General features: G+C 71.6%; 195 protein-coding genes, 1 tRNA gene and 3 pseudogenes (2 of these 199 cut by a window edge). 132 read left to right on the top strand and 67 right to left on the bottom strand.

Annotated features, from left to right (window positions below; all coding sequences use genetic code 11):
• Positions 1-254 carry the 5' portion of a RidA family protein gene (locus tag ACT1U9_RS03565; protein WP_444536895.1) on the bottom strand. Its footprint begins 148 nt before the window's first position, so 254 of the gene's 402 nt are visible here — the first part of the coding sequence; the start codon lies at positions 252-254; the stop codon falls past the left edge of the window.
• A 47-nt stretch (positions 255-301) separates the two neighbouring features.
• Complete coding sequence (locus ACT1U9_RS03560; protein WP_444536894.1) at positions 302-1342, bottom strand: Rv2578c family radical SAM protein; 1041 nt, start codon at positions 1340-1342, stop codon at positions 302-304.
• Positions 1343-1516: 174 nt separating this feature from the next.
• Here ACT1U9_RS03560 and ACT1U9_RS03555 point away from each other — a divergent pair, with 174 nt between their 5' ends.
• The 8 genes from ACT1U9_RS03555 to ACT1U9_RS03520 all read left to right on the top strand — a co-directional run bounded on the left by ACT1U9_RS03555 (position 1517) and on the right by ACT1U9_RS03520 (position 13204).
• Positions 1517-1960, top strand: a complete 444-nt coding sequence (locus ACT1U9_RS03555; protein WP_444536893.1) for an SRPBCC family protein — start codon at positions 1517-1519, stop codon at positions 1958-1960.
• Positions 1961-2291: 331 nt separating this feature from the next.
• The gene (locus tag ACT1U9_RS03550) at positions 2292-4640 is read left to right on the top strand and encodes an MFS transporter (protein WP_444538998.1); all 2349 of its coding nucleotides are present in this window, start codon (positions 2292-2294) and stop codon (positions 4638-4640) included.
• A 133-nt stretch (positions 4641-4773) separates the two neighbouring features.
• A complete protein-coding gene (locus tag ACT1U9_RS03545; protein WP_444536892.1) occupies positions 4774-7215 on the top strand; it encodes a SpoIIE family protein phosphatase in 2442 nt (813 codons plus the stop codon).
• 104 nt (positions 7216-7319) lie between these two features.
• Positions 7320-8045, top strand: a complete 726-nt coding sequence (locus ACT1U9_RS03540) for a class I SAM-dependent methyltransferase (RefSeq protein ID WP_444536891.1) — start codon at positions 7320-7322, stop codon at positions 8043-8045.
• A gap of 63 nt (positions 8046-8108) precedes the next feature.
• Positions 8109-8942, top strand: coding sequence for a M55 family metallopeptidase (locus tag ACT1U9_RS03535; RefSeq protein WP_444536890.1), 834 nt, complete (start codon positions 8109-8111; stop codon positions 8940-8942).
• A complete protein-coding gene (locus ACT1U9_RS03530; protein ID WP_444536889.1) occupies positions 8935-10260 on the top strand; it encodes a M20/M25/M40 family metallo-hydrolase in 1326 nt (441 codons plus the stop codon). The genes ACT1U9_RS03535 and ACT1U9_RS03530 overlap by 8 nt, the downstream gene beginning before the upstream one ends.
• 14 nt (positions 10261-10274) lie before the next feature.
• A complete protein-coding gene (locus tag ACT1U9_RS03525; protein WP_444536888.1) occupies positions 10275-12257 on the top strand; it encodes a prolyl oligopeptidase family serine peptidase in 1983 nt (660 codons plus the stop codon).
• A complete protein-coding gene (locus ACT1U9_RS03520; protein WP_444536887.1) occupies positions 12254-13204 on the top strand; it encodes a S66 peptidase family protein in 951 nt (316 codons plus the stop codon). Before ACT1U9_RS03525 ends, ACT1U9_RS03520 begins: the two co-directional genes overlap by 4 nt.
• 21 nt (positions 13205-13225) lie before the next feature.
• Here the strand turns inward: ACT1U9_RS03520 and ACT1U9_RS03515 are convergent, their stop codons facing one another.
• Both ACT1U9_RS03515 and ACT1U9_RS03510 read right to left on the bottom strand, forming a co-directional pair.
• Positions 13226-14317 (bottom strand): adenosine deaminase, encoded by a 1092-nt coding sequence (locus ACT1U9_RS03515; RefSeq protein WP_444536886.1) that lies wholly within the window; start codon positions 14315-14317, stop codon positions 13226-13228.
• Between the two features lie 138 nt (positions 14318-14455).
• Positions 14456-15196, bottom strand: coding sequence for a GntR family transcriptional regulator (locus ACT1U9_RS03510; protein ID WP_444536885.1), 741 nt, complete (start codon positions 15194-15196; stop codon positions 14456-14458).
• A 191-nt stretch (positions 15197-15387) separates the two neighbouring features.
• Between ACT1U9_RS03510 and ACT1U9_RS03505 the strand changes: the two genes are divergently transcribed.
• The 4 genes from ACT1U9_RS03505 (at position 15388) to ACT1U9_RS03490 (ending at position 18991) form a co-directional block, all read left to right on the top strand.
• Positions 15388-15636 carry a lipopolysaccharide assembly protein LapA domain-containing protein gene (locus tag ACT1U9_RS03505; RefSeq protein ID WP_444536884.1) on the top strand — a complete coding sequence of 83 codons (249 nt, stop codon included), beginning with the start codon at positions 15388-15390 and terminating at the stop codon, positions 15634-15636.
• Positions 15637-15714: 78 nt separating this feature from the next.
• On the top strand, positions 15715-16152 hold the full coding sequence (locus ACT1U9_RS03500) for a YdeI/OmpD-associated family protein (protein WP_444536883.1): 438 nt from the start codon (positions 15715-15717) through the stop codon (positions 16150-16152).
• 195 nt (positions 16153-16347) lie between these two features.
• A complete protein-coding gene (locus ACT1U9_RS03495) occupies positions 16348-16893 on the top strand; it encodes a GNAT family N-acetyltransferase (protein WP_444536882.1) in 546 nt (181 codons plus the stop codon).
• 130 nt (positions 16894-17023) lie between these two features.
• A complete protein-coding gene (locus tag ACT1U9_RS03490; RefSeq protein WP_444536881.1) occupies positions 17024-18991 on the top strand; it encodes a DUF5107 domain-containing protein in 1968 nt (655 codons plus the stop codon).
• A 24-nt stretch (positions 18992-19015) separates the two neighbouring features.
• Here ACT1U9_RS03490 and ACT1U9_RS03485 read toward each other — a convergent pair whose 3' ends face one another.
• Together ACT1U9_RS03485 and ACT1U9_RS03480 are read right to left on the bottom strand one after the other, a co-directional pair.
• Entirely contained in the window at positions 19016-19369 is a 354-nt protein-coding gene (locus ACT1U9_RS03485; protein WP_444536880.1) for a VOC family protein, read from the bottom strand.
• Positions 19370-19393: 24 nt separating this feature from the next.
• Positions 19394-20227 (bottom strand): methyltransferase domain-containing protein, encoded by an 834-nt coding sequence (locus ACT1U9_RS03480; RefSeq protein WP_444536879.1) that lies wholly within the window; start codon positions 20225-20227, stop codon positions 19394-19396.
• Between the two features lie 258 nt (positions 20228-20485).
• Here ACT1U9_RS03480 and ACT1U9_RS03475 point away from each other — a divergent pair, with 258 nt between their 5' ends.
• Positions 20486-21247: an MBL fold metallo-hydrolase gene (locus ACT1U9_RS03475; protein WP_444538997.1), complete on the top strand. Its 762-nt coding sequence runs from the start codon at positions 20486-20488 to the stop codon at positions 21245-21247.
• A 118-nt stretch (positions 21248-21365) separates the two neighbouring features.
• On the opposite strand, the gene ACT1U9_RS03470 is transcribed toward ACT1U9_RS03475, so the two are convergent.
• Positions 21366-22901, bottom strand: a complete 1536-nt coding sequence (locus ACT1U9_RS03470) for a bifunctional phosphatase PAP2/diacylglycerol kinase family protein (protein WP_444536878.1) — start codon at positions 22899-22901, stop codon at positions 21366-21368.
• A gap of 301 nt (positions 22902-23202) precedes the next feature.
• On the opposite strand from ACT1U9_RS03470, the gene ACT1U9_RS03465 reads away from it, so the two are divergent.
• Positions 23203-23790 carry a TIGR03086 family metal-binding protein gene (locus ACT1U9_RS03465; RefSeq protein WP_444536877.1) on the top strand — a complete coding sequence of 196 codons (588 nt, stop codon included), beginning with the start codon at positions 23203-23205 and terminating at the stop codon, positions 23788-23790.
• A gap of 17 nt (positions 23791-23807) precedes the next feature.
• Here ACT1U9_RS03465 and ACT1U9_RS03460 read toward each other — a convergent pair whose 3' ends face one another.
• Complete coding sequence (locus tag ACT1U9_RS03460) at positions 23808-24284, bottom strand: CBS domain-containing protein (RefSeq protein ID WP_444536876.1); 477 nt, start codon at positions 24282-24284, stop codon at positions 23808-23810.
• A 260-nt stretch (positions 24285-24544) separates the two neighbouring features.
• Here ACT1U9_RS03460 and ACT1U9_RS03455 point away from each other — a divergent pair, with 260 nt between their 5' ends.
• Complete coding sequence (locus ACT1U9_RS03455; protein ID WP_444536875.1) at positions 24545-25381, top strand: RNA polymerase sigma factor SigF; 837 nt, start codon at positions 24545-24547, stop codon at positions 25379-25381.
• Here ACT1U9_RS03455 and ACT1U9_RS03450 read toward each other — a convergent pair.
• A complete protein-coding gene (locus tag ACT1U9_RS03450) occupies positions 25290-26492 on the bottom strand; it encodes a PAS domain-containing protein (protein ID WP_444536874.1) in 1203 nt (400 codons plus the stop codon). The two genes, ACT1U9_RS03455 and ACT1U9_RS03450, sit on opposite strands and share 92 nt — an antisense overlap.
• Positions 26493-26563: 71 nt before the next feature.
• Here ACT1U9_RS03450 and ACT1U9_RS03445 point away from each other — a divergent pair, with 71 nt between their 5' ends.
• The 3 genes from ACT1U9_RS03445 (at position 26564) to ACT1U9_RS03435 (ending at position 29690) form a co-directional block, all read left to right on the top strand.
• Positions 26564-27277 (top strand): ANTAR domain-containing response regulator, encoded by a 714-nt coding sequence (locus ACT1U9_RS03445; protein ID WP_444536873.1) that lies wholly within the window; start codon positions 26564-26566, stop codon positions 27275-27277.
• 114 nt (positions 27278-27391) lie between these two features.
• Positions 27392-28606 (top strand): aminotransferase class I/II-fold pyridoxal phosphate-dependent enzyme, encoded by a 1215-nt coding sequence (locus ACT1U9_RS03440; RefSeq protein WP_444536872.1) that lies wholly within the window; start codon positions 27392-27394, stop codon positions 28604-28606.
• A gap of 43 nt (positions 28607-28649) precedes the next feature.
• Positions 28650-29690 carry an MBL fold metallo-hydrolase gene (locus ACT1U9_RS03435; RefSeq protein ID WP_444536871.1) on the top strand — a complete coding sequence of 347 codons (1041 nt, stop codon included), beginning with the start codon at positions 28650-28652 and terminating at the stop codon, positions 29688-29690.
• Positions 29691-29748: 58 nt separating this feature from the next.
• On the opposite strand, the gene ACT1U9_RS03430 is transcribed toward ACT1U9_RS03435, so the two are convergent.
• Positions 29749-30411, bottom strand: a complete 663-nt coding sequence (locus tag ACT1U9_RS03430) for a DedA family protein (RefSeq protein ID WP_444538996.1) — start codon at positions 30409-30411, stop codon at positions 29749-29751.
• On the bottom strand, positions 30411-31181 hold the full coding sequence (locus ACT1U9_RS03425; protein WP_444536870.1) for an MBL fold metallo-hydrolase: 771 nt from the start codon (positions 31179-31181) through the stop codon (positions 30411-30413). The genes ACT1U9_RS03430 and ACT1U9_RS03425 overlap by 1 nt, the downstream gene beginning before the upstream one ends.
• A gap of 269 nt (positions 31182-31450) precedes the next feature.
• On the opposite strand from ACT1U9_RS03425, the gene ACT1U9_RS03420 reads away from it, so the two are divergent.
• From ACT1U9_RS03420 to ACT1U9_RS03405, 4 genes are all read left to right on the top strand, one after another.
• Positions 31451-31855, top strand: a complete 405-nt coding sequence (locus ACT1U9_RS03420; RefSeq protein WP_361419494.1) for a hypothetical protein — start codon at positions 31451-31453, stop codon at positions 31853-31855.
• 174 nt (positions 31856-32029) lie between these two features.
• Positions 32030-34162 carry a phage holin family protein gene (locus ACT1U9_RS03415; protein WP_444538995.1) on the top strand — a complete coding sequence of 711 codons (2133 nt, stop codon included), beginning with the start codon at positions 32030-32032 and terminating at the stop codon, positions 34160-34162.
• A gap of 66 nt (positions 34163-34228) precedes the next feature.
• Positions 34229-35614: an amino acid permease gene (locus ACT1U9_RS03410; RefSeq protein WP_444536869.1), complete on the top strand. Its 1386-nt coding sequence runs from the start codon at positions 34229-34231 to the stop codon at positions 35612-35614.
• A 91-nt stretch (positions 35615-35705) separates the two neighbouring features.
• Positions 35706-37295 carry an alpha/beta hydrolase gene (locus ACT1U9_RS03405; protein WP_444536868.1) on the top strand — a complete coding sequence of 530 codons (1590 nt, stop codon included), beginning with the start codon at positions 35706-35708 and terminating at the stop codon, positions 37293-37295.
• Between the two features lie 15 nt (positions 37296-37310).
• Here ACT1U9_RS03405 and ACT1U9_RS03400 read toward each other — a convergent pair whose 3' ends face one another.
• Together ACT1U9_RS03400 and ACT1U9_RS03395 are read right to left on the bottom strand one after the other, a co-directional pair.
• Entirely contained in the window at positions 37311-38384 is a 1074-nt protein-coding gene (locus ACT1U9_RS03400; RefSeq protein ID WP_188272410.1) for a type III polyketide synthase, read from the bottom strand.
• A gap of 276 nt (positions 38385-38660) precedes the next feature.
• Positions 38661-41576, bottom strand: coding sequence for a glycoside hydrolase family 2 TIM barrel-domain containing protein (locus tag ACT1U9_RS03395; RefSeq protein ID WP_444536867.1), 2916 nt, complete (start codon positions 41574-41576; stop codon positions 38661-38663).
• A gap of 207 nt (positions 41577-41783) precedes the next feature.
• Between ACT1U9_RS03395 and ACT1U9_RS03390 the strand changes: the two genes are divergently transcribed.
• Complete coding sequence (locus tag ACT1U9_RS03390) at positions 41784-42164, top strand: nuclear transport factor 2 family protein (RefSeq protein WP_444536866.1); 381 nt, start codon at positions 41784-41786, stop codon at positions 42162-42164.
• A gap of 35 nt (positions 42165-42199) precedes the next feature.
• Here ACT1U9_RS03390 and ACT1U9_RS03385 read toward each other — a convergent pair whose 3' ends face one another.
• Both ACT1U9_RS03385 and ACT1U9_RS03380 read right to left on the bottom strand, forming a co-directional pair.
• Positions 42200-43003, bottom strand: coding sequence for a helix-turn-helix domain-containing protein (locus ACT1U9_RS03385; RefSeq protein ID WP_444536865.1), 804 nt, complete (start codon positions 43001-43003; stop codon positions 42200-42202).
• 3 nt (positions 43004-43006) lie between these two features.
• A complete protein-coding gene (locus tag ACT1U9_RS03380) occupies positions 43007-44464 on the bottom strand; it encodes a glycosyltransferase 87 family protein (protein ID WP_444536864.1) in 1458 nt (485 codons plus the stop codon).
• Positions 44465-44577: 113 nt separating this feature from the next.
• Here ACT1U9_RS03380 and ACT1U9_RS03375 point away from each other — a divergent pair, with 113 nt between their 5' ends.
• Both ACT1U9_RS03375 and ACT1U9_RS03370 read left to right on the top strand, forming a co-directional pair.
• Complete coding sequence (locus ACT1U9_RS03375; protein ID WP_444536863.1) at positions 44578-45738, top strand: molybdopterin-dependent oxidoreductase; 1161 nt, start codon at positions 44578-44580, stop codon at positions 45736-45738.
• Positions 45738-46256: a hypothetical protein gene (locus tag ACT1U9_RS03370; protein WP_444536862.1), complete on the top strand. Its 519-nt coding sequence runs from the start codon at positions 45738-45740 to the stop codon at positions 46254-46256. Before ACT1U9_RS03375 ends, ACT1U9_RS03370 begins: the two co-directional genes overlap by 1 nt.
• On the opposite strand, the gene ACT1U9_RS03365 is transcribed toward ACT1U9_RS03370, so the two are convergent.
• Complete coding sequence (locus tag ACT1U9_RS03365) at positions 46253-47086, bottom strand: TrmB family transcriptional regulator (RefSeq protein ID WP_444536861.1); 834 nt, start codon at positions 47084-47086, stop codon at positions 46253-46255. The genes ACT1U9_RS03370 and ACT1U9_RS03365 overlap by 4 nt on opposite strands.
• Before the next feature lie 248 nt (positions 47087-47334).
• On the opposite strand from ACT1U9_RS03365, the gene ACT1U9_RS03360 reads away from it, so the two are divergent.
• Positions 47335-49371, top strand: a complete 2037-nt coding sequence (locus ACT1U9_RS03360) for a putative Ig domain-containing protein (protein ID WP_444536860.1) — start codon at positions 47335-47337, stop codon at positions 49369-49371.
• Between the two features lie 72 nt (positions 49372-49443).
• Here the strand turns inward: ACT1U9_RS03360 and ACT1U9_RS03355 are convergent, their stop codons facing one another.
• From ACT1U9_RS03355 to ACT1U9_RS03345, 3 genes are read right to left on the bottom strand one after another with little or no spacing between them, the layout of a single operon-like run.
• Positions 49444-50121, bottom strand: coding sequence for a methyltransferase domain-containing protein (locus tag ACT1U9_RS03355; RefSeq protein WP_444536859.1), 678 nt, complete (start codon positions 50119-50121; stop codon positions 49444-49446).
• The gene (locus ACT1U9_RS03350; protein WP_444536858.1) at positions 50118-50765 is read right to left on the bottom strand and encodes a TIGR04282 family arsenosugar biosynthesis glycosyltransferase; all 648 of its coding nucleotides are present in this window, start codon (positions 50763-50765) and stop codon (positions 50118-50120) included. The genes ACT1U9_RS03355 and ACT1U9_RS03350 overlap by 4 nt, the downstream gene beginning before the upstream one ends.
• Positions 50762-51472: a glycosyltransferase family 2 protein gene (locus tag ACT1U9_RS03345; RefSeq protein ID WP_444536857.1), complete on the bottom strand. Its 711-nt coding sequence runs from the start codon at positions 51470-51472 to the stop codon at positions 50762-50764. The genes ACT1U9_RS03350 and ACT1U9_RS03345 overlap by 4 nt, the downstream gene beginning before the upstream one ends.
• Positions 51473-51597: 125 nt before the next feature.
• On the opposite strand from ACT1U9_RS03345, the gene ACT1U9_RS03340 reads away from it, so the two are divergent.
• Together ACT1U9_RS03340 and ACT1U9_RS03335 are read left to right on the top strand one after the other, a co-directional pair.
• Positions 51598-52353 (top strand): response regulator transcription factor, encoded by a 756-nt coding sequence (locus ACT1U9_RS03340; protein ID WP_444536856.1) that lies wholly within the window; start codon positions 51598-51600, stop codon positions 52351-52353.
• Position 52354: 1 nt separating this feature from the next.
• Positions 52355-53467, top strand: a complete 1113-nt coding sequence (locus ACT1U9_RS03335) for a sensor histidine kinase (RefSeq protein WP_444536855.1) — start codon at positions 52355-52357, stop codon at positions 53465-53467.
• A 7-nt stretch (positions 53468-53474) separates the two neighbouring features.
• Here ACT1U9_RS03335 and ACT1U9_RS03330 read toward each other — a convergent pair whose 3' ends face one another.
• Positions 53475-54494 carry an NAD-dependent epimerase/dehydratase family protein gene (locus ACT1U9_RS03330; protein WP_444536854.1) on the bottom strand — a complete coding sequence of 340 codons (1020 nt, stop codon included), beginning with the start codon at positions 54492-54494 and terminating at the stop codon, positions 53475-53477.
• Between the two features lie 78 nt (positions 54495-54572).
• Here ACT1U9_RS03330 and ACT1U9_RS03325 point away from each other — a divergent pair, with 78 nt between their 5' ends.
• Positions 54573-54884, top strand: coding sequence for a 4a-hydroxytetrahydrobiopterin dehydratase (locus ACT1U9_RS03325; RefSeq protein ID WP_444536853.1), 312 nt, complete (start codon positions 54573-54575; stop codon positions 54882-54884).
• Between the two features lie 22 nt (positions 54885-54906).
• On the opposite strand, the gene ACT1U9_RS03320 is transcribed toward ACT1U9_RS03325, so the two are convergent.
• The gene (locus tag ACT1U9_RS03320; protein WP_444536852.1) at positions 54907-55785 is read right to left on the bottom strand and encodes a sigma-70 family RNA polymerase sigma factor; all 879 of its coding nucleotides are present in this window, start codon (positions 55783-55785) and stop codon (positions 54907-54909) included.
• Positions 55786-55988: 203 nt separating this feature from the next.
• A complete protein-coding gene (locus ACT1U9_RS03315) occupies positions 55989-56864 on the bottom strand; it encodes an NmrA family transcriptional regulator (protein ID WP_444536851.1) in 876 nt (291 codons plus the stop codon).
• A 93-nt stretch (positions 56865-56957) separates the two neighbouring features.
• Between ACT1U9_RS03315 and ACT1U9_RS03310 the strand changes: the two genes are divergently transcribed.
• Both ACT1U9_RS03310 and ACT1U9_RS03305 read left to right on the top strand, forming a co-directional pair.
• On the top strand, positions 56958-57944 hold the full coding sequence (locus ACT1U9_RS03310) for a cupin domain-containing protein (protein ID WP_444536850.1): 987 nt from the start codon (positions 56958-56960) through the stop codon (positions 57942-57944).
• Positions 57941-58885, top strand: coding sequence for a class I SAM-dependent methyltransferase (locus ACT1U9_RS03305; protein WP_444536849.1), 945 nt, complete (start codon positions 57941-57943; stop codon positions 58883-58885). Before ACT1U9_RS03310 ends, ACT1U9_RS03305 begins: the two co-directional genes overlap by 4 nt.
• Positions 58886-58965: 80 nt before the next feature.
• Here ACT1U9_RS03305 and ACT1U9_RS03300 read toward each other — a convergent pair whose 3' ends face one another.
• Entirely contained in the window at positions 58966-59808 is an 843-nt protein-coding gene (locus ACT1U9_RS03300; RefSeq protein ID WP_444536848.1) for an aldo/keto reductase, read from the bottom strand.
• 277 nt (positions 59809-60085) lie between these two features.
• Between ACT1U9_RS03300 and ACT1U9_RS03295 the strand changes: the two genes are divergently transcribed.
• The 3 genes from ACT1U9_RS03295 (at position 60086) to ACT1U9_RS03285 (ending at position 63224) form a co-directional block, all read left to right on the top strand.
• Positions 60086-61327: a glycoside hydrolase family 88/105 protein gene (locus tag ACT1U9_RS03295; RefSeq protein WP_444536847.1), complete on the top strand. Its 1242-nt coding sequence runs from the start codon at positions 60086-60088 to the stop codon at positions 61325-61327.
• Positions 61324-62103, top strand: coding sequence for a Tat pathway signal sequence domain protein (locus tag ACT1U9_RS03290; protein WP_444536846.1), 780 nt, complete (start codon positions 61324-61326; stop codon positions 62101-62103). Before ACT1U9_RS03295 ends, ACT1U9_RS03290 begins: the two co-directional genes overlap by 4 nt.
• 122 nt (positions 62104-62225) lie before the next feature.
• The gene (locus ACT1U9_RS03285) at positions 62226-63224 is read left to right on the top strand and encodes a chitinase (RefSeq protein ID WP_444536845.1); all 999 of its coding nucleotides are present in this window, start codon (positions 62226-62228) and stop codon (positions 63222-63224) included.
• Positions 63225-63266: 42 nt separating this feature from the next.
• Here ACT1U9_RS03285 and ACT1U9_RS03280 read toward each other — a convergent pair whose 3' ends face one another.
• Both ACT1U9_RS03280 and ACT1U9_RS03275 read right to left on the bottom strand, forming a co-directional pair.
• Positions 63267-65066: an AMP-dependent synthetase/ligase gene (locus ACT1U9_RS03280; RefSeq protein ID WP_444536844.1), complete on the bottom strand. Its 1800-nt coding sequence runs from the start codon at positions 65064-65066 to the stop codon at positions 63267-63269.
• 242 nt (positions 65067-65308) lie between these two features.
• A complete protein-coding gene (locus ACT1U9_RS03275; protein ID WP_444536843.1) occupies positions 65309-66793 on the bottom strand; it encodes an MFS transporter in 1485 nt (494 codons plus the stop codon).
• A gap of 114 nt (positions 66794-66907) precedes the next feature.
• Here ACT1U9_RS03275 and ACT1U9_RS03270 point away from each other — a divergent pair, with 114 nt between their 5' ends.
• The gene (locus ACT1U9_RS03270) at positions 66908-67885 is read left to right on the top strand and encodes an Lrp/AsnC family transcriptional regulator (protein ID WP_444536842.1); all 978 of its coding nucleotides are present in this window, start codon (positions 66908-66910) and stop codon (positions 67883-67885) included.
• Here ACT1U9_RS03270 and ACT1U9_RS03265 read toward each other — a convergent pair.
• The gene (locus ACT1U9_RS03265) at positions 67860-68729 is read right to left on the bottom strand and encodes a LysR substrate-binding domain-containing protein (RefSeq protein WP_444536841.1); all 870 of its coding nucleotides are present in this window, start codon (positions 68727-68729) and stop codon (positions 67860-67862) included. The genes ACT1U9_RS03270 and ACT1U9_RS03265 overlap by 26 nt on opposite strands.
• Positions 68730-68883: 154 nt before the next feature.
• Between ACT1U9_RS03265 and ACT1U9_RS03260 the strand changes: the two genes are divergently transcribed.
• Positions 68884-69903, top strand: a complete 1020-nt coding sequence (locus ACT1U9_RS03260) for a bile acid:sodium symporter family protein (protein WP_444536840.1) — start codon at positions 68884-68886, stop codon at positions 69901-69903.
• A 6-nt stretch (positions 69904-69909) separates the two neighbouring features.
• On the opposite strand, the gene ACT1U9_RS03255 is transcribed toward ACT1U9_RS03260, so the two are convergent.
• Positions 69910-70842 (bottom strand): quinone oxidoreductase family protein, encoded by a 933-nt coding sequence (locus ACT1U9_RS03255; RefSeq protein WP_444536839.1) that lies wholly within the window; start codon positions 70840-70842, stop codon positions 69910-69912.
• Between the two features lie 96 nt (positions 70843-70938).
• Here ACT1U9_RS03255 and ACT1U9_RS03250 point away from each other — a divergent pair, with 96 nt between their 5' ends.
• Complete coding sequence (locus ACT1U9_RS03250; RefSeq protein ID WP_444536838.1) at positions 70939-71412, top strand: MarR family winged helix-turn-helix transcriptional regulator; 474 nt, start codon at positions 70939-70941, stop codon at positions 71410-71412.
• 117 nt (positions 71413-71529) lie between these two features.
• Here ACT1U9_RS03250 and fdhD read toward each other — a convergent pair whose 3' ends face one another.
• Both fdhD and ACT1U9_RS03240 read right to left on the bottom strand, forming a co-directional pair.
• Complete coding sequence (gene fdhD / locus ACT1U9_RS03245) at positions 71530-72378, bottom strand: formate dehydrogenase accessory sulfurtransferase FdhD (protein ID WP_444536837.1); 849 nt, start codon at positions 72376-72378, stop codon at positions 71530-71532.
• A 4-nt stretch (positions 72379-72382) separates the two neighbouring features.
• Positions 72383-72589 (bottom strand): annotated as a pseudogene (locus ACT1U9_RS03240) (2Fe-2S iron-sulfur cluster-binding protein); the annotation flags it as partial.
• A gap of 156 nt (positions 72590-72745) precedes the next feature.
• Between ACT1U9_RS03240 and ACT1U9_RS03235 the strand changes: the two are divergent.
• Together ACT1U9_RS03235 and ACT1U9_RS03230 are read left to right on the top strand one after the other, a co-directional pair.
• Complete coding sequence (locus tag ACT1U9_RS03235; RefSeq protein WP_444538994.1) at positions 72746-73684, top strand: beta-ketoacyl-ACP synthase III; 939 nt, start codon at positions 72746-72748, stop codon at positions 73682-73684.
• A 119-nt stretch (positions 73685-73803) separates the two neighbouring features.
• Positions 73804-74454: a GntR family transcriptional regulator gene (locus ACT1U9_RS03230; protein ID WP_444536836.1), complete on the top strand. Its 651-nt coding sequence runs from the start codon at positions 73804-73806 to the stop codon at positions 74452-74454.
• Positions 74455-74466: 12 nt separating this feature from the next.
• On the opposite strand, the gene ACT1U9_RS03225 is transcribed toward ACT1U9_RS03230, so the two are convergent.
• Positions 74467-75681: a low temperature requirement protein A gene (locus ACT1U9_RS03225; RefSeq protein ID WP_444536835.1), complete on the bottom strand. Its 1215-nt coding sequence runs from the start codon at positions 75679-75681 to the stop codon at positions 74467-74469.
• 69 nt (positions 75682-75750) lie between these two features.
• Here ACT1U9_RS03225 and ACT1U9_RS03220 point away from each other — a divergent pair, with 69 nt between their 5' ends.
• The gene (locus ACT1U9_RS03220) at positions 75751-76008 is read left to right on the top strand and encodes a hypothetical protein (protein WP_444536834.1); all 258 of its coding nucleotides are present in this window, start codon (positions 75751-75753) and stop codon (positions 76006-76008) included.
• Positions 76009-76141: 133 nt separating this feature from the next.
• Positions 76142-77677, top strand: coding sequence for an aldehyde dehydrogenase family protein (locus ACT1U9_RS03215; RefSeq protein WP_444536833.1), 1536 nt, complete (start codon positions 76142-76144; stop codon positions 77675-77677).
• Positions 77678-77688: 11 nt separating this feature from the next.
• Here the strand turns inward: ACT1U9_RS03215 and ACT1U9_RS03210 are convergent, their stop codons facing one another.
• Positions 77689-78144: a peroxiredoxin gene (locus ACT1U9_RS03210; protein WP_444536832.1), complete on the bottom strand. Its 456-nt coding sequence runs from the start codon at positions 78142-78144 to the stop codon at positions 77689-77691.
• Positions 78145-78190: 46 nt separating this feature from the next.
• Positions 78191-79462 (bottom strand): DUF2254 domain-containing protein, encoded by a 1272-nt coding sequence (locus tag ACT1U9_RS03205; protein ID WP_444538993.1) that lies wholly within the window; start codon positions 79460-79462, stop codon positions 78191-78193.
• Positions 79463-79679: 217 nt separating this feature from the next.
• Between ACT1U9_RS03205 and ACT1U9_RS03200 the strand changes: the two genes are divergently transcribed.
• From ACT1U9_RS03200 to ACT1U9_RS03175, 6 genes are all read left to right on the top strand, one after another.
• Positions 79680-79767, top strand: a tRNA-Leu gene (locus tag ACT1U9_RS03200).
• A gap of 219 nt (positions 79768-79986) precedes the next feature.
• Entirely contained in the window at positions 79987-81060 is a 1074-nt protein-coding gene (locus tag ACT1U9_RS03195) for an iron ABC transporter substrate-binding protein (protein WP_444536831.1), read from the top strand.
• The gene (locus ACT1U9_RS03190; protein ID WP_444536830.1) at positions 81057-82646 is read left to right on the top strand and encodes an ABC transporter permease; all 1590 of its coding nucleotides are present in this window, start codon (positions 81057-81059) and stop codon (positions 82644-82646) included. The genes ACT1U9_RS03195 and ACT1U9_RS03190 overlap by 4 nt, the downstream gene beginning before the upstream one ends.
• A complete protein-coding gene (locus ACT1U9_RS03185) occupies positions 82643-83692 on the top strand; it encodes an ABC transporter ATP-binding protein (RefSeq protein WP_444536829.1) in 1050 nt (349 codons plus the stop codon). The genes ACT1U9_RS03190 and ACT1U9_RS03185 overlap by 4 nt, the downstream gene beginning before the upstream one ends.
• A gap of 130 nt (positions 83693-83822) precedes the next feature.
• Positions 83823-85484, top strand: a complete 1662-nt coding sequence (gene qcrB / locus ACT1U9_RS03180; protein ID WP_444536828.1) for a cytochrome bc1 complex cytochrome b subunit — start codon at positions 83823-83825, stop codon at positions 85482-85484.
• A 186-nt stretch (positions 85485-85670) separates the two neighbouring features.
• Positions 85671-87728, top strand: a complete 2058-nt coding sequence (locus tag ACT1U9_RS03175; RefSeq protein ID WP_444536827.1) for a phosphocholine-specific phospholipase C — start codon at positions 85671-85673, stop codon at positions 87726-87728.
• 48 nt (positions 87729-87776) lie between these two features.
• Here the strand turns inward: ACT1U9_RS03175 and ACT1U9_RS03170 are convergent, their stop codons facing one another.
• Complete coding sequence (locus tag ACT1U9_RS03170) at positions 87777-88691, bottom strand: alpha/beta fold hydrolase (protein WP_444536826.1); 915 nt, start codon at positions 88689-88691, stop codon at positions 87777-87779.
• 123 nt (positions 88692-88814) lie between these two features.
• Here ACT1U9_RS03170 and ACT1U9_RS03165 point away from each other — a divergent pair, with 123 nt between their 5' ends.
• Positions 88815-90236 carry an FAD-dependent oxidoreductase gene (locus tag ACT1U9_RS03165; RefSeq protein WP_444536825.1) on the top strand — a complete coding sequence of 474 codons (1422 nt, stop codon included), beginning with the start codon at positions 88815-88817 and terminating at the stop codon, positions 90234-90236.
• Between the two features lie 12 nt (positions 90237-90248).
• Here ACT1U9_RS03165 and ACT1U9_RS03160 read toward each other — a convergent pair whose 3' ends face one another.
• Both ACT1U9_RS03160 and ACT1U9_RS03155 read right to left on the bottom strand, forming a co-directional pair.
• Complete coding sequence (locus ACT1U9_RS03160) at positions 90249-91178, bottom strand: NAD(P)-dependent oxidoreductase (RefSeq protein WP_444538992.1); 930 nt, start codon at positions 91176-91178, stop codon at positions 90249-90251.
• 46 nt (positions 91179-91224) lie between these two features.
• Positions 91225-91689, bottom strand: a complete 465-nt coding sequence (locus ACT1U9_RS03155) for a MarR family winged helix-turn-helix transcriptional regulator (RefSeq protein WP_444536824.1) — start codon at positions 91687-91689, stop codon at positions 91225-91227.
• 186 nt (positions 91690-91875) lie between these two features.
• Here ACT1U9_RS03155 and ACT1U9_RS03150 point away from each other — a divergent pair, with 186 nt between their 5' ends.
• From ACT1U9_RS03150 to pcaG, 4 genes are read left to right on the top strand one after another with little or no spacing between them, the layout of a single operon-like run.
• Positions 91876-92679, top strand: coding sequence for a CoA transferase subunit A (locus ACT1U9_RS03150; protein ID WP_444536823.1), 804 nt, complete (start codon positions 91876-91878; stop codon positions 92677-92679).
• On the top strand, positions 92676-93428 hold the full coding sequence (locus tag ACT1U9_RS03145; RefSeq protein ID WP_444536822.1) for a CoA-transferase subunit beta: 753 nt from the start codon (positions 92676-92678) through the stop codon (positions 93426-93428). The genes ACT1U9_RS03150 and ACT1U9_RS03145 overlap by 4 nt, the downstream gene beginning before the upstream one ends.
• 11 nt (positions 93429-93439) lie before the next feature.
• Positions 93440-94120: a protocatechuate 3,4-dioxygenase subunit beta gene (pcaH, locus tag ACT1U9_RS03140; protein ID WP_444536821.1), complete on the top strand. Its 681-nt coding sequence runs from the start codon at positions 93440-93442 to the stop codon at positions 94118-94120.
• Positions 94120-94638 (top strand): protocatechuate 3,4-dioxygenase subunit alpha, encoded by a 519-nt coding sequence (gene pcaG / locus ACT1U9_RS03135; RefSeq protein ID WP_444536820.1) that lies wholly within the window; start codon positions 94120-94122, stop codon positions 94636-94638. Before pcaH ends, pcaG begins: the two co-directional genes overlap by 1 nt.
• Before the next feature lie 52 nt (positions 94639-94690).
• Here the strand turns inward: pcaG and ACT1U9_RS03130 are convergent, their stop codons facing one another.
• The 3 genes from ACT1U9_RS03130 to ACT1U9_RS03120 form a co-directional block, all read right to left on the bottom strand.
• Positions 94691-95458 (bottom strand): hypothetical protein, encoded by a 768-nt coding sequence (locus ACT1U9_RS03130; RefSeq protein WP_444536819.1) that lies wholly within the window; start codon positions 95456-95458, stop codon positions 94691-94693.
• Entirely contained in the window at positions 95458-96723 is a 1266-nt protein-coding gene (locus ACT1U9_RS03125) for a VWA domain-containing protein (RefSeq protein WP_444536818.1), read from the bottom strand. Before ACT1U9_RS03125 ends, ACT1U9_RS03130 begins: the two co-directional genes overlap by 1 nt.
• A gap of 77 nt (positions 96724-96800) precedes the next feature.
• Positions 96801-97484: a helix-turn-helix domain-containing protein gene (locus ACT1U9_RS03120; RefSeq protein WP_444536817.1), complete on the bottom strand. Its 684-nt coding sequence runs from the start codon at positions 97482-97484 to the stop codon at positions 96801-96803.
• 270 nt (positions 97485-97754) lie between these two features.
• Between ACT1U9_RS03120 and ACT1U9_RS03115 the strand changes: the two genes are divergently transcribed.
• Both ACT1U9_RS03115 and ACT1U9_RS03110 read left to right on the top strand, forming a co-directional pair.
• Positions 97755-98465 carry an MmyB family transcriptional regulator gene (locus ACT1U9_RS03115; protein WP_444536816.1) on the top strand — a complete coding sequence of 237 codons (711 nt, stop codon included), beginning with the start codon at positions 97755-97757 and terminating at the stop codon, positions 98463-98465.
• A gap of 111 nt (positions 98466-98576) precedes the next feature.
• Positions 98577-100682 carry a tetratricopeptide repeat protein gene (locus tag ACT1U9_RS03110; protein WP_444536815.1) on the top strand — a complete coding sequence of 702 codons (2106 nt, stop codon included), beginning with the start codon at positions 98577-98579 and terminating at the stop codon, positions 100680-100682.
• Here the strand turns inward: ACT1U9_RS03110 and ACT1U9_RS03105 are convergent.
• Positions 100666-102429: a hypothetical protein gene (locus tag ACT1U9_RS03105; RefSeq protein ID WP_444536814.1), complete on the bottom strand. Its 1764-nt coding sequence runs from the start codon at positions 102427-102429 to the stop codon at positions 100666-100668. The two genes, ACT1U9_RS03110 and ACT1U9_RS03105, sit on opposite strands and share 17 nt — an antisense overlap.
• Before the next feature lie 208 nt (positions 102430-102637).
• On the opposite strand from ACT1U9_RS03105, the gene tdh reads away from it, so the two are divergent.
• From tdh to ACT1U9_RS03090, 3 genes are read left to right on the top strand one after another with little or no spacing between them, the layout of a single operon-like run.
• On the top strand, positions 102638-103666 hold the full coding sequence (gene tdh, locus ACT1U9_RS03100; RefSeq protein WP_444536813.1) for an L-threonine 3-dehydrogenase: 1029 nt from the start codon (positions 102638-102640) through the stop codon (positions 103664-103666).
• A gap of 52 nt (positions 103667-103718) precedes the next feature.
• Positions 103719-104900, top strand: coding sequence for a glycine C-acetyltransferase (locus ACT1U9_RS03095; RefSeq protein ID WP_444536812.1), 1182 nt, complete (start codon positions 103719-103721; stop codon positions 104898-104900).
• Positions 104897-105811, top strand: a complete 915-nt coding sequence (locus tag ACT1U9_RS03090) for a LysR family transcriptional regulator (RefSeq protein WP_444536811.1) — start codon at positions 104897-104899, stop codon at positions 105809-105811. Before ACT1U9_RS03095 ends, ACT1U9_RS03090 begins: the two co-directional genes overlap by 4 nt.
• Positions 105812-105880: 69 nt before the next feature.
• Here ACT1U9_RS03090 and ACT1U9_RS03085 read toward each other — a convergent pair whose 3' ends face one another.
• Together ACT1U9_RS03085 and ACT1U9_RS03080 are read right to left on the bottom strand one after the other, a co-directional pair.
• Positions 105881-106204 (bottom strand): hypothetical protein, encoded by a 324-nt coding sequence (locus ACT1U9_RS03085; protein ID WP_444536810.1) that lies wholly within the window; start codon positions 106202-106204, stop codon positions 105881-105883.
• A gap of 104 nt (positions 106205-106308) precedes the next feature.
• Positions 106309-106773, bottom strand: a complete 465-nt coding sequence (locus tag ACT1U9_RS03080) for an ATP-binding protein (protein ID WP_444536809.1) — start codon at positions 106771-106773, stop codon at positions 106309-106311.
• A gap of 183 nt (positions 106774-106956) precedes the next feature.
• Here ACT1U9_RS03080 and ACT1U9_RS03075 point away from each other — a divergent pair, with 183 nt between their 5' ends.
• A complete protein-coding gene (locus ACT1U9_RS03075) occupies positions 106957-107817 on the top strand; it encodes a helix-turn-helix domain-containing protein (protein ID WP_444536808.1) in 861 nt (286 codons plus the stop codon).
• The gene (locus ACT1U9_RS03070; protein ID WP_188278551.1) at positions 107818-108054 is read left to right on the top strand and encodes a DUF397 domain-containing protein; all 237 of its coding nucleotides are present in this window, start codon (positions 107818-107820) and stop codon (positions 108052-108054) included. It begins immediately after the preceding gene.
• 48 nt (positions 108055-108102) lie between these two features.
• Here ACT1U9_RS03070 and ACT1U9_RS03065 read toward each other — a convergent pair whose 3' ends face one another.
• On the bottom strand, positions 108103-109887 hold the full coding sequence (locus ACT1U9_RS03065) for a hydroxysqualene dehydroxylase (RefSeq protein WP_444536807.1): 1785 nt from the start codon (positions 109885-109887) through the stop codon (positions 108103-108105).
• Positions 109888-110029: 142 nt separating this feature from the next.
• On the opposite strand from ACT1U9_RS03065, the gene ACT1U9_RS03060 reads away from it, so the two are divergent.
• Together ACT1U9_RS03060 and phsA are read left to right on the top strand one after the other, a co-directional pair.
• Positions 110030-110449, top strand: coding sequence for a YchJ family protein (locus tag ACT1U9_RS03060; RefSeq protein WP_444536806.1), 420 nt, complete (start codon positions 110030-110032; stop codon positions 110447-110449).
• A gap of 109 nt (positions 110450-110558) precedes the next feature.
• Positions 110559-112418 carry an O-aminophenol oxidase PhsA gene (gene phsA / locus ACT1U9_RS03055; RefSeq protein ID WP_444536805.1) on the top strand — a complete coding sequence of 620 codons (1860 nt, stop codon included), beginning with the start codon at positions 110559-110561 and terminating at the stop codon, positions 112416-112418.
• A gap of 26 nt (positions 112419-112444) precedes the next feature.
• Here phsA and ACT1U9_RS03050 read toward each other — a convergent pair whose 3' ends face one another.
• The 3 genes from ACT1U9_RS03050 to ACT1U9_RS03040 all read right to left on the bottom strand — a co-directional run bounded on the left by ACT1U9_RS03050 (position 112445) and on the right by ACT1U9_RS03040 (position 117025).
• Positions 112445-114526 carry an MDR family MFS transporter gene (locus tag ACT1U9_RS03050; RefSeq protein ID WP_444536804.1) on the bottom strand — a complete coding sequence of 694 codons (2082 nt, stop codon included), beginning with the start codon at positions 114524-114526 and terminating at the stop codon, positions 112445-112447.
• Positions 114527-114609: 83 nt separating this feature from the next.
• Positions 114610-115593 (bottom strand): urea transporter, encoded by a 984-nt coding sequence (locus tag ACT1U9_RS03045; RefSeq protein ID WP_444536803.1) that lies wholly within the window; start codon positions 115591-115593, stop codon positions 114610-114612.
• 178 nt (positions 115594-115771) lie between these two features.
• Positions 115772-117025 (bottom strand): helix-turn-helix domain-containing protein, encoded by a 1254-nt coding sequence (locus ACT1U9_RS03040; RefSeq protein ID WP_444536802.1) that lies wholly within the window; start codon positions 117023-117025, stop codon positions 115772-115774.
• 704 nt (positions 117026-117729) lie between these two features.
• Here ACT1U9_RS03040 and ACT1U9_RS03035 point away from each other — a divergent pair.
• From ACT1U9_RS03035 to ACT1U9_RS02955, 17 genes are read left to right on the top strand one after another with little or no spacing between them, the layout of a single operon-like run.
• Complete coding sequence (locus ACT1U9_RS03035) at positions 117730-119178, top strand: DUF6801 domain-containing protein (protein WP_444536801.1); 1449 nt, start codon at positions 117730-117732, stop codon at positions 119176-119178.
• Positions 119179-119192: 14 nt separating this feature from the next.
• The gene (locus ACT1U9_RS03030) at positions 119193-120224 is read left to right on the top strand and encodes an ABC transporter ATP-binding protein (RefSeq protein WP_444536800.1); all 1032 of its coding nucleotides are present in this window, start codon (positions 119193-119195) and stop codon (positions 120222-120224) included.
• Positions 120221-121045: an MlaE family ABC transporter permease gene (locus ACT1U9_RS03025; protein WP_444536799.1), complete on the top strand. Its 825-nt coding sequence runs from the start codon at positions 120221-120223 to the stop codon at positions 121043-121045. Before ACT1U9_RS03030 ends, ACT1U9_RS03025 begins: the two co-directional genes overlap by 4 nt.
• A gap of 1 nt (position 121046) precedes the next feature.
• Positions 121047-121904: an MlaE family ABC transporter permease gene (locus tag ACT1U9_RS03020; RefSeq protein ID WP_444536798.1), complete on the top strand. Its 858-nt coding sequence runs from the start codon at positions 121047-121049 to the stop codon at positions 121902-121904.
• On the top strand, positions 121901-123217 hold the full coding sequence (locus ACT1U9_RS03015; protein WP_444536797.1) for an MCE family protein: 1317 nt from the start codon (positions 121901-121903) through the stop codon (positions 123215-123217). Before ACT1U9_RS03020 ends, ACT1U9_RS03015 begins: the two co-directional genes overlap by 4 nt.
• Positions 123214-124248 (top strand): MCE family protein, encoded by a 1035-nt coding sequence (locus ACT1U9_RS03010; RefSeq protein ID WP_444536796.1) that lies wholly within the window; start codon positions 123214-123216, stop codon positions 124246-124248. The genes ACT1U9_RS03015 and ACT1U9_RS03010 overlap by 4 nt, the downstream gene beginning before the upstream one ends.
• Positions 124245-125294: an MCE family protein gene (locus ACT1U9_RS03005; RefSeq protein ID WP_444536795.1), complete on the top strand. Its 1050-nt coding sequence runs from the start codon at positions 124245-124247 to the stop codon at positions 125292-125294. Before ACT1U9_RS03010 ends, ACT1U9_RS03005 begins: the two co-directional genes overlap by 4 nt.
• Positions 125294-126334 carry an MCE family protein gene (locus ACT1U9_RS03000; RefSeq protein WP_444536794.1) on the top strand — a complete coding sequence of 347 codons (1041 nt, stop codon included), beginning with the start codon at positions 125294-125296 and terminating at the stop codon, positions 126332-126334. Before ACT1U9_RS03005 ends, ACT1U9_RS03000 begins: the two co-directional genes overlap by 1 nt.
• Positions 126331-127404 (top strand): MCE family protein, encoded by a 1074-nt coding sequence (locus ACT1U9_RS02995; protein ID WP_444536793.1) that lies wholly within the window; start codon positions 126331-126333, stop codon positions 127402-127404. Before ACT1U9_RS03000 ends, ACT1U9_RS02995 begins: the two co-directional genes overlap by 4 nt.
• Entirely contained in the window at positions 127401-128633 is a 1233-nt protein-coding gene (locus ACT1U9_RS02990) for an MCE family protein (protein WP_444536792.1), read from the top strand. Before ACT1U9_RS02995 ends, ACT1U9_RS02990 begins: the two co-directional genes overlap by 4 nt.
• 4 nt (positions 128634-128637) lie before the next feature.
• Complete coding sequence (locus ACT1U9_RS02985) at positions 128638-129153, top strand: hypothetical protein (protein ID WP_444536791.1); 516 nt, start codon at positions 128638-128640, stop codon at positions 129151-129153.
• Between the two features lie 7 nt (positions 129154-129160).
• Positions 129161-129712 (top strand): hypothetical protein, encoded by a 552-nt coding sequence (locus tag ACT1U9_RS02980; protein WP_444536790.1) that lies wholly within the window; start codon positions 129161-129163, stop codon positions 129710-129712.
• Between the two features lie 19 nt (positions 129713-129731).
• A complete protein-coding gene (locus ACT1U9_RS02975; protein WP_444536789.1) occupies positions 129732-130292 on the top strand; it encodes a hypothetical protein in 561 nt (186 codons plus the stop codon).
• A 14-nt stretch (positions 130293-130306) separates the two neighbouring features.
• Positions 130307-130930: a nuclear transport factor 2 family protein gene (locus tag ACT1U9_RS02970; RefSeq protein WP_444536788.1), complete on the top strand. Its 624-nt coding sequence runs from the start codon at positions 130307-130309 to the stop codon at positions 130928-130930.
• 5 nt (positions 130931-130935) lie between these two features.
• Positions 130936-131493, top strand: a complete 558-nt coding sequence (locus ACT1U9_RS02965) for a hypothetical protein (RefSeq protein ID WP_444536787.1) — start codon at positions 130936-130938, stop codon at positions 131491-131493.
• Entirely contained in the window at positions 131483-132124 is a 642-nt protein-coding gene (locus ACT1U9_RS02960; protein ID WP_444536786.1) for a DUF5819 family protein, read from the top strand. The genes ACT1U9_RS02965 and ACT1U9_RS02960 overlap by 11 nt, the downstream gene beginning before the upstream one ends.
• Positions 132121-133329: an HTTM domain-containing protein gene (locus ACT1U9_RS02955; protein WP_444536785.1), complete on the top strand. Its 1209-nt coding sequence runs from the start codon at positions 132121-132123 to the stop codon at positions 133327-133329. Before ACT1U9_RS02960 ends, ACT1U9_RS02955 begins: the two co-directional genes overlap by 4 nt.
• Positions 133330-133343: 14 nt before the next feature.
• Here ACT1U9_RS02955 and ACT1U9_RS02950 read toward each other — a convergent pair whose 3' ends face one another.
• On the bottom strand, positions 133344-134684 hold the full coding sequence (locus ACT1U9_RS02950) for a DUF6801 domain-containing protein (RefSeq protein WP_444536784.1): 1341 nt from the start codon (positions 134682-134684) through the stop codon (positions 133344-133346).
• 317 nt (positions 134685-135001) lie between these two features.
• On the opposite strand from ACT1U9_RS02950, the gene ACT1U9_RS02945 reads away from it, so the two are divergent.
• Positions 135002-135994: a DUF6801 domain-containing protein gene (locus ACT1U9_RS02945; RefSeq protein WP_444536783.1), complete on the top strand. Its 993-nt coding sequence runs from the start codon at positions 135002-135004 to the stop codon at positions 135992-135994.
• Between the two features lie 116 nt (positions 135995-136110).
• On the opposite strand, the gene ACT1U9_RS02940 is transcribed toward ACT1U9_RS02945, so the two are convergent.
• The gene (locus ACT1U9_RS02940) at positions 136111-137073 is read right to left on the bottom strand and encodes a COG1470 family protein (protein ID WP_444536782.1); all 963 of its coding nucleotides are present in this window, start codon (positions 137071-137073) and stop codon (positions 136111-136113) included.
• A gap of 100 nt (positions 137074-137173) precedes the next feature.
• On the bottom strand, positions 137174-138397 hold the full coding sequence (locus ACT1U9_RS02935; protein WP_444536781.1) for a DUF6801 domain-containing protein: 1224 nt from the start codon (positions 138395-138397) through the stop codon (positions 137174-137176).
• Between the two features lie 548 nt (positions 138398-138945).
• On the opposite strand from ACT1U9_RS02935, the gene ACT1U9_RS02930 reads away from it, so the two are divergent.
• The 7 genes from ACT1U9_RS02930 to ACT1U9_RS02900 all read left to right on the top strand — a co-directional run bounded on the left by ACT1U9_RS02930 (position 138946) and on the right by ACT1U9_RS02900 (position 153897).
• Positions 138946-139236, top strand: a complete 291-nt coding sequence (locus ACT1U9_RS02930) for a hypothetical protein (RefSeq protein ID WP_444536780.1) — start codon at positions 138946-138948, stop codon at positions 139234-139236.
• Positions 139237-139248: 12 nt separating this feature from the next.
• Positions 139249-145926, top strand: a complete 6678-nt coding sequence (locus tag ACT1U9_RS02925) for an SDR family NAD(P)-dependent oxidoreductase (protein WP_444536779.1) — start codon at positions 139249-139251, stop codon at positions 145924-145926.
• 16 nt (positions 145927-145942) lie between these two features.
• Positions 145943-150355, top strand: a complete 4413-nt coding sequence (locus ACT1U9_RS02920; protein WP_444536778.1) for a type I polyketide synthase — start codon at positions 145943-145945, stop codon at positions 150353-150355.
• Positions 150352-150729: an acyl carrier protein gene (locus ACT1U9_RS02915; protein ID WP_444536777.1), complete on the top strand. Its 378-nt coding sequence runs from the start codon at positions 150352-150354 to the stop codon at positions 150727-150729. Before ACT1U9_RS02920 ends, ACT1U9_RS02915 begins: the two co-directional genes overlap by 4 nt.
• Positions 150720-151586 (top strand): alpha/beta fold hydrolase, encoded by an 867-nt coding sequence (locus tag ACT1U9_RS02910; RefSeq protein ID WP_444536776.1) that lies wholly within the window; start codon positions 150720-150722, stop codon positions 151584-151586. Before ACT1U9_RS02915 ends, ACT1U9_RS02910 begins: the two co-directional genes overlap by 10 nt.
• Positions 151583-152767, top strand: a complete 1185-nt coding sequence (locus ACT1U9_RS02905) for a glycosyltransferase (protein WP_444536775.1) — start codon at positions 151583-151585, stop codon at positions 152765-152767. Before ACT1U9_RS02910 ends, ACT1U9_RS02905 begins: the two co-directional genes overlap by 4 nt.
• A 74-nt stretch (positions 152768-152841) precedes the next feature.
• Positions 152842-153897 (top strand): class I SAM-dependent methyltransferase, encoded by a 1056-nt coding sequence (locus ACT1U9_RS02900; protein ID WP_444536774.1) that lies wholly within the window; start codon positions 152842-152844, stop codon positions 153895-153897.
• Between the two features lie 36 nt (positions 153898-153933).
• Here ACT1U9_RS02900 and ACT1U9_RS02895 read toward each other — a convergent pair whose 3' ends face one another.
• Positions 153934-155004: an ATP-dependent DNA ligase gene (locus tag ACT1U9_RS02895; RefSeq protein WP_444536773.1), complete on the bottom strand. Its 1071-nt coding sequence runs from the start codon at positions 155002-155004 to the stop codon at positions 153934-153936.
• 81 nt (positions 155005-155085) lie between these two features.
• Here ACT1U9_RS02895 and ligD point away from each other — a divergent pair, with 81 nt between their 5' ends.
• A complete protein-coding gene (gene ligD / locus ACT1U9_RS02890) occupies positions 155086-156123 on the top strand; it encodes a non-homologous end-joining DNA ligase (protein ID WP_444536772.1) in 1038 nt (345 codons plus the stop codon).
• Positions 156124-156151: 28 nt separating this feature from the next.
• Here the strand turns inward: ligD and ACT1U9_RS02885 are convergent, their stop codons facing one another.
• Entirely contained in the window at positions 156152-156868 is a 717-nt protein-coding gene (locus ACT1U9_RS02885) for a hypothetical protein (protein WP_444536771.1), read from the bottom strand.
• A 297-nt stretch (positions 156869-157165) separates the two neighbouring features.
• Here ACT1U9_RS02885 and ACT1U9_RS02880 point away from each other — a divergent pair, with 297 nt between their 5' ends.
• The 5 genes from ACT1U9_RS02880 (at position 157166) to ACT1U9_RS02860 (ending at position 163335) form a co-directional block, all read left to right on the top strand.
• Complete coding sequence (locus ACT1U9_RS02880; protein WP_444536770.1) at positions 157166-158383, top strand: helix-turn-helix domain-containing protein; 1218 nt, start codon at positions 157166-157168, stop codon at positions 158381-158383.
• Between the two features lie 140 nt (positions 158384-158523).
• Positions 158524-159321 (top strand): toll/interleukin-1 receptor domain-containing protein, encoded by a 798-nt coding sequence (locus ACT1U9_RS02875; protein ID WP_444536769.1) that lies wholly within the window; start codon positions 158524-158526, stop codon positions 159319-159321.
• A gap of 80 nt (positions 159322-159401) precedes the next feature.
• Positions 159402-161288 (top strand): hypothetical protein, encoded by a 1887-nt coding sequence (locus ACT1U9_RS02870; protein WP_444536768.1) that lies wholly within the window; start codon positions 159402-159404, stop codon positions 161286-161288.
• On the top strand, positions 161285-162571 hold the full coding sequence (locus tag ACT1U9_RS02865) for a hypothetical protein (protein WP_444536767.1): 1287 nt from the start codon (positions 161285-161287) through the stop codon (positions 162569-162571). The genes ACT1U9_RS02870 and ACT1U9_RS02865 overlap by 4 nt, the downstream gene beginning before the upstream one ends.
• Entirely contained in the window at positions 162571-163335 is a 765-nt protein-coding gene (locus ACT1U9_RS02860; RefSeq protein WP_444536766.1) for a hypothetical protein, read from the top strand. The genes ACT1U9_RS02865 and ACT1U9_RS02860 overlap by 1 nt, the downstream gene beginning before the upstream one ends.
• 348 nt (positions 163336-163683) lie before the next feature.
• On the opposite strand, the gene ACT1U9_RS02855 is transcribed toward ACT1U9_RS02860, so the two are convergent.
• Complete coding sequence (locus ACT1U9_RS02855; protein ID WP_444536765.1) at positions 163684-164400, bottom strand: IclR family transcriptional regulator; 717 nt, start codon at positions 164398-164400, stop codon at positions 163684-163686.
• A 363-nt stretch (positions 164401-164763) separates the two neighbouring features.
• On the opposite strand from ACT1U9_RS02855, the gene ACT1U9_RS02850 reads away from it, so the two are divergent.
• Positions 164764-165012 carry a WhiB family transcriptional regulator gene (locus ACT1U9_RS02850; protein ID WP_188278593.1) on the top strand — a complete coding sequence of 83 codons (249 nt, stop codon included), beginning with the start codon at positions 164764-164766 and terminating at the stop codon, positions 165010-165012.
• Positions 165013-165282: 270 nt separating this feature from the next.
• Positions 165283-166908, top strand: coding sequence for a GMC family oxidoreductase (locus tag ACT1U9_RS02845; RefSeq protein WP_444536764.1), 1626 nt, complete (start codon positions 165283-165285; stop codon positions 166906-166908).
• A 31-nt stretch (positions 166909-166939) separates the two neighbouring features.
• Here the strand turns inward: ACT1U9_RS02845 and ACT1U9_RS02840 are convergent, their stop codons facing one another.
• The 3 genes from ACT1U9_RS02840 to ACT1U9_RS02830 form a co-directional block, all read right to left on the bottom strand.
• The gene (locus ACT1U9_RS02840; protein WP_444536763.1) at positions 166940-167914 is read right to left on the bottom strand and encodes an acyl-ACP desaturase; all 975 of its coding nucleotides are present in this window, start codon (positions 167912-167914) and stop codon (positions 166940-166942) included.
• A gap of 232 nt (positions 167915-168146) precedes the next feature.
• A complete protein-coding gene (locus tag ACT1U9_RS02835) occupies positions 168147-169757 on the bottom strand; it encodes an ABC-F family ATP-binding cassette domain-containing protein (protein WP_444538991.1) in 1611 nt (536 codons plus the stop codon).
• A 310-nt stretch (positions 169758-170067) separates the two neighbouring features.
• A complete protein-coding gene (locus ACT1U9_RS02830; protein WP_444536762.1) occupies positions 170068-170484 on the bottom strand; it encodes an SsgA family sporulation/cell division regulator in 417 nt (138 codons plus the stop codon).
• Positions 170485-170730: 246 nt separating this feature from the next.
• Between ACT1U9_RS02830 and ACT1U9_RS02825 the strand changes: the two genes are divergently transcribed.
• Positions 170731-171828, top strand: a complete 1098-nt coding sequence (locus ACT1U9_RS02825) for a WD40/YVTN/BNR-like repeat-containing protein (RefSeq protein ID WP_444536761.1) — start codon at positions 170731-170733, stop codon at positions 171826-171828.
• Positions 171829-171835: 7 nt separating this feature from the next.
• On the opposite strand, the gene ACT1U9_RS02820 is transcribed toward ACT1U9_RS02825, so the two are convergent.
• Entirely contained in the window at positions 171836-172138 is a 303-nt protein-coding gene (locus ACT1U9_RS02820; RefSeq protein ID WP_444536760.1) for a YciI family protein, read from the bottom strand.
• 42 nt (positions 172139-172180) lie between these two features.
• On the opposite strand from ACT1U9_RS02820, the gene ACT1U9_RS02815 reads away from it, so the two are divergent.
• Positions 172181-172897 (top strand): endonuclease V, encoded by a 717-nt coding sequence (locus ACT1U9_RS02815; protein ID WP_444538990.1) that lies wholly within the window; start codon positions 172181-172183, stop codon positions 172895-172897.
• Between the two features lie 3 nt (positions 172898-172900).
• On the opposite strand, the gene ACT1U9_RS02810 is transcribed toward ACT1U9_RS02815, so the two are convergent.
• Positions 172901-174121 carry a saccharopine dehydrogenase family protein gene (locus ACT1U9_RS02810; protein ID WP_444536759.1) on the bottom strand — a complete coding sequence of 407 codons (1221 nt, stop codon included), beginning with the start codon at positions 174119-174121 and terminating at the stop codon, positions 172901-172903.
• A 209-nt stretch (positions 174122-174330) separates the two neighbouring features.
• On the opposite strand from ACT1U9_RS02810, the gene ACT1U9_RS02805 reads away from it, so the two are divergent.
• The 4 genes from ACT1U9_RS02805 to ACT1U9_RS02790 are packed head-to-tail and all read left to right on the top strand — an operon-like array spanning position 174331 to position 180099.
• Positions 174331-175509, top strand: a complete 1179-nt coding sequence (locus tag ACT1U9_RS02805) for a CaiB/BaiF CoA transferase family protein (RefSeq protein WP_444536758.1) — start codon at positions 174331-174333, stop codon at positions 175507-175509.
• Positions 175506-176648, top strand: a complete 1143-nt coding sequence (locus ACT1U9_RS02800) for an acyl-CoA dehydrogenase family protein (protein WP_444536757.1) — start codon at positions 175506-175508, stop codon at positions 176646-176648. Before ACT1U9_RS02805 ends, ACT1U9_RS02800 begins: the two co-directional genes overlap by 4 nt.
• Before the next feature lie 21 nt (positions 176649-176669).
• Positions 176670-177884, top strand: a complete 1215-nt coding sequence (locus tag ACT1U9_RS02795) for an acetyl-CoA C-acetyltransferase (RefSeq protein ID WP_444536756.1) — start codon at positions 176670-176672, stop codon at positions 177882-177884.
• 40 nt (positions 177885-177924) lie between these two features.
• Positions 177925-180099, top strand: a complete 2175-nt coding sequence (locus ACT1U9_RS02790) for a 3-hydroxyacyl-CoA dehydrogenase NAD-binding domain-containing protein (protein ID WP_444536755.1) — start codon at positions 177925-177927, stop codon at positions 180097-180099.
• Between the two features lie 42 nt (positions 180100-180141).
• On the opposite strand, the gene ACT1U9_RS02785 is transcribed toward ACT1U9_RS02790, so the two are convergent.
• The gene (locus ACT1U9_RS02785) at positions 180142-180879 is read right to left on the bottom strand and encodes a MerR family transcriptional regulator (protein ID WP_444536754.1); all 738 of its coding nucleotides are present in this window, start codon (positions 180877-180879) and stop codon (positions 180142-180144) included.
• 211 nt (positions 180880-181090) lie between these two features.
• On the opposite strand from ACT1U9_RS02785, the gene ACT1U9_RS02780 reads away from it, so the two are divergent.
• A complete protein-coding gene (locus ACT1U9_RS02780; protein ID WP_444536753.1) occupies positions 181091-181963 on the top strand; it encodes an oxygenase MpaB family protein in 873 nt (290 codons plus the stop codon).
• A 4-nt stretch (positions 181964-181967) separates the two neighbouring features.
• Here the strand turns inward: ACT1U9_RS02780 and ACT1U9_RS02775 are convergent, their stop codons facing one another.
• Positions 181968-183011 (bottom strand): LacI family DNA-binding transcriptional regulator, encoded by a 1044-nt coding sequence (locus tag ACT1U9_RS02775; protein WP_444536752.1) that lies wholly within the window; start codon positions 183009-183011, stop codon positions 181968-181970.
• Positions 183012-183166: 155 nt separating this feature from the next.
• A complete protein-coding gene (locus ACT1U9_RS02770; protein WP_444536751.1) occupies positions 183167-184666 on the bottom strand; it encodes a M1 family metallopeptidase in 1500 nt (499 codons plus the stop codon).
• Between the two features lie 202 nt (positions 184667-184868).
• Between ACT1U9_RS02770 and ACT1U9_RS02765 the strand changes: the two genes are divergently transcribed.
• A complete protein-coding gene (locus ACT1U9_RS02765; RefSeq protein ID WP_444538989.1) occupies positions 184869-186866 on the top strand; it encodes a Xaa-Pro dipeptidyl-peptidase in 1998 nt (665 codons plus the stop codon).
• 44 nt (positions 186867-186910) lie between these two features.
• On the opposite strand, the gene ACT1U9_RS02760 is transcribed toward ACT1U9_RS02765, so the two are convergent.
• Positions 186911-187840: an NAD(P)/FAD-dependent oxidoreductase gene (locus ACT1U9_RS02760; protein WP_444536750.1), complete on the bottom strand. Its 930-nt coding sequence runs from the start codon at positions 187838-187840 to the stop codon at positions 186911-186913.
• Between the two features lie 66 nt (positions 187841-187906).
• On the opposite strand from ACT1U9_RS02760, the gene ACT1U9_RS02755 reads away from it, so the two are divergent.
• The 6 genes from ACT1U9_RS02755 (at position 187907) to ACT1U9_RS02730 (ending at position 195485) form a co-directional block, all read left to right on the top strand.
• The gene (locus ACT1U9_RS02755; protein ID WP_444536749.1) at positions 187907-188923 is read left to right on the top strand and encodes an oxidoreductase; all 1017 of its coding nucleotides are present in this window, start codon (positions 187907-187909) and stop codon (positions 188921-188923) included.
• A gap of 161 nt (positions 188924-189084) precedes the next feature.
• Positions 189085-190722 carry an ABC-F family ATP-binding cassette domain-containing protein gene (locus ACT1U9_RS02750; RefSeq protein ID WP_444536748.1) on the top strand — a complete coding sequence of 546 codons (1638 nt, stop codon included), beginning with the start codon at positions 189085-189087 and terminating at the stop codon, positions 190720-190722.
• A 102-nt stretch (positions 190723-190824) separates the two neighbouring features.
• A complete protein-coding gene (locus tag ACT1U9_RS02745) occupies positions 190825-191958 on the top strand; it encodes an ATP-binding protein (protein WP_444536747.1) in 1134 nt (377 codons plus the stop codon).
• On the top strand, positions 191955-192644 hold the full coding sequence (locus ACT1U9_RS02740; protein WP_444536746.1) for a response regulator transcription factor: 690 nt from the start codon (positions 191955-191957) through the stop codon (positions 192642-192644). Before ACT1U9_RS02745 ends, ACT1U9_RS02740 begins: the two co-directional genes overlap by 4 nt.
• A 185-nt stretch (positions 192645-192829) precedes the next feature.
• On the top strand, positions 192830-193999 hold the full coding sequence (wecB, locus tag ACT1U9_RS02735) for a non-hydrolyzing UDP-N-acetylglucosamine 2-epimerase (RefSeq protein ID WP_444536745.1): 1170 nt from the start codon (positions 192830-192832) through the stop codon (positions 193997-193999).
• A 157-nt stretch (positions 194000-194156) separates the two neighbouring features.
• Positions 194157-195485 (top strand): glycosyltransferase family 2 protein, encoded by a 1329-nt coding sequence (locus ACT1U9_RS02730; protein WP_444536744.1) that lies wholly within the window; start codon positions 194157-194159, stop codon positions 195483-195485.
• Positions 195486-195781: 296 nt separating this feature from the next.
• Here ACT1U9_RS02730 and ACT1U9_RS02725 read toward each other — a convergent pair whose 3' ends face one another.
• Positions 195782-198145, bottom strand: a complete 2364-nt coding sequence (locus ACT1U9_RS02725) for a Tex family protein (RefSeq protein ID WP_444536743.1) — start codon at positions 198143-198145, stop codon at positions 195782-195784.
• Positions 198146-198243: 98 nt separating this feature from the next.
• Positions 198244-199107, bottom strand: a complete 864-nt coding sequence (locus ACT1U9_RS02720; RefSeq protein ID WP_444536742.1) for an SCO6745 family protein — start codon at positions 199105-199107, stop codon at positions 198244-198246.
• Positions 199108-199253: 146 nt separating this feature from the next.
• On the opposite strand from ACT1U9_RS02720, the gene ACT1U9_RS02715 reads away from it, so the two are divergent.
• Both ACT1U9_RS02715 and ACT1U9_RS02710 read left to right on the top strand, forming a co-directional pair.
• A complete protein-coding gene (locus ACT1U9_RS02715; RefSeq protein WP_444536741.1) occupies positions 199254-200219 on the top strand; it encodes a GlxA family transcriptional regulator in 966 nt (321 codons plus the stop codon).
• Positions 200220-200303: 84 nt separating this feature from the next.
• Positions 200304-200939, top strand: coding sequence for a DJ-1/PfpI family protein (locus tag ACT1U9_RS02710; protein ID WP_444536740.1), 636 nt, complete (start codon positions 200304-200306; stop codon positions 200937-200939).
• Between the two features lie 8 nt (positions 200940-200947).
• On the opposite strand, the gene ACT1U9_RS02705 is transcribed toward ACT1U9_RS02710, so the two are convergent.
• Positions 200948-201703: an enoyl-CoA hydratase/isomerase family protein gene (locus tag ACT1U9_RS02705; protein WP_444536739.1), complete on the bottom strand. Its 756-nt coding sequence runs from the start codon at positions 201701-201703 to the stop codon at positions 200948-200950.
• A 74-nt stretch (positions 201704-201777) separates the two neighbouring features.
• Between ACT1U9_RS02705 and ACT1U9_RS02700 the strand changes: the two genes are divergently transcribed.
• Complete coding sequence (locus ACT1U9_RS02700; RefSeq protein WP_444536738.1) at positions 201778-202440, top strand: HdeD family acid-resistance protein; 663 nt, start codon at positions 201778-201780, stop codon at positions 202438-202440.
• 132 nt (positions 202441-202572) lie between these two features.
• On the top strand, positions 202573-203073 hold the full coding sequence (locus ACT1U9_RS02695) for an ATP-binding protein (protein ID WP_361419139.1): 501 nt from the start codon (positions 202573-202575) through the stop codon (positions 203071-203073).
• On the opposite strand, the gene idi is transcribed toward ACT1U9_RS02695, so the two are convergent.
• The 3 genes and pseudogenes from idi to ACT1U9_RS02680 form a co-directional block, all read right to left on the bottom strand.
• On the bottom strand, positions 203048-203641 hold the full coding sequence (gene idi, locus ACT1U9_RS02690; protein WP_444536737.1) for an isopentenyl-diphosphate Delta-isomerase: 594 nt from the start codon (positions 203639-203641) through the stop codon (positions 203048-203050). The genes ACT1U9_RS02695 and idi overlap by 26 nt on opposite strands.
• Before the next feature lie 217 nt (positions 203642-203858).
• Positions 203859-203954: pseudogene (locus ACT1U9_RS02685) on the bottom strand (cation diffusion facilitator family transporter); the annotation flags it as partial.
• 2 nt (positions 203955-203956) lie between these two features.
• Positions 203957-204071: pseudogene (locus ACT1U9_RS02680) on the bottom strand (cation diffusion facilitator family transporter); the annotation flags it as partial.
• Between the two features lie 350 nt (positions 204072-204421).
• On the opposite strand from ACT1U9_RS02680, the gene ACT1U9_RS02675 reads away from it, so the two are divergent.
• The 19 genes from ACT1U9_RS02675 (at position 204422) to ACT1U9_RS02585 (ending at position 225546) form a co-directional block, all read left to right on the top strand.
• A complete protein-coding gene (locus ACT1U9_RS02675) occupies positions 204422-206248 on the top strand; it encodes a DUF5941 domain-containing protein (protein WP_444538988.1) in 1827 nt (608 codons plus the stop codon).
• Positions 206245-206982 (top strand): phosphocholine cytidylyltransferase family protein, encoded by a 738-nt coding sequence (locus ACT1U9_RS02670; RefSeq protein WP_444536736.1) that lies wholly within the window; start codon positions 206245-206247, stop codon positions 206980-206982. Before ACT1U9_RS02675 ends, ACT1U9_RS02670 begins: the two co-directional genes overlap by 4 nt.
• Positions 206970-208031 carry an iron-containing alcohol dehydrogenase family protein gene (locus ACT1U9_RS02665; protein WP_444536735.1) on the top strand — a complete coding sequence of 354 codons (1062 nt, stop codon included), beginning with the start codon at positions 206970-206972 and terminating at the stop codon, positions 208029-208031. The genes ACT1U9_RS02670 and ACT1U9_RS02665 overlap by 13 nt, the downstream gene beginning before the upstream one ends.
• The gene (locus tag ACT1U9_RS02660; RefSeq protein WP_188278629.1) at positions 208009-208788 is read left to right on the top strand and encodes a CDP-alcohol phosphatidyltransferase family protein; all 780 of its coding nucleotides are present in this window, start codon (positions 208009-208011) and stop codon (positions 208786-208788) included. The genes ACT1U9_RS02665 and ACT1U9_RS02660 overlap by 23 nt, the downstream gene beginning before the upstream one ends.
• Positions 208785-209669: a glycosyltransferase family 2 protein gene (locus tag ACT1U9_RS02655; RefSeq protein ID WP_444536734.1), complete on the top strand. Its 885-nt coding sequence runs from the start codon at positions 208785-208787 to the stop codon at positions 209667-209669. The genes ACT1U9_RS02660 and ACT1U9_RS02655 overlap by 4 nt, the downstream gene beginning before the upstream one ends.
• A gap of 98 nt (positions 209670-209767) precedes the next feature.
• The gene (locus tag ACT1U9_RS02650) at positions 209768-210649 is read left to right on the top strand and encodes an ABC transporter permease (protein ID WP_188278631.1); all 882 of its coding nucleotides are present in this window, start codon (positions 209768-209770) and stop codon (positions 210647-210649) included.
• Between the two features lie 13 nt (positions 210650-210662).
• Positions 210663-211445 (top strand): ABC transporter ATP-binding protein, encoded by a 783-nt coding sequence (locus ACT1U9_RS02645; protein WP_444538987.1) that lies wholly within the window; start codon positions 210663-210665, stop codon positions 211443-211445.
• Between the two features lie 509 nt (positions 211446-211954).
• Positions 211955-212848 carry a squalene synthase HpnC gene (gene hpnC, locus ACT1U9_RS02640; protein ID WP_444536733.1) on the top strand — a complete coding sequence of 298 codons (894 nt, stop codon included), beginning with the start codon at positions 211955-211957 and terminating at the stop codon, positions 212846-212848.
• A complete protein-coding gene (gene hpnD / locus ACT1U9_RS02635; RefSeq protein ID WP_444536732.1) occupies positions 212845-213795 on the top strand; it encodes a presqualene diphosphate synthase HpnD in 951 nt (316 codons plus the stop codon). Before hpnC ends, hpnD begins: the two co-directional genes overlap by 4 nt.
• Positions 213796-213931: 136 nt before the next feature.
• Entirely contained in the window at positions 213932-215314 is a 1383-nt protein-coding gene (hpnE, locus tag ACT1U9_RS02630) for a hydroxysqualene dehydroxylase HpnE (protein ID WP_444536731.1), read from the top strand.
• The gene (locus ACT1U9_RS02625; protein ID WP_444536730.1) at positions 215311-216414 is read left to right on the top strand and encodes a polyprenyl synthetase family protein; all 1104 of its coding nucleotides are present in this window, start codon (positions 215311-215313) and stop codon (positions 216412-216414) included. The genes hpnE and ACT1U9_RS02625 overlap by 4 nt, the downstream gene beginning before the upstream one ends.
• A 117-nt stretch (positions 216415-216531) precedes the next feature.
• Positions 216532-218526: a squalene--hopene cyclase gene (gene shc, locus ACT1U9_RS02620; RefSeq protein WP_444536729.1), complete on the top strand. Its 1995-nt coding sequence runs from the start codon at positions 216532-216534 to the stop codon at positions 218524-218526.
• Positions 218526-219179 (top strand): phosphorylase family protein, encoded by a 654-nt coding sequence (locus tag ACT1U9_RS02615; protein WP_444536728.1) that lies wholly within the window; start codon positions 218526-218528, stop codon positions 219177-219179. The genes shc and ACT1U9_RS02615 overlap by 1 nt, the downstream gene beginning before the upstream one ends.
• Before the next feature lie 5 nt (positions 219180-219184).
• Positions 219185-220207, top strand: coding sequence for an adenosyl-hopene transferase HpnH (gene hpnH, locus ACT1U9_RS02610; protein ID WP_188278638.1), 1023 nt, complete (start codon positions 219185-219187; stop codon positions 220205-220207).
• A gap of 4 nt (positions 220208-220211) precedes the next feature.
• On the top strand, positions 220212-221384 hold the full coding sequence (ispG, locus tag ACT1U9_RS02605; protein WP_444536727.1) for a flavodoxin-dependent (E)-4-hydroxy-3-methylbut-2-enyl-diphosphate synthase: 1173 nt from the start codon (positions 220212-220214) through the stop codon (positions 221382-221384).
• Between the two features lie 44 nt (positions 221385-221428).
• On the top strand, positions 221429-223333 hold the full coding sequence (gene dxs / locus ACT1U9_RS02600) for a 1-deoxy-D-xylulose-5-phosphate synthase (protein WP_444536726.1): 1905 nt from the start codon (positions 221429-221431) through the stop codon (positions 223331-223333).
• Entirely contained in the window at positions 223330-224721 is a 1392-nt protein-coding gene (locus tag ACT1U9_RS02595) for an aspartate aminotransferase family protein (RefSeq protein ID WP_444536725.1), read from the top strand. Before dxs ends, ACT1U9_RS02595 begins: the two co-directional genes overlap by 4 nt.
• Positions 224722-224786: 65 nt before the next feature.
• Positions 224787-225395 (top strand): helix-turn-helix domain-containing protein, encoded by a 609-nt coding sequence (locus tag ACT1U9_RS02590; RefSeq protein ID WP_444536724.1) that lies wholly within the window; start codon positions 224787-224789, stop codon positions 225393-225395.
• 10 nt (positions 225396-225405) lie between these two features.
• Positions 225406-225546 carry a DUF6126 family protein gene (locus ACT1U9_RS02585; RefSeq protein ID WP_444536723.1) on the top strand — a complete coding sequence of 47 codons (141 nt, stop codon included), beginning with the start codon at positions 225406-225408 and terminating at the stop codon, positions 225544-225546.
• Positions 225547-225601: 55 nt separating this feature from the next.
• Here the strand turns inward: ACT1U9_RS02585 and ACT1U9_RS02580 are convergent, their stop codons facing one another.
• Positions 225602-226417 carry a tyrosine-protein phosphatase gene (locus tag ACT1U9_RS02580; RefSeq protein ID WP_444536722.1) on the bottom strand — a complete coding sequence of 272 codons (816 nt, stop codon included), beginning with the start codon at positions 226415-226417 and terminating at the stop codon, positions 225602-225604.
• Between the two features lie 199 nt (positions 226418-226616).
• Here ACT1U9_RS02580 and ACT1U9_RS02575 point away from each other — a divergent pair, with 199 nt between their 5' ends.
• Positions 226617-228001, top strand: partial view of an alpha-galactosidase gene (locus ACT1U9_RS02575; protein WP_444536721.1) — the 5' portion only. Its footprint extends 757 nt past the window's final position; 1385 of the gene's 2142 nt are visible here — the first part of the coding sequence; its start codon is at positions 226617-226619; its stop codon lies beyond the right edge, outside the window.

Here is a 228001-nt window from a genome sequence, read left to right as displayed (position 1 = left end):
ACGTCGGTGACGAAGACGGTGAGCTTGACGACGTCGTCGAAGGTCGCGCCCGCGGACTCCAGGCAGCGGCGCAGATTCTCGAAGATCTGCCGCGCCTGAGCCGCCGGGTCGCCCTCGCCGACCACGTTCCCCTTCTCGTCGAACGCGCACTGGCCGGATATCGCGATGAACCGGCCGGTGCCCCACACCACATGGCTGTAGTTGACACCGGGCGCGACGCCGTCCGGGGTGGCGATGTGCGTAAGCGAAGTCATGCGCCCATCCTGACCCATGCCACTGACAATCGGGCACCGGGTTTCGGTCAGAGCAGGGTGAGCTGGGTCGGACCGACCGGCTCCGCCTCCACCCGCTGCGGAATACGCCGGGCCGCACCCCGGTGCGCCGGGCCTATACCGAACTCCGCCGCCAGATCGTGCACTTGGCGGGTGATCCGGCGCTGGTACCACTTCGGCGCGTACGCCCCCTCCGCGTACAGCCGCTCGTAGCGCCGCACCAGATGTGGATGGTGCTCGCCGAGCCACTGCATGAACCACTCCCGCGCCCCCGGCCGCAGATGCAGCACGAGCGGGGTCACCGAGGTGGCGCCGGAGGAGGCGATCGCGCGGACCGTGGCGCGCAGCTGGTCGGGGTGGTCGCCGAGGAACGGGATCACCGGCGCCATCAGCACCCCGCAGTCGATGCCGTGCCCGGAGAGCGTGCGGACGACGTCGAGGCGGCGCTCGGGCGCGGGGGTGCCCGGCTCGACCGTGCGCCACAGCTCGTGGTCCACGAAGCCCACCGAGACCGAGATGCCGACATGGGTGACCTCGGCCGCCTGCCGCAGCAGTTCGAGATCGCGCAGGATCAGCGTGCCCTTGGTGAGGATCGAGAACGGGTTGGCGTGGTCGCGCAGGGCCTCGATGATCCCCGGCATCAGACGGTAGCGGCCCTCGGCCCGCTGATAGCAGTCGACATTGGTGCCCATCGCGATGTGCGCGCCCTGCCAGCGCGCCGACGACAGATGGCGGCGCAGCAGCTCGGGCGCGTTGACCTTCACCACGATCTGGGAGTCGAAGCCGAGCCCGGTGTCGAGGTCGAGATAGCTGTGCGTCTTGCGGGCGAAGCAGTACACGCACGCGTGCGTGCAGCCCCGGTACGGGTTGACCGTCCACTCGAACGGCATCCGGGACGCCCCGGGCACCCGGTTGACGATCGAACGCGCGCGTACCTCGTGGAAGGTGACCCCGCGGAACTCGGGGGTGTCAAACGTACGGGTGACCACCGCGTCCGCGTCGAACAGCGCGGCCGCGCGGCCCGCTCCCGGTGGCACCGGATCATTCTCGGCCAGATTGTCCCAGCGCATGAACGCCTCCTCGGGCCTCTTCCGTAACACTTCGTAGCACTGAGCTCAGAATAGAACACCTGTTCCCATGATTGCAGCAACCCCGATTTTGGGGCCCGCGCCCGAGGTGATTGGCTTTGACCACCCCGAATCCGGGCGCACCCCCCGGATGTCACGAGTGCTGGAGGAAGAGCCATGGCGCAGGTCGAGGCCACCACGGAGCGGATCATCGCGGCGAGCCCGGAGACGGTGTTCGACACCGTGGCCGATTACAAGGACAGCCGCCCCAAGCTCCTGTCCGAGCACTTCAGCGAGTACCAGGTGCGCGAGGGCGGCGACGGCGAGGGCACCCTCGTCCACTGGAAGCTCCAGGCCACCAGCAAGCGCGTGCGCGACTGCCTCCTGGAGGTCGCCGAGCCGACCGAGGGCCAGCTCGTCGAGAAGGACCGCAACTCGTCCATGGTCACCACCTGGACCGTCACCCCGGCCGGCGAGAACCGGTCCAAGGTCGTCGTGACCACGGTCTGGAACGGCGCGGGCGGCATCGGCGGCTTCTTCGAGAGGACCTTCGCCCCCAAGGGCCTCGCCCGCATCTACGACGAGGTGCTCGCCAAGCTCGCGGCCGAAGTCGAGAAGTAGCCCTCCAGGTCGAGGAGTTGCTCCCGCTCGAATCCGGACGACGTCACCGGTTCGAGTGGTTTTCGCGGCGGCCCGGTGGTGCGCCCGCGCACTCCGGGCTGCGTGAAAGACCCTGATGAGACGGTCGACAGGCCCCTGTTCAGGGCGAGTTGTGCGCCCGCGCCCACTCCTTTCCGCGTTTGCTCCCCATTAGCGCCCAATGCGCAGTATGTACGCCGCGCACCGAACCGGCGGCGCGACGAGGGGAGCAGACGTGGGCGGGATCACTCTGGTCAAGGACCGGGCGCGGGGCGGGTCTTCGGGGGAGCGTCGGCGGGCCGGGGAGCCCGTTCTGGACCTCGCCGAGGCGGCAGCGCCACATGAGTACGTCACCGGGGCGCCGGTCGCGCTGAGCCCGCGCCGGGTGCGGCTGGTCTTCCTCGGGCTGATGCTCACCCTGCTGCTCGCGGCGCTCGACCAGATGATCGTGGCGACCGCGCTGCCGAAGATCGTGGGCGATCTGCACGGCCTGGACAAGGTCTCCTGGGCCGTTACCGCGTACCTGCTCGCCTCCACCATCGGGCTGCCCATCTACGGCAAGCTCGGCGACCTCTTCGGCCGCAAGCCCGTCTTCCAGTTCGCGATCGTCGTCTTCGTCATCGGCTCGGCGCTGGCCGGCTGGTCCCGGAACATGGACGAGCTGATCGCCTTCCGCGCGGTCCAGGGCGTCGGCGGCGGCGGGCTCATGATCGGCGTGCAGGCGATCATCGCGGACATCGTGCCGCCCCGCGAGCGCGGCCGCTTCATGGGGCTCATCGGCGCCGTCTTCGGCCTCGCCTCGGTGGCCGGACCCCTGCTCGGCGGCTTCTTCACCGACCACACCTCATGGCGCTGGTGCTTCTACATCAACGTCCCGTTCGGCCTGGTCACCCTCGCCGTCATCGCGGTCGTCCTGAAACTGCCCAGGCCCGCCGCCCGCCCGCGCCTCGACGTCCTCGGCGCACTGCTCCTGGTCGCCGCGTCGACGTGCGTGGTGCTGCTGACCAGTTGGGGCGGTACGGAGTACGCCTGGGGCTCGCGCACCATCCTGGGGCTCGCGGCAGGCGCCCTCGGCACGACCCTGCTGTTCGTCGTCGTCGAGAACTACGCGCGCGAACCGGTCATCCCGCTGCGGCTGTTCCGCGACTCGATCTTCACCATCTCGGGCCTGGTCGGCGCCGTCATCGGCGTCGCGCTCTTCGGCGCCGCCAGCTATCTGCCGACGTTCCTGCAGATGGTCGACGGGGCCAGCGCCACCGAGTCCGGGCTGCTGGTGCTGCCCATGATGGGCGGCATCGTCGGCGCCTCGATCGTCTCCGGGCAGCTCATCAGCCGCACCGGCCACTACAAGATCTACCCCGTGCTCGGCAGCGCGGTCTCGGCCGTCGGCATGTGGCTGCTGTCCCGGCTGAAGACCGACACCCCCCGGCTCGACTACAGCATCTGGATGGCCGTACTCGGCATCGGCATCGGCCTGGTGATGCCGGTCCTCATCCTCGCCGTGCAGAACGCCGTGGACCCCGCCGACCTCGGCACCGCCACCAGCGCCAACAACTACTTCCGGCAGATCGGCGGCAGCGTCGGCGCCGCGGTCTTCGGCACGCTGTTCACCAACCGCCTCGCCCACTCCCTCACCGAGCAGTTCCCCGCGGGTGCGCGTCTGCCCGACCCCGAGTCGATCACCCCGCAGCTGGTGCACGCCATGCCGCCCGCGCTGCGCGACGGCTATGTCCGGGCGTACGCGGAGGCGATGCCGCGGATCTTCCTGTATCTGGTGCCGGTGCTCGTGCTCGGCCTCCTGCTCGCCTTCTTCCTCAAGGAGAAACCGCTGGTGTCCCAGAACGCCCCCACCATCGAAACGCCACCCGTACCCCACGCGCGCGTCCCCAACTCCCCCTATTCGAGCGGAGTTCCGGTCTGCGGAACGGTTCAGCACCCCGACGGCTCCATCGTGCCGCGCGCCGCCCTCACCCTCCTCGACGTACGAGGGCAGCAGGTCGGGCGCGGGGCCAGCGGCGAGGACGGGCGGTACGCCCTGAGCGTGCCCGGCTCCGGCAGTTACGTCCTGATCGCGGCCGCCGGAGGGCATCAGCCGCAGGCCGTCTCGGTCACCGTCGGCGAGCGGCCGGTCGACCTCGACGTGGTGCTCGGCGGCGCGGGCCGCCTCGCGGGCTCCGTGGTCACCGCCGACGGCACCCCCGTCCGGGACGCCGCCGTCACCCTCACCGACGTACGCGGCGAGGTCGTCGCCACCACCCGCAGCGGACGCGAAGGCACCTATGTGATCAGCGAGTTGGTGGCGGGGGAGTACACCCTCGCCGCCAGCGCCCCCGCCTTCCGGCCCGCGGCCCTGCCGGTGAGCGTGCAGGCCGCGCGCGAGACCCGGCAGGACATCGAGCTCGCCGGGGGCGCGGTGCTGCGCGGCACCGTGCGGGCCAGCGGCGGGCGTCCCGTGGAGGACGCGCGCGTGACGCTGCTCGACGCCGCGGGCAACGTGGTGGACACGCTCACCACCGGACCCGACGGCACCTTCCGGTTCGTCGACCTGTCGTCCGGCGAGTACACGGTGATCGCGGCCGGGTATCCGCCGGTGGCCACGGTGCTGCAGGTCGCGGGCGGTGGCCGCACCGAGCGCGATCTCCAGCTGGGCCACGAGGACTGACTATTTTTCAGCAGCTCGCGCGGGGCGCGCGGGCGTGCACCCGATTCCGGCGTTGCCCCGCGCGCGGCCCGCGAATGGCCGTACGGTGGGGGCACAGCCGCAGATCCTTGCGGCGGGGAAGGAGCCTCCACCCATGGACAGTGGCACTCCGCCGACACCGCCACGGCAGTCAGCCGTGGCCGGCCGGATCCCGCTTGCCGTGATCGTCGTGGACGGCGACGGGCTGGTGTCGCACTGGTCGACCGGTGCGCGCCGGTTGTTCGGCCCCGCCCGGGAGGAGGCCGTAGGCCGCTCGGCGCTCGATCTGCTGCCGGTGTCCGGCGCCCTGGATCCGGACCGCCCCGTCGACATCCTCCAGGAGTTCGACGGGTACGGCGCGTTCGGCCCCGGACTCGAAGCCCCGCTGCACGGCCTCACCTCGTACCCGACGGCCGGACGCGCCACCCTCTCCGACCCGGGGCGGGACCGCGTCGACGTGCTGTGGTGGGCGTATCCCCTGGTCGGGCCCGGGCCCGAGCGGCTGCTCGTGCTGGCGGCGGACGCGGCGCAGCTGCACGCCGAGCACGAGGCCCCGGACCGGGGCAGCGTGGAGCGGATAGCACCCGGGTTCGCCCTGCACACCGAGTTCCAGGGCGCCGACGAGCTCGCCGGGCGGCTGCCCGAGATCCTGCCCAGCATGAGCGTGGGCGAGAGCTCCCGGATCGTCTCCCAGGTCCTTGAACTCGGCTATCCCATCCTGGAGTTCAGCCAGCACGACCGGGTGCCGGTGACGCCCGACTGGGGCGTGCCCCGCCGCGCCGAGCGCCGGGCCGCGCGGTACGACGATCACGCACGGGCCGTCGAACCACCGGTACCCGCCCCCGAGTTCGCCCAGGACCTCGAATACGCGGCGGTGCGCGAGCGGCTGGAATTCCTCAACGAAGGCAGTGGCCGAATCGGTTCGTCTCTCGACCTCGCCCGGACCATCCACGAAGTGAGCGCCGCCGTGGTGCCGCGCTTCACGGATGTCGCGGGCACCTATCTGCGGGAACAGGTCATCGCGGGCGAGGGGTTCCCCGACGGGCCGCCGGACGAGACCACGCTGTGGCACCGGGTCGCCGTCGAGCACGTCGACGAGCCGGGGCGCTGGGACGATGTCGTCCCCGTCGGCGAGTCCATGCCGTTCCCCGCGCACACCCCCTTCTTCCAGTGCATGACCTCCGGCGAGCCCGTGCTCGTCCCGCGCATCAGCGAGCAGATGGGCACCGCCATCGCCTCGCAGTTCGAAAAGCGCGACATCCGGCCTCTGATCAACGGCCGGTCGATGCTGGTGGTTCCCCTCAAGGCCCGCAATGTGGTGCTCGGCTTCATGATCCTGCTGCGCCACGCCGAGCGGGCGATGTTCAACGACATGGACCGCGTGACCGGCGCCGAACTGGCCGCCCGCGCGGGCCTCGTCCTCGACAACGCGCGGATGTACACCTACCAGGAGAGCGTCGCCGAGACCCTCCAGGACTCGATGCTCCCGCAGGTCACCCCGCAGATGACCGGCTGTGACACGGCGACCCGCTATCTGCCGGGCACCCTGCTCGGCCGGGTCGGCGGCGACTGGTTCGACTCGGTGAAGCTGCCCGGGTCGCGCATCGCGCTCGTCGTCGGCGACGTCATGGGGCACGGCCTCAACTCGGCAGCGATGATGGGCCAGTTGCGCACCGCCGTACAGACCATGGCGGCCCTCGACCTGCCGCCCGCACAACTGCTGCGCAACCTCGACGACCTGGCCCAGCGGCTCGGCGAGCACTACCTCGCGACCTGCCTCTACGTGGTGTACGACCCCATCAAGGGCGAGCTCCTGATGGCCAACGCGGGCCATGTGCCGCCGGTGCTTGTACGGGCCGCCGACGGGCGCAGCGAACTCATCGACCTGCCCACCGGGGCTCCCATCGGCGTCGGCGGCGTGCCGTTCGAGACCGCGCGCGTGCGCGTCGACCCCGGCGACCGGCTCGTCATGTGCACGGACGGGCTGGTGGAGGTGCGGGGCGAGGACATCGGTGTGGGGCTCGCGACGCTCTGCGAGTCCGCCGCGCACCCGGCCGCCTCCATGGACGACGCCTGCGACACCATCATCCGTGCCCTCAACACCCGGGGCGGCCGCAAGGACGACGTCGCCCTGCTGATGGCCCGGCTCAACGGCATCGCGCGCGAGGACGTCGCCGAATGGCGGCTCGCCATAGACGCGCGCGAGGTGGCCCGCGCCCGGCGCCTGGTGGCCGGGCAGCTGGGCGCCTGGAACCTCGAAGAGGTCGCCGAGACCGTCGAGTTGCTGGTCAGCGAGGTCGTCACCAACGCCGTACGGCATGCGCACAGCCACCAGGTGGAGCTGCGGCTGGTCCGGGCCGAGACACTGCGCTGCGAGGTCGTCGACGACGACCACACGCTTCCCATGCTGCTGCACGCGGGCCCGCTCGACGAGTCCGGGCGCGGTCTTCGGGTGGTGAGCCGGCTGGCCAGGGAATGGGGCACCAGCCGTACCGGCGAGGGCAAGACCGTGTGGTTCGAGGTGCCGCTGCCGCGCAGGGGGCGCACGCGGCGCTGAACCGGCTCGAACGCTGAGTGAAGGTACGCGCCGGGTGCTTGTCGGCGTGCTCCCGGCGCGATAGACCGATCTTGACACTGTGCGTGCTGCCTGGGGAGTCGGTCATGAGCGTGACGAGTCGGTACAGGGATGCCTGGGAAGGCTTCTGGCGCGAGGCCCCCGACGAGCCGGGCGCGGTCTTCTGGGACGCTGAACCGGCGCTGACGGCGGGCCCCCATCTCGCCCTGTTCGAGCCGCATCTGGCCCATCTCGCGCTGCCCGTGATCGACCTCGGCTGCGGCAACGGCACCCAGACCCGTTTCCTGGCCGACCGCTACGACAGCGTCACCGGAGTCGACCTCTCGCCCGCCGCCGTCGAGCACGCCAGAGCGCAGGACCCCGACGGGCGCGCCCAGTTCGCCCAGCTGGACGCGACCGACGAGAAGGCCGTCCAGGAGCTGCACGACCGTCTGGGCGACGCCAACGTGTATGTACGCGGTGTGCTCCACCAGTGCGAACCGGATGACCGTCGCCCGCTGGCCCAGGCCGTCGCGACCCTGGTCGGCGAGCGCGGCCGGGCGTTCCTGGTGGAACTGGCCGAGTCGGCCAAGCCCGTCATCATGGGCCTGGCGCAGAGCCCGGCCGGTCCGCCGGCCAAGCTCCGCCCGGTCTTCGAGCACGGCCTGACCCCGGGCGAGGTCACCGACGCGGCCCTGCCCGAACTCGTCGAGTCGGCGGGCCTCACGGTGCTCGCCCGGGGCGAACTGCCGCTGACCACAACCGAGTACCGGCCCGACGGCACCCGCATCGAGCTGCCCTCGACATGGCTGGTCGTGGGGCGGGCCGGGTGATACCGGCCGACGGTTGTCCACAGGGCTGGTGAGGGTGCGCGGCGGCGCGTACGGTTTCGAGGCATGAAGATCCTGATCAGCGCCGACATGGAGGGCGCCACTGGTGTGACCTGGCCTGCCGATGTGCTGCCGGGCACCCCGCAGTGGGAGCGCTGCCGCGCGATGTTCACCTCGGATGTGAACGCGGCGGCGCTGGGCTTCTTCGACGGCGGCGCCGACGAGATCCTCGTCAACGAGGCACACTGGTCTATGCGCAATCTGCTCCTGGAGCGGCTGGACGAGCGGGTGGAGATGCTCACCGGCCGGCACAAGTCGCTGTCGATGGTGGAGGGCGTCCAGCACGGCGACGTGGACGGCATCGCGTTCGTCGGGTACCACACAGGCGCGGGCACCGAAGGGGTGCTGGCCCACACCTATCTCGCCAATTCCATCACCGGCGTCTGGCTCAACGGGACGCGCGCGAGCGAGGGCCTGCTCAACGCCCATGTGGTCGCGGAGTACGGCGTGCCGGTGGTGCTGGTCACCGGCGACGACCTGACCTGCGCGGACGCCGAGGGGTACGCGCCAGGCGCGCACAAGGTCGCGGTGAAGGACCACGTCTCGCGGTACGCGGCGGTGTGCCGCACCCCGTCGCGTACGGCGGCCGAGATCAGGGCGGCGGCGCAGAAGGCCGCCGCGCTCGCGGTGCGCCACGAGCCGGTGCGCTGCGGACCGTTCACCGTGGAGCTCGAATTCGACGCGGAACACCTGGCGATGGCGGCGACGGTGGTGCCGGGCGCGGCGCGCACCGGCGAGCGCCGCGTCGCCTACACCAGCGACACCATGTACGACGGCATTCGCACCTTCAAGGCGGTCACCACGATCGTCTCGGCCGCGGTGGAGGAGCAGTATGGCTGAGCACATCGACGCCCGGGCACTGGACGAGGTGGTGACGTTCACCTCGGACCTCATCCGTATCGACACCACCAACCGGGGCGGCGGCGACTGCCGCGAGCGGCCCGCCGCCGAGTACGTGGCGGAGCGCCTGGCCGCCACCGGCCTGGAGCCCACGCTCCTGGAGCGGACCCGGGGGCGCACCAATGTGGTGGCGCGGATCGAGGGCACCGACCCCTCGGCCGACGCGCTGCTGGTCCACGGCCATCTCGACGTGGTGCCCGCCGAGCCCGCCGACTGGAGCGTGCACCCGTTCTCCGGCGAGGTCAGCGACGGTGTGGTGTGGGGGCGCGGCGCCGTCGACATGAAGAACATGGACGCGATGGTCCTCGCGGTCGTACGGGCCTGGGCGCGCGCGGGGATCCGCCCGCGCCGCGACATAGTCATCGCCTACACGGCCGATGAGGAGGCCAGCGCGATCGACGGCTCCGGCTTCCTCGCCGACCACCACCCGGGCCTGTTCCGGGGGTGCACCGAAGGCATCAGTGAAGCGGGCGCGTTCACCTTCCACGCGGCTCCCGGCCTGGAGATCTACCCGATCGCGGCGGGCGAGCGCGGCACCGGCTGGCTGAAGCTGACCGCGCACGGCCGGGCCGGGCACGGCTCCAAGGTGAACCGGGCCAACGCGGTCAGCCGCCTCGCCGCCGCGATCGCCCGGATCGGCGACCACGAGTGGCCGGTCCGGCTCACGACGACCGTGCGGGCGGCCCTGACCGAGCTCGCCGCCGTGTGCGGGGTGGAGGCCGACCCCGAGGCGCCGGACTTCGACGTGGACGAACTGCTGGCCAAGCTGGGACCTGCCGCCGCCCTGGTCGACGCGACTGTCCGCAACAGCGCCAACCCGACGATGCTGGAGGCCGGTTACAAGATCAATGTGATTCCGGGGCACGCCACCGCGTATGTGGACGGCCGGGTGCTGCCGGGCGGCGAGGAGGAGTTCCGCGCGACCCTCGACCGGCTCACCGGACCGGACGTCGACTGGGAGTTCCACCACCGCGAGGTGGCCCTCGAAGCGCCGGTCGACTCGCCGACGTACGCGAAGCTGCGCGCCTCCGTGGAGAAGTTCGCGCCCGAGGGCCGGGTCGTGCCGTACTGCATGTCGGGCGGCACCGACGCCAAGCAGTTCTCCCGCCTCGGCATCACGGGATACGGCTTCTCACCGCTGAAGCTGCCGCCCGGCTTCGACTACCAGGCCCTGTTCCACGGCGTCGACGAACGGGTGCCGGTGGACGCGCTGCACTTCGGGGTGCGCGTCCTGGACGACTATCTGCGCTCCGCATAGGGGGAGTTGACGACATGGTGCCCATGGGGGCCTACGGAACGTGGCCGTCGCCCATCGACGCCCGGCTCGCCGCCGCGCACGACGGCATGCCCGAGTGGGTCGGGGTGGTCGGCGACGAGGTGTGGTGGACCGAGCCGCGTCCTGTCGAGGGCGGTCGCCGCGCGCTGATGCGGCGCAGACCGGACGGCGAGGCGGAGTCGGTGCTGCCGGCGCCGTGGAACGTACGGTCGCGGGTGATCGAGTACGGCGGCCGGCCCTGGGCCGGGGCCGAGCGCGGCGCCGAGGGACCGCTGGTGGTCTTCGCCCACTTCGAGGACCAGCGCCTCTACGCGTACGAGCCGAACAGCACCGCGGCGCCCCGGCCGCTCACGCCGCTGTCGGCGGTCGGCGACGGGCTGCGCTGGGCCGACCCGGTCGTCCTGGTGGACCGGGGTGAAGTGTGGTGCGTCCTGGAGGAGTTCACGGGGGAGGCGCCGACGGATGTACGGCGGGTGATCGCGGCCGTGCCCCTGGACGGCTCGGCCGCCGAGGACCGGAGCCGGGTACGGGAACTGTCCGACGGACGGCACCGGTTCATCACCGGCCCCCGGCTCTCGCCGGACGGGCGGCAGGCGGCCTGGCTCGCCTGGGACCACCCGAGCATGCCGTGGGACGGCACCGAGGCCATCGTGGCCGACGTGGACGGCGACGGGGTGTTCCGGCGGCCGCGGCCGGTCGCGGGCGGGCCCGAGGAGTCGATCGCGCAGGTCGAGTGGACCGCCGACGGACGGCTGCTCTTCGCCTCCGACCGCTCCGGCTGGTGGAACCTCTACCAGGTCGGACCGGACGGGGACGATGTCGCGCTCTGCGCGCGCGAGGAGGAGTTCGCCGGGCCGCTCTGGCAGATCGGCCGCCACTGGTTCCACCCGCTGGAGAACGGACTGATCGCGGTCGTCCACGGCAAGGGCGCCACCGCGCTCGGCATCCTGGACCCGGAGACCGGTGAAGTGGTCGACGCGGCCGGGCCCTGGACGGCCTGGCACTGCACGCTGGCCGTGCACGGCAGCCGGGTCGTCGGCGTCGCCGCCAGCCCGCGCACCGCGCCCGAAGTGGTCGAGCTGGACACCCGCTCGGGCCGCACCCGGGTCATCGGCTGCGGCCACGACGACCCGGTGGACCCGGCGTACTACCCGGAACCCCAGATCCGCACCTTCGCCGGGCCCGGCGGCCGGGAGGTCCACGCGCTGCTCTACCCGCCGCACCACCCCGGCCGGGCGGCGCCCGCCGACGAGCTGCCGCCGTATGTGATCCGGGCCCACGGCGGCCCGACCGGCCAGGTCCAGCTCGTCCTCGACCTGGAGATCGCCTACTTCACCTCACGGGGCATCGGCGTCGCCGAGGTCAACTACGGCGGCTCCACCGGCTACGGGCGGGAGTACCGCGACCGGCTGCGCGAGCAGTGGGGCGTCGTCGACGTCGAGGACTGCGCGGCCGTCGCGAAGGCGCTCGCCGACGAGGGCACCGCCGACCCCCGGCGGCTCGCGATCCGCGGCGGCAGCGCGGGCGGCTGGACCTCCGCCGCCTCGCTCGCCACCACCGACGTCTACGCCTGCGCCACCGTGGTCTACCCGGTCCTCGACCTCACGGACTGGTCCTCGGACAGCGGCACGCACGACTTCGAGTCGCAGTACATGGAGTCGCTGATCGGGCCCGCCGCCGAGTACCCCGGTCGGCACGCCGACCGCTCGCCGATCACCCACGCCCATCGGATCAGCGCGCCGTTCCTGCTGCTCCAGGGGCTCGACGACGTGATCTGCCGACCCGCCCAGTGCGAGCGGTTCCTGGCCGCGATGGCGGGGCGCGGCATACCGCACGCGTATATCGCCTTCGAGGGCGAGGGCCATGGCTTCCGCCGGGCCGACACCATGATCCGCGCTCTGGAGGCCGAACTGTCCCTGTACGCCCAGACGTTCGGGATCGACCGACCCGACGTACCCCTTCTGGAGCTCAAGAAGTGACCCTGACGCACCACCACCCCCTGTCTCCACTCACGCGGCCCGCGCGGTTGCGCCCGGGCGCCCGGGTCGCCGTGGTCGCGCCCAGCGGACCGGTGGTGGACGAGCGCCTGGACGCCGGTCTCGACATCCTGCGCGGCTGGGACCTGGACCCGGTCGTGATGCCCCATGTGCGCGGCCGGCACCCGGAGTTCAGATATCTCGCGGCCGACGACGAGAGCCGGGCGCGGGACTTCCAGGAGGCGTGGTGCGACCCGGGCATCGACGCGGTGTTCTGCGCACGCGGCGGCTACGGTGCCCAGCGGATGGTGGATCTGCTCGACTGGACGGCGATACGCGCGGCCGGGCCCAAGGTGTTCGTCGGCTACAGCGACGCGACCGTACTGCACGAGGCGTTCGCCGTACGGATGGGGCTCTCCACGCTCTACGGTCCGCTGGTGTCGGCCGCCACGTTCCTCAAGGACGACGACACACAGCGCCATCTGCGCACCACCCTGTTCGAGCCCGAGGCGGCGATGGTGATCGGCGCGGGGACGGCCGGTCCGCTGATACCCGGCCGGGCGCGCGGGGTCACCCTCGGCGGCTGCCTCGCCCTGCTCGCCTCCGACCTCGCGACCCCGTTCGCCCGGGCGTCGGCGCGCGGCGGGCTGCTGCTGATCGAGGACGTCGGCGAGGACGACTACCGGATCGACCGGCTGCTCACCCAGCTGCTGCGCTCGGGGTGGCTGGACGGTGTCGCGGGGGTCGCGCTCGGCTCCTGGGAGGAGTGCGGACCGTACGAGCGGGTGCGGGCCGTGCTGTACGAGCGGCTGGCCGGGCTCGGCGTCCCGGTCGTCGAGCACCTCGGCTTCGGGCACTGTGCCACATCGCTCACCATGCCGCTCGGTGTGCCCGCGCTGCTGGACGCCGACGCGGGCACGCTCACTCTGGAGGTGCCCGCGCTGGCGTAGGTGTTACGGGGTTCTACCGGCTCAGAGAGCGGCGTACCCCGGGCGGATCAGCTCGTCGATGATGCGGCGGCGCTCCGGCAGCGGCAGGAACGCGGCCTCGACGGCGGCGACGGTGAACTGCTCGAACACCTCGGGGCCGTAGCCGAAGGCGTCCACCATGTGCTGGAACTCCTCGCTCATGGTGGTGCCGGAGACCAGGCGGTTGTCGGTGTTCAGGGTGACCCGGAAGCCGAGGCGGCGCAGCAGGTCGATGGGGTGCGAGGCGTAGTCCTTCGCGGCGCCCGTCTGGAGGTTGGAGGTCGGGCAGACCTCCAGGGCGATGGCGTTGTCGCGCAGGTACGAGGCGAGGTGGCCGAGGTCGGCCGTGCCGTCGTCGTGCACCGTGATGTCGTCGGTGATCCGCACACCGTGGCCGACGCGCTCGGCGCCGCAGATCTGCACGGCCTCGTGGATCGACTCGGCGCCGACGGCCTCGCCCGCGTGGATGGTGAAGTGGCAGTTCGACCGCTTCAGGTGCTGGAAGGCCGGGAGGTGGCGGGCCGGCGGGTTGCCGATCTCGCCGCCCGCGATGTCGAAGCCCGCGACGCCGCGGTCGCGGTGGGCGACGGTCAGCTCGGCGATCTCCAGGGACCGGTCGGTGTGGCGCATGCCGGTGAGCAGGGCGCGGACGGTGATCCGGCCGCCGGTGCGGCGCTCGCCCTCGCGGAATCCGGCGTTCACCGCGTCGACGACCTCGTCGAGGGTGAGCCCGCGCTCCAGGTGCTGCTCGGGGGCGTACCGCACCTCCGCGTAGACGACCCCGTCCGCCGCCAGGTCCTCGGCGCACTCCGCCGCGATCCGCTCCAGCGCCTCGCGGGTCTGCATGACCGCGCAGGTGTGGGCGAAGGTCTCCAGGTAGCGCTCCAGGGAGCCCGAGTCGGCGGCGTCGCGGAACCAGACGGCGAGGGCGGCCGGGTCCTCGGTCGGCAGACCCTCGTACCCGCACGCGCGGGCCAGTTCGACGATCGTCGCGGGCCGCAGCCCACCGTCGAGGTGGTCGTGGAGGACGGCCTTGGGCGCGCGGCGTATCCAGTCGGCGACGGGGGCGGCGGCGAGGTTGTCAGACAAGTGCATGACGGAGGAGTGTACAGCCCCTTTTGGCCGCGGCTGTGCGGCCTCCGCCTGTGAGGGGTGCGGTGCGTGGCGGCTGCGGATCGTGCTGGGTTGCTCGCGCAGTTCCCGCGCCCCTATGGGGTACGCCGTACCGCCGGACTAGTTGCTCTGCAGCACAGGCAGTGCCGGCGCGCCCGTAGGGAGCATGTGTTTGGCCGCCAGGATCGGGGTGCCGTCCAGGCGGACGACCTGGGTGATCAGGACCGCGGGGGTGTCCGCCGGGCGGGAGAGTTGGTCGCCGCGGCGACGGCCGAGCAGGGTGGCCGTGATCCCGCTGTGCGCGCTCAGCGGCACCCCTCGCGAGGCGCCCGCCAGCACCGCCAGCATCGACGAGGGCGCCCCGTCCCCGAGTGCGGTCAGGAACGGTGGATGCGTGCGTTCCAGTACGGACTCGGGAGCCGCCCACTCATGGCTGAGCGCGACCGGCGTACCGTCCGCCACCAGCACCGACTCCCAGAACCGGAGCTCGGCCCCGGCCGTCGGCAGCAGATGCTGGGTGCTGAAGTCGGTGGGTTCCTCGACACTGCGCAGCAGCGCCCGTACGTGCACGACGCCGCCCGCGCCGAGCAGCTCCTCCAGCGGCTGGAGCTGCTCGAAGCCGCGCCGGGGCGGCCGGTCGTTCACGGTCCGCCCCACACCCCGGCGCACCGTGAGCAGCCCGTCCTCCTGGAGCAGCAGCAGCGCCTCGCGCAGCGCGGGGCGGCTCACCCCCAGCTCGGCCGCGAGCCGGGGCTCCGAGGGGAGCGTGGAGCCGGGCGGGTACGTACCGTCGTGAATCGCGTCGGCGATCCGCTCGTACAGGACGACGACCGGCCTGCGCTGCTGTCCGCTGACTGCCATGGGGCAAGCATGGCGTGATCGCCACTTGTCTGACAAGGCGGGTCGAGTACGTCCTCCGACGCGGCCCGGCCTCATCCCCGGCCCCGCCCGATGCGACTCACCCGTCCGGCCCGCCCCGCCGGTCGTCCCGCCGCCATTGCGCTCATCCTGGCCGGAAGAGGGGTGAAGCCACCCCCGGAAAGGGCCGGGTCATGAGCCCCAAGGACGCGTCGGGCGGCACGAAGGCCGGTACACGGTTCGGCGGTGCCCTCACCCCGGCCCGGGTCACGGTCATCGTGATCGCGGTGCTCGCCCTGATCTTCATCTTCGAGAACACCCGCCAGGTCAAGATCCGCCTGCTGATCCCCGAAGTCTCCATGCCGCTCTATCTGGCCCTGCTCGCCGTCTTCGTGGTGGGGGTCATCTGCGGCGGCTACTTCATAAGGCGCCGGGCCAAGTGATGATCGTCAACCGCCGGTATATCGTGGCCCGTTGACACGGCACGGCCACCACGCGGCGCGGCGACGAGGAGAGCGAGCATGAAGTTCAAGGCCACGGTCATCCCGTCCGGGAACGCCCTGGGGGTCGAGGTGCCGCAGCAGGTCATCGACGACCTGGGACAGGGCAAGCGGCCGCCGGTCGTGGTCGCGATCAACGGCCACTCCTGGCGCACCCGGGTCGCCGCGATGCGCGGCCAGATCCTCATCGGCATCAGCGCGGCCAACCGAGAGGCCAGCGGCGTCGACCTCGGCGAGGAGATCGAGGTCGACCTCCGGCTCGACGACGAGCCGCGCGTCGTGGAGGCACCGGAGGACCTCGCCGCCGCGCTGGACGCCGAGCCCGGGCTGCGCGGGGCGTACGACCGTATGGCCTTCAGCCTCAAGCGCAAGCAGGTGGGCGAGATCGAGAGCGCCAAGAGCCCGGAGACGCGGCAGCGGCGCATCGACAAGATGATCGAATCGCTCAGGGGCAAGTGATCACCGGCAGTCGAGGAGCAGCGGGGGCGGCCCCGGTCACGAGGAGCAACGGGGCCCTGGTCACGCAGGAGCAGCGGGGGTGGTCCACGTCGCCCGGAGCGGTGCGGGCGGCCCCGGGCGCCAGGAGCAGGTGACGCCGGGGCGCCGCCCGAAATCCCGCCCCCGATCCCCTCGCCCGGGCAGTACCCTGACCCGATGCCTGACAAGATCACGTATCTCGCCGAAGGGCCCCGCGTCGCGATCCGGTACTTCGCGTACGACGACGCGGCGGAGTTCACCGCGCTCGCCCGGGAGAGCCGGAATCTGCACGCGCCCTGGCTCTTCCCGCCGGCCGACCCCGAGGCGTACGCCACGTATGCGGGGCGGTTGATAGAGGACCCGACGAAGCAGGGGTTCCTGGTCTGTTCGCGGGACGACGGCCGGATCGCCGGGTTCATCAACATCAACAACATCGTCCAAGGCGCCTTCCTGTGCGGGGCGTTGGGGTACGGCGCGTTCGCGCACGCCGCCGGGCGCGGGCTGATGAGCGAGGGGCTCGACCTGGTCACCCGGTACGCGTTCGGCACGCTGGGGCTGCACCGGCTCGAAGTGAACATCCAGCCCGCCAACGTGGCCTCGATCGGTCTCGTCCGCCGGGCTGGCTATCGCTTGGAAGGCTTCTCGCCGGACTTCCTCTTCATCGACGGTGCCTGGCGCGACCACGAACGCTGGGCGATCACGGCGGAGATGGTCCGCACATGACCCACAGTCGTGGCGCCTTTGCGCAATTCTGACCAGGGCGTCCTCTGGTCACCGCACCGACCGCCGTGTTCCATGGTCACGGGGGCGGCCCAGGACGGGTGGCCGTTCCGCGCGAGGGAATGAGGTTGCCTTGGCCACGACCGTGCGACGCGCCGTACTGACCCTGCCCGCCGCCCCGTTGGGGCAGCCCAACCCCCTGCCCCCGCTGCGGCCGCTGGACGAGGTCCACACGCTCGACGACAGAGCGCGCGCCGGTCTGCCGCGCGACATGGCGCGGCAGATCGGGTACGAGCCGCTGCGCACCGTCCTGCCGGTGCGCGTTCTCGACGGATACGGGCGCGAGCGCACCGACACCGCCCTCGACACCCTCGTCGTCGAGAACGAGCGGTTGCGCGTCACCGTGCTGCCCGGGTTCGGCGGGCGGATCCACTCCCTCTTCCGCAAACCGACCGGACGCGAACTCCTCTACCGCAACCCGGTGTTGCAGCCCGCTGACTTCGGCCTCAACGGCGCCTGGTTCTCCGGCGGCATCGAGTGGAACATCGGCGCCACCGGCCACACCACCCTCGCCTGCGCCCCCGTGCACGCGGCCGTCGTCACGGCCCCGGACGGTGGCGAGATGCTGCGCCTGTGGGAGTGGGAGCGGCTGCGCGACGTCCCGTTCCAGGTGGACCTCTGGCTCCCCGAGGACTCCGACTTCCTGTACGTGGGCGTACGGCTGCGCAATCCGCACGAGCGGACCGTGCCCGTCTACTGGTGGTCCAACATCGCCGTGCCGGAGGACGAGCGCGGCCGCGTCCTCGTCCCCGCCGACGAGGCCTGGCACTTCGGTTACGCGCGCACCCTGCGGCGGGTCCCGGTGCCGCACTGGGAGGGCGCCGACCGTACGTATCCGCTGCGCAGCGAGTACCCCGCCGACTACTTCTACGAAGTGCCGGGCAGCGCACGCCGCTGGATCGCCGCGCTCGACGGCGCCGGACGCGGCCTCGTCCAGACGTCGACCGATCTGCTGCGCGGCCGCAAGCTGTTCCTGTGGGGGTCGGGCCGGGGCGGTCGGCGCTGGCAGCAGTGGCTCACCGAGCCCGGCACGCCCGGTTACGCGGAGATCCAGGCGGGCCTGGCGCGCACCCAGCTGGAGCACGTTCCGCTGGACGCCGGCGGGGAGTTCGCCTGGCTGGAGGCGTACGGGCCGCTCGCCGCCGACCCCGCGCTCGTGCACGGCGACGACTGGACGGCGGCCCGTACCGAGGTCGCCGACCGGCTCGCGGCGGTGCTGCCGCGCGCGGCGGTCGAGGAGGCGTACGCGGCCTGGCGTCCGTACGCCGACACCGAGCCCGGCGAGTCGCTGGCGACCGGGTCGGGCTGGGGCGCGCTCGAAGTCGTACGGGGCGGTCTGAAGCTGCCGGGGACGCCGTTCGCCGAGTCGACACTCGGCGAGGAGCAGGCGCCCTGGCTGGAGTTGCTGCACGCGGGGGCGCTGCCCGAGCCGCGCCGGGTGACACCGCCCGGGCCGACCCTGGTGGCCCCGCACTGGCGGGACATGCTGGAGACGGCGCCCGCCTCGCCCCTCACCGAGTACCACCTCGGGGTCGCGCAGTGGCACGCGGGCGACCGCGCGCAGGCGGTGCGCAGCTGGGAGCGTGGTCTCCAACTCGCGCCGTCTCGCTGGCCGTTGCTGCGCTGCCTGGCTGTCGCCGACCAGCAGGCGGGCAACCCGGACCGGGCCGCCGACCAGTACGCAGAGGCGTTCGACGACCTCTGCGAGGAGCGGCGCGACGGCGAGCACTGGACCGCCGCCACGGCCGCGCTCGGCCGCGAGGCGATCACGGCGCTGCTCGCGACGGGCCGACCGGCCGACGCCCGTGCGATCTGGGCCCGGCTGCGCCCGCCCGTACAGGCGCGTGGCGCGTTCCGGCTCCTCGAAGCGCGCCTGCTGCTCGCGGAGGGCGACCCGGCGGCCGCCCGCGCGATCTTCGACGAGGGCTTCGAGGTGGCGGACCTGCGCGAGGGCGCCGAGATCCTGGACGAGGTGTGGTCCCGCCTCACGGACGAGCCGCTGCCGGACCGGTACGCGTACCGGATGCGACCGGAGGTTTGACCGCTCGTATGCCCAACGCGCCTTCTACTGTGCTGACTTGCGGTCCACGTACTCGAAGACCGAGCCGTCGGGATGCACGGCGATCAGGTTGCGGCCCACGGGGGTGGGCACCGGGCCCGCGATGACCCGGGCGCCCACCGACGTGAGCGTGCGGTGCGCGTCGTCCACGTCCAGAACGGCGATCGTCGCGGCCACCTTGCGCAGGATCTCCAGCTCCGACTCCGGACCGCTCATCAGCAGGAAGCAGCCGACCGCGGCGACCGAGACGCCGCCGCGCTCGAACCGGAGGGCTTTGCTCGCCGTGAGCCGTTCGTAGAAGACCACCGAGGTCTCCAGGTCGTCGACGCAGATGCGCAGGGTGGTTCCGAGGATCTCCATATGGACGAGCCTAGTTGGGGACGGTCACACGCGGCAGAGGATCTCGCCGTGCGGGACCATGAACCAGGCGTCGTCGGCGCGGGCCCACTCCCGCCACCCCCGCGCGATCGCGGCCAGCTCGGCCTCGGTGGCGTGGCCGCCCTCGACTGCCAGGCGCGCGTACGAGGAGGCCACCGTGCGCTCGGCCCACAGCTCGCTCCACCAGGTGCGTTCGTCGTCGGTGGCGTAGCACCAGGTGGCCGCCGTCGAGGTGATGTCGGTGAACCCGGCCTGCTTGGCCCAGGACCGCAGCCGGCGTCCGGCGTCCGGCTCGCCGCCACTCGTACGGGCGACCCGGTGGTACAGGTCCAGCCACTCGTCCAGGACCGGTACTTCGGGGAACCAGGTGAAGGCGCCGTAGTCGGCGTCGCGGGCCGCGACGATGCCGCCGGGCTTGGTGACGCGCCGCATCTCGCGCAGCGCCTGCACGGGGTCGCCCACGTGTTGCAGCACCTGGTGGGCGTGGACGACGCAGAACGTCTCGTCGGGGTAGTCCAGTGCGTGGACGTCGGCGACGCCGAACGACATGTTCGTACGCCCCGCTTCGGCGGCGTGCGCACGCGCCTGCTCGACGATGTCGGGCGCCGCGTCGACGGCGGTGACATGGCCGTCGGGGACCAGCGCGGCCAGGTCGGCGGAGATGGTGCCGGGGCCGCAGCCGATGTCCAGGACCTGCATGTGCGGCTTGAGTTCGCCGATCAGATACGCGGCGGAGTTGGCGGCGGTGCGCCAGCGGTGCGAGCGCAGCACGGACTCGTGATGGCCGTGGGTGTAGACGGCGGTCTCCTTTGACGACGTGGGCGACGTGGACGACGACATGACCGGCTCCCTCTCTCGACGTTCTCGCGGTCGGTGTGTGGTGACGTGAACGCTACGCGCTCGTGTCGGATTGTGAGACCTGTGTTTCGCCATATGGACAACGCTCGTTGAGTACGACGGATGGGCGCGGGTGTTCGAGCCCGGCGCGCTCCGGGGCGGCCGTGGGCGAACCAGTGGGCACTACCGCCGGTGCGGAACAACCCGTAGCGTCTGGGGCGTTACCCCTGCCGAGCCGGAATGATCACTTGGGAGGGCATGATGAGCGTCGTTTCGATCAGATACGTGGGCGGACCCACCGCCGTCGTGGACATCGACGGCATACGCCTGGTCACCGATCCGACCTTCGACACTCCGGGGGACTATCCGATCGGCCCCGACCGCAAGTTGGTCAAGACGGCCGGACCGGCGATCGAGGCGGACGAGACGGGGGCGGTGGACGCCGTTCTGCTCTCGCACGACCAGCACCCCGACAACCTGGACGAGTCCGGGCGCGCGTATCTGAGCCGGGTGCCGGTCGTCCTGTCGACGGCCGCCGCGCACTCGCGGCTCGGGGACGCGGTGACTGCGCTGGCCAATTGGGAGACGTACTCGCTCGGTGAGCGGCTGTTGGTCACCGGGGTGCCCGCGTTGCACGGGCCCGAGGGGGCGGAGGCGGTGGCGGGGGAGGTCACCGGGTTCGTGCTGCACGGCGATGCGCTGCCGACGGTGTATGTCAGCGGGGACAATGCCTCGCTCGATCATGTGCGGGCCGTTGCCGAGCGGTTCGGGCCGATTGATGTGGCCGTGCTTTTTGCTGGGGCGGCGCGTACTCCGCTCTTTGACGGGGCGCCTCTCACGCTGACCAGTGAGGGTGCTGCCGAGGCCGCGCAGATCCTTGGGGCTCGGCATGTGGTGCCGCTGCACTTTGAGCACTGGGGGCACTTCAGTGAGGGGGCGGATTCTTTGGTGCAAGCGTTTGCTGGCGCGGGGCTCGGGGATCGGTTGCGGCTGCTGAAGCCGGGTGAGGTGTTTACCGGGTAGCGGGTGCGTTCTCGACTGCGGGCCGTCGTGGGCTGGTCGCGCAGTTCCCCGCGCCCCTGTAGGTGCAGGGGGATCGCATTGGACTGCCACGATCCCGCTCGGCGGCGAAAAGGCACCGTCACGGACGTGCCAGCGGGAGGTACACCGTCAGTGCCTCCGAGAGTTTGTCCACCAGCAACTCGCCCTGTACGTGCGTCACTTCGCCGTCGTACGCCACCGGTGTGTCCGGGGACAGGCCCTCGATGTGCAGGCGGCGCAGGCGTTCGGCCGCGTGGGTGGGGGAGCGGCTGAGGGGGCCCGCGAGTGCGGCCGCCAGGAGGCGCAGGCCGGGGAGGCGGCCGCCGTGGACCACGCGGACATCCAGCAGCCCGTCCGCCAGGTCGAAGCGGCGGGCCGGGGCCGGGCCGAGGCGCTGGTAGAGGCAGTTGCCCGCGAACAGGAGCCACAACGCGCGCCTGCTGCCGTGCAGTTCGGCCTCCAGTGGGCGTTCGCCGCCGAGGACCCGGTACGCCGCGAGCACCCCGGCCGCCCAGCTGCCGATGCGGGGCGACCAGTGCTCGCGCAGCCGTACCAGCTCCGGGTACACGCCCAGGCTGAACGTGTTGACGAAGTATCCGGCGGCGGCGCCGTCCGGGCCGGGGGTGAACCGGCCGAGGTCCACCTTCACGGCGTCGCCCGAGGCCAGCGCCCGCGCGGTGTCCTGGACCTCGTCGATGCCCAGGTCCTTGGCGAAGTGGTTGAGGGTGCCGCCGGGGAAGACGGCGAGCGGCACGTCGTACTGGGCGGCGGCCGCCGCGGCCCGGTTCACCGTGCCGTCGCCGCCGCAGACGCCGAGCGCGCGGCCGCGTCGGGCCGCCTTCTCGAAGGCCGCCGTCAGGTCCTGCGGTGCGCATTCCATCACTTCGGCCAGCGGCAGTGCGTCGCGTACGGCCGCGGACTGGGCTGCGGCCGTGCCGGAGGCGGAGTTGACCACGACCACCAGGTGCTTGCCGCCGGGCAGTACGGGTGCGTTCGTGTGCGGGCGGCCGGGGGTGGGGAGTTGGCGCCGGGTGGGGACGAGGCCGCGTACCGCGAAGGCCGCGCCGACGCCGAGGGCCGCGCCCACCAGGACGTCACCCGGATAGTGCACCCCCGTGTACACCCGCGAGGCGGCCACCGAGAACGCGACCGGCGCCACCACCGCGCCCCAGCCCCGGGACTCCAGCGCGACGCCCGTCGCGAAGGCGGCCGCCGAGGCGGAGTGCCCGGACGGGAAGGACGTGGTGATCGGCTGCCGCTTCAACTGGCGTACCAGCGGCACAAGTTCGAGTATCGGCCGGGGTCGTCGTACCGACCGCTTGGCCACCATGTTGACGGTCGCCGAGGCGAGCGCGAGGGAGGCGACCCCGCGCAGCGCGGCCCGGCGCGCCCGGGGCGAACGGGTGGCCGCCATCGCGGCGGCGACGCCGAACCACAGCAGCCCGTGGTCGGCGGACCGGCTCAGCCTCGGCAGCACCGCCCGCGCCCCCGGCCAGCGCCGGTCCGCGGCCACCCGGAACAGCGCCAGGTCATGGGCGTCGAGACGGCGCGGAAGGCCGACGGGCCAGACGGCCGAGCGGGGCGGCACGCCGGGCCGGGCGGCCGGGCGTGGCGGCACGGAATCCGGAAACGACATGGCGCATGGGTACCCGTCCGCCGCCGACACAATCAGCGCGTCATCCGCGCGCCCGCGGCACAGCCGGCGCTTGAGCTGCACGCCTGCGACGTGGTCAGCGGTCGAGCCGTGCGCGCGGAGCGCAACGAGCCCCTGAGTCGCGCGCCCGCGACACGGTCAGCGGTCGAGCCGTGCGCGCGGGCGCGAGCAGCCCCTCAACCGCCAACCATGCGCCCCGCGATGCGACTGGCCCCTGAGTCGCGCCCCCCCCGCGTCGCAATCAGTGCTTGAGCCGCGCCCCCGTGTTCGCGAGAGTGGCCCCATGGATTCCCACGCAGCCGCGGACCGCGATCCGCTCCTCGACCGGCACCGCGAAGCCCTCGCCCTCTTCGGGGCCCGCGTCCACGCCGTCCGGCACGATCAGTGGGACCTGCCCACGCCGTGCACCGACTGGACCGTACGGGACCTCGTCAACCATCTGGCCGTCGAGCAGCTGTGGGTGGTGCCGATGGTCGACGGCCGCTCCATCGCGGACGTCGGCGACGCCTTCGACGGCGATGTGCTCGGCAGCGACCCGGTCGCCGCCTGGGACACGGCCAAGGACGCCGCCCTCGCCGCGTTCGCGGGGCCCGGCGCGCTCGACGGCACGGTCCACCTCTCGTACGGGAAGACGCCCGCCACCGCGTACTGCTCGCAGATGGTGGCGGACGCGGTGGTGCACACCTGGGACCTGTCCCGGGCGATCGGGGCCGAGGAGCGGCTGCCGGAGGCCCTGGTCGACGCGGCGGCGCGCGAGTTCGGCCAGTACGCCGACGAGCTGCCCAGGAGCCTGTTCCACGCGCCGCTGAAGGTGCCCACCGGGGCCGACGCGCAGACCCGGCTCCTTGCCATGCTGGGCCGCGAGGCCTGACGAGTCTTCAGATCACCTCAGCTGAGCGGGGGTTCCAGCCGCCGCGGCCGGAACCCCGGCGAGGGCCGCTCCGGCCAGGTCTGCGGAGCGGCCCGGCTGATCGCGGCGAGCGTGGAGCGCGGGGACTGTGCCTCGGCCACGTCGCCCAGGCTCACCATGCCCAGCGGGCACCCGTCGAGCACCACCGGCAGCCGGCGCACCGCGTGCCGCCGCATCAGCCGTACCGCCGTGTCCACGTCGTCGTCGGGCCCCACGCACACCGGTGAGGGCGTGCACACCGACTCGACGCTGACGGTCAGCGGGTCCACCCCGTCGGCCACCGCGCGCAGCGTGATGTCCCGGTCCGTGAGCACCCCGATCAGCTTGTCGCCCTTGGCGACGAGCACATCGCCGATGTCCTGGGCGCGCATCAGCTGGGCCGCCTCCACCAGCGAGGCGTCGGGCCGTACCGCCGCGACACCCGCCGTCATGACCTCCCGGACGTACTGTGCCATCGCTGTCCGCCTCGTCTCCGTCTCGCCCGCGTCCTTTTGGCGTATCGCGGCGCAGTACCCCTCCCACGGTGAACCATGCGCGTACACAAGGTTGTTTGGACCCTGCGACGCCGGGCATGCGCACTGTCGTGCTTCGGACCGGAGGCACGTCCGTGGGAGCGGCTGTCCGCTCCGGACGTGACCGAGCCCGGTCGCACACCCGGTTCAGGCCTCCCCACGGTGACAACCGTCCGATTCCACCGTTCGAGGGACTGTTCCGCATGCGTACTCACGCACATGCCACAGCGAAGCACCCGCACGACGACGCCCCCGACACCGCGGCCGCCTTCGCCCGGCTCATCGCGCTGCCCGACGGATCCGTGAAGCAGTCGCTGCGGCAGGAGCTGATCCGGGCCTGGCTGCCGATGGCCGAGCGGCTGGCCGGGCGGTTCCGCAACCGGGGCGAGTCCATCGAGGACCTGCGCCAGGTCGCGGCGCTCGGCCTGGTGAAAGCCGTCGACCGCTACGACCCGGAGCGCGGCGCCGCGTTCGAGAGCTTCGCCGTGCCGACCATCACCGGTGAGCTCAAACGGCACTTCCGCGACCACATGTGGACCCTGCACGTGCCGCGCCGGGTACAGGACCTGCGCGGCCGGGTCCGCGCCGCCCGCCAGGAGCTCGCCCAGACCGTCGGCGGCCGCAGCCCCTCGGTCGCCGAGCTCGCCGCGCACACCGGGATGACCGAGGACGAGGTCAAGGCCGGTCTCGAAGCCCTCGACAGCTACTCCGCGCTCTCCCTGGACGCCGAACTCCCGGGCGCCCAGGACGGGTTCAGCCTCGGCGACTCGCTGGGCGCGCCCGATCCGGCGCTCGACGTCGTCGTCGACCGCGAGGCCGTCAAACCGGGGTTGCGCCGACTGCCGCCCAGGGAGCAGCAGATCCTCTACATGCGGTTCTTCCGGGACATGACGCAGAGCCGGATCGCCGAGGACCTCGGCATCTCCCAGATGCACGTCTCCCGGCTGATCAGCCGCTGCTGCACCCGGCTGCGGGACCAGGCTCTTCGGGACCAGGCTCCGCGCGACCGTCGTCGCCCGCCCCGGCGGGACGCCGCATAGCGAGCGCGGTATGGCGGGACATCACGTCCATCGCCTGCCCCTCCGCCATCGAGAACGGCCGCGCCGCCCCCGTACGGAAGAGCGTCAGCACTCCTTGTACGGGGCCGGGCGCCCCCAGCGGTACGCACAGCAGTGACGTCACATCGGCGAGCGCGAGGACGGGCGCCCCGGCCGGGTCGTGGCCGAAGCCGTCCGTGTCCTCGGGCTGCACCTGGAGCGAGGTGGTCCCGGCCCGGGCCGCCTCCGCGACCAGCGGGCAGGAGGCCGGGTCCTGGGCCGCGACCATCTGCCGCAGGTCGGCGGACTCGCGGGCGGCCGGGCCGAGCACGCTCGTACGCCGCAGCCCGCCGTCCACCAGGTCGGCGACCACCCACTGGGCGAAGCGCCCGCACAGCACCCGGGCGGCCGTGTCCAGGATCTCGCCCCGCTCGCCGGGCGCAAGCCGCAGCAGTGCCCCCGCCATCGTGTCGATCAGGTCCATGAGTTCGGCGTGCCGGGTCGACTCGGCGAGATCGGGCAGCTCGGGCGGCGGCGCGGCGGCCGTTGCCCGGGATATCCCCGGCTGGAGGACGACGAGGACCGCGGGGTGCGGCTCGTCCGGCGGGCGCAGCGCGGTGAGCGTGGCCAACAACGGCTCTTCGGGCCGCTGTTGGAGCCGCACGGTCAGGCCGCGGTCGCCGTCGCCGCGCGCAACGGCCGCCGCCTGCGAGCGGAACGCGCCCCGGTCGCCCGGCATCAGCAGCGCGGCCAGCGGCCGCCCGGTCGCGTATCCGGCCCGGGTGCCGGTGAGGCCGGTCGCCGCGAAGTTCAGCCTGCGGACCACCGTCTCGCGGTCGACCAGGAAGACCGGCAGCGGCAGCCGCTGGAAGAGCGCCTTGAGGAGCAGCCGCTCCTGCCGGTCGCCGGGCGAGCCGGACGCGTTGCCCGCGTCGGTGACGAACCGCTCGTAGCGGGGCCACAACTGCTCGGCCACATGCTGGAGTTCGAACAGGGCCGCGTCCAGGACCGTCAGATGCTCCCCGGCCCCTTGCGAGCGCGCGGTGCGCAGCTCGCCGACCCGTCTGACGAAGTCCGCCAGTTCCTCGCCGAATTCGTCCGCCGTCTGCGTCATACCAGCAAGTTAGCCCGTCCCGCCGTTTCCCGGGACCGCCGGAGGGAAGGCGCCGTACAGGAGGTTCTTCCATGCTGTACGAGCCGGAACACCCACGACCGGAATCCGAATCCGCCACCCCCGTACGCATGTTGTCCCGGCTCGCCGAGCAGTCGGTGCGCTGCGCCCCCGCCGTGTGCGGGGCCGTCGCGACCATCGCCGACAGCGGACCCGACAGCCGGGTCACCGCGACCCACCCCGACCTCGCGCCGCTCGCCTCCGTCCAGCTCGCCTGCGGCGACGGGCCCATCCCGACCGCGCTGGACGTCGGCGCGCCGGTGGACAGCGAGGACCTGCTGACCGAGGACCGCTGGCCCGGCTATCGCGCGCTGGCCCTGGAATCGGGCGTACGGGCCTGTGTCACCCTCCCCTTCCGCCGCTCCGGCATCGAGGTCACCCTCAGCCTCTACAGTTTCCGCCCCGGCCCCCTCGACGAGGCCGCCCGCTCGGTCATCGGCATCCTCGGCGAGGAGATCACGGCCCGCCTGGCGCGCGACCGCCGCTATCACGCGGCGCTCGCCGAGGTCGAACAGCTGGAGACGGCGCTGCGCTCGCGCCCGGTCATCGACCAGGCCAGCGGCATCGTGATGCATGTCCTGGGCTGTGGCGCCGAGGACGCGTTCGGAGTGCTGCGCAGCCTGTCGCAGCGCGCCAACCGCAAGCTGTCCGAGGTCGCCGAGGGCGTCGTGCGCACCAAGGGCCGCGGCCTTGAGGACGAGCTGGCCGCCCTGCACCCGTCCGCCTGACCCCACGCACCCCGCCCGTCCCACTCCCGTACGCATGCGGAGCGGCGCCGCCGAGCAAACCTCCGTATAAAGGGCTCAGGGGCCCGAGACGGCGGGGCGCGAAGGAGGCGGCGCATGTACGGGACGGTGGCGGAAGGCCGTGGACCCGTCCGCTACGGGCCGCCCGCGCCGGGCCCCGGGCTGCCCGTGCTGCCCGAACTGGCCGAGGTCCTGGCAGGTGCCGTCGGCCGCACCGACCCCGAACCGCCCGGCGGCGGGGCCGAACTGCGCGTGGCCGCCTGCGGCTACTGGCTGCGGCGCGGGCTGCGCGCCGACCCGGACCTGGTGGCCGCCGCGCCCGGCGCCCAGCCGCTCCTGTTCGCGCTGCTCGCGGCGTACGGGGGCGACATCCTGCTGCCGCGCCCGTGCCCCGCGTGGTGGACACCGCAGGCCCGGCTGCTCGGCCGGCCCGCCTACCATGTGCCGACCCCCGCCGAATGCGGCGGCGTGCCCGATCCGTACGCGCTCCTGGAGACCGTGCGCCGGGTGCGCGCGGAGGGCGGACTGCCCAGGATTCTGGTGCTCTCGGTCGCCGACGACCCGACCGCGACGGTCGCGCCGCCCGAGACCATGCGGGAGGCGTGCGAGGCGGCCGTCGGCGAGGGGCTGCACATCATCAGCGACGAGACCTGGCGCGACACCCTGCACCGGCCGCACGACACGGTCCTGTTCAGCCCCGCCGAGATGTGCCCCGACGACGTCACCGTCCTCAGCGATCTGGCGGGCGCGCTCACCCCGTCCGGCTGGCCCGCCGCCGTCGCCCGCTTCCCGGCCACCGAACGCGGCGTCCAGCGCCGCGCCCGCGCCCTCGACGTCCTCACCGCCCTCGGCTCGGTCGTGGCGGGCCCGGTCGCCGAGGCCGCCGCGTACGCCCTGAACGAGCCGGACCCCGTCGCCGTACGCACCCGGCGGGCCGCCGCCGTGCACGGCTCGGTCGCGGCGGCCGCCCATCGCTCGGTCCTGGCGGCCGGGGCCTTCGCCCGGCCCCCGCAGGCGGGCCGCCACCTCTACGCCGACCTCGACCCGCTGCGGGCCAGGCTCGCCGCGCGTGGCGTCACCGACTCGATGGAGCTGGAGGAGTACCTGACCGCCCGGCTCGGCGCCCCCGCCCCCGGCGGCCATCGCTTCGGCGACGAACTGGGTGCGCTGCGCGTCCGGCTCGCCACGGGCCCCCTGCTCGGGGCGAGTCCGGAGCAGCGCGCCCAGGTGCTGGACGCGGCGGACCCGCTGGCCCTCGCGCACGTGGCCGAGGCACTGGCGGCGTTCGGCTCCGTGCTCGGAGCCCTGTGACGGCCCCCGTGACGACCCCGTCCCCTCGAATGGAGCCGCCCGGATGACGGAACAGACCGATCAGGCCGAGTTCACGGCACCGGCACCGGCACCGGCTCCACCGCTCACCGCCACGCGCCCCCTCGGCGAGCTCCGCCACTGGCCGAGGTCGTTCGCCGACCGGCTCGTCCACCCGCTGCCCGGGGTCCGCGCGCTGGCCCGACTCGCCCGGGAAGGTGCGCTGCGCCCGTCCCCGGCGGGGCTGCGGGGCATCGCCGAGCTGCCGTTCGCGCCCGGGCCGCTGCCCGCCGTGGACACCGGTACGGTCGCGGTCACCTGGGCCGGGCACGCGAGCTGGGTGGTGCGGATCGGCGGGCTCACGGTGCTGACCGACCCCGTCTGGTCCCGCCGCATCCTGGGTACCCCGCCCCGGCTCACCCCGGTAGGCGTCCGCTGGGAGGACCTGCCGCCCATCGACGCCGTCGTCATCAGCCACAACCACTACGACCATCTCGACGCGCCGACCCTGCGCCGACTCCCGCGCCACACCCCGCTGTTCGTCCCGGCGGGCCTGGCCCGCTGGTGCCGGAGACGGCGGTTCACCCGGGTCACCGAGCTCGACTGGTGGGAGGCGGCCGAACTCGACGTGCCGGGCCGCGAACCCGTCCGGTTCGAGTTCGTCCCCGCCCACCACTGGTCCAAGCGCTCGCTGACCGACACCTGCCGCTCACTGTGGGGCGGCTGGGTCCTGGGGGACCGCAGGGGCCGACGGGTGTACTTCGCGGGCGACACCGGATACGGCCACTGGTTCAAGGAGATCGGCCGCCGCCACCCCGCGCTCGACCTGGCGCTGCTGCCGATCGGGGCGTACGCGCCGCGCTGGTGGCTGCGGGATGTGCACGCGGACCCGGAGGAGGCGGTGCAGGCGTGCGAGGACCTGGGGGCTCGGCGGATGGCGCCGATGCACTGGGGCACCTTCGTCCTCTCCGCGGAGCCGGTCCTCGAACCGCTGGCCCGGGTGCGGGCGGCCTGGGCGCGCACGGGCAGACCGCGCGACGGTCTGTGGGACCTGCCGGTGGGCTCGTCCCGGGTCCTGGCCGCCTGAAGAGGTCGTACGAGGGCGCCTTGGCCGGGTGCTCAACTGCCCCTACTCACAGGGGTGTTCAGTGGGGCGCCTGCTCAGGAGCCTCGGCCGTGTCGTCACTCGCCCGCCCCCGCATCCGTCGCCACACCGCAGGCCCCCCACTGATCAGCAGCGTCAGGGCGACCGCAGCGACCACGCCCTGCCACGGCTCGGGGAAGAGCGAGCCGCCCAGGATGCCGATCAGGCCGTACGCACCCGCCCACGCCAGACACGCGGGCACATCGCCCCGTACGAACGTCCGCAGCGGCATCCCGCCGAGCAGGCACGCCAGCATCACCGGGATCCGGCCGGCGGGAATCAGCCGGGACAGGATCAGGACGGGCACCCCGTGTTCGTCGAGCTTGCGCTGGGCCTGCTCCAGGCGGTCCGGCGCCGCCCGGTCGCGCAGCGCGGCCAGCCACCGCGACCCGTTGCGCGAGCGCACCCCGCGCTGCCCCAGCCAGTACAGGCCGATGTCCCCGAGGAACGCGGCGAGCGCGCCCACCGCGAAGACGAGCAGCAGCGAGAACCAGGCCGTCTGATGGAAGGCCACCACCGCGGCCGTCGACACCAGCGCCCCCGTGGGCACCACGGGCACCAGTGAGCCGAGCACGACCAGGATGAACAGGGACGGATAGCCGAGCGCCTGCTGGGTCGACTCCGGCGGCACCTGGCCCGCCGCCCGGGCGACGAACGCGGCGATCACCGGGCGACCTCGGGCCGTACGCTCTCGCCGTGCAGCAGCCGGTGCACCGTCACGCCGGGCGCGAGCCGGGCCGCGTGGCGCACGAAGTCGTCGCCGGGCGCGTGGAATTCATGCGGGCGGACCCCGTCGAGCCCGATCGGCCAGTACGTGCCGTAGTGCACCGGCACCGCCGAGCGGGGCGCGAGCCGGGCGAGGGCCTGGGCGGCGCGGCCCGGGTCCAGATGGCCGGGGCCGAGGAAGGGCCCCCAGCCGCCGACCGGCAGCAGTGCCACGTCGACCGGGCCGACCTCGTCCGCCATCTCGTCGAACAGCCCGGTGTCCCCGGCGAAGTAGGTGCGGGCCCGGCCCTCGATGACATAGCCGAGCGCGGGCGAGCGGTGCGGCCCGAACGGGAGGCGCCGCCCGTCGTGGTGCGCGCTCACCACCCGTATCCGCAGGTCACCGGCCTCGACCAGATCGCCGGGCCGCACCTCGGTGAGCCGCAGGCCGAGCCTCGTCAGACCCGGCACGGCCCGGACCGCGCCGCGCGGCACGACCAGGCGGGTGCCGGGCGCCAGGCGCGTGAGCGACGGCAGATGCAGATGGTCGGAGTGCAGATGCGAGACCAGGACGATCTCGGCGGCGGCCGCCTCGGGCGGCGGCACCGCGCCCCGGCGGCGGCGCAGATGCGCGAGCCGACGTGCGAAGAGCGGATCGGTGAGCACCCGTACACCGGAGTCCTCGACCGTGCAGGTGGCATGACCCCACCAGGTGATCTCCACCGGCACCGGGAAAACTCCTCCGCTCGAAACCCACCACGCGCGCTGTTGGGTACGAGCCTAAGTGTCGTGGGGCGCAATGGAGGGGACCCGGGGTAGGCCTTGGGTCCACGAAGGGACGGCCCGGCATGATCATGCACTCCGAGCAGTGTCCGCGCTGCGGCGGGATCCTCGCGGTGACCCAGGACGGCTGGAAGATCTGCCACTCGTGCGGATACTCCTCGCCACCGTGATCCAGGAGTAGGGTCACCACCACGACCAAGCAGTGGGGGACGGGCATGAGTGACGTGCGAGTGGCGGCGATCGCCAGTCTGACCCCACTGGAGGAACTGGACCTGGACCCCTTCCTGGTGGACACCCGCAGCCAGCACGAGATGTGCGCGCGCTGGGCCGCCGACAAGGGGTACGTCGTCACCCGGCAGTTGCTCTTCTACGGTCTGCGGCCCGACCACGTGGGACTGTGGGCGGACGTGGACGCGGGCCAGGTGGACGTCTTCGTCGCGCCCAACGAGCGCGTCCTCGCCCGGGCGTTGACGTCGGTGCCGGAGTTCTCCGCCGAATGCGAGCGGCGGGGGGTCCGCCTGGAGACGGCCGGTCTTGACGAACCGTCCTACGACGCCGCCAAGAAGGCGCACATCCACCGCAGGCTCTCGATGCCGACCGCGGGGTACGACGGCTGCTGAGCCGCATCCCGCCGCCGGGGCCCGCCGCGTAACACCGCCGCCTACACCGTCGCGCCGAAACAATGCCGCTGGCCGGTTTCCGTCCCTGTGACAGGCTGGGAGGGAACGGCGAGGCGAGAGGCAGTGACGAGCGGCGTGAGCACAGGGCGATGGCGGACGGCGGGCAGCGCCCTGATGCGGGTGGTCGTGGTGTGGGCGGTCTCCACCCTCACCATGATGGCGCTGGCCGGGATCCTGCCCGACTTCCAGCTCAAGTCGGCCGGGGGTGACAGCGTCACCCGGGTCGCGCTCACCGCCGCCTGGGGCGCGGGTGCCTTCGGACTGCTGAGCGCGCTGGTGTGGCCGCTGGTCGTACGGGCGTTCCTGCTGGTCCCGGCGCTGGTGCTCGGCTTGTTGGTGTTCTTCCTCAACGGCTCGCTGCTGCTGATCGCGCTGAGCCTGATCCCCAGCGGACGCGGCGCGGCCAAGCCCGAGACCGCGGTGGTGGTGGCCGCAGTGATGTCGGCCGTCGCCTCCGCCACCTCGACCGCGCTCGCGGTACGGGACGACAACGCCTACCGGCGCAGGCTCTCGCGCCTCGCCGACCGACGCAGGCGCAGACGCGGCGACGACGACCGGGGCTCGGAGCCGCCCGGCACGGTCTTCCTCCAGCTCGACGGCGTCGGCCACGACGTGCTGTGCCACGCGGTCGGCGGCGCCGGTCTGATGCCGACCGTCGCGGGCTGGCTGAAGGAGACGCACCGGCTCACCCCCTGGCGTACCGACTGGTCCAGCCAGACCGGCGCCAGCCAGCTCGGCATCCTGCACGGCTGCACCTTCGACGTGCCCGCCTTCCGGTGGTACGAGAAGGACACCGGCGAGCTGATGGTCTCCAACCGGCCCGCCAGCGCCGTGGAACTCCAGCGCCGGGCGATCGAGCGCACCGGCGACGGCGGGCTGCTCACCCTCGACGGCGCCAGCCGGGGCAACCTGTTCTCGGGCGGCGCCGACCAGCTCGCCCTGGTCCTGTCGATGGCCGCCCGGCGCGGGCGCCGCAACCGCTCCCGGGCGGGCTACTTCGCGTACTTCTCCGACCCGGCCAACTCCGTGCGCACCGCGCTCTCCTTCGTCGCCGAGGTCGGCCGAGAGATCGGCCAGTCCACCCGCGCCCGGCTGCGCGGGGACGCACCGCGCGTGCGGCGCGGCGGGCTCTATCCGTTCATCCGCGCGTTCGCGACCGTCGTGGAGCGCGATGTGGTGGTCGCGGCGGTGATAGGGGACATGCTCGCCGGGCGCACCGCCGTCTACGCCGACCTCGTGGCGTACGACGAGGTGGCGCACCACTCCGGGCCGCGCAGCCGGGACGCCGACAAGGTCCTGGACCGCCTCGACCGGTCCCTGGCGCTGATCGCCAAGGTCGCCGAGCACGCGCCGCGCGCGTACCGGATCGTGCTGCTCTCCGACCACGGGCAGAGCCCGGGGGAGACCTTTGCGGGAGCGTACGGGCTGACCCTGAAGGACCTGGTGCGGGCCGGGTGCGGGCTGTCGGTGCCACGCGGTGCCGAGCGCACCAAGAGCGGCGCGGAGGCGCGCGACGCGGTCCGGGTCGCGCTGCACCGGCCGGTCCCGGGGAACGGGGAGCCGGGGCCCGCCTCCGACCCGATCGTGCTCGCCTCCGGCAACCTCGGTCTGGTCTCCTTCCCGGACACCGAGGGGCGGCTCGCCCGCGAGGAGATCGACCGCCGCCACCCCGCGCTGCTGCGCACCCTCGCCGGGCACCCCGGCATCGGCTTCCTGCTGGTGCGCAGCGAGGAGCACGGCGCGGTGGTCATCGGCGGCGCGGGCACCGACCGGATCCACGAGGTCCCGCTCGCCGAACTGGCCGACGGCAAGGGCCCGTTGACCGGTTTCACACCGGGCGCCGCCGACGCCGTACGGCGCACCGACACCTTTCCGCACACCGCCGACATCATGGTCAACTCGATGTACGACCCGGTGACCGGCGAGGTGCACGCCTTCGAGGAGCAGATCGGCTCGCACGGCGGCCTCGGCGGCGAGCAGGGCCATCCGTTCCTGCTGTGGCCGCGCGATCTGTCGGCGCCGGTGGCCGACGGGATGGAGCTGGTCGGCGCCGAGCAGGTGCACCGGGTGCTGCGGCGCTGGCTGCGCGAGTGCGCGGGGCCGCAGGTGCCGCTGGAGATCTCCCGGCGCCAGGCGGAATCGCGGCTTCAGGCGGAATCGCGCGGTCAGGAGGAATCCCGGCGCCGACAGGAAGCGGAAGGATCATTTCCGGTAGACGACCGGGCCGTGCAGGACAAATCCGCCTGATTTTGCGCCGCGTTCGCCGTACCCGACCATGGTCAGGTTTTGGCACGGAGAGAGGCGCACCACCCCATGACCACACAAGAATCCCAGAGCAAGCATGCCCGGCAATTCGGATTGCCGGTGGCGACCGCTCTGGTCATGGGCAACATCATCGGCGGTGGGATCTTCCTGCTGCCGGCGTCGGTCGCCCCCTTCGGCACCATCAGCCTGCTCGCGTTCGTCGTCCTGACGGTCGGCGCGATCGCGCTGGCGCTCGTCTTCGGCCGGCTCGCCGAGCGGTTGCCGCAGACCGGTGGCCCGTACGTCTACACCCGCGAGGCGTTCGGCGACTTCGCCGGCTTCCTCGCCGCCTGGTCGTACTGGATCACCACCTGGGTCTCCAACGCGGCGCTCGCCGTGGCGGCCGTGGGCTACCTCGACGTCCTCATACCGATCCACGAGTCCAAGGCGGCGACCATCGCCGCGGCCCTGGCGCTCCAGTGGCTCCCGGCGCTCGCCAACTTCGCGGGCACCCGCTATGTGGGCGCGGTCCAACTGGTCTCCACCGTCCTGAAGTTCGCGCCCCTGCTGCTCGTCGCGGTCGGCGGACTGTTCTTCTTCGACCCGGCCAACCTCGGCCCGTTCCAGGCCGACGACCACGGCCCGATGGGCGCGGTCTCCGCGTCGGCGGCGATCCTGCTCTTCAGCTACCTCGGCGTCGAGTCGGCCGCGGTCAGCGCGGGCGAGGTCCGCGACCCGCGCCGCAACGTCGGCCGCGCCACCATCCTCGGCACCATCGGCGCCGCCCTGATCTATCTCCTGGGCACCCTCTCGGTGTTCGGCACCGTCCCGCACAACAAGCTCGTGGACTCCACCGCGCCCTTCACCGACGCGGTGAACGCGATGTTCGGCGGCTCCTGGGGCGGCACCGCGGTGGCCCTCGCCGCACTCGTCTCGATGGTCGGCGCCCTCAACGGCTGGACCCTGCTCAGCGCCCAGACCCCGTACGCGGCGGCCAAGGACGGACTCTTCCCGCAGGTCTTCGCCCGGAAGAACCGGGGCGTGCCGACGGCGGGCGTCATCGTCACGGTCGTCCTCGCCTCGTCGCTGACCGTCTACAACTACACGGTCGGCTCGACGGGCGTCTTCGAGATGCTGGTCCTGGTCACCACCTTCACGGCCACCGTCCCCTACCTCCTGTCGACCGCCGCGCAGCTCTACTTCCTCGCGTCCGGCCAGTCCCACCGCGTCCACCGCGCCCGCCTGGTCCGCGACTTCGTCCTCGCCTCCCTGGCCGCCGGGTTCTCCCTGTGGCTGGTCGCGGGCTCCGGTTACGAGGCGGTCTACCAGGGCGTGCTGTTCCTCTTCGCGGGCGTCCTGGTGTACGCCCTCCTCGCGGCCCGCAAGCAGCGCCCGGAGGCGGCCGTGGAAGCCGAGCCGGTCGCCGCCAAGGAAGCTGCTGACCTGCGGGTCTAACAGTCGGTGACGGCAGCCTTCGATCTGTCGTGCGGTACTCCGTTCGGCGGCTTACGTTTGCTGCGGGGGCTCCCCGACCGAAAGGTCTGCCATGCGCGGACGTACGGCAGTGGGCGCCGCCGGTGCCGCGATGGCGCTGCTCGCCCTCGCGGTCCCGGCCCTGGCGGACGGCGCGAAGCCGGACCTGACCCGCTTCTACACCCAGCGACCGGTCTGGGGCGCCTGCACGGTCAAGGGCGCCCCCCAGGGCATGGAGTGCGCGAAGCTCACCGTGCCCATCGACTACGCCCACCCCGCCGACGGCACGATCGAGCTGGCGGTGGCCCGAATACGGGCGGGCGGTTCAGGTTCGGGCTCGGGCTCAGGTTCGGGCACTGATGTGGGCCCGAGCGGCGCCGCACCCGCCGCCCCCAAGGGCTCGCTCGTCTTCAACTTCGGCGGCCCCGGCGAGTCCGGCCTCAAGGACCTCGGCGGCTTCCTGACCGACACCGAGGGCCTCGCCGACCAGTACGACCTGGTGAGCTTCGACCCCCGGGGCGTCGGCCGCAGCGCCCCCGTACGGTGCGGGGCCGCGGCGGAGCAGGAGATCGAGAGCTCCGCCGACACCGCCCCGGCCAACGACGCCGAGGGCCGCAAACAGCTCGTCGCCGAGCTGCGGTCGATCGCCCAGGAGTGCCGCAGGACCACCGGCAAGCTGCTGCCGCACGTCGGCACCATCAACGCCTCACGCGACCTGGACGTCCTGCGCCAGGCACTCGGCGACAAGAAGCTCAATTACTTCGGCATCTCGTACGGCACCCGGCTCGGCGCGGTGTACGCGGCCCAGTTCCCGAAGCGGACCGGGCGGATGGTCCTGGACGCCGTGGACTCGCTCACGGCCGACGCCGAGCAGTCGGCGCTCGCCCAGGCCACGGCGTTCCAGCGTGGCCTGGACACCTTCCTGTCCGACTGCGCCCGCCAGGGCGCAGGCTGCCCGCTCGGCGCGACGACCGCGGTCGCGACCAGGACGCTGGACGCGACCGTCGCCCAGCTGGACAAGCAGCCCGCGAAGACCGCGTCCGGGGCCGATTTCACCTCGGCCGACCTGCGCACCGCGATCACCAACTCGCTCTACGCCGAGCAGCTCTGGCCGACCCTCGCGTACGGCATCTCGACCCTGCACGACAAGGGCGACCCGGCCGCCCTCGACCAGATCAACAAGTCCTTCGCGGGCGAGGACGCGCAGGGCAAGCGCGCGGCGGACGACAACAGCAAGGAGGCGCTGCTCGCGATCAACTGCGCCGACGAGCCCAAGCGCCCCAAGGACCCGGCCGCCGAACTCGCCTCGCTGGAGGACAAGTTCGCCAAGGCGTCCCCGATGTTCGGACCGGAGCAGGTGGGCGCGGCCGTCTCCTGCACCGGCTGGCCCGCCGGCACGGACTACATCCGCCGCATCGACCGCACCGGCGCGCCGTCCGTCCTGCTCATCGGCACCCGGGGCGACCCCGCCACGCCGTACCAGTGGGCGGCGGAGACCGCCCGCCGCCTCGGCAAGGGCGTGGTCCTCACATACGAGGGCGAGGGACACGGCGGCTACACGGCCTCCCGCTGCGTACGGGAGCACGCGGACGCGTTCCTGCTGGAGGGGACCCTGCCCGCCGAAGGGACGTCGTGCGCCCGGGAGACACCCCCGGCGCACTGAGCCGACTGCCGCGGATCAGTTGCTCATCGCCGCGACCGGGGCCGCGCAGGACCAGCGCCCGATCGCCGTCTCGGCCGTGATGCCCGGGCCGAACCCGGCGATCATCCCGCCCGCGCCGTCCGCCGCGCCGCCGTCCGCGAAGAGCCGGGCCAGCGCGTCGAAGACCACGGAGCTGGCGATGTTGCCGCGCTCGGTGAGCGTGGCCCGGCTGAACCGGAACATCTCCGGCGGCAGGTCCAGGAAGTGGCACAGGTCGTCCAGGATGCGTGGCCCGCCCGCGTGGATGATGAAGAAATCCATCTGCGGGATCTCCCAACTGTGCTGCGCCACCAGCGTCTTGAGCGCGGGCGCCAGCATCTCCATCGTGCCCGGGACGCGCTTGTCGAGCAGGAAGTGGAAGCCGGTGTCGCGGACGGCGTACGAGATCCAGTCCTCGGTGTGCGGGACCAGATGCGAGCCGTTGCGCTCGATCCGCATCCCGGTGCCGCCCTCGCCGCGTACCACCGCCGCCGAGATCGCGTCGCCGAACAGACCGTTGGAGAGCAGCGAGCCGACGCCGATGTCGGTCGGCTGGTAGCAGAGCGAGCAGAACTCGCACGACACGATCAGCACATTGGAACGCGGATACGCCGTGCAGAAGTCGTGCGCCCGGTTGATCGCCGCGCCCCCGGCCGCGCAGCCGAGCTGGGCGATGGGCAGCTGCCGGGTCTCGGTCCTGAACCCCATGGTGTTGATCAGCCAGGCGGTCAGCGACGGCATCATGAAGCCGGTGCACGAGACGTAGACGATCAGGTCGATGTCGGCGGGCTCCACCTCGGCATGGGCCAGAGCCTGCCGTACGACATCGGGCACCCGCGCCTTGGCCTCCGCCTCGTACAGCAGGTTCCGTTCCTCGAAGCCGGGATGGCGCAGGGTGGCCTCGATCGGCTGGACGATATGGCGGGTGCGGACCCCGGTGTTCTTGATGAGCCGCAGTACGAGGTCCCGCTGCGGATGGTCGGCATGCGTCTCGCGGGCCAGCGCGAGCGTCTCCTCCTGCGTGATCACATGGTCGGGTACGGCTACTGCGGGGCGGCACAGGGTGGCCATGGGACTTCCTTGTCTCCTGCCGGGCAGTCGCCCGCGGTTCCCACGCGGGTGCCCCAGGGTGTGCGGTCGTGTCCGTGTCAGGTATCCCCGGGCGTTCTCGGCGACATGTCCCCGAAAGAGGCATTTAACCGATTAGAGGGATATTTGATACGGGTAGCTCACCCGGGTGACGGGGACCCGGTGGTGACCGGCCTGAGGGCCCCGGAGGCGGGGCCCGCGCCCGGTTGCGGGATGCGGCCGAACGGGGTAGAGGCACGGACTTCCTGCGCACCCGCTTCAGTGTCGGCGTTGCGCAAAGGTCAAGGCGAACTCCACTGCTTCCGCGTGCAGTTGGTACTGCGGCAGTGCGCCTGGGCCGCAGGACTGCGATCCGATGCCCTGCTGGCCGTGGTCGAGGTTGAGCCAGACGGTGTCGCCGGGCACGAGGTCGGTCAAGTGCCGTGCGGCGTCGAGATGTTCGGTCGTCCAGCGCCGGGCCGTGAACCAGAACGGCGGCTCTCCCCCGACGCGCAGTCCGTTGATTTCCGCCCAGCGGACATCGGCGCGGGCACCGTTCTCCTGTGGCCGGACGTACGGAGTCTGGAGCGCGTCGACATCCGAGCGCCACAGCCCGATAGCCGAGGCGGTCGCGGTGTCGGGGTACGCCTCGCCCGGACCGCCGCCGAACCACCTCACCGGTACGGGTCCACGGTCGCCGGACGCGGCGCCCGGCAGGCCGAGCCGGATGCCGAGCCGGGGCAGCGGCACCTTCCAGTCGCCCTCCGGAACGACCGCGACCGTCAGCCGCAGCCGGGTTCCGTCCGACGTCCAGCGGTACGAGGTGGCGAGCCCCACTTCACGGGCGGCGGGCGCGACCCGGGTGCGTACGAGCAGGGCGTCGTCCGTCAACTCCACGGCGTCCAGCCGGTGTTGCATCCGATGCAGCCCCAGCTTGCGCCAGAGCAGCCCGTACCGTGCATCGGGCTGCCAGGCCGCGCCGTTGTCGTTGTCGGTGGGCGCGCGCCACACATCGAGGCGCAGCCCGGTGACCGCCACGTCGCCGATGGACTTGAGCGCACCGGTACGGGCGTCGAAGACCGCCGGGCCGAGTGTGATCAACCCGTTGGACCGCATGGGGTGGGCACCGTACGCCGGGGACGCCAACTCGGGCTCGGATACTGGTAGTTGGGCCCACGCCGCCACATGGTCCCGCGGGCCCCAGTCCGTTCCGTCCGCGAGGACCGCCCGAATCGTCCATCGGGTCTCGGCGGTCGGGTCCGCCCCGGCCGGTGGCTCGGGGAGTTTCACCTGGGTCCATTCGCCCGGGCCGAGCACGGGCACATCGAGGACGCCGGCGGCCAGGACCTCGCCGTCCGCCTGATACGACCAGGTGAAGGCGAGGCCGCGCAGGTCCGCGAAGTCGTACAGGTTGGTGATCCGGACCGTGCCTTCGCCGGCGTCGCCCTCGATGCGTACCGGCTCGATCACCTTCTTGTACTCGATCAGCCCGGGGGACGGTGTCCGGTCCGCGAACAGAAGCCCGTCGCAGACGAAGTTGCCGTCGTGCAGCTCCTCGCCGAAGTCGCCGCCGTAGGCGTAGCCGTACGTCGGGTGGGCGAGGGCGTGGTCGACCCACTCCCAGACGAAACCGCCCTGGCAGCGCTCGTACGTGTCGAAGAGCCGCTGGTAGTCGGCGAGGCCGCCGGGGCCGTTGCCCATGGCGTGGGCGTACTCGCAGAGGATGAAGGGGAGTTGACGGCATTTCAGGGTGCCGCCGTCCAGGTTGCGGCCGATCCGTTCGACCTCGGCGTGCGAGGCGTACATCCGGGAGTACAGGTCGGTGTCACGGCAGTCGGGGTCGCCCTCGTAGTGCAGCGGGCGGGAGGTGTCGCGGGCGCGGATCAGGGCGGCCATGGCGGTCAGACCGCGTCCGGTGCCGCACTCGTTGCCGAGGGACCAGACGACGACCGAGGGGTGGTTCTTGTCGCGCTCGACCATCCGGGCGGCGCGGTCGAGCAGCGCCGGGGTCCAGCGGTCGTCGTCGACCGGGTTGTCGCGCCACCCCTGCTCGACGAAGCCGTGCGTCTCCAGATCGCACTCGTCGATCACCCACAGCCCCAGCTCGTCGCAGAGGTCGAGGAAGGCGGGGTGCGGCGGGTAGTGGCTGGTGCGCACGGCGTTGATGTTGTGACGCTTCATCAGGACCACATCGCGGCGCATGGTCTCCAGGTCGAGCGCGCGGCCCGAAGCGGGGTGGAACTCATGCCGGTTGACGCCCCGGAACAGCAGCGGGCGCCCGTTGACCTTGAGCAGACCGTCCTCGACGGCGACCGTGCGGAAGCCGATCCGCAGCGGGACGCGCTCGCCCGCAGTGGCCAGCACCCCGTCGTACAGGCGCGGGATTTCGGCCGTCCATGGTTCCACCGGCAGGCTCACCGCGTCCCCGGTCGCGATGTCGATGCCGAGCTCCGTCACCGTGACGCGCCCGGGGACCTCGGAGTCGACCCGCAGGGTGCCCTCGCCGGTGCGGTGGTCGTAGGCGGCGTGCACGAAGAAGTCCGTGACGCAGCCCTCGGGCCGGTGCAGCAGGGTGACGTCACGGAAGATGCCCGGCAGCCACCACTGGTCCTGGTCCTCCAGATACGAGCCCGCCGACCACTGGTGCACCCGCACCGCCAGCACGTTCCCGCGCGCCCTGAGCAGCGGCCCGACCGCGAACTCGTGCGCGAGCCTGCTGCCCTTGAAGTGGCCCAGCTCCTCGCCGTTCAGCCACACCCGCGCGCACGACTCGACCCCGTCGAAGCGGAGCACGGCATCACCGTCACCAATGTGCGGCCAGTCGTCCGGCAGGTCGAAGACCCGCAGATGGTCACCGGTCGGGTTCTCGGTCGGTACGCGGGGTGGGTCGACCGGGAACGGATAGAGGTGGTTGGTGTAGATCGGCCCGCCGAACGCGCCGTCGCCCTGGAGCACCCAGTGCCCGGGCACCTGGACCTCGTCCCACTCCCCGGCGTCGTACCCGGGAGCGGCGAACGCGTCGTCATGCGCGTCGGCGGTCGCCCCGAGCCGGAAGCGCCACCGTCCGTTCAGCGAGAGCCGCGCGGCATCCGAGGCGGCGTACCAGGCGCGGGGCGGCAGCAGCGCGGTTCCGCCACCGGGGGAGAGGGACTCGACGTAGTGGACGTCCGTGACGTCAGAGGCGCGGAAGGACACGATCCGGAGGCTAGGGCGGTGGTCGCGCCCGCGACAAGGGGTGTGCGGGGCAGGGGATTTGGAGGCCGTACGGCATTACCTCCGTGGTAATCGACCCCGCCCGGGCCCCGAGGGCAAGGTTGAGCCATCGGGTCCCGGGCGGCGCACTCCGGCCGGGGCCCGGTCCGACCGACGTTGATTCCCGTCCTTGATGGAGGCTGATTCCCCATGTCCGAGAACCGTTACGAGACCGCTGTCGCCCGCTACTTCGAGGCGTGGAACGCCATCGGCTCCGCCGAGGAGCTGGCCAAGGCCGTCGGTGCCGCCTGGAGCGAGGACGGCGGCTACACCGACCCGCTCGCGGACGTCACCGGCCACGAGGGCATAGCGGCCCTCATCGCCGGGGCACACCAGCAGTTCCCCGGCTTCGAGTTCCGCCTCGACGGGCCGGTGGACGGGCACCACGACGTCGCCCGGTTCCGCTGGGAGCTGGTGGCGGTCGCGGACGGGTCGGCGCCCGTCGCCGGGTCCGATGTGATCACGCTCGCGGCGGACGGCCGCATCCGCACCGTGGTCGGCTTCCTGGACCGGGTGCCGCCCACGGCGTGAGCGGGGCGCGTACCGTCCACGCGCGACCGGGCGCGCTACGCCAGGGCCGACTGCAGATAGGCCGCCGTCTCCCTGTCGGCCGGCAGGAACGTCTCGATGGCCAGCTCCGACACGGTCACGTCCATCGGGGTGTTGAACGTGGCGATCGTCGAGATGAACGACAGCACCGTTCCCCGGTGTTCGATGCGCAGCGGCAGCGCGAAGGGAAACAGGGCGTGGTCCGGGGCGTCGTCGTCCGCCGTGTCCGGCACGGGGTGCGCGGCGACCTCCTCGTACAGCGAACGGAGCGCGTCCGAGCGCAGCAGGGCTATCTGGCGCTCCATCTGTTCCAGCAGATGTCCGCGCCACTGGCGGATGTTGCGGATGCGCGGCGCCAGGCCCTCCGGGTGGAGGGTCAGGCGCATCGCGTTCAGCGGGGGAGCGAGCAGCCGCTCCGGGACGCCTTCCAGGAGCATCGCGATGCCCCGGTTGGCGGCCAGGACGGTGTACGTCCCGTCGACTATCAGCGCGGGGAACGGCTCGTACCCCCGCAGCAGCCGCTCCATACCCTCGCGCAGGGCGTCCATCGACGGGTCGTCCAGCGGTGTCTCGGTGAACTGCGGGGCGTAACCGGCGGCCAGAAGCAGCGCGTTGCGTTCGCGTACCGGGACCTCCAGGTGTTCGGCGAGGCGCAGGATCATCTCCTGGCTCGGCCGTGACCTGCCGGTCTCTATGAAGCTGATGTGCCGTGCCGACGAGTCCGCGCGCAGGGCCAGCTCCAGCTGGCTGATCCTGCGCTGCTCGCGCCAGCCGCGCAGCATCGGGCCGACTCCGGTGTCGATCACGGCAGTTGTGGTCATACGTCAGACAGTAACCCGGGCCACTGACAACGCCCGGCGCCGGACCACCCACCCGGCCAGCGCGATCGCCCCCGCGACCGCGTAGGCCGAGGTGCGCACGAGGTCGAACGAATGCGGCATCGCCCACGCCGTGACATAGCAGACCGCACCCGCCGCCGCGACCGCCAGCCACTCCCACCGGCCGTCGAGCGCCACCAGTGCGACCAGCAGCAGCGCGTACCAGGAGTAGCCCGGCGTCATCATCAGGAAGGCCCAGCCGAGCACCAACAGGGCGCCGCTCCAAGGGCGTTGCGGGTCGCCCCGGCGCAGCACGTACAGCACGACCAGCGCCACCACGACGAGGGCGCCGGGCAGCGCCCAGTCGTCGGGCAGCACCAGGCGGACCAGCCCGTACCGGCTGCGGGCCGAGGCGTCGTCGTACCCCTCCTCCTCCGCGTAGCCGCCGAGATAGCCGAAGACGGAGGCGTGCGAGACGAGGACGTACGGGAGGTAGGAGAGCGCGACGAATCCGGCGGCCGGGACGAGGACGCTCGCGGCCCGCCGCCAGTCCCGACGCCGCCCCGCGAGCACCCCCGAGAGCGCGCCGGGCAGCACCACGGCGGGAAGCATCTTGGCGGCGACCCCGGCCCCGATGAGCACGCCCCCGACGGCGTTGCGCCGCACCGAACCGAGGCCCGCCACCACCCCCAGCCCCGCCACCGTGAACAGCACCGCAAGTCCGTCCACATGCGCGTTGTTCACCGCCTCGATGGGCACCGCCGGGCACCACGCCCAGTACGCCGCCCCGCGTACGTCCCCGCGTCGGCGCAGGATCAGCAGCAGGACGCCCGTGGTGGCCACGGCAAGCAGCGCGCCGCCCACCTGGAGCGGCTTGTGGCGGGCGCCTGAAGGCGAGAGTTCATGGACGCCGAGGAAGTACACCTCGGCCACCGGCGGGTAAATGGTGTGCACTTGGGGGCGGTTGAGGCGGGTGCAGAGGCCCGGCTCGCCGTCGATCTTGGCGCGATCCGGGCCCTTGCACGCCGCGCCCGACGGGAACAGCCAGGAGTCGCGCAGCCCCGCCAGCTCCCGGTCCGCCGGGACATGGTCGTACGGCGAGATCCCCGCGGCCTGCACCCGGCCGTCCCAGGCGTAACGGAACATGTCCGTGCTGGTGGTCGGCGGCGCGGCAAGGCCCGTCGCCGCGACCAGCGCACCGCCCGCCAGGATCAGGCCCGTACGGTGTCGGGCCGGGACCCGCCGCAGCGACCACGCGGCGGCCGCGAACAGCAGCCAGCAGGCCAGGTACCACCACGACAGCGCGCCGGGATGGCCGTAGTAGCCGTCCTCGACGAACGTGGTGGCGAGCACGGCGGCCAGCGCGATCAGCAGCACGGCGGTCAGCGCGGTGCGGCGGACGGCGGTCGGTGCGGCCGTCGGGGTGTCGGCGGCCGGGGCGGTGGCGGTACGCGGAGCGATCACCCGTCCACATTCGCAGCCCGGGGCGCGTCCGGACGGCCCAGCGCACCACGCGTCCGAGAACCGTAAGGTGTCGGGAGCGCTGTTCAGGGCCCTGTCGGGGATGTCATGGAGGCATGAAGTCACGACTCCCGCTTCCCCCGCCGCCGACGGCACTGCTGCCGGTCTTCCGCGGCAGGCTGCACGACAAGCGCACCGCGACGGCGATCGGCCGGCTGCTCGGCGTGGCCATGCTCGTCTGCATGGTCACCGGTGTGATCAGCCACTACCTCCAGCATCCGCCGAGCTGGCTGGCGGATGTGCTGCCCAGCGAGCCGAGCTGGGGGTACCGGCTCAACCAGGGGCTGCACGTCGGCGTGGGGATCGCGGCGATCCCGCTGCTCTTCGCCAAGTTGTGGACGGTCTACCCGAGGCTGTTCGTGTGGCCCGCGCTGCGGAACGTACGCCACGCCCTGGAGCGGCTGTCGGTGGCGGTGCTGGTGGCGGGCGCGATGTTCGAGCTGCTGACGGGGCTGCTGAACACCGTGCAGTGGTACCCCTGGCCGTTCAGCTTCGTGCCGGTGCACTTCGCGGTGTCGTGGGTGCTCACCGGGGCGCTGCTGTTGCATCTGGCCGTGAAATGGCCCGATATCAAGGCGTACTGGTGGCAGCGGTCGGCCGCCACGCGCGCGTTGCCGGCCGAGCCGGAGAACGCGCCCGACCGGCGCTCGCTACTGACCGGGCTCGCGGTGGCGGTCGGCGCGGTCACGGTGACGACGGTGGGCCAGAGCTTCACCCCGCTCAAGGACGTCGACCTGCTGGCGCCCCGCCACCCCGACCACGGCCCGCTGGGCGTGCCCGTCAACCGCACGGCGGCGCAGGCGGGCATGACGCATGTGGATGCGGTCGCCTGGCGCCTGACGGTGGTCGGGCCGCGCCCGTACGAGCTGACCCTCGACGAGCTGGCCGCGATGGAGCAGTCCGAGGTGGAGCTGCCGATCGCGTGCGTGGAGGGGTGGAGCAAGAACGCGCACTGGACCGGGGTGCGCATCAAGGACCTCACCGAGCGGGCCGGGGCGCCCGGGGCCGCGCTGCGGGTGATCTCGCTGGAGGAGCACGGGGCGTACCGCGTGATGGACATGGGCCGCACCTACGCGCGCGACCCGCGCACCCTGCTGGCGCTGCGGCTCAACGGCCACACCCTCACCGCCGACCACGGCTACCCCGCCCGCATCATCGCCCCGAACCGCCCCGGGGTGCTCCAGACCAAGTGGGTCACGCGACTGGAGGTGCGGTGATGGTGACGCGGTACGCGGTGGGCGCGGTCGGCGTCGGCCTGATGGGCCTCGGGGCGTTTCTCGCCTGGTCGCAGCGGCCGTGGGACGTGGTGGTGTGGCTGGTGGGGGCGGTGGTGCTGCACGACGGTCTGATCGCCCCGTTCGTGCTGCTCGTCGGCCTCGGGGTGGCGGCGGCGCGGCCCGGGGTGCGCGGCCCGCTGCGCGCGGGGCTGCTCACCGCGGGCTGCCTCACGGCGATCGCTCTGCCGGACATCCTGCGCCCGGGCCCGGTGGTCAATGTGACGGTGCTGCCGCTGGATTACGTACGGAACTGGCTGGTGCTGCTGGGAGTGGTGGTGCTTGCGACTGTGGTCGTGATGGTGGGGAAGCGGGGGCGGGGTGGACGCGGGGGGCACGTGCGGAAGCCCGAGCCCGGGCCGACGGCGCCGAAGCCCGGTCCCGCACCTCCGAAGCCGGGACCCGCGCCCGCACCTCCGAAGCCCGGCCCCGCCGCACCCCCCAAGACGCCGCCCTCCTAGGCCCGCCGCGCGCCCCCCTCCCGTACGCGCTGTATCGACTCCGCGTTCTCCCACAGGGTCTGGAACGCGAGGCGCAGGCAGGCCGCGAGGGCCGGGTGTTCGATGTAGAGCGCGGTCGTGGCGCCGGTGCCCGCGACCGGGTCCGGCATGTCGCACAGCACCAACGACGCGTCCGCTATGACCAGTTTGAGGGGAAGTTGCTCGGTGAAGCGGGCCTCCTCGCCCGCCTCGCCGAACCGGGCGACGTTCTGGAGGACCTCGTCGTCGCTCAGCGCGTCGTACGTGTACAGCGCGCGCACCGTGCCGCCGCCGCGCCGCAGCCGCCGGGCGGCCTTGAGGCCCGGGAGGTTGGCGGCGGGGGCCACGAACGGCGGGCGGCAGAACGTGAGGAGCTCGGTGTCGGCCTGGTCCTGGATGTCCGCGAAGCGTTCGGCGATGGTCTTGGGGTCGCGCAGCACCTCGATGTAGTCGAGCGGGTCGGTGTGCGAGCGCCCGGCCGACCAGAGCGGCAGCAGCGCCGCCGTGAGCCCGGTGGAGACGTGTTCCAGCCGTTCCAGGGTCTCCCGCTGCCGGGCCATCAGCCGGGCCAGGGCGAGCTCCGGGGCCACCGCCCCGAACGTGGCGACCTTCCCCCCGTGCGCGACGGCCAGCTGGGCGCGGACGAGCCCGTCCAGCACGTCGTAGACGCGCTGCCGCGGCACCTCCGCCTCCCTGGCGACCTGCGCCGCCGTGTACGAGTCGCGCCGCACCAGCGCGAGATAGACCCGCGCCTCGTAGCGCGACAGTCCGAGGGCGACGAGGTCGTTGACCGACTCCTGTTCCGGCTCCATGGTCAACCACGGTATAGCGCGATCAGTGAAGCGTGATCCAGCCGAATCCCACGAGAATCCTTGCCTTTTGCTTTGCCCGTCGGACAGTTGTCGGTGACGGGCGGGTGTCCTACCTTCAACGATGCCACCACTCAGCAGGGTGGCACTTTCTCAGAGGCGATCTTGTCATGCACGCGACATTGATCCCCGGGCAGTCGCCTCCGCTCGCCCTCATCCCGGCGAGCCAACCCCCCATGGAGGGCAGTTCCATGTACGCGAAGAGACCCTTCGGACTCAGAAGACCGACCGGCCGAGCCACCACCGCGCTGCTGTCCCTCGCCGCGTTCGCCACCGGTGGACTCATCGCCGCCGCCCCGTCCGTCTCCGCCGCCCCCTCGGCGCCCGCGCACAGTGCCGCCGCCACGACCGCCGCCACCTCGACCGCCACCCAGACCGGCGCCGCCCCCACCCAGCGGCTCTGCGCCCAGGCCACCAAGCCGGGCCGGATGTCCTGCCTGGCCCTGGCCCGTACCGATGTGAAGCAGCACCTCGGCATCACCCCGAACGCCGCGCCGTCCGGCTACGGCCCCTCCGACCTGCAGAGCGCCTACGCCCTGCCGTCGGGCGGCTCCGGTGCCACGGTAGCGATCGTCGACGCCTATGACGACCCCAACGCCGAGTCGGACCTGGCCACTTACCGTTCGCAGTACGGTCTGCCCGCCTGCACCACGGCCAACGGCTGCTTCAAGAAGGTGGACGAGAACGGCGGCACCAGTTACCCCACGGCCGACTCCGGCTGGGCCGGTGAGATCTCCCTCGACGTCGACATGGTCAGCGCCGTCTGCCCGTCCTGCCACATCCTGCTCGTCGAGGCCAGCCAGCCGTCGATGGCCGACCTGGGCACCGCGGTGAACCGCGCGGTCACCATGGGCGCCAAGTACGTCTCCAACAGCTACGGCGGCAGCGAGGACTCCACCGACCCGTCGTCGGACTCCTCGTACTTCAACCACCCCGGCGTCGCCATCACCGTCTCCTCCGGTGACAGCGGCTACGGCGTCGAGTACCCGGCCGCCTCCCAGTACGTGACCTCGGCCGGCGGCACCTCGCTGAGCCGCGCGAGCAACGCGCGCGGCTGGTCCGAGTCGGTCTGGGGCACCAGCGCAGGCGGCCAGGGCGCGGGCTCCGGCTGCTCCGCGTACGACCCCAAGCCGTCCTGGCAGAAGGACACCGGCTGCTCGATGCGGTCCGTCGCCGACGTCTCCGCGGTCGCCGACCCGGCCACCGGCCTCGCGGTGTACGACAGTTACCAGGCCAGCGGCTGGAACGTGTACGGCGGCACCAGCGCCTCCTCGCCGATCATCGCGGGCGTCTACGCGCTTGCGGGCACCCCGGCCGCGGGCACCTACCCGGCCTCCTACCCGTACGCCCACCCGTCCGCGCTCAACGACGTGACGTCCGGCGCCAACGGCTCCTGCGGTAACTACCTCTGCCAGGCGGGCCCCGGCTACGACGGCCCCACGGGCCTCGGCACCCCGAATGGCACCGCGGCGTTCACCGGCGGCACCAGCACCGGCAACACCATCACGGTGAGCAACCCGGGCAACCAGAGCACCCAGATCAACACGGCCGCCTCGCTCCAGATCAAGGCCACCGACTCGGACACCAGCCAGACCCTGACCTACAGCGCCTCGGGCCTGCCGGCCGGTCTGTCCATCAACTCCTCGACCGGTCTGATCTCCGGCACCCCGACGGCCGCCGGCACCTCCAGCGTGAGCGTCACCGTCAAGGACGCCACCCAGGCCTCCGGCAGCACCTCGTTCAGCTGGACCGTCACCCAGCCCGGCGGCGGCTGCCAGCCCGCCCAGCTGCTCGGCAACCCCGGCTTCGAGACCGGCTCCGCGGCCCCCTGGTCCGCGACGGCCGGTGTGATCGACAACAGCAGCAGCGAGCCCGCGCACTCCGGCTCGTGGAAGGCCTGGCTGGACGGCTACGGCACCACCCACACCGACTCGCTCTCGCAGACCGTGACCATCCCGGCCGGCTGCCACGCGAGCCTCAGCTTCTACCTGCACATCGACACCGACGAGACGACCGGCAACACCGCCTACGACAAGCTGACGGTGACGGCCGGCTCGACCACCCTGGCCACCTACTCCAACCTCAACAAGAACACCGGTTACGCGCTGAAGACGTTCGACCTGTCCTCGCTCGCGGGCTCCACGGTGACCATCAAGTTCAACGGCACCGAGGACGTCAGCCTGCAGACGTCGTTCGTCGTCGACGACACGGCGCTGAACATCAGTTGATGCCCCCCACTACGGGGTGACGGGGGCGGGCCCGGACCTGGCGGCGCCAAGTCCGGGCCCTTTCGCATGCGTTCACCGTCTGCGCAGCGCGACGAAGGGGCGCCCGGACGACGTCCAGCGCTGCGCCGCGTACCAGCCGGTGGTGTGCGCGTAGCGGAGCAGCGCGGCGGTGCCGAGCCGGGACCAGGGGAAGCCGGACCCGAAGGCGCCCCGGCCGTCGGCGACCCGCACCTCGACGCTCTCGTCCACGTCGAACGGCGCCGCCTCCACGATCAACTGCCCCTTGCCGTCCACCAGTTGGGCGGCTCGGGCGAGCAGCGCCGCCGGGTCGCCGCCGATGCCGACATTGCCGTCGACGAGCAGCGCGGTCTGCCAGCGGCCCTCGCCCGGCAGCGGGTCGAACACCGACCGGCACAGCGCGCTGCCGCCCGAGCGCTGGGTGCGCCGGACGGCCTCGGGGCTCACGTCGACGCCGAGCGCGGCCGTGCCGAGCGCCGCGAGCGCCACCACCAGGCGGCCAGGACCGCACCCGATGTCGAGCACCGCGCCGCGACATCGCCGCAGCACGGTCAGATCGGCCGCGTCCGGCGCGGCACACCACCGCTCCACCTCCAGCGGCAGCAGCCAGCCGTCGTGCCGGTGCAGGAACAGCGGCCCGCGCCCGCTGCGGATCGCGTCCGTGTACGGGTCGGCCCGCCAGGCGAGCGCGGAGGGCGTCGGGGTCGCGGTGGTCGCGGCGGTCGTGGTCATCGGACGAAGTCCCGCCGTCCGACCCGTGCCGCCATCCGCGCGAACCGTCCGTGCGGTGCCTGGGCCGTCACCTCCCGTACGTCGTCCGCCGTGTCCACATCGCGCAGCGGCGGGAGTTCACGGACCGTCAGACCCGCGTCGAGCAGCCGCCGCCGCTGGACGGCTCCCGTCTCCGGTACGGACATGGGCACCCCGCGCAGCAGCGCCGGGTCGGGGGCGGTCAGGCCAAGGGACCAGAAGCCGCCGTCGGCCGCCGGGCCGAACCACGCCTCGCCCGGCCCCCAGCCGCACAGCGCGGGGGCGAGCAGAGCCGGGGTCACCTGCGGGGTGTCCATCCCGATCAGCAGGGCCGGGCCCGCATCCAGGGCGAAGGCCGCCGCCAGCCGTTCGTCCAGGCCGCCCGCGCACTGCGGGACGACCTCGATGCCCGGCGGGAGCCAGGGCCCGGGGGCGCCGTCGAGGACCAGGATCCGGCGGCGCGCCGGAGCTGCGAGCACCGCGTCGAGCGTGTCGGCGAGCGCGGCCTCGGCGAGCCGGGCGGCCTCCTCGGGCGTGTACGGCGGGGTGAGCCGCGTCTTGACCCGGCCCGGCACCGGCGCCTTGGCGATCACCAGCAGGGCGACGGGCGCGCTGCGGGCCGTCACCGCGCGCTCGCCGCGGTGGCCGTGGGGCCGGGCGCGGGCGGCAGGGCGAGCACCGCCCGCATGTCCCGCACGGCGTGCCAGGTGCCCCGCCAGGTGCCGGTCACCTTCGACTTCCCCGTACGCGGCAGATACGGCACATCCCGCTCGCGCACCCGCCACCCGGCGTCCGACGCGCGCACCACCATCTCCAGCGGATAGCCGCTGCGCCGGTCGGCGATGCCCAGGTCGAGCAGGGGGGCGCGGCGGGCCGCCCGCAGCGGGCCGAGGTCGTGCAGACGCAGTCCGGTGCGGCGGCGCAGCATCCGGGACAGGGCCGCGTTCCCGGCCCGTGCGTGCGGCGGCCAGGCCCCGCGTGCGGTGGGCCTGCGCCGGCCGAGGACGAGGTCGGCGTCACCGCGGGCCACTTCCCGTACGAAGGAATCCAGGAGAGCGGGGTCGAGCGAGCCGTCGCAGTCGCAGAAGCACACGTACTCGGCCTCGGCCGCGAGCAGCCCCGCGTGGCAGGCCGCGCCGAAGCCGCGCCGGGCCTCGTGCACCACGGTTGCGCCGAGCGCGCGGGCGATGTCGGCCGAGCCGTCGGTCGAGCCGTTGTCGACGACGAGGGCCCGCCAGCCGTCGGGGATCCTGGCCAGCACCCAGGGCAGCGCCTCGGCTTCGTCGAGGCAGGGGAGTACGACGTCCACCGTCGTGGGGATCGAGTCGGTCACGCCCCTCACGGTACGAAGTCGAAGCGGACAAATCGGGACCTCGGCTTCTTACGAAACACGGACGTCCGTATCGGTCCGCCATCCGGGCACAGACACCGCCTCCCGGCGGGTGCGACGCTGGGGCCATGCAGAACGCTCAGCACCGCATCCTCGTCGTCGACGACGACCCGACCGTGGCCGAGGTCGTCACCGGCTATCTGGAACGTGCCGGGTACGTGGTCGACCATGCCGCCGACGGGCCCGCCGCCCTGCGCACGGCCGGTGCGCGCTGGCCCGACCTCGTCGTCCTCGACCTCATGCTGCCCGGCATGGACGGCCTGGAGGTCTGCCGTACGCTCCGGGGCACCGGGCCCGTACCGGTGATCATGCTCACCGCGCGCGGTGACGAGGACGACCGGGTGCTCGGCCTGGAGATAGGGGCGGACGACTACGTGACCAAGCCGTTCAGTCCGCGCGAGCTGGTGCTGCGCGTCGACTCCGTGCTGCGCCGCAGCCGCGCCGCCGCGATGCCGGGGCCGCGGATCAGCCGCGCGGGCATCGCCCTCGACCCGGCCGCCCGCCGCGCGTCCAAGCAGGGCCGTGAACTCGCCCTGACACTGCGGGAGTTCGACCTCCTGGCGTATCTGGTCGGCCACCCGGGCGAGGCCATCACCCGCGAACGCCTGATGCACGACGTGTGGGGCTGGGAGTTCGGCGACCTGTCGACCGTCACGGTCCACGTACGACGTCTGCGCGGCAAGATCGAGGACGACCCGGCCAAGCCGAGGCTGATCCAGACGGTGTGGGGGGTGGGGTACCGGTTCGACGAGGAGCCGGAGGTGCCGGAGCAAGGCCCGTCCGGAGTGCAGGCCCCCGACCCCGCCGCCGGGGCGGAGGGCTGACATGCGCGACATCCTCCTCATCGCCGTCTACGCCTTCCTCGGCGCCGGGGCCGCCGGGCTGCTCGGGGCGCTCGCGCTGCGGCTGCTGCGGCACCGTTCCGTCACCGCGTCGCTCGCCGTCGTGGCGGCGGTCGCCGTCACCGCGATGCTCGCCGGGACGCTCGCGGTGGCCTGGGAGATGTTCCTGTCCTCGCACGACCTCAAGGTCGTCACGCTCGTCATCGCCATGGCCGCGGCCGTCTCGCTCGCCACCGCGCTCATCCTGGGCCGCCGGGTCGTCGCCAGCAGCCGTCAACTCGCCCTGGCCGCCCGCTCGTTCGGCGAGGGCGGCAGCTTCGCCGCGCCCGAGGGGCCGGCCACCGCCGAACTCGCCGCGCTCAGCCGGGAGCTCGCCGCCACCAGCGCCAAACTGTCCGCCTCCCGCGAGCGCGAACGCGCCCTGGAGACCTCCCGCCGTGAGCTGGTCGCCTGGATCTCGCACGATCTGCGCACCCCGCTCGCGGGGCTCAGAGCCATGGCCGAGGCCCTGGAGGACGGCATGGCCAAGGACCCCGACCGCTATTTCCGCCAGATCCGCACCGAGGTGGAACGGCTCAACGGCATGGTCGGCGACCTCTTCGAGCTCTCCCGCATCCACGCCGGCGCCCTCGCCCTCAACCCGGCCCGGATGTCCGTGCACGACCTGGTCGGCGACGCGCTGGCGGGCGCCGACCCGCTCGCCCGCGAGCACGGCGTACGGCTGGTCGGCGAGTGCGTCGAGCCCGTGCCGGTCGAGGTCGACGGCAAGGAGATGACCCGGGTCCTCGCCAACCTGCTGGTCAACGCGATCCGGCACACCCCGGCCGACGGCACGGTCGCGGTCGCCGCCGAGGCGCGCGCGGAGTCGGTGGTGCTCTCGGTGACGGACGGCTGCGGCGGCATCCCGGACGACGATCTGACCCGCGTCTTCGACACCGGCTGGCGCGGCACCGAGGCCCGCACCCCACCGGGCGGCGCGGGCCTGGGCCTGGCGATCGTGCGCGGCATCGTCGAGGCCCACGCGGGCAGCGCCGCCGTCCACAACGTGCACGGCGGCTGCCGCTTCGAACTGATACTCCCGGCGGCGCGCTCCTGACGAACTGTCAGGCGAGAGGTGCGACCGGCCGCAGTTCCGCCCGGGCGAACTCCGTCATTCCCTCCGCGAACCCCACCGCCGGGCGCCAGCCCAGTTCCTCGCGCAGGCGGGCCGAGTCGGCCGTGATGTGGCGGACGTCGCCGAGCCGGTACTCGCCGGTCACCACCGGCGCCGGGCCGCCGTACGCGTCGGCCAGCGCCCGGGCCATCTCGCCGACCGTGTGCGGGGTCCCGCTGCCCGTGTTGTACGCGGTGAGCGCGCCCGGCGCCCGGTCGCGCACGGCCTCCAGGGCCACCGCGTTCGCCCCGGCCACATCCCGTACGTGCACGAAGTCCCGGCGCTGGCGGCCGTCCTCGAAGACCCGGGGCGCCTCCCCGCGCGCGAGCGCCGAGCGGAAGAAGGAGGCGACACCCGCGTACGGCGTGTCGCGCGGCATCCCCGGCCCGTACACGTTGTGGTAGCGCAGCGACACCGCCCGCCCCCCGGTCGCCCGCGCCCACGCGGCCGCCAGGTGCTCCTGCGCCAGCTTGGTCGTCGCGTACACATTGCGCGGGTCGACGGGCGCGTTCTCCGCGACCAGACCGGGTGTCAGCGGCGCGCCGCAGTGCGGGCACAGCGGCTCGAACCGGCCCGCCGCCAGCTCCTCGTACGGCCGGGGCCCGGGGCGTACGGGACCGTGGCGCACACAGTCGTAGCGCCCCTCCCCGTACACGACCATCGACCCGGCGAGGACCAGGTCCCGCACCTGCGCCTCGGCCATCGCGGCGAGCAGCACCGCCGTGCCGAGGTCGTTGTGGGACACGTAGTCGGGCGCGTCGGCGAAGTCGGCGCCGAGGCCGACCATCGCGGCCTGGTGGCAGACGGCGTCGACGCCGCGCAGCGCCCGGGCGACCGCCGACGGGTCGCGGACGTCGTCGGCGGGGTCGACCGCGCGGTCGAGGACGACCGGTTCATGGCCCCGGGAGGTCAGGGCCGAGACGATCTGCGAGCCGATGAAGCCCGCGCCTCCCGTGACAAGTACACGCATAGGGGCGACGCTACGGAGACGGAGTCGCGGATACCGCACTCCACACCGCACCGTCACCGCCTCGTAAGGAGTCCGGTCATGCCCGTTGAGCCGCTGTCGCAGAAGGACATCGAGGACCGCCTGCGCGAACTGCCGGGCTGGTCGCTCTCGGACGGCCAGGACCGCATCGGCCGCACCTACCGACTCGCCTCGCACTTCGCGGCCACCGCGATGGTGATCCACATCGCCCAGATCCAGGACGAGCTGAACCACCACTCGGATCTGACCCTCGGCTACAACACGGTGGCCCTCACGGTGAACTCGCACGACGCGGGCGGCGCGGTCACCGAGAAGGACTTCGAGCTGGCGCACCGCGTGGAGGCGATCGCCTCCGGCCACGGCGCCAGCTGACCCGTCGTGCGGCTGCGTCCCGTCAGGCGTCGAGCGCCGAGATGTCGACCTGACGCAGCCGCTCCAGGTCGGCGAGGATGTTGATCTCGACGATCCTGTCGTCCCGGACGGTGAAGCCGAGCACCGCCATGGCCGTGCCCTGCGGCGCGTTCACCACGCCCATCGCGCCGTTGACCAGGGCCAGCTGGGCGAACTGGGAGTACTGCTTGAAGGACAGCGCGTTCTGGACCACCGCGTGCGCGCCCAGCACCGTCTTGTTCGGGGTGAGCGAGCCGCGCCCGTAGTCGGCGCGCAGCACGATGTCCGGGTCGAGCGTGGCGAGCAGCGCGTCGAAGTCGCCGCCGCGCGCGGCCGTGAGGAACGCGTCGACCACCTTGCGCTGCCGGTTGAGGTCCGGGTCCGGCGCGGCCGTGCCCTGCACGCGGCGGCGCGCCCGGCTCGCCAGCTGCCGGGTCGCCGCCGGGGTGCGGTCGACGATCGTGGCGATCTCCTCGAAGGGGACGCCGAACATGTCGTGCAGCACGAACGCCAGCCGCTCGGCCGGGGCCAGCGTGTCCAGCACGACCAGCAGCGCGAGCCCGACCGAGTCGGCGAGCAGCGCCTCGTGCTCGGGGTCTATCCGGTCGGGCCGGCTGACGATCGGGTCGGGCACATGGATGTCCAGCGGGTCCTCGCGCCGGGCCTGGCGCGAGCGCAGCATGTCCAGGCAGACCCGCGAGACGACCGTCGTCAGCCAGCCGTTGAGGTTCTCCACGCCCGCGCTGGAACTGTCGGCCCGCAACCAGGCTTCCTGGACGGCGTCCTCGGCTTCGCTCAGTGAGCCGAGCATCCGGTAGGCGACCGCCCGCAGTCGCGGCCGGTTCTCCTCGAATCGCTCTGCCAGGGATTCGTTATCGTCCATCGGTCAGATCCTTTGTAGCGCGCGTCGTCAAATATGCAGTGACAGACAAGAACCTAGTCCGAAGGAATGACTTGGGGACCAACGACAGGCCCCTTATGCCGTAATCAGGTGCTCACTATGGGTGTGGTTTTGATCACGGCTGGTTTCGGTCATCTGGCCGGAGAGCTACTGTCCAGGGGGTTTTCCGCCAGTCTTTGTCCCCGTTAGAGATGCCAGTCGCCGGCCGCCGCCGCGTTCCGCGCGAACTCCGCGAACGCCTTGGGGTCCCGGCCGAGAACGCGTTTCACGCCGTCCGTGGTCGAGGAGTTGTGGCCGTCGAGCAGCGTGGTGAAAAGGCCCGCCAGCCACTCGGCCTCCGACTCGGCGAGCCCGTACGTCACGAGCAGGCGCGCGTACTCGGCGCCGGAGACCGGAACATAGCGCACCGCGCGGCCGGTCGCGGCCGAGATCTCCTGGGCCACTTCGGCGAACGTCAGCAGCTGAGGTCCCGTCAGCTCATGGACGGCGCCCGCGTGACCGTCCTCCGTCAGAGCCTTCACGACGACGTCGGCGATGTCGTCCGCGTCCACCCACGGCTCGGCCGTCCCGCCCGCCGGGAACGGGATCTCGCCGTACAGCACGCCCTCGGCCATCGCGCCCTCGCTGAAGTTCTGCGCGAAGAACGCGCCACGGACGACCGTGAGGTCCGTCGCCACCAGAGCCTCGCGCAGCGCGTCCTCCGCGCGCACCGCCTCCGGCTCACCGCGCCCGGAGAGCAGCACAAGGCGCCGTACGCCGTGCCGCGCGGCCAGGGTGCCGAAGGCACGCATCGCCTCGACGGCGCCGGGCGCGGCGAGATCCGGGTAGTACGCCACATACGCGGCGGCCGCGCCCGCGAGGGCCGGGCCCCACGTCGACTCGTCCGCCCAGTCGAAGCGCGTCTCGCCCCGCCGCGACCCGGACCTGACCCGCACGCCCAGCGCGGTCAGCCGCTCGACCACGCGGTGTCCGGTCTTGCCGGTGCCGCTGGTGACCAACACGGTCTGATCGAGGGCGACTTCGGCCGTGATTTCCTGAGTGTTCCGCTCGTTGTTCGTCATGTCTCCACCCTCGCGGGCGGCCGCCGCACTCTCCATGCGTCAGGAACTCACGCGCATACGCCTGCGTCCACATGTCCGTTTACGCTGGCCATCATGGACGCACTGGCCGGACTGCTCGACGGGCCGCGGGCCCGAGGGGCCTTTCTGCTGCGGATGGTGATGGAGCCGCCCTGGTCCGTACGGATCGAGGACCGGGCGCCGATCTGCCTGATGTCGATGACCCGGGGGGAGGCGTGGATCGTCCCGGACAGCGGCGAGCCGGTGCTCGCCCGGCCCGGCGAGATCGTCCTGGTGCGCGGCCCCGACCCGTACACCGTCTCGTACGCACCGGACGCCGAGCCGTTTGCCCGGATCGGGCCGGGCGAGGTCTGCACCACGCTGCGCGGCGAGCCGCTGGCGCAGTCGATGGAGCTGGGCGTACGCACCTGGGGCAACGCGCCGGACGGCTCGGCGACCATGCTCATCGGCACGTATCTGATGGAGGGTGAGATCAGCGGGCGGCTGCTCGGCGCGATGCCGCCGGTGCTCCGGCTAAGTGCCGAGGAGTGGAACTGCTCGCTGATGTCGCTGCTCGACGCGGAGATCTCCAAGGACGAGCCCGGCCAGAGCGTCGTCCTGGACCGGCTGCTCGACCTGCTGCTGATCGCGGTGCTGCGGGCCTGGTTCAACCGTCCGGGCGCCGGCGCGCCCGGCTGGTACCGGGCGCTCGGCGACCCGGTGGTCGGGCCCGCGCTGCGGCTGCTCCAGAACGAGCCCGCGCACCCATGGACGGTCGCGGCGCTGGCCGCGCGGTGCGGAGTCTCCCGGGCCGGGCTCGCGCGGCGGTTCGGGGAGCTGGTGGGGGAGCCGCCGATGGCGTACCTCACGGGGTGGCGCCTCGCGCTGGCGGCCGATCTGCTGCGCGAGACGGACGCCACCGTCGAGGCGATCGCCCGCCGCGTCGGCTACGGCGGCGCGTTCGCGCTGAGCGCCGCGTTCAAGCGGGTGCGGGGGATCAGCCCCCAGGACCACCGCGCGTTTTGCCGGAACGGCAAGGAATCTCCCGGAGCGGTGGCGTACGGGGGCAGGGTGGAGCCATGAGCGACATTCACGGCCACGACGGCCACGACAGCGATGCCAACGGCGGCCACGGTGCGAGGCGCCACGGCCATACGCATGGCCACCAGCACGGCACCGGCGACATCGACTGGGCCACCATGGCGGCGTTCCTGGTCCGCAGCGGCGAGCTGTACTCGCCGATCTATCGTCAGGCTGCGGCCTGGATCGGCGACCAGCGGCCACTGGGCGAGGTGCGCCGGATCCTCGACATCGGCAGCGGCCCCGGCGTGGTGACCTGTCTGCTCGCCGAGGTGTTCCCGGCCGCGGAGGTCGTGGCCGTCGACGCGAGCCGGGGGCTCCTGGACCATGCGCAGGCGCGCGCGGAACGCCTCGGCCTGGCGGACCGCTTCCATACGATCGAGGCCGAACTCCCGGACGACATCGGCACGTTGGGCGAGGCCGACCTCATCTGGGCGGGCAACTCGCTGCACCACATCGGCGACCAGCGCGCGGCGCTCGCGCGGTTCGCGGAGCTGCTGCGGCCGGGCGGCACGGTCGTGCTCGTCGAGGGCGGGCTGCCGAGCCGGCATCTGCCGCGCGACATCGGCATGGGGCGGCCCGGGCTCCAGGCGCGGTTCGACGTCGTGGTGGACGAGTGGTTCAACCGGATGCGGGCGGAGCTGCCCGGGGCCAAGGAGGAGACGGAGGACTGGTCGGCGCTGCTCGCGTCCGTCGGGCTCACGCCGACCGGTACCCGCAGCTTCCTGCTCGACTGCCCGGCGCCGCTGGATCCGGTGGTGCGGGAGCAGGTCGTGGCCGACTTCAGCTGGGCGTGGGAGGCGGTCGGGGAGGAGCTGTCGCAGGAGGACCAGGCGGTGGTGCGGCGGCTGCTCGACCCGGCGGACGAGGCGGGTCTGGCGCGGCGCGGGGATGTGTTCATGCTGGCCGCGCGCTCGATCCACACGGCGAGGCGGGATGGATAGCGTCACCCCTGACGCAGCGATGCCGCCGCCCGGGACATCCCGGGCGGCGGCATCGCGTACTGCTGTCCTTCTACCTGAACTCAGTTCCAGTCGAAGTCGTCCGGGTCCGGACCGAGCCGCTGGGACTCGTTGAGCGCGGCGATCGCCGTCATGTCCTCCGTGTCGAGCTCGAAGCCGAACACGTCGAAGTTCTCGGCGATGCGCGAGGGCGTCACCGACTTGGGGATGGCGATGGTGCCGAGCTGGAGGTGCCAGCGCAGCACGACCTGGGCCGGGGTCTTCGCGTACTTCTGTGCGATCGCAACGATCGTCGGGACCTCAAGGAGGCCCTTGCCCTGGCCCAGCGGCGACCAGGCCTCGGTCGCGATGCCGTGCTCGGCGTGGAAGGCGCGGAGCTCGTCCTGGGCGAGCTGCGGGTGCAGCTCGATCTGGTTGACGGCCGGGACGACGCCCGACTCGTCGATGACGCGGCGCAGCTGCGGCTCCTTGAAGTTGGAGACGCCGACCGCCTTGGCGCGGCCGCTCTTGGCGATCTCGCCGAACGCGTTCCAGATCGTCACGTAGTCCTCGCGCATCGCGCGCGGCCAGTGGATCAGATACAGGTCGACGTAGTCGAGGCCGAGCTTGGACAGGGAGGCGTCGAACTCGCGCAGCACGCTGTCGCGCGTCCACGTCTCGCGCGCGCTGTTCCACAGCTTCGTGGTGACGAACAGCTCCTCGCGGGCCACCCCGGCCGACGCGATCGCCTTGCCGGTGCCCACTTCGTTCTCGTAGATGGCGGCGGTGTCGATGGACCGGTATCCGGCCTCGATCGCGGTGGTGACCGCCTGCGCCGCCTCGTCGTCCGGCACCTGCCAGACGCCGAAACCGAGCTGCGGCATCTCGACGCCGTTGTTGAGGGTGATGGAGGGGACCTTGCTCACGAGCGGTCGATCCTTACGTCGTCGGTCTGGTACTCCCCCCGTCAACGATCACGACCACCAAACCATTCCCGATCGCGATGCCGCTCGGGCCGGCGCGTGATCCTGCCGCCGATTGGCGCAATATAGATCCGACCTTCTCGGTCCGGACCATTGACCGCGCTCCAACAAGCCGCAACTCTATGGCAGATAGCTGAACGCGGTACACCCTTGTGAACAGCGTGCCCAGTCCGGCGATGTGCATATGCCACATATGGGTCATAAGTCCTCGTGAGGTGACATGAAGAGAGCCCGCGCCCCCCGCGGCGCCCCCCACCGAACTCCCCACCGAACCTCCCGGCTGCTCACCGCCCTGGTCGCCGCCACGCTCACGGCGGGCGGCCTCAGCGCGGCCACCGGACCGGCTGCCGTCGCCCAACCCAGGGCGACCGGGAACCACGACTTACAAGCCGCCGACTGGTCCGCCGCCATGACCCGGTCCACCACGGCCCGCTACACCCCGTCGTCCATCGGCGGCTGGTCCTATCCCGTCGGCCTCTACCTCTTCGGGCAGTACCAGGTCTATCAGCGCACCCGCGACCCCAAGTTGCTCTCGTTCATCAAGAGTTACGTCGACCGGTTCGTCGACGCGTCCGGCGCGATCGGCCAGAGCTTCGACAGCCTCGACAGCATGCAGGCGGGCCGACTCCTGGTGATCCTCCACCACGAGACCGGCCAGGACCGCTACCGCGTCGCTGCCAAGAAGATCGTCGACCGCCTCACCACCTACCCCCGCACCGCCGACGGCGGCTTCTGGCACGCCGACAACAGCAGCCGCGCGCACCAGCTCTGGTCGGACGGGGTGTACATGGTGAACCCGTTCCTCGTCGAGTACGGCAAGGAGTTCGGCGACTCCGCGTACACCGACGACGAGGCGGCGAGGCAACTCGCCGTCTACGGCGGTCACTTGCAGGCCTCCAACGGCCTGCTGAGGCACGCGTACGACGAGTCGCGCATCGCGAGCTGGGCCGACAAGAGCACCGGGCTCGCGCCCGAGCACTGGTGCCGGGCCATCGGGTGGTACGCGATGGCGGTGGTCGAGGTGCTGGACGCGCTACCGGCCGACCATCCCCGGCGTGCCCAGCTGCTCATTTACCTTCGTAACCTCGCCGGTGGTCTGGAGCGCTTCCAGGACCCGAAGACCGGCCGCTGGTTCCAGGTGGTCGACAAGGGCGCCAGGCCGGACAACTGGACCGAGACGTCCTGCTCCAGCATGTTCACGTACGCCCTGGACCGTTCGGTGCGGCAGGGGTATATCGACCCGCGCTTCGAGGCGGTGGCCCGGCGCGGCTACCAGGGCGTTCTCGCCAAGGTCTCACTCGGCCAGGACGGACGCACCGACCTCACCGACATCTCCGTCGGGACCGGCGTGGGGGAGTACGCGTACTACGTCGGGCGCACCCGGGCGACCAACGACTTCCACGGTCTGGGCGCCTTCCTGATCATGAACGAACAGCTCGCATCGAGGGGGACAGGGCGATGACCGCGTCCAGAAGGGCCGTACTCGGCGCCGCGCTCGGCGGCGCGGCCGCCGTGACCACCGGACTCTCCCTGCCCGCCAGGGCTGCGTCCTGGCAGCAGAAGTGGGCGCCGTCCGCCGCCACCGACGGGCTCAGGGCGTTCGAGACCGTCGAGGACGACCGGGCGAACTCGCACCCGGCCGGGCATCCGCACATCGTCCCCGACGGCGACAACTTCCGCTTCACCATGCACACCGTCGACCGCGACACCATGACCGACCGGCAGCGCCAGGAGGTCACGGGGCTGCGGACCGGCGACTCGTATCTGAAGTGGCTGCCGGGACAGACGTGGCGGGTGACGTACTCGATGTACATCCCGAGCTCGCTCAAGGCGACCACCACCTTCACGCACATCATGCAGATGAAGCAGCCCGGCGACGGCAGTTCGCCGATCGTTGTGCAGTCGCTGCGGCGGGTGAACGGGGTGCAGACGATCGAGCTGAACCTGCCGATCTCCAACACGCTGATCGGGCGCACCGCCCTCGATCCGCTGCACGACACCTGGACCGATGTGGACTTCCAGATCAAGGTCGGTGACGGGACGGCGGGTTCGGTCCGCTGGATCCTCAGCCGGGGTGGCACCACCGTGATCGACAAGGCCAGGTCGGGCGTCGACACGTTCCTCGCCGACCGCGTCCGCCCCAAGTGGGGGATCTACCGCTCACTCGGCGACACCTCGGGCTCGCTCCAGAACACCTACCTCCTGCTCACGAACCTGCGCGGCTACCAACTCGTCTGACGCGCACGGCAGTTGAGCGACGCGAGGGATTGACATCGCGCGCTTGAGGCACTGCTATGCCCTGTGCTGGTTAGGAAGCTTTCCTAACCCACTCCTCTCGGCCCCCAACGAAAGGAACTCCCATGCACGTTGCCGTATCCCGACGCGGTGCCACGGCTGCCGTCACTGGACTCAGCTGCCTCCTGTTCCCGCTCATCGGCGCCCCGGGCAGCAGCGCCGCGCCCCGAAGCGGCGCCGCCGGGTCGATGGCCGTCGCCCCGTACGAGTACCTCGGCTGGGGCAGCCCGCAGAAGCCCACCGACGTCATGGCGGCGACCGGCGTCAAGTGGTTCACCCTCGCCTTCGTCCTCTCCGACGGCGGCTGCAACCCGAAGTGGGACGGGACGCGCGCGCTCACCGGTGGGTCGGACCAGGCGGCCGTCAACTCCATCCGGGGCGCGGGCGGCGATGTGGTCGTCTCGGTCGGCGGCTGGAGCGGCAACAAGCTCGGCGAGAAGTGTTCCAGCGCGTCCGCGCTGGCCGGCGCCTACCAGAAGGTGATCGGCGCCTACCACCTCAAGGCGCTCGACATCGACATCGAGAACACCGAGTTCTCCAACGCGACCGTGCGCAAGCGGGTCGTGGACGCGCTGAAGATCGTCAAGACGGACAACCCGGGGCTCGTCACCTACGTGACCATGGGCACCACGCCGAACGGGCCCGACGCCAATGGCAAGGACCTCATCAAGAAGGGCGCGGCGGCCGGGTTCGCCAACGACGGCTGGGTGATCATGCCGTTCGACTTCAACGGCCACAGCGGCTCGATGGGCTCGGCGACCGTCAGCGCCCTCGAAGGGCTCAAGGCCGCGGTGAAGGGCGCGTACGGCTACCCCGACGACACCGCGTACCGGCACATCGGGGTGTCGTCGATGAACGGAAAGACGGACGAGGCCGACGAGACCGTCACCACCGGGGACTTCCAGACCATCCTCAACTACGCGCGGCAGCACCACATGGCGCGGTACGCGTTCTGGGCCGTCAACCGGGACCGCCAGTGCGGCTCGGGCGGCTCCGGCGACTCGTGCAGCGGGGTCGCACAGGCGCCGTACGCCTTCACGAAGATCGTCGTCCAGTACATGTGACCGATCAGCAAGGGGGTATGGGACGCCCTGTACCGCGACGGCTCAGCGGTACAAGGCGTCCACCTCCACCGTGTAGGCCTCCTCGATCGCGCGCCGCTTGAGTTTCAGCGACGGGGTGAGCAGACCGTGCTCCTCGGTGAACTGATGGGCGAGGATCCGGAACGTACGGATCGACTCCGCTTGCGAGACCAGCGTGTTGGCGGCCACCACCGCGCGCCGCACCTCCATCTCCAGATCCGGGTCCCGGACCAGCTCGGAGGCGGTGAGCGAGGGTTTGCCGCGCAGCGAGAGCCAGTGGTCGACGCCCTCCTGGTCGAGGGTGACCAGGGCCGCGATGTACGGGCGGTCGTTGCCGACGACGATGCACTGGGCCACCAGCGGATGCGCCCGCACCCGCTCCTCCAGGGCGACGGGCGAGACGCTCTTGCCGCCGGAGGTCACCAGGATCTCCTTCTTGCGGCCGGTGATGGTGAGATAGCCGTCCTCGTCGAGCGCGCCGATGTCGCCGGTGGCCAGCCAGCCGTCCTTGAGCACGCTCTCGGTCGCCTTGGGCTCGTTGAGGTACCCGGAGAAGACCTGGCCGCCGTGCAGCCACACCTCTCCGTCCTCGGCGATGTGCACGGTGGTGCCCGGCACCGGCTGGCCCACCGTGCCGAACCGGGTGCGCTCGGGCGGGTTGGCGGTGGCGGCGGCCGTGGACTCGGTCAGCCCGTACCCCTCGTAGATCGTGACGCCCGCGCCGGCGAAGAACAGGCCGAGCCGGCGGCCCATGCTGGAGCCGCCGGACATCGCGTGGCGCACCCGCCCGCCCATCGCGTCGCGGACCCTGCCGTACACGAGCTTCTCGAAGAACTGGTGCTGCATCCGCAGCGCGGCCGACGGCCCGGGCCCCAGGCCGAACGCCTTCTGCTCCATCGCCTCCGCGTACTTCACGGCGATGTCGACGGCCTTGTCGAAGGGGCCGGTCCGCCCCTCGGCCTCGGCCTTCCTGCGGGCCGCGTTGAAGACCTTCTCGAAGATGTACGGGACCGCGAGGATGAAGGTGGGGCGCAGCGACTGGAGGTCGGGGATCAGCGCGGTCGCGGAGAGCGCGGGCTGGTGGCCGAGCTTGACCCGGCCGCGGATCGCCGCGATCTCCACCATCCGCCCGAAGACGTGCGCCAGCGGCAGGAACAGCAGGGTCGCGGCCTCGTCGCCGGGCCGGGAGTGGAAGACCGGCTCCCAGCGGGCGACCATCGTGTCCGCCTCGAACATGAAGTTGGCGTGGGTGATCACACAGCCCTTGGGGCGGCCGGTCGTGCCGGAGGTGTAGATGACGGTCGCGGTCGACTCGGGCGTCACCGCGCGCCGGTGGCGGTGGACCACGTCGTCCTCGATCTGCGCGCCCAGCGCGAGGAGTTCGGGCAGCGCGCCCGCGTCCAGCTGCCACAGCCGTTTGAGGTGGGGGAGCCGGTCGACCACCGAGCCGATCGTCATGGCGTGGTCCTCGTGCTCCACCACACACGCCGTGACCTCGGAGTCATGGAGCATCCAGAAGACCTGCTCGGCGGAGGAGGTCGGATAGATGGGCACCGGCTGGGCGCCGATGGACCACAGCGCGAAGTCGAACAGCGTCCACTCGTACCGCGTACGGGCCATGATCGCGACCCGGTCGGCGAACCGCACCCCGTCCGCGATCAGCCCTTTGGCGAGCGCGAACACCTCGTCGCGGAACTGTCCGGAGGTCACGTCCTGCCACTGGCCCGAGGCGTCCTTGCGCGCCAGCGCGACCCGGTGCGGGTCGTCCAGGGCATGGTCGTACACGACATCCGCCAGCCCGCCGACGTGAGGCGCCGTCGCCATGGGTGGGACAGTGAACTCGCGCAATACCTTGCTCCTTGTGGCGCTCCGCACAGCGCCGGTGACGGTACCCCACCCGGGGTGCAGACGGGAGGGGCGTCGAGGAATGCGCGCAAGTGCGAGTGTGTCCGGTATCACCACAGGTCAACACAGGGAGCGGGCCCGTGTCGGGCCCGCTCCGGCCCTTTTCTGACCCTGGGGTCAGGTTCGGGCGAGTTTTTCTCCACCGAATCTGTACGACCTGGTCACGCCCGCTCTACCGGGACCGGAGCATTGGTACGGACTTGCACGGGCGGCGCCGAGGGCGTGCGCACCAGGGCGAACACCGCCAGGGCGGCCACCACGGCGAGCGAGCCCGCCGCCACCGCGCCCCAGTTCAGACCGGTCGCGAACGCGGAGTGCAGCGCCTCGTCCGGGACCCTGCCGCGCAGCGCGCCCGCCGCGCCGCCCGCGAGCGCGCGGGCCTGCTCGTCGCTGTGCAGGGAGTCGGTCATCCGGCTGGTGACGAGGGTGCCGAACACGGCGATGCTCACCGCGTAGCCGAGCTGGCGCACCGAGTTCATCGCGCCGGTCGCCATCCCGCTGCTGCGCTGCGGCACCGAGGCGAGTGCGGCGGAGGCCAGCGCGGGGCTGACCAGGCCGACGCCGACACCGGTCACGATGAGACCGGCCACCAGGGACTTCCAGTCGGAGCCCGAGTCGAGCAGCGCCTGGCCGAACATGCCGAACCCGATGAGCAGCAGCCCGACGCAGAGGAGCAGCCGCTGCGAGACACCGTGCAGGAACCGCCCGCCGAGCGCCGAGGTCGCGAACGACGCGAGCGCCAGCGGCACCAGCGCGAGACCGCCGGTCACCGGGCTCATCCCGAGCAGCGTCTGGAGCCAGATCGAGGTGTACGGCAGCACACCGAACGCCGCCGCGTTCAGGGCGACGGCCGCCACAAGCACGCCCACGAACGCCGGGCGCCGCAGCAGCGACAGATCCATCAGCGGCCGGGCCACGCGGCGCTCGGCGATGACGAAGACGAGCAGGGCGAGCGCCGACACGGCGAAGGACACCAGGGTGCGACCGGCTCCCCAGCCGTCCGTTCCCGCGTTGACCGCCCCGTATGTGAGCGATCCGGCGAACAGCGCGAAGAGCACCGTGCCCGCCCAGTCGATGCGGCCGCCCGCAGGGTTCCTGGACTCCGGCACCACCCGGATCGTCAGCCACACCGCGGCCGCGCTCACCGGAAGGTTGACGAAGAATATCCAGCGCCAGCCGAACCCCTCGGTGAGCAAGCCGCCCAGGATCGGGCCGAGCGCCGCCGCCGCGCCGTTGACCGCGCCCCACACACCGAGCGCGATGGAGCGGTCGCGGCCCTGGTAGGCGGCGCCGAGCAGCGGCAGCGTGGTGGCGAACATCGCGGCGGCGCCCACGCCCTGGAGCGCCCGCATGGTGATCAGTACCCCGGAGCTGTCCGCGAGGCCGCAGGCGAGCGAGGACAGTGCGAACAGGACCGTGCCCGCCGCGTAGAACTTCCGCCGCCCGGCCAGATCGGCGCCCGCGCCCGCGCCGAGCAGCAGCGCGGCGAGCGCCAGCGCGTACACGTCGATCACCCACTGCAGGCTCGACAGCGAGGCGTCCAGCGAACTCGCCATGTCCGGCAGTGCCACCGTCACGATCGTGACGTCCAGGAGGAGCATGAACGTTCCCAGACAGACCGCGACCAGCGGCCCCCACTTGCGCATTTCCAGACCCTCCGACTCTTTCGTTGACGTCCCGTACGATCGGTTCCGTACGGAAGGAATTGCCACCCAATTCGTCCGTCGCGCAGGAATCCGACATCGGAAGGGGCAGGACCGGTGGATTCACCCGAGTTCGACGAGCTGGATCTACGGCTGCTCAACGCGCTGCAACTGGACGGCCGGGCCCCTTTCAGCCGGATCGCGGCCGTGCTCGGCGTCTCCGACCAGACCGTGGCCCGCCGCTACCGGCGGCTGTACGCGGAAGGTGAGCTGCGGGTCGTGGCGGTCCGCGACCACGAACGGTTCGGCCACGACCACTGGATGCTGCGGCTGCGCTGCACCCCGGACGCGTCCGTCTCCATCGCCACCGCACTGGCCCGGCGCCCCGACACCAAGTGGATCGGGCTCACCTCCGGCGGCACCGAAGTGGTCTGCACGACCGAGTCCCGCAGGCCCGAGGACCATGAGGCGCTGCTGCTCGGCAAGCTGCCGCGCACCCCGAGCATCGTCGAGATCGGCGCCCATCAGCTGCTCCACATCTTCTACGGCGGCCCGCTCGGCTGGTTCACCAAGGGCCCGGCGCTGACGGCCGAGGAGAGCGCGGCGCTGCGGCCCGCGCCCGTGGAACCGGCCGAGGGGCCGTCCGGCCCGCTGCGGCTCGACGCGGCGGACGAGGCGCTGATCGCGGCCCTGGAGCAGAACGGCCGCGCGGGCTACCCCGAACTCCAGAAGGCCACCGGCCGCTCCGAGTCGGCCGTCAAGCGCCGCCTGGACCAACTGCTGCGCTCCGGCGCCCTGTTCATCGACGTCGAGTTCGACTCGGTCCGGTTCGGCTACCGCAGCAAGGCGATGCTGTGGATCACGGTCGCGCCCTCGGCGCTCGCCTCGGTGGGCGCGGCCCTCGCCTCCCACTCCGAGATCCCCTTCGCCGCCGCGACCTCGGGGCCCTCCAACATCGTCGCGGTCGTCATCTGCCGCGACGCCGCCGAGCTCTACACGTATCTCAGCGAGAAGCTCGGCACCCTCGACGGAGTCCAGCACGTCGAGACATCGCCGCTGCTGCGCCAGGTCAAGCGGCTGACGTACGCGGGCTGACCCCGCCCGCCAGGATCGCCGCCGCCAGCGCGTCCGCCGCCTCCTGCGCCTGCGGGCGGCGTCGGCCGTGCAGCAGCACGAAGTCCACCCCGCCGAGCTCCGGCAGCCCCGACCTCGGCGGCAGCGGCGCCAGACCCGGCGGGACCAGGCCGCGCGTATGGGCCATCACACCGAGCCCCGCGCGCGCCGCCGCGACGAGTCCGCTGAGGCTGCCGCTCGTACAGGCGATGCGCCAGGCGCGGCCGTGCTCCTCCAGGACCTCAAGGGCGCGGGCCCGGGTGATGCCCGGCGGCGGGAAGAGGATCAGCGGCACCGGCCGGTCGGGGTCCGGGCGCAGCCCGGGCGCGCCGATCCAGCACAGGGTGTCCTGCCAGACCAGTTCGCCGTGGGTGTCGCCCGGGCGGCGCTTGGCCAGCACGAGGTCGAGGCGGCCCGCTTCCAGGCGGCGGTGCAGGGTGCCGGAGAGCTCGACCGTCAGCTCCAGGTCGACCTCCGGGTGCTCGCGGCGGAACGCCTCCAGGATCTCGGGGAGCCGGGTGAGCACGAAGTCCTCGGACGCGCCGAACCGCAGGCGGCCGCGCAGCCGGGTCCCGGTGAAGTAGGCGGCCGCCCGTTCGTTGGCGGCCAGGATCGTCCGGGCGAAGCCGAGCATCGCCTCGCCGTCCTCGGTCAGCCGCACGCTGTGGGTGTCCCGGCTGAACAGCGGCCGCCCGGTCGCGTCCTCCAGACGCCGTACGTGCTGGCTCACGGTGGACTGGCGCAGCCCGAGCCGCCGCGCGGCCTGCGTGAAGCTCAGGGTCTGCGCGACGGCCAGAAAGGTCCGCAACTGCTGGGGCTCGTACACATCAAGACGTTATCGCGGAACGTGATGACAGTCAGAGTGGTGTACGGGATTCCCGATCGCGCCGGGGAGGTGAATGATCGAGAAGGCACGATCCGAGCCCGCGCCGCACGCATCGCGACCTGAGCCGACCCGCAGCCCGACCCGAAGTGGAGCCATGAACCGCCGCACCCCGCAGTTGCCGTCCTGGCTGCCGATCGATCCGTTCATCCTGACGCTGATCGCCACCGTGGCCCTGGCGGCGCTGCTGCCCGTCTCCGGCGGGGCCGCGCATGTGGCGAGCGGCGCCTCGACCGGTGCGGTCTCGCTGCTCTTCTTCCTGTACGGGGCCCGGCTCTCCACCCGTGAGGCGATGGACGGCCTGCGCCACTGGCGGCTCCATGTGACCGTACTGGCCTGTACGTTCGTGCTCTTCCCGCTGCTCGGGCTCGCCGCGCGCGGGCTCGTGCCCGGGGTGCTGACCCCGGACCTCTACCACGGGTTCCTGTTCCTGTGCCTGGTCCCGTCGACGATCCAGTCGTCGATCGCCTTCACCTCGATCGCGGGCGGGAACGTGCCCGCGGCGATCTGCGCCGGCTCGTTCTCCAGCCTCGCCGGGATCTTCGTGACCCCGCTGCTCGCGGCGCTGCTGCTCGGCGGCAGCGGGGGCGGGGTCTCGGCCGACTCGATGGTGAAGATCGCGCTCCAACTGCTTGTGCCGTTCGTGGCGGGCCAGTTGCTGCGTCCGTGGGTGGGCGGCTTCCTCACCCGGCACAAGAAGGTCCTGGGGCTGGTGGACCGGGGCTCGATCCTGCTCGTCGTCTACACCGCGTTCAGCGAGGGCATGGTCCGGGGCATCTGGCACCAGGTGAGCCCGGCCCGCCTGGGCGCCCTGCTCCTCGCCGAGGCGGTGCTGCTCGCCGTGATGCTGGCGGTCAGCTGGTACGGGGCGAAGCGGCTCGGCTTCGACCGGGGCGACCGGATCGCGATCCAGTTCGCCGGTTCCAAGAAGAGCCTGGCGTCGGGGCTGCCGATGGCGAGCGCCCTGTTCGGCGCCCAGGCCTCGCTCGCGGTGCTGCCGCTGATGCTGTTCCACCAGATGCAGCTGATGGTGTGCGCGGTGCTCGCGAAGCGGCGCGCGGCCGAGCGGACCGCCCGGCCGGTGCGCCCCGCGCCGGTCCTCACGCCCCGCCGCTGACCGGCATCATGCCGTGCCCGTGACGAGCACCACCTTGCCCAAGTTCCGCCGGGAGTCGATGAGTTCATGCGCCCGGGCCGCCTCCTCCAGCGGCAGCTCGGCGTGGACGGCCGCGCGGATCGTGCCCGCGCGGTGCAGGTCCCACAGCTCGTCGCGCCACGCCGCGTACAGCTCGGGCTGGTTGCGGGCGATCAGCGCCATCTGGAACCCGATGACCGACTTGGCGCCGACCAGCAGGTCATAGGCCTGGACCGTGCCGCCGCCCGAGCTGAACGCGACCAGGCGGCCGCCGGGCGCGAGCGCTTTCACCGCCGGGGTGAGCAGGTCGCCGCCGACGCCGTCGAGGACGATGTCGACGGGCTCGCCCCAGGACTCGTCGCCGTACACCGCGACCTCGTCGGCGCCCATCTCCCGTACGAAGTCGGCCTTTTCGGGGGAGCTCACGGCGGCGACGACCCGGCTTGCGCCACCCGCCTTCGCCAGTTGGAGCGCGATCTGGCCGACCGCGCTCGCCGCCGCCGTCACCAGGACGGACTCGCCCGGCAGCGGCCGCGCCGCCTCGTACGCACCGCGTGCCACCAGCCCGCTGCGCACCAGCGCGACCGCTTCGACGGCGGACGCGTGGTCGGGGATGTGCGAGGCCATGGCCTCGTGGAGGACGGCGATGTCGGCGTATCCGTGCGAGAAGCAGAGGCCGGTCACGCGGTCGCCGGGGGCGAAGGCGGTGACGCCCTCGCCGATCTCGGTCACCGTCCCGGCGAGCTCACCGCCGAGCGGATAGGGCCCGCTGCCCTCGCGGACCTTGCGGACGACGGGCAGGGTGACGCCGACGGCGTCGACGCGGACGAGGAGTTCGCCGGGGCCGGGCGCGGGGGCCGCGACATCCTCGACGAACAGGACCTCGGGACCGCCGTTGACCTCGAAGCGAACACGACGCATGGACCCTCCCGGGGTAGATGGAGAACTCGTTGGGAGCCCCAACGGTATACTTGAAGTCGTTGGGAAGTCCAATGGTTTCTGGGTAGGGTCGACACCGTGACCCCACGTGCAGACTCCGCCGAAGACGCCGACTCGCTCCCCGCGCTCCAGCGCATCCAGACCCTGCCGAGCTGGCTGCTCGGCCGCGTCGCCACCCGCGGCCGCGCCCTGGTCGCCGACGCCATCGCCGACGAGGGCGCCAAGATGTGGCACCACGCGGTGCTCGCCGCCGTCTGTGAGTACGGGCCCATCGCGCAGGCCGAGCTCGGGCGGCGGATCTCGCTCGACCCCAAGGACCTGGTCGGCTTCCTCAACGACCTTCAGGCCGAGGGATATGTGGTGCGCCAGCCGGACCCCAATGACCGCCGCAAGAACGCGGTGTCGGTGACGAAGGCGGGGGAGCGGATGCTGGCGCGGTGCGCGGCGGCGGCGGACCGGGCCAACGAGGAACTGCTCGCGCCGCTCAGCGCGGCCGAGCGCAAGCAGCTGATGGAACTGCTGCGCAGGATCGGCGGTACGGAGGTCGGTTAGGGCCGTCCCAGGCAAGGTCCACCGGACAGGCCCTAGGGCTTCTGTCGGCGGAACCCGGCCGGCGCAGGGGGCGCTCCCCGCCGGCCGGGCCTGGTACCCGTGCCGCGCGCGGGCCCGTCAGCCCTGTGCGGCCGGAGCCGACAGGGCCACGCGGTGCTCGCCGGCGTACACGTTCATGGATGCGCCCCGGAGGAAGCCGACCAGTGTCAGACCGCTCTCGGCGGCCAGATCCACCGCGAGCGAGGAGGGCGCCGAGACCGCGGCGAGCACCGGGATCCCGGCCATGACCGCCTTCTGGGCCAGTTCGAACGAGGCCCGGCCGGAGACCAGCAGGATCGCCCGCGACAGCGGCAGCCCCCCGGCCTGCACGGCACGCCCCACCAGCTTGTCCACCGCGTTGTGGCGGCCGACGTCCTCGCGGATGTCGAGCAGTTCGCCCTCGTCCGAGAAGAGCGCGGCCGCGTGCAGCCCGCCGGTCCGCTCGAAGACCCGCTGCGAGGCCCGCAGCCGCTCCGGCAGGCTCGCCAGGAGCTCGGGCGTGACGCGGACCGGGGGAGTGTCCGCGATCGGGAAGCGCGCGTTGGTGCGAACCGCGTCGAGGCTCGCCTTGCCGCACAGCCCGCACGACGACGTCGTGTAGACGTTGCGCTCAAGCGTGATGTCGGGGACCTCGACGCCCGGCGCGAGCTGGACGTCCACCACGTTGTACGTGTTGACGCCCTCCGCCGTCGCCCCCGCGCAGTACACGATCGACCGTATGTCGTCGGCGGCCGCGACCACGCCCTCGCTGACCAGGAAACCGGCCGCGAGCGCGAAGTCGTCACCCGGGGTGCGCATGGTGATGGCGAGCGGCCTGCCGTTCAGCCGGATCTCCAGTGGCTCCTCGGCCACCAGCGTGTCCGGCCGGGCGGAGACCGCGCCGTCCCGGATGCGGATGACGCGGCGGCGCTCGGTGACCCGTCCCATGCGACTATTCCCGATTCTGTACGTGCTGGAAGCCGAAGCGGCCCTTGATGCAGAGGTTGCCGTGGGTCACCGGGTTGTCGTGCGGCGAGGTGACCTTGACGATCTCATTGTCCTGCACATGGGGCGTGAGGTTGCAGCCGACGCCGCAGTACGCGCACACCGTCGTCGTCCGAGTCTGCGCCGCCTCCTCCCAGGTGCCCGCCGCCCGCAGGTGGCCGCGAAGCACACGGCAGCCGCCCCGGAGCTGACACAAGGCTCCAAAGGCTCGGCGGGAAGCCTGTTGGATCTCTTGCCTCTGTACCGGTCGGTAGCCACGAAGACTGGATGGCTCCTGATGTCCTACGAGGGGAATCGAGGCATGACCGGCATGCGAGGCTCACGCGTCGTCGCGCTCGGGCACTACCAGCCCGCGAAGGTGCTCACCAACGACGACCTTGCCGCCATGGTCGAGACCAGCGACGAGTGGATCAGCAGCCGCGTCGGCATCCGCACCCGCCATGTGGCCGGGCCCGACGAGCCCGTCGACGAACTGGCCGCACACGCCGGCGCCAAGGCGCTGGCCGCCGCCGGGCTCAGCCCCGCCGACATCGACCTCGTCCTGGTCGCCACCTCCACCGCGGTCGACCGCTCCCCGAACACCGCGGCCCGGGTCGCCGCCCGCCTCGGCATGGGCGCGCCCGCCGTGCTGGACGTGAACGTCGTCTGCGCCGGGTTCACCCACGCCCTGGCCACCGCCGACCACGCGGTGCGGGCCGGATCCTCGCAGCGTGCCCTGGTCATCGGCGCGGACAAGATGACCGGCATCACCGACTGGACCGACCGCACCACCTGCGTCCTGGTCGGCGACGGCGCGGGCGCCGCCGTGGTCGAGGCGTCCGACGAGGAGCTGATCGGCCCGGTGCTGTGGGGCTCGGTCCCCGAGATGGGCCATGCCGTACGCATCGAGGGCACCCCGCCGGTCTTCGCGCAGGAGGGCCAGGCCGTCTACCGCTGGGCCACCACCCAACTCCCGCCGATCGCCCGCCAGGTGTGCGAGCGGGCCGGGCTCACCCCCGAGGACCTGGCCGCCGTCGTCCTGCACCAGGCCAACCTGCGCATCATCGAACCGGTCGCCCGCAAGATCGGCGCGGTCAACGCGGTCATCGCGCGCGATGTCGTCGACTCCGGCAACACCTCGGCCGCGAGCATCCCGATGGCCCTGTCCAAGCTGGTGGAGCGCGGCGAGATCGGCACCGGCGACCCGGTCCTGCTCTTCGGCTTCGGCGGCAACCTCTCGTACGCGGGCCAGGTCATCCGCTGCCCGTGACCGTACGGTTTTGTTGCCCCTGACCGGATGTCGTCCGCCATGGCGATCAGTAGTCTGTAGACGATAGCCAATCGCGCTTCAGGGGGCCCTAGTTGTCCGCGGGACTGCCGCAAGGAACCGTGCCCAGGCTGGAGCGCCCGGGACCGCTGCGCGAGCGGGTGTACGAGGCGCTGCTCGAACTCATCACCACGCGCGCGCTGCGCCCCGGCCAGCACCTGGTCGAGAGCGAACTGGCCAGACACCTCGGGGTGTCGCGGCAGCCGGTGCGCGAGGCGCTGCAGCGGCTGAACACCGAGGGCTGGGTCGATCTGCGCCCCGCGCAGGGCGCGTTCGTGCACGAGCCGACCGAGCAGGAAGCAGACCAGCTCCTCTCCGTACGTACGCTGCTTGAGGCCGAGGCCGCCCGTCTCGCCGCCGCCGACTCCGGATCCGCCGGGATCGCCGCCCTGGAGGCCCTGTGCGCCAAGGGCGAGCAGGCGGTCGCGGACGACGACGTGGATCTGGCGGTGTCGACCAACGCCGAGTTCCACGCCAAGGTGATGGAGCTCGGCGGCAACCTGGTCCTCGCCGAACTCGCCGCCCAGGTGGACCGGCGGGTGCGCTGGTACTACACCCCGGTCGCCCGCCGCCGCGGCACCCAGTCCTGGGTCGAGCACCGCGAGCTCATCGCGGCAATCTCCGCACGCGGCGAGGAGCGCGCGACGGCGGTGATGCGCGCCCATACGGAACATACTCGCGCCACGTACCACGAGCGCGCGAAGCGCGACTGAACTCCGTTGGACTCAGGCTGAGTTGACTTCCTCGGCTTCCGCGTACGTATCCGCGCACTCGCCCCACCGCGCCTCCGCGAGCAGCATCGCGACCAGGACGAGGACCAGCGCGAACAACTCGGCGAGCGCGTCCACATGGATGCCGAGCAGCGCCGTGGCGAGGGCTGCCACTGTGGCGGCCGCGCGGTAGCCCAGCGGCGCGATCCGCAGCGACGCGCGGAAGGCGACGTTGCCCGCGAGGAAGAGCGCCACACCGCCCGCGAGCGCCACGGCGGGCGCGGTCGGCAAGTGGTCCGGCAGATGCCCGATGGACTTCTTCACCCCGGCCGCGAGCACGGCGACCCCGAGCAGCATGGGCACGAAGCAGTAGAAGTACGCCCGCATGGTGGTCTGGAAGCGGGTGATCCCGGTGACCTTGCGCAGCGCCGCCTCGGCCGCCGCCTCGTCCCGGATGAAATACGTCCACCACAGCGCGGTCGCCAGCGCCAGGGCGAGTACCACCCCGCCGAACAGGCCCAGATTCAGGTGGAGATTGCCGGAGCCGACCCCGATCGCGATGACGGACTCGCCGAACGCGACGATCAGCAGCAGCCCGTGGCGCTCCACGAAGTGCGCCGGGTCCAGCGCCCCGACCCGGCTGGTCACCGGCTCGTTGATGTCGGTGTAACGGCCGGTGATCCGGCCCGAGATGACCGGGGTGGCCGTCTGGATCACGATCGCCGCCAGCCACCACGCCTCGGCGGCGCGCCCGTCGACGGTACCGGCGGCGGTGACACAGAGCGCGGCCGCCACATTGGGCAGCGCGAAACTGAGCACGTACCGGCCGTGGATCAGCGCGTACAACGCGCTGTGCACCACGGTGACCAGCAGAAGACCGAGGCCGAACGCCACACCGTCGTCCTTGAACACGCCCGGGATCGCCAGGGCGCAGGTCAGGAAACCGCTCATGCCGAGGACGAGCGGCAGCCGCCGGGCGTTGGTCTCGGGCGGCACCTGGTTGGTGAGGTACGCGTACGCCCCGTACATCCAGAACAGCACCACGAAGATCAGCAGTACGCGTCCGGCCTGGGCGAACGACAGGTCCTGGGTGAGCAGTACGGTCAGCTGGGTCAGGGTGAAGACGAAGACCAGATCGAAGAAGAGCTCCAGGGTGGAGACCCGCCGGTCCTCACCGCCGGACGCCTGTGCCTCCTGTGGCGCTCCGGTGGCGCCGTCCGCGTCCGCCATGTGGTCCCCCTGCCTCGTAGCCTGCGCCGATCGTGCGGCGCACACCATAACCGAGGCGGGGGAGGCCACTTGCCGGCGCAGCAGCAGTGCGACCGGCACGATCGGCCTGGCTCCCAGTCCGGCACCCTCACGCATCAACTCGTATACGAACTGCGGGAGACGGTCTTCTCCACGGCGGCCGGAACCGGCGGCGATCCCATCGCCGGAACCAGCCGCATCGACTGCCTCGCGGCCTTGGAAGCCGTGGGCGTACGGGTCGGCTCGACCCCGACCGGGACGGCCCGGCTGCTCCTCGACCGTCTCGACATGCGGACCGAACTCACGTGATGTCACTCATAGTTGGCCGTGGGTGCGTACCGTCGCCGGTCCCGTGTCACTACCTTCGCCGTACGGCCGCCCCGTGCGAAGGCGGCCCGTAGCGCCACCTCCTGCCCCGCCCGACCTGAGCGGAGACCCACAGATGGCACCCACCCTCACCCTCAAGCCCGGCACCTCCTGGACCGACGCCTGGCAGCGCTGCCGGGCGATCGTGCCCGAGGCGTTCCGGGACGACCGCGTCCTCAACCTCTGGGCCGCGCACTGGCAGTCCGACGGCCGCGCCCTGCCCGCCACCAGCCCCATCGACGGCACCCCCATCGCGGGCCCGCCACGTCTGGACGCGCCCACCGCCCAACAGGCGGTCCGCGCCTCGCTCGACCAGCACCGCGCCTGGCGGCACACCCCGCTCCCCGAGCGCCGGGCCCGTGTCGGCGCCACCCTCGACGCGCTCACCGAACACCGCGAACTGCTCGCCCTGCTCCTTGTGTGGGAGATCGGCAAGCCCTGGCGGCTGGCGCAGGCGGACGTCGACCGCGCGATCGACGGCGTGCGCTGGTACGTGGAGAACGTCGACGCGATGGTCGACGGCCGCACCCCGCTGGCCGGACCCGTCTCCAACATCGCGAGCTGGAACTATCCGATGAGCGTGCTCGTTCACGCAATGCTGGTACAGGCACTGGCCGGCAACGCCGTCATCGCCAAGACCCCGACGGACGGCGGCGTCGCCTGCCTCACCCTGGCCAGTGCGCTGGCCGCGCGCGAGGGCATCCCCGTCACCCTCGTCAGCGGCAGCGGCGGCGAGCTCTCCGAGGCCCTGGTGCGCTCGCCGGAGATCGGCTGTGTGTCGTTCGTCGGCGGCCGCGACACCGGCGCGCGCATCGCCACGGCCGTCACCGACATCGGCAAGCGGCACATCCTCGAACAGGAAGGACTCAACACCTGGGGAATCTGGAACTATTCGGACTGGGACGCCCTGTCCACCGTCATTCCCAAGTTGTACGACTACGGCAAGCAGCGATGCACCGCGTACCCGAGGTTCGTCGTCCAGCGTGCGCTCTTCGACCAGTTCCTCGCCGCGTACCTCCCGGCGGTCCGCAAGGTCCGCACGGGCCACCCCCTCGCGGTCGAGCACCCCGAAGACGCCCTGCCCGAGCTGGACTTCGGGCCGCTCATCAACGCGGCCAAGGCCAAGGAGCTCGGCGACCAGGTCGCCGAGGCGATCGACCGCGGCGCCGTCCCGCTGCACCGGGGCAGCCTCGCCGACGGCCGCTTCCTGGCGGGCCAGGACACCGGCGCGTATCTGCCGCCGGTGACGCTGCTCAACCCGCCGCCGTCGTCACCGCTGTTCCACGCGGAGCCGTTCGGCCCGGTCGACACCATCGTCCTGGTCGACACGGAGGCGGAGCTGTTGGCCGCCATGAACGCCTCGAACGGGGCGCTGGTCGCCAGCCTGTCGACCGACGACCCGGAGACCTACGCCCGCCTCGCCCCGCAGATACGAGCCTTCAAGGTCGGCCGCGGCAAGGCGCGTTCACGCGGCGACCGCGAGGAGCTGTTCGGCGGCTTCGGCGCGTCCTGGCGCGGCGCGTTCGTCGGCGGCGAGCTGCTGGTCCGGGCGGTCACGGAGGGACCGACGGGGGAGCGGCTGCCGGGCAACTTCCCGGAGTCGTACGCGTAGGGGCTTGCTTCTTACGTGGTGCGCTTGCGAAGGACGTCGAGGGCGCGGTCGGCATGCACGTTCATGCGGATCTCGCTCTTGACGATCTCCAGGACGCGGCGGTCGGTGTCTATGACGAACGTGACGCGCTTGGTCGGGGCCATGCTGAACCCCCGCTTGACGCCGAACCGTTCGCGTACGGCACCGTCCGGGTCCGAGAGCAGCGGATAGCCGAAGGAGTGCTTCTCGGTGAACTCGGCCTGCCGCTCGACGGAATCGGCGCTGATCCCGACCGGCTGCGCCCCGAGGGCCCGGAACTCCCCGGCGATGTCGCGGAAGTGGCACGCCTGCGCGGTGCAGCCGGGGGTGAAGGCCGCGGGGTAGAAGAACAGCACGGCAGGGCCCTGGGCCAGCAGCCCGGAGAGGCTGCGCGGGGTGCCGGTCTCGTCGGGGAGCTCGAAGTCGTCGACCGTGTCGCCAATTTTCATGGGGGCAGTCAACCACTCCCGGAAATCGGTCCCGCAGCCACTCCGCTCAGCCGATTCCCTGCCTGTCCCCCTCCAGCGCGAATGCCCGTTCCGCCGACTCCGGGACGGTTCGTTCCACCGCCTGTACGAGCAGGGCTCGGTGGCGTAGCAGGGGTTCGGCGCGTTCCGGGGGTGCCAGGCGGAGGAGCTCGTCCAGGGCGGACATCAGGCGGCGGGTGACCTGTGGGCTGCCGATCGAGAAGATACGGATCTCGGCGAAGCCGAGGTCCACGAAGTCGCCCCACGACGGCACGGGCTGGACGAGCCGCACGACGCCCTGCCGGTCCCGGTGGCCCACGCTGCCGAGCGGGCGGTGGGCGAGCGCGGCGAGCAGCTGCACGATCCGGTCCAGGCACTGCACCGCCGTCGTCGGGTCGTTCACGGCCGGGGAGAGTGCCCGCAGCGCGATGTCGCCGAGCTGGCGCAGCCCGAATCCGAGGTCCTGGTGGAACGTGCGCTCCACCCCCACCGACACCGTGTACCCGAGCGCCCCGCGCGACGGCGCCCGCCCGCCGTGCACCGCGAGCACCGGGGTCCCGGGCACCACGAAGTCCCCGATGCGGGGGATCAGCCGCAGCACCACGTCCTGGCGGCGGGCGGCCCGTACGAGCCGGGCGATGTTCACGTCCCGCAGCAGCCCGGCCCGACCACTGTGCCCGACCTGCCCGCTCTCCCCGGGCAGCTCGGCTTCGTCGATCGCGCCCCGGGGCATCTTGTGCAGCACCCGGAACGCCTCGGTGGTGATCCGGTCGACGACGTGCCCGACCCGCATCAGCCGCAGCGTCGCGTTCACGTACGCGATGAAGAGGAGCAGGCTCAGGGCGACCATCACGATGGTCAGCACGCTCTGGATGACCGGCACGCTGTCCACGCGCCGGGGATCGGTCTCGCCGCTGTAGGAGGTGAGGACGAGCAGCGAGAGCGCGAAGGTGGAGAGGAAGACGGCGAAGGTCAGCTTGGTGATCCGGGAGCGTACGAAGATCCGCACCACGCGCGGGGTGAGCCCGCTCGCCATCTGCACGGCGACCAGCGAGATGCTGAAGACCACACCGATGAAGGTCATCATCGCCGAGCTGACGGTGGTGACCACGGTCTTCAGGTCGTCGACGACCCCGATGAGATCACTGATCGCCTCGTACTCCTGCTGGCGGCGCAGCTCGTCGACGACCGCCGTGTCCAGCCAGTGCGCCAGCAGCCACAGCACGCAGACCAGCGCCAGCGCCGCGCTCGGCGCGAACCAGAAGGTGTCCCGCAGATGCTCCCGCAGCGGCGACAGCATCCGGGGCCGCCGATAACGCTCGCCGTCGTTGCCCACCCGCCGAGGCTAGGGCTTGGCCAGCGGATCTCGCCGGGGACGCGCGGGGCTGGCCCGCTCATCTGTGCCGCCGTCCGCCCGCGCTCGTCTGACCACGCGATATGTGGGTGAACGGCGCCTCAAACCCCTGGTAGAGTTATCTCTGTCGCCGCGGGGAACAAGCCCGCGAGACACACACCTAGTCCGGGTGGCGGAATGGCAGACGCGCTAGCTTGAGGTGCTAGTGCCCTTTATCGGGCGTGGGGGTTCAAGTCCCCCCTCGGACACCAGCAAGACCAGCAGTACCACTAAAAACCCCAGTTCATCTGGGGTTTTTTGCGTTTCCCGGGTCTGTTGTGACGCCCGCGCGCCCCCAGTCGATCATCTGTCTACAGGTATGTAGACGCCGCCGCCGTTTCTCCCTAAGGTATGCCTCAGCTAACCACGCCGGGCCGCATCCCGTCGGGGTGGGCTTCTGCTTCTGTGCCCTCACCCGTAAGGACTCCATCGTGCCCAAGACCGGATGGCCGCTCGCGGCCCTGTCGACCGTGGCCGCCGCCTCTCTGCTCCTCGTGACGGGGTGCTCCAGCTCCGACAGTGGTGGGAAGGGTGACGACGCAGCGGCGGCGGCGACCGGTGGATCGCTTCGCGGGCAGTCGATCACCGTCTACAGCGGGCAGCATGAGCAGACCGTCAAGGCGCTGACCGCCGACTTCGAGAAGCGCACGGGGATCAAGGTGAAGCTGCGCTCCGGTGACGAAGCCGAGCTCGCCAATCAGATCCTTCAGGAGGGGCCCGCCTCCCCGGCTGATGTCTTTTACGCCGAGAACCCGCCCGCGTTGACCGTTCTCGAAGAGAAGGGGCTGCTCGCGGACGTCGCGCCCGGAACTCTCAAGTCCGTTGCTGCCGCTGACAGTTCGCCCAAGGGTGGCTGGGTCGGCGTGTCCGCGCGTACCGCCGCGTTCGTCGCACGGACCGGCACCCCGGCCGACAGCGCGCCGCCCACTTCCGTACGCGACCTCGCCTCGCCCGCCTGGAAGGGGCGGCTCGGTATCGCGCCCGGCGAGACCGACTTCGCGCCGATCGTCACCCGCATGATCAAGACCGACGGGGCCGACGGCGCCAAGAAGTGGCTGGAGGGGCTGAAGGCGAACTCCAAGGTCTACAACAGCAACGAGGACCTGTCGGTCGCCGTCAACAGCGGCGAGGTGCAGGGCGGGGTCGTCGACCACTACTACTGGTACCGCCTGCGCGACGAGAAGAGCGCGGCCGGCACCCACAGCAAGCTGCACTACTTCGCCAAGGGCGACCCCGGCGCGCTCGTCGATGTCTCGGGTGCCGGGATCCTGAAGACCGGCAAGCACCAGGCCGCCGCCCAGGCCTTCCTCGCCTACCTCGACGGCAAGGACGCCCAGAAGCTGATCGCCGCCTCGCAGAGCTATGAGTACCCGCTGGTCGCGGGCGTGCCCGGCAAGCCCGAGCTCGCGCCGCTCGCCTCCGTCGGAACCGTCGCCTCCGTCGCCGAGCTCGGTGACGGCAAGGAAGCCCTGCAGCTCCTCCAGGACACCGGTCTCCTCCAGTGATCACCCCGTTCACGGGGGACGGTCCCGCCCCGCTGCGGCTGCGGCTGCTGCGGGGCGCCGGGCTGCTCTCGCCGCTGCCCCTGCTCGCCTTCGCCGTCGTCGCCGTGGTCGTCTCGCCGCTCGTCTTCGTGGGGATGCAGGCGAGCCAGGCCGGCTGGGACCAGGCGCACCGGCTGCTCGGGCGGCCGGTGATCGCCACGCTCGTCCAGCACACCCTCGCCCTCTCCGCCGCCGTGACCCTGGGCACCGCCGTCATCGGCTTCGGCGCCGCCTATCTGATCGAGCGTACGGATCTGCCCGGGCGGCGCTGGTGGACGGTGCTGCTCGCGCTGCCGCTCGCCGTCCCCGAGTTCGTGCGCGGCTACTCCTGGGTCTCCCTTTATCCGTCCGTACACGGCTATTGGGGCGCGGTCCTGGTGATGACCTGTTCGCTGTACCCGTTGGTGCTGCTGCCGGTCGCGGCCACCCTGCGGCGCACGGACGGGGCCGCCGAGGAGGTGTCGCGCAGCCTCGGGCGCGGGCCCTGGGCCACGCTGTGGCGGGTCACCGTGCCGTTGACCCGGCCCGCGCTCGCCGGTGGCGCGCTGCTCGTATCGCTCTATCTGCTCGGCGAGTACGGCGCGTTCGCGATGCTGCGCTACACGACCTTCGCCACCGCCATCTTCACCGAGTACAAGCTCGGCTTCGACGCCGCGTCGGCCTCGCTGCTCACGTTGGTGCTCGTGCTGCTCGCGCTGCTGCTCGTCGGGCTCGACGCCTGGGCGGGCCGCCGGGGCCGGGTCACCCGTCCCGGTGGCGGCGCGCGCCGGGCCGCGCCCGCCCGGCTCGGGCGCGGGAAGCTGCCCGCGTGCGGCGCGCTTGCCGCAGTTGTCGCCGTATCCCTCGGTGTGCCGGTCTACGCGCTCGCGTACTGGCTGGTGAAGGGCGACTCGACCACCCTGCCGTCGGCCTCCGTGTGGTCCTCGGCGCTCACCACCCTCGGCTACGCCTCGGCCGCGGCCGCCGTATCCACGGCCGCCGCCGTACCGGTGGCGCTCTACGGGTGGCGGCGCGGCACCCGGCTCGCCCGGACCGCCGAGCGCGCCGCGTATCTGACCCGCGCGCTGCCCGGCATCGCCGTCGCGCTCTCCGTGGTGTTCTTCGCCATCCGCTACGCCCAACCCCTCTACCAGCAGCCCCCGATGCTGGTCGCCGGCTATGTGATCCTCTTCTTCCCGCTCGCCCTCACCGCCGTGCGCGCGGCCCTGGCGCATGTACCGCCGGGCGTCGAGGAGGTCGCGCGCTCGCTCGGCACGCGCCCCCTCGCCGTCTTCGTACGGGTCACGCTCCCGCTGGTGCTGCCCGGGCTCGGTGCGGCCGCCGCGATGGTGCTGCTGACCGCGAGCACCGAACTCACCGCCACCCTGCTCCTCCGCCCCACCGGCACCCAGACCCTGGCCACCCAGTTCTGGATCTACACCAGCGGTCTGGCATACGGCGCCGCCGCCCCGTACGCGGCGCTGATGGTCCTCATGTCCGTGCCCCCGGTGCTCCTGCTGACCCGGCGCGCGCTCGCTTCCCACCCCACCACGGAGACCTCCCGATGAGCGGCCTCGCGATCCACGCCCTGCACGCGGCCCACGGCCGCACCCCGATCCTCGACGGCGTCGACCTCGCGGTACCGAACGGCGCCCTCGCCTGTGTGCTCGGTCCGTCGGGGTGCGGCAAGTCCACCCTGCTGCGGGTCGTCGCCGGGTTCCATCCCGCGCTGAGCGGCGAGGTCGCGCTCGGCGACACGCTGCTCGACGACGGACGGCGCAGGCTGCCCGCCGAGCGCCGCCGGATCGGTTACGTACCCCAGGACGGCGCCCTCTTCCCGCACTTGAGCGTCGCCGCGAACATAGGCTTCGGCCTGCCCCGCGCGCAGCGCCGCGAGCGGGTCGCCGAACTCCTGGACCTGATCGGGCTGCCCGGGCTCGGCGGCCGCCACCCCCATCAGCTCTCCGGCGGTCAGCAGCAGCGGGTCGCGCTGGCCCGGGCGCTCGCCCCCCGGCCCGAACTGCTGCTCCTGGACGAGCCGTTCGCCGCCCTCGACGCGGCCCTGCGCACCGATCTGCGCGCCGAGGTCGCGGCCACCCTGCGCGCGGCCGGAGCCACCGCCGTCCTGGTCACCCACGACCAGGACGAGGCGATCTCCTTCGCCGACACCATCGCGGTGATGCGGGCGGGCCGGATCGTCCAGCAGGCCACGCCCCAGGTGCTCTACCGCGAACCGGCCGACGCCTCGGTCGCCGGATTCCTCGGCGAGGCCAACATCGTCCCGGCCCAACTGGACGGTCTGCGGGCCGACACCGCGTTCGGCATCCTCAAGCTCACCGTCAACGCCGGTGCCGCGCGCCGGGGTCCGGTGCTCCTGCGCCCCCGCCAGTTGCGGCTCAGCGTGACGCCCGGACCCGGCAAGGTGCGCACCCGGATCCACCGCTGCCACTTCCGGGGCAGCGACCACCGCGTGGAACTCATGGCGCACGAGGACCAGGGGCTGCCCGAGGTCCTGGTCGCCTACACCGACGTTCCCTGGCCCGAGGGTGAGGCATACGTCGAGGTGGAAGGCCCGGCGCACCCCGTGGAGGAGCCCGTGGCGTCCGGTCGCTGAGCCCCGCCCGCCGCTCCGAGTGGGCTGCGTCACTCAACTCGCGTCCGGGTAGGGGCTGTTGGCCCACGCATGCCGGTGTCTACCCTGTTACAGGCCTCGAAGGGACAGCATTGCCTTTAGGGGGAGACGCATGAGCAGCAGTACTCAGAGCGGCACGGAGAACACTGCACGGCCGGCGGAGCCGGGCAAGGGCGAGAAGCTGGCCGACTGGGCGGACGGGCGCCTGGGCATCTACTCACTCGCCAAGAGCCAGATGCGCAAGATCTTCCCGGACCACTGGTCCTTCATGTTCGGCGAGATCTGCCTTTACAGCTTTATCGTCCTCATTCTCACCGGTATCTATCTGACGCTGTTCTTCGAGCCGAGCGGTGTGGAGGTCGTCTACCACGGCGCGTACACCCCGTTGAACGGTGTACGGATGACGCGGGCCTATGAGTCGACGCTCGACCTCAGCTTCGAGGTGCGCGGCGGGCTGCTCATCCGGCAGGTGCACCACTGGGCGGCGCTGGTCTTCTGCGCCGGTCTCCTGGTGCACATGATGCGGGTGTTCTTCACCGGTGCCTACCGCAAGCCGCGCGAGCTCAACTGGCTGTTCGGCTGGACGATCCTGTTCACCGCGCTGATCACCGGACTGACCGGCTACTCGCTCCCCGACGACCTGCTGTCCGGTACGGGCATCCGGTTCGCGGACGGCGCGATCCTGTCGATCCCGGTGATCGGCACGTATCTCTCGTTCTTCCTCTTCGGCGGGGAGTTCCCGGGCCACGACATCATTCCGCGGCTCTACTCGGTGCACATCCTGTTGCTGCCGGGGCTGATCCTGGGTCTGGTGGTGACCCATCTGATCCTGGTCTTCTACCACAAGCACACCCAGTTCGCCGGGGCCGGACGGTCCGAGAAGAACGTGGTGGGCGCGCCGCTGATGCCGGTCTACACGGCGAAGGCGGGCGGCTTCTTCTTCCTCGTCTTCGGGCTGCTGACGATCATGGGCGCGGTGGCGAGCATCAACCCGGTCTGGGCGATGGGTCCTTACCGTCCCGACATGGTCTCGACCGGCGCCCAACCCGACTGGTATCTGGGCTTCTCCGAGGGACTGATCCGGGTGATGCCGGGATGGGAGATCAACGCCTGGGGCCATACGCTCGCCCTCGGCGTCCTCATCCCGTTCACGCTCTTCCCGTTGCTGCTGGCCGCGATCGGCGCGTATCCATTCATCGAGGCATGGATCACCGGGGACAAACGCGAGCACCACATCGCGGACCGGCCGCGCAACCACCCGGTCCGCACGGGGCTCGGCACCGCCTGGCTCGCCATGTACTTCGTGTGTCTGGTCGGCGGCGGCAACGACCTGTGGGCCACCCACTTCCATCTCTCCATCAACTCGATCACCTGGTTCGTGCGGATCGGCTTCTTCCTGGTGCCGACGCTCACCTTCATCGTCACCAAACGGATCTGCCACGGCCTCCAGCTGCGCGACCGGGACAAGGCGCTGCACGGCCGCGAGAGCGGCATCATCAAGAAGCTGCCGCACGGTGAGTTCGTCGAGGTCCATGAACCGATGACTCCGGCGCAGCTCTACAAGCTCACCCAGCACGAGCAGCCCGAGCCCTTCGAGATCGGCCCGGAGGTCGACGAGAACGGCGTACGCCGCAAGGTCAAGCGCTCCGAGCGGCTGCGGGCCAAGCTCGCCAAGGCCCTGTACGGCAAGGGCGCGTACGTACCGAAGGCGACCGCCGAGGAGTACAAGCAGCTCCACAGCGCCGAGCACGAGCAGGAGCACCAACACCACTGAGACGCCGTCCCGGAACGGACAGTTCCGGACATGACCGACACAGGCCCCGCCGTTCGCGGCGGGGCCTGTTCGTCTTCCGTACCGCCGCGCGCCATCGATTCGCCACTGGCCCTTCCGTAACCCTCGCTGTTCTTGGAACACTCCAGTCGCTTCTGTCCCCACACGCTTGCAGAGGTCTCCTCACTCATGGCTGAACTCAATCGGCGCCGGTTCCTCCAGCTCGCCGGCGGTACCGCGGCCCTCACCATGCTGTCCGACAGCATCGCCCGCGCCGCCGCCATCCCGGCCCAGGGCACCACGGGCAGCATCCAGGACGTCGAGCACATCGTCGTCCTGATGCAGGAGAACCGTTCCTTCGACCACTACTTCGGCTCGCTGAAGGGCGTACGCGGCTTCGGCGACCCGCGTCCGGTCAACCTCCCGAGCGGCAAGTCGGTCTGGCACCAGCAGGGCAACGGCAAGGAGGTGCTGCCGTTCCGGCCCAAGGCCGACAACCTGGGCCTGCAGTTCATCCAGGACCTCAACCACGACTGGGCCGGCAGCCACCAGGCGTTCAACAACGGCAAGTACGACCAGTGGGTGCCCGCGAAGACGTCCACGACCATGGCGTATCTGACGCGCGAGGACATCCCCTTCCACTACGCGCTGGCCGACGCCTTCACCATCTGCGACGCCTACCACTGCTCGTTCATCGGCTCCACCGACCCGAACCGCTACTACATGTGGACCGGGTTCACCGGGAACGACGGCACCGGCGGCGGGCCCGTCCTCGGCAACGACGAGAAGGGGTACGGCTGGACGACCTACCCCGAGCGGCTGGAGAAGGCCGGGGTGTCCTGGAAGATCTACCAGGACGTCGGCGACGGCCTGGACGCGGCCGGCGGCTGGGGCTGGATCAACGACGCCTACCGCGGCAACTACGGCGACAACTCGCTGCTGTACTTCAACACCTACCGCAACGCCAAGCCCGGCGACCCGCTCTACGACAAAGCCCGCACCGGCACCAACGCCAAGGCGGGCGACGGGTTCTTCGACGTTCTGAAGGCCGACGTCAAGGCCGGTACGCTGCCGAAGATCTCCTGGGTCGTGGCGCCCGAGGCGTTCACCGAGCACCCCAACTGGCCCGCGAACTACGGCGCCTGGTACATCTCCCAGGTGCTCGACGCGCTCACCGCCAACCCCGATGTGTGGGCGAAGACCGCGCTGTTCATCACGTACGACGAGAACGACGGCTTCTTCGACCACGTCGTGCCGCCGTTCCCGCCGTCCTCGGCCAACCAGGGCCTGTCCACGGTCGCCACCTCGGCCGACTACTACGGCGGCGACCTCACCCACGCGGCCGGTCCCTACGGCCTCGGCCAGCGGGTGCCGATGCTCGTGGTCTCGCCCTGGTCGACCGGCGGTTACAGCTGCTCGGAGACCTTCGACCACACCTCGATCATCCGGTTCATGGAGCGCCGCTTCGGTGTCCAGGAGCCCAACATCTCGCCCTGGCGGCGGGCGGTCTGCGGTGACCTGACGTCCGCGTTCGACTTCACCCGCTCGACTACGGCCCCGGCCGGGCTGCCGTCGACGGACGCGTATGTGCCGCCGGACCACAACCGCCACCCCGACTTCGTGCCGGTCCCGCCCACCACCGGCACCATGCCCAAGCAGGAGCCGGGCTCGCGCCGGACCCGGCCGCTGCGGTACGCGCCGTGCGTGGACGGCTCGGCGAACGCGAGCACCGGCAAGTTCACGCTGAAGTTCAGCGGCGGCACCGCCTCGGGCGCGCAGTTCCTGGTCACCTCCGCCAACCGTACGGACGGGCCGTGGACGTACACGACCGAGGCGGGCAAGACGCTCTCGGACACGTGGAACACCGCGTACTCCAAGGGCACCACCGACCTCAGCGTGTTCGGCCCGAACGGCTTCCTGCGGACCTTCCGCAACGCGGGCAAGACCGCGGGCCCGGAGGTGACGGCACGTCACAACGCGGCCACCGGCAACCTCGATCTGACCTTCACCAACGCGGGCTCGTCGAGCGCCCGTCTGACGGTGACCAACGGATACGGTGGGGCGTCGCGCGCGCTCACCGTCCAGCCGGGCGCGACCGTCACGTACTGCGTCGACCTGTTGGCGAGCAAGCGCTGGTACGACGTGTCGGTGGTGTCCAGCACCGACAGCGCGTTCCTGCGGCGGTTCGCCGGGCATGTGGAGACGGGCGCGGAGGGCGTGAGCGACCCGGCGATCCTGACCGCCTGATCTTTGGTGTACGCGGCCGGGTCGTCCCCTTTGTAGGGGCGGCCCGGTTCAGCGTGTCAGGAGTTCGCGCAGGGCGCGGACGACCTCGGCGGGGGACTCCTCGGCCATGAAGTGGCCGCAGGAGACGGTCCGGTGGACCAGATCCGGGGCCCAGTCGCGCCAGAGCTCGGCCGCGTCCACGCCCGGCGCCGCACCCCAGTCCTGCTGGACGACCGTCACCGGCATGCGCAGCCGGTTGCCCGAGCGGCGGTCGGCGGCGTCGTGCTCCACGTCGATGTGCGCCGAGGCGCGGTAGTCGGCGACGATCGAGGGGACGGCGGCCCGGCAGGCCCGCAGATAGGCGGCGCGCACCTCGGCGGGGATCGCGTCCGGGTCGCGGGTCCACAGATCGAGGTAGTGGCCGAAAAAATCGTCGGCGGTGGCGGCGATCATCCGCTCCGGCAGACCCGGCGGCTGGGCCATCAGATAGAGCGGGAACCCGACCGCGCCGGACGTGCCGCGCAGCACCTCCCAGGTGTCTAGGGTCGGCACCACGTCGAGCGAGGCGAGATGGGTGACGGCGCCCGGATGGTCGAGCCCGGCGCGGATGGCGACGAGCGCGCCCCGGTCGTGCCCGGCGAGCGCGAACCGGTCATGGCCGAGCGCGCGGGCGAGGGCGACGATGTCGGCGGCCATCGTCCGCTTCGCGTACGCGAGACCGTCGGTGTCGAGCGGCTTGTCGCTGTCGCCGTAGCCGCGCAGATCGGGGCAGATCACCGTGTGGTCGGCCGCCAGCTCCGGGGCGACATGACGCCACATCAGATGTGTCTGCGGAAAGCCGTGAAGGAGGACCACGGGCGGTCCGGAGCCGCCGACGGCCACGTGGAGCGACACCGCCTCGGCGACCGGTACCCGGCGGTAGGTGAAGCCGCCGATCCTGGGATGCGGGGGTTGCGTGCGGTCCATGCGGCCGGTGCGTTCCATGGTTCCTGACCTTTGCCGAGCGAACGGTCGGATCGGGCCAAATCGTATGGCTCAGGCAGGTTCCGGGCCGTGCGGCGCGTCATACTGGTCGGCCGGAGATCGCGCCGAGCAAGGGGATTGACGTTGGTGGACACGGTGAACGGGAGGGGCGCGGGCCGGGCGGGGGCACGGCACGCGGTCGTCATCGGGGGAAGTCTGGCGGGGCTGCTCGCGGCCCATGTGCTCGCGGACCACGCGGAGCGGGTGACCATCGTCGAGCGCGACCGGCTGCCCGACGGTCCTGAGCCACGAGGCGGGGTGCCGCAGAGCCGCCACACCCATGTGCTGATCCCGGGCGGCCAAGGGGCGTACGACACCCTGTTGCCCGGTTTCACCGACGAGCTGATGGCGCACGGCGCGCCCCGCGTCGGCGCGCCCAACGACATAGTGCAGTGGCAGGGCGGGCGTTGGTTCCGCCGCACCGAGGAGACCGCGCACTTCATCACGCCCACGCGGCCCCTCCTTGAATGGCTGGTGCGCCGCCGGGTGCTGGCCAACCCCCGCATCGAGGTCGTCGAGGGCACCGAGACCGTCGGCCTGGTGGGCGACGCCGCACGCGTACGCGGCGTGCTGCTGCGCGAACGCGGCGCGGCGGCCGCCGCCGTGGGCCGGGAGCCGCAACGGCTCGCCGCCGACCTCGTGGTCGACGCCTCGGGCCGCGGTACCAAGGCCGCCGACTGGCTGACCGCCATCGGCGCCGAACCGGCCGTCGAGGAGACCCTGGAGACCGGCCTCGCGTACGCGACCCGCCTCTACCGCACGGGCGAGGAGGGAGACGGCGACAGCGATGTGCGTGGCCAGTTCATCGTCCCCAACCCGGCCCAGACGTTCGGCGCGGTCGTGCTGCCCATCGAGGACGACCGGTGGACGGTCACGCTCTCGGGTCTGCGCGGCGCCGAACCGCCGCTGGACGACCGGGGGTTCACCGAGTACGCCGACCGGCTGCCGCACCCGGTCGTCCGCAACTGGCTGGACGCGGCCAAGGGCGACTCGACCGCGATCGCCTACCGCACCACCGCCAACATCCGCCGCCGCTACGACCGTCCGGGCCGCCGCCCCGCCGGGTTCCTGGCCACCGGTGACGCGCAGTGCGTCTTCAACCCTATCTACGGCCAGGGCATGACGGTCGCCGCCTTCAGCGCCCTCGCGCTGCGCGACGTGCTCGGCGACAGCCGCCGTACACCGACGACCCGGCGCGTCCAGAAGGCGATGTTCGCGGCGTCGCGGCAGGCGTGGGACGTCTCGGCCGGATCGGACAAGAACATGCCGACCGCGACGGGCAGCGCGGCGCGCAGCACCGTGGCCGACCGGGTCTCCGGGTGGTACCTCGGGCGCGTGGAGGCCCGGGCCACCGGCGACCCGGTGATCAGCAAGGTCTTCCGCGATGTGGTGTATCTGAGCGCCCCGATCTCGGCGCTGTTCGCCCCGCGCATCGCGAAGGCGGTGCTGTTCGGCCCGGTCAAGCCGACCCCGCAGGAGCCGCCGATGCGGCGCGAGGCCGGCTGAACCTCCGGCCGGTCACGGCTGCTCGGGGCGGCCCGCGAAGAACGTCGCGATCATGTCCTCGTCGCCGTGACCGGCCGCCCGCGCCCGGGTGAACCGGGCCGCGGACGCCTCCACCAAGTCGAGCCGCACACCGGTCTGTTCGGCCGCCTCCAGGATCAGCCGGGCGTCCTTGAGCGCGGTGGAGAGCGCGAAGCTCGGGGCGAGGTCGCCGGAGAGCAGGGCCGCCGACTTGCTCTGGAGATACGGGCTGTCCAGCGGGCCGCCCGCCATCGCGTCCAGGAACACCTTCGGGTCGAGGTCCAGGCCCTCGGCCAGGTTCAGACACTCGGCGATGCCGTTCACCAGGTTGATCACCCAGGTGTTGACGACCAGCTTCAGCTGCGAGGCCGCGCCCGGCTCCTCGCCCGCCCACACCGTGCGCTGCCCGATGGCGTCGAGTACGGGCGCGACGGCCGCGCGGGCGCCGGACGGCCCGGCGACGAACACGGTGAGCTTGCCCTGCTCGGCCGGGAGCCGGGTTCCGGCCACCGGCGCGTCCAGATAGACGAGCCCCAACTCGGTCGCGCGCCCGGCCAGTTCGACGGTCGCCTCGGGGCCGACCGTGGCGGACTGGAGCCACAGGGCGCCGGGGGCGAGGCCGGGAGCCGCCGCGTCGATCGTCTCGGCGACCGAGGGGCCGTCGTGCAGCATCGTCAGCACCACGTCCGCCCCGCGCACCGCCTCCTCGGGGCTCGCGCACACGCTCGCCCCGTCGGCGGCGAGGGGCTGGGCCTTGGCCTGCGTACGGTTCCAGACGCGTACCGGCAGCCCGGCCCGCAGCAGACTGCGGGCCATGCCCGCGCCCATGATGCCGGTGCCGAGGACGGCGACGGTGGGGTGTTCCGAAGCGGTGGTGGACATGGCGTTCTCCTTCGGCGGCGCGGACTCCCGTACGTACGCGATCAGTTTGGCGCCCCGGGCGGTCCGCCGGGCGGACCGGCTCGCCCGATCAGCTCGCCTCGGCCTGTTCGTCGGCGTCCCGGAAGCCGTCGGCCGCCGCGTCGGCGACCCGGCGCAGCAGGTCGAGGAAGGCGGTCTGTTCGGCGGGGGCCAGCGGGGCGAGGAAGACCTGGTTCATGTGGGCCGTACGGGCGGTCAGTTCGCGGTGCAGGGCGCGGCCCTCCTCGGTCACCGCGAGCAGGGAGCGCCGGCCGTCGTGCGGGTCGCGCTTCTTGCGGAGCAGCCCGCGTCGGGTGAGACGGTTGACGACCTCGGCGATGGTCGAACGGTCGAGGCCCACCCGCTCGCCCACGGTCCGCTGATCGAGGCCCGGGTCGGCGACCAGCGTGTTGAGGACGGCGAACTGGGGCGAGGTGGTCTGCTCGGAGACCATCGTCGTCCAGAGCAGATGGTGGGCCTGCTGGAGCCGCCGGGCCAGATGTCCGGGGTGGCCGCTCAAGTCGACTGCGGACACGGCGTGTTCCTCTCGTCGGCCGCCGGGGCGAGCGCTTTCGGTCAACCGCGTACGGTCAAGTGTTCAGCGTACTGAGGGTGTTGACCCGTCGGACCCGCCCGGTTAGCTTCGGAAGCGGTAGGTGCTCAGTGCACTGACTAAACACTGAGCCTACCGCTACGGGGAGTTTCGGGGCAGGGGGAAGCAATGGCCGAGATCCGAGGGCTGCGGGACGCCGTGGCCGACCTGATCCACGACGGGGACACCGTCGCGATGGAGGGGTTCACCCATCTCATTCCGTTCGCCGCGGGGCACGAGGTCATCCGGCAGGGGATCACCGATCTCACGCTCGTACGGATGACTCCGGATGTGATCTACGACCAGCTGATCGGGGCCGGACTGGCACGGAAGCTGGTGTTCTCCTGGGGCGGCAACCCGGGCGTCGGCTCGCTGCACCGCTTCCGCGACGCCGTCGAGAACGGCTGGCCCAGACCGCTGGAGCTGGACGAGCACAGCCACGCCGGGATGGCCAACCGCTATACGGCGGGCGCCTCCCGGATGCCGTTCGCGCTGTTGCGCGGCTATCGCGGCACCGGCCACGACCGGCGTACGACAACGGTGTCAACCGTCAACTGCCCGTTCACCGGTGAGGAGCTGGCGGCGGTCGCGGCGGTCAACCCGGACGTCACGGTCATCCACGCCCAGCAGGCCGACCTGGAGGGCAACGTCCAGCTGTGGGGGCTCGCCGGGGTGCAGAAGGAGGCCGTGCTGGCGGCCGACCGGGTGCTGGTCACCGTCGAGGAGCTGGTCCGCGAACTGGAGCCGCACCCGGGCGGCGTGGTGCTGCCGGGCTGGGTCGTCGACGCGGTGGCGGTGGTGCCGGGCGGGGCCCATCCCTCGTACGCGGCCGGGTACTCCGAACGGGACAACGACTACTACCGGGAGTGGGACCGGGTCTCCCGCGACCGTGAGGTGTTCTGCCAATGGCTCAAGGAGTGTGTGACCGGATGAGCGAAGGGCCGGGCGGCGCCGTGCTGATGGAGATCAACGCGGCGCGGGCGCTGGCGGGGGCGAGAACCTGTTTCGTCGGGATCGGGCTGCCGTCCACGGCGGCCAACCTCGCCCGCCGCCTGCACAACCCCGGCCTGGTCCTCATCTACGAGTCCGGTGTCATCGGCGCCAAGCCGTCCCGGCTGCCGCTCTCCATCGGCGACGGCGAACTCGCCGAGACCGCCGACACACTTGTCTCCGTACCGGAGATGTTCTCCTACTGGCTCCAGGGCGGGCGCGTCGACGTCGGATTCCTGAGCGCCGCCCAGCTGGACCGGCACGCCAACATCAACACGACCGAGGTGGACCGGGGTCCAGGGCGTCCACCGGGGCGGCTGCCCGGCGCGGGCGGGGCGCCCGAGATCGCCGCGCACTGCGGCGAGGTGCTGATCGTGCTGCGGCACTCACCGCGCGCCCTCGTGGAGCACCTGGACTTCGTCACTACGCTCGGCCATGGCACCGGCCCGGGCGACCGCGCCCGGTACGGGATGCGCGGCCGGGGCCCGACCGCCGTCATCACCGACCTGGGCGTGCTGCGCCCGGACCCGGCGACCGCCGAACTGGTCCTGACGCAGGTGCACCCCGGGGTGAGCGTCGAGCAGGTCCGCGAGGCGACCGGGTGGCCGCTGCGGACGGCGGACCGGGTCGAGGTGACGGCGCCGCCCACGGAGACCGAGCTGGTGGAGCTGAACGCTCTCAAATCAGCGTGAAGGAGGCTTACATGACGCTGAATCACCGCGACATCCCTCCGTACCGGGGCGTTCCGCTGCGGTATCCGCACCGCAAGCCGCTGCCGGTGCGCGACCCCGAGGCCGTCGAGCTGTACGGGCCGGTCTTCGGCGGCACGGACGTGTCCGAGCGCGACCACGATCTGACGGTCCACCATCCGGGTGAGCCCATGGGTGAGCGCATCACCGTGAGCGGCCGGATCACCGACCGCCAAGGGCGGCCCGTGTTAGGGCAGTTGGTGGAGATCTGGCAGGCCAACGCCTCCGGGCGCTACGCCCATCGGCTCGACCAGAACCGCGCGCCGCTCGACCCCAACTTCACGGGTCACGGGCGCTGTCTGACCGACGCCGAGGGCCGCTACGCCTTCACCACGATCAAGCCGGGCGCCTACCCCTGGGAGCACTACGAGAACGCCTGGCGTCCCGCGCACATCCACTTCTCGCTGTTCGGGACCGCCTTCACCCAGCGGATGATCACCCAGATGTACTTCCCCGGCGACCCGCTGCTGGCCTTCGACCCGATCCTGCACTCGGCCGGTGACGAGGGGGCGCGGGAGCGTCTGGTGGCGGCGTACGACCCCGAACGGTCCGTCCCGCACAGCTCGTTGGGGTATCGCTGGGACATCGTGCTCGACGGCCCCTCGGCCACCCGGTTCGAGGACGGTGACCACTGATGGACGCGCGGCCCACGCCGTTCCAGACCATCGGGCCGTTCTACGGCGAGGTCCTGCCGTTCGAGGGCGGCGCCGCGATGGCCCCGCCGGACCACCCGGACGCGATCACTGTGCATGGCCATGTGTACGACGGGGCGGGCGATCCCGTACCGGACGCGTTCCTGGAGTTCTGGCAGCCCGCGCCCGACGGCTCCCGGACCGGCAGGGCGGGCTCCCTCGCCCGTAACGGGGCCGACTTCACCGGCTTCGGCCGGGTCCCGACGGACGCGGAGGGCCACTGGGCCGTACGCACGCTGGCGCCGGGATCGGTCCCGTATCTCTCGGTGGCCGTCTTCGCGCGCGGCTTGCCGCACCACCTGTTCACGCGGGTGTATCTGAGGGAGGCCTCCGACCCGCTGCTCGACGCGCTGGAGCCCGAGCGGCGGCGGACCCTGCTGGCGGAGGCGGACCTGCGGGGCTATCGCTTCGACGTCCGTCTTCAGGGCGAGCGGGAGACGGTCTTTCTCGCCTTCCACTGACCGGTGAACGCACTCCGCCCGCACCATGTGGCGCGGGCGGAGTGACGGTGTGTCAGCCTCGGGGTACGTACGACGGGCGGCCACGGCCGCGCGTCAGGGCGTAGCCCGCGACACCGGCGAGGGCGCCGAGCACGCCGCCGACGGCCGTCCAGATCCAGCGGTCGGTCCACCAGCCCGACGACCAGCCGTCATCCGGTTCGGCCTTCGGGCCGCCCGCTCCCAGCGGGGTGGAGAGGGTGCCGTCGACCGCGTGGGCGCCGCCCGCCTTCACCGTGGTCGGCGTCATCTCGGCCTTGACCGGCAGACCCCGGTCGGCGGCGGGCAGTCCGACGGCGGTGAGCCGTACGTAGTAGCTGCCCGGCAGCGGGTCGGTGGACCAGGTGTCCGCCCACGCCCGCACCGGGCGCAGGGTGCAGGAGAGTGCCACAGATGTGGCATCCGCCGCGGCCGAGCGCGACTGCATGCCGTACATGCACGGCTGGCGGCGGCGCAGCCCGTCGTACACGTCGATCCGCCACGTCGTGGTCTCATGGCGGCCCGTCGACGGCAGGGTCACCGTGGCGTCCACGGTGGGCCGCTGGCCGGCGTCGGCGGGGAAGACCCAGTACAGGTAGTCACCGCTGGAGGCGTCGGCCGTGGCCTTCTGGCCCTGCTTGACGGTCGTGGCGGTACGGAACGTGGTGCCCGCCACCGTCGGCGCGCCCTCGCTCCTGCTCTTGCTCGGGCTGGGGGAAGGCGAGTCGGCCAGGGCCGGGGGCGCCGTGCTCAGCAGGGCCGCGCCGGTGAGCAGCGCGGCCGCCACCGTCCTTGTCGTACGCATCAGTTGGTCCTCCAGACCGCCACACGCCAGCGCGAGATCCAGCCCCAGAGCAGACCGGCGACGAAGCCGGTGAGCACCAGGACGCCGAGCAGCCACCAGCCGCGGCCGAGGCCGAAGGCGGCGACGTCCGAGGCCTGGTCGGGGCCGTCCACCACGTCGACGGCCAGCTCGACCGGCATGCCCGGCGTGGTCTTCACGGACGCGGGCGCCGAGAAGGAGTTGCTGACCTGGAGGCAGACGGTCTCGGGGGTCTTGTCGTCCTTGGACTTCGCCTTGGGGTAGCGCAGTCCGGTCGAGACGAGGTCGGTGCGGCCGTCGCCCGCCTCGGAGCCCCGCACGATCTCGCGGCCGTGCTGGGTGACGGCTCTCATCAGGACGCCGTAGTCGTTGTTGACCGCGCGGTCGGCGCCGACGCTGACCGAAGCGCGCAGCTCCTGGCCGGGCTTGACGTCGACCTTGTACCAGCGGTGCTCGCCGAAGGTCTCACGGTCGGTGTACAGGCCGGACTTGAGCGCGGGCGCACTCTCGCAGCTCGCGGCGCCGTTGGTGGCGACCGGGACGACCACGGGGTCGGCGGCGCGGTCCACCGACTGTTTCACGCGGTCCTTGAGCTCGTCCTTGTGCTGCACCGAGGTGTACGTGCCGCCGGTCGCCTGGGCGATGCAGGTGAGCTGGTCGCGGGTCTTGGCGTCCGGGTTGAGGCCGAGCGTGTCGATGACCAGGTGGATGCCCTGCGCCGCGATGTCGCGGGCCACTTCGCACGGGTCGAGCGGGGCGCAGGTGTCCTCGCCGTCCGTGATGAGGACGATCCGGCGGGTCGAGTCGCCGCCCTTGAGGTCCTGCGCCGCGCCCTGGAGCGCCGGGCCGATCGGCGTCCAGCCGGTCGGGGCGAGGGTGGCGACGGCGGTCTTGGCCTCGGTGCGGTCGAGCGGGCCGACCGGGTACAGCTGGCGGGTGTCCTTGCAGCCGACCTGGCGGTCGTCGCCGGGGTAGTTGGCGCCGAGCGTGCGTATACCGAGCTCGACCTCGGGCGGGGTCGAGTCCAGTACGTCGTTGAACGCCTGCTTGGCGACGGAGATCCGGGACTGGCCGTCGATGTCACGGGCGCGCATGGACCCGCTGACGTCGAGCACCAGCTCGACCTTCGGGGCGGCCTTCTGCGCGGGCGGTCCGTCGTCCGCGACCGCGTCGGCCGGGAGGATACCGGTGGCGAGGGTGGCGAGCAGCGCGCACACCCCGGCCGCCAGCCGTTTTCTGGTGATCATCGCCGGATCCTATGGAAGATCGCATTCCCCGCCCAAATCCTGGGCGGGGCGCGATCGGGCACCGGGACGGCGCGCGCTCAGGTATCCGTGCGCTTCACGCTCTCCAGGAGCATGTCCAGCCACTCGGCGACCTTGTCCCGGTGCTTGTCCGTGGGCAGTTGGGCGGCCCGCCAGGCGATGCCGCGCACACCGTGGTCCTGGAGCAGCTTCTCCAGCGGGTCCTCGGCGGCCGGGGAAGGTGTGTCGCGCTCCCGTTCCTGCTCGCGTTCCTGCTCACGCGCGGCGAAGGTGTGCAGCAGCTCCTGTTCGGTACGCAGCAGCGCGTCGGCCAGTGCCTCGGCGTCGTCGGCGGTGAGATAGCCGGCGTGCACCTTGAAGAACCGCTGGATGGCGTCGCAGTGCTCCATGGTGGGGCGCCGGTCGCCGTTGATGAGCGCGCCCGCCTGCTGCCGTGACATACCGGCGCCGTCGGCGATCTCCTGCTGGGTGTACGGACGCCCGTTGGGTTTCAGCCGGGAGCGGCGCAGCAGTGAGAACCGCTGGAGGAACCGTGCCTGGAGGTCCGGCTCACCGGCCTCTTCGCCGTCGAGCAGGGCCTGGACGACATCGGCCGGAACCCCCGAGGCCTCGGAGAGTTGGTGGACGTCGAAGACCTCGGCCTGGCTCATTCCGAGCTTGCGGGCCAGTTCGTCGACGCGGGCGGCGATGGCCCCCAGGGGGCCCGTGGCCGCTGGTCCCGGATCCGAGAAGCCGTCCGTCACCAGTAATTCTCCTAGATCACACGAGTTGCTCCGTACCGCTCGAACATGCAGTGAAGCTGTCCGGAGGCTACTTGTTCCCGGTCTATACAACCAGAACTTGCCACAGCTGTGGCGTATTTGAGGCGTTCTCGGGCTTGAATGCCACGATGGTTGACATTGTCTTGCCGACGGGAGCAGGATCGCAACACGGTGCGAAGATCGACCTCTGTGGCACGAGGACGTGGAGGACGGCAGGCGCACCGCGTGCCTGCAAGAGGAGTCGCGTTCTCGATGGTGGAAGAACCGTTGGTGAACAGGTCGGTCGGCCCGGTACCGCAGAACGTACCGGGCGGCACCGCAGCCGAGGAGTGGGACGCCGATACGCGCGCGTATGTGGACGACCACATAGCGATGATGGACGCCACCGACTTACCGTCGTTCCTGGTCGACCGGGGCTGGAACGTGCTGCACGCCAACACCGCGTACCACACGCTGTTCCGCGCGGTCGGCCCGCACGCGAGCGCCATGCCGCGTGACAACTTCCTCCGGTTCGTGCTCTTCCACCCCAACGCGGGCTCCGTGCTCGCCCAGCACGAGACGGGTTGGTGTCTGCCGATGCTCGCGCAGCTCTCGTCGGCCCTGGAGCAGGATCCCGACCACCCGGAACTGAGCGCGGTCCGCAGCGAGATCGCCGACGACCCGCTGATGAGCGCTGCCTACCAGCAGGGCCTGCCGCACTGGATGCGCATGGTCGGCCCGGCCGCGGTGGACCACGACGGCTCCGTACGCGCGCTGCGCCACCCCGACCCGGGCTGGGACGTGGTGGAGTGCCGGATCGTCGACGAGTCGTCGGGGAAGCTGGGGAAGCTGGGGCTGCGCCGGGTGACGCTGGTGCTGCGCGGGACGAGCGGCCGCAAGCGCCGCGCCCGGCCGCTGGCCGCGTGGCGGGGCCGCGGCCACCTGAAGGTCGTGGCGGCGACCGGGCCGGGCACGGAAAGCTGACCCTGTCGGGGGACCGAAAGCTGACCGGGAGTCATCACTCGTGAACTCCGTCTGCTCCACCACCTGTTGCTAGCGTGAGCCCGACCGGGATCTGGAGCGGGGGAGTGCGGCATGCTGGAGACGCTGTCGGTGTCGGCGGTCACGGCGGTGCTCGGTGCCGTCGGATCCGGGATGGCGAACGAGGCGGGCAAGCGGGCCTGGGAGTCGGCGGGCGGCCTGGTCCGGCGCGTCGCGGGCCGCGAGGTACCCGCGCCCCGGGATCCCGCTGAACTGGAGGCGGTGGCACGGCTGGTGCGCGAGGGCGCCCGCCGCGACCCGGACCTCGCCCGCGCGTGGTCGGCCTTCGCGCTTACTGCACCGGCGCCCGGCCTCGCCCTCGGAGTCCCCCAACTCCCCGCCTCCACACGGTTCTTCACCGACCGCAAGGAAGCCCTGAAGGCCCTCGACAAGGAGGCCGACCGCAAGGCTGACGGCCGCCCCCGGCTCGTCCTGCTGTACGGGCCCGAGGGCATTGGGACCAGCGCGCTCGCCCTGCACTGGGGATGCCGCGAGGCCGCGCGCTTCCCCGACGGACAGCTCCACCTCGATCTGCGCGGCGGCTCTGTGGCGGGCGCCCTCGACGCCGCCACCGCCCTGCGGCAGCTCCTGGACCGGCTGGGTATGGCGCGCGAGGAGATCCCGCCGGGCGCGGACGAGCGGGCCGACGCGTTCCGGCGTGCGGTGGCCGGGCGGCGGCTGCTCATCGTGCTCGACCACGCCCATTCGGCCGCGCAGATCCGGCCGTTGCTCAGCTCCGCGCCCGGCGTGTTCACCGTCGTCGTCGCCCGGCGCCCGCTCGCGGGTCTTGACGCGGTACCGGTCGCCGTCGGCCCGCTCACCGACAAGGACGCGGTCCGGCTGCTGACGCAGGTGGCGGGCAAGCGGGCGGTCGCCGAGGCGAAGGCGGCGCTGCCGGGTGTGCTGCGGCGCTGCGCGGGCTCGCCGTACGCCCTGCGCGCGGCCGCGCCCCGGCTCCTCCACACCTCGGCGGCGCCGTCCCCGGACGACCCGGTGCGTACCGCGATCGAGGACACGTACCGCACCCTGACGCCCGCCACCGCCCGCGCCTACCGGCTGCTCGCGCTGCGCGCCTGGCCCGCGATCGGCCCGGAGGCGGCCGCCGCGACCCTCGACATCTCGCGTGACGAGGCCGCCGCTCACCTCGCCGAACTCGTGGAGCTGAGGCTCCTGGAGCAGGACGGCGAGCGCTGCGCCTACCGCCCCGGCGTCCGTGCGCACGCCGAGGCGGCCGCCGTCCGCGAGGACGGCATCGCGGCCTGCTCGGCCGCGCTGCGGCGGGCCGTGGCATGGCATACGGAGTTCGCGGTACGGGCGAGCCTCGCCGCACTGAGTCAGAGCTGGCGCATCGGCGCCCGGGCCGGCGCACTGCGCGCGGGCGACTACCAGGACGCGGGCGAGGCGCTGGACGCGCTCCGCGCCGAGCTCGGCAATCTGCTCGAAGCGGTGTACGCGGCCGAGGAGTTCGGCGACACGGACGCGGTGTGCGAGCTCAATGAGGCGCTGTGGCCGCTCCAGCTCAAGATGGGCTGCCACGACGAACTCCTGCCCGCGCTGCGGGCGGGCGTCCGCGCCGCCGACGCCCGCGACCCCGGCTCGCGCGCCGCCGGACGTATGCACACCCTCCTCGGCCTCGACCTGACCGAACTCGGGCGCTGGGACGAGGCGGAGGCGGAGTTCCTGGCCGCCGCCGAGGCGGAGCGGCGCGCCGGACACGTACGCGGGCGGGCCACCGCCGTGGAGTCGCTCGGCCTGCTGCGGCTGCGGCAGTGGCGCTTCGAGGAGGCGTACGAACGGTTCGAGGCGGCGGACGCGCTGCTCGCCGGGATCGGCCCCGACGACGAGGGCGCGGCCGATCTGCCGCGCGCCCGCGCCCTGTTGGAGCGCCACCGGGGCCGGGCGCTGCGCGGCCAGGGCAGGCGCGCCGAGGCGATCGCGCGCCTGGAGAGCGCGCTGCGCTTCTTCCGCGAGACGGCCGAGCCGTACAACACGGCCCGTACGCTCACGGACCTGGCCGAGACGCATCTGGACGGCGACGACGCGGCGGCCGCGCTGCCGCTGATCGACGAGGCGATCGCGGCCCTGGAGAAGGACCGCGCGGCCTACCATCTCGCCCGGCTGCGGGCCCTGCGCGAGCGCTGCGTCAGCCCCGCACCCTGACCTGGTGGACGACCGCTCCCGTCCGCACGGTCAGCCCCCGACCGGTGAGTTCATCGAGCGACTTGCCCGCCGCGAGCCAGGCGTGCAGCGCCGAGGCGTACGCGGCGGGGTCGGGCCCGCCCCGGTCACCCTCCAGCCGTACGAGCGCGCCCGTGCGGGTGCGTACGGTGCAGGAGGTGGCGTCGGTGACATACGCGGCGAGAGCGCAGCCGGGATGTCGGGCGAGGGCTTCGGCGGCCCGCTCGTCGGGCGTCCCCAGACGCGGGTCGTCGGGCGCTCCATGGCCCAACACCACATCGGCCAGGTCGAGTTGACCGGGATCGCGGGTCTCCTCGTGTACGGCGGTGTGCACTTCACCGTCTCCAGCGGGCTCGTACGCGGGATCGGCATAGCGGGTGACGGCGACCTCGCCGTCGCCCAGGAGACGGGTGAGGACACGCAGCGGCGCCGTGCGCAGCGGCGGTTCGTACGGCGGCAACGGAAGGCGTTCGAGCAGGGCGGGCTCGGTTGGCTCGGGGATGCCGATGAGCGAGTAGAAGAGCGTCCTCAGCCGGGCGGCGGACTCGCCGGGCACGGCGGTGGTCAGCGCGGCGGGTCCGGGCAGCGGCCGGTGCGCGGCGAGGAGGCGTTCGAGCCGGCCGAGCAGCGGCGCGTACGGGTCGAGGCGCGGGGCGTCGCGCACGAACGCGGCCACGGGGGAGTGCGGGTCGAGCCCGTCGAGCGGGGCGGCGCCGAGCAGGACCGGGGTGCCGAGCGCGGCCGCGTAGTAGCTGACGGATCCGTGGTCGCCGATGACGGCGTCGGCCGCGAGGAGCGCCTGGCGCCAGCCGTCGAGCGGGTCCACGAGCGCCAGTCCGCCACGCCGGGCGCGGTCGAGCCAGGACCGGATCTGGCCGGGGCCGTGGCCGTGCCAGATGTTGGGGTGCAGGACGGCGGCGAGGCGGTACTCGTCGGCGGGGAGTTCGGCGGTGAGCCGGGGAAGGAGCGCGGGCAGTACGTCGTCGCCCGCGTCACCGAACAGGGACTCGGGGTTCCAGGTCGAGTTCAGCAGGACGAGCCGCTGGCCCCGGTGCACGCCCAGCGCCCGGCGGAACGACTCGCGCCGGGGCCGGGCCGCGAGTATCCGGTCGAAGCAGGGGTCCCCGGCGAGCACGGCGGTCGGGGCGGCCTGCGGGCAGTGCGCGCGCAGCCGCTTCAGCTGTTCGGGGTGGGACAGCACCATGGCGTCGGCGACGGGCCGTCCGTGATGCAGCAGCCACGAGGGCGAAAGCCCGAACACAGGAGCGCCCTGCTTGCGCTGAGCGGCTCCCGGCTCCCGGCTCCCGGCTCCCGGCTCCCGGCTCCCGGCTCCCGGTGTGGCCAGCGTTTTATTGTAGCCAGCGCCGTGTGACAGCACCGCCAACTTCCCGGGAATACGGTGCAGTTGGCCGCCGAAGCTGGCCGTGACGGCGAGGTCGACCGGGGTCCGTACGGCCTGCTCCCACGGCACCACCGGCACCCCGGTCTCGGCCAGCAGCTCGGCCACCCCCGCCTCGAACGCGGACGACCCCGTACAGGTGGCGAGCAACTGCACGCGCAGGTCGTCGTGGAAGAGCGGCAGGACATCGAGCAGCCGGGTCGCGGAGGTCACGTTGTGGACCACGAACAGCACCCGTCGGCAGCGCCCGCGCGTCGCCCACCGGGCCGCGTCGTCACCGACCGGCACCCGTATCCGCGCCACCCGTACCCCCCTCTTCGCGCTGCGCACACCTTAGACAATGGGCGGGCGGCACTCCGCAAGCCGACGCGGCCGGTGACGCGAGTGAAGGGGGAGTGCGGAGGGGCGCGCGTGAAGCTCGGCTGTTGCCCCGTTTAAGAAATCCTCGATGGACGGGAACGCTCGCGCTCGGCAGATTAGTGATCAGCCATGGATCCATGGCCTTTCGCCCCCTTTGTACGCGCCGGGAGCCCCGCCCATGAAGGCCCTTGTCAAGCAGCACGCCGAACCCGGACTGTGGCTCATGGACGTCCCGGAGCCGGAGTACGGCGCCGGCGATGTGCTGATCAAGGTGCTGCGCACCGGCATCTGCGGCACCGACCTGCACATCCGCTCCTGGGACGGCTGGGCGCAGGGCGCGGTCAAGACCCCCCTCGTCCTCGGCCACGAGTTCGTCGGCGAGGTCGCGGCGGTCGGCACGGACGTGCGGGACATCGCGGTCGGCGACCTGGTCAGCGGCGAGGGCCACCTGGTCTGCGGCAAGTGCCGCAACTGTCTCGCGGGCCGGCGCCACCTGTGCCGCTCCACCATCGGCCTGGGCGTGGGCCGCAACGGCGCCTTCGCGGAGTATGTGGCGCTGCCCGCCACCAACGTGTGGGTGCACCGCACCCCGGTCGACCTCGACGTCGCCGCGATCTTCGACCCGTTCGGCAACGCCGTGCACACCGCGCTCTCCTTCCCGCTGGTCGGCGAGGACGTCCTGATCACCGGCGCGGGCCCGATCGGCATCATGGCCGCCGCCGTGGCCAAGCACGCGGGCGCCCGTAACGTCGTGATCACCGACGTCAGCCCCGAGCGCCTGGAGATCGCCCGCAAGGCCGGTGCCACGCTCGCGGTGAACGTGGCGCAGTCCTCGATCGCGGACGCGCAGCGCCAGCTGGGCCTGCGCGAGGGCTTCGACATCGGCCTGGAGATGTCCGGCCGCGCCGAGGCCATGCGCGACATGATCGACAACATGACGCACGGCGGCCGGATCGCGATGCTCGGCCTGCCCGCCCAGGAGTTCGCGGTCGACTGGTCGAAGATCGTCACCTCGATGATCACGGTCAAGGGCATCTACGGCCGTGAGATGTTCGAGACGTGGTACGCGATGACGGTGCTGCTCGAAGGCGGCCTCGACCTCAGTCCCGTGATCACCGGCAGCTACGGCTACCAGGACTTCGACGCGGCCTTCGACGAGGCCGCCACCGCCCGCAGTGGCAAGATCATCCTCGACTGGACCGTCTGAGTCCCCTTCTCGGCAGCTACTCGGCAGCTACTCGGCATCTAGGAGCCTGAGCATGTACGCGTCCGTCCGCGACGACCTCAAGAACACCCTCGACGAGATCCGCGAGGCCGGCCTCTTCAAGCCCGAGCGGGTGATCTCCTCCCCGCAGAACGCCTCGGTCGCCGTTCCCACCGGCGAGGTCCTGAACTTCTGCGCCAACAACTACCTGGGCCTCGCCGACCACCCCGAGGTGATCGCCGCCGCCAAGGAGGCGCTGGACCGCTGGGGCTACGGCATGGCCTCGGTCCGCTTCATCTGCGGCACCCAGGACGTCCACAAGGAGCTGGAGGCGCGTCTGTCGGCGTTCCTCGGCCAGGAGGACACGATCCTCTACTCGTCCTGCTTCGACGCCAACGGCGGTGTCTTCGAGACCCTGCTCGGCGCCGAGGACGCGGTGATCTCCGACGCCCTCAACCACGCCTCGATCATCGACGGCATCCGCCTGTCCAAGGCCGCCCGCTACCGCTACGCCAACCGCGACATGGCCGAGCTGGAGGCGAAGCTCAAGGAGGCGTCGGGCGCGCGCCGCCGCCTCATCGTCACCGACGGTGTCTTCTCGATGGACGGCTATGTCGCCCCGCTCCAGGAGATCTGCGACCTCGCCGACCGCTACGACGCGATGGTCATGGTCGACGACTCGCACGCGGTGGGCTTCGTCGGCCCCGGCGGGCGTGGCACGCCCGAGCTGCACGGCGTGATGGACCGCGTCGACATCATCACCGGCACCCTCGGCAAGGCGCTCGGCGGCGCCTCCGGCGGCTATGTCGCGGCCCGCGCCGAGATCGTCGCCCTGCTGCGCCAGCGCTCGCGCCCGTACCTGTTCTCGAACTCGCTGGCCCCGGTGATCGCGGCCGCCTCCCTCAAGGTCCTCGACCTCCTTGAGTCGGCGGGCGACCTGCGCGACAAGCTCGCGGCCAACACCTCGCTCTTCCGTACGAAGATGACCGAGGCGGGCTTCGAGATCCTGCCCGGCGACCACGCCATCGCGCCCGTCATGATCGGCGACGCGGCCGAAGCCGCCCGCATGGCCGAGCTGCTCCTTGAGCGCGGTGTCTACGTGATCGGCTTCTCCTACCCGGTCGTCCCGATGGGCCAGGCCCGTATCCGGGTCCAGCTCTCGGCCGCGCACTCCACGGCGGACGTGGAGCGGGCTGTTGCGGCGTTCGTCGACGCCCGGGCGACAATGGCCGGGTGATCGACCCGCGCCGGCTCCGTATCCTGCGCGCCGCGGCGGACCACCGTACGGTGACCGCCGCGGCCGCAGCGCTTTATCTGACCCCCTCGGCCGTCTCCCAGCAGCTCGCCGCCCTGGAGCAGGAGACCGGCCACACCCTGCTGATCCGCAGCGGCAAGGGCGTACGGCTCACCGCGGCCGGCGAGATCCTGCTGGAGCACGCCAACGCGGTCCTCGCGCAGCTGGAGCGGGCCGAGGCGGAGCTGGCCGCGTACGCGGGCGGCGAGGCCGGAGACGTGACCGTGACGGCCTTCGCGACCGGTATCGCCGAGGTCCTGGCCCCGGCCGTGGCCCGGCTGCGCGGGACGCACCCCGCGATCCGGGTGCGGGTGCGGGACGTGGAGGGGGACGAGTCGCTGCCGATGGTCCTGGACGGGGAGGCGGATCTCGCCCTCGCGGTCGAGTACCGGGGCGCGCCCCGCGAGGACGACCGGCGTCTGGTCCGGGTGCCGCTCTACGCGGAGCCCTTCGACGCGGTGCTCCCCGCCGACCATCCCCTGGCGCACGCGCCCGAGGTGCGGCTCTCGGCCCTGTCCGAGGACGACTGGATCGGCCCCTACCCCGGCAACCCGTGCCACGACGTGGTGCTCCTCGCCTGTGAACTCGCGGGATTCGAGCCGAAGTTGATCCACTCCTCGGACGACTTCCGCGCGGTCGCGGCGCTGGCCGGAGCGGGTGCGGGCGTGGCCCTGGTGCCCCGCTCGGCGTTGCGCGGCATGGAGCAGAAGAACACGGTGGTACGCCCGGTCGCGGGCCCGGCCGCCACCCGCCGCGTCTTCGCGGCGGTACGCAGCGGCGCCGAGCACCATCCGCTGCTCAGGCCGGTCCTGGAAGCGCTGGTCAGGGCGGCGCAGGGGTTGACGACGGGCTGAGCCCGCGCCGGGGAGAGCGGTCGATGGGGCGGGGGAGGACGTCCCAGCCCGGGTCGGCGAGTGCGCGCGTCAGTTCCATGCCGGTGCCGTTCCAGTCAGCTGGCAAACCACCAGGTACAGCGGGATCGGAGGGGTGTACGGGGTCGGGCCGTCCGGGGTGTGGATCAGCCGGCGGCCGACGGTCTCCGGGACGCGGGCGCCCGGGGCGTAATGGGCCGGATGCGGCCAGGTCAGCTCATGGTCGGAGCCCGAGGGGACCAGCCACCACCAGCAGTCCGGGTCCGCGAAGACGCAGCCCGAGCGCGGCAGCCGGGACAGCACCCGGAAGCCGTATGCGGCGGGCACGCCCACCGCGTCGATGCCCTGGAGCGCCGGGAGCGACGGCGGCGGCACCAGTACGCCGCCGCCGATCGCTCCGGCGCCCCCGTGCGAGCCAGGCCCCCAAGGCCCCCCAGCCTGTTCCTGGCCGCCTCTGGACAGAAGAGTCCGTGAACCTCTCAACACGCTCGGCCCGCCCCGAGCCGGGCCCAGACGATGCGTCCGGGGCCCTGCGGAACGTCGTGCGCGCCCCATGCCACGCTGAGCGCGTCGACCAGCAGCAAGCCGCGCCCGCGCTCCTCGCCGGCGGCCGCGTCGCACAGGGTGGGCCCGCAGGACCCGTACCCCTGGTCGCGGACCGCGACCGTCAACTGGCCGTCGGAGAAGCAGAGTTCGCAGGACACCTGGGTGCCCGCGGTGTGGACGACGGCGTTGGTGACGAGTTCCGAGATCACCAGCGCCGCCTCGTCGCCCAGCTCGTCGCCCAGGCCCCAGCGGGTCACGAGCTCGGCGGTATGGCGACGGGCGGCGCCGGCGGACTCGGGGCGAGCGGTCAGCTCGAACGAGTACCGGCGGACATCGGCGACGGAGACAGCGGGAGCCGCGGCTATGAGCTGCGGGACGAGCGCGTTACCAAGTGCCACGACCGGTTCCTCACAGTGGGGAAGCGGCGTCGCGCGCGACAGCCGCATGTGCTGGCGTTCACCGACCTACCTTCCACCCATCCGTGACACTTGGCAAGGGGCACTCTGAAAAATGCAGAGTGCTGTTCTCTGCGCTGAGGTGGCATGGCACACTGCTCGGCAACAGGGTTAGGGGAGGAAGACGTGAGTGAACCCCGGTCCGCCCCGACCGTGGGGCAGGTCGTGCTGGGCAGACGCCTGCAGGACCTGCGTGAGCGGGCCGGTCTCAAGCGCGAGGAGGCGGCGAGGATACTGCGCGTCGCCCCCGCCACGATCCGCCGGATGGAGACGGCCGAGGTCGCGCTGAAGATCCCGTACGTACAGATGCTGCTGAAGGCGTACGGCATCGGCGACCAGGAGACCGACGGGTTCATCGAGCTCACCGAGGAGGCCAACAAGCCGGGGTGGTGGCAGCGCTTCCACGACATCCTGCCCGACTGGTTCAGCATGTACGTGAGCCTGGAGGGAGCGGCGTCGCTCATCCGGACGTACGAGCCGCACTTCGTCCCGGGGCTGCTCCAGACCGAGGACTACGCGCGTTCCGTGATGATCAGCGGCGCGCTCGGGGCGACCAAACCCGCCGACATAGACCGGCATGTGGCGCTGCGCATGGAGCGCCAGTCGCTGCTCACCCGGCCGGACGCCCCGCGCTTCTGGGCGATCATGGACGAGACCGTGGTGCGCCGCCCGGTCGGCAGCCGCGCCGTGCGGCGCGGGCAGCTCGACCGGCTCCTCGAAGCCGCCGAACTGCCCCATGTGACGCTCCAGATGGCGGAGTTCGCGACGGGGCACCACCCGGGGACGTACGGCCCGTTCGTCCTGTTCAGATTCGCCGTGCCGGAGCTCCCGGACATGGTCTACAGCGAGTACCTGACGGGTGCCGTCTATCTCGACGCGCGCCCCGAGGTGGCGACCCACCTCGAAGTCATGGATCGCATGGCGGCCCAGGCCGCGACTGCACAACGCACGAAGGAGATCCTGGCGGATCTCCGCGAGGAGCTGTGAATGGATCACATCTACAACGGCATGCCGGCCCGCGATCTCGGGACCGAGGGCTGGCACAAGCCGTGGAGCGGCGGCAACGGCGGCAACTGCGTCGAGGCCATGAAGCTGGCCGACGGCCGGGTCGCGGTGCGCCAGTCGGCCGACCCGGAGGGCCCCGCTCTGATCTACACCAGCAACGAGATCGCCGCGTTCATCCTGGGCGCCAAGTCGGGCAAGGCCGACTTTCTGCTGACGTGATCCCTTCCCTGTCCCCTCTCTTAGGAGTAACGATTCTGCGTACGGCTGTCACCCCACGTCGAACACGTTGGGTAGGCCCAGGCGGTAGCGGAACCGGTCGTCGCGCTTGAGTAGATCCAGCTCCGGCGCGCTGTAGAGCGGGGTGACCGTGCAGCGCGGCGCGGTCGAACCCGTACGGTCCAGAAGGGCGTTGGCGGCCAGGCGGCCCGAGGTGTTGGCGCCCTCCATCGTCGCCAGGTCGATGGGGACGGCCACATAGTCGCCGGCCAGGAAGAAGTTGGGGATCTTCGTGGCCGCCGAGGGGCGGTTGTGGAAGGTGCCCACCGGGTGGATCAGGAGCTCGTCCTCGTTCTTCGGCTCCGGGGTGCCTATTCCGGAGACGCCGGGGTCCAGGAACCACGAGTGCAGCTTGCCGTCGCTGAGCACCTGCTTCCCGGTGTCGTTGACGGCCGCCTTCAGCTGCGCCCACACCTCGCGCGCGACCTCCTCGCGGGTGCACTGCTTGGCCGTCTTCCCGTACAGCATCCCGGGCTTGTCCCACTCGGAGATGTCCACCGAGAGGCAGTCGACCGCCGCCCCGTCGCCGTAGTCGGCCGGGAAGTCGTGGTGCGGCCAGTGCTCGGCCTGGGCGATCGCGGTCAGCGACCAGGGGGAGTCGATGCAGTCGAAGTGGCCGTGGACGACGTCCGGGCGTTCGGTGAGATAGAACTGGATGCCCGTCATCCAGTCCGTGCGCAGCTTGTCGCAGCGGGCCAGCTGCGGGTCGGCGGCGCGCAGGGCGGAGTTCCAGGTGAGCCGGGCGTGCTCGACGGGCAGCGCGCAGACGAAGTGGTCGGCCGCGACCGGGCGCCGCACACCGTCGGGGTCCTCGACCACCGCCGCCGTCACCTTGGAACCGTCGTACGCGAAGTCCCGCAGTGTCCAGCCCATCTTGAACTCGACGCCCAGCGAACGGAGTTGGGCCACCCACGGGTCGATCCACGCCTCGTTGGTGGGGGCGTTGAGGATCCGGTCGAGGGGGCCGTCGGCGCCCCGGCCGAGCGCGTTGAAGACGAACGCCTCAAGCAGCGAGCCCACCGTGCGGGTGCTCGCCTCCTCCGCCTTGGTCGCCACGATGTTGCGGGTGACGCCGACCGCGAGGATGCGCTGGTACTCGTAACTCATCTGCCCGGCCCGGGTGAACGTCCACCACGGCGTCGCCTCCCACTGGTCGTTGCGACGCTCGTCGCAGCTGGTGAGGAAGGTGACCAGGCGGTCGGCGAAGTACGCGACCTCGCGCGCGGGCAGCCGCTGGAAGGTGCCGAGCATTCCGGTGAGCGCGCGCCGCAGCGCGTCCAGGGTGAGCTGCTGCGGCGTGCCCGACCAGGGCAGCGGCAGGCGCAGGTCCTCGTAGCCGGTGCGCGCGAACATCATCTCCTTGGGCGCGACCAGGTTGTCCCAGACGCCGTTGGCGTTGCCCGGGAAGGGGATGCGCCGCAGGGTGTCCGGCAGGTTGTGGTAGATCCCGGGGATGAAGCGGAAGCCGTGCTCGGCGGGGAGCGGGGCGCGGCCGGCGCGGGCGCTGTCCGGCACGTCCATGCTGCGCGCCTTGCCGCCGAGCGCCCGCCGCTCGTAGAGCGTGACGCTGAAGCCGCGTTCGGCGAGCTCGTGGGCGGCGGTGAGCCCGGCCACCCCGCCGCCGAGCACAACGACCGACTGTCCGGCCTGTGGTGCCGCTGCCGAACGCCCGGCGGCCACGGCGGGCACCGCCGCCTCGATCCCCAGGGCGGTCGCCGCGCCCGCCACCGCCGTCCCCGCGACAAACGTGCGCCTCGTACTGCCCGTTCGCTCCATGGTGCCCCCTATTACCGGTGGTAACAGTGATGTCGGCGCAGGAGCATACGGTCGCGGCGGTCAAGCCGGAAGACGTATTCGGGCCCGGTGTTCGAGTGCGGTCGGCCGATTCACACGGTTTCCCATGTGGTCAGATAGGGGCATGGCTCGACGCACTTCCCGCCCCGCCCGTCCCACCGCTCCCAAGGACTGCCCCTGCGGGCTGCCCGCGCCCTACGCCGAGTGCTGCGGGCGCTACCACTCCGGGCAGGCCGCCGCGCCCACCGCCGAGGCACTGATGCGCTCCCGCTTCAGCGCGTTCGCGGTCGGCGACGAGCCGTATCTGCTGCGCACCTGGCACCCCGACAACCGCCCCGAGAGCCTCGACCTCGACCCGGCGATGCGCTGGACCCGCCTGGAGATCCTGGACACCACGGACGGCAGCGCCTTCCACACCACCGGCACGGTCACCTTCCGCGCCCACTACACCTACGACGGCGCCACGGACTCGCTCCATGAGCAGAGCCGCTTCGTACGGTACGAGGGTGCGTGGGTATATCTGGACGCGGTGTTCACGGACTGAGTCCTGCATCGCGCGTACTCGACCTCATATGTCACGGGCTGAACCCTGTAGGTCCAGATGGCGTCTTTTCCCGCGAGCGCGGCCGTGACGGCCGGGATCAGGGGGAAGTATGTCCGAGGTGAACGAGAACACCGCAGGGGACGAACTCGTCCCGTACATCGACCCGTTGCCGGTTCCCAAGGTGCTGCGGCCCGCGTCGGCCGACGTGCTGCGGGAGACCGAGATCGCCATCCGCCCCACCTGGGTGCGGCTGCACAGCCAACTGCCGCCCACCCTGATGTGGGGTTACGACGGCACCGTGCCCGGGCCCACCATCGAGGTGCGGCGCGGGCAGCGGATCCGGCTCGCCTGGACCAACCGTGTGCCGGAGGGCAGCGAGTATCCGGTCACCTCCGTCGAGGTGCCGGTCCGCCCGCCGGGCACACCGCCCGCCAGCACCGAGCCCGGCCGCGAGGGCACCGTGCCCAACCCGGACGTGGCCGCGCTGCCCGCCTGGGTGGTGACGCATCTGCACGGCGCCCGCACCGGCGGCGGCAACGACGGCTGGGCCGACAACGCCGTGGGCCACGGCGACGCGCAGCTGTCCGAGTACCCGAACGACCACCGGGCCGTGCAGTGGTGGTACCACGACCACGCCATGAACATCACCCGGTTCAATGTGTACTCCGGGCTCGTCGGCACGTATCTGCTGCGCGACGACGAGGAGGACGCGCTGCGACTGCCCGGCGGGGAGCGGGAGATGCCGCTGATCCTCGCCGACCGGAACATCGACACCGACGACGACGGGCAGCTCAACGGGCGGCTGCTGCACAAGACGGTCGTCCTCGACCCGAAGAACGCGGAGAGCGGCATGCCGGTGACGCTCCCGTTCACCGGCCCGTTCACCACGGTCAACGGAGTCATCTGGCCGTATCTCGACGCCGAGGCCGCCTGGTACCGCTTCCGGCTGGTCAACGCCTCCAACGCGCGCATCTACGACTTGGTCCTCCTCGACGAGGACGACACCCCGGTGCCGGGCGTGCTCCACCAGATCGGCAGCGACGGGGGTCTGCTGCCCGCCCCGGTGCCCCTCGACTTCGACGCGGCGCTGCCCACGCTCACCGTGGCGCCCGCCGAGCGCATGGACCTGCTGCTCGACCTGCGCGCGCTCGCGGGCCGCAGCCTGCGCCTGGTCAACAAGGGCGCGGGCCAGGCGGCCGGGGTGCCCGACCCGGTCAACAACGTCCGCTACCCGCAGGTGATGGAGTTCCGGGTGCGCGAGTGCGCCGAGCCCGACGACTTCGTCCTGCCCCGGGTGCTCTCCGGCTCCTTCCGGCCCTACGAGCACGGGCAGATCCAGCACGGGCACCGCCTCATCGTGCTGACCACGCCGGGCACGGTCGGGGGCGGCGGTCACCCGGAGATCTGGGAGATGGCCGAAGTCACCGACGGGCAGGTCGAGTTGCCCACCGACGGCGTCATCCAGCTGAAGGGCGCCGACGGCACGGTGAAGACGTACCGCCGGATCTCCCGCACCATGAACGACGCGCTCGGCTTCACCGTCGCCGAGGGCGCCTTCGAGCAGTGGAGCTTCCTCAACCTCGGCGGCCCCGTCCACCCGATGCACATCCACCTCGCCGACTTCCAGGTGATGGGCCGGGACGCGTACAACGTCGACGGCTTCGACCTGAAGCTCGGCGGCACGCGCACACCGGTGACGTTCGACCCGACCCGGGTCATCCCGCTCGCGCCCAACGAGCACGGTTTCAAGGACGTGTTCCGGATCTACCCCGGTCAACTGGTGCGCGTACTGGGCAGGTTCAACGGTGCGTACGGGCGGTTCATGTACCACTGCCATCTGCTGGAGCACGAGGACATGGGCATGATGCGGCCGTATGTGGTGGCCCCGGCGCAGGCGCTGAAGTTCGACCACATGGCCGGGCACGGCGGCCATGACGGGCACAACGGCCACGACGGGCACGGTAGTTGAGCGTGCTGTAAAGCCAGGGGACCTGGTCAGTGCACCGCCGCGCCGGCCTTCTCGCGGTCGGCCGGCGGCAGGCCGTTGGCCAGGTCCTCGGCGAGCAGCCGTTTGGCGATGGCGTCGGCGGCGGCCCGCAGCTCCGCGCTGCGCGGCCTCCCCCGGTCCTTCTCCAGCTGCTCGTTGAGCCAGTCCGACCAGGAGGTGGCGATCGCGCCCACCTCGCGCCGGCCGCCCTCGGTGAGCATGAAATAGGTGTCCTCGCGGGTCAGGAAGCCCTCGTCGACCATCCGCTGGAAGACCGGCACCAGGACCTCCGGCGGCACATGGCGGCGGGCCGCGATCAGCCCGAGGCTGGCGTGGCCGACCATCCTGGTGAACAGCTCCACCTGCATCACGGCCCAGGCGCCCGCCATGTCGAGCCGGGAGTCCGAGCGGGTCACGACATGGCGGGCCGTGTCGATGCCCGCACCGCGGACGATCTTTCCGACCGACAGTTCAAGGAGCTTCTGCGAGTCGCCGGTCGACGGCTGCGCGAAGCCCTCGCCCATGTCGGTGGAGGCGGACCGGGCGGTGTCGCGCAGCTCGACCTGTTTGAGGAAGAGCGCCACCACGAACCCGACGGCCGCCACCGGCACGGTCCACAGGAACACCGTGTGCAGCGAGTCGGCGTACGCGTCCACGATCGGCCCGGACGCGGCCGCGGGCAGCTTGTGCAGTCCGCCCGGCGACTGCGCGGCCTTCGCGAGCTCGGCGGGGGCGAGGCCGCTGGCCCGCGCGGCGGCGGTCACCCCGTCGGCGAGCTGCGGTTTGAGGGTGTTGGCGTAGATCGTGCCGAACACCGCGGTGCCGAAGGAGCTGCCGAGCGTACGGAAGAAGGTGACGCCGGAGGTGGCGGTGCCCAGGTCCGCGTAGTCGACGGTGTTCTGCACGGCGATCGTCAGGACCTGCATGCACAGCCCGATGCCGAGGCCGAGCACCAGCATGTACAGCGACTCCAGCCAGGCCCCGCTGCCCGGCCCCATCAGGGACAGCAGATACAGCCCGACGCCCATCACCAGGGCGCCGACGATCGGGAAGATCCGGTACTGGCCGGTCTTGCTGACCACGTTGCCGCTGAAGATCGAGGCGATGAGCAGACCGATGACCATGGGCAGGGTGCGTACGCCGGAGATGGTGGCCGAGTCGCCGTCCACGTACTGCAGATACGTCGGCAGGAAGGTCATCGCGCCCAGCATCGCGAAGCCGACGATGAAGCTGAGGACCGAGCAGACGGTGAAGACCGGGTTGCGGAACAGCCGCATCGGCAGCATCGGTTCGACGGCCCGGGTCTCGGCCCAGCAGAACAGGGCGAGCGCGAGCACACCGCACACGAAGAGCGCGAGGATGGTGGGCGAGGACCAGGCGTACTCGTTGCCGCCCCAGCTCGTGGCCAGGATCAGGGCGCTCGCACCGGCCGCGACCAGGCCGATGCCCAGGTAGTCGATCACCGGCTTGGCCACCGAGCGGACCGCCGGGATGTTGCGGGCGGCGGCGATCACCACGAGGACGGCGATGGGCACGTTGACGTAGAACGCCCAGCGCCAGCTCAGATGGTCCGTGAACAGCCCGCCGAGCAGCGGCCCGATGACCGTCGAGACCCCGAACACCGCGCCGATCGCACCCTGGTACTTGCCCCGGTCGCGCAGCGGGATCACATCGGCGATCAGCGCCATCGCGGTGACCATGAGCCCGCCCGCGCCGATGCCCTGGAGCGCCCGCCAGGCGATGAGCAGGGACATGTTGGTCGCGAGCCCGCACAGGAACGAGCCGGTGATGAAGATGACCGCCGAGACCTGGAAGACCACCTTGCGGCCGAAGAGGTCGCCGAACTTGCCGACGAGCGCGGTCGCGACCGTCTCCGCGAGCAGATACGAGGTGACCACCCAGGACATATGGGCCGCGCCGCCGAGGTCGGAGACGATGGTCGGCAGGGCGGTGCCGACGATGGTCTGGTCGAGCGCGGCGAGCAGCATCCCGAGCATGATCGTGCCGAAGACGATGTTCCGCTGGCGGACGTCCAGCACGGGCGGCGCGGCGGCGGGTGCCGGTGGTGCGGTGTCGCTGGCAGTGCTCACCCTTGCACCCTCACACCGCCGCAGGTGGGGCGCATGCCGTGTAGGCCGTGCGGATGAAGGGGTACGGGGGCGGTGATACGGGGTTACGCGGCGGTGCGCGCCGGCTCTTCCGAGGGCTGCGTACCCGTGCGCCGCAGCCTCGGCAGGGCCGGGACCGAGGCCAGGAAGACCAGCGTGGTCAGGACGAACGGCCAGGTGAACGCCTGGCCCCCGGCCGGGGCGAACAGCGCGCTCAGCGCCGGGCCGAGCACGGTCGCGGCCGCCGCCCCCACCACCGCGAAGCCCAGGCTCCACCGGTCGGCCGCGAGCAGCGCCCCGCACAGCGCGATGGCGACCAGTACGGCGTTGTAGCCCATCGTGCCGTCCGCGATCCGCTCGGCCGGGGCGCCGAGCACCCACGCGGTGAGGATCCCGACGGCGCTGCCCGCGCACGCCATCGCGCCCGCGAGCCGGTCGGCGGCGAAGATCCCGGCGAGGAAGATCAGCCCCACGTACCACTGGGGCATCAGGAAGATCTGGGCGACGTTCGCGAAGAAGCCGTGCACCACATCGCGCAGGCCCAGCTCGACCGGTCCCTCGGCGGCCCGGGCGAGCGCGGCCGGGCCGCCGCCGTGGTGCCACACCTTGCGAAAGCCGGGCGCCGCGATCGTCATGGCGCTGGCCGTCAGACAGAAGGGGAGGGTCAGCGTGGGCAGCCCCCAGGTGCGCAGCACCGTGGCGGTGCCCCCGGCGACCACCGTGACCACCGCGCAGCCGCCGGCCGCGAGCAGCGCGGTCGACAGATGCCCCGCGCCGAGGCTGACCGCGAAGCCGACCGCGACCAGGCAGGCGTTGAACCCTTCGAGCCCGGCGGCGACCCTGCCCCGCTCCACCCCGAGGAGCTGGGCGGTGGCGGTGCCGACGGCGGTGCCGAGCAGCCCGTACAGGCCGTACGGCCAGCCCGCGACGAACAGCCCGACCGAGAAGACGGCACCGGTCACGGCGCTCGGTATGAAGTCGACCTGCGCCTGGCCGCGCAGGACATGAACGGCGAACCGGCCCCAACGCCCGCCACGTGACTGGCCCATCCGACCCCTCCCGCCCCACCGATAACACCCGTTTGAGGGCCATTCGACGGGCCCAGGGCACTGTACGGGCGAGGGGTGTGGCGGCGGCAGATGTTCCGCCTGGTCGGAACCTCCCAGAATCGCCGGTCGGCAGTCACGCAACGCACGACGGGCGGCCGATGGTTCGGCTCGATGCTCCTCAGCGCGACCGGGCGGGGGAGCGGGTGGCCCGGGCAGCCGGGGCGGGCCGGGGCGTGGCGGACTCGCGCAGATGCATCGCGCGCAGCACGATCTCGGTGGCGAACCGGTGGTCGGGGTCGCTCAGACGGCGGCCGAACGCCGCGTCCAGGTTCCGCATGCGATAGCGGACGGTCTGCGGATGGATGTGCAGCGCCTCGCCGATCTGCGCGGCGGTGCCACGGGTGGCGAGCCAGGTCCGCAGCGTCTCGGTGAGCCGGGCGCGGCGGGTCGCCGTCTGGCCCTGGAGCGGCGCCAGTTCACGGACCGCGAGCTGTTCGACGAGCGCCGGGTCGGACATCAGGAGCAGCGTGACCAGGTGGTCCGCGCAGTGGATGACCGGCGCCTCCTTGATGATCCCCGCCTGCGCGAGCCCGAGCGTCTGGCGCGCCCAGCGCAGCGAGTCGCCCGCACCGGCGAGCGCCACCGTGGGACCGACCGCCGCCCGCGCCCCCGCGAGCGCCTGCGCCAGCGCCTGATGGCGGCCGGTGTCCATGGCACCCGGCACCAGCAGATACGGCTGGGGGTCGCCCAGATCCATCAGCATGTCGCCGTGCAGCGCGGTGCGAGCCGGGCGGGCGCCCGCACTCAGGGCGACCAGGCACAGCTCCTCGGGAAGCCGCCAGCCCGCCCGGCCGGCGAGCTCGACGAGGGTCGCCTGCGGCGTCGTGTTCCCGGACACGATCAGCCGCAGGATCTTTCTTCGTAACTCGTCGGGGCCCTCCCCGGCCGACGCCCTGGCCTCCAGATAGCCCTCGCTGGCCAGCGCCTCCAGCTGGTCCATGTACGCGAAGAGGGTGTCCGCGAACGACAGCATGAAGACGGGGGAGAGTTTGTAGCGCTTGCCCAGCTTCTTGGTGTGGCGCAGCGCGACGCGCGCGCCCACCCGGAAGGTGCCGCGCAGGGTGTCCAGGCTGCGTCCCTCGGCTGCGGCGTACCGGCCGAAGGTGCGGATCATCTCGTCCCGCAGCGGTGAAGGCGCCGACGGCCGTACCACCTGGTCGACGAAGATGGTCAGACTCTGCTCGATCGCCGAGTGGATGAACCGGCCGTGCGGTCCCGCGATGACGTCCGCGTACTCCGGGTACGCGCGCAGCACCTCCGCCTTGATCTCGTCGAGCAGCGACGGGAGTTCGGGCCGCATGATGGTGGCGAGCTCCCGGGGGATCGGTCCCAGCTGCTCGCCGGAGGCCGAGGTGTGGAGGGCGTTCGGCATGCGGGTCCCTTTCGCTGGCCGCGACGTTCGGCTCGACGGTCGGCGGTCGGCGCAAGTGGGTGACGCCCCGCAGGCCCCGGTCCCGGGCCGCCGTCAGCACACAGTCAACTCACAACATCTGCAACATAGACCAGCCCGGGCCCGAAGGCACCCGTGCGGACGGGGAAATGTGTGGAGGGCATCGGGTGTGTGTTCCGGCCGCCCACAAAGGCAAGGCCGTTGACTCGTGTACGAAATTCCGGCGGTGTTGTTCGTGCCTGCGGCATAACGCCCGTACGCATGGCACTACGGCCGGATTCGACCCTCGGCTATTGCACGGTCGCATTACCCGCGCATAGCGTCGGCGCTGCCACGGGCCGACGCCCTCGCCACCCCTCTCGGCGAGCGATCGACGTCCGTTCCGGGGGCCGCGGCCCCTGCCCCAGGAAGCGGCCCCAGGCGGGGCCCCGCGATCCGTCCCCCCGGATCGCGGGGCCCCGCCCATTTGCGTGCTCGGGATGTGTGCCGCGGTTGATAAAGCGAGCGCCCGGAATTGTGGCGCCGGTGACAAATACCGGGCGCGGGGCGAGGAGATCGAAGATTCGCGCGGAACCGGTATTGCGACCGAGGGTTACCCGTACGTAACGTCACGGCGACACGGCTCGTTCGAGGCGGCGTAACCGCTATTCCGGGGTGAACCAGGGGCGAATCAGGGGAGAAGTGCCATGAGTGGTGCATTCGACCGGCGCCGCGCGGCCATGTCCGCCGCGCTGGGCACGCTCGCGCTTCTCCTCGGCCTCGTTCCGGCATCCGGGACGATTGCGCGCGACCGGAAGGCGGACGTTCAGGCCATTTATGACTGTACGTCAGGGACCGCACGAAGTCGGGTTGTTATGGACTTCGACGCGGCGTATCCGCAGGGCGGTCGACCGGGGCAGCCGTTACGGGTCGAGGGGTTCGCCGTGCGTCCCGAGCTCACCCCTGACGTGGTCACGGCGTTGCTGCCCGCAGGCACCGCCGAGCTTTCCGGTACTGCCCGCCTCGCCGTCGAGGTCGCCCAGAACGGCCGCGCTGCTGAGGCCGACTGGTCGGGGCTCGTCGCACCCCGCGTTGTGCTGGACGCGGGCGGGATGCGGCCGGTTTTCGGGGGTGAGGTGCCGATGGTGACGGTTGCGGGGCCGGGTGAAGTAGCGCTTACAGCACGGGAGTTGGTGCTCACGCTGCTGCCTTCTGGGGGAGCGGGCGCGCCCGCGTCTGGTACTCCCACCCCGTCGGCCGACCCCTCCCCGGCACCCGGCCCGGTCGAGCTGCGCTGCTCGCCGGAGACCCCGCCCGGCCCGCGTCTCGCCGTCTGGCCCGTGGCCGAGCCCGCGACCGGCAGTTCCCCGGACGTACACACAGCCACCCCGACACCGAACACCAACGCACCCAAGGCGCCCCGACCCCCCATCCAAGTCGGCCCGGGCAAGCTGAGCCAGGCCCCCGTCTGCCCCGCAGACCTCCCGCCCGGTGAGCTCGACCGGACGCGGTTGCCGCAGCCCCCGCCCGGTGCGACCGAGAGCCGGCTCGACGCCTCGCTCTGTGTGGTGGCCGTCGGTTACGCCACCGTCGCCAAGCTCGGCAGCGCGATGGTCATCAACGATCCGCACGGCACCCCCGGGCTGCTCCACCTCGACCTCGGCAAGCGCACGGTGAGCGCCCCCGACTACGACGAGTCGGACTCGGTCGGCATCCTCGGCTTCCCCGACGCCGAGGCCACCTTCCTCGCCTTCGGCTTCCAACCCACCAGCGCGAAGGTCCACTTCGAGGCGGAGCCGGTCACCGTCGTCAACGTCCGGCGCGGCCAGACGTTCACCACCGCCATCGCCTACCGCCAGTACCTGCGCCTGTACGACCTGCGGGTCAACGGCGTCCCGATGGACGTCGGGCCGCGCTGCCGGACCTCGCAGCCGATCGACACGGTTCTCGCCGGTGCGTACGACTTCCTCACCGGCGGGGTCCTCGACGGGAAGATCGCCATCCCGCCCTTCGCCGGCTGCGGCAGCCGGGGCGAGGATCTGTCGCCGCTGTTCACCGCCACCCTGTCGGGCCCGGGCAACCCCGTCCGGATCCAGCAGGGGCGGCTCGCGGGGGCCGGGAGCGCCCCGCCCGTCCCCGAACTCCCCAAGCGCTGAGGAGCCGCCGAGCCATGGGAATCGACGTGGTCGTCGAGGGGCTGACCAAGACCTTCGGACGGCAGACCATCTGGCAGGACGTCACCCTCACCCTGCCCGCCGGGGAGATCAGCGTGATGCTCGGGCCTTCCGGCACCGGCAAGACGGTCTTCCTCAAGGCGATCGTGGGACTGCTGCGCCCGGATGCGGGCCGGGTGCTGGTCGACGGCGTCGACATGGCCAACAGCCGTGAACGCGACGTCTACGAGGCCCGCAAGCTCTTCGGGCTGCTCTTCCAGGACGGCGCCCTGTTCGGCTCGATGACGCTCTTCGACAACATCGCCTTCCCGCTGCGCGAGCACACCCGTAAGAAGGAGTCGGAGATCCGCCGGATCGTCATGGAGCGCATGGACACCGTCGGACTCGCGGGCGCGGAGCGGAAGTTGCCCGGCGAGATCTCCGGCGGGATGCGCAAGCGGGCCGGGCTCGCCCGGGCGCTGGTGCTCGACCCCCAGATCATCCTCTGCGACGAGCCGGACTCCGGCCTCGACCCGGTCCGCACCTCCTACCTCTCGCAGCTGCTCATCGACATCAACACCGAGCTCGACGCCACCATGCTGATCGTCACCCACAACCTCGACATCGCCACCACCGTCCCCGACAACATGGGGATGCTGTTCTGCCGCGACCTCGTCGCCTTCGGACCCCGTGAGGTGCTGCTGACCAGCGAGGAGCCGGTGGTCGAGCAGTTCCTGGGCGGACATCGGGCAGGTCCCATCGGGATGTCCGAGGAGAAGGACCGGGCGACCATCGCCCGCGAGGCCTCACACGGCCTGGTCGCGGGCCCGCCCACCCGGCGCACGGTCGCCCCCCAACTCCAGCCCACCCCCGGCCTCCCGGTCCGCCGCGCGGTCCAGCGCCGCCGCGACCGGGTGCGCGGGCTGCTCGACTCCCTGCCACCGGCGGCCCGCGCGGCGGTCGAGGCGGACCTGAGCGGAGTGCCCGACGGCGACACGCTCGTACGGACCCGGCCGCTGCCCACGTACGACGGCGGAGCACCCGCGTGAGCGCCCCGGCCGAGTCGGTCAGCGGGCCCGGCGCGCCCGCACCCCGACCCCCGCTGCGGATCCTCAACCCGCTGCGCGAGACGGGCAAGCTGTTCGCGCTCGGCTGGACCGTGGTGCGGCTGACATTCCGGCGGCCGTTCCAAGTGCGGGAGTTCATCGAGCAGTTCTGGTTCATCGCCAGTGTGACGATCCTGCCCGCGATGCTGGTCACGATCCCGTTCGGCGCGGTCATCGCGCTTCAAGTGGGCTCGCTCATCGAGCAGTTCGGTGCCCAGTCGTTCACCGGTGGCGCGAGCGTCCTTGTCCTGGTCCAGCAGGCCAGCCCGCTGATCGTGTCCCTGCTGATCTCGGGGGTCGCGGGCTCGGCGATCTGCGCGGACCTCGGCTCGCGGACGATCCGCGAGGAGCTGGACGCCATGGAGGTCATGGGCGTCTCACCGGTGCAGCGGCTCGTCGTGCCGAGGGTGCTGGCGGTGATGTCGGTCGGGCTGCTCCTGAACGGCCTGGTCTCGGTCGTCGGCACGCTCGGCGGCTACTTCTTCAACGTGATCATGCAGCACGGCACCCCCGGCGCGTATCTGGCCGGCTTCTCCTCGCTCGCCCAGCTCTCCGATCTGCTGATCGGCGAGTTCAAGGCGGTGGTCTTCGGGTTCATCGCCGGTGTCGTCGCCGCCTACCGGGGTCTGAACCCCAAGGGCGGCCCGAAGGGCGTCGGCGACGCGGTGAACCAGTCGGTGGTCTTCACCTTCCTGATCCTGTTCTTCGTCAACATGGTGCTGACGGCCTTCTACCTTCAGCTCGTCCCGGCGAAGGGGCTCTGACATGGCGCTCCTGGACCGAGGCGGCCGCGCCGGTGGCGCTGACAAACGCGAGCCGAGCCGCCTGTTCGCCTGGCTCGACCGCCCCGGCGACGAGCTCCTCTTCTATCTGCGCGCCCTCCTCTCGATCCCGCGCGCGGTCCGCCGCTACCCCAAGGAGATCCAGCGACTGCTCGCCGAAGTCTCCTTCGGCACCGGCGGGTTGAGCGTGATCGGCGGCACGGTCGGCGTGATGATCGGCATCACCGTCTTCACCGGTACGGTCGTCGGCCTCCAGGGGTACGCGGCGCTCAGCCAGATCGGCACCGACGCTTTCACCGGCTTCGTCTCCGCGTACTTCAACACCCGCGAGATCGCCCCGCTGGTCGCCGCCCTGTCGCTGTCCACCACGGTCGGCGCGGGCTTCACCGCGCAACTCGGCGCCATGCGCATCAACGAAGAGGTGGACGCCCTGGAGAGCATGGGCGTGCGCCCGATGCCGTACCTCGTCTCCACCCGGATCGTCGCCGGTGCCGTGGCGATCGTCCCGCTGTACGGGATCGGGCTGCTGGGGTCGTATCTGGCGTCCCGGATGGTGACGATCCTCTTCAACAACCAGTCCACCGGCACCTACGACCACTACTTCGCACTCTTCCTCTCCCCGACCGACGTACTGCTGTCCTTCCTCAAGGTGCTGGTCTTCAGCGTTCTGGTGATCATGGCGCACTGCTACTACGGCTTCCGCGCGAGCGGCGGCCCGGCGGGCGTCGGGGTGGCCGTGGGCCGGTCGGTGCGGACCGCGATCGTGCTGATCAGCGTCACCGACTTCTTCCTCAGCCTGGCGTTGTGGGGCGCCACGACCACGGTGAAGGTCGCGGGATGAGCGCGCCGGTGCGGGAGCGTACGGCCGAAGTCCGCAGTGTCCGGGCGCGCCCGGCGGACCGGGTGCTCGCCCGCCGCCGCAGACTGGCCGGGCTGCTCTATCTGCTGCTTCCGCTCGCCCTTGTGTGGGTCTCGCTCGCCGTCTACCGCCATGACTTCGAGGACACCGCCCGGGTGGTCGTGGAGACCGGCTCGGTCGGCAACGAGATGCACCCGGACGCCGAGGTGAAGCTGCGGGGCGTGGTCGTAGGGCGGGTCGCGAAGATCGACACGGACGGCGACACCGCCCGGCTCACCCTCGCCATCAAGCCCGACCGGTTGCGCCGGGTGCCCTCGGACGTAACGGCCCAACTGCTCCCCACCACCCTCTTCGGCCAGCGGTACGTGGCACTCGTCCCGCCCGCACAGCCCTCGGCGCACCCCCTCGCGGCGGGCAGTGTCATCCCGCGCGACCGCAGCCACAACGCCGTCGAGCTGGAGAACGCCCTCGACAACCTGCTGCCGCTGCTCACCGCCGTCCAGCCGCAGAAGCTGTCGGCGACCCTCACCGCCGTATCGGACGCGCTGCGCGGACGCGGCGACCGGATCGGCGCGTCGATGGGGCAACTGGACGCGTATTTACGGAAGTTCAACCCCGACCTGCCCGTCCTCAACCGGGACGTCGAGGCGTTCGTGAAGGTGAGCGGTGGGTACGCGGACGCGGCGCCGGACATCGTCGACGCGTTGTACGACGCGACCACCACCAGCGCCACGCTCGCCGCCGAGCAGCGCAAACTGTCGGCCGCGTACGCGTCGGTGACCACCTCGGCGCAGAATCTGACCCCCTGGATCCGGCAGAACCGGTCCAACCTCATCCGGGTCACCGCCGCGAGCCGCCCCCCGCTCCAGATCTTCGGCCGCTACGCCCCCGCCTTCCCCTGCACCCTGCAAACCCTCGCCGACTTCGTCCCCGCGATGGACCGCGCGCTCGGCAAGGGCACCGACGAGCCCGGGCTGCACGTGGATGTACAGGTGGTCCAGGACCGGGGCGCCTACCGGCCCGGCCGCGACACCCCGAGCTACACCGCCACCGGCGGCCCGGCCTGCTACCCGGTGCCGTACGGCGGCGCGCCCGCGTCCGGCCGGGCCCCGACGGCCGCCGCCCCGCTCACGACGGTCGGCGGCGGTCTTGGCGTCGCCAACTCGCCGCAGGAGAACGCCCTGGTGAACGAGGTGCTGGCGGCGGGGAGTAAGGCGGCGCCGGGCACCCTGCCGGACTGGTCGAGCGTGCTCGCCGGGCCGCTGCTGCGGGGCACGGAGGTGAGACTGCGATGAGCCGCGCCTCCCTGACCGGGCCAATCGTCAAGTCGGCGATCTTCGTCCTGGTCACCGTGGTCGCCACCACCGTGCTCGCGCTCAGTGTCAGCAATACGGGCCTGGGCGACAAGGACGCGTACGAGGCGTGGTTCACCGACGCCACCGGACTCGTCAAGGGCGACTCGGTACGGATCGCGGGTGTCCGGGTCGGTAAGGTCGAGTCGGTCGAGATCGTCCAACGGCGGTACGCACAGGTGAAGTTCTCCGTGAACAAAGGTCGAGCGCTGCCCGCCACCAGCATCGCGTCCGTCAAATACCTCAACATGGTCGGCCAGCGCTATCTCGCCCTTGAGCGCGGCACGGGCCCGGCCGGGCAGGCGCCGCTGCGGCCCGGCGCGACGATCCCGCTGCGCCGCACCTCGCCCGCCCTCGACCTCACCCAGCTGTTCAACGGCTTCCAACCGCTGTTCCAGGGACTCTCCCCGGCCGACACCAACAAACTGGCCGGCTCGGTCGTCCAGGTGCTCCAGGGCGAGGGCCCTACGGTGGAGAGCCTGGTCGCCACCATCGGCTCGGTCACCAGCACACTCGCGGCCAAGGACGCGGTGATTGGGTCGGTCGTCGACAACCTCAACACCGTGCTGCGTACGGTCAACACCCGTGAGGCACACGTCACTTCGCTCGTCGACACCCTCGACGACCTGGTGGCCGGGCTTTCGGCGGACCGCAAACCCATCGGGCAGGCGATCAGTGCCCTGTCGTCGCTGACCACCAGCACGGCCGGGCTGCTCGACGGCGGCCGGGCGCCGCTGAAGAGCGGCATCGACCAGCTGAGCCGCGTCTCCGCCAACCTCGCCGACAACGGCACGCTCCTCGAACAGTTCCTCCAGCGCACCCCGGCCAAGATGCGGGCCCTCACCCGCATCGCCTCGTACGGCTCCTGGCTGAACCTCTACCTCTGTGAGGCCAAGGTCACCGGGGTCACCACGGACGACGGCAGCCCGGCCCCCACGGGCCTCGCCCTCAAGGACCAGAGGTGCCGACGATGACCCTTCTATGGCGATCACGAAAGCCCCGCAGACCGCTGCACGAGCGGCACCCCGTCGCCATCGCCGTCGTCGGACTGCTCACCATGACCCTGCTCGGGCTGCTGGTCTACAACGTCAAGTCCCTGCCCCTGATCGGCGGCGGCACCCACTACACCGCCGACTTCAAGGAGTCCGCCGGACTCCACCCCGGCGACGACGTGCGCGTGGCGGGGGTGAAGGTCGGCGAGGTCGACAAGGTCCGGCTCGACGGGCCGAAGGTGGCGGTGAGGTTCACCGTGAAGGACGCCTGGATCGGCGACGCCAGTACGGTCGGCATCGCCATCAAGACCCTCCTCGGCTCGAAGTACCTCGCGGTCGACCCGCGCGGCACCGCCGCCCAGGACCCCGCCCGGCGCATCCCGATCACCCGCACGACCTCGCCGTACGACGTACTCGACGCGCTCAACGGACTCGGCGAGACCGTCGGCGAGCTCGACACCAAAGCCATCGCGAAGAGCTTCGAGACCATCTCGGCCACCTTCGGGGGCACCGGGCCGGGTGTGCACAAGGCCGTCACCGGGCTCGCCGATCTGTCGCTGGCCATCGCGAGCCGCGACGAGCAGATCACGCGGCTGCTCAAGGGAACCGACCAGGTCACAGGGACGCTGGACGCCAAGAAGGACCGGCTGCGCAGCCTCCTGGAGAACGGCGGTCTGCTGCTGACGGAGGTCGGCCACCGGCGCGACGCCATCCACGGCCTGCTCACCGGCGCCCGCGACCTGAGCACCCAGCTCAGCGGGGTCGTCGCCGACAACCGCGCCCGGATCGGTCCCGCGCTCACCGCCCTCGACCACGTCACCGAGATCCTGACCAAGAACAAGGCGGGCCTCGACCGGATCCTGGCGCAGGCGGGCCCGTACTACCGCTTGGTCGGCAACACCCTCGGCAACGGCCACTGGATGGACAGCTACCTCTGCGGCCTCGTCCCGAAGACGTATGTGCCCCCGGGAGGCACACCGCCGAACGGTTGCATGCCGCCGAAGTCCGGGAAGGGAGGCGGTAGTTGATGCGAACCCTGCTGGACAGGCTCCGGGCGCGGAAGTTCCTCGCCCTCGGTATCGCCTTCGCGCTGGTCGTCACGGCCGCCGCGTCGGTTGTCACCGTACGGGCGCTGGGCGACAGCGGCGCGATGCGTATCACCGCGTACTTCGACCGCACGGTGGGTGTGCACGAAGGGTCGGATCTACGGGTGTTGGGCGTACGGGTCGGCAGCGTTGCCCATATCCACCCGGAGGGGCGGCGGGTGCGGGTCGCGCTCAGTGTGCGCAAAAGTGTGCGGGTGCCGCAGCTCGTGCGGGCCGTCGTCATCGCGCCGAGCGTCGTCTCTGGCCGGTTCGTGCAGCTCAGCCCCGCCTACAGCGGCAGTGGTCCGACCCTGCGGGACGGCGATGTGATCCCCGAGGAGCGGACCGCGACGCCGATGGAGGTGGACGAGCTCGCCAAGAGCGTCGGCGACCTCGTCACCGCCCTCGGCCCCCAGGGCGCCAACAGGAAGGGCGCGCTCTCGGACCTCATCGACACCGGCGCGAAGAATCTGCGGGGCAACGGCGACGACATCGGCCGTACGATCCAGCAGCTCGGCGGGGCCTCGAAGGTCCTCGGCGGATCGAGCGCCGACCTCGTCCGTACGGTGCGTCAACTCCAGTCGTTCGTCACGGTGTTGAAGGACAGCGACGGGACCGTACGCGCCACCGAGCAGCAGCTCGCCGATGTGACCACCTTCCTCGCGGGGGAGAAGGACGATCTCGCCGCAGCACTGCGGCAGCTCGGAACAGCCCTGGGCCAGGTCAAGACGTTCATCCGGGACAACCGGGGAGCGCTGAAGAAGGACGTCGACCGGTTGGCCGTCCTCACCCAGTCGCTCGTCGACCAACGGGCCTCCCTGGGCGAGGCGTTGGACACCCTGCCGCTTGCCGCGGCCAACCTGGAGAACGCGTACAACCCGGCGACCCGCACCATCGACGGCCGCGCCGACCTCAACGAGATCGCGGTGCTGCCGCTGCCCGCCGCCGAGACGTTCCAGCGGCAGCCCGGAGGCGGGCGATGAGGCGCGGGGTCGCGCGGGGCGGGATGGCGCTGAGTGCCGCGCTGGTCGTCACCGGTCTGGCGCTGCTGCCCGGCGGCTGCGGGGTGCCGTCGTTCCACGGCATCGAGGACCTGCCGCTGCCCGGCGGCGCCGACCTCGGCAGCCATCCGTACCGGGTGACCGCCGTCTTCAAGGACGTCACGAGTCTGTTCCCGCAGTCGGCGGTCAAGGTCAACGATGTGCCCGTCGGCCGGGTCGAGAAGATCGAGGTGAGCAGGGACGACTGGCTGGCCCGGGTCACGATGAAGGTCAACGGCAAGGTACGGCTGCCGGCCGACGCCTACGCCAATGTGGAGCAGTCCAGTCTGCTCGGCGAGAAATACGTGCAGTTGGTGGCCTCGAGGGCGGGGCGTGCGGATCCGCTGCGGGACGGCGCGGTGATCCCCGTCAGCCGTACGAACCGCAACGCCGATGTCGAGGAGGTCTTCGGCGCCCTGTCGATGCTCCTCAACGGCGGTGGGGTCCAGCAGATCAACACGATCACGAAGGAGTTGAACCGAGCGCTGGGCGGCCGGGAGCCCGCGGCCCGGTCGGTGCTCAACCAGATCGGCACGTTCACCAAGAACCTCGACGCCCACAAGAGCGACATCACGGACGCGCTGGACGGGCTGAACAAGCTGTCATCCACCGTGGCCGCCCGGGACGCCCAGGTCGGCACGGTCCTGGACGGGCTCGGCCCGGGGCTCAAGGTGCTCCGGGAGCAGCGGGGTTCGCTTGTCACCATGCTGAAGTCCCTGGACGCGCTGTCGTCCGTGGCCGTCGACACGGTCGACCGCACCAAGGACGACATCGTCGCCGACCTGCGCGCACTCGCGCCCACCCTCAAGGGCCTGGCCGACGCGGGACGCAACCTGCCCGCCTCGCTCCAGGTGCTGATGACGTACCCGTTCACGGACGAGGTGCTGACGGGCGTCAAGGGGGACTACCTCAACGTTTATCTGAAGGTCGCGGCCGCGCCGGGAACCATGGTCCGGCCTGCGGGCGGCGCGCTGCCGCTGCCGTCCGTCCCGCAGGAAGGCGGCGCCCGGTGATCACCCTCGGCACCCACCTCAAGAACCTCGCCTTCCTGCTGCTAGGGGCGCTGGTGCTCGGCTATATCGGTGTGAAGTACGCGGACCTGGGACGGTTTGTCGGCGCGCCGGGCTCATACACCGTACGCGTCGAACTCGCCGAGACCGGCGGGCTGTTCACCGGCTCCGGGGTCACCTACCGGGGTGTGGACGTGGGCCGGGTGCGGAGCATCGGGCTCACCGAGGACGGGGTGGAGGCGCGGCTCGCCATCAAGAAGGGCACCGCGCCGATCCCCGCCGATCTGGAGGCGAAGGTGGCCGGGCTTTCCGCGGTCGGCGAGCAGTACATCGACCTGGCGCCGCGCACCGACAAGGGCCCGTTCCTCGGCGACGGCTCGATCGTGCCCCGCACGCGGACCAGCACACCCGCTCCGATCACCCGACTCCTCACCGGGATCAACGACTTGGCGGCCTCGGTGCCCACCGACGAGCTGCGCACGGCGGTCGACGAACTCGGCCGGGCCTTCGCCAACCAGGGCTCCAACCTCCAGGTGCTCCTCGACACGGGCAGCCAGTTCATCAACGCCGCCGACCAGGCGCTCCCCGCCACCACCCAGCTGCTCGTAGACGGCGAGACCGTGCTCCGGACGCAGGCCGACAGCACCAAGGCGCTCACGTCCTTCGCCACGGGGGCGCGGAAGATCGCCCGACAGCTCAAGGACTCCGACTCGGATCTACGCCGGGTCATCGAGCGAACCCCGGAGGCCGCTGATGAGTTCACTTCGCTGCTGCGGGACACCGACCCCGGTCTGAGCGTGCTCCTCGCCAATCTGACTACGACCTCGGAGCTCCTGGTCACCCGGCAGCACGGCTTGGAGGAGCTGATGGTGCGGCTGCCCCGGGTGGCGGCGGCGGGTTCCACGGCGGTCGGTCCGGGTGGTGCCGCCTTCGGCATGGTCACCACCTTCTTCAAACCATTGCCGTGTACGGCTGGATACGAAGGCACGGTATATCGCAACGGCCTTGATACGTCTGGGGGTTCGGCGCTGAACTCGGCGGCTCGGTGTGCGGCGCCGCCGGGCAGTGGCCAGAACGTGCGCGGGTCGGGCAATGCGCCCAGGGGGTCGATTCCGGTGCCCGCCGTGCCGGGCTCCTCGACGGGTGTCGGCGTGGCACCGGTGCTGGGCGCGCCCTCCATCCCGTCGCGGAGTCCGGTGGATCTCGCCGGGCTGCTCGGGCTCAGGGGGTGACCGAATGACACGAAGACGGACGATCGTGCTGGTCGGACTGGTGCTCGCCATCGCCCTGTGCGGTGTCTCCGCCTGGACGTACGTACGGGCGCGCGGTGATGACGACCTGGCGTACGCCAAGAGCCGGGACGCGGTGCTGGCCGTCGGGCGGACGTATGTCGCCAGGCTGAACTCGATCGACGACCGGGATGTCGACAAGGGTCTCGACGGCTGGCTCGACGCGACCACCGGCCCGCTCCGGGACGAGCTGCGGAGCACCCGGGCCAAGGGCGCCGACGTACTGAAGGAACAGGGCGCCACCACAAGCGCCGAGGTCACCGACGCCGCCGTCACTCAGCTCGACGACCGCGCGGGCACCGCCCGCCTGATCGCGACCGTACGCATCGAGGCCCGGCCGCGTACCGGCGCGCCGACCACCGACCGCAAGCGCTTCGAGGCGGGACTCGTCCGGACGGGCGGCGGCTGGAAGCTGACCTCGCTGACGGCGGTTGCGGTCACGGTTACACCGGGGGCGGGGTGAGGGGCGTATGACAGCGACTGAAGAGGCAGCTTCCGCCGTCGAGGAACCGGTCGCCCTCCGTAGGCGGCTGCGGCGCTTCCTGCTGCCGTCGCTGATCGCGGCTCTGGTGGCGGTGAGTGCCGTACTCCTCTTGCTGGACCGGGAGTTGAAGGATTCCCCGGCCGCCTCGAACCGCGCGCTTACCGACGGCGCCGCCACCAGCGAGGTCCTGGATGAGGTGAGCACCGCCGTGGGGCGGGTCTTCACGTATGACCCGGCGACGCTCGCCCGTACCCGTCAGGACGCGCGTTCGCTGCTGGCGGGGCAGGCGGCCAAGGAGTACGACGGGCTGTTCGCGCAGGTGCAACAGCGTGTCGGGGAACAGCGGTTGGCGCTCACCACGCGTGTCGCACGGGCCGGGGTGCGCGCGCTCACCGCGTCCCGCGCCGAGCTGCTGCTCTTCCTCGACCAGACCAGCGAGCGGCGCGGCCAGAAGGCCACCACGGTCGCCGCGCAGCTCTCGGTGACCGCCGAACTCGACGGCGGGCACTGGCGGATCACCGCGATCAAGGCCCGATAGGGCGGGTGGGGAGGTTCCCATGGCACGTATGGCGATGGCGGCGCGCGGACGGCCGTCGCTCACGGCGGTCGCGCTCCTGGCGGCCGCGTTGGCGATGGCGTGCGCCGTCTGGACGGGCGGCTCCTGGTACGCGTCGGCGCACGACGAGCAGGCCGCGTTCGCGCGTACCCGCGACGCGGCGCTCCAGGCGGGAGAGCAGGCCGTACAGAACATGAACACCCTCGATTACGGCGATCTGACGCGCGGCCTCGACGTATGGGAGCAGTCCGCCACCGGTGATCTGCTCAGTGAACTCAAGGGCAGCAGAACGCAGTTCGAGCAGCAGGTCCGGGATGCCAAGACGGCGACCACGGCCAAAGTGCTCTCCGGGGCGGTCACCGAGCTCGACGAACGGGCCGGGCGGGCTCGGGTGATGGTCGCGATCCGGATCACCGTCGTGACGGCGGACAAGAAGAGCAGCACCAAGGACAGCCGGATGCTGGGCGAGCTGACCCGTACCTCGGAGGGCTGGAAGCTCAGCCGGCTCGGCCAGGCGCCGGTCGGCGACGCCACGGCACCGTCCACCCCCAGCGGCAGCTGACCCCGGAGGCCCCGATGTCGACCACTCGCCATCTCGTCAACCGGCAGCGCCGCCTGGCGGCCGCACGTCTGCCGGTCGAGCGTCGGCCCCTGCCCGTCAAGCGTCGCCCCGCACCCGCCAGGCCGCTCCTGCGACCGCTGCTGCTCGCCGTACTGACCGTGGCGCTTGCCGCCTTCTCCCTCGTGGCGTACGTCCAGGGCGCGGACCGGCGGGCGGACTCCGCCGGGCACAACACGGCGCTGGCCGACACCGCCCGTACGAGCGAGGTCAAGGGTGTTGTCGACGAAGCCGTGCAGGGGATCTTCTCGTACGACCACACGAACCCGGCCAAAAGCGAGACCGCGGCGAAGACCGCACTCACCGGTGCGGCCGTCGAGCAGTACCGGGCGATGATCGCGCCCGTCCGGGAGCAGGGACCACGGCAGAAGCTCGTGCTCACCACGACGGTCACCGACAGCGGCGTGGAGGTCGTCGACGGAGACCGGGCGCGGGCCTTGGTCTTCGCCGACCAGAGCAGCACCCGGACCGGCAAGGGCGGCGGCACCACGGTCGCAGCCGCGATGTTCGCGGTCGATGCGGTGCGCCGGGACGGCACCTGGCGGATCGCGTCCATCGACACCTTCAGCCGGGAGCGGTGAGAGACGTGGCTCTGCGACGTACGGCACTGGGCTCGCTGGTGGTGGCCGTCGGCCTGATGGCCACCGGCTGCGGATCCTCGTCCCAGCCGCCGCCCGAGGTGGACTGGGCCGCCGGGGTCTGCCAACACCTCACGGACACCGGTGCCCGGCTCGCCGTACCCACGGTGGACCGGACGCAGCCGGTACGGACCCAGCGGCAGATGGTCACGTTCCTCACCGCGCTCTCCGACCGGCTCGGGGCGCTGCGGACGGCCATGGGCAAGGACGGGGCGCCGCCGGTGGACGGTGGAGCCGCCGCGTTGGGGAAGGCCCTAGCCCATCTCGACAAGGCCCGTGCGTCGGTCGGGGACGCGGCGGCCACGCTCTCCCGCGCGAAGGTCACGGACCAGGAGTCGCTGAACTCGGCCCTGGACGCGGCGGGCACGTCGCTGCGCGCGGTGGGCGCGTACAAGGGCCCGGCGGACGATCTGCGTGCGGATCCGAAGCTGAAGGCGGCGTTCGACGAGAGTCCGGGGTGTGCGGCGGCCGACAGCGTGGCACAGGGAGCGGGCGATGGTTCCTGACTCCGGCCCCCTGTCGAGGGGGCAGCGCGCGGCCGTCCTCGTCGCGGCGGCCGCCGTCGCCGTGGGCCTCCTCGTCCACACCGGCGCGACCTTCCTCTACCTCGCCCCGCACAACGCGGCCACCGACTCCCTCGGCACCGGGCTCAACAGCTACATGGCGCCGGAGTTCGTCCAGAGCTGGCAGCTCTTCGCGCCGGAGATCACCCGAACCACGACGGCCGTCGCCGCCCGTGTCGAGCTGCGGTTGGCGGACGGTACGACCCGTGTCGGCGGCTGGCAGGACCTGACCGCCCAGGATCTCGCGGAGCTGCACGGCAACCCGCTGCCGAGCCGCATCCGGCAGCAACTGGCCACTGCCTGGGCCGCATTGCTCGCCTCGCACGACGCCGAACAGCGGCCCATCGGCCTACGCGGCCTCGACAGCGAGCAGTACCTCAAGCGCCTCGCGCTGTCCCGGCTGCCCGCGACCCCGAAGGGTGCGCACGTCGTACGTATCCAGTTCCGCTCGACCGACACCACCGTCGCACCGCCACCGTGGAAGCGGAGCGGACCCGCCGCCGCTCCGGTCGTGCGGACGTATCCGTGGTGGTTGGTGGGTGCGGAGGACTTCGCGGAGGGGCGTACGTTGTGACAGAACAACATACGTATGTACGTGGGAAGTTGACGCTTGACGGGGTGCTGGCGCGGGCGTGTGACGCGCGGATGTGGGCGTATCAGAGCGCGGCCGTACGGATCGGGACGGGTGGGGTATGGCTGCTGCTCCTGGTCCATGAGTTCCCGCGTCGCGAGCGGATGTGGGGGCCGGACGCCCCCTGGAGTTGGCGGCTCGCCGAGCACTCGCTGGATCAGAGCCATGCCTTCAGTGTGCTGCGCTGGTCGGGCGGCCAGGTGTGGTTCGAGGTGTTCTATCTGCTCTCGGCGGCGGTCGCGGCGGCGCTGCTGGTCGGCTGGCGCACCCGTACGACGTCGCTGCTGTTCGTCATCAGCGTCCTGTCGCTCGACCACCGCAATGAGAACGTACTGAACGCGGGCGACACCATCTTCCGTATCACCGCGATCTACTTGGCCTTCACGCGATGCGGTGAGGTGTGGTCACTGGATGCGCGGCGGCGTGAGCGGCGGCAAGATCGTACGGGCGTGATCCTCTGGTCCCTCTGGGGCCTTGTCCTCGCGTGGGCCACGCTCGCCGCTCAGCTCACCGGTGGCTGGGCGTTGCTGCTGTGGGGGTGCTGGGTGGGCCAGGCGGTGTGGCGCGGGCTGCGGGCGCGCTCGGATGTGCGCCGCACGCTGGAGCTCGTCGGGCATCTGCTGCACAACGGCGCGGTGTTGATGCTGATGATCCAGGTCTGCCTGCTGTACGCGTCGGCCGGCTGGTACAAGATCCAGGGTGCGTCCTGGCAGGACGGCACGGCGGTGTACTGGTCGGCGGGGCTCGACTGGCTGGAACCGTATCCCGCGCTCTCCCATGCCCTCACCTCGCACCCCCTGATCGTTCTGGCGCTGACTTACGGGACGGTGCTGGTCCAAGTCGCCTTCCCGTTCAGCGTCCTGGACCGGCGGGCCAAGAACGTCCTGCTGGCGCTCCTGTTCGCCGAGCACATCGGCATCGGGCTGCTGCTCGGCCTGCCGTACTTCTCGCTCTCGATGATCGTGGCCGACCTGGTGTTCCTGCCGACGGGGTTCCTGCGCGGGGTGGGGGCGCGGGTGGTGGGGCTGCGGGTGCGGCTGATGGCGGCGCTTGCCGTGCGGAGGGCGACGAGCGGCCGGCTCCCGACGCCCGGGGCGCGGGAACCGGCCGATGAATCCGACGCGGCGGGTCAGGTCAGTCCGTCGTAGGCCTTGTGGTTGTGTCAGCCCTTCTTGGCCAGCGTCATGTCGATGGCGTTGCCGGGCCCGGCGGTGAACGCGCTCAGGATGTCGTTGAACGCGCCGCAGTTCTTGAGCGCGGGCAGGGTGTACACACCCTTGAGTTTGCCGCCGCCCAGCGGGTCGAACCTGCCGTCCGATGTCAGGTTGATGTTGGCAGGGGTCCCGGTCCCGCAGTTCGCGCCGCCGCCCAGCGGGATGCCGAAGATCGCGATCTCGGGGAGCTTCACGTTCATACGGGACTTGGCGGTGAGGTCACCTGCGGTGCTGAGCGTGCCGGTCGTCCGTTCCACCTGCTGGAACTCGATCTTCGCGGTCGCGGGGAGGAAGCCGAGGATCGAGAACTTGCCGGTGGTCGGGTCGAGCGTCAGGTCCGCCTTGTACGAGCCGGACGCGAGGTCGAAGTCGGCCTCGATGCCCCCGCCGAGCGCCGCGGTTCCGTTGGCGGCCTTGATGGAGGAGCTGCCGGTGAGGCCGTAGCTGAGGTGGATGGGTGGGTTGGGGTTGGTCGGGTTGGTTGGGTTGGTCGGGTTGGTGGGACTGGTTGGGTTCGTAGGGTTCGTAGGGTTTGTTGGACTGGTGGGGTTTGTGGGATTAGTGGGGTTGGTCGGGCTCGTTGGGTTCGTCGGGCTGGTGGGGTTGGTTGGATTCGTTGGGCTCGTCGGGTTGGTTGGATTCGTGGGGTTGTTGTCCACGACCTTAAAGCGGTGCAGGGTCTTGTCGGTCGACGTCAGGGTGCAGGCGGCGTCGAAGGTGTCCTTGCCCGTGACCAGCTGAACCGGCTTGCCGTTGGCGTCCCGCGCGATCATGTCGTGCAGGGAGATGTTGTTGACGTCGATGCTGCCGTCGCCAACCTGGTCGAAGGTGAGCGAGGGGGCGTGCCCCGTGGCGACGACGGTGAAGTCGGCCGGCGGGCTGGGGATGTTGCCCTTGGCCACGTCGTTCTCGACCTTGATGCCGGAAAGCGGTCCGGACGGGGTGTTCACCGTGACGTCGGCGGTCGCCTTGCCCTCCAGCGTCTTCGCGCCGACCAGTCCGAGGCCCTGTGCGGCGCGGGAGCTCACCAGGGTGTCGGAGGTGATCTCGAAGGCCGGGGTCGCCTGGCCCTTCTGGATCTCGGCCGGGATGTCCGCCGTGATGGTGATCTTTATCGGGTCGGCGTTGATCAGCGGGAAGACGCACGAGTAGTCCTGAACCAGCTTGGCCGGTACGGCCGTTGCGGTCCCGGTCGCGGTGACGGACACCACGGCGGCGACCACGCCGGTGGCGGTGACGACGGCCAGTGTGGGCAGGGCCCTCCTGGACCGCTTTCTCTGAATTCCCATGAGCTGCCTCTCGCGTTGCGTGGTACGGGCGCGAACGGATGCGGGGCCCCCGGGTGCAACGGGAGCGATACTCTCGTCTTTCGGCTGGGGAAACTACTGGGGAGTAAGGTGGGGGTCAAGGCCAAATTCTCCATCGAGCGGCAAGGAATGGGGAATTGGCATCGTGGGACGAATCAGTCGGTCTTTTTCCGTCGCCGCGTGCGTATTCCTTCCGGCCTGCCGACCCGATTCGGCCGTTACGCGCAACGACTGTTGACCGCCCTCCATCCCTTCAGTACGTTCCCGGGGATATGGGAGTTCCTGAATGCGGGACGAGGGTGAAACGCGTACGCGGCGGTTCCGCCGCGCTGGTGGTCGCGGGAGTCGCCGGTGTCACGGGTGCCGTGCTTCTGACCTGCGGAACGGGACGCGCGGTCGCCGTGGAGGCGAAGCTTTCGCAGACGTACGAGTGCAAGTTCCCGCTGATCGGGGCTGATTCGCTGAAGGTCGCGATCAGCGCCGATCTGCCCGCCTCGATTCCGGTCAACACACAGACGGGCGCGATAAAGATCGACGCATTGTCCACGGTGAGCGCGCGGGCGGCGCAGGGGCTGGGCCTGGTGGGCGCGAAGACCGTGGAGGGGGTCGCGTCCGCGAGCGCCACGGTGAATCTGCCGGGCGGGGAACAGCTCGACGTCGGCATCGACAACACCGTCGAAAAGGCCAATGTGCCTAGCCCGCCGAAGGATTTCGAGGTCAAGGCGTCGGGCTCGGCCCCTTCGCTCTCGTTCCGCCGGCCCGGGGCGGCCACCATCGACGTCAACAGCATCACGCTGAAACTCACGGCCCGGGACGCGGCGGGCAAGGTCGTTCAACTCCCGCCCTTCGGCGACGTGTTCGAGGCGCCGTGCACGCTCAAGCCGACCGACCAGAACAAGACACTGCACCGGTTCACCATCACCGGCGCCGACCCGACGGGCCCGACACCCTCCTCACCGACGCCCTCGGGACCCACATCGACCCCCACCACGACGGCCGGCCCCACCCCATCGGGCCCGACCCCGTCCGGCCCGGGCGGCACCCCGAGCTCCGGCACCACGGGTACGCCCACCGCGCCCGGCGCGGGCACGACGGGTGGTGGCAGCGGGGGCACTGACCTGACCACCCATGTCAACGGTCCCGGTGACACTCCGGGTGGTGGTCACGGCAGCCTCGCCGGTACCGGAGTCACCACCGTTGGCGCGCTGCTCACCGGCGCGGGGCTGCTCGGCGCGGCGGGAATCGCGGCCGCGCACTATCTGCCTCGCCGCATCCGGGGCGATGCCGACTGATCGCTCCGCTGGACGGGCGGACATTCGGCTGCGGACCGTCTGTGGCTGGTCGCGCAGTTCCCCGCGCCCCTAAAAAAAAGGGGGCGCGGAACCGCATCGGCATCCCACAACGCCGCTCAGCCCGCTCGACCAGCCCCCCGCCGCCGCAGCACCACCCACACCACGCCCCCCACCATCACAAGCCCGGCCAACGCCACAACCGTCCAGTTCACCGTCGCGTACTCGACCTCCGCGCTCTCCACCAGATTCCCGGCCGTGTCGCTGGCGGTGACCTCCACGTTGCCCCAGTCCAGCAACGGCGGGCTCACCCACTTCTGGGTGACCTCGACGCGCTGGCCCGGCAGCAGTTCGGCGGGCAGCCGTCGCCCCGGCGGCTCGAAGGACGTACGCCCGAACGCCCCCTTCGCCCGCAGGCTCACCTGCGGTGACAGCATCACGTTGCCGCTGTTGACCAGCGCGTACGAGATGGTCGCCGCGCGTTTCGCGCCGGGGACGAGCGGGGCGGTGTAGCGGAACCGTACGTTCTCGATGCGCAGCCGCTGCACGCGTGCGCCGTTGACGTTCAGATAGACGCGGGCCCCGACGGCCTGCTGGACCGCGACCCCGTTGCCGCCCGACGCGCCGAGGTGGGGGTCGAGGGCGACGATCGCGCCCGGGTGGTCGCCCGGTTCGGCGTCCTTGGGCACGGTGAGGGTGAAGGGGACGGTGACCTCGCCGCCCGCCGCGATGGTCACCTCGGAGCGGTCGAGCCGCGTCCACGCGCCGACGCCGCTCATCCGCTCGTTCCTGCCGCGCACCGCGAATCCGCCGTCGCGCGGGGTGTTGTAGCCGTCCGTCCCGTACAGCTGGAAGGTCGTCTCGCGGGCGCCGAGGTTCTTGACCGTCACCTGGTCGCGCACGGTCGCGCCCCGGTCGGCCGTCATACGGAAGTACGCCCGGGGCTGCGCGTTCTTCGCGCCCTGTGCGACCGGGAAGACGGACCAGCGCCCGTTGTCGGCGGCCCGCGCGGAGGCGCTGGGCAGCGCGGCGAACGCGCACACCGCGAGCAGACCGAGGACGACGAGGAAGGCGTGTCTCACGTGCGGTTGTCTCATACGTGTCTCACCGCCGGTGGAAGGGGAGTCGGGGACGGGAGAGGGGCCGGTCGCCGTGCGCGACCGGCCCAGGAGGGGGCGTGACTCACGTCAGGGTCAGCGTGAGCACGGCCTTGTAGTCGCCCGCCGCCGCGGTCGCGGGGATATTGAGGGAAAGACCGCTGTCCACGGCGAACTGGCCCCCGGTCGCCGCCGCGTCCGGAGCGCTGGCCAGCGTCGCGCCGACGGTCCCGACGGAGCCCTCGGAACCCGCCACGCAGTTGCTCTTGGAGCCGGGCGCCGACACACAGGCGGGCTTCCAGCTCAGCTTGTCCGCGCCGATCGAACCGGCCGTACCGGTGAAGTCGCTGACCTTGCCGGTGAGCGACCAGCCGGTGGCGCCGTTGCGGGCGTCCTTGACGGTGACCGTCTGCAGATTGCCGCTGGAGACGCCGCCCACACCCTGGTTCACCGAGGACAGGGCCACGCTGTCACCGGGCTGGCTCATGGAGAGCGTCCCGGCCACGGCCTTGACCTGCGTACTCAGGTTCTGCTGAGCGGTCGAACCGCCAGGCGAGGTCGGGTTGGTGGGGGTCGTGGGGTTTGTTGGGTTGGTCGGATTGGTGGGGTTGGTTGGGTTCGTAGGGTTGGTGGGATTCGTTGGGTTGGTCGGGTTGGTCGGGTTCGTGGGGTTCTTCGGTACGACCTTGAAGGCCGCCAGGATCTTGTTCGTCGACTTCAGCGTGCAGGGCGCGTCGAAGGTGTCCTTGCCCGTGACCAGTTGGATCGGCTTGCCGTTGGCGTCGCGCACGATCATGTCGTGCAGGTTGATGCCGTCCACCTCGATGCGCGCGTCGCCGGGTGTGTTGAAGGTGAGGGACGGGGCGTTGCCCGTGGCGTTGACGGTGAAGTCGGCCGGTGGGCTGGGGATGTTGGTCTTCGCGACCGTGTTCTCGACACCGATCCCGGAGAGCGGCCCGTCCGGTGTGTAGACGGTGACACTCGCCGTCGCCTTTCCTTCCAGCGTCTTGCCGCCGACGAGCCCGAGCCCCTGCGCCGCGCGCGAGCTGACCTTCGTGGCCGCGTTGACCGCGAACGCCGGCGACGGCGTTCCCGCCTCGATCTGGCTCGGAATGTCGGCCGTGATCGTCGCCTCGATCGGGTCATTGCTGATCAGCGGAAATACACAGTCGTACTGCTGAACAAGCTTTGCGGGGTCCGCCTGTGCGGTACCGGCGCCCGCGAAGCCGAGCAGCCCCGCGACGACGCCTCCGGCTGCGGCGGCGGCCAGCACGGATCGCGCCCCGGCCTTTCTCTCCAAAGCTCCCATGAGCCACCTCTCGTGTTGTACGGACAGTGCGGAACTGGCGCGAACACTTGGGCCTGAGGGTGTGTGAAGGGCGGAAAGTTCCGCGTTTCGGATGCGTAAACTACTTGCGAGTAGGTGGTCGGTCAAGGTGTGGATATGCAAGGCTGTCGAAGGGTTCGGGGAATCTCTTCTTCTTGTCACTGCGATGAGTGCTGCCACCGTATTTCTTGTCTCTGCCGTACAAATTTCGCGAGCGCGCGGCCCGCCAACCTCCTTGCCCGACCGTCGAATTCGAGAATTCACGCGCACGTAATTCGCCATTGTGTGGGAGTTTCGCGCTCGGCGGGATCGTCCCGGGCGGCACGGCCCGCGTCGGGCGCCGCCTCGCTGTCCGATACACCGAAATCGACCATCGACACCTCATTGCAACATGACGAAGTGTCAGATATGACGAGTCGTCAGGGAGGCGACGCACCCATGGGAGAGCGAGGCAGCGCGAAGGCCCGGCGGCGGCTCACTGATACCCACCCGCTCCCCGCCGCCAGGCGCCCTGGCAGCTGTCCCTCCCGATGGGTATGGTCGGCTCCGGCCATCCGGCGGATGGCCACGTCTACGCGCATGGCAGCACGCCCGCACCGGCCACCGGACCGACCGCCGGACCGGCCGCGGGCGACCCCTCCCCGTCCCGCACCGCCCAGCCCGAGCCCCAGACCCACAGCACTTCCAGGCAACGGTACGAGTACCGCCCCGGCGGCCAGTCGTCGTGGCAGCCAGGCCTCCGGCTGCCCGACGGGCACGCCGTCCCCCAGTACGCCCGGCTCGCCGTCGCCACCACCCCCCTCATCTCCCCACCGGTCTGATTCGGAGTCTCCATGACGCCCGTTGCGCCGAACCGTGAACTCGTCGTCGGATTAAGTCCGTTCGGCCTGCCCGACCCACGCCTGGTCGCCGCTGTCTGCCGGGCCGGCGGACTGGGCGTGCTCGACCTCGGCGCAGGCGACCGCAGTGCCCGCGACGCGCTCGCCCTGCTGCGGCGCTGGACGACCGACTTCGGCGTAAGGGTCGGGCCGACCTGCGCGCTCACCCCGGCGGAACTGGTCGAGGAGTGTGGGGGCGCGTTCCCATCCGTGGTGGTTCTCGCCGCCGATGCGTCATGGCGCTCAGATCAACTACCGGCAGATGTAAGGGTATTGGCGGAGGTCGGCAACCAGGCGCAAGCCCGCCTCGCCGCGACCCATGGCGCGTACGGGCTCGTGGCGCGCGGCAGTGAGTGCGGTGGCCGGACCGGCGAGCTGAGCACCTTCGTCCTGCTCCAGGCGCTGCTGTCCGACCCGGCTTACGACCTGCCCGTATGGGCGTGCGGGGGCATCGGTCCCCGTACAGCCGCGGCGGCCGTGGTCGGCGGGGCGGCCGGGGTCGTCCTAGACGTCCAGCTCGCGCTCCTCGCCGAGTCGGGGCTGCCGGACGAGTTCGCGGCGGCGCTGCGCACCACGGACGGGTCGGACACGACCGTGGTCGACGGCGTCCGGGCGCTGCGGCGCGAACGTGCGGGCGTCCAACTCCCCATCGGGCAGGACGGGTTCCTCGCGGCCCGGTTCGAGGAGCGGTATGGCACCGTGGCGGGTGCGGTGCGCGGAGTGCGCGATGCGATCGCGGCGGTTATGAGCGAGTCGGAAAGTGCGAACGTGCTGGCCCCCGGCTCGCCCATGGCGGCCGCCCTCGGCACCCGCCTCCCGCTCGTGCAGGGCCCCATGACCCGCGTCAGCGACCAGGCCGGTTTCGCGGCGGCCGTGGCCCGCGAGGGGGCGCTTCCGATGCTGGCGCTCGCCCTGTCGGACGGGGAGCAGAGTCGCGCCCTCCTGGAGCGCACCCGCGCCGAGCTGGGCGAACGCCCCTGGGGTGTGGGCATCCTCGGCTTCACGGACGGCCGGATCAGGGCGGAGCAGCTGGAGGCCGTGCGGGCCGTCCGCCCCACGCATGCGATCGTCGCGGGCGGCCGTCCCTCCCAGGCAGCCGAGTTGGAGGCGGCGGGCATCCGGACGTTTCTGCATGTGCCCTCGGCTACGCTTCTCGGCCAATTCATTGACATGGGCATGCGCAGGTTTGTCTTCGAAGGCGCCGAATGCGGCGGCCATGTGGGGCCCCGAAACAGCTTTCCGCTCTGGGAGGCGCAGCTCGCCGTCATCGAGGAGTACGTGGCCGGTTCGCCCGGTACCGCAGGCGACTTCGAAGTGCTGCTCGCGGGCGGGATCCACGACGAGCGCTCCGCCGCGATGGCCGCCGCGCTCGCCGCCCCGCTGGCCGCGCGCGGGGTCGCGGTCGGTGCCCTGATGGGCACGGCCTACCTCTTCACCGCCGAGGCGGTGGAGTGCGGGGCCATCCAGCCGCTGTTCCAGCGCCAGGTCATCGAGGCGGGCGCGACCGCCCTCCTGGAGAGCGCCCCGGGCCATGCCACGCGCTGCGTCACCAGCCCGTACACCGACGACTATGCGACCGTACGCGCGCGCCTGCGGGCGGACGGTGTGCCGGACCGCGAGGCGTGGGCCGAGCTGGAGCAGCTGAACATCGGGCGGCTGCGGATCGCGAGCAAGGGGGTGGAGCGCCGTGATGGCGAGTTACGGCCGGTCGTCGAGCAACGGCAGCTGGACGAGGGGATGTTCATGGCCGGGCAGGTCGCCGTGCTGCGCTCGGCGGCGACGACCGTCGGTGCGCTGCACGATGCCGTGACCCGGGGCGCCGCCGCGTTCGCACAGCGGCGCGCGCAGGAACTGTCCCCTTTGGGTGCGGCCGAGGAAGGCGTCCAGGCCCCGGCGCCGCTCGACATCGCTGTCGTGGGCATGGCCTGCATGTTTCCGCAGGCCCCCGATCTGGCGACGTACTGGGCGAACATCGTGGGCGCCGTCGACGCGGTGACCGAGGTGCCCGCCGAGCGCTGGGACCCGGCGGTCTACCACGACCCGACGGGCGAGCGCGCCGACACGACCCCGTCGCGGTGGGGCGGGTTCCTGCCGCAGATCCCCTTCGACCCGTTCGCGTACGGCATTCCGCCCGCCTCGCTCGGCAGCATCGAACCGGTGCAGCTGCTCGCCCTCGAAGCCGCCCGGCGCGCGCTCGACGACGCCGGGTACGGCGACCGGCCCTTCGACCGCTCCCGTACGTCGGTGGTCTTCGGCGCCGAGTCCGGCAGCGACCTGTCCGGCGCGACGACGCTGCGAACCGTCCTGCCCGCGTACGTGGGCGAGATCCCGGCGGCGATCGAGGAGCAGTTGCCGAAACTCACCGAGGACTCGTTCCCCGGGATGCTCGCCAATGTCATCGCGGGCCGGATCGCCAACCGCCTCGACCTCGGCGGCGCCAACTACACCGTCGACGCCGCCTGCGCCTCCTCGCTCGCCGCGCTCGACGTCGCCTGCAAGGAACTGGCCTCCGGAAACAGCGAGTTGGTGCTGTGCGGCGGCGCGGACCTCCACAACGGCGTGAACGACTTCCTGCTCTTCTCGTCCGTCCGCGCGCTCTCCCCGAGCGGCCGCTCCCGTACGTTCGACGCGTCCGCCGACGGCACGGTCCTCGGCGAGGGTGTGGCCTGTGTGGCGCTGAAGCGCCTGGCCGACGCGGAGCGGGACGGCGACCGGGTGTACGCCGTGATCAAGGGCATCGGCAGCGCCAGCGACGGCCGTTCGCTAGGGCTCACCGCGCCCCGGCCCGAGGGGCAGCGGGCCGCGATGGAGCGGGCGTACCGGATCGCGGGTCTCTCACCCGCCCAAGTGGGTCTGGTCGAGGCGCACGGCACGGGCACGGTGGTGGGTGACCGTACCGAACTGGCCACGCTGACAGCCGTGTTCAGCGAGTCCGGTGCGGGGCCGGGCAGCTGTGCGCTGGGGTCGGTCAAGTCCCAGATCGGCCATACGAAGTGCGCGGCGGGTCTGGCCGGTCTGATCAAGGCGTCGCTCGCCCTGCACACCGGTATCACCCCGCCCACGATCCACCTCCAGGAGCCGAACGCGGCCTGGGACGCGGACACCAGCCCCTTCGCCTTCCACACCGAGGCCCGGCCGTGGGTCACACCGGTGGCCGAACGCGTCGCCGGGGTGAGCGCGTTCGGCTTCGGCGGCACCAACTTCCACGCGGTGCTGACCGCCCACGAGGCGAGTGTGCCGCCGCTGCGCGGTTACGACGCCTGGCCCGCCGAGCTGTTCCTGTTCCGGGGCGCGGACGAGGCGGCGGCCGGGCGGGAGGCGGAGTGGCTGCTGGGCGAGCTCGGTTCCCCGGGTGTCCGGTTGCGGGATGCCGCGCTCAAGGCGGCCCGGCGTGCCGAGACGCGCAGCGCGCCGGTCCGGATCGCGGTCGTGGCGGATGGTGTCGACGAGCTGCGGGAGCTGCTGGGGAAGGTGTCGGCGGGGGAGTCGGCGAAGGGTGTCTTCCGGGCGGACGGGCCCTTGGGTGAAGAACGGATCGCCTTCCTGTTCCCCGGGCAGGGCAGTCAGCGGCCCGGCATGCTGGCCGATCTGCTGGCGGCGTTCCCGGAAGCGGCCCGGTATGCGGAGGAGGGGCGTACGTACGCCCCCGCCCTCTACCCGCCGAGGGCTTTCGATCAGGCGGCCAAGGATCGTCAACGGCAGACCCTCACGGATACGAGGTTGGCCCAACCAGCCTTGGGAATCGCGGGGTTGACGGCACATCGCATCCTCGCTGAGGCAGGCGTACGTCCCGACATGGCCGGCGGGCACTCGTACGGCGAACTGGTGGCGCTCGCCGCCGCCGGGGCCCTGTCGCCCGAGACGCTGCTCGACCTCAGCGCCCGCCGAGCCGAGGCGATCCTCGGCTCGCTCGGGGACGACCCGGGCGCGATGGCGGCGGTCACCGCGAGCCCCGCCGAGGTCGAGCAGGTCCTGGCCGACGCGGGGCTCGCGGACCGGGTCGTGGCCGCGAACCGCAACGCGCCGCGCCAGACCGTCGTCTCCGGCTCCACCGAAGCGGTGGACGAGGCGATCGGACGCTTGAAGGACGCCGGGTTCGGGGCACAGCGCATTCCGGTCGCCTGCGCGTTCCACAGCCCGCTGGTCGCGGGCGCGGGGGAGCGCTTCGCGTCGGATGTAGCCGAGCACGCCGTCCTAGCAGCGGAGTTCCCTGTCTGGTCCAACCGGACCGCCGGTGTCTACCCGGCTCGGCCCGACGCCGTACGCGCCGAGCTCGCCGCGCAGATCGAGTCCCCGGTGCGGTTCGCGGAGCAGATCGAGGCGATGTACGCGGCGGGGGCTCGGATCTTCGTGGAGGCGGGCCCGGGTGCGGTGCTCACCGGTCTGGTCGGCAAGATCCTCGGCGACCGCCCGCATCTGGCCGTCGCCTGCGAGCCGGGTCCCGGCGCCGGGCTGCGTGGCTTCCTGGAGTCCCTAGGCCGCCTCGCGGTCGCGGGTGTGCCGGTACGTACGGGACGGCTCCTCCAGGGCCGGGGCGCGGTGACGGCACCACCCGAGCCGCCCGGCTGGACGGTGGACGGCCACCTGGTCCGCACCCGGTCGGGCGCGCTGCTGCCGGGAGCTCTGCAACCGGCTCGGCGGGTCACTCTGGAAAGTGCGCCCGAGCGGCGCGCTGAGGAGGGCTCGTCGGAGCAGGGGCTGATCTCGGACTTCCTGCGGACGACGCGAGAACTGGTCGCGGCTCAACGGGACGTATTGCTGACGTACTTGGGAGCCAATGGCGGTGCGGCTCCGCTGCCCCCGGTGCCTGTGCCGACGACTCTCCCCGTGGAGCCCGCCGCCATTGCGGAAGCACCCCGCCCGCCCGTCGTCGACATCGAGCAGGCCGTGCTCACCGTCATCAGCGAGCGCACCGGGTACCCGGCCGACATGATCGAGCCCGATCTCGACCTCGAAGCCGATCTGAGCATCGACTCGATCAAACGCACCGAGATCGTCGGCGAACTGGCCCGCCACCTCGCGGGGACCCGTACGTTCGACGACACGGAGATGGAGGAGCTGTCCCGGGCGCGTACGGTCGCGGCGATCACGTCCTGGATCACCGCACACGACACCGGGACCGAAGCGGCGCCGTCCGTTGCCACGCCCCCCGCCGCCCCGGACGTCATCACGGGCATCGCCCCCCATCGCCTGACCCTCCGGCCAACCCCCCTCGACCTCCCCCCGGCCCCCTCCCTCCACGGCAAACGTTTCGCGCTGCTCGGCGGCGGCGAGGTCGCCGAGGAGTTGGCGGCCCGGTTGGTACGCGATGGCGCCGAGGCCGTCGCGTACGACATGGACCGACGGCTCGACGAGATCGACGGTCCGCTCGACGGGGTGTTCCACCTCGGGGCCCTCGTGGGCGACACACCGGTGCTGCTCCCCGGCGCCTTCGAGGTCTTCCGGGCCGCTCTGCGGCTCGCGCCCGGGTGGCTGATCTGCGCCAGGGCCGCATCCGGCGCCGGGGAGGAGGTGGGAGCGGGGTTGCACGGGCTGTTCCGGACCATCGGGCGGGAGTACGAGGACATCACGGTCCGGGTCGTCGATCTGGACCCGGACGAGTCCGTCGCGCAGTGGGCCGAGTGCCTGGTGGGGGAGTTGTCCGCGCCGGATCGTGCCCCTGTCGTACTGCGGACCGCCGAAGAGCGGTACGGGCTCGCGCTCGTCGAGGACCCGCTCACCGGGCTCGCGCGCACTGGTGCGGGACCGGCCGGGGACGGGGTGGCCGAGGTCGCGGCCCTCGGGCTCGACCGCGAGTCGGTGGTCGTGCTCGCCGGGGGCGCCCGGGGGATCACGGCCGACTTCGCCCTGGCCCTCGCGTCCGCCGCCCGCTGCCGGATCGAGCTCCTCGGCCGGACCCCGCTGCCCAGCGGTCCCGAGGACCCGGACATCGCGGCCGCCCGTGACGAGGCGGCACTGCGTGCGGTCCTGGTCGCCCGGGGCGAGCTCGCGCCCGCCGCGATCGAACGCGAGGTGAGGACGATCCTCGCCGGGCGCGAAGTCGCCGACACCTTGCACCGGTTGGACCGGGTCGGCGCTCGCGCCGCCTACCGCGTCGCCGACATGTGCGACACCGCCGCCGTGGCGCAGGCCGTCAAGGAGATCCAGGCGGAGCACGGACACATCGACGCGGTGGTGTACGCGGCGGGTGTGATCGAGGACCGTCTCATCGCCGAGAAGGACCCCGAGTCGTTCCGACGGGTGTACGGGACGAAGGTCGACGGTGCCCGCGCGCTGCTCGACGCCGTGGCCCAACTGCCCAGCGGGCCACGGCTCGCCGTACTGTTCGGCAGCGTCTCCGCCGTACTCGGCAACCGTGGCCAGAGCGATTACGCCGCCGCCAACGACGCCCTCGCGGGCCTCGGGGAGCGCTGGGCCCGGCGCACCGGACGCCGGGCGCTCACCGTGCACTGGGGGCCGTGGGCGCCGTCCGCCGAGCACGGCGGCATGGTCACCCCGCACCTCGCCCGCGAGTACACCCGGCGCGGGGTGTCCCTCATCGACCGCGAGGAGGGCACGCTCGCCCTGCTGCGGGAGCTGGCGTGGGGCGACGAGTCGACCAGGTCCGTCGTCTACACGGCATCGGCTCTGTGAGATGGCGGATGTGGAAATGACTGCGAGTCAAGTACCCGTCGCCATCGTCGGGATGTCTGTCCTGTTGCCCGGTGCCGCCGATCTGGACGCCTACTGGCGCAACCTCGTCGACGGCGTGGACGCCATCCGCGAGGTGCCCGACGGGCGCTGGGACCCGGTGTACTACCGGCCCGGCGAGGAGAAGACCGCCGCCGACCGCGTGTACTGCCGACGCGGCGGCTTCGTCGACGGGCTCGCCGAGATCGACGCCACCCGCTTCGGCATCATGCCCAATTCCATCGCGGGCACCGAGCCCGACCAGCTCATCGCGCTCTCCGTCGCCGACCGGGCGATTGCCGACGCGGGCGGCGCGGACCGGCTGCCCGCCCGGGACCGCATCGGCGTGATCCTCGGCCGGGGCGGCTATCTCACCCCCGGCCTGGTCCGCCTCGACCAACGGGTGCGTACAGCCCACCAGTTGACCCATACGTTGAGTGAACTGCTTCCACAGCTCGACCCCGGCCAACTCGACCGCGTACGGGCCGCGTTCACCGACAAGTTGGGGCCCGAGCACCCCGAGTCGGCGATCGGGTTGGTCCCCAACCTCGCGGCCTCCCGTATCGCCAACCGGATGGATCTGCGGGGCCCCGCGTACACCGTCGACGCGGCCTGTGCCTCCTCGCTCATCGCGGTCGACCGGGCGATCGATGAACTCGCCTCCGGGCGCTGCGACATGATGCTCGCGGGCGGGGTCCACCACTGCCACGACATCACGCTGTGGAGCGTCTTCGCCCAGTTACGTGCGTTGTCGCCGAGCCAGCGCAGCCGCCCCTTCCATGCGGCCGCCGACGGAATACTGATCGGCGAGGGCACCGGCGTGGTCGTCCTGAAGCGGCTCGCCGACGCGGAGCGTGACGGTGACCGGGTGTACGCGGTGATCCGCGGTACGGGTGTGACGAGCGACGGTCGCGGCACCGGTCTGATGAACCCCGACCCGGGTGGCCAGACCCGTGCGGTACGGCAGGCGTGGCGGGCGGCCGGGCTCGACCCCCGTACCCCGGACGCGATCGGGCTCCTGGAGGCCCACGGCACGGGCACTCCGGCGGGTGATGCGGCCGAACTGGCCACGTTGGCCGAGGTGTTCGGGCCCTCGGATGTCGCCGGGAACGCGATCATCGGCTCGGTGAAGTCGATGATCGGCCACTGTATGCCCGCCGCGGGCGTCGCCGGGCTGGTGAAGGCGGCCCTGGCCGTGCACCACGCGACCCTGCTGCCGACCCTGCACTGCGATGACCCGCACCCTGCGCTCGATCGCACCCGTTTCCGACCGATGGATGTTGCCCGTCCCTGGGACGCGCCCTTGCGTCGGGCCGCTGTCAACGCGTTCGGGTTCGGTGGGATCAATGCGCATGTGGTGCTGGAACAGGCGCCGGGTGTGAGGGAGTTGGCGTCGGTCGCACCCCTTCCGCGACCTCGTGCCGACGTGCGCGAGCCGGAACGGGTGCTGCGGCTGAGTGCGGACTCGGCGGACGGCCTCGCGCGGCTTCTGGACGCGGAGGACTCGACCGTACTGGAGGCGAGGGATACGCCGTACGCCGCTGCCGTCCGGCTCGGCATCGTCGATCCGACCGCCAAGCGGCTCGCGCTCGCCCGCAGGGCGGTGGCGGCGGGCCGCCCCTGGCGCGGCCGGGGTGATGTGTGGTTCGCCCCGAGCCCGCTCCTCGCGAGCAGGACCGGGACCGGCGGCAAGGTCGCCTTCGTCTTCCCCGGTCTTGAGGCCGAGTTCGCTCCCCGCGTGGACGAGGTGGTCGAGCACTACGGGCTGCGGCTGCCGGGCCGCGCGTACACCGAGGCGACGGACGTGGCCCGGCACGGGCTCGGGGTGCTGCGGGTCGGCCGGGTGCTGGACGCGGCCCTGCGCGCGATGGGCGTCGAGCCGGACGGCGTGGCCGGTCACAGCGTCGGCGAGTGGATGGCGATGATCGCGGGCGGACTGTTCCCCGCCGACAGCACCGACGACTTCTTCGCGGCCTTCGACCCCGACTCGCTGCGGGTGCCGGGCCTGACGTTCGCGGCGATCGGCGCGTCGGCGGCCCGGGTGACCGAAGCGCTCGCGGGCCGCGAGGACGTGGTGCTCTCGCACGACAACTCCCCGAGCCAGTCGATGATTTGCGGCCCCGAGCAGCCGGTCGCGGAGTTCGTGGCGAAACTGCGGGCCGAGCATGTGATGTGCCAGGTGCTCCCGTTCCGCTCCGGCTTCCACACTCCGATGCTGGCGCCGTATCTGGGCCCGCTGACGGGCGGCCTGAACGCGGCGGAGATCCTTCCGCCGCGCGTCCCGGTCTGGTCCGGCACCACGGCGGCCCCGTTCCCGGCAGCTCCCGACGAGGTCCGGGCCCTGTTCGTACGCCATCTCCTTGAGCCGGTGCGGTTCCGGCCGCTCATCGACGCGATGTACGCGGCCGGGTTCCGTGCGTTCATCCAGATGGGCACGGGCCGGCTCACCTCCCTGATCGACGACACCCTCAAGTCCCGCGACCACCTCACCCTCTCGGCCAACTCGCCCCAGCGCGGCGGACTCGCCCAACTTCGGCGGGTGGAGACGGGGTTGTGGGCGGAGGGGTACGCGCCGATGTCGCGGCGGTCTCGTGCGTCGGGGGTGCGTAGGCGTCCCGCCACCCCGCTCGATCTCGGCGCCGCCCTGGTGCCTCTCGATCCCGGTCGGCGGGACGCGCTTCGCGCCGAGCTCGTACCCCGTACGAATGGTGAACGAGCTTACGGGGCCAGCACGTTGGCATCTCAAATCACCACCCGCCACCCCGTCGCCGCCGAGCTCGACGCGTTGCTGCGGGAGACCGCTGAGAGCGTCACCGCCGTACTGGAGGCGGCGAGTGCGCCCGCCGAGCGGCAGGCCCGGCCGGAGTCCGTCGAGCGGCACACGCGGCTCCGGGTTTCCACGGACACCATGCCGTACCTCCTCGACCACTGCTTCTTCCCGCAGCGGCCCGGCTGGCCGGATGTGTCCGACCGGTATCCCGTGGTTCCGGCCACCACCGTCCTGCATCACCTGATGGCCGCGGCCGAGGAGGCCGCGCCGGGTCAGCGGGCCGTCGCCGTGCGGGATGTACGGCTGGAGAAGTGGGTCAGTGCGGTCCCGGCCGTGGACGTCACCGTCACCGCCCGCCCCCAGGGGCAAGGCCGGATGGCGGCCGCTTTCGGCCCGTACGCCCGCGCGACCGTACAGCTGGCCTCCGCATATCCGCCACCGCCGCCCGCACCACCCCTCGACGCCACCGGCGAGCGTCCGGCCGAGATCCGCGCGGCGCAGCTGTACGAGGACCGGTGGATGTTCCACGGGCCCGCGTTCCGGGGCGTGACCGCGCTCACCGGAATCGGCCCAGCACACGTCCGGGGCACGATCACCGCACCGCCCGCCCCGGGCGCGCTGCTCGACAATGTCGGCCAACTGCTCGGCTACTGGCTGATGTCGACCCATCCCGTACGCACGGTCATCTTCCCGGTGGCGATCGGCGAAGTACGTTTCCACGGGCCGCAGCCACCCACCGGCACCTCCGTCGACTGCCATGCCATCATCACCTCGCTCACCGAGGACACCCTCCTCGCCGACGTCCGGCTGACGCTTCCCGACGGCACGGTGTGGGCGGAGATCTCCGGCTGGCGCGACCGCCGCTTCTCGGGGCTCGACGCGCGCAAAACCGGGGGATACCCGGAACACCGCGCGCTCTCCGAGCCCCGCCCCGGCGGCTGGTACATGCTCCGGGACGTCTGGCCGGACCTGGCTTCCCGCGATCTGTTGATGCGTACGCAACTGGGCGCCAGAGAACGGGAGTTGTACGAAAGGCGGCCGCCGCGCGGGCGGCGGCAGTGGCTGCTCGGCCGGATCGCGGCCAAGGACGCGGTGCGGCGGTGGCTGTGGGAGCGCGGCGAGGGCGCGGTGTTCCCGGCCGAGATCGAGATCGTGAACGAGGAGTCGGGGCGGCCGCGTGCGGTCGGCATGCACGGTCGCGTATTGCCGCCGATTGAGCTGTCGCTGGCCCATCGGGGCGAGCTGGCGGTGGCGATCGTACGCCCCGGCTCACCTTCAGTTGGTATCGACATCGAGCACGTCACCGACCGCACCCCCGACACCCTCCGCGTTGCCCTCGGCCCCGCCGAGCTCGCGCTCCTCGCCCGGCTGACCGCGACCACGGACGACTCCGAGGCCCTGTGGTTCACCCGTTTCTGGGCCGCCAAGGAAGCGGCCGCCAAGGCGGAGGGCACCGGGTTCGGCGGTCGTCCACAGGCCTTCGCGGTGACGCATGCGACCCCCGAAGACCTGGTCGTATCGGTCAACGACCGCCACCACCAGGTCCATTGCACCTTGATCGACCCCACCCACGTCGTGGCCTGGACCACGTCCTCCGTGCCCCCCAAGGAGAGTGCTCAGTGACCACCAGCGAACTGCCGCCCGGCGCCGCCCCGCTCGCGCCGCCGGACCAGAATCCCGTTCCGGACGAGAAGATCGTGCTGGCCGAGATCGCCGGGCTGATCGTGACCGTCCTCGGGGAGTACGCGCCCGACCCTGCCGACATCCGCCCGGACACCCTCTTCGGCGACGATCTGGAGCTGGAGAGCATCGACCTCGTCATGCTCTCCGGGCAGCTCCAGGAGTGGTACGGCGACCGAGTGAACTTCGCCGAGTTCGTGGCCGGTCTGGAGATCGACGAGGTCATCGCGCTCTCCGTCGGACGCCTCGTCGACCATGTCGTGCAGTGCCTGAGCGCGGGACCGGTGTCCGACCCGGGAGCCGTCCGATGGTCATGATCCGGGCGAACGGGCTCGGGCTGCACGTACAGCGCCTGGCTCCCAGGCGCCACCACCCGTACGGCACCGTCGTGTTCATCCACGGCGCCTTCATCGACAGCCTCGCGAGCTTCTACTTCACCCTCGGCCCGGCGTTCGCCGCCGCCGGGTTCGACGCCGTCATGTACGACCTGCGCGGCCACGGCCGCAGCGAACGCCCTCCGACCGGCTATGCCCTTGAGCACTTCACCGCCGATCTCGACAGCCTGCTCGACGAGCTGGACGTCGACGGTCCCGTCCACCTCGTGGGCAACTCCTTCGGCGGCACGGTCGCCCTCGACTACGTGGTCCACCGGCCCGAACGCGTCGCCACCGTCACCGTGATCGAGTCGGGTCCGGCGAACGCGGCCTGGTCCGAGACGATGTCGGCGGCCCTGCGCCAGGCCGGGGACATGCCCGAGGACGACGCGCTGCTCTGGTTCACCGAGCAGTACGGAACGCTCTCCTCCACCCGGACCGGCGACGCCCGGCACGACGCGCACATCCGCCGACTCGGCCTGGCCGCCGGGCGCTTGGTGCGGTCCACCACGATCGCCCGCGACATCCCGGCCGGCCGGGTCCTCAGTGACGCGCAGCTGAGGCGGGTGCGCTGCCCGGTGCTGCTGATCAACGGGCAGGAGGGCCTGGTGGCCGCCGAGGCCGCCCGGCTGCGCTCGCTGCTCCCGCGCTGTCGGGTCGCCGTGGTACCGGGACAGAAACATTCGGTCCTCGTCGAGGCGGCCGACACCGTGGGCGAGCTCGCGCTGAGCTGGATCCATCAACATGCTGACCGTGTACGGGAGTTGTCCGAGCCGAGCGAAACGGGGTCGGCGCGGTGAGTCGGTTCCTCTTCGTCGTGCCGCCGCTGACCGGGCACATCAACCCGGCCGCCGCCGTCGGCGCCGAGCTGACCGCCCGGGGGCACGAGGTGGCGTGGGCGGGGCGGCCGATGGTTGTCGGTCGGCTGGTGGGCGGACGGCCGAAGGTGTACGAGTGCGCCGGGCCCGACCGGATCGACGGGCTGCGGCCGCCGCAGCTGCGCGGGATCGCGGCGCTGAAGTTCCTCTGGGACGGCTTCCTCGGCCCGCTCGCCGAGGGGATGGCGCCCGGGGTGGAGGCGGCGATCAGTGCGTTCGGGCCGGACGTCGTGGTCTGTGACCAGCAAACGGTGGCGGGCGCGCTGGTCGCGGAACGGCTCGGCGTCCCATACGCGACCTCGTCGACCACCTCCGCCGAGCTCGCCGGCAGCATGTCCGGACTGCCGGGCGTCGAGGGCTGGCTCACCGCGCTGATCGGGCAGTTGCGGCAGCGCATCGGAGATCCGGCGGCCACCCACGATCCGCGCTTCTCGCCGCTGCTGACGCTCGCCTTCACCACCCCCGAGCTGGTCGGCCCGTATCCCGTCCCCGCGACCGACCTGCGGTTCGTCGGCCCGGCGCTGGCCTCCCGGCGTTCGGACGCTGGGGACTTCCCGTGGCAGTGGCTCGATCTAGCGCCCGGTACGGCGCCGGTCCTGATCACGCTCGGCACGGCGAACCCGGACGCGGGCGGCCGGTTCCTCGCCGAGAGCGTGGCCGCCGTACGCGCCCGGACCGGACAGTTGCGCGCGGTGGTGTGCGACCCCGGCGGGCTGCTCGGGCCCGTCGCGGTCGGCCCCGATGTGCTCGTACGCGCGGCGCTGCCCCAAGTCGCCCTCCTGGAGCGGATGTCGGCGGTCGTCTGTCACGCGGGGCACAACACCGTCGCCGAGGCGCTGTGGCACGGCGTACCCCTGGTGGTGGCTCCGATCCGGGACGACCAGCCGGTGGTGGCGTCCCAAGTGGTGGGCGCCGGGGCCGGGTTGCGGATCAAGTTCGGCCGGGCGGGACGCGAACAGATCGGCGCGGCGCTGGACGCGGTGGTGACCGAGCCCCGGTACCGGGAGGCGGCCCACCGTATCCGGGACGCCTTTCGCAAGGCGGGCGGGGAGTCGGCGGCGGCCACGTACTTGGAAGAGCTCGCCGGTGCGGGCGGCCGCTAGGGCCTGCCCGGTGGATCTGGCCCTAGGACCGGCATCGCGCGAGAACCCGATGGATCGACAGAGAGGAACCGGACATGCCAAGCCGCGAAAAGATCGCCGAACTCCGCCCGGCGTACCGCGAGGAGCTGGCCCGGGGTACGGCCCGGTTCTTCCTGCCGGCGCGTACGAACTGCCCCTGGTGCCTGGGCCCCGACCTGCGGCGCAAGTTCCGCACCCGGGACCTGATCCAGGACAAGCCGGGGGAGTTCGTGCTCGACGAATGCCTCGGCTGCGGCCACATCTTCCAGAACCCGCGCCTGAGCCAGGAGGGCCTGGACTTCTACTACCGGGACTTCTACGACGGCCTCGGCGCCGAGACGACGGCCAAGATGTTCGAGGGCAACGGCAGCAGGAAACGCTTCCGCCGCAGCGCGCACGCATTGCGCCGCGTCGCCCTGCCCGCCCGCTGGCTGGACGTCGGCACCTCGCTCGGCCACTTCTGCGCGGCCGCAAAGGAGGTGCTGCCGGACACCGAGTTCGACGGCCTGGACATGGGCGAGGGCGTCGAGCACGCGGCCAAGGAGGGCCGCGTCGAGCAGGCGTACCGTGGGCTGTTCGTCGATCTGGCCGACTCGATGACGGGCCGCTACGGCGTGGTCAGTATGTTCCACTATCTGGAGCACACCCTCGACCCGCACCGCGAACTCACCGCCGCGCACACGGCGTTGGCGCCCGGCGGTCATCTGCTGATCGAGGTCCCCGACCCCCAGTCGCTCTGCGGGCGGCTGCTCGGCCGGCTCTGGCTGCCCTGGTTCCAGCCCCAGCACCTCAACCTCATCCCGATGCAGAACCTCTGCACCCGGCTGCGCAACCTCGGCTTCACCGTCGTGGTGGCCGAGCGGCGCGACGCCCACATCCCGGCGGACCTTGTCTGCGCCACGTGGTTCCTGTTCAGCCGCCTGCTGCCGCCGGACGACGTGCCCTGGCGTGCGAAGCGCCCCGGCCGGGTGAGCCGGGTGGTGCGGTCGGCGCTGGTGTACACCGCGCTGCCGTTCCTGCTCGCGGTGTACGGCATCGACCAGCTGCTGAACCCGCTGCTGAGGCGTACGCGGTTCTCCAACGCGTACCGGGTGATCGCGCGCCGCGACTGACGGGTGGGGGAGCCGGGGTGTTTGCCGGCGTTGGGGTTACGCGCCCGAGAGCACCTCGGCCAGGTCGTAGCGGACCGGCTCCTCCAGCTGGGCGTACGTACAGCTCGTGGGTTCTCGGTCCGGGCGCCAGCGGCGGAACTGGGCCGTGTGCCGGAAGCGGTCGCCCTCCATGTGGTCGTACGCCACCTCGCAGACCCGGGACGGCCGCACCGCCACCCATGACAGGTCCTTCTTGCCGGTCCAGCGGCTCTGCGCGCCCGGCAGCCGGGCGCTCGCGTGGGCGGCCTCGTCCAGCCAGGCCGCCCAGGGGTGGCCGTCGCCCACCGGGTCGTCCATCAGCAGCGGAGCCAGTTCCTCCACCAGCTCGGCCCGCCGCTTCATGGGGAAGGCCGCGCAGACGCCGAGGTGCTGGAGCGCGCCCGAGTCGTCGTACAGGCCGAGGAGCAGGGAACCGACGACCGGTCCGCTCTTGTGGAAGCGGTAGCCCGCGACCACCACGTCGGCCGTACGCTCATGCTTGATCTTGAACATCAGCCGGACGTCGGGGCGGTACAGCAGGTCGAGCGGCTTGGCCACGACCCCGTCGAGCCCGGCGCCCTCGTACCGCTCGAACCACTCCTGCGCCTGCGCGGCGTCCGTGGTGGCGGGCGCCAGGTGTACGGGGGCGGTGACGCCGCGCAGCGCCTCGACCAGCGCGGCCCGGCGTTCGGCGAGTGGTGTGTCGAGCAGCGACTCGTCACCCAGCGCGAGCAGGTCGAAGGCGACGAAACTGGCGGGGGTCTGCTCGGCGAGCAGCTTCACGCGGGACGCGGCCGGGTGGATGCGCTCGGTGAGCCGGTCGAAGTCGAGACGGCCGTCGTGGACGATGACGATCTCGCCGTCGACGACGCAGCGCTCGGGCAGCCGCGCGGTCAGTGCCTCGGCGAGTTCGGGAAAGTAGCGGGTCAGCGGCTTGCCGTTACGGCTGCCGATGACGATCTCGGCCCCGTCGCGGTGCACGATCGCCCGGAACCCGTCCCACTTCGCCTCGTACTGCATACCGGGCGGAATCTTCGCGACGGATTTGGCGAGCATGGGCTTCATGGGCGGCATGACGGGCAGATCCATGCACCGGATTGTCCCTGATTGAGATGGATATCCGCCATTTACGATATGCGAGCGATGTGAGGGCGGCCTACCGTGGCGTGCATGGGCACGAGCAAGGGTGAGGCGGTCGAGCTGGAGGTGGCCGGGCGGACGGTGAGGCTGTCGAACCCGAACAAGGTCTACTTTCCGGAGGGCGGCTACACGAAGCTGGACGTGGCCCAGTACTACGTGTCCGTCGCCGAGGGGATCACCCGCGCCCTGCGCGACCGCCCGACCACGCTTGAGCGGTACCCCGACGGGGTCGACGGCGAGTCCTTCTTCCAGAAGCGGGCGCCCAAGAACCTCCCCGAGTGGATCCCGACGGCTCGCATCTCCTTTCCCAGCGGCCGCCATGCCGACGAGATCTGCCCGACCGAGCCCGCCGCCGTCCTGTGGGCCGCGAATCTGGGCTGTCTGACCTTCCACCCCTGGCCGGTACGCCGCGAGGCCACCGACCACCCCGACGAACTCCGCATCGACCTGGACCCCCAGCCCGGCACGGACTTCGACGACGCGGTGCCGGTGGCTTTCGAACTCCGCGCACTGCTGGACGAGTTGGGGATGCGGGGCTGGCCCAAGACGTCCGGCGGCCGGGGCATCCACGTCTTCGTACCGATCGAAGCCCGCTGGACCTTCACCGAGGTACGCCGCTGCGCCATCGCGATCGGCCGCGAGCTGGAGCGACGGATGGAGGGCCGGGTGACGACGGCGTGGTGGAAGGAGGAGCGCGGCGAGCGGATCTTCGTCGACTACAACCAGACGGCCCGAGACCGCACGATCGCGTCGGCCTACTCGATCCGCCCCAAACCCCATGCCCCGGTGTCGGCCCCCCTGAGCTGGGACGAACTGCACGACGTCCACCCCAAGGACTTCGACCTCCGCACGATGCCGGCCCGCTACGCCGAACTCGGCGACATCCACGCGGACATGGACACCCACGCGTACAGCCTGGACCCCTTGCTGGAACTGGCCGCACGCGACGAACACGAACACGAACTGGGCGACATGCCGTACCCACCGGACTATCCGAAGATGCCGGGGGAGCCCAAGCGGGTGCAGCCCAGTCGGGCCAAGAAGGGGGTGGGGGAGGGCGGGGGCTGAGGGGTGGGCACAGCCGGTACCAAGAGCGCTATCGAGGGTCCACCCACAGCGCCGAGGCGACCGCGCGGAGGTCACCCTCGGCCGTGGCCAGGGCGACTCCCATCCGGTGCTTGCGGCCTTCTTCCGTGAGGACCCAGGCGTACGACACCAGCGGTGTGGAAACCGGCACCGGCTGGAGCAGGCGGGCTGTGAGCGAGGCCGTTACCGCGCCCGTACGCATCCCTCCCCGCAGCCGGCCCGCCGCGTTCCCGGGGCAGTCGAGTGCGCCCCACACGAGCTCCGGCCGCAGCATCCCCTCGGGGTCGGCGAGCGCGGGTCCGGGGGTCCACGCGGCGGCGACCAGATCGCGTCCCGGCACGGCCCCGCAGTGCTGGCGCAGCCCGGTGTCGGGGGTGCGGTCGAGTCCGCACCCGAAGCAGTCCACGGCACCCTCCGGCGGAGCCGCGCGGTACGCCTCGGCCGCCGCCAACGCCTCGCCCCAGGAGGGCGGTTCGGGGACTTCGAGGTCCAACTCGTCGGGCGTGGCCACCGCGAGCACCCCGTCCGCGCCGGTCAGCACGGCGCCACCGTCGGCGGTCTCCGCGAGCCCCACCGGCACCTCCACCGGGGTCGGCCGCCGGAAGTCCACCCGTACGGTCTTGGCCGCCGCCCGCCCGGCGAGCACCCCCGCTACGAATCCGCCGAACGCCACCCCGGGATACCCCCGCAGATGGCCGGGCACCGTGATCGTCTCGATGTCGGTCATGGCCCTCACTTCACCACATCCTCGCCTCCGTCGGCCGGACGGGTATGGGCGGCCGGCAGGAGGCAGAGCGTCTGTGTGGTGGCGCAGAGGAGGACCGGACCGCGAGCTCTGGCCGCCACCGAAGGTCGGCAGGACGTCACTTTGCTAAGTGAGTGTCCTGTGCTGGTGAAAAGAAGAGGAAACAGGAAACTTCTGATCAGCCCTACGTGGAGCCAGTATTGCGTGCCACACTTTCTCTCGGCTCCTGATTCGTCAGGGGATGCAACGGTCATGTGTGACTTGCTTAAGGAGGTGCCGATGAAGGTTCCTTTAGGCTTCGGCGCGGAGCTGCGTCGGCTGCGAGAAGCCGCGAACATGACGCTGGATGAAGTTTCCAAGGAGGTGAGCTATAGCAAAGGACACCTCTGCAAGGTGGAGCGAGGAAACAAGAGACCGACTCAGGTCCTGGCACGTCGTTGTGACGCCTTGTTCAAGACGGGTGGGCGTCTCGCGCACATGCTGGATACACCGAAGCCCACCGATGCCCGCCGAGCCCAGGGGCGCAGGGAAGTGCTCGCCACGGGCGCCGGTTCCCTGGTGGCCGCCGCCATGGGAGGCCGGGGCGGGGGACCTTGGACGGGCTACCCGGCACTGCCGACGGCCGCCCTGTTCCACGATCAGCTGCAGCAGATGCGGATGTTGGGCCAGGCCAGCGCACCCGCCGCGCTTCTGGCGCCGCTCGGTACACAGGTCTCCACCATCACCCGCATGGCCACCCAATCCTCGGGCAGCGCCCGGTCCGAATTGCTGGTCATCGCCGCTCGCTTCGCCGAGTACGCCGGGTGGATGGCTCAGGAGGCGGGGCGTGTCGCCGAGGCCCTGGACTGGACAGCACAGGCGGTGGAACTGGCCCGGGCCGGTGGCGACACGGATCTGGCGGACTACGCCCTGGTCCGTCGTGCCCTCATTGCCCTGTACAACAACGATGCCCAAGAGACGGTCGAGTTGGTCGAGCAGGCTCAGCGCGACGGTGTGCCGCCCCGGATCCGCGGGCTGGCGACCCAACGAGCCGCGCAGGGGCACGCGCTGGCCGGCGACGAGAGCGCCTGCCTGAACGAACTGGACCGTGCGCGCACCCTCCTGGCCAAGGACGACGCCAGGGACAACGGTCCTGTCCTGGGCCCCACCCAGGTCCCCGACCTCGTCTCGATGGTGACCGGCTGGTGCCTGCACGACCTGGGCCGGCACCGGGAGGCCGCCGAGATCCTGGACCGCGAGTGCCTGCGCATCTCCCCTCACGCGGTGCGCACCCGCGTCCGCTACGGCCTTCGCCGGGCCTTGGCGCACTCCGCCTCGGGCGAGATCGAGCACGCCTGCGAAGTGGCGCGGGAGCTGCTGATGTTCACCGACCTCGCGCCGTCGGCGACGATCCGGACAGACGTAGGCCAACTCGACCGCGAACTGCGGCGATTCCGCTCCCACCCCGCAGTTCGTGAGCTGCGCCCAGGCCTGGCGCACGCCATGGCCGACCACTGACCGAGCTATCCCCTTACGTGTCGCGTACGGCCGTCCGCTCCGCCGTGCCCGTTTACACGTGAACGGCGTGCTGCCTCGGGCTGCACACCCACGTCATCCTTCGGCGGCTCGTGCTGCCCATCTCCAGAGGAGACTGCACCATGCCTGTGATCTTCGTGAACTACCGCAGTGGAGACGAGGAGTTCACCGCCACTCTCGTGGAAAGAGAGCTGTCCCGGAGGTTCGGCGACGATAAGGTCTTCCGCGCCAGCAAGTCGATCAGTCCGGGAAGCAAGTTCCCGCAGGAGATCCTCACCGCCGTACGGCGGTGCAGCGTACTGCTCGCAGTCATAGGTCCCCGCTGGCTCGCGGCCCGCTCCGCTGACGGAGGCCCCGCTCTCGCGGATCCGGAGGACTGGATCCGCCGGGAGATCCTTGAGGCGTTCGACACCGGTGCTGTCGTCATCCCCGTACTCGTGGGCAAGGCCACGAGGCTCAAGCGCGAGGAACTGCCCGCAGAGCTGGGGGAGTTGGTCGACTGCCAGTACCGCAGGCTCAACCATCGAAACGCGGAGTCCGATCTGTCGCGCCTGGCCGAGGATCTCGGGCGCATCGTTCCCGAACTGGGTGGCGTGGCAGCGTCCGACGGGCACGAGCAGTCCTCCCGCGAGGGCAGGCAGACGGGGAAGGACGCATCCCGCAAGGTCGCGCCGCAGAAGGCGGTCAACCGCAGCCAGCGCGGTGGCATCGGAAACGTGAACGGCGACTTCACGGGCACGTTCGTGAGCGAACCGCAGGGCCCCGTCCACACGGGCAGCGGTCACCTCTACCAAGCAGGCGAGCAGCATCTCTCGCCGCGGATCTCCGGCGACGGAATGCAGATCGGGTACGTCGGGGACAACCACGGCACCGTGAACCAGGAGCGGGGAGGCCCGCGCCCCTCGGACGGTGAGCGGTGACAGGTCACCGTACGACAGTCTCCGCCCCACGGGCGGGCGTTCACACCGGCAGCGGCCACCAGTTCAACTTCGCCACCTGGATGGTGGGTGCCAACGAGCACCTCTTCAGAGCGGGCACCACCCGTCTGACGCTCGTCCGCGAGCAGCGCCGTCGGCTCATCGGCTGCTTCGTGCCGCCCCAGAACTACGGGCGGGCCGCCGAACGGCTCGAACCTCGTGGCTCGGTGGTTCTGCTCGACGGTCCTCCAGGCCTCGGCAGGCGAGCCGCCGCGACCATGCTGCTGGAGGATGCGCCCACCGCCGTCAGGCCCGTCGAGGAACTCCCACCGACCCGGGAGGAGGGCTCCTTCGAGGTCTCGGCCGACGACCGCTATCTGCTGGACCTGTCGAGCGTCACCGACGGCGACTATCCCTCGGCGGAGCGCGCCCTGATCCAGTACCGGTCCGTCGTCGAGCAGGGCGATGCCCGCATGGTGGTCGTCCTCCCGGCCGGTCTGGGCTGGATGCTCCACGAAGATCTGTCGTCGCTCGTCGTGACGTTGGGACGCCCTCGTGGTCGTGCTGTCTTCAGCCGGCACCTGCGCGCCCGTGAGGTGCCCTTCGGCGCCGACGACCTGGACACCGAGGAACTGCACCATTTGTTCGTCAGTGCCCCCATGCGGGAGCTTGCGCGGCTGGCCGAGCTGGTCGCCGAGGCGCGCGATACCAAGCGGTACGGCACAAGCTTTCGGACGTGGCGTGCCGAAGCCGTGGCTGCCGCAACCAACTGGTCGGAAGAGGTGGCGCGTCAACTTCGGGAACACCGCGGGGCGCACGAGCGTGCACTGCTGGTGGCAGCGGCGATGGTCAGCGACGCCCCGGCGGAGGCGGCCCTGAGAGGCGCGCAGCTGTTGCTCGACGTACTGGGGCACGAGAGCGACGACCCGGTCGGACTCGCTCGGGCCGACCTCGGTGAACAGCTCACGCGACTCGGCATCGAGCGTGGTGACGACGGACGGATCGTGTTTCGGCGGCTCGCTTACGACAGCGCCGTGAGAAGGCATTTCTGGACCAACTTTCCAGACCTGAGGCCTGCCTTCCGGGACTGGGTGGCCCGGTGCAACGAAATGCCCGAACTCAGGGCCAAGAGCCGTATGGACCTGATCGCGAGATTCGCGGAGCAGGCCATGGCGACTGGATGCCCGGACCATGTGTGCACCCTCGTCGAGGCCTGGACCCGGCAACAAGGCGGACGCTTCCGGGCCGAGGCGGCGGCGGCGCTCGAACTCGGCCTAAGCCATGAGCGGTTCGGCTCGTACTTCCGGTCACGTGTCTACGACTGGGCGACAGGCCGGATCTCTCCGGGCCTGGCGCCGGTTCTGACGGATGTGTGCCGGCAGGTGATCGCGGCGACTCACCCCGAGCAGGCCGCGGTCCGTCTCCGGCACCTCGTTCTCCGCCAGACGGGGGCGGAACGTGTGGCGGCCCGTACGGCGCTGCTGGACCTCGCGCACACCAACCGACGCGTGTTCCGGCGGCTGGCCGACCGGATCGCCGGCCTTCCTTTGGCGGAAGGCGCCGACGAGCTGCTACTCGGTCTGCTCGACCCGGCCTCTCTGCGCATCGTGCCTCCGTACAAGGAGTTCGCGCTGGGGTGGCGGGCGCTGCTGATGGCGAGACCGGCAATGGAGTGGACACCGGTGCTGCACCGCTGGTTGGACACCCTGGCGCGCGGGCCCCTCGACCGCCGCGTCGTCGGCTCGCTGATCGTCGCAGCCGCAGGGGACTACGGCGCACTGAACCGTCTCTACATAGCCGTCTGCGAATGGACCGTGCTCGCGCTGTCGGATGCCCCCGGCACGGTGCCCATACCGCCCGCAGCACGGCAGCGCGTCGGTGAACTGTTCTGCCGCGAGATCGACGTGCTGCTCGGGATGGGCTCCACTCACTCCGCGGCCGGTGCACAAGAGAGAGGAGAAGGGATATGACGTCCCGGCGCGTACCACGTCTGCTGCCCCTCGGCTTCATCGCCGGAATGCTCGCCGTCACGGCGCTGCTCGGCTGGCCCAACTGGATATGGTTCCCCCTCGTGGCGGTCGTGGCCGGCTCGCTGCTACTCGATATGTACGCCCGGAACGGCCGGGGGAGAGCCACCGCTGGTCGGGAAGAGGCCCCGGACACGCCGGAGTTCCCCATCGAGCCGCCGTACCTGGCGATACCGGTCATCGATGTGCCGGTCATCAGCGGCTTGGACGAGTATCCGTTCCTCTTCACCGCCACGGTCCGATGGCGGACCCGAACGGACCCGCTCACCACATCGCACGGCAACCCGGGGGCCCTGGCAGTGACTTCCGTCCTGCGGCGCGTCGAGCAGTACACCGCGGCCGAGCACCCCAGTCGAGCCGACTTCCTGCGCCACTGGCTGGAGGGACCGCTCGGACAGCCCGTTCAGGACGAGTCGGGCACCGTGACGGCCTACGCCACCGATGTACGCCTCCACTTGCGCCAGGGGGACCGGCGCCACCTGGAAGAGGTGGAGGAGCACAGGAGGAACGTCGGTTCCTGGGAGCAGCAGCGGGAGTACGAGCGCAGCCGCCGGGAGTACTTCGGTGAGGACGTGCTGCGGTCGCCGGGCAGCGCCGTCGTGTGGTGGCTGTCCCGCCACGAGGACGAGATCGATCGTGCGACGGATCTGATAGGTCCACTGTCCTGTCTGTCGGCTGCCGCGAACGACGAGAAGATCCCGGATTCCTACCGTCATCTCATCGGTGGTCAGGCCTCGCCGGCCGGCGCCGCATGGCCGAATGGCATCGACCACGCCCGGGACGCCGATGCGGCCGCAGCCCACCAGGACCAGAACGCCCCGCCGCCGGACAGCCGGCCGCAGGTTCGGTATGAGCCCGTCTCCGCCCTGTTGGAGACGATGGGCATCGCCCGCGGATCGGAGGAACGGGCCTCGTTCGTCCATCGGCTCGCCCGCATGATGGAGGCTTCCGGACGACCGCAGGCGGCCGAACACCTGCGAGGCACCCTCGTCGACGAGGATGACGATGCCCTCAAGGGCGACGCCGAGAGAGGGCCGACGGGGGACGGCCTTCGACCCGAACCCGAAGAGCCCCGCACGCCGCAGCCCTCGGAACTCTGGCCGAACGCCGACAGCCCGCAAGGGGCCTGGTGGTCGACACAGCCACCGTCTTCCAACGGATCCGCTCCCGCACCAGGGGACTCGCACGGTTCGGCGCCGGCCGACGCCGAGGAGAGGGAACCGTGATGCCCCTCCTGCCGTACACCAATGTCTTCGCGTGCCTGGCGCACTGGGTGGAGACGTGCGCTCCAGCCGAGCGTCTCTGCCTCCACACCGGGAGTTGTGCCGAGGCATCGGCCGAGTCCTGCCTACCGCTCAGCGCGTTGTGGGCCGCGATGAGGTACGAGGAACGGCGAAGTGCCAAGCGGGCTGAGCAGTGGCAGGCCATCGCCGAGCACCTGCACCACGAGGCGGAACAAGGCCTGGAAGGACCGTGGACCCTCATCGCCCTGTGGCTCCTCACCCCACGCTTGAAGGGAGTGGTGCGGACGGTCGTCGGCCGAACCGGCGCCGAGTCCGATGACGTCTGTTCGGAGGTGCTGGCCGGCGCGATCCAGGGTATGGCGACGGTGCGAGCGGCGAACCCCGACCAGATCGAGGCCCATCTGGTCGACGCGGCTTATGCGGCCGGCTGCGAAACAGGCCGTCGGGCGCCGAACGAAGTGCCGCAGGCGGAGATCGAGAACGGGATCTGTGTGCCAGTTCCCCACATGGCTGCCCCGCTCTTCATCGACGGCCAGGTGGTGCGAGTCGGGCCGATGTCGATGGCGCTCGCCCAACGGGCACACGGAGAGCGGATCGGAGCGTTGGCTCAGCGCCTCGGACTGCTGCAGCACGTCCGAGAGGTGCGTCGGCTGAGGAGGGCCGGCCTGACCCAGAAGCGGAGCGGGGACCGGTGCGGCACCGGACACGACCAGCGGAGCCTGTTCGAGATCGGAGAGGACGTATGAAACGGCATCGGGACGAGTCCGTACCCTTCTCCGCCGTCTTCGGTCTTCCTGCGGAAGTCGGGATGAGGGTCGCAGCAAAGGCGCTGAACGTGAGTCTGGGCACGGCGTACAAACAGGCAAGGCGCGGTGACTTCCCCTGCCGGCTGCGCAGGAGGGGACGGATTTACGTCGTGGCACTCCACGACTTGATGCGTGGCCTCGGCATCCAGGATGTCCGCGTGCGCTACGACGACATCGAAGAGGGAGCACGACTCGCCGTCGGCTACGGCGACTGTTGGAGGCAGTCGAGAAGTGGAGGATCCCCAGGTCGATGACCTGGGGATCTTCGGGAGCGTGGGACGGCGGGGGCTACGGCGTCGGCAGGCGGCGTTCCGTCGGTGGGAGCAGCAGGATTTCCAGGGCCTGGGCGCAGGCTCGGGTGTGGGTGAGGAACCAGGGGAGGCGTTCGTCGGTGAGGAGGGTGGGGGCGGCTCGTAGGGTGAGGGCGAAGCGGGCGTGGCCGGTTCGGTCCAGGATCGGGACGGCCAGTGCGCGGATGCCGGGGGGTGCGTCGCGTGCGTAGCCGTGGGTGTGTATGGACGTCAACTCCTCGTCGAGTGGCGCCTGTTCGTCTGGGCGTGGCCAGGCCAGGAGCACCTTGCCGGGGGCCGTCGTACGCAGAGGGTGGCGCAGGGCGGACATCGGCGTGACCGGGCCGCCCGCGACGATCACCGCGTACGGGCCGCTGCGCAGGGCGAGATCCGCGGCGGTGCCGGTTCGCGCGGCCAGGTCGGCCAGTTCCGGCGCGGCCAGATGCAGGCCGCGCTGGTGGTAGGCGAGGCGGCCGAGCTCCGTCATCGCGGGGCCGAGACGGTAGCGCGAGGTGCGTGCGTCCTGCTCCAGGAAACCCGCGCCCACGAGCGTACGGGCCAGTCGATGCGCGGTGGAGACGGGTAAGCCGAGCCGTCGGGAGAGATCGGACGCGCTCAGGTCCGGGCCGTTGTCGTGGAAGGCGTGCAGCACCTCCAGGGCGCGCTGCACCGCCTGCGCGCCGGTCGGTGTGCGCACCGTGGTGGCCTCGGTCATGTCCGCTCCCCTGCCCGGGTCGTGATCGACTAAGGGCTCCACACTACGGCCGCCCCATCTGGTCGCTCCGGGCAACGGCCAATGCGGCCGGAAGCGCCCCGGAACCCGGCTGGAAGCGGTGGGAGGGGGCAAGCCGTGACGGACCCGGTCGGTGCCGCGTTCTCGACCTGGCAGCCCGGGCGCGACAAGGGTCTGGGCGCCGCCAGCTCATCGAGAGCGAGGCGCCGAATGCGGCATGAGGCGGTTCGACCAGTAGTAATCGGCCAAACACAGGGCCGCGCCGAGTGATCGCTTGACGTCGACCGAATCCGACGTTCAACGATCATTGACCGGACGTTGATCCCGCCGCGCCAGGCTGTAGGTATGTCGATCAACACCATCAACGCCGGGCCGGAACTCGCCTGGCAGGAGACCGCATTGTGCGCCCAGGCGGGGCCCGAGTTCTTCTTCCCCGCCCCCGGCAGCTCGACGCGGGAGGCCAAGCTGCTCTGCGGGAGCTGCGAGGGCCGGCAGGCGTGCCTGGAGTACGCGCTGGCGAACGACGAGCGATTCGGCGTCTGGGGCGGCCTCTCCGAGCAGGAGAGACTGCAACTGCGGCGCAACCGGCGCTGAGAGTCCGAGCCACGAGCCCGGCCGTCTCAGGAGTTGGCCGGGTTCCGCCGGCGGACGCGCGCGCCCGTTTCGGGGGCGGGCCGCGCGTCCGCATTCGGCATGCCCGGCCACGGAACGACGCCCCGGGCACCCGACCATGCCGATCATCCCGGCCACCTCGACGCCCAGGCCCGGTCGGCGCTCTGGCACCCCGCACCACCCGCACGCCATGCTGGATCGCGATCGGAACGAGCTCGGACGAGCACTCAAGACCGAGGCCCGGAGGGCGTGTTGAGGACAGCGGACGGTACCGGCACCCACCGACGCGGCGAGCGACGGACCACGTACTACGACTACATCGTCGTAGGAGCCGGCTCGGCCGGATGCGTGCTCGCCGCGCGGCTCTCCGAGGACCCCTCGGTCCGGGTCGCGCTCATCGAGTCAGGGCCGCGCGACCGCAAGGCCGAGATCAGAATCCCCGCCGCGTTCCCGAAGCTCTTCAAGACGCCGTACGACTGGGACTTCAGCACGGCGAAGCAGGAGGCGCTGGGCGGGCGCGAGCTGTACTGGCCGCGCGGGCACACCCTCGGCGGCTCGTCGTCCATCAACGCGATGATGTGGATCCGCGGCCACCGCGACGACTACGACGCATGGGGCGCGGCGGCCGGGCCCGAGTGGACGCACGACCGGCTCGTCCCGTACTTCCGCCGCGCCGAGCGCTGGACGGGGCCCGCTCGCGCGGACTCGGTGTACGGCACGGACGGCCCGCTGTACATCGCGCCGCCCCGCGACCCCAACCCCGTCACCGCGGCCTTCCTCGCCGCCTGCCGGGACGCCGGCCTCACGGAGCTGCCCGAGCTGAACGCCCCCGACCACTCCGGCTACGCCCGTACACCCGTCAACCAGCGCAAGGGGCGCCGCTGGAGCGCCGCCGACGGATATCTGAAACCCGCATCCCGCCGCCCCAACCTCGACATATTCACCGAAGCACGTGTCCGCAGGCTGGAGTTCGACGGCAATCGGGTCACCGGAGTCGTGGCCGACCGGGTGCCGGACGTGCTCGCCGCCCGACGCGAGGTCATCCTCAGCGCGGGCGCCATCGGCTCGCCCCAGCTCCTGATGCTCTCCGGCATCGGCGATCCGGAGCGGCTGCGCGCGGCCGGTGTCGAGGTGCGCGTCGCGTCCCCGGACGTCGGCCGCCACCTCCAGGACCACCTCTCGTACGCGGTGACCATGCGCTGCCCCGAGCCCGTCACGCTCACCGGCGCCGACACGCTGCCCAACATCGGACGCTTCCTGCTGCGCGGCCGGGGACCGCTCACCTCGAATCTGGGGGAGGCGGTCGCGTTCGTGCGCACCCGGCCCGAACTGGCCGCGCCCGACATCGAGCTGGTCTTCGCCCCGGCGCCGTTCGTGGACCACGGACTCACCCCGCCGACCGAGCACGGCATCACCATCGGAGTGGTCCTGCTCCAGCCCGCGAGCGAGGGCAGCATCGAACTCGGCGGTACGGCCGTGACCACCCCGCCCCGGATCGACCCCGGATACCTCACGGCCGACGACGATCTGCGCCGGCTGATCGCGGGGGTGCGCAGGGCGGAGGAACTGCTCGGTGCCGCGGCCCTCGCCCCGTACACATCCGGACCGCTGGCGCCCTACCCGGGCCGGGTCGACGACGAACAGCTCGCGGCGGCGGTCCGCGGCTCGGCCGAGTCGCTGTACCACCCGGTGGGGACCTGCCGGATGGGCGCCGACGACGGCTCGGTCACCGATCCCCGGCTGAGGGTCCGGGGAGTCGAGGGCCTGCGCGTCGTCGACGCCTCCGTCATGCCGCGCATCACCCGCGGCCATACGCACGCGCCGACGGTGGCGCTGGCGGAGAAGGCGGCGGAACTGATCCGGGAGGACGCCCGCTAGGAGGCGCCCGCCGGCTGTCCCGCCTGCGGGGTTACGCGCGGCCGCGCGCCTCCATACGGGCCTTGCGCGCGGCCAGCTTCGCGTCGAACTTGCTCGCCTCGGAGTCCAGGCCGCCCATGTACATGCCGAGCTCTTCCTGCGCCTTCAGACCCTCGGGGCCGAGCCCGTCGATCTCCAGGACCTTCAGGAAGCGCAGGACGGGCTGGAGCACGTCGTCGTGGTGGATGCGCAGGTTGTAGATCTCGCCTATGGCCATCTGGGCGGCCGCGCGCTCGAAGCCGGGCATGCCGTGGCCGGGCATCCGGAAGCCGACGACGACATCGCGTACGGCCTGCATGGTCAGGTCCGGCGCGAGCTCGAACGCGGCGCCGAGCAGATTGCGGTAGAAGACCATGTGCAGGTTCTCGTCGGTCGCGATCCGCGCCAGCATGCGGTCGCAGACCGGATCGCCCGACTGGTGGCCGGTGTTGCGGTGCGAGATGCGGGTCGCGAGCTCCTGGAAGGCGACGTACGCGACCGAGTGCAGCATCGAGTGCCGGTTGTCGGACTCGAAGCCCTCCGACATGTGCGCCATCCGGAACTGCTCCAGCTTGTCCGGGTCGACGGCGCGCGAGGCCAGCAGGTAGTCGCGCATCACGATGCCGTGCCGGCCCTCCTCGGCGGTCCAGCGGTGCACCCAGGTGCCCCAGGCGCCGTCACGGCCGAAGAGGCTGGCGATCTCGTGGTGGTAGCTGGGGAGGTTGTCCTCGGTCAGCAGGTTCACCACGAGCGCGATCTTGCCTATGTCCGTGACCTTGGACTGCTGCGGCTCCCACGCCTCGCCGTCCTCGAAGAGCCCCGGGAAGTTCCGCGCGTCCGAGAACGGCACGTACTCGTGCGGCATCCAGTCCTTGGCGACCTTGAGATGCCGGTTGAGCTCCTTCTCGACGACCTCCTCCAGCGCGTACAGCAGTCGGGCATCGGTCCACGCTGCCGAACTGCCGAGGTGGGGAGAGGTGATCGTCACGAGGGAGCTCCAGGGGGACGGAAAAGGGGACGGGCGTTACCTACGCCTACGTAGGTTACGAGACCGTAGGTTAAGCGCGGGGTAAGCCCTAGCCAAGTCCCGCCCTATTTCCGGCTGGCTACTCTTCGTAGTGTTTGCAGGTCAGAAGAGTCTCGTGAGGTGGAATGTCACCTACCGCTTGACCTCCGCGCAGGCTTCGAATCGACCTGCGCGGAGGTCGAGCAGCACTGGATCAGCCCCGTTCGCGCACCTCCTCCGCCGTCGTGTCCGTGAGGTCGTCGTCCAGGTAGAGCCAGCGCGTGACGCCGATCGACTCCAGGAACGGGATGTCGTGGCTCGCCACGATCAACGCGCCCTCGAACGCGGACAGGGCGTCGGTGAGGCGGCGTACGCTCGCCATGTCCAGGTTGTTCGTCGGCTCGTCCAGCATCAGCAACTGCGGCGCGGGCTCCGCGAGGAGCAGCGCGGCGAGCGAGGCCCGGAAGCGTTCGCCGCCCGAGAGCGTTCCGGCCGGGCGGTCGGCCCGGGCTCCCTTGAACAGGAAGCGGGCAAGCCGCGCCCGGATCGCGTTCTCGGTGGCTCCGGGGGCGAACCGCGCCACGTTCTGCGCCACGCTCAACTCGTCGTCCAGGACGTCGAGCCGCTGCGGCAGGAACCGCAGGGGCACATGCGCCACCGCCTCGCCCGCCGCCGGTTCCAGCTGCCCGGCGAGCGCGCGCAGCAGCGTGGTCTTGCCCGCCCCGTTGCGGCCGACCAGCGCTATCCGCTCCGGACCGTGGATGTCCAGATCGCGCAGCACCCGCCCGGAGTAGGGGAGTTGGAGGTCCCTCAGAGTCAGGACGGTCCGGCCCGGGTGGACCTTCGTGTACGGGAGCTCCACGCGGATCTCCTCGTCGTCCCGCACCGCCTCCGCCGCCTCGTTCAGCCGGTCCCGGGCCTGGGCGAGGCGTTCGGTCTGCAGGATGCGGTGCTTGCCCGCCGACACCTGGGCGTCGCTCTTGCGGCCGTTGGCGACGATCTTCGGCACCCTCTTGTTCTCGTAGCTCTTCTGTCCGAAGCGCTTGCGCCGCGCCAACTTGACGTTCGCGTCGGCGAGTTCGCGCTTCTGGCGCTGTACGTCGGCCTCGGCGACCCGGACCGTACGCTCGGCCGCCTCCTGCTCGACGGCCAGCGCCTCCTCGTACGCCGAGAAGTTGCCGCCGTACCAGGCGACCTCGCCGTCGTGCAGATCGGCGATCTGGTCGACGCGTTCCAGCAGTTCACGGTCGTGGCTGACCACGACCATCACCTTGGGCCACGCCTCGACGGCGTCGTACAGCCGTCGGCGGGCGCTCAGGTCCAGGTTGTTGGTCGGCTCGTCGAGCAGCAGGACGTCCGGGCGGCGCAGCAGCAGCGCGGCCAGGCGCAGCAACACCGACTCACCGCCGGAGAGTTCACCGATCGTCCGGTCGAGCCCGACCCCGTCGAGGCCGAGCTGGCCGAGCGCGGCCCGGGCCCGCTCCTCGACGTCCCAGTCGTCGCCGACGACCGCGAAGTGCTCGTCGCGTACGTCGCCGGACTCGATGGCGTGCAGCGCGGCCCGGACCCGGTCGATGCCGAGCGCCTGGTCGACCCGCAGCCCGGTGGCCAGGGTCAGGTTCTGCGGCAGATAGCCGATCTCGCCCGCCGTGGAGATCCGGCCGTCGGTGGGCGTGAGCTCACCGGACAACAGGCGCAACAGCGTGGACTTTCCCGAGCCGTTGAGACCGATCAGGCCGGTGCGGCCCGGGCCGACCGCCAGGTGGAAGCCGTCGAACAGGGTGGTGCCGTCGGGCCAGGTGAAGGAGAGGTCGGCACAGCCGATGTGCGTCGAGGACGCGGAGTACGTAGACAAAATGTCTCCCGGTTGCGGGGAAGAGTGAATGAGGCAGTGCAACGGGGAACTGAGACACCGGTCAGGGCATGAAGAAGGCCCTGGTCGTGGCGGGACGGCTCGGAGGCATGGTCACACCGCGCGCGCTACACGGAAGGGTGCGCGAAACGGTGTCTCAGAAGCCTCAGACGAGCAACGTCCTACTCCGATCGACGACAACAGGGCCATGACGAACTTACGACAGGCTGGGGGCGGCCGCAAATCTTTTATCAGAGGGGCTGATGGGAGGCGCCGATACGCGTCAACAGGCGTCGCGCAGCAGCTCGGTGAGGTCTTCGTCCAGGTCCAGGTAATGGTGCTCCTGGCCCACCGGCACCAGCAGCTGGGTGCGCTTGAGGAAGCGGCGAATCTCGGACGTACGGATGTGCACCATCGCGGTGCCCTCCGCCGCGTGGAACTCCAGGACCGTACGGTCGAAGCCGTACGGCCGCACCCGCACGTCACCCATCCCGGCCGACGTCTCCAGGCCCGTTTCAAGGAGCTCGCGGGCGAAGGCCCAGGAGACCTCGACCCCTTCGAGGGTGGCGGGGGCGGGGAAGACCATCCGTACGGCGAACGGGTCCTCGCGGTCGTAGCCGAGCGTCGCGGGGACGATCTGCACCCGGGGGTCGGACGCGATGAGGCGGGCCTCGACGGCTTGCTCGATGACAGTGGACAACGCCCTGCTCCCCTAACCTCACGACCGGGTACTTCTCTTCCTGCTGTTCACGAAGACGGCAGAAAACACCGTTCCGTGCACACCGACGAAGGGTGACCTGTGTCACCTGATCGCTACGTACGCGTCACTTGCCGGTGCGTCACCGCCCGGCTTTACGGGGTGCTTAACGCGCTCCGGATTGATGGCGATACGGTCGAATTTCGCCCTCTGGACGCCGCCTCGCCGTCCGGGCTAGCTTCCAGCGCCATGAGGCCCATGGGGAAGACGAGACGATTGCTGTCGGTGGGGCTGGGCGGGGTGGCCCTGGTGGCCGCGCTGACCGCGCCCGCCCACGCGCACGGCCACGACGACGCCACTGGTGACGCCCGCTCCGCACCGAAGTGGCAGCTCACCGGGACCGGAACCGACGCCCGCTTCCGCGGGCTCTCGGCGGTCAGCCGCACCACCGCCTGGGTGGCGGGATCCAAGGGGACGGTGCTGCGGACCGTGGACGGCGGCCGCAGCTGGCGGAACGTCTCGCCGCCGGGCGCGGCGGCGCTGGAGTTCCGGGACGTACGGGCCTTCGACGCCCGGCGGGCCGTGGTGCTCGCCATCGGCGACGGCGAGGCGTCCCGTGTGTACCGGACCGAGGACGGCGGCGCCACCTGGACCGAGTCGTTCCGCAACACCGACCCCAAGGCGTTCTACGACTGCCTGACCTTCTTCGACCACCGCCACGGCCTGGCGGTCGGCGACCCGGTCGACGGCAAGTACCGCATCCTGTCCACCGCCGACGGCGGCCGCTCCTGGAAGGTGCTGCCGAGCGCCGGGATGCCGGCCGCGCAGCCCGGCGAGGCGGCCTTCGCGGCGAGCGGCCAGTGCCTGGTGAGCTCCGGGCCGCGCGACGCGTGGCTGGCGACCGGCGGCGGCGCCACCGCGCGCGTGCTGCACTCCGCCGACCGGGGCCTGACCTGGACGGCGGCCGAGTCGACGATCCCGGCGGGCGACCCGGCGCGCGGGGTCTTCGGGCTCGCCTTCCGCGACCGTACGCACGGGATCGCGGTCGGCGGCGACTACCGGGCCGGACAGCCCTCGCCCAGCGCGGCCGCCGTCACCGGCGACGGCGGACGGGACTGGCGCCAGGCGGCGGCCCCGGTCGCCGCCTACCGCTCGGGCGTCGCCTGGCTGCCGCACAGCCGCTCGGCCGCGCTCGCGGTCGGCCCCACCGGCACCGACCTGACCACGGACGGCGGCCGCACCTGGCGGACCGTCGACACCGGCTCGTACGACACCGTGGACTGCACCCCCGACGGCGGCTGCTGGGCAGCGGGCGAGAAGGGCCGGGTGGCGCGCCTCGCCCGCTGAGACCGGGCTACTTGGAGGGCAACTCCTGCTGGAACGCGGCGAGTTCCGGTGCGGTCTTGGTCGCGTAGAACTCGGTGATCCGGTACGCGCACACGCCGTTGACGCTGAAGGGGTCGGCCGCCGTGATCCGCTCGATCGCCGCGCGGTCGTCCCCGACGGCGAGGATGACCCCGCCCTCGCGGGGCTCCTTGCGGCCGGAGGCGATGAAGACACCGGCCGCGTACTGCTCGTTCAGCCAGGCGACGTGCTCGCCGAGGAGTTCGTCGACGCGGGTGAGGGGGGCGGTGTACGTCAGGTCGAGTATGAACATGATCGCCAGGCTACTCCGGGCCGCATTTAGGGTGAGGGCATGGTGACGCTCACAGAGATCCCCGAGGGCTGGCCCACGGACGAGTCGCAGGCCCTGGCCGTGCAGGACGAACTGCGCGGCCGTGTCGTGCTCGACGAGCCCGGGCCGCCGCCCGGCACCGGTCTGGTCACGGGCGTCGACGTGGCGTACGACGACGAGCGGGACGTCGTCGCGGCGGCCGCGGTGGTCCTGGACGCGGCCACCCTGGAGGTCGTCGAGGAGTCCACCGCCGTCGGCCGGGTGGCCTTCCCGTACGTGCCCGGGCTGCTCGCCTTCCGGGAGATCCCCACGGTCCTGGCGGCCCTGGAGGCGCTGAGTGCCGGTCCCGGTCTGGTGGTCTGCGACGGGTACGGGCTCGCCCACCCCCGCCGCTTCGGCCTCGCCGCCCACCTCGGCGTCCTCACCGGGCTCCCGGTGATCGGCGTCGCCAAGAACCCGTTCACCTTCACGTACGAGCAGCCGGGCGCCCGGCGCGGGGACAGTTCGCCGCTGGTGGCCGAGCGGGGCGAGGAGGTCGGGCGGGGCGAGGAGGTCGGGCGGGCGCTGCGCACCCGGGCCGACGTCAAGCCGGTGTTCGTCTCGGTCGGCCACCGGGTCGGCCTGGACAACGCCTGCGCCCACGTCCTGCGGCTCACCCCGCACTACCGGCTGCCCGAGTCGACCCGGCGCGCGGACTCCCTCTGCCGCGAGGCGCTGCGCACCGCGCTCACGGCGGGGTAGCCGTCAGCGCGTGTGGGCCACCCGGAAGCGGATGCCCGCCGCCTGGAGCCGTTCGAGGAGCGGGTCGCCCATCGCCGCGACCGTCGTCAACTGGCCGCCCTTCGAGGGCAGTTCGTCGAAGGCGAGGCACAGAGCGCCCTCGGCGAGGATCTTGGCCGTCTCGTCGTACCCCGGGTCGCCGCCCGCGACCTCGGTGAACACCCGGCGCCCGCCGCCCTCGCCCACGAACCGCAGCGAGAACCAGCTGCGGTCGCGCTTCTCCTTGTCGGGGCCGCTGCCCGCCTCGTAACGGTTCATCAGCCACCGCCGTACGGCGGGGAGTTGAGCCGCGCCGAACGCCGTGCCCGCGCCGACGACCGCGCCGAGCGCCAGCGGCAGACGGCGGACGGCCGCGAAGTGGCGGTAGCGGAAGTCGGGGCCGTACGCGGGGTTCGCGGCCGCCGAGCGGGCTACCACCGTCGGGTCGAGGACCGGCAGCGGCAGCGCCCAGGCGCCCGTCTCGCGGCTGAAGTGCGGGGCGCCGAGCGGGGCGCGGGCGCGGCGGCCGACCAGGCGCGGCTCGTGCAGCCGCCGCTCCCGGGCCGCCCGCAGCTGCTGCGCGCCGCGCCCCATCGCGTTGAGCGCCGACGCGAGCGTGCCGCCGGAGAAGGTCGCGGAGGTGCGCAGGAAGCCGTCGACGCGCAGCGGCACGTCCTTCGGCAGCTGCTGGACCGTGTAGTACACCCCGAGGTCGCACGGCACCGAGTCGAAGCCGCACGCGTGCACCAGGCGGGCGCCGGTCTCGCGGGCGCGCGCGTCATGGCGTACGTACATCGTGTCCACGAACTCCGGCTCGCCGGTCAGATCGAGGTAGTCGGTCCCGGCCTCGGCGCACGCGGCGACCAGGCCCTCGCCGTACCAGACGTAGGGGCCCACCGTCGTCGCCACCACGCGGGCGGACTCGGCGAGGTCGCGCAGCGAGTCCGGGTCGGCCGAGTCGGCGGTAAGCAGGGGGAGCGTGGCGCAGGCCGGGTCGATCGCGGCGAGCCGCTCGCGCAGCCGCTCCAGCTTGGGCAGCGAGCGCCCGGCCAGCGCCCAGCGGCAGCCGTGCGGCGCGTGCGCGGCCAGATACTCCGCGGTGAGGGTGCCGACGAACCCCGTCGCCCCGAACAGCACGACGTCGTACGGACGCGCTGTCCGCTCGGCCGCACGCTCCGCCGCCGTCCGCTCCTGCGACCGCTCCAAGGTGAACCCTCCACTCCGCGCCGTTGTCGGTGGCAGACCCTAGCGTGAGAAGGCGCGTCGCGGGTGATCAAGGAGGCAGGAGATGTGAGGCGGCGGCCCGCACGCGGCATGTGGCCTTGCGTGAGAACCCGCGTAAAGCCCCGCATAAAAACCAAGCGCTTGCTCGCGCAGGGGCTTGTGCGAACTGGAACGCGTTCTTAGCATCATTGATGTTACATCAGTTGTGTCACAGCGCTGGGGGCTTGATGGCGACGACAGGGAACGGGCCGCTCGCAGGTGTGCGGGTGGTCGAACTGGCCGGAATCGGGCCCGGCCCGTTCGCCGCGATGCTCCTGGCCGACCTCGGCGCCGACGTGGTCCGCGTCGACCGCCCCGGCGGCCCGGGGCTTGCCATCGACCCCGCGTACGACCTCACGAACCGCAACAAACGGTCCGTACTGATCGACCTCAAGGCCGAGGACGGCCCCCGCCGCGTCCTCGACCTGGTCGAGCGGGCCGACATCCTCGTCGAGGGCTACCGCCCCGGCGTCGCCGAGCGCCTGGGGGTCGGGCCCGAGGAGTGCCTGGCCAGGAACCCGAAGCTGGTGTACGGGCGGATGACCGGCTGGGGCCAGGACGGCCCGCTCGCCCCGCGCGCCGGGCACGACATCGGGTACATCGCTGTCACCGGCACCCTCGGCATGATCGGCAAGGCGGACGAGGGCCCGACCGTCCCCGCCAACCTGGTCGGCGACTACGCGGGCGGCTCGCTCTATCTCGTCGTCGGCGTCCTCGCCGCGCTCCAGCACGCGCGCGCCCATGGCGAGGGCCAGGTCGTGGACGCCGCGATCGTCGACGGCGCCGCCCATCTCGCCACCATGATCCACGGCATGCTGGCGGCCGGCGGCTGGCAGGACCGGCGCGCCGCCAACCTGCTCGACGGCGGCTGCCCCTTCTACGGCACCTACGAGACATCCGACGGCCAGTACATGGCGGTCGGCGCCCTTGAGCAGCAGTTCTACGACGAGTTCGTACGGCTTCTCGGTATCGAGGCCGTCGCACCGGCCCGTAAGGACTTCGCCCGCTGGGAGGAGCTGCGGACGGCTGTCGCCGAGCGGTTCCGGACCCGTACGCGCGCGGAGTGGACGGCCGTGTTCGAGGGCTCGGACGCGTGCGTGGCGCCCGTGCTCTCGATGCGGGAGGCGCCCGCACATCCGCATCTCGCCGCGCGCGGGACCTTCGCCGAGCACGGCGGCATCACCCAGCCCGCGCCCGCGCCCCGCTTCTCGCGCACCCCGGGCTCCCTGCGCCGCCCGCCCGCGCTGCCGGGCGCCGACACCGCCGAGGTCGCCCACGACTGGGACGTATCGGCCCTGTACCCCCACACCACAGAGGAGACCGACAGGTGAAGCGGCAGATCTTCACGGCCGAGCACGACGCCTTCCGCGAGACCGTACGTACCTTCCTGGCCAAGGAGGTGCTGCCGCACTACGAGCAGTGGGAGAAGGACGGCATCGTCTCGCGTGAGGCGTGGCTCGCGGCCGGTCGGCAGGGGCTGCTCGGGCTCGCGGTGGACGAGGAGTACGGAGGCGGCGGGAACGCGGACTTCCGCTACAGCGCCGTGCTGGCCGAGGAGTTCACCCGGGCCGGTGCCGCCGGGCTCGCGATCGGGCTGCACAACGACATCATCGGGCCGTATCTGACCTCTCTGGCCACCGAGGAGCAGAAGCGGCGCTGGCTGCCCGGGTTCTGCGACGGCTCGCTGATCACCGCGATCGCCATGACCGAGCCGGGCGCGGGCTCCGACCTCCAGGGCATCCGCACCGCCGCCGAGGACAAGGGCGACCACTGGCTGCTCAACGGCTCCAAGACGTTCATCTCCAACGGCATCCTCGCCGACCTGGTGATCGTCGTCGCCAAGACCACGCCCGAGGGCGGCGCCCACGGCCTGTCGCTGCTCGTCGTCGAGCGCGGCGCGGACGGCTTCGAGCGCGGCCGCAACCTCGACAAGATCGGCCAGAAGTCCCAGGACACGGCCGAGCTGTTCTTCACCGACGTACGCGTGCCGAAGGAGAACCTGCTCGGTGAGCTCGACGGCGCCTTCATCCATCTGATGACCAACCTCGCGCAGGAACGCCTCAGCATCGCGGTCGCCGCGATCGCCGCCGCCGAGCATCTGCTGGAGATCACCACGACGTACGTCAAGGAGCGCGAGGCGTTCGGGCGCCCGCTCGCCACCAAGCAGCACATCCGGTTCGAGATCGCCGAGATGGCCACCGAGTGCGCCGTCACCCGTACGTTCCTCGACCGCTGCATCGTCGATCACTCGAACGGGGAACTCGACGCCGTGCACGCCTCGATGGCCAAGTGGTGGGCCACCGAGCTGCAGAAGCGCGTCGCCGACCGCTGTCTCCAACTGCACGGCGGCTACGGCTATATGAGCGAGTACCGGGTCGCCAGGGCGTTCACCGACGGCCGCATCCAGACCATCTACGGCGGGACGACCGAGATCATGAAGGAGATCATCGGCCGTTCCCTGCTCGGCTAACCCTCTTTGAAAGGCTTATCAGTGAGCACCGAAGCGTTTGTGTACGACGCGATCCGCACCCCGCGCGGGCGCGGCAAGGCCAACGGCTCCCTGCACGGAACCAAGCCGATCGACCTGGTCGTCGGGCTGATCCGCGAGGTGCGGGAGCGCTTCCCGGACCTCGACCCGGCGGCGATCGACGACATCGTCCTCGGCGTGGTCGGCCCGGTCGGCGACCAGGGCTCCGACATCGCCCGGATCGCGGCGATCGCCGCCGGGCTGCCGGACACGGTCGCGGGCGTGCAGGAGAACCGCTTCTGTGCCTCGGGCCTCGAAGCCGTCAACCTGGCGGCGGCCAAGGTCCGTTCGGGCTGGGAGGACCTGGTGCTCGCGGGCGGCGTCGAGTCGATGTCGCGCGTCCCGATGGCCTCGGACGGCGGCGCCTGGTTCGCCGACCCGATGACCAACTTCGACACCAACTTCGCCCCGCAGGGCATCGGCGCCGACCTCATCGCCACCATCGAGGGCTTCTCGCGCCGCGACGTCGACGAGTACGCGGCGCTCTCGCAGGAGCGGGCCGCCGAAGCGTGGAAGGACGGCCGGTTCGGCCGGTCCGTCGTGCCGGTCAAGGACCGCAACGGCCTGGTCGTCCTCGACCACGACGAGCACATGCGCCCCGGCACCACCGCCGACTCGCTCGCGGGCCTCAAGCCGTCGTTCGCGGCCATCGGCGAGATGGGCGGCTTCGACGCGGTGGCGCTGCAGAAGTACCACTGGGTGGAGAAGATCGACCACGTCCACCACGCGGGCAACTCCTCCGGCATCGTGGACGGCGCCGCCCTGGTCGCCATCGGCTCGCGCGAGGTCGGCGAGCGCTACGGCATGACCCCGCGCGCCCGGATCGTCTCGGCCGCCGTCTCCGGCTCCGAGCCGACGATCATGCTCACCGGTCCCGCCCCCGCCACCCGCAAGGCGCTCGCCAAGGCCGGGCTGACCATCGACGACATCGACCTCGTCGAGATCAACGAGGCGTTCGCCGGTGTGGTGCTGCGGTTCGCCCGTGACATGGGCCTCTCGCTCGACAAGATCAACGTCAATGGCGGCGCCATCGCCATGGGCCACCCGCTGGGCGCCACCGGCGCGATGATCCTCGGCACGCTCGTCGACGAGCTGGAGCGCCGCGACCAGCGGTACGGCCTGGCCACGCTGTGCGTCGGCGGCGGCATGGGCATCGCCACCGTCGTCGAGCGTCTCTGACCGTCCTGTCCCGGCACCCCCTCATACGGAGATTTCAGCAATGACCGAGAGCACCACCATCCGCTGGGAACAGGACGAGACCGGCGTCGTCACCCTCGTCCTCGACGACCCCAACCAGTCCGCCAACACCATGAACCGGGCCTTCAAGGACTCCATCGCGGCGATCGCCGACCGCGCCGAGGCCGAGAAGGACTCCATCCGGGGCATCATCTACACCTCCGCCAAGAAGACGTTCTTCGCGGGCGGCGACCTCAAGGACATGATCCAGGTCGGCCCGGAGAACGCCCAGCAGGCGTTCGAGACCGGCACCGCCATCAAGAACTCGCTGCGCCGCATCGAGACCCTGGGCAAGCCGGTCGTCGCGGCCATCAACGGGGCTGCCCTCGGCGGCGGTTACGAGATCGCGCTCGCCAGCCACCACCGCGTCGCGCTCGACGCCCCCGGCTCCAAGATCGGCCTGCCCGAGGTCACCCTGGGCCTGCTTCCGGCGGGCGGCGGTGTGACCCGTACCGTACGGCTGATGGGCATCGCGGACGCGCTGCTGAAGGTGCTGCTCCAGGGTACCCAGTACTCCCCGCAGCGGGCGCTGGAGAACGGCCTCGTCCACGAAGTCGCCGCCACACCCGAGGAGATGATCGCCAAGGCGCGCGCCTTCATCGACGCCCACCCCGAGTCCCAGCAGCCGTGGGACGTCAAGGGCTACCGCATCCCGGGCGGCACGCCGTCGAACCCCAAGTTCGCCGCCAACCTGCCCGCGTTCCCGGCCAACTTGAAGAAGCAGTTGAACGGCGCCCCCTACCCGGCGCCGCGCAACATCCTCGCGGCCGCCGTCGAGGGCTCCCAGGTCGACTTCGAGACCGCGCTGACCATCGAGGCCCGGTACTTCACCGAGCTGGTCACCGGCCAGACCGCGAAGAACATGATCCAGGCGTTCTTCTTCGACCTCCAGGCCGTCAACTCCGGTGCCAGCCGCCCCAAGGGCATCGAGCCGCGCCCGGTCCGCAAGGTCGCCGTCCTCGGCGCGGGCATGATGGGCGCGGGCATCGCGTACTCCTGCGCCCGGGCCGGCATCGAGGTCGTCCTCAAGGACGTCTCGCAGGAGGCGGCGGACAAGGGCAAGGCGTACTCGGAGAAGCTGCTCGCCAAGGCGCTCTCGCGGGGCCGTACGACCGAGGCCAAGCGCGACGAACTGCTCGCCCGCATCACGGCGACCGCCGACCCGCGCGACCTCGCGGGCTGCGACGCGGTCATCGAGGCGGTCTTCGAGAACACCGAGCTCAAGCACAAGGTGTTCCAGGAGATCCAGGACATCGTCGAGCCGGACGCGCTGCTCTGCTCCAACACCTCGACCCTGCCGATCACCGGTCTCGCCGAAGGCGTCACCCGCCAGGCCGACTTCATCGGGCTGCACTTCTTCTCGCCGGTCGACAAGATGCCGCTCGTCGAGATCATCAAGGGCGAGCGCACCGGCGACGAGGCGCTGGCCCGCGCCTTCGACCTGGTCCGCCAGATCAAGAAGACCCCGATCGTCGTCAACGACTCGCGCGGCTTCTTCACCTCACGGGTCATCGGCCAGTTCATCAACGAGGGCGTCGCGATGGTCGGCGAGGGCATCGAGCCCGCCTCCATCGAGCAGGCGGCGGGCCAGGCGGGCTACCCGGCCAAGGTCCTCTCCCTGATGGACGAGCTGACCCTCACCCTGCCGCGCAAGATCCGCGACGAGTCGCGGCGGGCCGTCGAGGAGGCGGGCGGCGTCTGGCCCGGACACCCGGCGGACTCGGTCATCGACCGCATGGTCGACGAGTTCGGCCGCCCCGGCCGCAGCGGCGGCGCGGGCTTCTACGAGTACGGCGAGGACGGCAAGCGCGTACGGCTGTGGCCGGGCCTCCGCGAGCACTTCGGCAAGCCGGGCGTCGAGGTCCCCTTCGAGGACATGAAGGAGCGGATGCTCTTCGCCGAGTCGCTGGACACCGTCCGCCTCTTCGAGGAGGGCGTGCTCACCTCGGTCGCCGACGCCAACATCGGCTCCATCATGGGCATCGGCTTCCCGGCGTGGACGGGCGGCGTGATGCAGTACATGAACGGTTACGAGGGCGGTCTGCCGGGCTTCGTCGCCCGCGCCCGCGAACTGGCCGAGCGCTACGGCGACCGCTTCCTGCCGCCGGCGCTGCTGGTGGAGAAGGCGGAGCGGGGGGAGAAGTTCGCGGACGCGTAACGGGGGGAGGGGCCGGGGAGAAGATCCCCGGCCCCTCACTCGCTATTCGGCCTCGGCGCGGAAGGCGGCTCGCAGCTCCTCTTTGAGCGACCGCTGGAACGCCGTGACCAGCGCCTGCACCACCATCGGCTGCATGTGCGCCGACAGGGACTTCATCGCGGCCACATGGTCGGGGTCCGACTCCCGCTCGCGGTACGGGTTCCACACCTCGTCCCGGAACAGCCGCGTCAGCTCGTGCGCGGCCGAGCGGGTGTGGTCCACGAGGACGGTGCGCGCCGCCAGGATCGTCTCGTGCGCGATCGGTACGTCCAGGAGCTGCACCCCGAGCGCGAGCAGCCCGGGGTCGACCAGGAACGCGTCGCTGTCGCCGGGAGTGCGCTCCAGTACGTTCATCGCCGCCAGCCGGTCGATGTCCACGTCGGACAGGGACCGTCCGGCCCTCCGCTCCAGCTCCGCCCGGGTGGCCTCCTCGGCGGCGTCCGGCGCCCAGGAGGCGACCACGGCACGGTGGATCGCCAGATCGTGCGCGTTCAGATCGGGCGGCAGCTGCTGGAGGTAGCGCTCGATCGCGGCGAGCGTCATCCCGTGGTGCTGCAACTCCTCGATGAGGGCGAGCCGGGACAGATGCGCCGGGCCGTAGTGCCCGACCCGGCGCGGCCCGATCGAGGGCGGCGGGAGCAGGCCCCTGGTGCTGTAGAAACGGATGGTGCGCACGGTGACCCCGGCGCGCGCGGCCAGTTCGTCGACCGTGAGGGTCGGCTCCTCGGTCTCGGTCGCCATGGCTGTGCCTCTTTCCCGGTTCGCGGTCGATCCGGTTCAACAGTATTGCTGTCTCACCACTGTTGTGAAAGGGGCCCGGAGCCGGTCATCCACCGAGGCGGCGCAGACGCTGGACGCCGTGCGGTGGGCCCCGGGCCCCGGGCACGACTGGCTCCCCGACACCGGCCATCCGAAACTCGCGCCCCACCAGTCATCTGATATCCCTGGAGGTGTGATCGAGAACCGCACGTCCGCCGACCCCGCCCCGCCTCCACCGGGCGGAGTGCTGTGGAGCCTCGCCGGGGACGTGCGGGTCCTGCTCACGCTGCCCGCGGCCCTGGCGCTCCAGGTCGCCCACCCCGCCGTCGGCGCCGGGGTCGACGAGCACTCCGTGTTCCGGACCGACCCCTGGGGCCGCGGTGAGCGCTCGCTGCGCTCCCTCCAGCTGTGGGTGTACGGGGGCGAGGCCGCGGCCCAGGAGGGGCGTCGGCTGCGGGAGCTGCACCGGAGCATCCAGGGCACCGACGCGCGGGGCCGCCGCTACCACGCGCTGACCCCGGCCAACTACGCGTGGGTGCACGCCACCGGGTACCCGGTCTTCGCCTACAGCCGGCAGTACCTGCGCCGTCCCTGCACGGAGGCGCAGGAGCGGCAGATGTACGCGGAGTGGCTTCAGGTCGGGCGCGTCCTGGGCATCCACGACCGGGACATGCCGCAGAGCATCGAGGAGTTCTGGCCGTACTACCGCAAGGTGCTCGCCGACGAGATCGGGTCGAACGCGGTGGTCGAGGAGCTGGTCTCGCTCCACCCGGACGTTCCGGCCCCCGCCCTCGGGCCGCTCCCCGTCCGGTTGTTGCTGCGTCTGTGCTGGCCGCTGCTGCTGCCGCCGATCGCCCGCTTCAGACGGTTCCTGACCATCGGTTTTCTGCCGCCGGACGCGCGCGCGGCGATGGGGCTCGAATGGACCGACGCCCAGGAGCGCGCGCTGCGCCGGTTCGGCCGTGTGGTGCGGGCCGTCGTGCCCGTACTGCCGGAGCGGCTGCGCTATCTGCCGCTCGCCAGGCAGGCCAGGGCGCGAGCAAGGGCCGAGAAGCGCGCCGCGTGAGGCGCTACGCGGACGCCCGCCGCACCAGCACCGTCTCCGTGATCACCGGCTCCGGGCTCGTGCCGTCCCCGTTCAGACCGCTCAGCAGCAGTCGGGCCATGAGGCGGCCCATGCCCTCGATGTCCTGACGCACCGTCGTCAGCGGTGGATCCGTCGCCTCCGCGACACCCCGCATGTCGTCGAAGCCGACCAGGGCCACATCCTCGGGCACCCGGCGGCCGCGCTCGCGCAGCACCCGGAGCGCACCCGACGCCATCAGGTCGTTCGCGGCGAACACCGCGTCCAAGTCGGGCCGCCGGTCCAGGAGTTGGGCCATCGCGCGGGCTCCGCTCTCCACCGTGAACGCGCCCTCGGCGATCAGTTCCGGGTCGGTGTCCGGCAGCACGTCGTGGAAGCCGTCGAGCCGGTCCGTCGCCGATGTCTGGTCGGGCGGGCCCGCCAGGTGGGCTATGCGGGTGCGGCCGAGCGCGAGCAGATGGCGTACGGCCGCACGGGCCCCGCTGCGGTTGTCGGCGTCGATGTACGGCACGGGCCGCTCGCCCGGCGGGGTCGGCCAGCTCGGGCGGCCCCCGTACACCGTCGGTATCCCCGTCCTGCGGGCGATCGCGGGCAGTGGGTCGTCGGTGTGCAGCGAGAAGGCAAGCGCGCCGTCGACGTGGCCGCCCGCCAGATAGCGCGCGATCCGGTCGTAGTCGCCCGGTCCCTCCACCAGGAGCAGTACCAACTGGCTGTCGTGGGCGGTGAGTTCCTTGCTGATGCCCCGGATCTGCTGGGAGAAGAACGGGTCGGAGAAGATCCGGATCTCCGGCTCGGCGATGATCACGGCGACCGCGCCGGTGCGCCGGGTGACCAGGGTGCGGGCCGCGTGGTTGGGGACGTATCCCAGCTCCTCGACCGCCTGGCGCACCCTGTCCACCAGTGGCGGCCGCACGCCCGCGCCGCCGTTCATGACCCGGGACGCCGTGGCCCGGGAGACACCTGCGCGCGCGGCGACGGCTTCCAGCGTGGGCCGGGACCCGGGGTGCGGGTCGGTGTGCTGCTCGGTCAAGGCGGGTGCTCCTCGCGGGCGGCGTGGCGGCGCCGGGCGGGGCGCCGCGTACAGCGTAGTGGCGCGTCGCCACGCCCAGCAGGGCGCTAGCCGACCGAAAAGTGGTGGGCGGGCGCGGGCTTCCCGGCCGCGCCCGCCCACCGGATCAGGAGCCCTCAGTGGTGGTCGTGGATGTCGTTCGTCTCCGCGATCTTCTTCCAGGACTTCGGCTGGGCCACCGGCGTTCCGGCGGACCGGGCCACGAGGTTGGCCTTCTTCGCGGCCGCCGTAGCGGGCTTCGCCTGCTGGTACAGCCAGGTGTCGAAGAGCCCGGCGAGCGGCTTGCCGGAGATCTTCTCGGCGTACTGCACGAAGTCGCCCACGTTGGCGTTGCCGTACTGGTGGGCCGTCGGCCAGCCCTTGAGGATGGCGAAGAACGCCTTGTCGCCGACCGCGTTGCGCAGCGCCTGGATGGCGAGCGCGCCCCGGTCGTAGACGGCCAGGTCGAACTGGTTGTCCGGGCCCGGGTCACCCGGCTTGACCTGCCAGAACGGGTCGTCGGCCGGGTGCTGGGCGTATACGTAGTCGGCCAGTTCCTGCGTGGTGCCCTCGCCCTCCTTCTCCGACCAGAGCCACTGGGCGTAGCGGGCGAAGCCCTCGTTGTTCCAGATGTCCTTCCAGCCCTTCACCGACACGCTGTCGCCGTACCACTGGTGGGCCAGCTCGTGCACGATCACCGAGACGTTGGCGCCGTTCGCGAACTGCTTGGGGCTGTAGTACGGGCGCGTCTGCGTCTCCAGGGCGAAGCCGGAGGTCACGTTGGGGACGTAGCCGCCCACCGAGTTGAAGGGGTAGGGGCCGTAGAGGCTGCTCAGCCACTCGACGACGTCCTTGGTGCGCTCGACGCTGGCGCGCGCGGCGCCGTCGTTGTCGCCCAGGTCCTTGCTGTACGCGTTGATGACCGGCAGGCCGTTGGCGGTGGTGTCCGTCGTGATGTCGAACTTGCCGATCGCGAGCGTGGCGAGATAGCTGGCCTGCGGCTTGTTGGAGCGCCAGTTGTACCGTGTCCAGCCCCGTGCCGAACTCTGCGACTGGAGCGTGCCGTTGCTGATCACCTGGTTGCCGTCCGGCACGAGCACCGACACGTCGTACGTGGCCTTGTCCAGCGGGTGGTCGTTGGACGGGAACCACCACACGGCCGAGTCGGGCTCCTGGGCGGCCACACCGCCGTCCGGGGTGCGGTGCCACGCCGTGTAGCCGCCGATGCTCAGCTCGGACGGCTTGCCCGCGTACTTCACCACCACCGAGATCGACCTGCCCTTGACCAGCGGCGCGGCCGGGGTGATCTCCAGCTCCTGGGTGCCGGACTTGGCGTACTTCGCCTTCGTGCCGTTGACCAGCACCTCGCTCACCTGGAGCCCGAAGTCGAGGTTGAAGCGGGAGAGGTTCTGGGTGGTGGTGGCGAGGATCGTCGCCGTGCCCTCCAGCAGGTCCGTGGTGGGCTGGTACTTCAGTCTCAGGTCGTAGTGGGAAACGTCGTAACCGCCGTTGCCGCTGCTCGGGTAGTAGGGGTCGCCGATACCCGGGGCGCCCGGTGTGAAGTCGGTCGCGGATGCCGGGATCGCCAGCAGCAGGGACGCGGCGAGCACGCTCGGGGCGATGATTTTGCGGTGCACGAGTGCTCCAAGTCGTCGGTGTGAACGATCTCTTCGGACCCTATTCAGCGCCCGCCGTACCGGTCATGTCCATGGCCCCTGCTGTCACACGATCGCCATTGCGCCGACATGTTGACTTGCTCGACTCAAGTCTCAATCGGACCACGACTGCCCTCTTTTGCAAGGGAGTTGACGGGAGTACCGTCCGCCCATGCCGATAGCCATGCGGTTCACCCGCACGAGGTCCAGATCGCCTCGGAACAGCTCGCTCCGGTCGCCCCGCTGGGGCCGTCTGCTCGTGGTGGCGGTCGCGGCCGCCCTGACCGCCCTGTTCGTCTCGCCGGTGGGCGCCCAGGCCGCCCGCGCCAAGGAGAGCAGGCCCGTCTACTCGTACGAGAACGCCATCCGCGAGTCCGTCTGGGTCGATACCCGCCTCGACGCGGACGCCGACGGCAGGACCGACCGGGTCGCCGTCGACATCGTCCGCCCCCGCGAGCCCGCCCAGCAGGGCCGCAAGGTTCCGGTCATCCTGGAGGCCTCGCCCTACTACTCGTGCTGCGGGCGCGGCAACGAGAGCCAGCTCAAGACGTATGACGCACAAGGTCATGTCGTCCAGATGCCGTTGTTCTACGACAACTACTTCGTGCCGCGCGGCTACGCGTTCGTCGCCGTCGACCTGTCCGGAACCAATCGCTCGGACGGCTGTGTCGACGCCGGCGGATCCTCCGACATCCAGTCGGCCAAGGCGGTCGTCGACTGGCTCAACGGCCGCGCCCGCGCCTACACCACCCGTACGGGTACCCAGCGCGTCGGCGCCGACTGGACCAACGGCCGCACCGGCATGATCGGCAAGAGCTGGGACGGCACCATCGCCAACGGGGTCGCCGCCACCGGCGTCGACGGCCTGAAGACCATCGTGCCGATCAGCTCCATCTCCTCCTGGTACGACTACTACTTCGCCAAGGGCGCCCCGCTCTACGACTCCGGGCCCGACTGGCTCTCCAACTATGTCGAGAGCCCGGATGCGCGGGCCCACTGCGGCGCCGTACAGCGGAAACTCGTCGACGGGGCACCGCGCAACGGCGACTGGACGCCGCTGTGGAGCGGGCGCGACTACGTCGCCGACGCGTCCAAGGTCAAGGCCAGCGTCTTCGTGGTGCACGGCATGCAGGACCTGAACGTGCGCACCAAGAACTTCGGGCAGTGGTGGGACGCGCTCGCGGCGAACGGTGTCGAGCGCAAGATCTGGCTCTCCCAGACCGGGCACGTCGACCCGTTCGACTACCGGCGGGCCGACTGGGTCGACACCCTGCACCAGTGGTTCGACCACTACCTCCTCGGCTACGACAACGGCATCGAGCGCGCGCCGATGGCCGACATCGAGCGCCACGTCGACCAGTGGTCCACCGACGCCGTCTGGCCGCCGACGGGTACCCGGGACGCCGTGCTGCGCCCGGCCACCGGCTCCGCGCCCGGCGTCGGCACCCTCGGGCTGAGCCGCGCGCCCGCCGGTTCCAGCGAGACGTTCACCGACAACCCGGCGCTCGACGAGAGCAGTTGGTCCGCGACCGTGGACAAGTCGACCCCGGAGAAGGCCGGATTCGTCACCCCGCCGCTCACCAAGGACCTGCGCCTTTCCGGCTCCTCCAAGGTGACGGTCACCGCGACCCCGACCACCACCAGCGCCCACCTCTCGGCGGTCCTGGTCGACCTCGGCCCCGACACCATCCGCAATTACGGCGGCGCGGGCGAGGGCATCCTCACCGGCACCGACCGCACCTGCTGGGGCCCGAGCACGGCCGGCGACAGCTCCTGCTACAAGGTCACCTCGGCCGACAAGCAGGCCGTCGACTACACCGTGTTCAGCCGGGGCTGGGCCGACCTCGGCCACTACGCGGGCGACACCGGGCAGCCGCTGACCCCCGGCAAGCCGTACACGATCACGCTCGACCTGCACGCCACCGACCACGTCGTCCCGGCCGGACACCGGCTCGCGCTGATCGTCGCGGGCACCGACAAGGACCTCATCGACCCGCCCGCGAGCACCCCGACGCTTACCGTCGACCTCGCCCACACCTGGGCGAAGCTGCCGCTGGTCGGCGGTGCGGGAGCGTTCCGCCGGGCCACCACCGGCACTCCGCCGAGGATCGCGCCGCACCTCGCGCGTCCGACCGGCGTCACGGTCCCGCAGACCGGCAGCCGGGTCCCGGGGGACCGATGACGGTCCGCTCGGCCGAATCCGTCCAGCACCGCTGAGACGGGTTCTCACCGGAGGGGAGTGCGGGAGGCGGCCAGTGCGGCCGCCTCCCGCGCACACCCCCAGGCGACGGTGACACCGGCGCCGCCCTGGCCGTAGTTGTGCACCAGCACGCCACCGGACCTGGTCGCCTCGGCTTCGATCCGGACGCCACCGTCCCGCACCGGCCGAAGCCCCGCCCGGTGCGCGAGCACCCGTGCCCCGGCGATCTCGGGGCGCACCCGGGCGCACCGCGCCACGATCTCCTCGGCGGTGCGGGGGTCGGGGGTCAGGTCCCACGCATCGTCCTGCGCGGTGCCGCCGAGCAGCAGTCCGTACGGCTGAGGGAAGAAGTAGGTGCTGGCATCCGATTCGTCGACGGCCGTGTACCACTCGCTGATGCCGGGGTTCTCGACGATCACCAACTGGCCGCGCACCGGCCGCATCCGCGGATCGGGCACGAGTCGGCGGGCGCCGAGGCCGGTGCAGTTGATCACGAGCGGGGCGTCGGGCAGCCGGTCGAGCTCGCGGATCTCGATCTTCGTGCCGGTGGCCTCCAGGCGCCCGCGCAACCAGTCCAGGTGGGTGGGCATGTCGATCAGTGGAATCCGGGCGAGCACGCCGTGCGCGGACTGGCGCAGTCCGTCCACCTCGGCCGCCCACGGGCCGAGTTCGGAGAGCCGGATGCCCGCGTGCAGCCCCTCGACCAGCCGTACGCCGGTCGTCTCGGGCTCGGCGGCGAGCTGTTCGTACACCCGCAGGGAGGTGAGCGCCCACTCGCCGACGCGCGCGGCCGGTTCGATCCGGTACGGCCACCACAGCGCGCCCGCCACCGCCGATGTGGTCGCACCGACCGGATCCCGGCTCCATACGCGGACCTTGCGGCCCGACTCCGCCAGGACGACCGCCGTCGTCAGACCGATGACCCCGCCACCCACCACGATCGTCTCGTCGCTCATGACGGGACGGTAGCGGATCGGGTGATGCCGTGCTCGAAACAGCCGGAAGGTGGGAATACTGGGGATATGTCTGCCGCGTACGCGACCTTCGGACTGGCCCCCGCGATGCGGGCGGGCGACGTCTGTGGCAACGGATCACCGCAACTGCACCGCGACTTCATGGACTTCGTCGTCAACGGCCGCCCCCTGCTGCTCCAACTCGCCGACCTGGACGCCGTCTCGCCGCTCGCCTCCGACGTGCCGCCCGCGATCCTCGGCGCCCAGGTGCGCAGCCTGCTCCTGGAGACCGACCCACCGCTCGCCGACGGGCGTTACGTGGTGTACGCCTGCCCGGAGTGCGAGGACCTGGCGTGCGGCGCGGTCACCGCGGTCATCGAGCGGCTCGGCGACGACATCATCTGGCGCGACTTCGCCTGGCAGACCGCCCCCGTGCCCGACCTGGAGCGCAACGGCTACCACGGGATAGGGCCGTTCCGCTTCCGCGCCGAGGAGTACCGGGAGGCCCTGGAGCGGCTGCTCGACGACGAGCCGCCCCGGCGCCGGGTGCTCCTGATCGGGGCCCGCGCGGCCGTCCTCGGCAAGCTCGCGGCGGCGCTGCGCTCGATCGGCATCGGCGCGGACATCGCGCACGACGTGAGTGACGCGATGCCCGAGGAGCTCATGACGTACGGGGCGGTCGCGTTCGGGCGGGGGGTCCCGGAGGACGAACGCGCCGCCGTACGGGCCGCGTTCGCCCGGGCCCACGCGCACCCGGCGTATGTGATCGGCCTCGCCCCGGTCCCCCCGCTGCTGGTTGCCCAGCTGGAACAGGCCCTGGACCGCACCCCGCCCGCCCAGCGCCGGCTCACCCGGCTGCTCGCCACCCCCGACGAGGCCCGCCTCACGGTCGGCGCGACCTGCCGGGTGCGTCTGACCGCGTACCGTCTGGACCGGCTGCACCGCGTCCACACCGAGGAGGTCCTGGACGCGATCCTCGACCCCGGCACCCACCGCGTGCCCCTGGACCCGCACGTCCTGCGCGGGGAGTCCTTCCTGGTGGCGCGCACCACGGGCGGAGTGATCACGACGGCGGTCGTGCGCTGAAACGGTCCGCTGGAGCGGTGTGCGGAAACGGTCCGCCGGACAGGCGTGCCGAAACGGTCCCTCCGGCGGATGCGCCGAAACGGTCCGCCGCAGCGGCGGTGCGCGGGCCCGGCGAAATCCGGACCGTCGCAGTCCTGGCACGCAAGTAGGATCTAGACCTCATGACTGCCACCCTCGTCGCCAAGGACCTCGCCGCCGGACACGGCGACCGCACGCTCTTCGCCGGGCTCGACCTCGTCGTCGCCCCCGGCGACGTCATCGGCCTCGTCGGCGCCAACGGAGCGGGGAAGTCCTCCCTGCTCCGGCTGCTGGCCGGGCTCGACACTCCGGAGGAGGGCGAGCTGCGGCTCTCCCCGCCGGGCGCCAGCGTCGGGCACCTCCCGCAGGAGCCGGACCGCCGCCCCGGCGAGACCGTGCGCGCCTTCCTCGCCCGCCGCACCGGCGTCGCCGCCGCCCAGACGGCCATGGACGCGGCCACCGAGGCGCTGGTCGAGGGCGCGCCCGGCGCCGACGACGCGTACGCGGACAGCCTGGAGCGCTGGCTCGACCTCGGCGGCGCCGACCTCGACGAGCGCGCCGAGGAGGTGGCCGACTCCCTCGGCCTCACCGTCGGCCTCGACCAGCCGATGACCGCGCTCTCCGGCGGCCAGGCCGCCCGCGCGGGCCTCGCCTCGCTGCTGCTCTCGCGCTACGACGTGTTCCTGCTCGACGAGCCGACGAACGACCTCGACCTGGACGGCCTGGAGCGCCTGGAGTCCTTCGTCCGGGGGCTGCGGGCCGGCACCGTCGTCATCAGCCACGACCGCGAGTTCCTCACCCGCACCGTCACCAAGGTGCTCGAACTCGATCTCGCCCAGCAGCAGATCACCCTGTACGGCGGCGGCTACGAGGCGTACCTGGAAGAGCGCGACACCGCCCGCCGGCACGCACGCGAGGACTACGAGGAGTACGCCGACAAGAAGGCCGCCCTCGAAGGCCGCGCCCAGATGCAGCGCAGCTGGATGGACAAGGGCGTCAAGAACGCCCGCCGCAAGGCCGGGGACAACGACAAGCTCGGCCGCAAGTTCCGCAGCGAGTCCAGCGAGAAGCAGGCCGCCAAGGCCCGTCAGACCCAGCGCATGATCGAACGGCTCGACACCGTCGAGGAGCCCCGCAAGGAGTGGGAGCTGCGCATGGAGATCGCGACCGCGCCGCGCTCCGGCTCGGTCGTGGCGACCCTCAACAACGCCGAGGTCCGGCGCGGCGACTACACCTTCGGCCCGGTCTCGCTCCAGATCGACTGGGCCGACCGCGTCGCCATCACCGGCGCCAACGGCGCGGGCAAGTCCACGCTCCTCGCCGCCCTGCTGGGCCGCCTCCCGCTCGACGCCGGCCAGGCCGCGCTCGGCTCCGGCGTCGTCGTCGGCGAGGTGGACCAGGCCCGTGGTCTGTTCGTGGGCGAGGAATCGCTCCTTGAGGCGTTCTGCGCGGCCGTCCCGGACACCGAGCCCGGTGAAGTACGTACGCTGCTGGCCAAGTTCGGTCTGCGCGCCGACCATGTGCTGCGCCCGGCCACCTCGCTCTCGCCGGGCGAGCGCACCCGCGCGGCCCTCGCGCTGCTCCAGGGCCGGGGCGTCAACCTCCTCGTCCTCGACGAGCCGACCAACCACCTCGACCTGCCGGCGATCGAGCAGCTGGAATCCGCCCTCGACTCGTACACCGGCACGCTGCTCCTGGTCACCCACGACCGGCGGATGCTGGACGCGGTGCGCACCACCCGGCGCATCGAGGTCGCGGACGGCAAGGTGACCGAGCACTGACCTCTGTCGACGGCGGCGCGACCGGGCACTGACGCGGTCCCGGTCGGCCGACGGGAGGCGCGGCGCCGCCGACCAGCGGTGATCCGCGCGTACCGTGCTCGCGTGGACCGTGAGCGCGACCGGCTTCAGGCCGTCCTGGAGGCACTGCCCAGGGCGGCGATCGTGCAGGGCGGCGACGAGCACGTGGTCGCCGTCAACCGCCGCTTCGTCGAGATGTTCGCGCTGGCAGGACGCGTCGATTACACCGGCGGCGCCCCGCTGGAGCCCGTGGTGGAGGCGGTCCTCGACAACTTCGCCGAGCGCCCGGCCTGGATCGTGGAGGGCACCGCCGCCATCGCCGCGCGCCGCGTCCACCGCGCAGCGGAGATCGCGCTCACCGACGGCCGCGTCATCCGGCGCGACGTCGAGCCGCTGTACGACGCGGGCGGGGAGCCCTTCGGGTCGCTGTGGACCGCCGAGGACATCACCGAGGACAAACGCCGCGAGCACGCGCTGCACCGCGACAACGCGGCGCTCGCGGAGCTGGCCCGCCAGCGCAACGAGTTCCTGGCCTCCGCCTCGCACGAACTGCGCACCCCGCTGACCTCCATCATCAGCTTCTGCGATCTGCTCGCCGACCCCGCCTCCGGCTCGCTCGGCGCCGAACAGCTGAACTTCCTCGCCGCGATCCGCCGCAACGCCGCCCGCATGGCGGGAGTGATCACCACACTGATGGACACCACGGTGATGCGCCAGCCCCAACTGCGCCTGGAATTCCGCGAGGTGGACATCGCGCGGATGCTGGAGCACGCGGTGGCCGACCGGATGTCCACCCTGACCGGGGCCGGACTGTTCACCGTCCTCAGCTGTACGCCGGGACCGCCGCTGTACGGGGACGAGCACCGCCTGGAGCACGTGCTCGCCAACCTCCTGGAGAACGCCGCCAAGTTCACCCCGCCCGGCGGCAGCGTCGCCATCGACGCGGTGCCCGAGGGTGACACCTGGCGCATCACGGTCGCGGACACCGGGATCGGGGTGCCCGAGCAGTACCGCGAGGAGATCTTCTCCGGCTTCGTCCGGGCCCCCAACGCCGAGTCGGGCGGCTTCCCCGGCACCGGCCTCGGCCTCACCTTCAGCCGCGACATCGTGCGCCGCCACGGCGGCGAGCTCTCGGTCGCCGAGGCGCCGGGCGGGGGAGCGCAGTTCACGGTCCATCTGCCGATCGCGGGACCCGCGCGCGAAGAGGAGGCGCCATGACCCGGATCCTGATCGTCGAGGACGACCCCGATGTGGCCACCGCGCTACGGGTGCTGCTCACCCGGGCCGGATACGAGGTGGTGGCCGCCGCCGACGGCCGCGAGGGGCTGCGACGGCTCTTCGCGGACGCGCCCGACCTGATGCTGCTCGACATCGGGCTGCCCGGGCTGGACGGCTGGCAGGTCCTGGAGCGCACGCGGGACATGACCGACCTGCCCGTACTGCTGCTGACCGCACGCGGCGCCGAGAGCGACCGGGTGCGGGGGCTGCGGGCCGGGGCCGACGACTACCTCCCCAAACCGTTCGGCAACGACGAGCTGGTCGCCCGGGTCGAGGCACTGCTGCGGCGCGCCTCCACCTCGCGCTGGGCGGGCACGGCCCAGGACGAGTCACTGCGCCTGGTGCCCGAGCGGCGCTCGGCGGTCTGGCTGGGCGAGGAGGTGCGGCTCAGCGACATCGAGTACCGCCTGCTCCAGGTACTCGTCCGCAACCGCGGCCGCGTCGTCACCACCGACCAGCTCCTCGACCAGGTCTGGGACGACCCGCAGGGCGTCGGTCGCGACCGGGTGAAGTTCGCGGTGCTGCGGGTGCGCCGCAAACTCCAGCAGGCGGCGGGCAGCCTGGAGACGGACCCGATCGAGGCGGTGCGGGGGATGGGGTACCGGTATCGGGGGGAGGAGAGCTGACCTCATGAGGTCATGAGCTCGTACGAGTCGTACAGGCCTTACGGCAGGCCGGGTGCGGGCGAAGGGCCCGGGCGAAGGTCCCCCTTGGGCGGGGGCCGAAAGTCCCGAATGCGCCTCCCGACGGCAACCGCAACCGTTGGGCAACCGAGTGCCAGCCGGGCGGGCAACGGTCGGCGGCGAGCTTGGTGGACGTCCCCGCCGGTCCGTCCCTGGAGCTCTCCGTGTCCGCCCTGCCGCCCCGCAGCATCGCCGTCGTCCTCGGTACCCGCCCCGAGCTGGTCAAGCTGACCGAGCTGATCCGCCTCCTCGGGCCCGCCGCGCATGTCGTGCACACCGGGCAGCACTACGACGAGGAACTGTCCGGCCGCTTCCTGACCGACCTCGGCATCCCCGAGCCGACGTACCTCACCGGCATCGGCGGACAGCCCCGCGCGGTCCAGATCTCCGCGGGCCTCGCCCAGCTCGACGCGCTGTTCCTGGCCGAGCCTCCGCTCGCCGTGGTCGTCCAGGGCGACACCAACGCCGCCCTTGCCGGTGCGCTCGCCGCCAACGCGCGCTCGATCCCGCTCGTCCACGTCGAGGCCGGGCTGCGCAGCCACGACCGGAACATGCCCGAGGAGCACAACCGGGTCCTGATCGACCGTCTCGCCGACGTGCTCTGCGCGGCGACCCCGGAGAACCGGGAGAACCTGCTGGCCGAGGGCATCCGCGCCGACCTCGTCGACATCACCGGCAACACGGTGGTCGAGGCCGTCCACAGTCAACTCCCGTCCAGCGACGAGCGGTTCGCGCACCTGGAGCGTCTGGGGCTGACCCCCGACGGGTTCGTCCTGGCCACCGTCCACCGCCCCGAGAACACCGACGATGCGGCGGCCCTGCGCGCGATCCTCACCGAGCTGGCCGCGCTCGCCGCCGAGGTGCCGGTGGTGCTCCCGCTCCACCCGCGCACCCGGGCCCGCATCGAGGCGGCCGGCCTCGTCGACCTCCTCGCCCCGCTGCGGGTGACCCGGCCGCTCGGCTACCGCGACTTCCTGGCCCTCGCCCGGCACGCGGCCCTGCTCGTCTCCGACTCCGGCGGCGTCCAGGAGGAGGTCACCGTACTCGGCCGCCCGCTGGTGGTGGTCCGCAACTCCACCGAACGCCCGGAGGCGATGGCCGACTTCGCGACCCTGGTCGCGCCGGGTCCTGAGCTGGGCCGCGCGGCGCGTGCGGCGCTGGCCCTTGGCGCGGGTGGACGTGCCCGGCTCGCCGCGCTGCCGAGCCCGTTCGGGGACGGGCTCGCTTCGCGGCGGATCGTGGCGCTGCTGGTGCGTCTTGTGTCGTCGGGCGTGACGACGTACGCGGCGGTCGCCTGAGCGGCGCGCGGACCGGTCATTCGGCTGCGGGCCGTCTTGGGCTGGTCGCGCCCTGCGGCGGAGCCGCAAATGTCACAGCCCCGCGCCCCTTGAGGGGCGCAAGCGCGCCCCACTCGTACGGGCCCCCTGCCACCGCATCTCCACTGAAAGACTTCCCGTGCTCTCCAACCTGCTCATATTCCTCTTCCCCTTTGCCCTCCTCACCTGCTTCCTCCTCTACTGGGCCGGGGCCCGTCGCTCGTACGTGAACCGTTCGCGTACGGAAGCGGGTGACCCGGCGGCCCTGGACTGGCACTTCTTCGTGCCGTGTCGGGATGAGGAGGCTGTTGTCGGGACTACGGTCGCGCAGCTGCGGGGGGACTTTCCGGCCGCGCATGTCTGGGTGATCGACGACGACAGTGACGACCGGACCGGTGTGATCGTGGCCGCGCTCGCGGAGGACGACCGGAGGGTTCATCTCGTACGCCGGGTGCGCCCCGAGGCGCGTACGGGCAAGGGGGACGCGCTCAACGCGGCGTACGACCAGCTCGGTGAGTTCCTGCCCGAGGGGGTCGACCGGGGTCGGGTCGTCGTCTGTGTCGTGGACGCCGATGGGCGGCTCGACCCGCGTGCGCTCGAACTCGTCTCGGGGCCCAAGGCGTTCGGGGACCCGGAGATCGGCGGGGTGCAGGTCGGTGTGCGGATGCGGAACGTCGACGACCCGCGCCCGCTGCCGGAGCGCGGCCGCGTCCTGAACGCGTTCGCCCGGCTGCTCGTGCGCGTCCAGGACATGGAGTTCGCGGTCTCCAACGCGGGCATGCAGCTGCTGCGCCGGCGTACGGGTTCGGTGGGGCTCGGCGGGAACGGCCAGTTCACGCGGCTGTCCGCGCTCGACCGGATCGCGGACGCCGAGCGGCGCCCGTGGCAGCGCGGCGCGCTCCTGGAGGACTACGAACTCGGCCTGCACATGATCCTCGCTGGCTTCCGGATCACGCACATCGCGGACACCTGGGTCTCCCAGGAGGGCCTGCCGCACGCCCGCCGGCTGCTGACGCAGCGGACGCGCTGGGCGCAGGGGAACTTCCAGTGCGTGCGCTATGCCCCGCGCATCATCTCGTCGCGCCACTACAGCGGGCGCGGTGTGCTGGAGACGCTGTACACGTTCTGCCAGCCGGTCGCGCATCTGCTCACCCTCGCGCTGAGCGTGGCGATGCTGGTGCTGGGCGGTCTCGGTTCGCTGGTGCTGTGGCCGCTCACCCTGATCCTGGCGGCGCTGGCGATCGGCCCGTTCGTCCTGTGGGGCCCGGTCTACCGCCGCGACCACGCCCCGGACGCGTCGCGGTTGACCGCCGTGCTGTGGGGCCTGGCCCTGTGGCTGTACGCGTACCACCTGTTCATCGTCTCTGCCCGCGCCTTCGTCCGCATGGCCCGCGGCCGCAACGGCTGGGCGAAGACGCGCCGCAACGCGGAGCGGCCGACGTCGGGTCCGGTGGCACTGGAGGCGTAGCCGCCGGCGCCGCGCCGCCGCCCGCTGCGGCTGGTGCCGTCCCTGGGCTGCGGCCCGAAGGGGCGCAGTTTCAGGGGCGCGGGGAACTGCGCGACCAGCCACGCACGGTCCGCAGTCGACCGATTGCCCAGGAACGGGGCGCGGGCGGGGGAACGGTGGCCCGGGACGGGGTGCCGCTGTGCCCGCCCTCCCCCAAGCTCTTAAGGAGCAGGGGGAACCCCCATCGCCCCTAGCGGCACGCACGCCCACAGCGGCGGCGATAGAGGGCGGCGGCAGCCACAGCGGCGGCGTGCCGCTTAGCGGCGACCCTTCGGGTCCAGCAACCCCGCCTTGCGGAGGGCGTCCGCCATCGCGCCGTTCGCCGGTGGCGGGGCCTGGCGGCCGCCGCGGTCACGGTCGCCGCCACCCCGTCGCTGCTGGCGCTGCTGCGGGGGCCGCCCACCCCGCTTGGGCTCACCGCCCGAGGTGCCCGCGCTCGCGTCGTCATCCAGCCGCAGCGTCAGCGAAATCCGCTTGCGTGGGACGTCGACGTCCATGACCTTCACCTTGACGATGTCGCCCGGCTTCACGACCTCGCGGGGGTCCTTCACGAACTTGTTGGAGAGGGCCGAGACATGGGCGAGGCCGTCCTGGTGGACGCCGATGTCGATGAACGCGCCGAACGCCGCCACGTTCGTCACCACGCCCTCCAGGACCATCCCGGGTTCGAGGTCGCCGATCTTCTCGACGCCCTCCTTGAAGGAGGCCGTCTTGAAGGCGGGGCGGGGGTCGCGGCCCGGCTTCTCCAGCTCGCGCAGGATGTCGGTGACCGTCGGCAGACCGAAGGTCTCGTCGACGAACGAGTCCGGCCGCAGCGACCGCAGCACCGCCGTGTTGCCGATCAGCGACGCGACCTCGCTGCCCGAGGTCTTCACCATCCGCCGCACCACGGGGTACGCCTCGGGGTGCACGCTGGAGGCGTCCAGCGGGTCGTCGCCGCCCCGGATACGCAGGAAGCCCGCGCACTGCTCGTACGCCTTGGGGCCCAGGCGCGCCACGTCCTTGAGCGCCTTGCGGGAGCGGAAGGGGCCGTTGGCGTCGCGGTGCGCCACGATGTTCTCGGCGAGCCCGGCGCCGATGCCGGAGACCCGCGAGAGCAGCGGCGCGGACGCGGTGTTGACGTCTACCCCGACGCCGTTCACACAGTCCTCCACGACCGCGTCGAGCGAGCGCGAGAGCTTCACCTCGGACAGGTCGTGCTGGTACTGGCCGACGCCGATCGACTTGGGGTCGATCTTCACCAGCTCGGCGAGCGGGTCCTGGAGGCGGCGCGCGATGGAGACCGCGCCGCGCAGCGACACGTCCATGTCCGGCAGCTCCTGGGAGGCGAAGGCGGAGGCCGAGTACACCGAAGCGCCCGCCTCGGAGACCATGACCTTGGTGAGCTTCAACTCCGGGTGCTTGGTGATCAGTTCACCCGCGAGCTTGTCCGTCTCGCGGGACGCCGTGCCGTTGCCGATGGCGACCAGGTCGACCGCGTGCTCCTTGGCGAGCCGCGCCAGCTTGGCGATCGCCTCGTCCCACCGGTTCGCCGGGACGTGCGGGTGGATCACGTCCGTCGCCACGACCTTGCCGGTCGCGTCGACGACGGCCACCTTCACGCCCGTACGGAACCCGGGGTCCAGGCCCAGCGTCGCGCGCGTACCGGCCGGGGCCGCGAGCAGCAGGTCGCGCAGGTTGGAGGCGAAGACCCGTACCGCCTCGTCCTCGGCGGCCGTCCGCAGCCGCAGCCGCAGGTCGATGCCGAGGTGGACCAGGATCCGGGTGCGCCAGGCCCAACGGACCGTGTCCGCCAGCCACTTGTCGCCCGGGCGGCCCCGGTCGGCGATGCCGAAGCGGCGCGCCACCATGTTCTCGTACGCGGAGGGCCCGGGCGTGGCTGCGTCCTCCGGGGAACCTTCGGGTTCCAGGACGAGGTCCAGGACCTCCTCCTTCTCGCCGCGCAGCATGGCGAGGACGCGGTGCGAGGGCAGCGCGGTGAAGGGCTCGGCGAAGTCGAAGTAGTCGGCGAACTTGGCACCCGCCTCCTCCTTGCCGGCGCGCACCTTCGCCGCGAGGCGGCCCTTGGTCCACATCCGCTCGCGCACCTCGCCGATCAGGTCGGCGTCCTCGGAGAAGCGCTCGGTGAGGATGGCGCGGGCGCCTTCAAGGGCTGCCGCCGGGTCGGCGACGCCCTTGTCCGCGTCCACGAACGCGGCCGCCGCCGCGATCGGTTCGACCGACGGGTCGCCGAGCAGCCCCTCGGCCAGCGGCTCAAGGCCTGCCTCGCGCGCGATCTGCGCCTTGGTGCGCCGCTTGGGCTTGAAGGGCAGATAGATGTCCTCCAGGCGGGCCTTGGTGTCGGCGGCCAGGATCTGCCGCTCAAGCTCCTCGGTGAGCTTGCCCTGCTCCCGTACGGAATCGAGGACGGACGTGCGGCGCTCCTCCAGCTCGCGCAGATACCGCAGCCGCTCCTCCAGGGTGCGCAGCTGGGCGTCGTCGAGCATCTCGGTCGCTTCCTTGCGGTAGCGCGCGATGAACGGCACGGTCGACCCGCCGTCGAGCAGCTCGACGGCGGCCTTCACCTGCCGCTCCCGTACGCCGAGTTCCTCGGCGATCCTGCCTTCGATGGACGTCGTCACGATCCCGTACCGCCTTCTCGATGAGCTTGAGGCGCCATTGTGGCAGGCGGCACCGACAATCGCCGATCAGCCCTATCCGGTCAGTCCCCGGGACCGTGTCATTCCTTGCCGGTCAGATCGGCCGGGAACGCGCCCGCCGCCAGGGCCGTCATCAGGAAACCCCGGGCCAGTTCGGTCAGCCGGGCCACGCCCGCCTCGCCGAGCAGTTCGTACGGGGCCAGGTCGAGGCGGTCCGTGCGGTCCTCCACGTCCTCCCGCAGCGCGGTGCCCGCCTCGGTCAACTCGCCGTCGGCGTCCAGGAGTCCGCGCTCGCGCAGCCGGGCGGCCGCGGCCTCCCAGTCGGCGCGCCGCCAGCCGCGCGTGCCGATGATCCAGCGCGGTGCCATGCCCTTGCCGGTGGCGGTGTGGCTGACCAGCGCCTCCAGCGGGTCGAGCCCGGCGTCGAGCAGCGCCATGAGGTGGCCGTCGCCCCGGTGCTCGCGCAGGAGTGTCGCCGCGTGCCAGTACACCAGGTGCGGCTCCTCGGGCACCGGCAGATCGGCGTGCGCGGCGTACAGCGGCCGGGCGTGGCGCGTGCAGCCCTCGGCGGCCCGCAGCGCGAGCCGCGCCGCCTCGGCCATCTCGTCCGAGGCCACCATCTCCTCGCCGAGGAGACGCCGCAGCGTGCTGTCGGCGGCCCGCAGCCGGGCGGCGAGCACGTCCTCGGGCGACGCGATGTCCCACACCGCCGGCACGTGCCGGGCGACCAGCTCGTGGTTGAAGTTGTAGAAAGTGGCGGTGACGGTGCCGGGGCCGACCGCGCCGAACGCGGCGGCGCGGCCTGCGAAGTAGGCGGCGCGCGGGTCCTCGATGCCGATCCCCGCGAGCTCCTTGTCGTAGTCGGGGGAGAAGTAGACCGTCGAGTGCAGCGGGTTGATGGAGTGGTGGCAGCGGCGGCCGGCGCGCGGCGGGAGAGAGGTCATGCCCGCAGGTTACCGACTGGTCGGTACGTCGTGAACCCCCGGTCGGACCTCCAGTCCGTACGACATGAACCCCCACGCCCGCCATGGCAGGAAAGGTGGGTTGCTCGTCATTGCAGACATGGCGGGCACCCCGAAGAATCAGGGGCATGGCGCAGCGAACCGTGCTCGTCGTCCTCTTCGAGGACGTCCAGAGTCTCGATGTCTCCGGCCCGGTGGAGGTCTTCTCCGGGGCGGACCGATACGTCGCCGGGGAGCCCGGCGGCGTCTATCCGATCCGTACCGCCTCCCTGGACGGCGCCCCGGTCCGCGCCTCCAGCGGGCTCACGCTCGTCCCGGACGGCTCCCTGGCCGACGCGGCGGTGCCGCACACCCTGCTGGTGCCCGGCGGCCAGGGCACCCGCGCCCCGGACCCCCGTCTGATCGCCTGGCTGCGCGAGCACGGGCCCCGGGCCGAGCGGCTGGTCTCCGTGTGCACCGGCGCCGAACTGCTCGCGGAGGCGGGGCTGCTCGACGGGCGTCGGGCGACCACGCACTGGGCGTACTGCGACGACCTCGCGCGCCGGCACCCGAAGGTCACCGTCGAGCAGGACCCCATCTACGTACGCGACGGAAACGTCTCCACCTCGGCGGGTGTGACGGCGGGCATCGATCTCGCCCTCGCCCTGGTCGAGGAGGACCTGGGGCGCGAGGCCGCGCTCACCGTCGCGCGGCGCCTCGTGGTGTTCCTGCGACGCCCCGGAAACCAGGCCCAGTTCAGCGCCCAGCTCGCCGCCCAGACCGCACAGCGCGAGCCGTTGCGCGAGGTGCAGCAGTGGATCAGCGAGCACCCCGACGCCGACCTCACCGTCGACGCCCTGGCCGCCCGCGCCCGCCTCTCGCCCCGCCACTTCGCCCGCGCCTTCCAGGCCGAGACCGGCACGACGCCCGGCCGGTACGTGGAGCGCGTCCGCGTCGAACACGCCCGGCGCCTGTTGGAGGACACCGCCGACGGGGTACGGGAGATCTCCCGCGCCTCCGGCTACGGCACTCCGGAGGCGATGCGCCGCGCCTTCGTGAAGACCCTCGGAACCGCGCCCGCCGAGTACCGGCGCCGCTTCCATCCCGCCCTCTGACCCGACCCGTCGCCCGGCCGATCCCGGCCCTGCGACTCGATCCGCCGTCAGCTCCGACCCACCGTTCCGTCGAAAGGAACCCCCATGCAGATCGCCGTGCTGCTCTACGACCGCTTCACCTCCCTGGACGCCATCGGCCCGTACGAGACGCTCTGCCGTCTCCCCGACGCCGAGGTCGTCTTCGTCGCCGAGCAGGCGGGCCCGGTCGTCAATGACAAGGGCAGCCTCCACCTGGTCGCCGAGAAGACCCTGGCCGAGGTGGACCGGCCCGACATCGTCGTGGTCCCGGGCGGCCCGGGCACCCGGGAGCTGACCGGCAACGAGGCCCTGACCGGCTGGCTGCGCGCGGTCGACGCCACCACCACCTGGACGACGTCGGTGTGCACCGGTTCGCTGCTGCTCGCCGCGGCCGGGCTCCTGACCGGCCGCCGGGCCACCACCCACTGGCTCACCTACGACGACCTGGCCGCGCTCGGCGCCGAGCCGACCGGCGAGCGCGTGGTCTTCGACGGCAAGTACGTCACCGCGGCCGGGGTGTCCTCCGGCATCGACATGGGGCTCACCCTGGTCGGCCGTATCGCGGGCGACGAGTTCGCGCAGGCCGTGCAGCTGCTGACCGAGTACGACCCGCAGCCGCCCTACGACGCGGGCTCGCCGGATAAGGCCCCGGCCGAGCTGGTGGAGAAGCTGCGGGCCGGGAGCCACCTCATCCTGAAGTAACCACGGGCTCAGCCCGAAGCGGTCCACTCGAAGCGCGGTGCCCTGCGCTCCAGGAAGGCGGCGACACCCTCGGCGGTGTCGCCGCTGCCGCGCGCCTGCTCCGTCCAGTGCGCGTCCCGGTCGGTCCGGCCGTTCGCGAACTCCTTGGCCGCCGCCTGGGTGAGCTGGGAACGTGTGGTGAGGATCCGGGTGAACTCGGCGACGCGCTTGTCGAGTTCACCGGTCGGCAGCACCTCGTCGATCAGACCCGTCCGCAGCGCCCGCTCCGCGTCGATCAACTCGGCCGAGAACAGCAGGTACTTGGCGGTCGAAGGACCCACGAGCGCGGCCAGGCGCCGGGTCGACGACGACGCGTACACGATGCCGAGCTTCGCGGGCGTGATCCCGAACGAGGAACCCTCCTCCGCGAACCGCAGGTCGCAGGCGGCCGCCAGCTGGCAGCCGCCGCCCACGCAGTAGCCGCGCACGGCCGCCAGCGTCGGCTTGGGGAACGCCGCCAGCGCCTCCTCGGCCCGTACCGCGAGCGACTGGGGATCGTCGCCGGGCTCGGGCGCGCGCAGCGAGGAGATGTCGGCGCCCGCGCAGAACGTGGCACCGGCGCCGGTCAGCACCAGGGCCCGTACGGCCGGGTCGGCGGCCAGAGTGTCCAGCAGCGGCGGCAGCGCCCGCCACATCGCGGACGTCATCGCGTTGCGCTTGGCGGGGTTGCTGATGACGACGGTGGCCACGCCGCCCGCCACGGCGTGCTCCAGCTGCGGCTCCATGCGCCGGATGCTATCCGGCCGTACCGCTCCTATGATCAAGAGGGGGCTGCCCGTGAAGCCGTGAGGAGACGCTGATGGCCGTGCCCACGCGTGAGAGCAGAAAGCTCAGCCGCAGTTTCGGACGGCTGACCGTCCTCGGCGCGATCCTGGTCGTCGCGGGCCTGGTCGGCCTCGTCTACACCGGGGTCGCGACCCTCACCTCGATGCTGCTCTTCGGCTGGCTGCTGCTGGTCGGCGGGGTGGTCGGGCTGCTGCACGCGATCCAGTCGCGCGGCGCGAACTACTTCTGGCTCGGCGTGGTGGTCGCAGCCCTCAACATCGCGGCGGGCGTGGTGGTCATCCGCCGCCCCGAGGGCAGCGCCGAGGCGCTGACGATGTTCGCCGCGCTGCTCTTCTTGACCGGCGGCGTCTTCCGGCTCGCGGGCAGTGTGGTGGTGCGCGGGCCGCAGATGGGCTGGACGCTGGTGCAGGGCGCGTTCGGTGTGCTCCTGGGGATCCTGGTGCTCGGCAGCTGGCCGAGCAGCAGCCGCTATGTGATCGGCTGCTTCTTCTCGCTCGCCCTGTTCTTCGACGGTCTCGGTCTGATCGCGCTCGGTCTCACCGGCCGCCGGATCGTGGGCCTCGTGGCTCCGGCGCGCTCCGGCGCGGACGCGGACGCTCCGGATTCCGTGCCGCAAACACCCCCGCAAGCCATGGCAAAGCCGTCAGAGGGCGATCAGAGCAGCTTTGAGAAGTGACATCCGCGGTCGATGGCGATCAAATGACGTCGATAGACGCTGACTTCAGTTCAGTCGCCCGGTCCGGACCATCACACTCCCAACACTCGGTACCAAGAGCCTGACAGCCGAGTGCGAGGGTGGTGCCGGAACATGGAGATCCGCGGGAGCGTGCCACCCGACACCGTGCCGGCCAGGCCGCTCCCGTACGAGGGCGTCTGGCGCTTCACGGCACCCGCGGTCGACGCCTCGGTCCCGCAGGCCCGCCATGCCGTGCGCGATCTGCTCCATCGCCAGGGCGTCCCGGTCCACGACGATCTGGTGCAGGGGCTGCTCCTGATCGTCTCCGAGCTGGTCACCAACGCGGTGAAGCACGCGGCCCTGCTCTCCCCGCAGGTCGCCGTCGAGGTCGCGATCGGCGCGGAGTGGATCAGGGTCTCGGTGGAGGACAACCACCCGTACCGCCCCAAGGCGCTGGAGACCGACTACGCGCAGACCGGCGGGCGCGGGCTGCTCCTGGTGCGCGAGATCACCTACGAGGCGGGCGGGTCCTGCGACGTCGAGCAGACCGCGAACGGCGGAAAGATCATCTGGGTGGCGCTGCCGCTGGGCCCGGTGGCCGGCGGGGTCACCAGCCCGCGGCAGGCCCTGTGAGCTCGCGCACGGCCGGCCGGGCCGCGTCCAGGACCGTCATGAACCACGCGGAGAACGTCGCCCGCTCGTGCAGCGCGGTCAGCTCCTGCGGCGAGACGAAGGCGGTCTCGTAGACCTCCTCCGCGTCCGGGCGCACCGGCGACTGCACCAGGCCCACGAAGAGGTGGTTGTACTCCTGCTCCACCAGGCCCGAGTCCGGGTCGGGGTGGTTGTAGCGGACCGTGCCCGCCTCGGCGAGCAGCGAGGGCGAGACGCCCAGCTCCTCGTGGGTGCGCCGGGCGGCCGCGGCGAACGGGGACTCGCCGGGGTAGGGGTGCCCGCAGCAGGTGTTCGACCAGACGCCGGGGGAGTGGTACTTGCCGAGCGCGCGGCGCTGGAGCAGCAGCTTGCCGGACGGGTCGAAGAGGAAGACGGAGAACGCGCGGTGCAGCCGGCCGGGGGCCTGATGGGCGGAGAGCTTCTCCGCGGTGCCGATGGTATTGCCGCTCTCGTCGACCAGTTCGAGCATGATCTCTTCGGCGGTCCCGTTCGACGAGCTGTTCGCCGTAGTGGCTGGTGTGGTCGGCATAACCATCCTTCGCTTCGGTCCTCGGCTGCCAAGTCTGCCGTACAAAAGCGGCGTCTTCGCACTTCGACGGGCACCGCATGTCCGTAATGCGTCGTGCATAAGAACAACGCGCCATGCGTCACGAGCGCGCCACCGCGTCGAAGAATGAATCGTGCCCAGCAGGACCGAAGCGGAATCATCGAACACCCGCCCGGGGGGTACGGGCGTGCCGCACCGCTCAGTGGCAGAGCCCCACCTCGTGGGCCGCGTGGCCGTCCGGCTCCAGCTGGAACGTGCGGTGCCCCACATCGAAGTGATCACCCAGGCAGCCCTGGGGAGACCGATCAGGCCGAAAACGATGGTCGTGGGCCCCGAGGTGTCGGCCGGCTCGACGAACCGCTTCGTACAGGACGTATCCCCCCACGCCGAGCAGCAGCAGACAGTGTGCGATCTGCGTACGAGGGGTCGGTGAACTACGGGAGGGGGGTATGAGGCAACACGGCGGTGAACGCCGTTGTCATCTGCTGTCCGACCGGGCCTCCGGGCGTGTCGGATCGGCGGTCGTCACGACGAGGGGGGCGGTTTGTGGGCCGCGCTCTTGATCGACGATGATGATCCACGCGGCCGGACCCCGGCCGCAGGGCCCGTTCGGGGCGTAAACAGGCGATGAACTCCCGGTTCCCCGCATCCGATAGCCTCCCGATAGCCTCTGCCGACGTGCCGCCCGCCGCTTGTGCCGGGCCGGGCCGCCGGGCATCAGCCGTGCCAGCCAGCCATGCCAGTTCCAAGGAGTGAGTTCGTCTGTCGACCGCCATCCTGACCGGACTGCCGGTCCCCGGGTCGCAGCTCGGACCCGAGCTGCGCTCGCTGGGCTTCGACGTCCGGTCCGCCCAGCGGCCCGAGGATCTGCCCGGCCTGCTCGCCGAGGTCCCGTCCGGTGAGCGGGTCGCCCTGGTCGACCCGCACTTCGTGGGCCATACGCACGCCCTGCGCCTCGCACTGACCGACCCCCGGTTCCCGGCGGCCGCGGTCGACGGGGCCATGGCGGTCCAGGCCGAGGCCCGCCCCGCGCTCACGCGTGCGCTCGCGGACCTCGCCGGGTACCCGGAGCCCGCCGCCAACGGCTCGGTCGCCGTGAACGCCCCGGCCACCGGTGTCCTCACCGACCGGGTCGCCGCCGCCCTGGAGGACAAGGGCGTCGCCGTGCACCGCCCCGAGCTCGGCTCGCTGGTGGCGACCGTGCCGGCCGGGCCCGAGGCCGCCTTCGCCGCGCGCAAGGCCGTCGACGCGGTCGACGACGAGGCCGTGCGGCTGCGCAACGCCGTGAAGTCCCGCGACGGGTTCTTCACCACCTTCTGCATCAGCCCGTACTCGCGCTACATCGCCCGCTGGTGCGCCCGCCGGGGCCTCACCCCCAACCAGGTCACCACCGCCTCGCTGCTCACCGCGCTGATCGCGGCGGGCTGCGCGGCTACCGGTACCCGGGGCGGCTATGTGGCGGCCGGCCTGCTGCTGATCTTCTCCTTCGTCCTGGACTGCACCGACGGGCAGCTCGCCCGTTACTCGCTGCAGTACTCGACGCTCGGCGCCTGGCTGGACGCCACCTTCGACCGGGCCAAGGAGTACGCGTACTACGCGGGCCTGGCCCTGGGAGCTGCCCGGGGCGGCGACGACGTATGGGCGCTCGCGCTCGGCGCGATGGTCCTCCAGACCTGCCGCCATGTCGTGGACTTCTCCTTCAACGAGTCCAACCACGACGCCACCGCCAACACCAGCCCCACCGCCGCCCTCTCCGACAAGCTCGACTCGGTGGGCTGGACGGTCTGGGTGCGCCGGATGATCGTGCTGCCGATCGGCGAGCGCTGGGCGATGATCGCGGTCCTGACCGCCCTCACCACGCCCCGTACCGTCTTCTACGTGCTGCTCATCGGGTGCGCGTTCGCGGCCTGCTACACCACGGCCGGGCGCGTGCTGCGCTCGCTGACCCGTCGCGCGACCCGTACCGACCGGGCCGCGCAGGCGCTCGTGGAGCTCGCCGACAACGGGCCGCTCGCCGAGATCTTCGCCAAGGTGATCCGGGCCCGGGGCGCGTGGACCTCGCCGGTCCTGGCCCTGCTCGGCGCGGCCGCCGTGGTCGTCCCCGCGCTCACCGCGGACCTCGACGGCCCGTACGTGATCGTCGGCGCGGCCGTCTACGCGCTCCTCGCGGGCGCCGCCGTGAGCAGCCCCCTCAAGGGCGCCCTCGACTGGCTCGTCCCGCCGTTCTTCCGGGCCGCCGAATACGGCACGGTCCTGGCCCTCGCCGCCCGCTCCGAGGTGAACGGGGCCCTGCCCGCGGCCTTCGGACTGGTGGCGGCGGTCGCCTACCATCACTACGACACGGTCTACCGCATCAAGGGCGGATCCGGCGCGCCGCCGCGCTGGCTGGTGCGCCTGAGCGGCGGCCACGAGGGGCGGACGCTGCTGGTCGCGGTGCTCGCCGCGACGCTCGCCACCCGCGGCACGGACTTCACCCTGGCGCTCACCGCCCTCGCGGTAGGCATCGCGCTCCTGGTGGTCGTGGAGTCCATCCGCTTCTGGGTGTCCTCCGGAGCACCCGCAGTACATGACGAAGGAGAAACGGCATGATCGGCCTCGTACTCGCAGCCGGTGCAGGACGGCGTCTGCGCCCCTACACCGACACGCTCCCGAAGGCCCTCGTGCCCGTCGACGGCGACACCACCGTCCTCGACCTCACGCTCGGCAACTTCGCCGAGGTGGGCCTCACCGAGGTCGCGATCGTCGTCGGCTACCGCAAGGAAGCGGTGTACGCCCGTAAGGAAGCCCTTGAGGCCAAGTACGGCGTCACGCTCACGCTGATCGACAACGACAAGGCCGAGGAGTGGAACAACGCCTACTCCCTGTGGTGCGCCCGTGACGTCCTGAAGCAGGGCGTCATCCTCGCCAACGGCGACACCGTGCACCCGGTCTCCGTCGAGCAGACCCTGCTGGCCGCGCGCGGCCAGGGCCAGAAGATCATCCTCGCCCTCGACACGGTGAAGCACCTCGCCGACGAGGAGATGAAGGTGATCACCGCCGACGGCGAGGGCGTGCGCCGCATCACCAAGCTGATGGACCCGGCCACCGCGACCGGCGAGTACATCGGCGTCACGCTGATCGAGCCCGAGGCCGCCGAGGAACTGGCGGACGCGCTGAAGACCACCTTCGAGCGCGACCCCGACCTCTACTACGAGGACGGCTACCAGGAGCTCGTGAACCGCGGCTTCACCGTGGACGTGGCGCCCATCGGCGAGGTCTCGTGGGTCGAGATCGACAACCACGACGACCTCGCGAAGGGCCGTGAGATCGCATGCCGGTACTGACCCGGCTCATTCCCTCGCCCGTCGTCGTCGACATCAGCCGGGGCGCCCTGGACGACCTGGCCGGCCTCCTGGCCGACCAGCGGATCTCGGCGTCGGGCAAGCTGGCGATCGCGGTCAGCGGCGGCTCGGGCCAGGCGCTGAGCGAGAAGCTGGCGCCGGTGCTGCCGGGCGCCGACTGGTACCCGGTCGCGGACGGCACCATCGACTCGGCCGTGCAGCTCGGCGACGACATCAAGGGCAAGCACTACGACGCGGTCGTGGGCCTGGGCGGCGGCAAGATCATCGACGTGGCGAAGTACGCCGCGGCGCGGGTCGGGCTGCCCATGGTCGCGGTCGCGACCAACCTGTCGCACGACGGCATCTGCTCACCGGTCTCCATCCTCGACAACGACAACGGCCGCGGCTCCTACGGCGTGCCCACGCCGATCGCCATGGTCATCGACCTCGACGTCATCCGGGAGGCCCCGGACCGGTTCGTCCGCTCCGGCATCGGCGACGCGATCTCCAACATCTCGGCGATCGCCGACTGGGAGCTGTCGCACCAGGTCACCGGCGAGCCGGTGGACGGCCTCGCCGCCGCCATGGCGCGCACCGCCGGCGAGTCGGTGCTGCGCCACCCGGGCACCACCGGCGACGACGAGTTCCTCACCGTCCTGTCCGAGGCGCTGGTCCTGTCCGGCATCGCCATGTCGATCAGCGGGGACACCCGCCCCTCGTCCGGCGCCTGCCACGAGATCAGCCACGCCTTCGACCTGCTCTACCCCAAGCGCTCCGCGCTCCACGGCGAGCAGGTCGGCCTCGGCGCCGCCTTCGCGATGCACCTGCGCGGCGCCACCGAGCAGGCCGGTCTCTTCACCGAGGTGCTACGGCGGCACAACCTGCCCGTACGCCCCGAGGACATCGGCTTCTCCGCCCTGGAGTTCGTCCGCGCGGTCGAGTACGCCCCGCAGACCCGGCCCGGGCGCTTCACCATCCTGGAACACCTCAACCTGTCCGCAGACCAGATCAAGGACGCATACGCCGACTATGCAAAAGCCATCGGTAGCTGAACTCCGCCCGGTCGTGCACCCTCCGGGCGTCAAGGACCGGCGGAGCGGCGAGCACTGGGGAGGCCGGCTCTACATGCGCGAGGTCTCCCTGCGCGTCGACCGGCACCTGGTGAACACGCGGGTCACGCCCAACCAGCTGACCTACGTGATGACCGTCGCCGCGGCCTTCGCGGCCCCGGCCCTGCTGGTGCCCGGGATCTGGGGCGCCGTGCTCGGCGTGGTGATGGCCCAGGTCTATCTGCTCCTCGACTGCGTCGACGGCGAGGTCGCCCGCTGGAAGAAGCAGTACTCGATGGTCGGCGTCTACGTGGACCGGGTCGCGGCCTATGTGCTCGACGCCGCGGTCCTCGTCGGCTTCGGCCTGCGCGCCGCCGACATCTGGGGCACCGGCCGCATCGACTGGCTGTGGGCCTTCCTGGGCACCCTGGCCGCCCTCGGCGCGGTCCTGATCAAGTCGGAGACCGACCTGGTGGGCGTGGCCCGGCACCAGCAGGGCATGCCGCCGGTCAAGGAGACGGCGTCCGAGCCGCGCTCGTCCGGCATGGCGCTGGCCCGCCGGGCCGCCGGCGCGCTCAAGTTCCACCGGCTGGTCATGGGCATCGAGGCGACCCTGCTGATCCTGGTCCTCGCGATCGTGGACCACGTCCGCGGCGACCTGTACTTCTCCCGGCTCGGCGTCGCGGTGCTCGCGGGCATCGCGCTGCTGCAGAGCGTGCTGCACCTGGTGTCCATCCTCGCCTCCAGCAGGCTCAAGTGAGCGCCCCGCTGAAGGTCGGCGCGGTCGTCATCACCATGGGCAACCGCCCCGAGGAGCTGCGCGCCCTGCTCGACTCGGTCGCCAAGCAGGACGGTGACCACGTCGAGGTCGTCGTGGTCGGCAACGGCGCCCCGGTGCCGGACGTCCCGGCGGGTGTACGGACCGTGGAGCTGCCCGAGAACCTGGGCATCCCGGGCGGGCGCAACGTCGGCATCGAGGCGTTCGGCCCGTCCGGCTCCGAGGTCGACATCCTGCTCTTCCTCGACGACGACGGCCTGCTGCCGAACACCGACACCGCCGAGCTGTGCCGCCAGGCCTTCGCGGCGGACCCGGAGCTCGGCATCATCAGCTTCCGCATCGCCGACCCGGAGACCGGGGTCACCCAGCGCCGCCACGTGCCGAGGCTGCGCGCCTCCGACCCGCTGCGCTCCTCGCGCGTGACGACCTTCCTGGGCGGCGCCAACGCCGTACGGACGAAGGTCCTCGCCGAGGTCGGCGGGCTGCCCGACGAGTTCTTCTACGCCCACGAGGAGACCGATCTGGCCTGGCGGGCGCTCGACGCCGGCTGGATGATCGACTACCGCGCGGACATGGTGCTGCACCACCCGACGACGGCGCCGTCCCGGCACGCGGTCTACCACCGGATGGTGGCCCGCAACCGGGTCTGGCTGGCCCGACGCAATCTGCCGGCCCTCCTGGTGCCCGTCTACCTCGGCGTGTGGATGCTCCTCACGCTCGCCAGGAAGCCCTCCGGGCCCGCGCTCAAGGCGTGGTTCGGCGGCTTCAAGGAGGGCTGGACCACCCCGTGCGGACCGCGCCGCCCCATGCGGTGGCGCACGGTCTGGCGGCTGACCCGGCTGGGCCGTCCGCCGGTGATCTGACAGTCTCGAAGCCGAGAGCACAATCGGCCCGGGTCCCGCTGGGGCCCGGGCGCACCGGGTCGTCGCGCGTACTTCATTGAAAGCGAAAGTTTCCACTTGTGAGTGACACAACTCTGTCCCCGGCGGAACTCGCCGCCAAGCACGGGCTGTCGGTGAGCGGCGCCCGGCCGGGGCTGTTCGAGTACTGCAGCCAGCTCTGGGGCCGGCGCCACTTCATCCTGTCGTTCTCGCAGGCGAAGCTGACCGCCCAGTACAGCCAGGCCAAGCTCGGCCAGATCTGGCAGGTGGCCACCCCGCTGCTCAACGCGCTGGTCTACTACTTCATCTTCGGCATCCTGATGAACGCCAAGCGGGGCATCGCGTCCGACGTGTACATCCCGTTCCTGGTGACGGGCGTGTTCGTGTTCACCTTCACGCAGAACTCGGTGATGGCGGGCGTCCGGGCGATCTCGGGCAACCTGGGCCTGGTGAGGGCGCTGCACTTCCCGCGCGCCTCGCTGCCGGTCTCCTTCGCGCTCCAGCAGCTCCAGCAGCTGCTGTTCTCGATGATCGTCCTGGTGCTCGTGGTGGTCGCCTCCGGCACCAAGCCGATGGTGTCGTGGCTCCTGATGGTGCCGGTGCTCGGGCTGCAGTTCGTGTTCAACACGGGCCTCGCCCTGATCATGGCCCGGCTCGGCAGCAAGACCCCCGACCTCGCCCAGCTGATGCCGTTCATCCTGCGCACCTGGATGTACGCGTCCGGCGTCATGTTCAGCATCAAGGTGGTCCTCCAGGGCAAGCCGCACTGGCTCGCCCAGGTGCTCCAGGTGAACCCGGCCGCGGTCTACATGGACCTGGCCCGGTTCGCCATGATCGACGGATACGGCCGCCACAACCTGCCGCCGCACGTGTGGGTGGCGGCGGTCGGCTGGGCGCTGGCCGTCGGCGTCGTGGGCTTCGTGTACTTCTGGAAGGCAGAGGAGCAGTACGGCCGTGGCTGAGGACAACAACCGGATCGCCGACGACAGCGGCGCACGCATCCCCACCGTCATCGCCGACGACGTGCACATCGTGTACACGGTCAACGGCGCGGCCGGCGGCCGGGGCAGCGCCACCGCCGCGCTGAGCCGGATCGTCGGGCGCGACAAGGGCGAGTCCCGGGGCATGCGGAAGGTGCACGCCGTACGCGGTGTCTCCTTCACCGCGTACCGGGGCGAGGCGATCGGCCTGATCGGCACCAACGGCTCGGGCAAGTCGACCCTGCTGCGGGCCATCGCGGGGCTGCTGCCGCCCGCCAAGGGCAAGGTGTACACCAACGGCCAGCCCTCGCTGCTCGGCGTCAACGCGGCGCTGATGAACGAGCTGACCGGCGAGCGCAACGTGATCCTCGGCGGCCTGGCCATGGGCATGTCGCGCGAGGAGATCAAGGAGCGCTACGAGGAGATCGTCGACTTCTCCGGCATCAACGAGAAGGGCGACTTCATCACCCTGCCGATGCGGACGTACTCCTCGGGCATGGCGGCCCGCCTCCGGTTCTCCATCGCCGCCGCCAAGGACCACGACGTCCTGATGATCGACGAGGCGCTGGCCACCGGTGACCGCAAGTTCCAGATCCGCTCCGAGGAGCGCATCCGTGAGCTGCGCAAGCACGCGGGCACGGTCTTCCTGGTCAGCCACAGCATCGGCTCCATCCGCGACACCTGCGACCGGGTGCTGTGGCTGGAGCGCGGCGAGCTCCTGATGGACGGTCCTACGGACGAGGTCGTCAAGGCGTACCAGAAGGAAACGGGGCGCTAGGGCGCGCGGCTTACCGGTCACTTCGGCTGCGGGCCGTCCGTGGCTGGTCGCGCAGTTCCCCGCGCCCCTTGGTGGTGTCCGGTGCCGCCAGGTCCTGGCCACCCCTGAAAGCCCCCGTCGATCAACCCCGGCGGGGGTCTTCGCGTCCCTGGGGGTGGTCCGGAGCCGGGCCGTCCATGTCAAGGCTGCGTCAAGTCGCCTGCGTCGGGGGAAGGTTGGCGTGGATTGAAGTGTTCTTGTAATGCGCGCAACACCCCGACGTGTTGTCAGGCGTTGTACAACGTAAGCTGTACCGGTGTTGATCGTGACGGAAGGGCGGGACCGCCCCGGGCGCCCCTCGCGGGAGCCGTCCTCCACTCGGGAGGTTCGGCGGCGTGTCCGAAATGGGGTATTTTGGGTCGGCGGTGTAGAACGGGAGATGTGACGGCAATGGCTACGGGAAATCTCCAACGACGAGAGACCTCCGCCGTTCCCGTACCGGGCGGTCCCCGGTGACAGGTGTCCGGGACGTGCGCACCGACTCCCCCTCGCGCACCACGCTCGACAAGGCCACGGAGGAGAACTTCCCGGTGGCCCCCTTCTTTCTGCCCCGCGCCTGGCGCGACGACCTGATGGCCGTGTACGGCTTCGCCCGCCTGGTCGACGACATCGGCGACGGCGACCTCGCGCCCGGCGGCGCGGACGCCCGCGCGCTCGGCGTGTCCCCGTCCGACGCCGACGACCGGCTCGTCATGCTCGACGCCTTCGAGACCGACCTGCGCCGTGTTTTCGACGCCACCCCGCAGCACCCGCTGCTGCGCGCTCTCCAGCCGACGGTCCGCCGCCGCTCGCTGAGCCCCGAGCCGTTCCTCGGCCTGATCGCCGCGAACCGCCAGGACCAGCAGGTCAAGCGGTACGAGACGTACGAGGACCTGGTCGCGTACTGCGAACTCTCGGCCAATCCGGTGGGCCGCCTGGTCCTCGCGATCACCGGTACCGAGAGCCCCGAGCGGGTACGCCGCTCCGACGCCGTCTGCACCGCGCTGCAGATCGTCGAGCACCTCCAGGACGTCTCCGAGGACCTGGGCCGGGACCGTATCTATCTGCCCGCCGAGGACATGCGGCGCTTCCATGTCACCGAGGCCGATCTGGCCGCCGCACACGGGAGCGCGTCGGTGCGCGCCCTGGTCGCGTTCGAAGCGGAACGCGCCGGACAGTTGCTGAATGAAGGCACCTCCCTGGTGGGTAGCGTCCACGGCAGACTCAAGCTGCTGCTGGCCGGATTCGTGGCCGGGGGACGCGCCGCGCTCGACGCGGTCGCTGCCGCCGGCCACGACGTACTCCCTGGACCGCCCAAGCCCACCAAGTCCAGTCTGCTGCGCGAAGTGGGAGCCGTGTTGCGTAGAGCGCGTAGAGAGGGGTGAGCCGGACCGTGGAACCACACGCACACGTGTCCCCGCCGGTACAGGCCGCGTACAGCTACTGCGAGGCCGTGACCGGGCAGCAGGCGCGCAATTTCGCGTACGGCATCAGGCTGCTGCCGACCGACAAGCGGCAGGCGATGTCGGCCCTCTACGCGTTCTCGCGGCGGGTCGACGACATCGGCGACGGCACGTTGCCCGCCGACGCCAAGAACCAGCGCCTGGAGGAGACCCGGGCACTGCTCGGCAAGATCGCCGACGGCGCGGTCGAGGAGGACGACACCGACCCGGTGGCCGTCGCGCTCGCCGACGCGGCGCGCCGCTTCCCGATCCCGCTCGGCGGCCTCGACGAGCTCATCGACGGCGTCCTGATGGACGTGCGCGGCGAGACCTATGAGACCTGGGACGACCTGAAGGTCTACTGCCGGTGTGTCGCCGGTGCCATCGGCCGGCTCTCGCTGGGCGTGTTCGGTACACAACCGGGCGCACCGGGCGCCGAGCGCGCTGCCGAGTACGCCGACACGCTGGGGCTCGCGCTCCAACTCACCAATATCCTCAGAGACGTTCGCGAGGACGCGGGCAACGGGCGCACCTATCTGCCCGCCGACGACCTGGCCAAGTTCGGCTGTGCCGCGGGCTTCCACACCCCGGTGCCCCCGGCCGGCTCCGACTTCGCCGGGCTCGTCCACTTCGAAGTGCGGCGCGCCCGGGCCCTGTTCGCCGAGGGCTACCGGCTGCTGCCGATGCTCGACCGGCGCAGCGGTGCCTGTGTGGCCGCGATGGCGGGGATCTACCGGCGGCTGCTCGACCGCATCGAACGCGACCCCGAGGCCGTGCTGCGCGGACGGGTCTCGCTGCCGGGCCGCGAGAAGGCGTACGTCGCGGTACGCGGACTGTCCGGGCTCGACACCCGTACCGTCTCCCGGCAGACCGCCAGGAGGCGCGCCTGATGGCCCATCGGCACCTGGACGTGCGGCCGAGGAGCATTACGCGCAGAAGGTGCGGAACCCTCCGCTATCCCACCGCGTCCCTGATGGCAACGGTCGGCCGCGCGCACGACAGCAGCACGACCGGAGGGGAGGGCGTATGACAGCCCCGCAGCCCGACCGCGCGGTGGTCGTCGGCGGAGGACTCGCCGGCATCACCGCCGCGCTCGAACTGGCCGACGCCGGGCTCGGCGTGACCCTCATCGAGGGCCGCCCGCGCCTGGGCGGCCTCGCCTTCTCCTTCCGGCGCGGCGAACTCACCGTCGACAACGGGCAGCATGTGTATCTGCGCTGCTGCACGGCGTACGGCTGGTTCCTCGACCGGGTCGGCGGCGCCGGGCTCGCGCCCCTGCAGCGCCGCCTGGACGTGCCGGTCCTCGATGTGGCGCGCCCGGGCGGGCCACGCCTGGGACGGCTGCGCCGCACCGCGCTGCCCGTACCGCTGCACCTGGCGAGCAGCCTGGCCACCTATCCGCATCTCTCGCTCGCCGAGCGGGCCTCCGTCGGGCGCGCCGCACTCGCGCTCAAGGGACTTGACCCGGCCGACCCGGCGCTCGACGGCGTGGACTTCGCCACCTGGCTGGGCCGCCACGGCCAGTCGCCCCGCGCCATCGAGGCCCTGTGGGACCTGGTCGGGGTCGCGACCCTGAACGCGACGGCGCCGCACGCCTCCCTCGGGCTCGCCGCGATGGTCTTCAAGACCGGGCTGCTCTCCGAGCCGGGCGCCGCCGACATCGGCTGGGCCCACGTACCGCTCGGCGAGCTCCACGACACGCTGGCGCGCAAGGCGCTCGCGGCCGCCGGGGTCCGCGTCGAGACCCGCACCAAGGCCGACTCCGTCTCCCGTACGGAGAGCGGCGTCTGGCAGGTGCGCACCGGCGCCGAGACGCTGGACGCCGAGGTGGTCGTCCTCGCCGTACCGCAGCGCGAGGCCCATGACCTGCTGCCCTACGGCGCGCTCGACGACCCGGGCAAGCTCCTCGACATCGGCACCGCGCCGATCCTCAACCTGCACGTCGTCTACGACCGCAAGGTGCTGAGGCAGCCGTTCTTCGCCGCGCTCGGCAGCCCCGTGCAGTGGGTCTTCGACCGCACCGAGTCCTCGGGGCTCACCGGCGGCGGCCAGTACCTGGCGGTCTCCCAGTCGGCCGCCGGGGACGAGATCGACGAGCCGGTCGCCGCGCTGCGCGCCAAGTACCTCCCCGAGCTCGAACGACTGCTGCCCGCCGCGCGCGGCGCGGGCGTACGGGACTTCTTCGTGACCCGGGAGCGGACAGCGACGTTCGCCCCCACCCCCGGCGTCGGACGGCTGCGGCCGACGGCGCGTACCAACGCCCCCGGTCTCTACCTGGCCGGCGCGTGGACCGCCACCGGCTGGCCCGCGACGATGGAGGGCGCCGTACGCAGCGGATTCAGCGCCGCCGGCGCGGCTCTCGCCGTGCTCGGGCGCTCCCACGCCCATCCGCTTCAGGAGGCGGCATGACCGTTAGCAGCACTGGAACAAGAGGAGAGACCGTGCCGACTGTGCCTTCGGCGAAATCGGCTGTCGACACCGTGGACGTCGCCGCGCTTCTGGAGCGCGGCAGGGCGCTGTCCACCCCGGTGCTGCGCACGGCCGTGGACCGGCTCGCGGCTCCCATGGACACCGTCGCCGCCTACCACTTCGGGTGGATCGACGCCCAGGGCAACCCGGCGGACGGCGACGGCGGCAAGGCGGTGCGGCCCGCGCTCGCGCTCCTGTCCGCCGAGGCGGCCGGGGCCAGGCCCGAGGTGGGCATCCCGGGCGCGGTCGCGGTCGAGCTCGTCCACAACTTCTCGCTGCTCCACGACGACCTGATGGACGGCGACGAGCAGCGCCGCCACCGCGACACGGTGTGGAAGGTGCACGGCCCGGCGCAGGCGATCCTCGTCGGCGACGCGCTGTTCGCGCTGGCCAACGAGGTGCTGCTGGAACTCGGCACGGTCGAGGCCGGGCGGGCGACACGCCGGCTGACCACCGCGAGCCGCAAGCTCATCGACGGCCAGGCCCAGGACATCTCCTACGAGCACCGCGAGCGGGTCACCGTCGAGGAGTGCCTGGAGATGGAGGGCAACAAGACGGGCGCGCTGCTCGCCTGCGCCTGCTCCATCGGCGCGGTGCTCGGCGGCGCCGACGACGAGACGGCCGACACCCTGGAGGCGTACGGCTACCACCTCGGCCTGGCCTTCCAGGCCGTCGACGACCTGCTCGGCATCTGGGGCGACCCGGACGCGACCGGCAAGCAGACCTGGAGCGATCTGCGCCAGCGCAAGAAGTCCCTGCCGGTGGTGGCCGCGCTCGCCGCCGGCGGCCCGGCCTCCGAGCGGCTCGGCGAACTGCTCGCCGCCGACGCCAAGAGCAACGACTTCGACACGTTCTCCGAGGAGGAGTTCGCCACCCGGGCCGCCCTCATCGAGGAGGCGGGCGGCCGTGAGTGGACCTCGCAGGAGGCCCGCCGCCAGCACACCGTGGCGATCGAGGCGCTGAGCCGGGTGGACATGCCGGAGCAGGTACGGGCCCAGCTCACCGCGCTGGCCGACTTCGTCGTCGTACGAAAGAGATGATCACCATTCCCATATGACGCGACGTCGCCGGATCGGGCCCGCCAGAACGGGCCGCGCATCCGACGGAGACCCCAGCACAGCAGAAGTCAGCACCTGCACTTGCATTAAGGGGAAGCCATGACAGCGACGACCGACGGAAGCACCGGGGCCCCGTGGCCCCGGGCCGCCGCGGCCAGCGAACCGACCGAACCACCCCCCGGCGCGGACGAGGTACGGGACGCCGCCCGGCGGGCGACGGAACGCGGGGCCGAGCATCTGCTCGGCCGGCAGGACGCCCTGGGCTGGTGGAAGGGCGACCTGGAGACCAACGTCACCATGGACGCCGAGGATCTGCTGCTCCGTCAGTTCCTCGGCATCCAGGACGAGAAGACCGTGCGGGCGGCCGCGCTCTTCATCCGCGGTGAGCAGCGCGACGACGGGACCTGGGCCACCTTCCACGGCGGCCCGCCCGAGCTCTCCGCCACCGTCGAGGCGTATGTGGCGCTGCGGCTCGCCGGGGACCGGCCGGACGACCCGCACATGGCGCGGGCCTCGGCGTTCGTCCGCGAGCAGGGCGGGATCGCCGCCTGCCGGGTCTTCACCCGGATCTGGCTCGCGCTGTTCGGCTGGTGGAAGTGGGACGACCTGCCGGAGCTGCCGCCCGAGCTCCTGTTCCTGCCCAAGTGGTTCCCGCTGAACATCTATGACTTCGGCTGCTGGGCCCGGCAGACGATCGTGCCGCTCACGGTCGTCTCCGCCAAGCGGCCGGTACGGCCCGCGCCCTTCGCGCTCGACGAGCTGCACACCGACGCGCGCGACCCCAACCCGGCCAAGGCCCTTGCTCCCATGGCGAGTTGGGACGGCGCCTTCCAGCGGCTCGACAAGGCTCTGCACGTCTACCACCGCCTCGCCCCGCGCGCCCTGCGCCGTACCGCGATGAACATGGCCGCCCGCTGGATCGTCGAGCGTCAGGAGAACGACGGCTGCTGGGGCGGGATCCAGCCGCCCGCCGTGTACTCGGTGATCGCCCTGCATCTGCTCGGCTACGACCTCCAGCACCCGGTGATGCGGGCGGGTCTGGAATCCCTCGACCGGTTCACCGTGTGGCGCGAGGACGGCGCCCGGATGATCGAGGCGTGCCAGTCGCCGGTCTGGGACACCTGCCTCGCCACCATCGCGCTCGCCGACGCGGGGCTCCCCGCCGACCACCCGGCCCTGGTGAAGGCCGTCGACTGGATGCTCGGCGAGGAGATCGTCCGGCCAGGCGACTGGGCCGTGCGCAAGCCCCAACTGCCGCCCGGCGGCTGGGCGTTCGAGTTCCACAACGACAACTACCCGGACATCGACGACACCGCCGAGGTGATCCTCGCGCTGCGCCGGGTGCGCCACCCCGACCCCGAGCGGGTCGAGGGCGCGATCCGCCGCGCCGCGCGCTGGACGCTCGGCATGCAGTCGAAGAACGGGGCGTGGGCCGCCTTCGACGCCGACAACACCAGCCCGTTCCCCAACCGGCTGCCGTTCTGCGACTTCGGCGAGGTCATCGACCCGCCGTCGGCCGACGTCACCGCGCATGTGGTGGAGATGCTGGCCGTCGAGGGCAAGGCGCACGAGCCGCGCACGCGGCGGGGCATCGAGTGGCTGCTCGCCGAACAGGAGGCGAGCGGCGCCTGGTTCGGCCGCTGGGGCGTCAACTACGTCTACGGAACGGGCTCGGTGGTACCGGCCCTGACGGCGGCGGGACTTCCCGGCTCGCACCCCGCGATCCGCCGGGCCGTCGCCTGGCTGGAGTCGGTGCAGAACGACGACGGCGGCTGGGGCGAGGACCTGCGCTCCTACCGCGACGAGAAGTGGATCGGGCACGGCGCCTCGACCGCCTCCCAGACCGCCTGGGCGCTGCTCGCGCTGCTCGCGGCGGGGGAGCGGGAGAGCGCGGCGGTCGAGCGGGGCATCGCGTACCTCGCCGCCACCCAACGCGAGGACGGCTCCTGGGACGAGCCGTACTTCACCGGGACCGGCTTCCCCTGGGACTTCTCGATCAACTACCACCTCTACCGCCAGGTGTTCCCGCTGACCGCGCTCGGCCGTTACGTCCATGGAGAACCGTTCTCCCCCAGCGGCCCCAAGGGGAAGTGATGGACGTACGCCCCGCCGTCCCGGAACCCGTACCGCTGCTGGTCGCGTGTGCGCTCACCATCGAGGAACTGGCGCTGCGCAGCGGCGGCCGGGGCCGCACCCCCGGCCAGGTGGTGACCGTGCTGCGCAGCGGCATGGGGCCGAAGGCCGCCGAGCGGGCCGTGCTGCGTGGCCTGGGCACGGCGGCGAACCGGGAGGCGGCCGTGATCGCCTCCGGGTTCTGCGCGGGCCTTGCCCCCGGGATGCACCCCGGGGACCTGGTCGTCGCCGAAGAGACCCGCGACCCGCGCGGCACCACCGCCTGCGTGGGTACGGAAGTGCTGGCCAAGGCGCTGAGCGCGGCGCTGCCCGGCCGCACCGTGCACACCGGTCCGCTGATCGGCTCCGACCATGTGGTGCGAGGCCACGAACGGGCCGAGCTGCGCGCGACCGGGGCGATCGCCGTGGACATGGAGTCCGCGGCGACGCTGTGGAGCGCCGTCGGGGCCGGAGAGCGTCCGGTTGCGGCCGTACGAGTGGTCGTGGACGCTCCGGAACATGAACTCGTCCGGATCGGCACGGTACGCGGGGGAATATCAGCCTTCCGCGTTCTTCGTGCCGTCCTTCCCGCTTTCTTTGAATGGCACCGTTCTTTGCCGCTCCCCAGGAGGTGAGCCAGATGGCCATGCCGCTTCGTCAGTCCATCAGGGTCGGGACCTATCTTTTCGAACAGAAGCTCCGCAAGCGTGAGAAGTTCCCGCTCATCGTCGAGCTGGAGCCGCTCTTCGCCTGCAATCTGAAGTGCGAGGGCTGCGGGAAGATCCAGCATCCGGCCGGGATCCTGAAGCAGCGCATGCCGGTCGCGCAGGCGGTGGGAGCGGTCCTGGAGTCGGGCGCCCCCATGGTGTCCATCGCGGGCGGCGAGCCCCTGATGCACCCTCAGATCGACGAGATCGTGCGGCAGTTGGTGGCGAAGCGGAAGTACGTCTTCCTGTGCACCAACGCGCTGCTGCTGCGCAAGAAGCTGGAGAAGTTCACCCCGTCCCCGTACTTCGCGTTCGCCGTGCACATCGACGGACTGCGCGAGCGGCACGACGAGTCGGTGGCCAAGGAAGGCGTCTTCGACGAGGCGGTCGAGGCGATCAAGGCGGCCAAGAAGGCGGGCTTCCGGGTCACCACCAACTCCACCTTCTTCAACACCGACACCCCGCAGACCATCATCGAGGTGCTCAACTTCCTCAACGACGACCTCCAGGTCGACGAGATGATGATCTCGCCCGCGTACGCCTACGAGAAGGCGCCCGACCAGGAGCACTTCCTGGGCGTCGAGCAGACCCGCGAGCTCTTCAAGAAGGCGTTCTCCGGGGGCAACCGGCGCCGCTGGCGGCTCAACCACTCCCCGCTCTTCCTGGACTTCCTGGAGGGCAAGGCGGACTTCCCGTGCACGGCGTGGGCGATCCCCAACTACTCGCTCTTCGGCTGGCAGCGGCCCTGCTACCTGATGAGCGACGGGTACGTGCCGACGTACCGGCAGCTGGTCGAGGAGACCGACTGGAGCAAGTACGGCCGCGGCAAGGACGAGCGGTGCGCCAACTGCATGGCGCACTGCGGCTACGAGCCCACCGCCGTCCTGGCGACCATGGGCTCGCTCAAGGAGTCGCTGCGCGCGGTCCGCGAGACCGTGCAGGGAAACCGCGGGTGACGTGATGAGCAGGCACGGAGAACCAGTCTCACTGGGGCTCCCCACGCCGCCGGCCCGGCCGCTGGCGATGCGTCGCGTCTCGCGGCGCATCCAGGTCGGGTCGGTGGCGGTCGGCGGGGATGCCCCTGTCTCGGTGCAGTCGATGACGACGACGCGTACGTCGGACATCGGCGCGACTTTGCAGCAGATCGCGGAGCTGACGGCGTCGGGCTGCCAGATCGTGCGGGTGGCGTGTCCGACGCAGGATGATGCGGATGCGTTGGCGACGATCGCGCGGAAGTCGCAGATTCCGGTGATCGCGGATATTCATTTCCAGCCGAAGTACGTGTTCGCGGCGATCGACGCGGGGTGTGCGGCGGTGCGGGTGAATCCGGGCAACATCAAGCAGTTCGACGACAAGGTGAAGGAGATCGCCCGGGCCGCGAAGGACGCGGGCACTCCGATCCGTATCGGGGTGAACGCGGGTTCCCTCGATGCCCGTCTGCTGAAGAAGTACGGCAAGGCGACCCCCGAAGCACTGGTCGAGTCCGCTCTCTGGGAGGCCTCCCTCTTCGAGGAGCATGATTTCCGGGACATCAAGATCTCGGTGAAGCACAACGACCCGGTCGTGATGGTGAACGCCTACCGTCAGCTGGCCGCGCAGTGCGATTACCCGCTGCACCTGGGTGTGACGGAGGCGGGTCCGGCGTTCCAGGGCACGATCAAGTCGGCCGTCGCGTTCGGTGCGCTGCTGTCCGAGGGCATCGGCGACACCATCCGCGTCTCGCTGTCGGCGCCGCCGGCGGAGGAGATCAAGGTCGGGATCCAGATCCTGGAGTCGCTGAACCTGCGCCAGCGCCGTCTGGAGATCGTCTCCTGCCCGTCGTGTGGTCGTGCGCAGGTGGATGTGTACAAGCTGGCGGAGGAGGTCACGGCGGGCCTGGAGGGCATGGAGGTCCCGCTGCGGGTCGCGGTGATGGGCTGTGTCGTGAACGGTCCGGGTGAGGCCCGCGAGGCCGACCTCGGTGTCGCCTCCGGTAATGGCAAGGGGCAGATCTTCGTGAAGGGCGAGGTCATCAAGACCGTCCCGGAGTCGAAGATCGTCGAGACGCTGATCGAAGAGGCGATGAAGATCGCGGACGAGCTGGGGAAGGAGGGCACCGCCTCCGGTGCCCCGCGGGTCACCGCGCTGGGCTGACCGACACCACCGTGAGCTGAAGAGGATCCGAAGGGGGCTCCAGCGTGACGATCTTGGAGAATATTCGGGGGCCGCACGACCTACAGGCGCTGGACGGCGCCGAACTCGCCGATCTGTCCCAGGAGATCAGGGAGTTCCTGATCCACGCGGTGGCGCGGACCGGGGGCCATCTCGGGCCCAATCTCGGGGTGGTGGAGCTCTCCATCGCCCTGCACCGGGCCTTCGACTCGCCGGTCGACCGCATCCTGTGGGACACCGGCCACCAGAGCTACGTACACAAACTGCTCACCGGGCGGCAGGACTTCTCGAAGCTGCGCTCCAAGGGCGGTCTCTCCGGCTATCCCTCGCGGGCCGAGTCCGAGCACGACGTCATCGAGAATTCGCACGCCTCCACCGTGCTCGGCTGGGCCGACGGCCTCGCCAAGGCCAACCAGGTACGCGGCCGCTCCGGCCATGTCGTCGCCGTCATCGGTGACGGCGCGCTCACCGGCGGCATGGCCTGGGAGGCGCTGAACAACATCGCCGCCGCCCGGGACCGCCCGCTGATCATCGTCGTCAACGACAACGAGCGTTCGTACGGCCCCACCATCGGCGGCCTCGCCAACCACCTCGCCACACTGCGCACCACCGACGGCTACGAGCGCTTCCTCGCCTGGGGCAAACAGGTGCTCCAGCACACGCCCGTGATCGGGCAGCCGCTGTACGAGTCGCTGCACGGCGCCAAGAAGGGGTTCAAGGACGCCTTCGCGCCCCAGGGCATGTTCGAGGACCTGGGCCTGAAATACGTCGGGCCGATCGACGGGCACGACATCGCGGCCGTCGAGTCGGCGCTGCGCCGCGCCAAGCGCTTCCACGGCCCGGTGCTCGTGCACTGCCTCACCGAGAAGGGGCGCGGCTATCAGCCGGCCCTGGACGACGAGGCCGACCGCTTCCACGCCGTCAACGCGATGGACCCGCTCACCTGCGAACCGCTCGCCCCCTCCAACGGCCCTTCCTGGACCTCGGTGTTCGGCAAGGAGCTGGCCCGGCTCGGCGGGGAGCGGCGGGACATCGTGGCGATCACCGCGGCGATGCTGCACCCGACGGGCCTCACCGAGTTCGCCGAGCGCTTCCCGGACCGGGTGTGGGACGTGGGGATCGCCGAGCAGCACGCGGCGGTCTCGGCGGCCGGGCTCGCCACCGGCGGACTGCACCCGGTGGTCGCCGTCTACGCCACCTTCCTCAACCGGGCCTTCGACCAGGTCCTGATGGACGTGGCCCTGCACCGGTGCGGGGTGACGTTCGTCCTGGACCGGGCCGGGGTCACGGGAGTTGACGGGGCCTCACACAACGGCATGTGGGACATGTCGGTCCTCCAGGTGGTGCCCGGGCTGCGGATCGCCGCACCGCGCGACGCCGCACGGCTGCGGGCCGAGCTGCGCGAGGCGGTGGAGGTCGACGACGCGCCGACCGTGCTGCGCTTCCCCAAGGAGTCGGTGGGCCCCGACATCCCCGCCATCGAGAGGATCGGCGGCATGGACGTGCTGCGCCGCGACGAGGACGCCGATGTGCTGCTCGTGGCCGTCGGTGTGCTCGCCCCCGTCTGCCTCCAGGCGGCCGACCTGCTCGCCGGGCGCGGCATCCGGTGCACGGTGGTGGACCCTCGCTGGGTCAAGCCCGTCGACGACCAGCTCGCGCCACTGGCCGAGCGGCACCGGCTGGTCGCCGTCGCTGAGGACAACAGTCGTACGGGAGGCGTCGGTTGGGCGGTCGGGCAGGCGCTGCGGGACGCCGGGGTCGACACACCGCTGCGCACCTTCGGCATCCCCGAGCAGTTCCTCGCCCACGCCAAGCGCGGCGAGGTCCTGGCCGACATCGGGCTCACCCCCGTGGAGATCGCGGGACGGATCAGCGCCGCGCTCGCGGCGAGGGACGAGGCTGTGGTGCGGGAGAAGGAGAACGACGGATGACCGAGCCCAAAGGCTTCGACCTGGGCAGACTCCTCGCCGAGCGCGGCGGCGAGCGCTATGAGCTGCACACGAGGTATCTGAACCACCAGCTGCCGCGCATGCTGCACACCATCGGCTTCGACAAGGTCTACGAGCGGGCCGAGGGCGCGTACTTCTGGGACGCCGAGGGCCAGGACTACCTCGACATGCTCGCCGGGTTCGGCGTGATGGGCCTGGGCCGCCACCACCCCGTCGTCCGCAAGGCGCTGCACGACGTGCTCGACGCCTCGCTCGCGGACCTCACCCGCTTCGACTGCCAGCCGCTGCCCGGCCTGCTCGCCGAGAAGCTGCTGGCCCACAGCCCGCATCTGGACCGGGTGTTCTTCGGCAACAGTGGTACGGAGGCGGTGGAGACTGCGCTGAAGTTCGCCCGGTACGCCACCGGGAAGCCCAGGGTCCTGTACTGCTCGCATGCCTTCCACGGGCTGACCACCGGCTCGCTCTCGGTCAACGGCGAGTCGGGCTTCCGCGACGGCTTCGCCCCGCTGCTGCCGGACACGGCGGTTCCGCTCGGTGATCTCGCCGTACTGGAGCGGGAGTTGAAGCGCGGGGACGTGGCCGCGCTGATCGTCGAGCCGATCCAGGGCAAGGGCGTCCTCGAAGCGCCGCCCGGGTATCTGCTCGCCGCGCAGGAGCTGCTGCACCGGCACAAGGCGCTCCTGATCGCCGACGAGGTGCAGACCGGCCTCGGCCGGACCGGCGACTTCTACGCGTACCAGCACGAGAAGGGCGTCGAGCCGGACCTGGTGTGTGTGGCCAAGGCGCTCTCCGGCGGCTATGTGCCGGTGGGGGCGACCCTGGGCAAGGAGTGGATCTTCAAGAAGGTGTACTCGTCGATGGACCGGGTCCTGGTCCACTCGGCGAGCTTCGGCTCCAACGCCCAGGCGATGGCGGCCGGGCTCGCCGTCCTTTCGGTCATGGAGGACGAGGACGTCGTCGCCAACGCGCGCGTGACCGGCGAACTGCTCAGGTCCCGCCTCGCGGCGCTGGTCGACCGGTACGAGCTGCTGCACGACGTGCGCGGGCGCGGGCTGATGATTGGCATCGAGTTCGGCAAGCCGTCCTCGATGCGGCTGCGCGGCCGCTGGACGATGCTCCAGGCGGCCCGCAAGGGGCTCTTCGCGCAGATGGTCGTGGTGCCGCTGCTCCAGAAGCACCGCATCCTCACCCAGGTCTCCGGCGACCATCTGGAGGTCATCAAGCTGATCCCGCCGCTGACGATCGGCGAACGCGAGGTGGACCGCTTCGTCGACGCGTTCACCGCCGTGATGGACGACGCGCACGGCGGGGGCGGGCTGATGTGGGACTTCGGGCGGACGCTGGTGAAGCAGGCGGTGGCGAACCGGTAGGTGCTGTTTTTGCCTCCGAGGCAAAAAATTTGCCTCGGAGGCAATGCCTTGCGTGAATGGGGTGCATGAGCACTCCCGCCGAAGGCGCCGGGGAGCCGTCCGGTCCGGCGCTCCCCGATGTCGCCCCGCGCCTGCGCGATCTGCGGCGCCGCCGCGGTCTCACCCTGGAGGCCGCCGCCCCGCGCGCCGGTCTCTCGCCCGCTCATCTCTCGCGTCTTGAGACGGGCGCCCGCCAGCCCTCGCTGCCGATGCTGCTCGCGCTCGCCCGTACCTACGGTACGACGGTCTCCGAACTGCTCGGCGAGATGCCGCCCGAGCGCGAGCCCGTCATCCGGGCCGGCCGCGCCGGGCCCGCCGAGGCCGACGGGTGGACGTACCACCGGGCCGGCCACTCCGGCCGCGCCATGCAGGCCCTGCGCGTCGAGATCCCGTACGGCACCCAGCGCGAGCTGGTGCGGGTCCACCCCGGCGAGGAGTGGCTGTACGTCCTGGCCGGGCGGCTGCGGCTGAGCCTCGGCGACGCCGTGCACGAACTCGACCCCGGCGACAGCGCGCACTTCGACTCGCTCACCCCGCACCGGATCTCGGCCGTGTCGCACGGCGGGGCCGAGTTCCTGTTCGTCCACACCCTGCTGCAGAGCCCCGATCCGCATCCGCACCATCCGCACGGCTGAGAGGTACGACATGTCGCAGAACCAGGGAACCGGCGCCGACACCCACGAGACCAAGTTCCCCCGTGGCCTGGTGATCCGGCTCTTCGCCTATCTGATCGCGGGCCACATCTTCGCGGCCTTCCTGTACCTGCTGTTCACCGTCGGCAAGTGAGCGGTCGGCAAATCGGCGCCGTGCCCGCGCCTCTCAAGTGGCGCGGGCCCATGGCCTACGCCGCGTCCCCGACCAGCCGGTCGCGCAGCCGCTCCCGGGTCTCGGGCGTGAGTTTGAGGCCTTCCGACAGATAGCGCTCGGTGGTGCCCCAGGTCTCCTCGATGGTGTCGAAGGCCGCGCGCAGATAGCCGGCGCGGGCGTCGAAGAGGGGGGTGAGGAGTTCGACGACCTCGGCGTTCAGGCCGTTCGGCGAGTTGTCGCTGCGGTGCATCTTGTAGCGGCGGTGCGGGTCGTTGGACTTCAGGTAGTCCGCCTCGATCGCGTCGCGCTCGACGCCCACCGCGAGCAGCGACACCGCGATCGACAGGCCCGCGCGGTCCTTGCCGGCCGCGCAGTGCATCAGCGCCGGGACGCTGTCCTCGGCCAGCGCGTGCAGCACCCGGCTGTGCTCGGCGGTGCGCTGGCGGATGATCGTCCGGTACGAGGCGGCCATCCGGTCCGCCCCCTTGCCGTCGGCCAGGACCGAGCGCAGCTGGTTGATGTCGCCGTCGCGCACCATCTTCCAGAACTCGGCCCCGTCGGCCGGGTCGGTCAGCGGGATGTTGACATTGCGCACGCCCGGCAGAGCGACGTCGGGGCCTTCGAGCCGCTGGTCGGCCGCGTTGCGGAAGTCGAAGATCGTGTGCAGCCCGAGGGCGGAGAGGAAGGCCGCGTCCTCCTCCGTCGCATGGGCGAGATGGCCACTGCGGAAGAGCCGCCCGTGCCGCAGTACGCGGCCGTCCACGGTCGGCAGTCCGCCCACATCACGGAAGTTGCGCACCCCGGAGAGCTCGGGTTCGGTCGAGGGGGCCTGCGGAGTCTGCTGGGTCACGTTGGCTCCTGATGTGGGTGTCGGAAAACGCTCAGGGTGGCGCAATCCGACGATACGACATGGATTCCTTGGGCAATCATCTCGTTCGACCACGGCCGAAGGCGAGCCCCGCGCGACCGTTGCCCTGGCGGGCCCCGCGCCCCGATCCTGTCCCTGGTGTTCGTGCCTGTGCGTACCTGTGCGGAACTGAGGGGTCGACATGATCGAGACCGGTGACAACGGACGGCTGTGGCTGCTCTCAGGCCGCACCAGTGGCTATGCGCTGCACCTCACGGACCACGCGGAACTGCTGCATCTGCACTGGGGACCGCGGCTGACCCTCGCCGACGCGGAAGCCCTGTCCGCCGAGCCCCTGCCGTCCCCCTGGCCCTTCGAGTCACCACTGGATGGCCGGGAGGAGTACACCGTGGAGGGCGGGCCCCGATTCGTGCGCCCCGCGCTCTCCATACGTACGAGGGAAGTGCGCGGCACCGAGTGGACTTTTGCGAGGTCCACGGTTGACGGGGACGAGCTGCGGCTGCGCTTCACCGACGCCGTGCACCGGCTCGGGCTGACTTTGTCGTACCGGATGCGCGACGACTCGGACGTGATCGAGCGCTGGGCCACGGTCGCCCACGAAGGTGCGGCCGGGGACCCGGACCTCGAACTGCTGCGCGCGGACGCCGCCGTGTGGACGCTGCCGCCGCGCGACGGCCGGCGTGTGAGCCAACTGCACGGCCGCTGGGCCGCCGAGTCCCGGCTCGTACGCTCCGAGCTCACACCGGGCGAGCGCGTCCTCGGCAGCCGCCGGGGCCACACCGGCCACCAGCACCTGCCCTGGGTGGCCCTGGACGAGGGCGCTGCCACCGAGGAGAGCGGCGAGGTGTACACGTGCGCGCTCGGCTGGTCCGGGTCCTGGCGCATCGCCGTCCAGCACCTCCCGGACGGCCGGGTGCAGATCAACGGCGGCGCCGGGTACGACGACTCGGGACTGCTGCTGCTCGCCCCCGGTGACAGCTACACCACCCCGGTCTTCGCCGGGCTGTGGAGCGCGGGCGGCTTCGGCGGGGCCAGCCGGGAGTGGCACGCCTGGCAGCTCGCCCGGGTGATCCCGGACGCAGAGCGCGTGCGGCCGGTGCTCTTCAACTCCTGGGAGGCCACCGGCTTCGCCATCTCCGAACCCCAGCAGCGCGCCCTCGCCCAACGGGCGGCCGCGATGGGTGTGGAGCTGTTCGTCGTCGACGACGGCTGGTTCGGCGCGCGCACCGGCGAGGCGGCGGGCCTCGGGGACTGGACGCCCAACCCCGACCGGTTCCCCGGCGGACTGAAGCCGCTGGCCGACGAGGTGCACGCGCTCGGGATGCGGTTCGGGATCTGGGTCGAGCCGGAAATGGTCAACCCGGACAGCGACCTCTACCGGGCGCATCCGGAGTGGGTACAGCACCAAGTGGGGCGCCGCCGCACCGAGTTCCGCAACCAGCTCGTCCTCAACCTCGCGCGCCCGGACGTCCGCGAACACCTCTGGGAGCAGCTGGACGCCCTCCTGTCGAGCGCGCCGATCGACTATGTGAAGTGGGACTTCAACCGCTGCTTCACCGACGCGGG

This window comes from Streptomyces sp. BR1 (genome assembly GCF_052373795.1).
Lineage (GTDB): Bacteria > Actinomycetota > Actinomycetes > Streptomycetales > Streptomycetaceae > Streptomyces.
Note: the sequence above shows the minus strand (reverse complement) of the source record. Positions and strands in the feature narration are given on the sequence as shown.

Excerpts from the sequence above, each read along its gene's own strand:
- ACT1U9_RS03560 (WP_444536894.1), bottom strand. The coding sequence starts at position 1,342 with ATGCGCTGGGACAATCTGGCCGAGAATGATCCGGTGCCACCGGGAGCG.
- ACT1U9_RS03555 (WP_444536893.1), top strand. The coding sequence starts at position 1,517 with ATGGCGCAGGTCGAGGCCACCACGGAGCGGATCATCGCGGCGAGCCCG.
- ACT1U9_RS03545 (WP_444536892.1), top strand. The coding sequence starts at position 4,774 with ATGGACAGTGGCACTCCGCCGACACCGCCACGGCAGTCAGCCGTGGCC.
- ACT1U9_RS03540 (WP_444536891.1), top strand. The coding sequence starts at position 7,320 with ATGAGCGTGACGAGTCGGTACAGGGATGCCTGGGAAGGCTTCTGGCGC.
- ACT1U9_RS03535 (WP_444536890.1), top strand. The coding sequence starts at position 8,109 with ATGAAGATCCTGATCAGCGCCGACATGGAGGGCGCCACTGGTGTGACC.
- ACT1U9_RS03530 (WP_444536889.1), top strand. The coding sequence starts at position 8,935 with ATGGCTGAGCACATCGACGCCCGGGCACTGGACGAGGTGGTGACGTTC.
- ACT1U9_RS03525 (WP_444536888.1), top strand. The coding sequence starts at position 10,275 with ATGGTGCCCATGGGGGCCTACGGAACGTGGCCGTCGCCCATCGACGCC.
- ACT1U9_RS03515 (WP_444536886.1), bottom strand. The coding sequence starts at position 14,317 with ATGCACTTGTCTGACAACCTCGCCGCCGCCCCCGTCGCCGACTGGATA.
- ACT1U9_RS03510 (WP_444536885.1), bottom strand. The coding sequence starts at position 15,196 with ATGGCAGTCAGCGGACAGCAGCGCAGGCCGGTCGTCGTCCTGTACGAG.
- ACT1U9_RS03505 (WP_444536884.1), top strand. The coding sequence starts at position 15,388 with ATGAGCCCCAAGGACGCGTCGGGCGGCACGAAGGCCGGTACACGGTTC.
- ACT1U9_RS03500 (WP_444536883.1), top strand. The coding sequence starts at position 15,715 with ATGAAGTTCAAGGCCACGGTCATCCCGTCCGGGAACGCCCTGGGGGTC.
- ACT1U9_RS03495 (WP_444536882.1), top strand. The coding sequence starts at position 16,348 with ATGCCTGACAAGATCACGTATCTCGCCGAAGGGCCCCGCGTCGCGATC.
- ACT1U9_RS03485 (WP_444536880.1), bottom strand. The coding sequence starts at position 19,369 with ATGGAGATCCTCGGAACCACCCTGCGCATCTGCGTCGACGACCTGGAG.
- ACT1U9_RS03480 (WP_444536879.1), bottom strand. The coding sequence starts at position 20,227 with ATGTCGTCGTCCACGTCGCCCACGTCGTCAAAGGAGACCGCCGTCTAC.
- ACT1U9_RS03475 (WP_444538997.1), top strand. The coding sequence starts at position 20,486 with ATGAGCGTCGTTTCGATCAGATACGTGGGCGGACCCACCGCCGTCGTG.
- ACT1U9_RS03470 (WP_444536878.1), bottom strand. The coding sequence starts at position 22,901 with ATGTCGTTTCCGGATTCCGTGCCGCCACGCCCGGCCGCCCGGCCCGGC.
- ACT1U9_RS03465 (WP_444536877.1), top strand. The coding sequence starts at position 23,203 with ATGGATTCCCACGCAGCCGCGGACCGCGATCCGCTCCTCGACCGGCAC.
- ACT1U9_RS03460 (WP_444536876.1), bottom strand. The coding sequence starts at position 24,284 with ATGGCACAGTACGTCCGGGAGGTCATGACGGCGGGTGTCGCGGCGGTA.
- ACT1U9_RS03455 (WP_444536875.1), top strand. The coding sequence starts at position 24,545 with ATGCGTACTCACGCACATGCCACAGCGAAGCACCCGCACGACGACGCC.
- ACT1U9_RS03450 (WP_444536874.1), bottom strand. The coding sequence starts at position 26,492 with ATGACGCAGACGGCGGACGAATTCGGCGAGGAACTGGCGGACTTCGTC.
- ACT1U9_RS03445 (WP_444536873.1), top strand. The coding sequence starts at position 26,564 with ATGCTGTACGAGCCGGAACACCCACGACCGGAATCCGAATCCGCCACC.
- ACT1U9_RS03440 (WP_444536872.1), top strand. The coding sequence starts at position 27,392 with ATGTACGGGACGGTGGCGGAAGGCCGTGGACCCGTCCGCTACGGGCCG.
- ACT1U9_RS03435 (WP_444536871.1), top strand. The coding sequence starts at position 28,650 with ATGACGGAACAGACCGATCAGGCCGAGTTCACGGCACCGGCACCGGCA.
- ACT1U9_RS03420 (WP_361419494.1), top strand. The coding sequence starts at position 31,451 with ATGAGTGACGTGCGAGTGGCGGCGATCGCCAGTCTGACCCCACTGGAG.
- ACT1U9_RS03415 (WP_444538995.1), top strand. The coding sequence starts at position 32,030 with ATGCGGGTGGTCGTGGTGTGGGCGGTCTCCACCCTCACCATGATGGCG.
- ACT1U9_RS03410 (WP_444536869.1), top strand. The coding sequence starts at position 34,229 with ATGACCACACAAGAATCCCAGAGCAAGCATGCCCGGCAATTCGGATTG.
- ACT1U9_RS03405 (WP_444536868.1), top strand. The coding sequence starts at position 35,706 with ATGCGCGGACGTACGGCAGTGGGCGCCGCCGGTGCCGCGATGGCGCTG.
- ACT1U9_RS03400 (WP_188272410.1), bottom strand. The coding sequence starts at position 38,384 with ATGGCCACCCTGTGCCGCCCCGCAGTAGCCGTACCCGACCATGTGATC.
- ACT1U9_RS03390 (WP_444536866.1), top strand. The coding sequence starts at position 41,784 with ATGTCCGAGAACCGTTACGAGACCGCTGTCGCCCGCTACTTCGAGGCG.
- ACT1U9_RS03385 (WP_444536865.1), bottom strand. The coding sequence starts at position 43,003 with ATGACCACAACTGCCGTGATCGACACCGGAGTCGGCCCGATGCTGCGC.
- ACT1U9_RS03375 (WP_444536863.1), top strand. The coding sequence starts at position 44,578 with ATGAAGTCACGACTCCCGCTTCCCCCGCCGCCGACGGCACTGCTGCCG.
- ACT1U9_RS03370 (WP_444536862.1), top strand. The coding sequence starts at position 45,738 with ATGGTGACGCGGTACGCGGTGGGCGCGGTCGGCGTCGGCCTGATGGGC.
- ACT1U9_RS03365 (WP_444536861.1), bottom strand. The coding sequence starts at position 47,086 with ATGGAGCCGGAACAGGAGTCGGTCAACGACCTCGTCGCCCTCGGACTG.
- ACT1U9_RS03360 (WP_444536860.1), top strand. The coding sequence starts at position 47,335 with ATGTACGCGAAGAGACCCTTCGGACTCAGAAGACCGACCGGCCGAGCC.
- ACT1U9_RS03355 (WP_444536859.1), bottom strand. The coding sequence starts at position 50,121 with ATGACCACGACCGCCGCGACCACCGCGACCCCGACGCCCTCCGCGCTC.
- ACT1U9_RS03340 (WP_444536856.1), top strand. The coding sequence starts at position 51,598 with ATGCAGAACGCTCAGCACCGCATCCTCGTCGTCGACGACGACCCGACC.
- ACT1U9_RS03335 (WP_444536855.1), top strand. The coding sequence starts at position 52,355 with ATGCGCGACATCCTCCTCATCGCCGTCTACGCCTTCCTCGGCGCCGGG.
- ACT1U9_RS03330 (WP_444536854.1), bottom strand. The coding sequence starts at position 54,494 with ATGCGTGTACTTGTCACGGGAGGCGCGGGCTTCATCGGCTCGCAGATC.
- ACT1U9_RS03325 (WP_444536853.1), top strand. The coding sequence starts at position 54,573 with ATGCCCGTTGAGCCGCTGTCGCAGAAGGACATCGAGGACCGCCTGCGC.
- ACT1U9_RS03320 (WP_444536852.1), bottom strand. The coding sequence starts at position 55,785 with ATGGACGATAACGAATCCCTGGCAGAGCGATTCGAGGAGAACCGGCCG.
- ACT1U9_RS03315 (WP_444536851.1), bottom strand. The coding sequence starts at position 56,864 with ATGACGAACAACGAGCGGAACACTCAGGAAATCACGGCCGAAGTCGCC.
- ACT1U9_RS03310 (WP_444536850.1), top strand. The coding sequence starts at position 56,958 with ATGGACGCACTGGCCGGACTGCTCGACGGGCCGCGGGCCCGAGGGGCC.
- ACT1U9_RS03305 (WP_444536849.1), top strand. The coding sequence starts at position 57,941 with ATGAGCGACATTCACGGCCACGACGGCCACGACAGCGATGCCAACGGC.
- ACT1U9_RS03295 (WP_444536847.1), top strand. The coding sequence starts at position 60,086 with ATGAAGAGAGCCCGCGCCCCCCGCGGCGCCCCCCACCGAACTCCCCAC.
- ACT1U9_RS03290 (WP_444536846.1), top strand. The coding sequence starts at position 61,324 with ATGACCGCGTCCAGAAGGGCCGTACTCGGCGCCGCGCTCGGCGGCGCG.
- ACT1U9_RS03285 (WP_444536845.1), top strand. The coding sequence starts at position 62,226 with ATGCACGTTGCCGTATCCCGACGCGGTGCCACGGCTGCCGTCACTGGA.
- ACT1U9_RS03280 (WP_444536844.1), bottom strand. The coding sequence starts at position 65,066 with ATGGCGACGGCGCCTCACGTCGGCGGGCTGGCGGATGTCGTGTACGAC.
- ACT1U9_RS03275 (WP_444536843.1), bottom strand. The coding sequence starts at position 66,793 with ATGCGCAAGTGGGGGCCGCTGGTCGCGGTCTGTCTGGGAACGTTCATG.
- ACT1U9_RS03260 (WP_444536840.1), top strand. The coding sequence starts at position 68,884 with ATGAACCGCCGCACCCCGCAGTTGCCGTCCTGGCTGCCGATCGATCCG.
- ACT1U9_RS03255 (WP_444536839.1), bottom strand. The coding sequence starts at position 70,842 with ATGCGTCGTGTTCGCTTCGAGGTCAACGGCGGTCCCGAGGTCCTGTTC.
- fdhD (WP_444536837.1), bottom strand. The coding sequence starts at position 72,378 with ATGGGACGGGTCACCGAGCGCCGCCGCGTCATCCGCATCCGGGACGGC.
- ACT1U9_RS03235 (WP_444538994.1), top strand. The coding sequence starts at position 72,746 with ATGCGAGGCTCACGCGTCGTCGCGCTCGGGCACTACCAGCCCGCGAAG.
- ACT1U9_RS03225 (WP_444536835.1), bottom strand. The coding sequence starts at position 75,681 with ATGGCGGACGCGGACGGCGCCACCGGAGCGCCACAGGAGGCACAGGCG.
- ACT1U9_RS03215 (WP_444536833.1), top strand. The coding sequence starts at position 76,142 with ATGGCACCCACCCTCACCCTCAAGCCCGGCACCTCCTGGACCGACGCC.
- ACT1U9_RS03210 (WP_444536832.1), bottom strand. The coding sequence starts at position 78,144 with ATGAAAATTGGCGACACGGTCGACGACTTCGAGCTCCCCGACGAGACC.
- ACT1U9_RS03205 (WP_444538993.1), bottom strand. The coding sequence starts at position 79,462 with ATGCTGTCGCCGCTGCGGGAGCATCTGCGGGACACCTTCTGGTTCGCG.
- ACT1U9_RS03185 (WP_444536829.1), top strand. The coding sequence starts at position 82,643 with ATGAGCGGCCTCGCGATCCACGCCCTGCACGCGGCCCACGGCCGCACC.
- qcrB (WP_444536828.1), top strand. The coding sequence starts at position 83,823 with ATGAGCAGCAGTACTCAGAGCGGCACGGAGAACACTGCACGGCCGGCG.
- ACT1U9_RS03175 (WP_444536827.1), top strand. The coding sequence starts at position 85,671 with ATGGCTGAACTCAATCGGCGCCGGTTCCTCCAGCTCGCCGGCGGTACC.
- ACT1U9_RS03170 (WP_444536826.1), bottom strand. The coding sequence starts at position 88,691 with ATGGAACGCACCGGCCGCATGGACCGCACGCAACCCCCGCATCCCAGG.
- ACT1U9_RS03150 (WP_444536823.1), top strand. The coding sequence starts at position 91,876 with ATGGCCGAGATCCGAGGGCTGCGGGACGCCGTGGCCGACCTGATCCAC.
- ACT1U9_RS03145 (WP_444536822.1), top strand. The coding sequence starts at position 92,676 with ATGAGCGAAGGGCCGGGCGGCGCCGTGCTGATGGAGATCAACGCGGCG.
- pcaH (WP_444536821.1), top strand. The coding sequence starts at position 93,440 with ATGACGCTGAATCACCGCGACATCCCTCCGTACCGGGGCGTTCCGCTG.
- pcaG (WP_444536820.1), top strand. The coding sequence starts at position 94,120 with ATGGACGCGCGGCCCACGCCGTTCCAGACCATCGGGCCGTTCTACGGC.
- ACT1U9_RS03130 (WP_444536819.1), bottom strand. The coding sequence starts at position 95,458 with ATGCGTACGACAAGGACGGTGGCGGCCGCGCTGCTCACCGGCGCGGCC.
- ACT1U9_RS03125 (WP_444536818.1), bottom strand. The coding sequence starts at position 96,723 with ATGATCACCAGAAAACGGCTGGCGGCCGGGGTGTGCGCGCTGCTCGCC.
- ACT1U9_RS03115 (WP_444536816.1), top strand. The coding sequence starts at position 97,755 with ATGGTGGAAGAACCGTTGGTGAACAGGTCGGTCGGCCCGGTACCGCAG.
- ACT1U9_RS03110 (WP_444536815.1), top strand. The coding sequence starts at position 98,577 with ATGCTGGAGACGCTGTCGGTGTCGGCGGTCACGGCGGTGCTCGGTGCC.
- tdh (WP_444536813.1), top strand. The coding sequence starts at position 102,638 with ATGAAGGCCCTTGTCAAGCAGCACGCCGAACCCGGACTGTGGCTCATG.
- ACT1U9_RS03095 (WP_444536812.1), top strand. The coding sequence starts at position 103,719 with ATGTACGCGTCCGTCCGCGACGACCTCAAGAACACCCTCGACGAGATC.
- ACT1U9_RS03070 (WP_188278551.1), top strand. The coding sequence starts at position 107,818 with ATGGATCACATCTACAACGGCATGCCGGCCCGCGATCTCGGGACCGAG.
- ACT1U9_RS03065 (WP_444536807.1), bottom strand. The coding sequence starts at position 109,887 with ATGGAGCGAACGGGCAGTACGAGGCGCACGTTTGTCGCGGGGACGGCG.
- ACT1U9_RS03060 (WP_444536806.1), top strand. The coding sequence starts at position 110,030 with ATGGCTCGACGCACTTCCCGCCCCGCCCGTCCCACCGCTCCCAAGGAC.
- phsA (WP_444536805.1), top strand. The coding sequence starts at position 110,559 with ATGTCCGAGGTGAACGAGAACACCGCAGGGGACGAACTCGTCCCGTAC.
- ACT1U9_RS03045 (WP_444536803.1), bottom strand. The coding sequence starts at position 115,593 with ATGGGCCAGTCACGTGGCGGGCGTTGGGGCCGGTTCGCCGTTCATGTC.
- ACT1U9_RS03040 (WP_444536802.1), bottom strand. The coding sequence starts at position 117,025 with ATGCCGAACGCCCTCCACACCTCGGCCTCCGGCGAGCAGCTGGGACCG.
- ACT1U9_RS03035 (WP_444536801.1), top strand. The coding sequence starts at position 117,730 with ATGAGTGGTGCATTCGACCGGCGCCGCGCGGCCATGTCCGCCGCGCTG.
- ACT1U9_RS03030 (WP_444536800.1), top strand. The coding sequence starts at position 119,193 with ATGGGAATCGACGTGGTCGTCGAGGGGCTGACCAAGACCTTCGGACGG.
- ACT1U9_RS03020 (WP_444536798.1), top strand. The coding sequence starts at position 121,047 with ATGGCGCTCCTGGACCGAGGCGGCCGCGCCGGTGGCGCTGACAAACGC.
- ACT1U9_RS03015 (WP_444536797.1), top strand. The coding sequence starts at position 121,901 with ATGAGCGCGCCGGTGCGGGAGCGTACGGCCGAAGTCCGCAGTGTCCGG.
- ACT1U9_RS03010 (WP_444536796.1), top strand. The coding sequence starts at position 123,214 with ATGAGCCGCGCCTCCCTGACCGGGCCAATCGTCAAGTCGGCGATCTTC.
- ACT1U9_RS03005 (WP_444536795.1), top strand. The coding sequence starts at position 124,245 with ATGACCCTTCTATGGCGATCACGAAAGCCCCGCAGACCGCTGCACGAG.
- ACT1U9_RS03000 (WP_444536794.1), top strand. The coding sequence starts at position 125,294 with ATGCGAACCCTGCTGGACAGGCTCCGGGCGCGGAAGTTCCTCGCCCTC.
- ACT1U9_RS02995 (WP_444536793.1), top strand. The coding sequence starts at position 126,331 with ATGAGGCGCGGGGTCGCGCGGGGCGGGATGGCGCTGAGTGCCGCGCTG.
- ACT1U9_RS02985 (WP_444536791.1), top strand. The coding sequence starts at position 128,638 with ATGACACGAAGACGGACGATCGTGCTGGTCGGACTGGTGCTCGCCATC.
- ACT1U9_RS02980 (WP_444536790.1), top strand. The coding sequence starts at position 129,161 with ATGACAGCGACTGAAGAGGCAGCTTCCGCCGTCGAGGAACCGGTCGCC.
- ACT1U9_RS02975 (WP_444536789.1), top strand. The coding sequence starts at position 129,732 with ATGGCACGTATGGCGATGGCGGCGCGCGGACGGCCGTCGCTCACGGCG.
- ACT1U9_RS02970 (WP_444536788.1), top strand. The coding sequence starts at position 130,307 with ATGTCGACCACTCGCCATCTCGTCAACCGGCAGCGCCGCCTGGCGGCC.
- ACT1U9_RS02960 (WP_444536786.1), top strand. The coding sequence starts at position 131,483 with ATGGTTCCTGACTCCGGCCCCCTGTCGAGGGGGCAGCGCGCGGCCGTC.
- ACT1U9_RS02950 (WP_444536784.1), bottom strand. The coding sequence starts at position 134,684 with ATGGGAATTCAGAGAAAGCGGTCCAGGAGGGCCCTGCCCACACTGGCC.
- ACT1U9_RS02935 (WP_444536781.1), bottom strand. The coding sequence starts at position 138,397 with ATGGGAGCTTTGGAGAGAAAGGCCGGGGCGCGATCCGTGCTGGCCGCC.
- ACT1U9_RS02930 (WP_444536780.1), top strand. The coding sequence starts at position 138,946 with ATGGGTATGGTCGGCTCCGGCCATCCGGCGGATGGCCACGTCTACGCG.
- ACT1U9_RS02925 (WP_444536779.1), top strand. The coding sequence starts at position 139,249 with ATGACGCCCGTTGCGCCGAACCGTGAACTCGTCGTCGGATTAAGTCCG.
- ACT1U9_RS02920 (WP_444536778.1), top strand. The coding sequence starts at position 145,943 with ATGACTGCGAGTCAAGTACCCGTCGCCATCGTCGGGATGTCTGTCCTG.
- ACT1U9_RS02910 (WP_444536776.1), top strand. The coding sequence starts at position 150,720 with ATGGTCATGATCCGGGCGAACGGGCTCGGGCTGCACGTACAGCGCCTG.
- ACT1U9_RS02900 (WP_444536774.1), top strand. The coding sequence starts at position 152,842 with ATGCCAAGCCGCGAAAAGATCGCCGAACTCCGCCCGGCGTACCGCGAG.
- ACT1U9_RS02895 (WP_444536773.1), bottom strand. The coding sequence starts at position 155,004 with ATGGATCTGCCCGTCATGCCGCCCATGAAGCCCATGCTCGCCAAATCC.
- ligD (WP_444536772.1), top strand. The coding sequence starts at position 155,086 with ATGGGCACGAGCAAGGGTGAGGCGGTCGAGCTGGAGGTGGCCGGGCGG.
- ACT1U9_RS02885 (WP_444536771.1), bottom strand. The coding sequence starts at position 156,868 with ATGACCGACATCGAGACGATCACGGTGCCCGGCCATCTGCGGGGGTAT.
- ACT1U9_RS02880 (WP_444536770.1), top strand. The coding sequence starts at position 157,166 with ATGAAGGTTCCTTTAGGCTTCGGCGCGGAGCTGCGTCGGCTGCGAGAA.
- ACT1U9_RS02875 (WP_444536769.1), top strand. The coding sequence starts at position 158,524 with ATGCCTGTGATCTTCGTGAACTACCGCAGTGGAGACGAGGAGTTCACC.
- ACT1U9_RS02870 (WP_444536768.1), top strand. The coding sequence starts at position 159,402 with ATGGTGGGTGCCAACGAGCACCTCTTCAGAGCGGGCACCACCCGTCTG.
- ACT1U9_RS02865 (WP_444536767.1), top strand. The coding sequence starts at position 161,285 with ATGACGTCCCGGCGCGTACCACGTCTGCTGCCCCTCGGCTTCATCGCC.
- ACT1U9_RS02860 (WP_444536766.1), top strand. The coding sequence starts at position 162,571 with ATGCCCCTCCTGCCGTACACCAATGTCTTCGCGTGCCTGGCGCACTGG.
- ACT1U9_RS02855 (WP_444536765.1), bottom strand. The coding sequence starts at position 164,400 with ATGACCGAGGCCACCACGGTGCGCACACCGACCGGCGCGCAGGCGGTG.
- ACT1U9_RS02850 (WP_188278593.1), top strand. The coding sequence starts at position 164,764 with ATGTCGATCAACACCATCAACGCCGGGCCGGAACTCGCCTGGCAGGAG.
- ACT1U9_RS02825 (WP_444536761.1), top strand. The coding sequence starts at position 170,731 with ATGAGGCCCATGGGGAAGACGAGACGATTGCTGTCGGTGGGGCTGGGC.
- ACT1U9_RS02820 (WP_444536760.1), bottom strand. The coding sequence starts at position 172,138 with ATGTTCATACTCGACCTGACGTACACCGCCCCCCTCACCCGCGTCGAC.
- ACT1U9_RS02805 (WP_444536758.1), top strand. The coding sequence starts at position 174,331 with ATGTTACATCAGTTGTGTCACAGCGCTGGGGGCTTGATGGCGACGACA.
- ACT1U9_RS02790 (WP_444536755.1), top strand. The coding sequence starts at position 177,925 with ATGACCGAGAGCACCACCATCCGCTGGGAACAGGACGAGACCGGCGTC.
- ACT1U9_RS02785 (WP_444536754.1), bottom strand. The coding sequence starts at position 180,879 with ATGGCGACCGAGACCGAGGAGCCGACCCTCACGGTCGACGAACTGGCC.
- ACT1U9_RS02765 (WP_444538989.1), top strand. The coding sequence starts at position 184,869 with ATGCGGTTCACCCGCACGAGGTCCAGATCGCCTCGGAACAGCTCGCTC.
- ACT1U9_RS02760 (WP_444536750.1), bottom strand. The coding sequence starts at position 187,840 with ATGAGCGACGAGACGATCGTGGTGGGTGGCGGGGTCATCGGTCTGACG.
- ACT1U9_RS02755 (WP_444536749.1), top strand. The coding sequence starts at position 187,907 with ATGTCTGCCGCGTACGCGACCTTCGGACTGGCCCCCGCGATGCGGGCG.
- ACT1U9_RS02750 (WP_444536748.1), top strand. The coding sequence starts at position 189,085 with ATGACTGCCACCCTCGTCGCCAAGGACCTCGCCGCCGGACACGGCGAC.
- ACT1U9_RS02740 (WP_444536746.1), top strand. The coding sequence starts at position 191,955 with ATGACCCGGATCCTGATCGTCGAGGACGACCCCGATGTGGCCACCGCG.
- ACT1U9_RS02720 (WP_444536742.1), bottom strand. The coding sequence starts at position 199,107 with ATGACCTCTCTCCCGCCGCGCGCCGGCCGCCGCTGCCACCACTCCATC.
- ACT1U9_RS02715 (WP_444536741.1), top strand. The coding sequence starts at position 199,254 with ATGGCGCAGCGAACCGTGCTCGTCGTCCTCTTCGAGGACGTCCAGAGT.
- ACT1U9_RS02710 (WP_444536740.1), top strand. The coding sequence starts at position 200,304 with ATGCAGATCGCCGTGCTGCTCTACGACCGCTTCACCTCCCTGGACGCC.
- ACT1U9_RS02705 (WP_444536739.1), bottom strand. The coding sequence starts at position 201,703 with ATGGAGCCGCAGCTGGAGCACGCCGTGGCGGGCGGCGTGGCCACCGTC.
- ACT1U9_RS02700 (WP_444536738.1), top strand. The coding sequence starts at position 201,778 with ATGGCCGTGCCCACGCGTGAGAGCAGAAAGCTCAGCCGCAGTTTCGGA.
- ACT1U9_RS02695 (WP_361419139.1), top strand. The coding sequence starts at position 202,573 with ATGGAGATCCGCGGGAGCGTGCCACCCGACACCGTGCCGGCCAGGCCG.
- idi (WP_444536737.1), bottom strand. The coding sequence starts at position 203,641 with ATGCCGACCACACCAGCCACTACGGCGAACAGCTCGTCGAACGGGACC.
- ACT1U9_RS02670 (WP_444536736.1), top strand. The coding sequence starts at position 206,245 with ATGATCGGCCTCGTACTCGCAGCCGGTGCAGGACGGCGTCTGCGCCCC.
- ACT1U9_RS02665 (WP_444536735.1), top strand. The coding sequence starts at position 206,970 with ATGCCGGTACTGACCCGGCTCATTCCCTCGCCCGTCGTCGTCGACATC.
- ACT1U9_RS02660 (WP_188278629.1), top strand. The coding sequence starts at position 208,009 with ATGCAAAAGCCATCGGTAGCTGAACTCCGCCCGGTCGTGCACCCTCCG.
- hpnE (WP_444536731.1), top strand. The coding sequence starts at position 213,932 with ATGACAGCCCCGCAGCCCGACCGCGCGGTGGTCGTCGGCGGAGGACTC.
- ACT1U9_RS02625 (WP_444536730.1), top strand. The coding sequence starts at position 215,311 with ATGACCGTTAGCAGCACTGGAACAAGAGGAGAGACCGTGCCGACTGTG.
- shc (WP_444536729.1), top strand. The coding sequence starts at position 216,532 with ATGACAGCGACGACCGACGGAAGCACCGGGGCCCCGTGGCCCCGGGCC.
- ACT1U9_RS02615 (WP_444536728.1), top strand. The coding sequence starts at position 218,526 with ATGGACGTACGCCCCGCCGTCCCGGAACCCGTACCGCTGCTGGTCGCG.
- hpnH (WP_188278638.1), top strand. The coding sequence starts at position 219,185 with ATGGCCATGCCGCTTCGTCAGTCCATCAGGGTCGGGACCTATCTTTTC.
- ispG (WP_444536727.1), top strand. The coding sequence starts at position 220,212 with ATGAGCAGGCACGGAGAACCAGTCTCACTGGGGCTCCCCACGCCGCCG.
- ACT1U9_RS02595 (WP_444536725.1), top strand. The coding sequence starts at position 223,330 with ATGACCGAGCCCAAAGGCTTCGACCTGGGCAGACTCCTCGCCGAGCGC.
- ACT1U9_RS02590 (WP_444536724.1), top strand. The coding sequence starts at position 224,787 with ATGAGCACTCCCGCCGAAGGCGCCGGGGAGCCGTCCGGTCCGGCGCTC.
- ACT1U9_RS02585 (WP_444536723.1), top strand. The coding sequence starts at position 225,406 with ATGTCGCAGAACCAGGGAACCGGCGCCGACACCCACGAGACCAAGTTC.